At 61.9% G+C, this 230,686-nt stretch carries 201 protein-coding genes and 1 tRNA gene (2 of these 202 running past the window's edge); 118 read left to right on the top strand and 84 right to left on the bottom strand.

Going from position 1 to position 230,686, the window contains the following annotated elements; translation table 11 throughout:
• From KW842_RS00490 to KW842_RS00500, 3 genes are all read right to left on the bottom strand, one after another.
• Positions 1–248 carry the 5' portion of a hypothetical protein gene (locus KW842_RS00490; RefSeq protein WP_218302133.1) on the bottom strand. 217 nt of this gene lie to the left of the window's left edge, so only the first 248 of its 465 coding nucleotides appear in the window; it begins with the start codon at positions 246–248; its stop codon lies beyond the left edge, outside the window.
• Between the two features lie 98 nt (positions 249–346).
• Positions 347–1,153: a sterol desaturase family protein gene (locus KW842_RS00495; protein WP_218302134.1), complete on the bottom strand. Its 807-nt coding sequence runs from the start codon at positions 1,151–1,153 to the stop codon at positions 347–349.
• An 18-nt stretch (positions 1,154–1,171) separates the two neighbouring features.
• Entirely contained in the window at positions 1,172–1,915 is a 744-nt protein-coding gene (locus tag KW842_RS00500) for a PEPxxWA-CTERM sorting domain-containing protein (RefSeq protein ID WP_218302135.1), read from the bottom strand.
• A gap of 224 nt (positions 1,916–2,139) precedes the next feature.
• On the opposite strand from KW842_RS00500, the gene KW842_RS00505 reads away from it, so the two are divergent.
• The 6 genes from KW842_RS00505 (at position 2,140) to KW842_RS00530 (ending at position 12,542) form a co-directional block, all read left to right on the top strand.
• Entirely contained in the window at positions 2,140–3,786 is a 1,647-nt protein-coding gene (locus tag KW842_RS00505) for a SulP family inorganic anion transporter (protein WP_218302136.1), read from the top strand.
• Between the two features lie 88 nt (positions 3,787–3,874).
• Entirely contained in the window at positions 3,875–6,439 is a 2,565-nt protein-coding gene (locus tag KW842_RS00510) for a PAS domain-containing hybrid sensor histidine kinase/response regulator (RefSeq protein WP_218302137.1), read from the top strand.
• Between the two features lie 53 nt (positions 6,440–6,492).
• The gene (locus KW842_RS00515) at positions 6,493–8,676 is read left to right on the top strand and encodes an EAL domain-containing protein (protein ID WP_218302138.1); all 2,184 of its coding nucleotides are present in this window, start codon (positions 6,493–6,495) and stop codon (positions 8,674–8,676) included.
• Positions 8,677–8,708: 32 nt separating this feature from the next.
• Entirely contained in the window at positions 8,709–10,493 is a 1,785-nt protein-coding gene (locus KW842_RS00520; RefSeq protein ID WP_218302139.1) for a DUF885 family protein, read from the top strand.
• A gap of 111 nt (positions 10,494–10,604) precedes the next feature.
• Entirely contained in the window at positions 10,605–11,933 is a 1,329-nt protein-coding gene (locus tag KW842_RS00525; RefSeq protein ID WP_218302140.1) for a DUF945 family protein, read from the top strand.
• A 6-nt stretch (positions 11,934–11,939) separates the two neighbouring features.
• On the top strand, positions 11,940–12,542 hold the full coding sequence (locus KW842_RS00530; RefSeq protein ID WP_218302141.1) for a DUF4240 domain-containing protein: 603 nt from the start codon (positions 11,940–11,942) through the stop codon (positions 12,540–12,542).
• Here the strand turns inward: KW842_RS00530 and KW842_RS00535 are convergent.
• The 3 genes from KW842_RS00535 to KW842_RS00545 all read right to left on the bottom strand — a co-directional run bounded on the left by KW842_RS00535 (position 12,507) and on the right by KW842_RS00545 (position 14,582).
• Positions 12,507–13,424 (bottom strand): NAD-dependent epimerase/dehydratase family protein, encoded by a 918-nt coding sequence (locus KW842_RS00535; RefSeq protein ID WP_218302142.1) that lies wholly within the window; start codon positions 13,422–13,424, stop codon positions 12,507–12,509. The genes KW842_RS00530 and KW842_RS00535 overlap by 36 nt on opposite strands.
• Positions 13,425–13,720: 296 nt before the next feature.
• Positions 13,721–14,242, bottom strand: a complete 522-nt coding sequence (locus tag KW842_RS00540; protein ID WP_229223414.1) for a spore coat U domain-containing protein — start codon at positions 14,240–14,242, stop codon at positions 13,721–13,723.
• Positions 14,243–14,315: 73 nt separating this feature from the next.
• Positions 14,316–14,582 (bottom strand): hypothetical protein, encoded by a 267-nt coding sequence (locus tag KW842_RS00545; protein WP_218302144.1) that lies wholly within the window; start codon positions 14,580–14,582, stop codon positions 14,316–14,318.
• Between KW842_RS00545 and KW842_RS00550 the strand changes: the two genes are divergently transcribed.
• From KW842_RS00550 to KW842_RS00585, 8 genes are read left to right on the top strand one after another with little or no spacing between them, the layout of a single operon-like run.
• Positions 14,581–15,438 (top strand): urease accessory protein UreD, encoded by an 858-nt coding sequence (locus KW842_RS00550; protein ID WP_218302145.1) that lies wholly within the window; start codon positions 14,581–14,583, stop codon positions 15,436–15,438. The genes KW842_RS00545 and KW842_RS00550 overlap by 2 nt on opposite strands.
• Positions 15,439–15,452: 14 nt before the next feature.
• Positions 15,453–15,755 (top strand): urease subunit gamma, encoded by a 303-nt coding sequence (locus KW842_RS00555; RefSeq protein ID WP_218302146.1) that lies wholly within the window; start codon positions 15,453–15,455, stop codon positions 15,753–15,755.
• A gap of 10 nt (positions 15,756–15,765) precedes the next feature.
• On the top strand, positions 15,766–16,074 hold the full coding sequence (locus tag KW842_RS00560; RefSeq protein WP_218302147.1) for an urease subunit beta: 309 nt from the start codon (positions 15,766–15,768) through the stop codon (positions 16,072–16,074).
• 1 nt (position 16,075) lies between these two features.
• Complete coding sequence (gene ureC / locus KW842_RS00565) at positions 16,076–17,776, top strand: urease subunit alpha (RefSeq protein ID WP_218302148.1); 1,701 nt, start codon at positions 16,076–16,078, stop codon at positions 17,774–17,776.
• 2 nt (positions 17,777–17,778) lie between these two features.
• Complete coding sequence (ureE, locus tag KW842_RS00570) at positions 17,779–18,288, top strand: urease accessory protein UreE (RefSeq protein ID WP_218302149.1); 510 nt, start codon at positions 17,779–17,781, stop codon at positions 18,286–18,288.
• Positions 18,289–18,969: an urease accessory protein UreF gene (locus tag KW842_RS00575; RefSeq protein ID WP_218302150.1), complete on the top strand. Its 681-nt coding sequence runs from the start codon at positions 18,289–18,291 to the stop codon at positions 18,967–18,969. It abuts the gene before it with no gap.
• A 9-nt stretch (positions 18,970–18,978) separates the two neighbouring features.
• Positions 18,979–19,593 carry an urease accessory protein UreG gene (gene ureG / locus KW842_RS00580; protein ID WP_218302151.1) on the top strand — a complete coding sequence of 205 codons (615 nt, stop codon included), beginning with the start codon at positions 18,979–18,981 and terminating at the stop codon, positions 19,591–19,593.
• A gap of 9 nt (positions 19,594–19,602) precedes the next feature.
• Entirely contained in the window at positions 19,603–20,151 is a 549-nt protein-coding gene (locus KW842_RS00585; protein ID WP_218302152.1) for a HupE/UreJ family protein, read from the top strand.
• Here the strand turns inward: KW842_RS00585 and KW842_RS00590 are convergent, their stop codons facing one another.
• The 4 genes from KW842_RS00590 to KW842_RS00605 form a co-directional block, all read right to left on the bottom strand.
• Positions 20,152–20,769 carry a 1-acyl-sn-glycerol-3-phosphate acyltransferase gene (locus tag KW842_RS00590; RefSeq protein ID WP_218302153.1) on the bottom strand — a complete coding sequence of 206 codons (618 nt, stop codon included), beginning with the start codon at positions 20,767–20,769 and terminating at the stop codon, positions 20,152–20,154.
• A gap of 113 nt (positions 20,770–20,882) precedes the next feature.
• Positions 20,883–23,339: a TonB-dependent receptor gene (locus tag KW842_RS00595; protein WP_218302154.1), complete on the bottom strand. Its 2,457-nt coding sequence runs from the start codon at positions 23,337–23,339 to the stop codon at positions 20,883–20,885.
• A 76-nt stretch (positions 23,340–23,415) separates the two neighbouring features.
• The gene (locus tag KW842_RS00600; RefSeq protein ID WP_218302155.1) at positions 23,416–24,366 is read right to left on the bottom strand and encodes a FecR domain-containing protein; all 951 of its coding nucleotides are present in this window, start codon (positions 24,364–24,366) and stop codon (positions 23,416–23,418) included.
• Complete coding sequence (locus tag KW842_RS00605; RefSeq protein ID WP_218302156.1) at positions 24,363–24,899, bottom strand: sigma-70 family RNA polymerase sigma factor; 537 nt, start codon at positions 24,897–24,899, stop codon at positions 24,363–24,365. The genes KW842_RS00600 and KW842_RS00605 overlap by 4 nt, the downstream gene beginning before the upstream one ends.
• A 103-nt stretch (positions 24,900–25,002) precedes the next feature.
• Here KW842_RS00605 and KW842_RS00610 point away from each other — a divergent pair, with 103 nt between their 5' ends.
• On the top strand, positions 25,003–25,956 hold the full coding sequence (locus KW842_RS00610; protein WP_218302157.1) for an MBL fold metallo-hydrolase: 954 nt from the start codon (positions 25,003–25,005) through the stop codon (positions 25,954–25,956).
• A 5-nt stretch (positions 25,957–25,961) separates the two neighbouring features.
• Here KW842_RS00610 and KW842_RS00615 read toward each other — a convergent pair whose 3' ends face one another.
• Positions 25,962–27,017, bottom strand: coding sequence for an alkene reductase (locus KW842_RS00615; RefSeq protein ID WP_218302158.1), 1,056 nt, complete (start codon positions 27,015–27,017; stop codon positions 25,962–25,964).
• 10 nt (positions 27,018–27,027) lie between these two features.
• Positions 27,028–27,318, bottom strand: coding sequence for a helix-turn-helix transcriptional regulator (locus tag KW842_RS00620; RefSeq protein ID WP_218302159.1), 291 nt, complete (start codon positions 27,316–27,318; stop codon positions 27,028–27,030).
• Between the two features lie 127 nt (positions 27,319–27,445).
• On the opposite strand from KW842_RS00620, the gene KW842_RS00625 reads away from it, so the two are divergent.
• On the top strand, positions 27,446–28,456 hold the full coding sequence (locus KW842_RS00625; RefSeq protein WP_218302160.1) for a hypothetical protein: 1,011 nt from the start codon (positions 27,446–27,448) through the stop codon (positions 28,454–28,456).
• A gap of 2 nt (positions 28,457–28,458) precedes the next feature.
• Here KW842_RS00625 and KW842_RS00630 read toward each other — a convergent pair whose 3' ends face one another.
• Together KW842_RS00630 and KW842_RS00635 are read right to left on the bottom strand one after the other, a co-directional pair.
• On the bottom strand, positions 28,459–28,656 hold the full coding sequence (locus KW842_RS00630) for a hypothetical protein (protein ID WP_218302161.1): 198 nt from the start codon (positions 28,654–28,656) through the stop codon (positions 28,459–28,461).
• Between the two features lie 2 nt (positions 28,657–28,658).
• Positions 28,659–29,018 carry a DUF1304 domain-containing protein gene (locus KW842_RS00635; protein ID WP_218302162.1) on the bottom strand — a complete coding sequence of 120 codons (360 nt, stop codon included), beginning with the start codon at positions 29,016–29,018 and terminating at the stop codon, positions 28,659–28,661.
• A 208-nt stretch (positions 29,019–29,226) separates the two neighbouring features.
• Here KW842_RS00635 and sugE point away from each other — a divergent pair, with 208 nt between their 5' ends.
• Positions 29,227–29,544 (top strand): quaternary ammonium compound efflux SMR transporter SugE, encoded by a 318-nt coding sequence (gene sugE, locus KW842_RS00640; protein ID WP_218302163.1) that lies wholly within the window; start codon positions 29,227–29,229, stop codon positions 29,542–29,544.
• Here the strand turns inward: sugE and KW842_RS00645 are convergent.
• The 3 genes from KW842_RS00645 to KW842_RS00655 are packed head-to-tail and all read right to left on the bottom strand — an operon-like array spanning position 29,541 to position 34,149.
• Positions 29,541–30,500 carry a succinylglutamate desuccinylase/aspartoacylase family protein gene (locus KW842_RS00645; protein WP_218302164.1) on the bottom strand — a complete coding sequence of 320 codons (960 nt, stop codon included), beginning with the start codon at positions 30,498–30,500 and terminating at the stop codon, positions 29,541–29,543. The two genes, sugE and KW842_RS00645, sit on opposite strands and share 4 nt — an antisense overlap.
• Before the next feature lie 17 nt (positions 30,501–30,517).
• A complete protein-coding gene (locus KW842_RS00650) occupies positions 30,518–30,880 on the bottom strand; it encodes a hypothetical protein (protein ID WP_218302165.1) in 363 nt (120 codons plus the stop codon).
• Positions 30,881–30,891: 11 nt separating this feature from the next.
• Positions 30,892–34,149: a winged helix-turn-helix domain-containing protein gene (locus tag KW842_RS00655; RefSeq protein WP_218302166.1), complete on the bottom strand. Its 3,258-nt coding sequence runs from the start codon at positions 34,147–34,149 to the stop codon at positions 30,892–30,894.
• Positions 34,150–34,334: 185 nt separating this feature from the next.
• Here KW842_RS00655 and KW842_RS00660 point away from each other — a divergent pair, with 185 nt between their 5' ends.
• The 3 genes from KW842_RS00660 to KW842_RS00670 are packed head-to-tail and all read left to right on the top strand — an operon-like array spanning position 34,335 to position 36,431.
• A complete protein-coding gene (locus tag KW842_RS00660) occupies positions 34,335–34,967 on the top strand; it encodes a glycoside hydrolase domain-containing protein (protein ID WP_218302167.1) in 633 nt (210 codons plus the stop codon).
• Positions 34,968–34,969: 2 nt separating this feature from the next.
• The gene (locus KW842_RS00665) at positions 34,970–35,257 is read left to right on the top strand and encodes a hypothetical protein (protein WP_218302168.1); all 288 of its coding nucleotides are present in this window, start codon (positions 34,970–34,972) and stop codon (positions 35,255–35,257) included.
• A 19-nt stretch (positions 35,258–35,276) separates the two neighbouring features.
• Positions 35,277–36,431: an acyltransferase gene (locus KW842_RS00670; RefSeq protein ID WP_218302169.1), complete on the top strand. Its 1,155-nt coding sequence runs from the start codon at positions 35,277–35,279 to the stop codon at positions 36,429–36,431.
• Here KW842_RS00670 and KW842_RS00675 read toward each other — a convergent pair.
• Entirely contained in the window at positions 36,394–36,858 is a 465-nt protein-coding gene (locus KW842_RS00675; RefSeq protein WP_218302170.1) for a hypothetical protein, read from the bottom strand. The genes KW842_RS00670 and KW842_RS00675 overlap by 38 nt on opposite strands.
• A gap of 148 nt (positions 36,859–37,006) precedes the next feature.
• On the opposite strand from KW842_RS00675, the gene KW842_RS27680 reads away from it, so the two are divergent.
• Entirely contained in the window at positions 37,007–38,593 is a 1,587-nt protein-coding gene (locus tag KW842_RS27680; RefSeq protein WP_304514477.1) for a methyl-accepting chemotaxis protein, read from the top strand.
• 90 nt (positions 38,594–38,683) lie between these two features.
• Here the strand turns inward: KW842_RS27680 and KW842_RS00685 are convergent, their stop codons facing one another.
• The 3 genes from KW842_RS00685 to KW842_RS00695 form a co-directional block, all read right to left on the bottom strand.
• Positions 38,684–39,016 carry a multidrug efflux SMR transporter gene (locus KW842_RS00685; RefSeq protein WP_218302172.1) on the bottom strand — a complete coding sequence of 111 codons (333 nt, stop codon included), beginning with the start codon at positions 39,014–39,016 and terminating at the stop codon, positions 38,684–38,686.
• A 183-nt stretch (positions 39,017–39,199) separates the two neighbouring features.
• The gene (locus tag KW842_RS00690; RefSeq protein ID WP_218302173.1) at positions 39,200–40,081 is read right to left on the bottom strand and encodes a pirin family protein; all 882 of its coding nucleotides are present in this window, start codon (positions 40,079–40,081) and stop codon (positions 39,200–39,202) included.
• 23 nt (positions 40,082–40,104) lie between these two features.
• Positions 40,105–40,704 carry an FMN-dependent NADH-azoreductase gene (locus tag KW842_RS00695; protein ID WP_218302174.1) on the bottom strand — a complete coding sequence of 200 codons (600 nt, stop codon included), beginning with the start codon at positions 40,702–40,704 and terminating at the stop codon, positions 40,105–40,107.
• A 117-nt stretch (positions 40,705–40,821) separates the two neighbouring features.
• Here KW842_RS00695 and KW842_RS00700 point away from each other — a divergent pair, with 117 nt between their 5' ends.
• Positions 40,822–41,733, top strand: coding sequence for a LysR family transcriptional regulator (locus KW842_RS00700; protein WP_218302175.1), 912 nt, complete (start codon positions 40,822–40,824; stop codon positions 41,731–41,733).
• On the opposite strand, the gene asd is transcribed toward KW842_RS00700, so the two are convergent.
• Positions 41,734–42,579 (bottom strand): archaetidylserine decarboxylase, encoded by an 846-nt coding sequence (gene asd / locus KW842_RS00705; protein ID WP_218302176.1) that lies wholly within the window; start codon positions 42,577–42,579, stop codon positions 41,734–41,736.
• 171 nt (positions 42,580–42,750) lie between these two features.
• Here asd and KW842_RS00710 point away from each other — a divergent pair, with 171 nt between their 5' ends.
• The 4 genes from KW842_RS00710 (at position 42,751) to KW842_RS00725 (ending at position 47,411) form a co-directional block, all read left to right on the top strand.
• A complete protein-coding gene (locus KW842_RS00710) occupies positions 42,751–44,967 on the top strand; it encodes a TonB-dependent siderophore receptor (RefSeq protein ID WP_218302177.1) in 2,217 nt (738 codons plus the stop codon).
• Between the two features lie 192 nt (positions 44,968–45,159).
• Positions 45,160–45,450: an H-NS family nucleoid-associated regulatory protein gene (locus tag KW842_RS00715; protein WP_218302178.1), complete on the top strand. Its 291-nt coding sequence runs from the start codon at positions 45,160–45,162 to the stop codon at positions 45,448–45,450.
• 32 nt (positions 45,451–45,482) lie between these two features.
• Entirely contained in the window at positions 45,483–46,763 is a 1,281-nt protein-coding gene (locus KW842_RS00720; protein WP_218302179.1) for an amidohydrolase family protein, read from the top strand.
• A 33-nt stretch (positions 46,764–46,796) separates the two neighbouring features.
• Positions 46,797–47,411, top strand: coding sequence for an LON peptidase substrate-binding domain-containing protein (locus tag KW842_RS00725; protein WP_218302180.1), 615 nt, complete (start codon positions 46,797–46,799; stop codon positions 47,409–47,411).
• A gap of 6 nt (positions 47,412–47,417) precedes the next feature.
• On the opposite strand, the gene KW842_RS00730 is transcribed toward KW842_RS00725, so the two are convergent.
• Genes KW842_RS00730 through trpS form a run of 3 tightly spaced genes read right to left on the bottom strand, consistent with a single transcriptional unit; the run spans position 47,418 to position 49,762 of the window.
• Positions 47,418–48,377, bottom strand: coding sequence for a DMT family transporter (locus tag KW842_RS00730; RefSeq protein WP_218302181.1), 960 nt, complete (start codon positions 48,375–48,377; stop codon positions 47,418–47,420).
• A gap of 33 nt (positions 48,378–48,410) precedes the next feature.
• Complete coding sequence (locus KW842_RS00735) at positions 48,411–48,704, bottom strand: DUF1294 domain-containing protein (protein WP_229223417.1); 294 nt, start codon at positions 48,702–48,704, stop codon at positions 48,411–48,413.
• A gap of 11 nt (positions 48,705–48,715) precedes the next feature.
• Positions 48,716–49,762: a tryptophan--tRNA ligase gene (trpS, locus tag KW842_RS00740; protein ID WP_218302182.1), complete on the bottom strand. Its 1,047-nt coding sequence runs from the start codon at positions 49,760–49,762 to the stop codon at positions 48,716–48,718.
• A 252-nt stretch (positions 49,763–50,014) separates the two neighbouring features.
• Here trpS and KW842_RS00745 point away from each other — a divergent pair, with 252 nt between their 5' ends.
• Positions 50,015–51,919, top strand: a complete 1,905-nt coding sequence (locus KW842_RS00745; RefSeq protein ID WP_218302183.1) for a CocE/NonD family hydrolase — start codon at positions 50,015–50,017, stop codon at positions 51,917–51,919.
• Positions 51,920–51,941: 22 nt separating this feature from the next.
• On the opposite strand, the gene KW842_RS00750 is transcribed toward KW842_RS00745, so the two are convergent.
• From KW842_RS00750 to KW842_RS00760, 3 genes are read right to left on the bottom strand one after another with little or no spacing between them, the layout of a single operon-like run.
• Entirely contained in the window at positions 51,942–52,745 is an 804-nt protein-coding gene (locus KW842_RS00750) for an ABC transporter substrate-binding protein (RefSeq protein WP_218302184.1), read from the bottom strand.
• Positions 52,742–53,971, bottom strand: coding sequence for a TCR/Tet family MFS transporter (locus KW842_RS00755; RefSeq protein WP_218302185.1), 1,230 nt, complete (start codon positions 53,969–53,971; stop codon positions 52,742–52,744). The genes KW842_RS00750 and KW842_RS00755 overlap by 4 nt, the downstream gene beginning before the upstream one ends.
• Positions 53,972–53,986: 15 nt before the next feature.
• Positions 53,987–54,646, bottom strand: a complete 660-nt coding sequence (locus tag KW842_RS00760) for an HD domain-containing protein (RefSeq protein ID WP_218302186.1) — start codon at positions 54,644–54,646, stop codon at positions 53,987–53,989.
• 217 nt (positions 54,647–54,863) lie between these two features.
• On the opposite strand from KW842_RS00760, the gene KW842_RS00765 reads away from it, so the two are divergent.
• The 3 genes from KW842_RS00765 to KW842_RS00775 all read left to right on the top strand — a co-directional run bounded on the left by KW842_RS00765 (position 54,864) and on the right by KW842_RS00775 (position 58,614).
• Complete coding sequence (locus tag KW842_RS00765; RefSeq protein ID WP_218302187.1) at positions 54,864–55,358, top strand: chemotaxis protein CheW; 495 nt, start codon at positions 54,864–54,866, stop codon at positions 55,356–55,358.
• Between the two features lie 84 nt (positions 55,359–55,442).
• Positions 55,443–57,053, top strand: coding sequence for a methyl-accepting chemotaxis protein (locus tag KW842_RS00770; protein ID WP_218302188.1), 1,611 nt, complete (start codon positions 55,443–55,445; stop codon positions 57,051–57,053).
• 46 nt (positions 57,054–57,099) lie between these two features.
• Positions 57,100–58,614, top strand: coding sequence for a hypothetical protein (locus KW842_RS00775; RefSeq protein ID WP_218302189.1), 1,515 nt, complete (start codon positions 57,100–57,102; stop codon positions 58,612–58,614).
• On the opposite strand, the gene KW842_RS00780 is transcribed toward KW842_RS00775, so the two are convergent.
• From KW842_RS00780 to KW842_RS00790, 3 genes are all read right to left on the bottom strand, one after another.
• On the bottom strand, positions 58,611–59,276 hold the full coding sequence (locus KW842_RS00780) for a ribonuclease HI family protein (protein ID WP_218302190.1): 666 nt from the start codon (positions 59,274–59,276) through the stop codon (positions 58,611–58,613). The genes KW842_RS00775 and KW842_RS00780 overlap by 4 nt on opposite strands.
• Positions 59,276–60,013, bottom strand: a complete 738-nt coding sequence (locus tag KW842_RS27765) for a YXWGXW repeat-containing protein (protein ID WP_218302191.1) — start codon at positions 60,011–60,013, stop codon at positions 59,276–59,278. The genes KW842_RS00780 and KW842_RS27765 overlap by 1 nt, the downstream gene beginning before the upstream one ends.
• A 147-nt stretch (positions 60,014–60,160) precedes the next feature.
• Complete coding sequence (locus tag KW842_RS00790; protein ID WP_218302192.1) at positions 60,161–60,385, bottom strand: hypothetical protein; 225 nt, start codon at positions 60,383–60,385, stop codon at positions 60,161–60,163.
• Between the two features lie 186 nt (positions 60,386–60,571).
• On the opposite strand from KW842_RS00790, the gene KW842_RS00795 reads away from it, so the two are divergent.
• The 9 genes from KW842_RS00795 to KW842_RS00835 all read left to right on the top strand — a co-directional run bounded on the left by KW842_RS00795 (position 60,572) and on the right by KW842_RS00835 (position 73,594).
• The gene (locus KW842_RS00795) at positions 60,572–63,838 is read left to right on the top strand and encodes a penicillin-binding transpeptidase domain-containing protein (RefSeq protein WP_218302193.1); all 3,267 of its coding nucleotides are present in this window, start codon (positions 60,572–60,574) and stop codon (positions 63,836–63,838) included.
• 80 nt (positions 63,839–63,918) lie between these two features.
• Positions 63,919–65,247: a hypothetical protein gene (locus tag KW842_RS00800; RefSeq protein ID WP_218302194.1), complete on the top strand. Its 1,329-nt coding sequence runs from the start codon at positions 63,919–63,921 to the stop codon at positions 65,245–65,247.
• Between the two features lie 11 nt (positions 65,248–65,258).
• Positions 65,259–65,837: a hypothetical protein gene (locus tag KW842_RS00805; RefSeq protein WP_307729768.1), complete on the top strand. Its 579-nt coding sequence runs from the start codon at positions 65,259–65,261 to the stop codon at positions 65,835–65,837.
• Positions 65,838–66,950, top strand: a complete 1,113-nt coding sequence (locus tag KW842_RS00810; RefSeq protein ID WP_229223418.1) for a hypothetical protein — start codon at positions 65,838–65,840, stop codon at positions 66,948–66,950.
• Positions 66,947–67,960, top strand: coding sequence for a hypothetical protein (locus KW842_RS00815; RefSeq protein ID WP_218302196.1), 1,014 nt, complete (start codon positions 66,947–66,949; stop codon positions 67,958–67,960). Before KW842_RS00810 ends, KW842_RS00815 begins: the two co-directional genes overlap by 4 nt.
• Positions 67,961–68,049: 89 nt before the next feature.
• Positions 68,050–70,224: a hypothetical protein gene (locus KW842_RS00820; RefSeq protein WP_218302197.1), complete on the top strand. Its 2,175-nt coding sequence runs from the start codon at positions 68,050–68,052 to the stop codon at positions 70,222–70,224.
• A 14-nt stretch (positions 70,225–70,238) separates the two neighbouring features.
• A complete protein-coding gene (locus tag KW842_RS00825) occupies positions 70,239–72,530 on the top strand; it encodes an SUMF1/EgtB/PvdO family nonheme iron enzyme (protein ID WP_218302198.1) in 2,292 nt (763 codons plus the stop codon).
• Between the two features lie 36 nt (positions 72,531–72,566).
• Positions 72,567–72,911: a zinc ribbon domain-containing protein YjdM gene (locus KW842_RS00830; RefSeq protein ID WP_218302199.1), complete on the top strand. Its 345-nt coding sequence runs from the start codon at positions 72,567–72,569 to the stop codon at positions 72,909–72,911.
• Positions 72,908–73,594: a YjjG family noncanonical pyrimidine nucleotidase gene (locus KW842_RS00835; RefSeq protein ID WP_218302200.1), complete on the top strand. Its 687-nt coding sequence runs from the start codon at positions 72,908–72,910 to the stop codon at positions 73,592–73,594. The genes KW842_RS00830 and KW842_RS00835 overlap by 4 nt, the downstream gene beginning before the upstream one ends.
• Here KW842_RS00835 and KW842_RS00840 read toward each other — a convergent pair.
• Positions 73,575–74,216, bottom strand: coding sequence for a GNAT family N-acetyltransferase (locus tag KW842_RS00840; protein WP_218302201.1), 642 nt, complete (start codon positions 74,214–74,216; stop codon positions 73,575–73,577). The genes KW842_RS00835 and KW842_RS00840 overlap by 20 nt on opposite strands.
• 96 nt (positions 74,217–74,312) lie before the next feature.
• On the opposite strand from KW842_RS00840, the gene KW842_RS00845 reads away from it, so the two are divergent.
• Positions 74,313–74,711: an OsmC family protein gene (locus KW842_RS00845; RefSeq protein ID WP_218302202.1), complete on the top strand. Its 399-nt coding sequence runs from the start codon at positions 74,313–74,315 to the stop codon at positions 74,709–74,711.
• Between the two features lie 4 nt (positions 74,712–74,715).
• A complete protein-coding gene (locus KW842_RS00850; RefSeq protein WP_218302203.1) occupies positions 74,716–75,597 on the top strand; it encodes a pirin family protein in 882 nt (293 codons plus the stop codon).
• 7 nt (positions 75,598–75,604) lie between these two features.
• Here KW842_RS00850 and KW842_RS00855 read toward each other — a convergent pair whose 3' ends face one another.
• The 8 genes from KW842_RS00855 to KW842_RS00890 all read right to left on the bottom strand — a co-directional run bounded on the left by KW842_RS00855 (position 75,605) and on the right by KW842_RS00890 (position 85,011).
• Complete coding sequence (locus KW842_RS00855; protein ID WP_218302204.1) at positions 75,605–77,131, bottom strand: FHA domain-containing protein; 1,527 nt, start codon at positions 77,129–77,131, stop codon at positions 75,605–75,607.
• Between the two features lie 94 nt (positions 77,132–77,225).
• Positions 77,226–78,302, bottom strand: coding sequence for a PP2C family serine/threonine-protein phosphatase (locus tag KW842_RS00860; protein WP_229223419.1), 1,077 nt, complete (start codon positions 78,300–78,302; stop codon positions 77,226–77,228).
• Positions 78,299–78,742: an SH3 domain-containing protein gene (locus tag KW842_RS00865; protein ID WP_218302205.1), complete on the bottom strand. Its 444-nt coding sequence runs from the start codon at positions 78,740–78,742 to the stop codon at positions 78,299–78,301. The genes KW842_RS00860 and KW842_RS00865 overlap by 4 nt, the downstream gene beginning before the upstream one ends.
• A gap of 4 nt (positions 78,743–78,746) precedes the next feature.
• Positions 78,747–80,312: a hypothetical protein gene (locus KW842_RS00870; protein WP_218302206.1), complete on the bottom strand. Its 1,566-nt coding sequence runs from the start codon at positions 80,310–80,312 to the stop codon at positions 78,747–78,749.
• A gap of 3 nt (positions 80,313–80,315) precedes the next feature.
• On the bottom strand, positions 80,316–82,763 hold the full coding sequence (locus tag KW842_RS00875) for an FtsW/RodA/SpoVE family cell cycle protein (RefSeq protein WP_218302207.1): 2,448 nt from the start codon (positions 82,761–82,763) through the stop codon (positions 80,316–80,318).
• Entirely contained in the window at positions 82,763–83,800 is a 1,038-nt protein-coding gene (locus KW842_RS00880) for a serine/threonine-protein kinase (RefSeq protein WP_218302208.1), read from the bottom strand. The genes KW842_RS00875 and KW842_RS00880 overlap by 1 nt, the downstream gene beginning before the upstream one ends.
• Before the next feature lie 101 nt (positions 83,801–83,901).
• A complete protein-coding gene (locus KW842_RS00885; RefSeq protein WP_229223420.1) occupies positions 83,902–84,315 on the bottom strand; it encodes a glycine zipper domain-containing protein in 414 nt (137 codons plus the stop codon).
• Between the two features lie 165 nt (positions 84,316–84,480).
• Positions 84,481–85,011: a GNAT family N-acetyltransferase gene (locus tag KW842_RS00890; protein ID WP_218302210.1), complete on the bottom strand. Its 531-nt coding sequence runs from the start codon at positions 85,009–85,011 to the stop codon at positions 84,481–84,483.
• Between the two features lie 137 nt (positions 85,012–85,148).
• Between KW842_RS00890 and KW842_RS00895 the strand changes: the two genes are divergently transcribed.
• From KW842_RS00895 to KW842_RS00910, 4 genes are read left to right on the top strand one after another with little or no spacing between them, the layout of a single operon-like run.
• A complete protein-coding gene (locus KW842_RS00895) occupies positions 85,149–86,576 on the top strand; it encodes a M20/M25/M40 family metallo-hydrolase (RefSeq protein ID WP_218302211.1) in 1,428 nt (475 codons plus the stop codon).
• A 46-nt stretch (positions 86,577–86,622) separates the two neighbouring features.
• Positions 86,623–87,030, top strand: coding sequence for a hypothetical protein (locus KW842_RS00900; RefSeq protein ID WP_218302212.1), 408 nt, complete (start codon positions 86,623–86,625; stop codon positions 87,028–87,030).
• Between the two features lie 58 nt (positions 87,031–87,088).
• Positions 87,089–88,471, top strand: a complete 1,383-nt coding sequence (locus tag KW842_RS00905) for a TolC family protein (protein WP_218302213.1) — start codon at positions 87,089–87,091, stop codon at positions 88,469–88,471.
• Entirely contained in the window at positions 88,468–89,838 is a 1,371-nt protein-coding gene (locus KW842_RS00910) for a multicopper oxidase family protein (protein ID WP_218302214.1), read from the top strand. Before KW842_RS00905 ends, KW842_RS00910 begins: the two co-directional genes overlap by 4 nt.
• Here KW842_RS00910 and KW842_RS00915 read toward each other — a convergent pair.
• On the bottom strand, positions 89,835–90,518 hold the full coding sequence (locus KW842_RS00915) for a hypothetical protein (protein WP_218302215.1): 684 nt from the start codon (positions 90,516–90,518) through the stop codon (positions 89,835–89,837). The genes KW842_RS00910 and KW842_RS00915 overlap by 4 nt on opposite strands.
• A gap of 43 nt (positions 90,519–90,561) precedes the next feature.
• Here KW842_RS00915 and KW842_RS00920 point away from each other — a divergent pair, with 43 nt between their 5' ends.
• Entirely contained in the window at positions 90,562–91,827 is a 1,266-nt protein-coding gene (locus KW842_RS00920) for a voltage-gated chloride channel family protein (protein ID WP_218302216.1), read from the top strand.
• A 118-nt stretch (positions 91,828–91,945) separates the two neighbouring features.
• On the opposite strand, the gene KW842_RS00925 is transcribed toward KW842_RS00920, so the two are convergent.
• Positions 91,946–93,586 (bottom strand): mechanosensitive ion channel family protein, encoded by a 1,641-nt coding sequence (locus tag KW842_RS00925; protein WP_218302217.1) that lies wholly within the window; start codon positions 93,584–93,586, stop codon positions 91,946–91,948.
• 101 nt (positions 93,587–93,687) lie between these two features.
• On the opposite strand from KW842_RS00925, the gene KW842_RS00930 reads away from it, so the two are divergent.
• Positions 93,688–93,772 (top strand) — tRNA-Leu (locus tag KW842_RS00930).
• Between the two features lie 107 nt (positions 93,773–93,879).
• On the opposite strand, the gene KW842_RS00935 is transcribed toward KW842_RS00930, so the two are convergent.
• The gene (locus KW842_RS00935; RefSeq protein WP_218302218.1) at positions 93,880–94,494 is read right to left on the bottom strand and encodes a tyrosine-type recombinase/integrase; all 615 of its coding nucleotides are present in this window, start codon (positions 94,492–94,494) and stop codon (positions 93,880–93,882) included.
• Positions 94,495–94,629: 135 nt separating this feature from the next.
• On the opposite strand from KW842_RS00935, the gene KW842_RS00940 reads away from it, so the two are divergent.
• The 3 genes from KW842_RS00940 (at position 94,630) to KW842_RS00950 (ending at position 96,553) form a co-directional block, all read left to right on the top strand.
• The gene (locus tag KW842_RS00940; protein WP_229223421.1) at positions 94,630–95,097 is read left to right on the top strand and encodes a hypothetical protein; all 468 of its coding nucleotides are present in this window, start codon (positions 94,630–94,632) and stop codon (positions 95,095–95,097) included.
• 249 nt (positions 95,098–95,346) lie between these two features.
• Positions 95,347–96,012 carry a tlde1 domain-containing protein gene (locus KW842_RS00945; protein ID WP_218302219.1) on the top strand — a complete coding sequence of 222 codons (666 nt, stop codon included), beginning with the start codon at positions 95,347–95,349 and terminating at the stop codon, positions 96,010–96,012.
• A 40-nt stretch (positions 96,013–96,052) separates the two neighbouring features.
• Positions 96,053–96,553, top strand: a complete 501-nt coding sequence (locus tag KW842_RS00950) for a hypothetical protein (protein ID WP_218302220.1) — start codon at positions 96,053–96,055, stop codon at positions 96,551–96,553.
• A gap of 356 nt (positions 96,554–96,909) precedes the next feature.
• On the opposite strand, the gene KW842_RS00955 is transcribed toward KW842_RS00950, so the two are convergent.
• The 3 genes from KW842_RS00955 to KW842_RS00965 all read right to left on the bottom strand — a co-directional run bounded on the left by KW842_RS00955 (position 96,910) and on the right by KW842_RS00965 (position 98,342).
• Positions 96,910–97,197 (bottom strand): hypothetical protein, encoded by a 288-nt coding sequence (locus KW842_RS00955; protein ID WP_218302221.1) that lies wholly within the window; start codon positions 97,195–97,197, stop codon positions 96,910–96,912.
• A 359-nt stretch (positions 97,198–97,556) separates the two neighbouring features.
• Positions 97,557–97,922, bottom strand: coding sequence for an Arc family DNA-binding protein (locus tag KW842_RS00960; RefSeq protein WP_218302222.1), 366 nt, complete (start codon positions 97,920–97,922; stop codon positions 97,557–97,559).
• Between the two features lie 117 nt (positions 97,923–98,039).
• Positions 98,040–98,342, bottom strand: a complete 303-nt coding sequence (locus KW842_RS00965) for a DUF3761 domain-containing protein (protein ID WP_218302223.1) — start codon at positions 98,340–98,342, stop codon at positions 98,040–98,042.
• 178 nt (positions 98,343–98,520) lie between these two features.
• On the opposite strand from KW842_RS00965, the gene KW842_RS00970 reads away from it, so the two are divergent.
• From KW842_RS00970 to KW842_RS00985, 4 genes are all read left to right on the top strand, one after another.
• Positions 98,521–99,324 (top strand): MipA/OmpV family protein, encoded by an 804-nt coding sequence (locus tag KW842_RS00970; RefSeq protein WP_218302224.1) that lies wholly within the window; start codon positions 98,521–98,523, stop codon positions 99,322–99,324.
• A gap of 36 nt (positions 99,325–99,360) precedes the next feature.
• Complete coding sequence (locus tag KW842_RS00975) at positions 99,361–100,059, top strand: response regulator transcription factor (RefSeq protein WP_218302225.1); 699 nt, start codon at positions 99,361–99,363, stop codon at positions 100,057–100,059.
• Entirely contained in the window at positions 100,052–101,347 is a 1,296-nt protein-coding gene (locus KW842_RS00980) for a HAMP domain-containing sensor histidine kinase (RefSeq protein ID WP_218302226.1), read from the top strand. The genes KW842_RS00975 and KW842_RS00980 overlap by 8 nt, the downstream gene beginning before the upstream one ends.
• A gap of 93 nt (positions 101,348–101,440) precedes the next feature.
• Positions 101,441–101,638 (top strand): hypothetical protein, encoded by a 198-nt coding sequence (locus tag KW842_RS00985; RefSeq protein ID WP_218302227.1) that lies wholly within the window; start codon positions 101,441–101,443, stop codon positions 101,636–101,638.
• Here the strand turns inward: KW842_RS00985 and KW842_RS00990 are convergent, their stop codons facing one another.
• Genes KW842_RS00990 through KW842_RS01000 form a run of 3 tightly spaced genes read right to left on the bottom strand, consistent with a single transcriptional unit; the run spans position 101,639 to position 104,714 of the window.
• Positions 101,639–102,109, bottom strand: coding sequence for a response regulator (locus KW842_RS00990; RefSeq protein ID WP_154372854.1), 471 nt, complete (start codon positions 102,107–102,109; stop codon positions 101,639–101,641).
• Positions 102,106–103,944, bottom strand: a complete 1,839-nt coding sequence (locus tag KW842_RS00995) for an ATP-binding protein (protein WP_218302228.1) — start codon at positions 103,942–103,944, stop codon at positions 102,106–102,108. The genes KW842_RS00990 and KW842_RS00995 overlap by 4 nt, the downstream gene beginning before the upstream one ends.
• Entirely contained in the window at positions 103,941–104,714 is a 774-nt protein-coding gene (locus KW842_RS01000) for a response regulator transcription factor (RefSeq protein WP_218302229.1), read from the bottom strand. The genes KW842_RS00995 and KW842_RS01000 overlap by 4 nt, the downstream gene beginning before the upstream one ends.
• 135 nt (positions 104,715–104,849) lie before the next feature.
• On the opposite strand from KW842_RS01000, the gene KW842_RS01005 reads away from it, so the two are divergent.
• A complete protein-coding gene (locus KW842_RS01005; RefSeq protein WP_218302230.1) occupies positions 104,850–105,344 on the top strand; it encodes an SgcJ/EcaC family oxidoreductase in 495 nt (164 codons plus the stop codon).
• Positions 105,345–105,384: 40 nt separating this feature from the next.
• Here KW842_RS01005 and KW842_RS01010 read toward each other — a convergent pair whose 3' ends face one another.
• A complete protein-coding gene (locus KW842_RS01010; protein WP_218302231.1) occupies positions 105,385–105,675 on the bottom strand; it encodes a hypothetical protein in 291 nt (96 codons plus the stop codon).
• Between the two features lie 295 nt (positions 105,676–105,970).
• On the opposite strand from KW842_RS01010, the gene KW842_RS01015 reads away from it, so the two are divergent.
• Together KW842_RS01015 and KW842_RS01020 are read left to right on the top strand one after the other, a co-directional pair.
• Complete coding sequence (locus KW842_RS01015) at positions 105,971–106,813, top strand: hypothetical protein (RefSeq protein ID WP_218302232.1); 843 nt, start codon at positions 105,971–105,973, stop codon at positions 106,811–106,813.
• A gap of 14 nt (positions 106,814–106,827) precedes the next feature.
• Positions 106,828–109,047 (top strand): penicillin acylase family protein, encoded by a 2,220-nt coding sequence (locus tag KW842_RS01020; protein ID WP_218302233.1) that lies wholly within the window; start codon positions 106,828–106,830, stop codon positions 109,045–109,047.
• Between the two features lie 3 nt (positions 109,048–109,050).
• On the opposite strand, the gene KW842_RS01025 is transcribed toward KW842_RS01020, so the two are convergent.
• Positions 109,051–110,046 (bottom strand): AraC family transcriptional regulator ligand-binding domain-containing protein, encoded by a 996-nt coding sequence (locus KW842_RS01025; protein ID WP_373925118.1) that lies wholly within the window; start codon positions 110,044–110,046, stop codon positions 109,051–109,053.
• 128 nt (positions 110,047–110,174) lie between these two features.
• Between KW842_RS01025 and fabF the strand changes: the two genes are divergently transcribed.
• The gene (fabF, locus tag KW842_RS01030) at positions 110,175–111,431 is read left to right on the top strand and encodes a beta-ketoacyl-ACP synthase II (protein WP_218303053.1); all 1,257 of its coding nucleotides are present in this window, start codon (positions 110,175–110,177) and stop codon (positions 111,429–111,431) included.
• On the opposite strand, the gene KW842_RS01035 is transcribed toward fabF, so the two are convergent.
• From KW842_RS01035 to KW842_RS01045, 3 genes are read right to left on the bottom strand one after another with little or no spacing between them, the layout of a single operon-like run.
• Positions 111,432–111,818: an HNH endonuclease gene (locus KW842_RS01035; RefSeq protein WP_218302235.1), complete on the bottom strand. Its 387-nt coding sequence runs from the start codon at positions 111,816–111,818 to the stop codon at positions 111,432–111,434. It abuts the gene before it with no gap.
• A 17-nt stretch (positions 111,819–111,835) separates the two neighbouring features.
• Positions 111,836–113,020, bottom strand: coding sequence for a PLP-dependent aspartate aminotransferase family protein (locus KW842_RS01040; RefSeq protein WP_229223423.1), 1,185 nt, complete (start codon positions 113,018–113,020; stop codon positions 111,836–111,838).
• On the bottom strand, positions 113,017–114,384 hold the full coding sequence (locus tag KW842_RS01045) for a cystathionine beta-synthase (protein ID WP_218302236.1): 1,368 nt from the start codon (positions 114,382–114,384) through the stop codon (positions 113,017–113,019). The genes KW842_RS01040 and KW842_RS01045 overlap by 4 nt, the downstream gene beginning before the upstream one ends.
• A 68-nt stretch (positions 114,385–114,452) precedes the next feature.
• On the opposite strand from KW842_RS01045, the gene KW842_RS01050 reads away from it, so the two are divergent.
• The 3 genes from KW842_RS01050 to KW842_RS01060 are packed head-to-tail and all read left to right on the top strand — an operon-like array spanning position 114,453 to position 117,206.
• Positions 114,453–115,013 carry a thymidine kinase gene (locus KW842_RS01050; RefSeq protein WP_218302237.1) on the top strand — a complete coding sequence of 187 codons (561 nt, stop codon included), beginning with the start codon at positions 114,453–114,455 and terminating at the stop codon, positions 115,011–115,013.
• A gap of 9 nt (positions 115,014–115,022) precedes the next feature.
• A complete protein-coding gene (locus tag KW842_RS01055) occupies positions 115,023–115,946 on the top strand; it encodes an alpha/beta hydrolase (RefSeq protein ID WP_218302238.1) in 924 nt (307 codons plus the stop codon).
• A gap of 9 nt (positions 115,947–115,955) precedes the next feature.
• Positions 115,956–117,206 carry a dienelactone hydrolase family protein gene (locus KW842_RS01060; protein ID WP_218302239.1) on the top strand — a complete coding sequence of 417 codons (1,251 nt, stop codon included), beginning with the start codon at positions 115,956–115,958 and terminating at the stop codon, positions 117,204–117,206.
• On the opposite strand, the gene KW842_RS01065 is transcribed toward KW842_RS01060, so the two are convergent.
• The gene (locus tag KW842_RS01065; protein WP_229223424.1) at positions 117,187–119,346 is read right to left on the bottom strand and encodes an ATP-binding protein; all 2,160 of its coding nucleotides are present in this window, start codon (positions 119,344–119,346) and stop codon (positions 117,187–117,189) included. The two genes, KW842_RS01060 and KW842_RS01065, sit on opposite strands and share 20 nt — an antisense overlap.
• 131 nt (positions 119,347–119,477) lie before the next feature.
• Positions 119,478–120,818, bottom strand: a complete 1,341-nt coding sequence (locus KW842_RS01070; protein WP_218302241.1) for an MFS transporter — start codon at positions 120,816–120,818, stop codon at positions 119,478–119,480.
• 268 nt (positions 120,819–121,086) lie between these two features.
• Here KW842_RS01070 and KW842_RS01075 point away from each other — a divergent pair, with 268 nt between their 5' ends.
• Both KW842_RS01075 and KW842_RS01080 read left to right on the top strand, forming a co-directional pair.
• On the top strand, positions 121,087–123,318 hold the full coding sequence (locus KW842_RS01075; RefSeq protein WP_218302242.1) for an NADP-dependent isocitrate dehydrogenase: 2,232 nt from the start codon (positions 121,087–121,089) through the stop codon (positions 123,316–123,318).
• 56 nt (positions 123,319–123,374) lie between these two features.
• A complete protein-coding gene (locus tag KW842_RS01080; RefSeq protein ID WP_218302243.1) occupies positions 123,375–123,875 on the top strand; it encodes a hypothetical protein in 501 nt (166 codons plus the stop codon).
• Between the two features lie 19 nt (positions 123,876–123,894).
• On the opposite strand, the gene KW842_RS01085 is transcribed toward KW842_RS01080, so the two are convergent.
• Positions 123,895–124,758 (bottom strand): DeoR/GlpR family DNA-binding transcription regulator, encoded by an 864-nt coding sequence (locus KW842_RS01085; RefSeq protein ID WP_229223425.1) that lies wholly within the window; start codon positions 124,756–124,758, stop codon positions 123,895–123,897.
• A 252-nt stretch (positions 124,759–125,010) separates the two neighbouring features.
• Between KW842_RS01085 and KW842_RS01090 the strand changes: the two genes are divergently transcribed.
• The 6 genes from KW842_RS01090 to KW842_RS01115 are packed head-to-tail and all read left to right on the top strand — an operon-like array spanning position 125,011 to position 136,268.
• Positions 125,011–127,110: a bifunctional rhamnulose-1-phosphate aldolase/short-chain dehydrogenase gene (locus KW842_RS01090; RefSeq protein WP_218302244.1), complete on the top strand. Its 2,100-nt coding sequence runs from the start codon at positions 125,011–125,013 to the stop codon at positions 127,108–127,110.
• Positions 127,111–127,133: 23 nt separating this feature from the next.
• Positions 127,134–128,429 (top strand): L-rhamnose catabolism isomerase, encoded by a 1,296-nt coding sequence (gene rhaI, locus KW842_RS01095; RefSeq protein ID WP_218302245.1) that lies wholly within the window; start codon positions 127,134–127,136, stop codon positions 128,427–128,429.
• Positions 128,430–128,448: 19 nt separating this feature from the next.
• Positions 128,449–130,890 carry a glycoside hydrolase family 2 TIM barrel-domain containing protein gene (locus KW842_RS01100; RefSeq protein WP_218302246.1) on the top strand — a complete coding sequence of 814 codons (2,442 nt, stop codon included), beginning with the start codon at positions 128,449–128,451 and terminating at the stop codon, positions 130,888–130,890.
• Positions 130,887–133,619 carry a glycosyl hydrolase gene (locus tag KW842_RS01105; RefSeq protein ID WP_218302247.1) on the top strand — a complete coding sequence of 911 codons (2,733 nt, stop codon included), beginning with the start codon at positions 130,887–130,889 and terminating at the stop codon, positions 133,617–133,619. Before KW842_RS01100 ends, KW842_RS01105 begins: the two co-directional genes overlap by 4 nt.
• Positions 133,616–135,040: a glycoside hydrolase family 28 protein gene (locus KW842_RS01110; protein ID WP_218302248.1), complete on the top strand. Its 1,425-nt coding sequence runs from the start codon at positions 133,616–133,618 to the stop codon at positions 135,038–135,040. The genes KW842_RS01105 and KW842_RS01110 overlap by 4 nt, the downstream gene beginning before the upstream one ends.
• A 1-nt stretch (position 135,041) precedes the next feature.
• The gene (locus KW842_RS01115; protein WP_218302249.1) at positions 135,042–136,268 is read left to right on the top strand and encodes a glycoside hydrolase family 105 protein; all 1,227 of its coding nucleotides are present in this window, start codon (positions 135,042–135,044) and stop codon (positions 136,266–136,268) included.
• Here KW842_RS01115 and KW842_RS01120 read toward each other — a convergent pair.
• Entirely contained in the window at positions 136,219–137,640 is a 1,422-nt protein-coding gene (locus KW842_RS01120) for a glycoside hydrolase family 105 protein (RefSeq protein ID WP_373925119.1), read from the bottom strand. The genes KW842_RS01115 and KW842_RS01120 overlap by 50 nt on opposite strands.
• 245 nt (positions 137,641–137,885) lie before the next feature.
• On the opposite strand from KW842_RS01120, the gene KW842_RS01125 reads away from it, so the two are divergent.
• Entirely contained in the window at positions 137,886–140,852 is a 2,967-nt protein-coding gene (locus tag KW842_RS01125) for a TonB-dependent receptor (RefSeq protein ID WP_218302250.1), read from the top strand.
• 109 nt (positions 140,853–140,961) lie between these two features.
• Positions 140,962–141,855, top strand: a complete 894-nt coding sequence (locus KW842_RS01130; RefSeq protein WP_218302251.1) for a DUF4351 domain-containing protein — start codon at positions 140,962–140,964, stop codon at positions 141,853–141,855.
• On the opposite strand, the gene KW842_RS01135 is transcribed toward KW842_RS01130, so the two are convergent.
• From KW842_RS01135 to KW842_RS01155, 5 genes are all read right to left on the bottom strand, one after another.
• On the bottom strand, positions 141,845–143,176 hold the full coding sequence (locus KW842_RS01135) for a hypothetical protein (protein WP_218302252.1): 1,332 nt from the start codon (positions 143,174–143,176) through the stop codon (positions 141,845–141,847). The genes KW842_RS01130 and KW842_RS01135 overlap by 11 nt on opposite strands.
• Before the next feature lie 98 nt (positions 143,177–143,274).
• Complete coding sequence (locus tag KW842_RS01140; RefSeq protein ID WP_218302253.1) at positions 143,275–143,706, bottom strand: copper chaperone PCu(A)C; 432 nt, start codon at positions 143,704–143,706, stop codon at positions 143,275–143,277.
• Complete coding sequence (locus KW842_RS01145; RefSeq protein ID WP_218302254.1) at positions 143,703–144,314, bottom strand: SCO family protein; 612 nt, start codon at positions 144,312–144,314, stop codon at positions 143,703–143,705. The genes KW842_RS01140 and KW842_RS01145 overlap by 4 nt, the downstream gene beginning before the upstream one ends.
• Positions 144,315–144,387: 73 nt before the next feature.
• Positions 144,388–144,789, bottom strand: coding sequence for a DUF2946 domain-containing protein (locus tag KW842_RS01150; protein ID WP_229223426.1), 402 nt, complete (start codon positions 144,787–144,789; stop codon positions 144,388–144,390).
• A 64-nt stretch (positions 144,790–144,853) separates the two neighbouring features.
• Positions 144,854–146,854: a methyl-accepting chemotaxis protein gene (locus KW842_RS01155; RefSeq protein ID WP_229223490.1), complete on the bottom strand. Its 2,001-nt coding sequence runs from the start codon at positions 146,852–146,854 to the stop codon at positions 144,854–144,856.
• Positions 146,855–147,278: 424 nt separating this feature from the next.
• Between KW842_RS01155 and KW842_RS01160 the strand changes: the two genes are divergently transcribed.
• On the top strand, positions 147,279–149,534 hold the full coding sequence (locus KW842_RS01160; RefSeq protein WP_218302256.1) for a carboxy terminal-processing peptidase: 2,256 nt from the start codon (positions 147,279–147,281) through the stop codon (positions 149,532–149,534).
• 215 nt (positions 149,535–149,749) lie between these two features.
• Complete coding sequence (locus tag KW842_RS01165) at positions 149,750–151,897, top strand: gluconolaconase (RefSeq protein ID WP_218302257.1); 2,148 nt, start codon at positions 149,750–149,752, stop codon at positions 151,895–151,897.
• A gap of 10 nt (positions 151,898–151,907) precedes the next feature.
• On the opposite strand, the gene KW842_RS01170 is transcribed toward KW842_RS01165, so the two are convergent.
• Positions 151,908–152,165 (bottom strand): NHLP-related RiPP peptide, encoded by a 258-nt coding sequence (locus KW842_RS01170; RefSeq protein ID WP_218302258.1) that lies wholly within the window; start codon positions 152,163–152,165, stop codon positions 151,908–151,910.
• A 137-nt stretch (positions 152,166–152,302) separates the two neighbouring features.
• Between KW842_RS01170 and KW842_RS01175 the strand changes: the two genes are divergently transcribed.
• Positions 152,303–153,463, top strand: a complete 1,161-nt coding sequence (locus KW842_RS01175) for a putative peptide maturation dehydrogenase (protein WP_218302259.1) — start codon at positions 152,303–152,305, stop codon at positions 153,461–153,463.
• Here the strand turns inward: KW842_RS01175 and KW842_RS01180 are convergent.
• From KW842_RS01180 to KW842_RS01195, 4 genes are all read right to left on the bottom strand, one after another.
• Positions 153,439–158,262 carry a response regulator gene (locus tag KW842_RS01180; RefSeq protein WP_218302260.1) on the bottom strand — a complete coding sequence of 1,608 codons (4,824 nt, stop codon included), beginning with the start codon at positions 158,260–158,262 and terminating at the stop codon, positions 153,439–153,441. The two genes, KW842_RS01175 and KW842_RS01180, sit on opposite strands and share 25 nt — an antisense overlap.
• 309 nt (positions 158,263–158,571) lie before the next feature.
• Positions 158,572–159,774, bottom strand: a complete 1,203-nt coding sequence (locus KW842_RS01185) for a DUF4861 family protein (RefSeq protein WP_218302261.1) — start codon at positions 159,772–159,774, stop codon at positions 158,572–158,574.
• 13 nt (positions 159,775–159,787) lie between these two features.
• The gene (locus KW842_RS01190) at positions 159,788–161,188 is read right to left on the bottom strand and encodes a glycoside hydrolase family 88 protein (RefSeq protein WP_218302262.1); all 1,401 of its coding nucleotides are present in this window, start codon (positions 161,186–161,188) and stop codon (positions 159,788–159,790) included.
• A complete protein-coding gene (locus KW842_RS01195; RefSeq protein WP_218302263.1) occupies positions 161,185–162,501 on the bottom strand; it encodes an MFS transporter in 1,317 nt (438 codons plus the stop codon). Before KW842_RS01195 ends, KW842_RS01190 begins: the two co-directional genes overlap by 4 nt.
• A 70-nt stretch (positions 162,502–162,571) precedes the next feature.
• Between KW842_RS01195 and KW842_RS01200 the strand changes: the two genes are divergently transcribed.
• The 4 genes from KW842_RS01200 (at position 162,572) to motA (ending at position 166,389) form a co-directional block, all read left to right on the top strand.
• The gene (locus KW842_RS01200) at positions 162,572–163,024 is read left to right on the top strand and encodes a helix-turn-helix domain-containing protein (protein ID WP_218302264.1); all 453 of its coding nucleotides are present in this window, start codon (positions 162,572–162,574) and stop codon (positions 163,022–163,024) included.
• Positions 163,025–163,123: 99 nt separating this feature from the next.
• Positions 163,124–164,314, top strand: a complete 1,191-nt coding sequence (locus KW842_RS01205; RefSeq protein WP_218302265.1) for an acyl-CoA dehydrogenase family protein — start codon at positions 163,124–163,126, stop codon at positions 164,312–164,314.
• Positions 164,315–164,324: 10 nt separating this feature from the next.
• Positions 164,325–165,461: an acyl-CoA dehydrogenase family protein gene (locus tag KW842_RS01210; RefSeq protein WP_218302266.1), complete on the top strand. Its 1,137-nt coding sequence runs from the start codon at positions 164,325–164,327 to the stop codon at positions 165,459–165,461.
• Between the two features lie 67 nt (positions 165,462–165,528).
• The gene (motA, locus tag KW842_RS01215) at positions 165,529–166,389 is read left to right on the top strand and encodes a flagellar motor stator protein MotA (protein ID WP_218302267.1); all 861 of its coding nucleotides are present in this window, start codon (positions 165,529–165,531) and stop codon (positions 166,387–166,389) included.
• 34 nt (positions 166,390–166,423) lie between these two features.
• Here the strand turns inward: motA and KW842_RS01220 are convergent, their stop codons facing one another.
• The 3 genes from KW842_RS01220 to KW842_RS01230 form a co-directional block, all read right to left on the bottom strand.
• On the bottom strand, positions 166,424–167,347 hold the full coding sequence (locus tag KW842_RS01220; RefSeq protein ID WP_218302268.1) for a diguanylate cyclase domain-containing protein: 924 nt from the start codon (positions 167,345–167,347) through the stop codon (positions 166,424–166,426).
• Positions 167,344–171,885, bottom strand: a complete 4,542-nt coding sequence (locus KW842_RS01225) for a PAS domain-containing protein (protein WP_218302269.1) — start codon at positions 171,883–171,885, stop codon at positions 167,344–167,346. The genes KW842_RS01220 and KW842_RS01225 overlap by 4 nt, the downstream gene beginning before the upstream one ends.
• Positions 171,886–171,983: 98 nt before the next feature.
• Complete coding sequence (locus KW842_RS01230; RefSeq protein WP_218302270.1) at positions 171,984–173,051, bottom strand: phosphotransferase; 1,068 nt, start codon at positions 173,049–173,051, stop codon at positions 171,984–171,986.
• Between the two features lie 185 nt (positions 173,052–173,236).
• Between KW842_RS01230 and KW842_RS01235 the strand changes: the two genes are divergently transcribed.
• From KW842_RS01235 to KW842_RS01305, 15 genes are all read left to right on the top strand, one after another.
• On the top strand, positions 173,237–174,943 hold the full coding sequence (locus KW842_RS01235) for a GspE/PulE family protein (RefSeq protein ID WP_218302271.1): 1,707 nt from the start codon (positions 173,237–173,239) through the stop codon (positions 174,941–174,943).
• A 3-nt stretch (positions 174,944–174,946) separates the two neighbouring features.
• Positions 174,947–176,170 (top strand): type II secretion system F family protein, encoded by a 1,224-nt coding sequence (locus KW842_RS01240; protein ID WP_218302272.1) that lies wholly within the window; start codon positions 174,947–174,949, stop codon positions 176,168–176,170.
• Positions 176,171–176,200: 30 nt separating this feature from the next.
• Positions 176,201–176,698, top strand: a complete 498-nt coding sequence (locus KW842_RS01245; RefSeq protein ID WP_218302273.1) for a type II secretion system protein — start codon at positions 176,201–176,203, stop codon at positions 176,696–176,698.
• Between the two features lie 38 nt (positions 176,699–176,736).
• Positions 176,737–177,246, top strand: a complete 510-nt coding sequence (locus KW842_RS27685; protein ID WP_218302274.1) for a type II secretion system protein — start codon at positions 176,737–176,739, stop codon at positions 177,244–177,246.
• Positions 177,247–177,273: 27 nt separating this feature from the next.
• On the top strand, positions 177,274–177,828 hold the full coding sequence (locus KW842_RS01255; protein ID WP_373925120.1) for a Tfp pilus assembly protein FimT/FimU: 555 nt from the start codon (positions 177,274–177,276) through the stop codon (positions 177,826–177,828).
• The gene (locus KW842_RS01260) at positions 177,818–178,474 is read left to right on the top strand and encodes a type II secretion system protein (protein ID WP_218302275.1); all 657 of its coding nucleotides are present in this window, start codon (positions 177,818–177,820) and stop codon (positions 178,472–178,474) included. The genes KW842_RS01255 and KW842_RS01260 overlap by 11 nt, the downstream gene beginning before the upstream one ends.
• The gene (locus KW842_RS01265; RefSeq protein WP_218302276.1) at positions 178,471–179,355 is read left to right on the top strand and encodes a type II secretion system protein; all 885 of its coding nucleotides are present in this window, start codon (positions 178,471–178,473) and stop codon (positions 179,353–179,355) included. The genes KW842_RS01260 and KW842_RS01265 overlap by 4 nt, the downstream gene beginning before the upstream one ends.
• A 14-nt stretch (positions 179,356–179,369) precedes the next feature.
• On the top strand, positions 179,370–179,840 hold the full coding sequence (locus tag KW842_RS01270; RefSeq protein WP_218302277.1) for an agglutinin biogenesis protein MshP: 471 nt from the start codon (positions 179,370–179,372) through the stop codon (positions 179,838–179,840).
• Positions 179,841–179,958: 118 nt separating this feature from the next.
• A complete protein-coding gene (gene pilM, locus KW842_RS01275) occupies positions 179,959–180,903 on the top strand; it encodes a type IV pilus biogenesis protein PilM (protein WP_218302278.1) in 945 nt (314 codons plus the stop codon).
• Entirely contained in the window at positions 180,900–181,640 is a 741-nt protein-coding gene (locus KW842_RS01280; RefSeq protein ID WP_218302279.1) for an MSHA biogenesis protein MshI, read from the top strand. Before pilM ends, KW842_RS01280 begins: the two co-directional genes overlap by 4 nt.
• A complete protein-coding gene (locus KW842_RS01285) occupies positions 181,637–182,398 on the top strand; it encodes a type II secretion system protein M (protein ID WP_218302280.1) in 762 nt (253 codons plus the stop codon). Before KW842_RS01280 ends, KW842_RS01285 begins: the two co-directional genes overlap by 4 nt.
• Positions 182,395–182,730 carry an MSHA biogenesis protein MshK gene (locus tag KW842_RS01290; RefSeq protein WP_218302281.1) on the top strand — a complete coding sequence of 112 codons (336 nt, stop codon included), beginning with the start codon at positions 182,395–182,397 and terminating at the stop codon, positions 182,728–182,730. The genes KW842_RS01285 and KW842_RS01290 overlap by 4 nt, the downstream gene beginning before the upstream one ends.
• Before the next feature lie 15 nt (positions 182,731–182,745).
• Complete coding sequence (mshL, locus tag KW842_RS01295) at positions 182,746–184,533, top strand: pilus (MSHA type) biogenesis protein MshL (RefSeq protein WP_218302282.1); 1,788 nt, start codon at positions 182,746–182,748, stop codon at positions 184,531–184,533.
• Between the two features lie 2 nt (positions 184,534–184,535).
• A complete protein-coding gene (locus KW842_RS01300) occupies positions 184,536–185,429 on the top strand; it encodes an ExeA family protein (RefSeq protein WP_218302283.1) in 894 nt (297 codons plus the stop codon).
• On the top strand, positions 185,426–186,550 hold the full coding sequence (locus tag KW842_RS01305; protein ID WP_229223427.1) for a tetratricopeptide repeat protein: 1,125 nt from the start codon (positions 185,426–185,428) through the stop codon (positions 186,548–186,550). The genes KW842_RS01300 and KW842_RS01305 overlap by 4 nt, the downstream gene beginning before the upstream one ends.
• Here the strand turns inward: KW842_RS01305 and KW842_RS01310 are convergent, their stop codons facing one another.
• From KW842_RS01310 to KW842_RS01320, 3 genes are read right to left on the bottom strand one after another with little or no spacing between them, the layout of a single operon-like run.
• Entirely contained in the window at positions 186,551–187,498 is a 948-nt protein-coding gene (locus KW842_RS01310) for an HD-GYP domain-containing protein (RefSeq protein WP_218302284.1), read from the bottom strand.
• A 15-nt stretch (positions 187,499–187,513) separates the two neighbouring features.
• On the bottom strand, positions 187,514–188,668 hold the full coding sequence (locus tag KW842_RS01315; protein WP_218302285.1) for a pyridoxal phosphate-dependent aminotransferase: 1,155 nt from the start codon (positions 188,666–188,668) through the stop codon (positions 187,514–187,516).
• 29 nt (positions 188,669–188,697) lie between these two features.
• Positions 188,698–189,132 carry a putative toxin-antitoxin system toxin component, PIN family gene (locus tag KW842_RS01320; RefSeq protein ID WP_218302286.1) on the bottom strand — a complete coding sequence of 145 codons (435 nt, stop codon included), beginning with the start codon at positions 189,130–189,132 and terminating at the stop codon, positions 188,698–188,700.
• Positions 189,133–189,168: 36 nt separating this feature from the next.
• Between KW842_RS01320 and yaaA the strand changes: the two genes are divergently transcribed.
• The gene (gene yaaA, locus KW842_RS01325) at positions 189,169–189,939 is read left to right on the top strand and encodes a peroxide stress protein YaaA (protein WP_218302287.1); all 771 of its coding nucleotides are present in this window, start codon (positions 189,169–189,171) and stop codon (positions 189,937–189,939) included.
• A 37-nt stretch (positions 189,940–189,976) separates the two neighbouring features.
• On the opposite strand, the gene KW842_RS01330 is transcribed toward yaaA, so the two are convergent.
• Positions 189,977–190,792 (bottom strand): outer membrane protein assembly factor BamD, encoded by an 816-nt coding sequence (locus KW842_RS01330; protein WP_218302288.1) that lies wholly within the window; start codon positions 190,790–190,792, stop codon positions 189,977–189,979.
• Positions 190,793–190,879: 87 nt separating this feature from the next.
• Between KW842_RS01330 and KW842_RS01335 the strand changes: the two genes are divergently transcribed.
• Together KW842_RS01335 and pgeF are read left to right on the top strand one after the other, a co-directional pair.
• Positions 190,880–191,902: an RluA family pseudouridine synthase gene (locus KW842_RS01335; protein ID WP_229223428.1), complete on the top strand. Its 1,023-nt coding sequence runs from the start codon at positions 190,880–190,882 to the stop codon at positions 191,900–191,902.
• Positions 191,902–192,690 carry a peptidoglycan editing factor PgeF gene (pgeF, locus tag KW842_RS01340; protein WP_218302290.1) on the top strand — a complete coding sequence of 263 codons (789 nt, stop codon included), beginning with the start codon at positions 191,902–191,904 and terminating at the stop codon, positions 192,688–192,690. The genes KW842_RS01335 and pgeF overlap by 1 nt, the downstream gene beginning before the upstream one ends.
• On the opposite strand, the gene KW842_RS01345 is transcribed toward pgeF, so the two are convergent.
• Positions 192,673–192,882 carry a hypothetical protein gene (locus KW842_RS01345; RefSeq protein WP_161021038.1) on the bottom strand — a complete coding sequence of 70 codons (210 nt, stop codon included), beginning with the start codon at positions 192,880–192,882 and terminating at the stop codon, positions 192,673–192,675. The genes pgeF and KW842_RS01345 overlap by 18 nt on opposite strands.
• 29 nt (positions 192,883–192,911) lie before the next feature.
• Between KW842_RS01345 and phaC the strand changes: the two genes are divergently transcribed.
• The 8 genes from phaC to KW842_RS01385 all read left to right on the top strand — a co-directional run bounded on the left by phaC (position 192,912) and on the right by KW842_RS01385 (position 203,648).
• Complete coding sequence (gene phaC, locus KW842_RS01350; RefSeq protein ID WP_218302291.1) at positions 192,912–194,558, top strand: class I poly(R)-hydroxyalkanoic acid synthase; 1,647 nt, start codon at positions 192,912–192,914, stop codon at positions 194,556–194,558.
• A 170-nt stretch (positions 194,559–194,728) separates the two neighbouring features.
• The gene (gene phaR, locus KW842_RS01355; RefSeq protein WP_218302292.1) at positions 194,729–195,280 is read left to right on the top strand and encodes a polyhydroxyalkanoate synthesis repressor PhaR; all 552 of its coding nucleotides are present in this window, start codon (positions 194,729–194,731) and stop codon (positions 195,278–195,280) included.
• Between the two features lie 153 nt (positions 195,281–195,433).
• On the top strand, positions 195,434–196,825 hold the full coding sequence (locus tag KW842_RS01360) for a GH1 family beta-glucosidase (RefSeq protein ID WP_218302293.1): 1,392 nt from the start codon (positions 195,434–195,436) through the stop codon (positions 196,823–196,825).
• Between the two features lie 50 nt (positions 196,826–196,875).
• Complete coding sequence (locus tag KW842_RS01365; protein ID WP_218302294.1) at positions 196,876–198,117, top strand: ABC transporter substrate-binding protein; 1,242 nt, start codon at positions 196,876–196,878, stop codon at positions 198,115–198,117.
• Positions 198,118–198,120: 3 nt separating this feature from the next.
• Entirely contained in the window at positions 198,121–199,005 is an 885-nt protein-coding gene (locus KW842_RS01370) for a carbohydrate ABC transporter permease (protein WP_218302295.1), read from the top strand.
• 89 nt (positions 199,006–199,094) lie between these two features.
• A complete protein-coding gene (locus tag KW842_RS01375) occupies positions 199,095–199,973 on the top strand; it encodes a carbohydrate ABC transporter permease (protein WP_373925131.1) in 879 nt (292 codons plus the stop codon).
• A 3-nt stretch (positions 199,974–199,976) separates the two neighbouring features.
• A complete protein-coding gene (locus tag KW842_RS01380; RefSeq protein WP_218302296.1) occupies positions 199,977–201,062 on the top strand; it encodes an ABC transporter ATP-binding protein in 1,086 nt (361 codons plus the stop codon).
• Positions 201,063–201,230: 168 nt separating this feature from the next.
• Entirely contained in the window at positions 201,231–203,648 is a 2,418-nt protein-coding gene (locus KW842_RS01385; protein WP_218302297.1) for a TonB-dependent receptor, read from the top strand.
• On the opposite strand, the gene KW842_RS01390 is transcribed toward KW842_RS01385, so the two are convergent.
• Positions 203,645–204,658, bottom strand: coding sequence for a LacI family DNA-binding transcriptional regulator (locus KW842_RS01390; RefSeq protein ID WP_218302298.1), 1,014 nt, complete (start codon positions 204,656–204,658; stop codon positions 203,645–203,647). The genes KW842_RS01385 and KW842_RS01390 overlap by 4 nt on opposite strands.
• A gap of 94 nt (positions 204,659–204,752) precedes the next feature.
• Between KW842_RS01390 and rimO the strand changes: the two genes are divergently transcribed.
• The 7 genes from rimO (at position 204,753) to KW842_RS01425 (ending at position 213,236) form a co-directional block, all read left to right on the top strand.
• Positions 204,753–206,144 carry a 30S ribosomal protein S12 methylthiotransferase RimO gene (gene rimO / locus KW842_RS01395; RefSeq protein WP_218302299.1) on the top strand — a complete coding sequence of 464 codons (1,392 nt, stop codon included), beginning with the start codon at positions 204,753–204,755 and terminating at the stop codon, positions 206,142–206,144.
• A gap of 80 nt (positions 206,145–206,224) precedes the next feature.
• Complete coding sequence (locus tag KW842_RS01400) at positions 206,225–207,073, top strand: creatininase family protein (protein ID WP_229223429.1); 849 nt, start codon at positions 206,225–206,227, stop codon at positions 207,071–207,073.
• The gene (locus tag KW842_RS01405) at positions 207,070–208,299 is read left to right on the top strand and encodes a YncE family protein (protein ID WP_218302300.1); all 1,230 of its coding nucleotides are present in this window, start codon (positions 207,070–207,072) and stop codon (positions 208,297–208,299) included. The genes KW842_RS01400 and KW842_RS01405 overlap by 4 nt, the downstream gene beginning before the upstream one ends.
• Before the next feature lie 2 nt (positions 208,300–208,301).
• Complete coding sequence (locus KW842_RS01410) at positions 208,302–209,471, top strand: cystathionine beta-lyase (RefSeq protein WP_218302301.1); 1,170 nt, start codon at positions 208,302–208,304, stop codon at positions 209,469–209,471.
• Complete coding sequence (gene hisC / locus KW842_RS01415) at positions 209,468–210,526, top strand: histidinol-phosphate transaminase (RefSeq protein ID WP_218302302.1); 1,059 nt, start codon at positions 209,468–209,470, stop codon at positions 210,524–210,526. The genes KW842_RS01410 and hisC overlap by 4 nt, the downstream gene beginning before the upstream one ends.
• 47 nt (positions 210,527–210,573) lie before the next feature.
• Entirely contained in the window at positions 210,574–211,806 is a 1,233-nt protein-coding gene (locus tag KW842_RS01420) for a putative DNA modification/repair radical SAM protein (RefSeq protein WP_218302303.1), read from the top strand.
• Positions 211,803–213,236, top strand: a complete 1,434-nt coding sequence (locus KW842_RS01425; protein WP_218302304.1) for a UdgX family uracil-DNA binding protein — start codon at positions 211,803–211,805, stop codon at positions 213,234–213,236. Before KW842_RS01420 ends, KW842_RS01425 begins: the two co-directional genes overlap by 4 nt.
• Here KW842_RS01425 and KW842_RS01430 read toward each other — a convergent pair.
• On the bottom strand, positions 213,208–213,570 hold the full coding sequence (locus KW842_RS01430) for a hypothetical protein (RefSeq protein ID WP_218302305.1): 363 nt from the start codon (positions 213,568–213,570) through the stop codon (positions 213,208–213,210). The two genes, KW842_RS01425 and KW842_RS01430, sit on opposite strands and share 29 nt — an antisense overlap.
• 33 nt (positions 213,571–213,603) lie before the next feature.
• The gene (locus KW842_RS01435) at positions 213,604–214,503 is read right to left on the bottom strand and encodes an alpha/beta hydrolase (RefSeq protein ID WP_218302306.1); all 900 of its coding nucleotides are present in this window, start codon (positions 214,501–214,503) and stop codon (positions 213,604–213,606) included.
• A gap of 58 nt (positions 214,504–214,561) precedes the next feature.
• Here KW842_RS01435 and KW842_RS01440 point away from each other — a divergent pair, with 58 nt between their 5' ends.
• Both KW842_RS01440 and KW842_RS01445 read left to right on the top strand, forming a co-directional pair.
• Positions 214,562–215,053, top strand: a complete 492-nt coding sequence (locus KW842_RS01440) for a low molecular weight protein-tyrosine-phosphatase (RefSeq protein WP_218302307.1) — start codon at positions 214,562–214,564, stop codon at positions 215,051–215,053.
• Positions 215,054–215,141: 88 nt separating this feature from the next.
• Positions 215,142–216,062 carry a sensor domain-containing diguanylate cyclase gene (locus KW842_RS01445; protein ID WP_218302308.1) on the top strand — a complete coding sequence of 307 codons (921 nt, stop codon included), beginning with the start codon at positions 215,142–215,144 and terminating at the stop codon, positions 216,060–216,062.
• On the opposite strand, the gene serB is transcribed toward KW842_RS01445, so the two are convergent.
• From serB to KW842_RS01460, 3 genes are read right to left on the bottom strand one after another with little or no spacing between them, the layout of a single operon-like run.
• Positions 216,059–216,901, bottom strand: coding sequence for a phosphoserine phosphatase SerB (gene serB, locus KW842_RS01450; RefSeq protein ID WP_218302309.1), 843 nt, complete (start codon positions 216,899–216,901; stop codon positions 216,059–216,061). The genes KW842_RS01445 and serB overlap by 4 nt on opposite strands.
• Positions 216,902–216,951: 50 nt before the next feature.
• Positions 216,952–220,404, bottom strand: coding sequence for a transcription-repair coupling factor (mfd, locus tag KW842_RS01455; protein WP_229223430.1), 3,453 nt, complete (start codon positions 220,402–220,404; stop codon positions 216,952–216,954).
• Between the two features lie 22 nt (positions 220,405–220,426).
• On the bottom strand, positions 220,427–221,359 hold the full coding sequence (locus KW842_RS01460; protein WP_218302311.1) for a 5'-nucleotidase: 933 nt from the start codon (positions 221,357–221,359) through the stop codon (positions 220,427–220,429).
• A 158-nt stretch (positions 221,360–221,517) separates the two neighbouring features.
• On the opposite strand from KW842_RS01460, the gene KW842_RS01465 reads away from it, so the two are divergent.
• The 4 genes from KW842_RS01465 (at position 221,518) to KW842_RS01480 (ending at position 225,945) form a co-directional block, all read left to right on the top strand.
• Entirely contained in the window at positions 221,518–222,621 is a 1,104-nt protein-coding gene (locus KW842_RS01465; protein ID WP_218302312.1) for a GGDEF domain-containing protein, read from the top strand.
• A gap of 126 nt (positions 222,622–222,747) precedes the next feature.
• Complete coding sequence (locus KW842_RS01470) at positions 222,748–224,493, top strand: methyl-accepting chemotaxis protein (protein WP_218302313.1); 1,746 nt, start codon at positions 222,748–222,750, stop codon at positions 224,491–224,493.
• Positions 224,494–224,626: 133 nt separating this feature from the next.
• Positions 224,627–225,184: a hypothetical protein gene (locus KW842_RS01475; protein WP_218302314.1), complete on the top strand. Its 558-nt coding sequence runs from the start codon at positions 224,627–224,629 to the stop codon at positions 225,182–225,184.
• 80 nt (positions 225,185–225,264) lie between these two features.
• Positions 225,265–225,945, top strand: a complete 681-nt coding sequence (locus KW842_RS01480) for a TetR/AcrR family transcriptional regulator (RefSeq protein WP_229223431.1) — start codon at positions 225,265–225,267, stop codon at positions 225,943–225,945.
• Here the strand turns inward: KW842_RS01480 and KW842_RS01485 are convergent.
• A complete protein-coding gene (locus KW842_RS01485) occupies positions 225,942–228,299 on the bottom strand; it encodes a penicillin-binding protein 1A (RefSeq protein WP_218303063.1) in 2,358 nt (785 codons plus the stop codon). The genes KW842_RS01480 and KW842_RS01485 overlap by 4 nt on opposite strands.
• A 153-nt stretch (positions 228,300–228,452) precedes the next feature.
• Between KW842_RS01485 and glpD the strand changes: the two genes are divergently transcribed.
• Positions 228,453–229,985, top strand: coding sequence for a glycerol-3-phosphate dehydrogenase (gene glpD, locus KW842_RS01490; protein ID WP_218302315.1), 1,533 nt, complete (start codon positions 228,453–228,455; stop codon positions 229,983–229,985).
• Positions 229,986–230,028: 43 nt separating this feature from the next.
• Here glpD and KW842_RS01495 read toward each other — a convergent pair whose 3' ends face one another.
• Positions 230,029–230,686 carry the end of a peptide MFS transporter gene (locus tag KW842_RS01495; RefSeq protein WP_218302316.1) on the bottom strand. It continues 845 nt past the right edge of the window, so 658 of the gene's 1,503 nt are visible here — the last part of the coding sequence; its start codon lies beyond the right edge, outside the window; the stop codon is at positions 230,029–230,031.

Consider the following 230,686-nt stretch of genomic DNA (forward strand, 5'->3'; position numbering starts at 1 on the left):
GGCGTCAAAAAGACGGCGGAATCCTCCGTGACCTGGCTAGGCTTCATGCCGAAATCTAAAAAGGTGCGTTTTGCTGGCGTCCGGCGTGGACCAAGCGAGCTGCGGATCGTGGCCAGGTCGAATTTCTCTGAAAGAAAGCGCCCTAAATCCCTGTCAGGAAAGTAGCTCACCCCGCTCGCGGCTTGAGAGGGGCCGATCAACAGAAAGGAAAAAAACAAGCCGTTGACTATCCGGGTAAGCTTGATCACCGATGACTCCTGGCCCTGGGAATATAAACTTGCTCATCTTACTTGTTTTGCGACTGTAAACATTCACGCATTGTTGCATATGCGTTAATTGAGCACGGTTATCGCTGCTGCGGGAGCAGAGGATTGAGCAGTTGGCCGGACAGGCTTGCGGCTTGCGGCGTATCGGTGCCGTATTCGGCAGGCCAGTGCTGCGGTAGATAGTGGGTGCCGAACAAGCGATCGAGCATCGGCAGGGTGGCGGCGTAGTTGCGGTTGATATGCTCGTGGCGGCTATGGTGCCAGTGGTGGAAAGCTGGCGTGGCCACCAGCCATTCCAGCGGACCCAGGCGCCAGCGCAGGTTGGCGTGGATGAAGAATCCCCACAGCGTCCCTGTCACCAGCAGCAAGGCCGGTGCGCCGCTGCCGGCCACGCTCGGACCGGCCAGTCCCAGCAGATACAAGGGCACCAGCCCGAACAGGCGGGTGATCACCATGTCCACCGGATGCGTGCGGGTGTTGGCGAGGAAGTGCATATGCTCGGTGCTGTGGTGCACGGCGTGAAAGCGCCACAGCCACGGCAGTTCGTGACTGAGCCGGTGGCCCCAGTAGAAACCGATTTCGCCAACCACAAACACCAGCGCGATGCGGCCGGCCACCGGTAGCGACTGCACCATATCGGTCAGCGCCGTCGGCACGATATGCTGCGCGATCACCGCCAGCAAGGCCGCCGGAATGCTGAGCAGAACGATCGGCACCAGGCTGCTCATCGCGTAATATGCCAGGTTGTGCAGCAGTTCGCGGCGCGGGCGCGGCGCATGACGCGCGCCGAACCAGCGCTCCAGCGGCACGAACAGCGCCGTCAGCAGCACCAGCCAGACGCTGAGGCGCAGCACGGCGGCGACGAATTCACCGGCGGACGGCAGCATGGCGATGCGCAGGTCCGCTTAGTTCAGGGCGCGCGCGACGGTACGGCGGCGGGTCGCAAAACCGACCAGGCCCAAGCCGACGGCCATCATGCCCCAGGTCGACGGCTCAGGCACGGCAGCGGTCAGCGAGACGCTATCGAGCAGCAGGAACGGTGGCGCGCCCGGCGAGCCTTGTGCCAGGAAGGACAGCACTTGCGTGGCGCCGGTGGCGGTGAAGGTCATGCTCGACGTGCTCCAGCCGCTGAAGCCGCCGCTGGCGATGCTCAGTGCGCTGCTATTCTGCGTGCTGTTGCCGAACACGACTTGCCAGTAGTTGTTGCTGTTGGCGCCGTTAAAGCCGACTTGCTGCGCCAGCGCAGTGTCAAACGTCAGCGTGTATTTGCTGCCTGCAGTCAGGCCGGTAATGGTTTGCGACAGCACGCCAGGCCAGTATTGCGAATCCGAGGCGAAGAAATTGCCGCCGTTGGCCGATTTGGCCCAGTTGTTGTTTTCGCTTTTCAGCCAGATCGCCGAAGCGTCGGTGGTGGCGATACTGCTGTTGAGGACGAAGTTGTAGCCGCCGTCGTTACCATTGCTGCTGGTCCAGCCAGTCAGCGTGCTGCGGTCCGCGTCATTGGTGATCGACGAGGACAGTTGCTTGTTGGTGCCGTTGGTGGTGCTTTCGAAATTGCCGTTGCTAACCAGGTTGCTTGCGGCGTGGGCCATGCCAGCGCTCAAGGCGGCAATGGCGGACAGGGACAGCAGTAGGGACTTGATGCGCATGTGCGACTCCAATAAATGATAGACAGTGATGTTTAACTGCCGGCAATTTATTTGGGCCGACTGCGGCTTGACGATGAGCTTTTTGGAACGTCAAACTTGTTGCATAGGGTAATTCTATCAGAATCTCACTCTTGCGGCGGGTTTCTATATGAGATTTTCGGATAAGTTAATTTGGTAAACGTATTTACGATAAACTACCGCCTTTCTGTACCCGTGGAACAACAATGCTGCAATGGCTGAAACACTACCGTCGTGATCAACTGCCGGGCGACATCAGCGCCGGGCTGGTGGTGGCGATGATGATGATTCCGCAGGGCATGGCCTATGCCATCGTGGCAGGCCTGCCGCCGGTGGTCGGCCTGTACGCCAGCATCATGCCGCCGATTATCTACGCGCTGTTCGGCAGCAGCATGACCCAGTCGGTGGGGCCGATGGCGATTATTTCGCTGATGACGGCCGCCGTGATCGGCCCGCTGGCGCCAGCCGGTTCGGCGCTGGCCGGGGTGCTGGCGGCGCAGCTGGCGCTGGTTTCCGGCGCGGTGCTGCTGCTGTGCGGCTTGCTGCGCATGGGTTTCCTGGCGAATTTCTTCTCGCGTCCGGTGATGAGCGGCTTTACCGTCGGCTCGGCGATCGTCATCGCCTTCGATCAGTTGCATACGCTGCTGGGCGCCGAACTGCCGCATGTGCATATGCCAAGCGCCGCGCTGGGCGTCGGCTCGCTGGTGCTGCTGGTGCTGGCGCGCCATTACCTGGCTGGATTGCTGCGGGCTTGCGGCCTGCCGCCGGTGGCGGCCGATATAGGCGCCAAGCTGGCGCCTATGCTGGTGGTGCTGGGCGGCATAGCGCTGATGTCCTGGACCGGCCTGGCCGGCATGGGCGTACGCACCACCGGCGCGATTCCAGCCGGCTTGCCGCAGCTGAACCTGGCGTCGTCGAGCCAGCATTGGGGTGCGCTGCTGCAGCCTGGCCTGCTGATCGGCTTCATGGTGTTTCTGATGTCGATGTCGGGCGCGCAGGCGCTGGCGCTGAAGCGCAATGAGAAGCTGGTCAGCAATCACGAGCTGATTGGCCTGGGCGCGGCCAATGTGGCCAGCGCCTTGTCTGGCGGCTTTCCGGTGACCGGCAGCCTGTCGCGCTCCGCCGTCAATTTCGCGGCCGGCGCCAATACGCCGCTGGCCAGCCTGATCACTGCGGTGCTGCTGGCCGGCGCGCTGCTGGCGCCGACCGGCTGGCTGGCGCTGCTGCCGATGCCGGTGCTGGCCGCCACCATCATCGTCGCCGTGCTGGGCATGCTGGAGATGGGCATACTGCGCACCGCATGGGAATACGATCGCGGCGACGCGCTGGCCTGGGTGGCCACCTGCCTGGGCGTGCTGGTGATGGGGGTTGAAGCGGGTGTGATCATCGGCGTGGCGCTGTCGATGGGCACCCTGATCTGGCGCGCCAGCCGGCCGCACATCGCGGTGCTGGGGCGGATCGCCGGAACTGAGCATTTCCGCAATATTGAACGCTATCCGGCAGAGACGCAGCCGGAAATGCTGGTGCTGCGCATCGACGCCAATCTGTTCTTCGGCAACGTGGAAGCGGTCAGCGAGCGGATTGAATGCGAACTGGCGACGCATCCAAGCGCGCGCGACCTGGTGCTGGTGATGTCGGCGGTCAGCTCGATCGACACCACGGCGCTGATGGCGCTGGCGGAGCTGAACCAGAGCGTGAAGCGGCGCGGCATCGGCCTGCACCTGGCCGAAGTCAAGGGGCCGGTAATGGATCGTCTACGTAACAGTACGCTGTTACAGCAGCTAAACGGCAAACTGTTCCTGAGTACGGCCAACGCTTTCGACCATTTGCATGGCAATCGAGGTGTTGCTTAAGCGTAAATAGGCATGGACTTGATGGCATTTTGAACCTATGATCGACGTCGTCGCTCCTTAGCTTAACTCCCCCAGGAATGGTTTTCAGATGTTGGTCCGACTTGCCCGCCGTTTAGGAAAAGTATCGATCGCGGTATTCGTCAGCGTGACGCTGACCGCCGTGGTAACGCTGGTTCTGACCACATTTGCACTGTATTTCTATCAGGTGGAGCGCGCGCAGCGCTGGGAGCAGCTGCGCAAGACGCTGGCCAACAGCGCCGACGAACTGGCCGCCGCCGTGGCGCTGCCAGCCTGGAATTTCGACGAGACGCAAATCGTCACCATCATGAAAAGCGGCTTGAGCAACCGCGACCTGTACGCCAGTGCGGTGTCGCCGGTGGCCAGCAACCGTCCCTTCATCCTGACCCGCAACGAACAGGCGCAGCTGGTGCCGGCCGAGCGCCTGCCGTCCGATCCCGAGCTGCTGCATGAGCAGCGGCCCATCGTCGCGGGCGGGCAGAATATCGGCACCATCACCGTGTATGCCTCGCCGGCGCTGCTGATCGAGCAGCTGCGCCAGCGCCTGTACACCATCGCCGGACTGATTTTCGTGCTGGACGTGACGCTGGTGCTCAGCCTCTACCTGCTGCTATGGCAGCTGATCCTCAAGCCGCTGACCAATATCGAACGCTATGCGGCCAGCGTCAAGGCCGGCCAGAATCCGGGCGCCTCGCCGCCGCGCGACTGGTATACCGGCGAACTGAAAACGCTGAACGCGTCGATCCGCGAGATGGTGCGGCTGATGGAAAGCCGCTATGTGGCCATGCACGCCAGCGAGGAGCGCTTGCAGATCGCCTCCAGCGCGGCCGCCATCGGCATCTGGGACTGGAATATCGTCAGCGGCCAGATGGTGTGGGACGAGCAGATGTACCGCCTGCACGGCATGGAAGGGCGCAAGCTGGACAATCCTTTCGAAGCCTGGCGCAAGATGGTGCACGCGGACGACTCGGTGCCGACCGAAATGCTGCTACAGCAGGCGCTCAACGGCACCGCCGAATTCGATATCGAGTACCGCCTGATCTGGGCCGACGGCTCGGTGCATTATATGAAGGCGGACGGCATGACCTTCCGCGACAGCGATGGCCACGCGATGCGCATGGTCGGCGTCAACTACGATGTCACCGCCAGCCGCATGGCGGAGCAGGAGCTGCGCCGCCACCGCATCCACCTGGAAGATCTGGTGGCCGAACGCACCAATGCACTGTCGGTGGCGGTGCGCCAGGCGCAGGCCGCCAACCGCGCCAAGTCCACCTTCCTGGCGAATATGAGCCACGAACTGCGCACGCCGCTGAATTCGGTGATCGGCTTCTCGCGGCTGATGGCGGATTCCAAGAATATGCTGCCGGAAGAGAAGCGCAACCTGGCCATCATCCACCGCTCCGGCCAGCATTTGCTGACACTGATTAACGATATTCTGGAACTGTCCAAGATCGAGGCCGGCCGCGCCGTGCTGCAAACCGAAGTGGTCAACCTGAACGACACGCTGCAGGAAGTGATGGACATGGTCAGCATGCGCGCCATGCAGAACGGCGTGGAGCTGGTGCTGGACAGCGCCGGCCTGCCGGCCAGCGCGCGGGTCGACGGCACCAAGCTGCGCCAGGTGCTGCTGAATCTGATGTCCAACGCGGTCAAGTTCACGGCCCACGGCAAGGTGACGCTGAAGGTGCGCGGCCTGTCGCGCAACGGCCAGTGCGAGCTGGCCTTCGCGGTAATCGACAATGGACCCGGCATTGCGGAAGAAGACCAGGCGCGCGTGTTCGAACCCTTCATCCAGGCCGACGGTCCGGGCGCGAAAGAGGGCACGGGCCTGGGGCTGACCATCTCGCGTGAATTCGTGCAGCTGATGGGCGGGACGCTGGCGCTGCAATCGACGCTGGGGCAGGGCGCGACCTTCCACTTCACGGTGGCGGTGCAGGTGGCGGACGAGGCACCGCTGGCCGGGCGCGACGAAGTCAGTCCGCTGGAGCCGCAGCAGCGCCGCCGGGTGCTGGTGGCCGACGACAATCCCGATGCCGGCGCTTTGATGGAAGGCTTGCTGAACCCACTGGGCTTCGAGGTGGCGGTGGTTGGCGATGGCGCGCAGGCGCTGGCCATGGTCGATGTATGGCAGCCGGACCTGATCTTCATGGACTGGCACATGCCGGCGCTGGACGGTCTGAGCGCCACCCGCCAGATCCGCGGCAATGTGGATGGGCCGCAGCCGAGCATCGTGATGCTGACCGCCTCCGCGTTTGCTGCGGAGCGCGAGGAGGCGCTGGCGGCGGGCGCTGACGAATTCATGCGCAAGCCGGTGGAGCAGGAACAGTTGTACGCAGTGCTGGAGCAGCAGCTGAACCTGCAGTTTGTGCGCCGCCATCGTGTCGCCGCGCGGCAGATGCGCCAGGCGCCGCTGGGCCGCGACGATTTGCAGCGTCTCGATGCGGCGCTGCGCTTTGAACTGAAGACCGCGTTGCAGGAATTGAACCTGGCGCGGGTGGCTTTGCTGCTGGAGCCTTTGCCGCCGGAGCTGGGCCAGGTGGTGCAGCGTATCGAGCAGATGCTACAGCTGCACCAGTACCCGCAGCTGTGCGCCTTGCTGGAGGAAATGGGTAATGAATTGGAGCCTCTGGCCTGACCGGTATATGATAGCGGAGCAATCTTTAGTAGTTGACTAGGCGAGAAACTTACATGCACCGGGATTTGTCGGAACAACACACCAAGGGCGAAGTGCTGATCGTGGAAGACACGCCGGCCTCGCTCAAGCTGCTGAGCGACCTGCTGACAGAAGCCGGCTACTACGTGCGTCAGGCGCCGAATGGCGAGCTGGCTTTGTGGACGGCGCAATCGCGCCCGCCGGAGCTGATACTGCTGGACGTGCGCATGCCGGGCATCGACGGCTTCGAGGTCTGCCGCCGGCTGAAGGCCACGCCGGAGCTGAGCCAGGTGCCGGTGATCTTCCTGTCGGCCCAGCACGATACCGACGACAAGGTGCGCGGCTTCGAGCTGGGCGCGGTCGACTTCATCGCCAAGCCCTTCCAGGCCGAGGAAATCCTGGCCCGCACCGACGCGCATGTGCGTCTGGCCCGCGCGCAGAAAGCACTGGCGACGGAACGCGCCTTGCTGGAAGAACGCGTGGCGGAACGGACTGCGGAACTGGCGAAGGAAGTCGAGCAGCGCCGCGCCAACGAGGAGTTCCTGCGCCTGGCCAGCCAGGTGTTCGAGGCGACCCAGGATGCCATCGTGGTCACCGACCGGGATGCGCGCATTGTCGCCACCAATCCCGCTTTCACGCAGATTTCCGGCTACACCGCCAAGGAGGTGCTGGGCGAAAGCATCGGCCTGCTGCACGCCGGTGATTCGGACGCCGGTTCCTTCGACGCCATGGTGCAGTCGGTGATGAAGACCGGCCACTGGTCGGGCGAAATCATGGCGCGCCGCAAGAACGGCGACACCTATCCGGGCCTGCTGAGCGCCTCGGTGGTGCGTGACGAAAAAGGCCAGGTGATCAACCATGTGGCAGTGTTCATGGACATCACCGAACGCAAGGCTGAGCAGCATTTGATCGATTTCCTGTCCAACCACGATGCGCTGACCGGCTTGCCGAATCGCCTGCTGGCACGCCAGCGCTTTGCGCAAACGCTGAACGCTGCCCGCCGCGAAGGCCGCTGCGTGGCCGTGATGTGCCTGGACCTGGACCGCTTCAAGAGCATCAACGACTCCTACGGTCATGATATGGGCGACAAGGCGCTGCAAGTGGTGTCGCGCTACCTGAGCGAGACGGTGCGCGACAACGACACGGTGACGCGGCAGGGCGGCGACGAATTCCAGATCATCGTCGCCGACGATCCGCAACTGAGCGCGACCCTGGCGCTGGCGCAGAAAATCCTGGCCGGCCTGCGCAAGGAGCTGGTGATCGACGGCCAGCAAATCACCGTCACCTCCAGTATCGGCATCGCGGTCAGCCTGACCGACGGCGACAGCTTCGATGAACTGGTGCGCAACGCCGACACGGCGCTGTTCCGCGCCAAGGAAATCGGCCGCGACAATTACGCCTTCTTCACCGAACGCATGGATGCGGAAATCCGCGACAAGCTGGCGATCCAGAGCCAGCTGCGCGGCGCCATCGCGCGTGACGAATTTGAAGTCCATTATCAGCCGCAGGTCTGCCTGAAGAGCGGCGCCATGGTTGGCGCCGAAGCGCTGCTTCGCTGGGACAACGCGGTGCTGGGCAAGGTGCCGCCGAACCGCTTCATTCCGCTGGCGGAGGAATATGGGCTGGTCAACTCCATCGGCGAGTGGGTGCTGGCAAGCGTGTGCGCGCAAATGAAGCGCTGGCAGGAGGCAGGGCTGGGCCAGATCAAAGTGGCAGTCAACCTGGCGGCCGGACAATTTGCCAACGACGCCACCGTGCCTTATGTGGAAAGCACGCTGCGTAAATTTGATGTGGCGGCCGAGTACCTGGGCCTGGAAATCACCGAGGGCACGGTGATGGGCGATCCGAACAAGGCGGTGGCGGCGCTGCGCCGGCTGAAGGACATCGGCGTCAGTATTTCGCTGGACGACTTTGGCACTGGCTACTCCAGCCTGAGCTACCTGAAACGCTTCCCGATCGATGTACTGAAGATCGATAAGTCCTTTGTCGACGATGTCACCACCGATAGCGCCGACGCGGCGATTGCGCTGTCGGTCATCTCGCTGGCGCACAACCTGAATATGCGGGTGATCGCCGAGGGTGTGGAAACCCGCGAACAGGTGGAGTTCCTGACCGGCCGTGGTTGCGATGAAATGCAGGGCTATTATTTCAGCCGGCCGTTGAACGCGGAAGGCTTTACCACGCTGCTGCGCGAGCGCCGCAATTTGTTGGATATGTAAACAGCACGTAATCAATCTACTCCTGGAGCGTTATGGAAAAGAAGTTCAGCACCGCCATCGCCGGCGCATGCCTGTTGTTGTGTCTAAACGCGGCCAGCGCCGCTTCGGTCGCTACTCCGGCCATCAAGCCGGGCCCGTCGGACGCGCAATTCAAGGCCATCTACACCCAGGAGTGGAAATGGCGCATCAGCCAGAAACAGGAAGACAGCGAAGATGACGACGACAGCGGCGTATCGCCGGTGCTGCCGCGCATCGACCTGGCCACGCAGAACCAGCGGCTGGCCTATTGGCAGGGCGTGATGAAGAAGCTGGACGGCATCAAGGAATCCCGCCTGTCGCCGCCGGAACGCATCAACTACCAGGTGTACAAGGCGCAGATCGCCGCCTTCATCGCTGCCCAGCAGTTCAAGGAATACGAAAAGCCGCTGAACGCCGATACCGCCTTCTGGTCGAATATGGCCGGCACCGCGCGCCGCGCGATGAGCAAGGAAAATGAATACCGCGACTACCTGAAGCAGCTGGCCGATGTGCCGCGCTACTTTAACGATGAAATCGTCAATATGCGCGCCGGCATGGCGCGTGGCTTCACGCCGCCGAAGATTACGCTGGTCGGCCGCGACGCTTCGATTACTTCGGTGAGCGAGGCGAAGACGCCGCAGGATACGGTGTTCTACCTGCCGTTCAAGAACATGCCGGCGTCGATTCCGGCCGAGAAGCAGGCAGCTTTGCGCGCGCAGGCGGTCAAGGCCATCGAGACTGCTGTGATCCCGGCCCACAAGGCGCTGCTGAAATTCATGCGTGAAGAGTATGTGCCGGCGTCGCGCGAAGCGCTGGCGGCCGAGACACTGCCGGACGGTAAAGCCTACTACCAGTCGAAGATCCTGGAGTTCACCACCACCAGCATGCATGCGGACCAGATCCATCAGATTGGCCTGGCCGAAATGGCCAAGATCCGCGCCGAGATGCACGACGTGATCAAGCAGGTCAAGTTTGAAGGCGACCTGCCGGCCTTCCTGCAATTCCTGCGCAGCGATCCGCAGTTCTACGCCAAAACGCCGGAAGAGCTGCTGATGCGCTCCGCCTGGGTGGCCAAGAAGTTCGACGCCAAGGTGGCGCAGTATTTCGGCTACCTGCCGCGCCGCCGCTTTGCAGTGATCCCGGTGCCGGACGATCAGGCCCCGTTCTACACCTCCGGCCGTGGTGGTCCTGGGGTCTACCTGGTCAATACCTACAATCTGCCGTCGCGCGCGCTGTACAGCATGCCGGCGCTGACGCTGCATGAATCGGCGCCGGGCCACGCCTTCCAGATGCCGATCGCGCTGGAGCAGAAGGGCCGTCCGCCATTCCGCAACGCCTATATCTCCGCCTACGGCGAAGGCTGGGCGCTGTACACCGAGCGCCTGGGCGCGGAAATGGGCATATACGAAACGCCGTACGAAACCTTCGGCATGCTGAGTTATCAGGCCTGGCGCGCTTCGCGCCTGGTGGTGGATACCGGCATACACAGCAAGGGCTGGACCCGCAAGCAGGCGCAGGACTATCTGCGCGAGAACACCGCGCTGTCGAATCACGAGATCGAAACGGAAGTGGATCGCTATATTTCGTGGCCGGGCCAGGCGCTGTCCTATTACCTGGGCGAGATGAGCATCATCAACGCGCGCAAGAAGGCAGAGCAGGCGCTGGGCCAGAAGTTCGACATCCGCAACTTCCACGACACGGTGCTGCAACTGGGGTCGGTGCCGCTGCCGGTGCTGGAAGCGCGCATCGACCAGTTCATCGCCGAGGGCGGAAAAAGCCCATATCCCGAGCTGGAGTGAGGCAAGCGTGACATTGTGAGTGTTTCTAGAGGGAATTGTTAGGTAAAATACCAGCACTTTTAACAATCCTTCTGGTTAAAACAATTGAACAAAACTTTATTTGCAGTAGCCATGGCCAGCGCCGTGCTGGCCATTCCTTCCTATGCCGCAGCCACCAAGGCGCCGGCCCCAAGCGCTGACTCCCGCAGCGTGCTGGCGCAGGTCGCCAAAGAATTAGATACCCTGAAGGACGAGCGCAACTACGCCAGGCAGCTGGATCGCTACGCGCAGTTCGAGTTTTCTCCTGAACTGCGTCCCAAGCTGAAGGAAATCTTCGGCACCGAGCGCCCATTCCCGCTGGAGCGCGCGCCGGACAGCGTCAAAGGCCAGATCAACTATGTCGGCAAGCTGGCGGCACATAGCTATAAGGTGTCGAGCGGCAGCGAATTCAGCTGGACCGAAGCCAGCGCCGACATCGCTACCGACAAGAGCGGCCGCCCGCTGAACATTACGGCGTCGTGGCCATCGGTGCTGGTCACCGGCCCTGGCAGTACGCTGAGCGCGGTGAATATGGGCATGACCAGCAAAATGCAGCGCGGCGCCGATGGTGTCGCGTATGGCAACACCGATATCCGGATAGGCGCCATCACTGCCCGTGGCGTCCAGCCGGGCAGCAGCGAAAGCAAGGAGGCCGTGCGCCTGGACGGCGTGTCGGTCCGCTCGGACATGACGCGCCGTGGCGCAACTGCGGAAACGGGCGCGCGTTTTTCGGTCGACGCCATCGTGCTGGGCGCGGAGCGGGTGGAGCGTGCCAATTTTGCGTTCCGCGTAACGAAAATTCCGGCCAATGACCTGGTGGCGCTGGACAAGGCGCTGCGCAATCAGGACAGCAGCAAACCACCGTCTTCAGCGCAGTTCAAGGAAATGATGACGGTCATGCAGGACTTCGGCAAACGCTGGGCCATCGCTGGCGCCACGCTGTTCATCGACGATATCAGCGCCAGCTATCGCGGCAATGTGGCGTCGATCAAGGGCAATATCGGTTTCCAGAAAGTGGTGGAGGCCGATTTCAAGAGCCCAATGGCGTGGGCGAAGAAGATCGTGGGGCGATTTGACGTGCGTGTGCCAGTGGCGCTGGTGAAAGACGTCGCGCGCGCGGCGGCCGCCAAGTCGGTCAATCCGGCGGCGCCGGATGCTGCCAAGCAGATCGAGAGCAGTGCCGACGCGATGTCGAGCGTGATGATCGGCAAGGCGGTCAGCAATGGCTTTGCGGTGATTGAGAAGGGCGAGCTGCGTTCCGCCATCGAGATCAAGAACGGCAAGCTGCAAATTAATGGCAAGGACATTGATGTGGCCAAGCAGCTGCAATCCATCAGCGGCGCCTTCCTGCCCAGGCCGGCGCCGGTGCCACCGGTGCCAACAGCTTCACCCGAGGCGCAGCCGGAACCGGCAGCAGAGTAATCGCCCATGGTGAACGCACATCCCAATGCGCGCCGTCGCACGGTGCTGCTGGCATTCAGCTTGATAGCACTGCGCGGTCACTCGGCCGCAGCCACCGCAACCATCTCCCCGATGAACGAACGGCAGTTCTGGGCGCTCGTCGGCGCGGTGAAAACTGAAGCTGGCGTTGACATCGACACCAGACCGGCCTTGCTGCAAAAACGCCTGCTGGCGCTGACGCCGGCCGCCATACAAGGCTTCCAGAAAAGATACGAAGCGCTGCTGGTGGAAGCCAACAGCTGGATGTTGTGGGGCGCTGCTGTCCTCATGGCAGACGCGTACACCGACGACGGTTTTAAATACTTCCGCGACTGGCTGATCTCCGAAGGCGAGCAGACTTACAAGCAAGCTGTCCTCAATCCGGACACACTGGCGCGTCTGCCGCCGCGCAATCACTTCAGCCTGGAGTCCTTCGGCTACGCCGCGCTCAAGGCCTACGCTGCCAAGGGCGCGGGGGAACTCGAACGCGACTTCAACATCGAATTTGCCGTGACCAGCGGAGACGAGGTCAGCTCGGCCGACCTGCCGAAGCGGCTACCCGCGCTGTTCGCCAAATACCGGAGGGGTTAGCATGTCGTTGGCGATCCAGTCCAGCACTGGCGGGCGATGCGGTTGCCAGCCCAGCTTGCGGGCGCGTTCGCCGCGCACGCGGCTGTTGGAGCCCAGGCCGTAAGAGGCCATTTCGTAACCCCATTCTTCCCTGGCCTGCTCCAGCGGCCAGTCCTGTGGCTCGCCCAGCTTGAGCGCCTTGGCGATGGCCGCGCTCATGTCGCGGAACGCTGCTTCGCCGCTTTCGACGAAGTAGAAGGCGCCGGCCTCGGTCTTGTCGAGCGCCAGCAGGTACAGGTCGACCACGTCGTCGATATGCACGTTGGACCAGATATTGCGGCCAGGGCCGACGTGGCGCACGATGCCGCTTTTGCGCGCCTGCTTCAGCAAACGTGGCAGCTGCACTGAATCGCGCGGCAGCGCGCCGTGGCCGTAGATCAGCGTATTGCACAGTACCGCAGAGCGTACGCCTTGTTTGGCGGCGTCCAGTACCAGCGTGTCGATGGCCACGCGCGCGGCCTTGTCGGCGGTCGGCGCCGGCAGCTGGTCTTCGTGGTAGACCTGCTCCGTGCCTTCGCCACCCGAGGCATCGCCGACGATGCTGGAGCCGCTGGTGTGCAGCAGCACTTTGCCCGAACCGGCCAGCGCCTCGACCAAGGCTTCCACCCCCGCGCGATTGTCGCTGCTGGCGGCGTTGATGACGGCGTCGGCCGCCTGCGCCTGAGCGATCAGCAGCGCGCGGTCGTTCAGCTCACCGAGCACGCCGGTGACGCCGATCTTTTTCACTTCCTCCAGCTGCTCCGGCTTGCGCACCAGGCCGAGCACTTCATGGCCGGCCTTGACCAGGCCTGCTGCGATAGAACCGCCGATAAAGCCGGCAGCGCCGGTGACGAATACTTTCATGTCCTGCTCCTGTTGTGTATATCAGAAGCAGACAGTATGGGGACGCACGCCGCGCGCACCAAGAGCGCCCGGATCAAAGCTCCCTTGCGCCGGTTTCAATAATCAGAAATAGGCGGTGGCGGTACGGGGCAGGACTCGACGCGCAAGATAATGGCGCAATAATAGACACTGGCCGCTACGTTGGGGCGGTATATTTTTAAGACTAGGAGAATTTAAGCGCGGGCTTGGGCGCCTGAGAGGTACTGCGTCGCGTCGTCAGCTGATTATGGGGCTGGCGGCGGAGAGAAGGGTAGAGCTTAGAAGTAGACAGTCGCGGTGACGGTCGACTTGTAGGTATCTGGCTGCGGCGTGGTTTGTGCAGGAACGACACCATATACAGTGTGTATTTGTGCCGCGCCGGTGCCGGTACCGGATTTGGTGTCCGTGCCTTGCGCATTCCCCCAGTTGGTGGCGCCGGCGGTCTGGTACAGATTGAAGCCGACGGTGCTGGTGTTGGCACCAGTACCGACCATCAGGCGTGCGGCGGTAGTCGAGCCAGCGACGTTACCTGCGTTCAGGCCGATATTGTAGGGCGTGGTGTTGGTGCAGGTGACGCTGACGGTGCTGTTGACGCTGACGTTGGCATTCAGCACGCCCTGCGATTGGCCGAAGTCCAGCGGGTTGGCGGAGATGATGCAGTCGGCGATGATTTTCAGGGTAACGTCAAAATTCTGGGTTTTGCTGCCGTTGCCGTACACGGCTGCGCCGCTCATCATTGGCAGCAGCGTGGCGCCGAAAACGGCCACCAGTGCAGCGCGGGTCAAGGTCTTGTTGATCATGATAATCTCCTTTGAGTTGAACATTTGTACGCAGTTCTGAACAATTTTTGTTTCTGCGCTTCAATGGTTTCAATTATTCCTCAGCTGTTAAAAACCTGCTTTTGCCGCATGCGGCAATACTTTTGGCAGCGTAGAAATTACAAAAATTATTTGCTGTGCGGCACTTTTTTACAACACTGGAAATCTGGTGCATGAGAAAAATCTTATGCGTCCGGCGGCAAAGGCGCACCGGCGTGGTGCGCTGTGCAATCTTGTGGTGCGCATCACGGCGCCTGGCATCGATTTGAGCTGGCATGCCGATTGCATAGGACAGCACATTATTTATATGTTTCTGCGCCATGCCCGATTGCACCTCATCGCGTGACCTTGCCGCCAGCCACAGTGCCTGGCAGGCCAGCCTCACGCTGGGCTTTGCCGACGACGCCGGCACCACGCGGCTGCTGAACAAGATCCACCAGGGGCCGCTGCGCGTGCAGAAGGCGCTGTATCCAGAAGACAGCAAGGTGTGCCACGCGATCATCGTGCATCCGCCCGGTGGCGTGGTCGGTGGTGATCAGCTGGAAATTGATATCGGCGTTGGCGATCACGCGCACGCCTTTATCAGTACACCGGGCGCCGCCAAGTGGTACAAGGCGAATGGCAAGGTGTCGCGCCAGTCGGTGCACCTGCACGTCAATCAGAACGCCGCGCTGGAATGGCTGCCGCAAGAGACGATCTTCTTTGATACCGCCAATGTGGTGCTTGAGCAGCAGGTGGAGCTGGCCGCCGGCGCCACCTTCCTTGGCTGCGAAATCCTGTGCATGGGCCGCAGCGGTTCTGGCGAAGTGTTCAATACCGGGCGCGTGCGCCAGCGCAGCAGCATCCGCCGTGAAGGACGGCTGATCTGGTGGGAGCAGGGCGACATCATCGGCGGACGCCTCGATAGCCCGCTGGCGCTGAACGGCCATAGCGTGTGCGCCACGCTGATCGCGGCTGGCCAGGCTTTACCCGCCGCCGTGCTCAACGAGATACGCGCCGACCTCAACGCCGATGGCGAACACATTTTCGGCGTTACCCAGACCAAGGGCGTGCTGGTGGCGCGCCATCTGGGCAATGACAGCGAGACAGCGCGCCGCCTGATGCTGGCCGTCTGGCGCCGCCTGCGCCCCTATCTGTTGCAACGCGAGGCGGTCACGCCGCGCATCTGGCAAACCTGAAAGAGCATAACGACATGGACTTGACTCCACGCGAAAAAGACAAGCTGTTGATTTTCACTGCGGGCCTGGTGGCGGAACGCCGCCTGGCGCGCGGTTTGCAGTTGAATTACCCGGAAGCGGTGGCGCTGATCAGCTGCGCCATCATGGAAGGTGCCCGCGACGGCAAAACTGTCGCAGAACTGATGTCCGAAGGCACGCGCATACTCACGCGCGCCGACGTCATGGAGGGTATCCCCGAAATGATCCCTGACATCCAGGTCGAAGCGACGTTCCCTGATGGGAGCAAGCTTGTGACTGTCCACAACCCCATCCCATAAGGAGTTCATCATGATCCCAGGTGAATACAAGCTTGAAGAAGGTGAGATCGGCCTGAACGTGGGCCGCGAAACCACCACCGTCGTGGTCACCAACCAGGGCGACCGCCCGGTGCAGATTGGTTCGCACTTCCATTTTTTTGAAGTCAACTCGGTGCTCAAGCTGGAGCGCTGGAAGGCCTATGGCATGCGCCTGAATATCGCTGCCGGCACAGCCGTGCGGTTCGAACCGGGCCAGCAGCGCACCGTGGAACTGGTCAAGCTGGACGGCGACCAGGAAGTGTATGGCTTCAATGGCAAGGTGATGGGAAAGCTCAGCTGATATGGTGACAATCTCGCGCCGCGCCTATGCCGAAATGTTCGGACCGACCACCGGGGACCGCATCCGCCTGGCCGATACCGGACTGTTTATCGAAATCGAAAAGGACTACGCCACTTACGGCGAAGAAGTGAAGTTCGGCGGCGGCAAGGTGATCCGCGACGGCATGGGCCAGTCGCAGCGCGTGGCGGCGCTGGTGATGGATACGGTGATCACCAACGCGGTGATCATCGACCACTGGGGCATCGTCAAGGCGGATATCGGCCTGAAGAACGGCATGATTGCCGGCATCGGCAAGGCCGGCAATCCCGACATCCAGCCGGACGTGACGATGGCGATCGGCGGCGCGACCGAGATCATCGCGGGCGAGGGCATGATCGTCACCGCCGGCGGCGTCGACACGCACATCCACTTCATCTGCCCGCAGCAGATCGAGGAAGCGCTGATGAGTGGCGTGACCACCATGATCGGCGGCGGCACCGGACCGTCGGCCGGCACCTCGGCCACCACTTGCACGCCGGGGCCGTGGCATTTGCATGCAATGCTGCAGGCGGCCGACGCGTTTCCGATGAACCTGGGCTTTCTCGGCAAGGGCAATGTCAGTCTGCCGGAACCGCTCGAAGAGCAGGTGCGCGCCGGCGCCATCGGCCTGAAGCTGCACGAGGACTGGGGCAGCACGCCGGCTGCCATCGACAACTGCCTGAGCGTGGCGGACCGGATGGATATCCAGGTCGCCATCCACAGCGATACGCTGAACGAAGGCGGCTATCTGGCCGACACGCTGGCGGCGTTCAAGGACCGCACCATTCACACTTTCCATACCGAAGGCGCGGGCGGCGGGCATGCGCCGGACATCATCGCGGCCGTAGGGCAGGGCAATGTGCTGCCGTCATCGACCAATCCGACCCGGCCGTTCACGGTGAATACGCTGGACGAGCACCTGGATATGCTGATGGTCTGCCATCACCTGGATGCGGCCATTACAGAGGACGTGGCGTTTGCCGAATCGCGCATACGCCGCGAGACGATTGCTGCGGAAGACATCCTGCACGATATCGGCGCGATCTCGATGATGTCGTCCGACTCGCAGGCCATGGGCCGTGTCGGCGAAGTGATCATGCGCACCTGGCAGACCGCGCACAAGATGAAGGAGCAGCGCGGCCCGCTGGCGCCGGATTCAGCACGCAACGATAACTTCCGCGTCAAGCGCTATATTGCCAAGTACACCATCAATCCAGCCATCACGCACGGCATCGCGCATGCGGTAGGTTCGCTGGAAGTGGGCAAGATCGCCGACCTGGTGCTGTGGAAGCCGGCCTTCTTCGGCGTCAAGCCGCAGATGATACTCAAGGGCGGCATGATCGCGGCGGCGCTGATGGGCGATCCGAATGCCTCGATCCCGACGCCACAGCCGGTGCACTACCGGCCGATGTTCGGCGCCTTCGGCGGCGGCTTGAAGAAGTCGTTCACCTTTGTGTCGCAGTCGGCGTATGAGGCCGGCATCGGCGAGCAGCTTGGCCTGCATAAAACCCTGATCGTGGCCAAGGGCATGCGCGCCTTGCGCAAGTCGGACATGATCCACAACAGCCTGGCGCCCAGCATGGACGTCAACCCCGAAACTTATGAAGTGCGCGCCGATGGCGAGCTGCTGGTCTGCGAAGCCGCGACCAGTCTGCCGATGGCACAGCGTTATTTCCTGTTCTGACGATGCTGACCTTACATACAAAAATCCCGCACGCCGACAGCGTGGCCGCGCAGCTGGTGCTGCCTTACGAGCTGCGCGAAAAATGCCGTCTACGCGCAACGCTGGACAGCGGCGAAGAGGTGGCCGTGTTCACCGTGCGCGGCACGGTGCTGCGCGATGGCGACCTGCTGACTGGCGAAGACCGGCGTGTGGTGCGCGTGGTTGCTGCGCCGGAGCCGACGTACAAAGTGGCGTGCGCCGATGCGCACACGCTGCTGCGTTGCGCCTTCCATCTGGGGAACCGTCACACGCAGGCACAGGTCGGCGATGGCTTCCTGCGCATCCGCGCGGACGCGGTGCTGAAAGAGATGCTGGCCGGGCTGGGCGCGACGGTGGCGGAGGAGATGGCGGCGTTCGAGCCGGAGTCCGGCGCGTACGGCGGCGGCCACGGCCACCATCACGATCATGGCCACGGACCGCTGGCGCCGATCCCGCTGCGCCAGAAGATCCACCGTCCGGGCGACCCGAAATAAATGCAGGCCGCCGCGCTGCTCCATCTGCTGCAATTCGCCAGTCCGGCCTTGCCGATTGGCGCGTACAGCTATTCGCAAGGGCTGGAGGCGGCGCTGGAGTGCGGCGAGGTGTGCGACGCCGACACGGCGCGCGCGTGGATCGTCCGCCATCTGCATGAAGTAGTCGCGCAATGGGAGGCGCCCATCACCTGGCGCTTGATGCAAGCCTGGTCGCGTCGAGACTGGTGCGCCGTCAGCGACTGGAGCGAAAAGTTCATCGCCTCGCGCGACAGCAGCGAATTCCGCGCCGAGACCATCCAGATGGGCTACTCGCTGAGCAAGCTGATCGCCGAGTTAGGCATTGCCGATGCCGACACGCTGGCCAAGCTGCAAGGTGAGAGCGAAGTCGCGCTGCCGACAGCATTTGCCTGCGCCGTCGCCGCGCTGCACATTCCTTGCGATGCGGCATTGCTGGCGATGCTGTTCGCGTGGGCCGAGAACCAGGTGCTGGTGTGCGTCAAGTCGGTGCCGCTGGGGCAGGTGGCCGGCCAGCGCATGCTGCTGTCGCTGCGTGAAGAAATCGAAGCCGCCGCCCGCTATGCGCAAACCGTCAGTGACGACGATATGTGCAACTGGGCGCCCGGCCTGTCGCTGCTGTCGATGCAGCACGAAGTGCAATACAGCCGTTTATACAGATCCTGAAAGAGCATTATGACGACATCCAATCCACTCCGCGTCGGCATCGGCGGCCCGGTCGGCTCCGGCAAGACCGCGCTGTGCGAAATGCTGTGCAAAGGCATGCGCGACCACTACGACATGGCCGTGATCACCAACGACATCTACACCAAGGAGGACATGGAAATCCTGCTGCGCGCCGATGCATTGCCGGCGGAGCGCCTGATGGGCGTGGAAACCGGCGGCTGCCCGCACACGGCGATCCGCGAGGACGCGTCGATCAACCTGGAAGCCATCGCCCGCATGCAGGCCGATTTTCCGCAACTGGACCTGATCCTGGTGGAGTCCGGCGGCGACAACCTGGCCGCCACCTTCAGCCCCGAGCTGTCCGACCTGACTATTTATGTGATCGATGTCGCCGGTGGCGAAAAAATTCCGCGCAAAGGCGGTCCCGGTATCACGCGCTCCGATCTGCTAATCATCAACAAGACCGACCTGGCGCCGCATGTCGGTGCGGATCTTGATGTGATGGCGCGCGACGCCAAACAGCAGCGTGGCAGCCGTCCATTTGTCTTCACCAATCTGCGCAGCGGTGAGGGCGTTGGCGCCGTCATCGACTATATCCGCCAACAAGGCTTGCTGGACCAATAAGGAGCACACATGAAAAAGACGATTATCGCCGGGGTGTTGGCGGCGGCTAGCGGGGCGGCCCTGGCGCATAGCGGCGACGGCGCGCATACACACGGCTTCCTGGCCGGCTTCACGCATCCGTTCACCGGCCTCGATCACCTGCTGGCGATGCTGGCCGTAGGCGCGTGGAGCGTGCGCCAGCCGAACGCCAAGTGGCTACCGGCGCTGTTCATCGGCATGCTGTTGGCTGGCATGGCGAGCGGCGCATTGGGGCTGAGCATTCCCGGACTGGAAACCGGCATCGCGCTGACTGTGGCGTTGATGGGGATATTGCTGGTAGCGGCCACACGCCTGCCCGCCGTGGCAGGTGCGTCGATGGTCAGCGTATTCGCGCTGCTGCATGGTAACGCGCATGGACACGAGCTGCCGCAAGCGATCAGCGCCGGCGGCTTGCTGGCCGCCAGCCTGTTGCTGGTGTATGGGGGGAGTCTGCTGGGCCGCGTCAGCCCGGCGCTGGCGGTGAAGGTGTCGGGCGCGGCGATTGCCGCCGCCGGAGCGATGCTGACAGCGGCTGCGTGATTATTTGCGTTCGTCGCTGCGGCGTTCTTGCAGCACGATCGGCGCTTGGTTCTGCGGATACAGACCATGGTGGCCTTCGTAGACGGCGCGAATGGCGGCCATGTCGGCTTCCTGGTCGCCGCTGAGGTGCAGGTGATCGATCATGCCCAGGGTCTTGCGTGGGTAGTCGATATATACCAGGCACAAAGGCACTTTGGCCTCCACCGCCAGGTGATAAAAGCCGCTCTTCCAGTTAGGGCGGTAGCTGCGCGATGCCTCCGGTGTGATGGCCAGCCAATACCAGTCGGCCGCGTTCATGCGCTCCGCTTGCGAACGTATCATGCCTTGCGGCGCGCTGCGGTCCACCGGCTCGCCGCCCAGAGCGCGGAACCAGCCGCCCAGCGGGGACTTGAACAGCGAATCCTTGGCCAGCCAGCGGAACGGCAGATTCAGCGCCCATTTGCACATCAGGCCAACAAAGAAGTCCCAGTTGGAGGTGTGCGGATAGACCACCACGATGCCGCGCGGGCCGGGCAGGGGGCGGTATAGAAAGCGCCAGCCGAACAGGTTCAGTACCCGCAGCGCCGCGCGGCGGCGCCAGGTGGGCAGCACCTCCGGCTTCATTTCAAAATCAGACATCTCACTACCCCGTCGTGTTTTTTAGATTATTGTCACTATTGACAGGCTTGTATTCGCCTGTTTTAAAAGCAGCGCGCATTCTATATTGACCCCGACGGGGGAGCAACTTTTGTTTAAAGCTTGTAGTTGAGGGTCAAAGTGGCGCTGCGCGGCGCACCATAGGTATTGCCGCCGGTGGTCCAGCCGATGCCCTGGTAGTAAACTTTGTCAAAAAGATTACTCACATTCAGGCGCACGCTGAGCTTCTCATTGACCTGGTAGCCGGCATGCAGACCGACCACGGTGTAGCCGCCGTGGGTGATGCGGTCATCGTCCGACGAGTAGATAGCGTTCTGCGTATTCAGCGAACCGCCCACGCGCCAGCGCTGCAAATCGCCCGGCAGGCGGTAGCTGGTGCTGACCTTGAACTGGTGGCGCGGCAGGTCCGGGTCGAACAATTTGCCGACATTGGATGCGACCGAATCGGTGACAAACTTGGCCGACACATAGGTGTAGCCCGCAGTCGCCTGCCAGCCTGGCGCCAGCTCGCCGCTGACTTCCATTTCCACACCCTTGCTTTCGACCTTGCCGGCCGCGCGCGAGCAGAAAGTTGATCCGGTGCTTGGGCATGGCGACGGGCCGTCGCGGTCTGTCATGGCGCGGTTTTCCTGGCTGACCTGGAATACCGCCAGGCTGGCGTTTAGCGCGCCGCCAAAGTATTCGCCTTTGACGCCGGCCTCGTAGTTGGTGCCAGTGACAGGCTTGAGCAGGTTGCCGCCGGCGTCGACCGTGCTTTGCGGCTGGAAGATCTGGGTCCAGCTGCCGTACAGCGAGTGGTTGGCATCAAGATCGTAGACTGCGCCGGCGTACGGCGTGATCTCGCGAGTGACCTTATAGCCGGCGTTAGTGCGGTCGTTGTTGTAGTCATACCAGCTGCTGCGCGCGCCGACGATCAGCGACAGCGGATCGGTGATGCTGAACCGCGCCGAGCCATACACGCCGGATTCCTTCAGCGTGCTGGTGATGCCCCAGCGCTGGTAATTGATCGCCGGGCGGCTGGCTGCATAAGGATCAAAGTGGAATGGATCGAATGGAATCGGCGTCGCGCGCACGCCCCAGTCGCCGTAGTTATCGTTGATGGCTTTGCGGCGGCTCAGGCCCAGCGATACCTCGTGCTTGCGGCCCAACAGCGCGAACGGGCCGCCGACGGTGGCGTCGAAGCTGGTTTGTGCATTGTCCAGGCGATAGGCTTGCGAATTCTGCGAGAAGGCCGCGCCGCTGCCGCGTATGGAGGTGAACATCATGTCGACGTATTGCCACTTCTTGATCGCTGACAGTTTGGCTTTCCAGCCATTCCCCAGTTTTTGATCCAGTTCGGCAAACACGGTTTTGTCGGTCTGGTTCCAGAAATCGTAGGCGTTATTGAGCGTGGTGGAGCGCGGCAGGTAGAACTGCGCGCCGTCGTCGTGGGTTGGGAAGCCCTGGTAGCCGCCGGTGTTCTTGGTGTCGCGGTAGTGCGCGCCGACGGTCAGCGTGGTGCCGCGCGCCAGGTCTGCTTCGAGGATGCCGTAGGCCTGCTGCGTGCGGTCATGCGAGACGTCGTAGAAAAAATCCTTGTCCTGTGCTGCGATCACGGCGCGGCCGCGCAGCGTTTTGGTTTCGTTCAAGGCGTTGGAGGCGTCCAGTTGCAGCTGGTAGTCGTTCCAGCTGCCGGCGCTGGCGGTCAGCGAGACTTGCTGACCGGCGGTCGGACGCTTGCGCACCAGGTTGATGGCGGCGGATGGATTACCGCTGCCGCTGGTCAGGCCGTTGGCACCGCGCACCACTTCGATGCGGTCATAGACCACCAGGTCGGCATTGTCTGCGTTGAAGGTGCCGTTGGCGCCCATGGTGGTTGGCAGGCCGTCCAGCAGCATATTGGTGACCTCAAAGCCACGTGCGCTGAAGCTGCCGGAATTACCGACGAAATAGCCCTTCTGCATGGTCAGGCCGGTGATGCTTTTGACCGCGTCATCCAGCGTCACCAGGCCCTGATCTTCGATCTGCTGGCGCGTCAGCACGCTGACCGATTGCGGCGTCTCGCGCATCGACAGTTCCATGCGGGTGGCGGTGTTGGTGGCGCCGGTGGTGTAGGAACCGCTGCCTTCGGTTGCGTTCTGGCGCGTGCCGTTGATGGTGATTGCCGGCAGTGCCGCGTCAGCCGGTGGCGTGTGCGGGCGCGCCTGCGCTGGCGCGGCTTGTGGCGGCGCCGGACGCTGCGTGCGCAGCACATAGCCGCCGCTTTCCACCCGCGCCACTTCCATGCCGGTGCCGCTCAGCAGCGCGGCAAAGCCGTCCTGCACCTTATACACACCGCGCAGGCCGGGCGTGGTTTTATGGTCGGTCTGGTCGGCGGTGAAGATCACCGAAACGCCGCTGGCGATGGCGAAGCTGCGCAGGGCAGGGGCCAGCGGACCGGCGGCGATATTGAATTCCTGGCTCTGCGCCTTGCTGGCCGGCGTGTTCTGGGCGTGCGTCCATGGCGCGGCGCCCAGGCATAGCAGCAGCGAGACGGCGCAGGCAATCGGCCGGCGTTGGAAAGTACGTGGCATAACGGTTCCTCAAGTAAGTAAAAATGTGGTGCTTACTTAATAGGTGCCGCAGGATTCAAAATCGGGCAGGATTTTTTTATCTTTTTTCGACACTGACCCAATAAGGGCTGAAAGTACGGATGCGCACCGGCAGGGAGTTGGGCAGCATCGCCAGGACGGCGTTGGTGTCCTTCAGCGGGAATACGCCGGAAAAACGCAGCTTGGCCAGCGCCGGATCGCAACGCAGCACGCCACGGCGGTAGCGGCCCAGTTCTTCCAGGAAGTCGTCCAGCCGCATATCGTCGGCGACGATGGCACCCAGCGTCCAGGCCAGGTTGTCGGTCGATGAAGGCGTGGGGGCAGTGATGTCACGCGTCGAAAACACGGTGCGCTGGCCCGCCGTCAAGGTCAGCGGCGTGCTGTCGGCGCTGGCGGGCGTGATCTCCACAGCGCTGTTTTGCACATCCACCTGCGTGCGGTGGTTCAGTTGGCGCACGCTGAATACCGTGCCGAGCGCACGCACGCGGCCTTGTGCTGTTTGCACGATGAAGGGGCGGCCGGCGGCGCCCGCATGGCTGGTTTCGATGCGAATCTCGCCGGTGACCAGTTGCAGCAGCCGTTGATGCGCGTCGTAGCGCAGCTTGACCGCACTGCCGGTATTGAGCAGTACGCGAGTGCCATCTTCCAGCGTCCATTCGCGGCGTTCGCCGACGGCGGTGCGCATGTCGGCGCTCAATTGCTGCCATGCTTGCGAGCGCGCGCCCAGCACGCCGGCGGAACCGGCCACGCCAAGGCCGAGCAACAATGCGATGCTGTTGCGCCGGCGTGGCGACTGTACCGACAGCACCTGGTAAGCCGGGCCGCCCTGCAAGCCCTTAAGCCTGGCGCAGACGGCTTCGATATGCTGCCACGCGCGTTCGTTGTCCGGATCGGCGGCGCGCCATTGCTGCCAGCGCTGCTGGTCGGCCGCGCTGAAATCGCTGGACATCAGCGTGGTCAGCCATTCCGCCGCCTGGTCTGCGGCCGTGTCGCTGAATGCGTGGCTCATGGCGTTAGCGTGAACAGGCATTGGCGGTTGGCGCGGGTCAGGTATTGCTTCACCGAGCTGGTGGATACGCCCAGTTGCGCGGCGATTTGTTCGTAGTTCAGGCCTTCCAGCTGCGCCAGCAGAAAAGCCTGGCGCACGGCGCAGGGCAGGCCGTCCAGCGCGCGATCAATTTCTTCCAGCGCTTGCAGCACCATCAGCCGCGTCTCCGGCGACGGCATGGCGTCTTCCGGTAGCGCGGCCAGCGCTCCAAGGTAGGCTGTCTCCAGCAGGTGGCGGCGGTGCCTGTGCGCCAGCAGGCGGCGCGCGATCGTCGCCAGGAATGGGCGCGGCTCGCGGATATCCTCGGCGTAGCCGGTGCTGATCACGTTGACGAAGGTGTCCTGCGCCAGGTCGGACGCCTCGCTGCTGTTGTCCAGGCGGCGGTGCAGCCAGCCTCTCAGCCAGGCGTGGTGGTCAAGGTAAAGCGTCTCGACGGTACTGGAGGGAGGAAGGTTAAGGGACACCGGCAAAGTATGAATGAGAACTATTATCATTCATAATAGGCGAATCGGCATGGTTTGTCGATACTAGAATGTGCAAAGCATGCATTTCAGGTATTGTAGCGGTCTTGATAAAACCGGAAAAATAAGGGGAGCCATGTCCACACGTATTCTGAAACCCTTGGCTATTGCCGCCACGCTGCTGGTGACCGCCGCCGCGCAGGCGGGCGCGCCGATGGCGCGTTTTCAGGCGCCGGGGTTTTATCGCACCACGCTGGGTGATTTTGAAATCACCGTGCTGAACGATGGCACCCTGGACCTGCCGGTCGACAAACTGCTCAAGCAGCCGCCGGCCAAGACCGATGCGGCGCTGGCCAAGTCGTTCCAGAAAAGCCCGCTGCAAACTTCCGTCAACGGTTTCCTGATCAATACCGGCAGCAAGCTGGTGCTGATCGACACCGGCGCCGCCAGCCTGTTCGGCCCGACGCTGGGGCAGCTGCTTGGTAATCTCAAGGCGGCTGGCTACAAGCCGGAGCAGGTGGACGAGATTTACATCAGCCATATGCATGGCGATCACGTCGGCGGCCTGGCCTCCAACGAACAGCGCGTGTTCCCGAACGCCATCGTCCGTGCCGGCAAGCTCGATGCGGATTACTACCTGAGCCAGACCAATCTCGACAAGGCGTCGCCGGAAGCCAAGGATAATTTCCAAGGGCCGATGGTGTCGATCAATCCGTATGTGAAGGCGGGCAAGTTCCAGCCTATCGTGGCGAATACCGAACTGGTGCCGGGGATTAAGTCCTACTTCAATGGCGGGCATACGCCGGGCCATATCACCTACGTGGTGGAGAGCAAGGGGCAGAAGCTGGTGCTGCTGGGTGATTTGCTGCACGTTCAGGCGGTGCAATTTGATGATCCGGGCGTGGGCATCTCGTTCGATACCGACAGCAAGGTCGCCATTACCGAGCGCAAGGAAGCGTTTGCGGCTGCGGCCAAGGGCGGCTACCTGATCGGTGCGCCGCACCTGTCGTTCCCTGCGCTGGGCCATGTGCGGTCCAACGGCAAGGGCGGTTACGTGTTCGTGCCAGTGACGTACACGCAACCGCGTTAAGCTCCTTACGCCAGGGCAGGGTAGTCGGTGTAGCCGACTTCGCTGGCGCCATAGAAGGTTTCTGCATTCCACGGATTCAGTGGCGCGTCGGCTTTCAGGCGCGCCACCAGGTCCGGATTGGAGATGTAGTCCTTGCCAAAGGCGATCGCATCCGCCTTGCCGCTATCCAGCAGGCTCTGTGCCACCACTTTATCCAGCTTCTCATTGGCGATAAACACGCCGCCGAATTCCTGCTTGATCAGCGGGGCCAGGCTATCCTCGCCCACGGCTTCACGCGCGGCGATGAACGCAATCTTGCGCTTGCCCAGCTCGCGCGCCACATAGCCGAAGGTCTCGGCCGGATTGGCGTCGCCCATATCGTGCGAATCGCGGCGTGGCGCCAGGTGCATGCCGACGCGGTCCGGCCCCCAGACTTCAATCACGGCATCGGTTACTTCCAGCATCAGGCGAGCGCGGTTCTCGACCGAGCCACCATAGTTGTCAGTGCGCTGGTTGGTTTTACTTTGCAGGAACTGATCCAGCAGATAGCCGTTGGCGCCGTGCACCTGCACGCCGTCGAAGCCGGCTTTCTTGGCGTTCTCGGCGCCTTTCTTGTACGCGGCAACCACACCTGCCAGCTCTTCGGTATCCAGCGCGCGCGGCACTGGATACGGCCGTTGCGGGCGCAGCAGGCTGACGTGGCCTTCGGCGGCAATCGCGCTTGGCGCCACTGGGGCGTCACCGTTCAGCAGGCTCGGGTCCGAGATACGGCCGACGTGCCACAGCTGGGCAAAGATGACACCGCCCTTGGCGTGCACGGCGGCGGTGACCTGCTTCCAGCCCTCGACCTGCTCATCCGACCACAGGCCCGGCGTGTCGGCATAACCGACGCCTTGCGGTGTGACGGAAGTCGCTTCGCTCAGAATCATGCCGGCGGTGGCGCGTTGCTCGTAGTACTTGGCCATCAGCGCGTTCGGCACGCGGCCGCCGCCAACTGCGCGGGCACGGGTCAGCGGCGCCATGACGACGCGGTTTTTCAGGGTGATATCGCCGATGGTGATCGGATCGAACAGAGTAGGCATGATGAGTTCCCTATAGTTGCATTTGTCCGATGAAGGCCTGGATGACGGCTTCATCGCGTTTGAAATAATTCCACTGGCCGACCCGCTCCGACTTCACCAGCCCGGCCTTGACCAATACGGCCAGGTGGGCGGACATCGTGGATTGCGACAGACCGGCGCGCCGGTCGATCATGCCGGCGCATACTCCCAGGCTCAGCGGATGTTGCTGCTCCGAGAAATACACCTCCGGCTCCTTCAGCCACGCCAGAATCTGGCGCCGCATCGGGTTGGCTAGGGCTTTGTGGATGGCGTCTATGTCCATGATCGCTATATGTATCGTGTTTTTCCGATTTCAATATCGGAATTCTACGATATAAATAAAAAGCGTGCTGCCGGCCGCGAAATCCTTTATGTTATTGGAACATTGTTGGATATCTAACGGGGCTGGGATGTCGAGTCATTACCTGGATGTGGCGGTAGGCTTGTCCTACACTTTTCTGGCGGTGAGCCTGCTGTGCAGCGCCACGCGCGAGGCGATCGCATCGCTGTTCCAGACCCGCGCCAAGGTGCTGCTGGATGGCGTGCTGACCCTGCTGCACGAACCGGCTGGCAAGCCGCAGGTGCGCGGCATCCTGCCATCGCTGAAACGGCTGCTGCGGATGGATGATGGCTTCGGGCTGGACAAGCTGGGCGCGCAGTCGCTGACGGCGGAAGTGATGCGCCATCCGCTGATACTCGGCATGGCGCAGCGCGGCCGCATGCCGTCCTATATTCCGTCGGCGATATTCGCGCGTGCCTTCGTGTCGACGCTGACGGCCAAGTATGGCAAGGGGCAGACGGCGGCCATCCTGCTGAGCAACGTCGGCAACGAAGGCTTGACGCGCACGCTGCTGGCCATCATGGGCGAGGGGCCGGATGATGTGGCGGCGCTGGAGAGCGCCGTGAAGCTGTGGTACGACACGGTGATGGAGCGCATCAGCGGCTGGTACAAGCGGCGCTCGCAGTTCGTGTTGTTCCTGGTCGGGCTGTTGTATGCGGTGGTGATGAATATCGACGCGCTGCAATTGTCGCAGCGCTTGTGGACAGATGCGGCCTTGACCGCATCGCTGGCGCAAAAGGCTGAACTGGCCAAACCGCCCGTCGCGCCAGTCCAGCCATCGGACGCAGCCAGCGCGCTGGCGCAAACCAAACTCGCCAAGGCGCAAGCCCAGGAACTGCAAACCTTGCCGATCGGTTGGCCTTCGGCGCGCTTCGATAGCAGCAGCGGCAGTGGGATTGCGGTTGCGCTGCTGTTCGCCCTGATCGGCTGGGTGGCGACAGCCTTTGCTGCTTCCCTCGGCTCGCCATTCTGGTTTGAGGGCATAGGCTGGTTGCTGGCGCTGCGCGGCACCGGCGCCAAGCCAGCCGATACCACCACGTCGCCAGCCGCCGCCATAACGCTGCCGAGCCTGCGCAAATAGCCTTATTTGTCGCGCTGCGCGCACTTCGATGATTGAATCGCGCGCTCGGTGATGTTATCGATGCTCTTGATGGCCTGCGGCGTGCAGGCGGCTTCATTGACCGCATGCAGTTCTGGCTTTCTGCTGAACTCCTTGTAGCCTGTGAACACCAGCGCAGCGCCGGCGCAGACCATCAGCACCCAATTGACTTTGGTCTGCATGGTCAGGCAGCGAAGTGCAGGGCCAGGCCGATGACTGCGGGCAGGGTTTGAATCAGCAGGATCGAACGCTTGACCGTCACGCCGCCCCACACGCCAGCGACTGCCACGCAGGCCAGGCCAAACACGGTGAATGCCGATGCAATGGCTGCGTCAGGATGGACAAAGCCGACCAATAGTGCGGCGACCAGGAAACCGTTATAGCAGCCCTGGTTCGACATCGCTGGCTGGACGATTTCCGCCTTCTCCTTGCTCAGGCCGAAGACGCGGCGGCCACGCGAATTGAACAGCACGGTTTCCAGCAGGACGATGTAGACGTGGATCAGCGCTACCAGCGCGGTGACGATCTGGGCTGCCAAATGCATGAGTGCTCCTTGTTGTTATCAATATTGGTGGAACATTATCGCCTGAGCAAGCTCCTGGCGGCTAGAGGCCCGCCACCAAATTTGCTCAAATGCTATACTTTTGACTCTTGCGCTTCTGTGGGGACGACCCTGCCTGAGTCCGAAGCGCGACGCCCGTTGCGGCGTTTCACTTGGCTTGGACGACCTGGCCGCAACGAGGAGTGTCGTCATGACCTGGATGATCTTGATATTGGCCGGTTTGCTGGAAGTGGTGTGGGCGGTTGGCCTGAAATACACGGAAGGCTTCAGCAAGCTGGTGCCGTCGGTGCTGACCTTGACTGCGATGGCCGGCAGCGTCGGCATGCTGGGCCTGGCGCTGCGCACGCTGCCGCTGGGCACGGCGTATGCGATCTGGACCGGCATTGGCACGGTGGGGACAGTGATCTACGGTATCGTTGTCTTGCATGAGCCAGCCAGCATTGTGCGGCTGACTTGCATCGCCATGATTGTCGGCGGCATCATCGGTTTGAAAGTTTCGACGGCTTAAAACGATGGGTTAGGGCGTGTGAGGTAGTACCACTCGCTGTTCGCCCCGGCTGCCGCGTCCGGGAACAGGATGCGGCCGTCAAACTCCGCCAGCACTGGCGTGCCATCAGCGCGCCGGCCGATTTCCTCGCCTTGCCGGACTGGATCGAAGCTGGACCAGTCACGGCTGAATTTATCTTCAGCATGCTGCTTGTCGTAGACGGCGACCATGCTCAGTGCTTCCATTTGCTCAGGCTTAACCGGCTCCGGTTCAGGCGCGTCGATCATGCCAAGGAACGCCAGCGTATTCAGTATCGCGCGATATGCCACTTCCGGCGCTTGCGGATCATTGTGCTGGCCGCACTCCAGCGTCAGCGCATAGCCGCCGACCGAGCGCATATATTCGGTGGTTCCCATGCCGTAGCGCAGCACGGTTTGTAATTCACTGCTGCCGCTCATGCGCCGCTGCACGCCATCGCCATAAGTGCGCAGCCAGCCATCAACAAACCGCCGCACCCCTAGCCGCCGTGCCAAAGCACGCTCTTGCTCCTCATGCTTGAACGGCTCCAGTGGTCCATCATTATTGCGCGGTCCGACCATCACAAACGGCTCGCCGTTCCCGCTGAAAGAATGCAGATCCAGCAGCACATCATGCTGCGTCAGCAAAGGGCACAGCCAGTTTGCCACATGGTCCTCAAAATCCTGCGGGTCTGAATTCGGAAAAAGATTACGATTTAAATTCCGTTGACCGGCACGCTCGCCCTTGGCATACGCTAAGGGATTCGTAACAGGAATAAATGTGACGCTGCCGCACCGTATCGTCAGCACACTACGATCTAGATCTTCCACTGCACGAATAATCGCCTGTGTGCCGCAGACCTCATTTCCGTGCACAGCGCCGGTGATAATTAGCCGCGTGCCTTCGTGTTGACCATCGTATTGTGTCAATCTAAATTGAGATGAGCTGACGGGAAACATATCGTGTTCCGCGAGCCTTAACCCTCTGGCGAATTCTCGACTTCAGGGTCGTGTGCAAACTCCACACCCTGATCATCCTTCAAATGCAGTGTAATGTTAAAAGTCATTTGGGCGGTATTCGCATCACTGAAAGTTAATTGCTTGCCGCTAACACTGATAGTTGCTTTACTCAATTGATTATTATCCGCCGGCTTGACGCTCATGCCAGTAAAGACAATATCACGATTTCCGCTATCGAAAATTTGATAGTTGATGACGGTATCCTTTGCCGTGACCCAAGGCGTCGCTGGCGCAGTCATTACGTCATAAACGCCCGGTTTCGTTTCCCGAATCGAAACGAGCACGTTAATGAATGGTGTGCTGGGGATAATTTTGCTCATATATTTACTTTCTATTGTGGGTGGGTGATGAGGTATTGCAGGTAAGCCGGGTCTTTATAGAGCATGAGTTCCAGTTGTTTGCGTTGTAGGCTGGCTTCCCTCTGTTGGCCTAAGCAGAACTGAGCCTTTACCCATGGCGCAAGTACTCGGAAATCTGCTGTGTCTTGTATGTGAGGCTGCAGTATGCCAATAATCTCTTTGCAATGTGAGCGTGTAGGATGCGTATCTTCCAGACGGTGGAATTCGGAACTAAATAATAGTGCATCAATCAGGCTGTTCCGAATAAATAAATCATTTGGAGTCGACGTATATAGTTGGCGGAGCTTGCTCATGCTTGTTATTAAGCTTGTTTTAGCAGCGTGAAGTTGCCCGTTTTTCATTTGAACTTCTGCCTGATACCGAAGGGTATTAGCAAGGAGTGTTTGAAGGGCGAGCTTTTTGGGTTCCAGCCGGATGAGCTGGTCAAGCTCCTGCTGTAGCTTCTCCAGTCGCAACATTATTTGAGCCGGACTCTGTATGGCGCTATCCGCCTCAATAAGACGTAACTCCGAGATATACAAACTACGTTGCCAGTTGCGATTGCTTGAGTCCTTTTCTACGACGGTTTGAAGTAGCGTATGCGCTTGTTTCGTCGCTGCATGGCTGCCCTGCATGTCTCCTAATGACTGCTTGATTTCAGATTGATGCGACCAAGCTGACGCCAGACCGAAACTCCAGAGATTTTCCGAGGGATAGGTTTGATGGAGAGTTTGGAATAAAGCCAACTCGCGTGCACCCAATTGCTCACCTAGTGGGAGTTTTCCAAGTTGTATTTGCGCGGCCGCTTGCCATGAGAGGCTATTGGCCAAATCTGCAATTAGTCGTTTATTGTTTGGATCTTTTTCGTATGCGCGCTGCTTTAAAACAACCGAACGTTCGAATTCGTTTGCAGCCTTGAATAGATTACCGCTTCTCAACGCGACTGTTCCTAAATTGCTGTGCGCATAGGACTGCTCAATCCAGCTATCAATCGCATCAGGTGCAACAGCGGCTTGCCGATTGGCGAGGTTAAGATATTGTTCGAAATACTCCCGAGCGGGATCCCACTCCTTCTGATCGAGGTGTATCTGGCCTAACCAAAACGCGTTTTCTCCAGCACTTTTAAGTAGCACTAAGTTTGTTGGAGAGCGCTCAATTTGTTTTAATAATATAGAACGGGCAGATAATAGTGCTGCATTAGCCCCATTGGGATCCGCCCGTTTAATACGCACTTCAGAAATGAGTTGTAACGATTTAGCGCGTTGAGTTAACGCCGTATCGTTATCGTTGCTTAGCGAAGGGTTTGCAAGATAAGTCAGCGCACGCGTGCTGATAGAGTCTAATAAATCGAGCTTACCTAGGGGGCGGAGCTTATCAACGAACTCTCCTAGCATAAAAGCCATTAAACTCTCTGCCTCGTTTCGGTGGGCTTCAGCCCGCTTTTGCTCAGCTCGCGCCGTCAGTCCTAGACCCGCCGTAAGAAGCGCCAATATTGTGATTGCGGACATAGCGCCTAAGCGCAGTCGATCGGCGCGACGTACATTTTGCAATGATGCCTGAACGAAGTTTTTTTCATGGTGTGAGAAGCTTAAGGCGCCTTTTTGAAATAAGTCGCGAGCCTGGTTAACTTGGGTGCCCGACGGCAGCAGCATGTCCCGCTTGCGGCCGCTTTCTTGCCAGCGGTTAGCTTGGGCGCTGATGCGGCTGCGGATTTGCAGGGCCTGGCGGTGTTCTTCGATCCATTCGACCACGCGCGGCCAGCGGCGCAGCAGGGCTTCGTGGGCGATGCCGAAGGTGGGGGCGCCGCCTTGCAGGTCGCTGACGAACAGGTGGGCGTCCACCAGTGCTTGCACCAGTTTGTTTTCAGCGTCGTTGCGCAGCGCGGACCACGGCACGCGGCGCGAGCTGACGGTCGATTCGTCCTCAGCCACCAGCACCAGTTGCGACAGTACGTGCGGCAGGGCGGCGATCTGCGCCGAGCCCAGTGCGGATATCACTTGTTCGGCGCGGGCGCCGATGGCGCCTTCCAGGCCGCCCATGGCGTGGAAGGCCGCGTGCGTGAGTTCGCCAGCGGCGGTGCGCTGGCGGTAGAGCTCTTGCAGGCAGTATTGCAGTAGCGGCAGGCTGTCCGGGCCGGAGCGGGCGGCGTTGCACAGGACTTCGTCCAGGCCTTCGCCGCGCTCGTCGACGGTGTAGCGCAGCTGTGCCACCTGCGCCGGATGGCGCACGATTTGCGCGATGTCGGCGCTGCCGGGCGGCGTCAGGTCGAAGTGGCCGCCGCTGAGTTTCAGATTCATCAGTGCCGGGTAGGACGCCAGGTGCGGATAGAAATCGTTGCGGCAGCCAAGCACCAGTTGCGTGCTGCCCGAACGCGCCAGCTGGTCCAGCACGTTGATGAAGACGGCGCGATCCGCATCGGTGACGTGCGGCAGGCGGAACACGGCCTCAAAGCGGTCGATGAACAGCAGCAGGCGGATGGTTGGCAGACGCGAGTGCAATTGCTCGATTAGCTGTGGCAGATCCTGCGCCATGCGCTGCGCCAGCGCAGCCGCACTGGTGTTTTCAAACAATAGCTTGCCGTCGATTTCGGCGTCCAGCAGCACGCTGGCCAGGGTTTCCAGCAGCCCGGACTGGCCCATGTCGGCACAATCAAGCTGGACGTGGGCGCTGATGGCGATGCCGGACTCGGCCGGCGCGGCGCCGGTTTTCAGGGCGGGAATCAGGCCTGCCTGGATCAGCGAGGTCTTGCCGGCGCCTGACGGTCCCAGCACCAGCACCATCGCGCAGGCGGCGCGCGCTTGCGCCACCACTACTTGCACCAGCTGGTCAACGCTCAGCTTGCGGCCGAAAAAGATGGCGGCGTGCTGTTCCTCAAAGGCTTCCAGCCCTCGGAATGGCGAGGCGTGCAGCCAGCTGCCCTGGCTGACTTCATCGTCGTAGCTGAGTTCGGCCAACAGCCGGTAGCCTCGCTTGCGGATGGTTTCGATATAGCGCGGTTCGGTGGCCGAGTCGTCCAGCGCGCGGCGCAGCTGGGTGATGATTTTGTGGATGGCATTGTCGCTGGGGGAAACGTCGCCCCAGCACGCGTCGAGCAAGGTCTCGGCCGAAATCACCACATGCGGATGGCGGCACAAGTACAACAAAACGTCCATGGCCCGTGGCTCCAGTTGCCGGTTTAATACTCCGCAACTGAGCGTGTTGGTGGCTGGATCGACCCGCCATTCGCCAAAACGAAAACTCTTGTGGTTCATTCCTACCTTGTTCTGCGCTCAAATAATGACTGCGTAATCAATGGCTTGGGCCTTCGGAAGGTTTCCGGAAGGCCTACCCCGCCGAGTCGGGGTAGAGTCATTCCATATAAATATTAACATTATCCCAAAAGAAATAGTTAGCAATTTGTATGAGTGTTTGTTTGATAACCTCCGATGGAGTATCCATGACTGTTTTAACCGGCGTGAAAGTACCGTTCGAACTCACACAGTACGCAATAGCTATTAAGCAACAGGGGATGGATTTCGCTATTCGCCACTATGCCCATCAGGCCGGCAAGAGTTTGTCCCTGGCCGAGGCGCGTGCCTTGACTGACGCCGGTATCCAGATTGGTGCCTTGTGGGAGACGCCCGACGCGCACCTGAGTTATTTCAGCCGCGCGCAAGGTTGCGCCGACGGCGCCGCCGCCTATCTGATGGCGCAGGCGGTGATCACCCAGCCGTCCGGCTCGGCGGTGTATTTTGCGGTGAACTTTGTACCGGACGCGGACGAAATCGACGGTCCGGTGAGCCGATATTTCGAGGGCGTTAACCAGGCCTTTCACGCCGCCTCGGCGTCGGAACGGCAGTATCAGGTGGGAGTGTACGGTTCGGCCGCCTGCTGCGCGGCGATGATGGACAAGGGCCTGGCCACCGTCAGTTGGCTGGCGGAGCAGGATTCCGGCGCTGGCGATTATACCGGCTACAGCCTGAGGCAGCTGGCCGGTGCGGTGTTGGCGGTGGATGACGGCCAGCGCATCAGTGTCGGCATGGTCTGCAACAGCGCCGAGCGTCCGGCTGGTTTGTTCCGGGTGCTGTGACAATGAATATCTGCTTTACCGAAACCCCCTCGCGCAAGACGGTCAAGCCGCACAAGACCATCTTTCTGAACAACACCGGGCAGGATGTCACGCTCAAATTCGTTACCGCGCCGGATGTGATGCTGGGCGCGTACACCATCAGTACCGGCATCAGCGCCGCCATTGACCACATCAGGCTGGGCGCGGCCGAATATTATTCCTGCCACAGTCAGAACGTTGCCATACCCGGCGGGTGCACGGCGGTGCTGACCTTGTCGAACAGCGTGCTGACGATGGCGATTTCGACCTGATCCGGATAAGATATGGCCGATGAATTCCTCTACCATCGGCCGCAACTCCGGCCTCGACACTTTGCGTGCGCTGGCGATCGTGCTGGTCTTCGCCAACCACTACATGATTTTCGTCAGCAACCGGCCGACCTTTGGCTGGCTCAGCGAGATCGGCTGGGCTGGCGTTGATCTGTTCTTTGCGCTGAGCGGCTATTTGATCGGTAACCAGATTCTGTCTGGCATCCGCAAGGAGCAGGGCGGCGACGCGCGTTTCTCACTGGCGCGGTTTTATGCGCGCCGGCTGCTGCGGACTTTGCCGAACTTTTACTTTGTGCTGGCGCTGTATGCCTTGTGGCCGGCCATGCGCGGCACAAGCGAACTGCCGCCGCTATGGAAGTTCCTGACCTTTACCCAGAATATCGATCTCAAGCCCGGCACGGCGTTTTCGCATGCCTGGTCGCTGTGCGTGGAGGAGCAGTTTTATTTCCTGCTGCCGGCGCTGGCGCTGCTGATTGCGACGCTGCGCAAATCGCTGATCTGGGCCTGGCTGGCAGTGGCGGCCAGTCTGTTGGCGGGGATGGCGGTGCGCAGTCATCTGTGGGGCGGGCTGAGCGAGGCGGAGCTGGGCAGCGGCCAGTATTACACGCAAATTTATTACGCATCCTGGTGCCGCTTTGATGAACTGGTCTGCGGCGTGGCTTTGGCGCTGCTGAAGAATTATCACGCCGGTATATGGGCACGCGTCACCGCTTACGGCAACTGGACGCTGGCGGCCGGTGTCGCGCTGACCGCGTTAAGCTGGCACTGGCTGCTGGAAGACCATTATGGCTATACGATGACGGTGTATGGCTATCCGCTGCTGGGACTGAGTTTCTGCCTGCTGCTATTGGCGGCGCTAAGTCCCGGATCGCTGTTGCAGCGCTGGCGTGTGCCGGGCGCGGCCAGCATGGCGCTGTGGTCATACGCGATCTACCTGACGCACAAGCAGCTGTGCGTGCTGCTGCGCGCGCCATTGCAGGAGCAGGGCTGGGGGCCGGAAAGCTGGCAGGCGCTGCTGATCATGGGCACGGCCAGTGCGCTGGCGGGCTGGCTGCTGTATCTGCTGGTCGAGACGCCATTCATGAAGCTGCGCGACCGCTACGTGCCCAGCAACTACGCTAGTTCATCTCGATCACGTCAAACGGCGACTGCGTAGAGCCCAGGAAGGCCATGACCGCGCGGGCGCGGTCGCCCATGTCGTAGCCGTGGGTGGATTCCACCACGCTGCGCAGGCCGGGGATCACCTCGGTGATGTGCGGACTTTCATATGCCAGCACCAGCAGCGCCGCCAGTTCGCTGGCGCGGCCACGGTTGAGGCGCATGCGTTCCTCCAGTACCGCTAATAGCGCGCGCTGCATGCGCGGCGTGGGATTGGTGATGTAGCCAAACACCAGCGGCGTGTTGGTGATGGCGTCGCACAGTCGGCTTTCCATCTGCTCCGGTTTGACGTCGGAGGCAATATCGAAATACGCGCCATTCCAGCGCGTGCGTTCGTAGGGGTGACCGGGCGGGAAGGAGTCGGCTGTCTCAAAGCCGAGCAGGTGACTCAGGCGGCGCAGCCATTTTAATAATATCGGCATCATCTTGATATTTTAACCTGTGCAATTCCACCTATCCTTTTGGAAAGGAAGAAATTTCTCTAGTGAAACCAATATAGAATTCTTTCCAAGTAGGGCGCCCCAAGATTCGCCGTCCATTTATCTCGCTGTCTCCCACGGAGAATGTATGAAAATGGAAAATTTCAAAATAGGCACGCGCCTGATGGCGGCGTTCAGTTTGTTGCTGGTTCTGCTGGTGGTAGTGGCCGGACTGGGACTCAACCGCATGGCGGCGATCCAGCGCAGCATGGTGGACATCACCAAGGGCAATGATGTTGAGGCCGGGCTGGCCTCGGAGATGCTGTTCAGCGTCGATGACCGCATGATCGCCTTGCGCAATATCGTGCTGTTGGAGGATGCCGCGCAGATGCAGTCACAGGCCGAGCGGGTTCGCAAACAAGCGGAAAACTACGTCACGGCCGAGCAGAAATTGCGCGCCACTTTTGCTGAGTACGGTATCAAGGAAGATGAGAGCAAGCTGCTGGCGGACATCCGGCAACGCGCTGACGCAGCGGCGCCGCTGATGGCGAAGGTGCAGGCGCTTGGCCTGGAAAACAGCAATGCGGCGGCGATCAAATTGCTGATGGGTGATTTGCGCGTGGTGCAGCAGCAATGGCAGGCGGGCTTGCAGGAGATGGTGGAAAGCGAGCGCAAGCAAAATGAAGAGGCGACTGCGGCGGCCGATGCATCCTACGCGATGGCCCGCAATATGATGGTGGCGATCGGCCTCGCTGCCGTGGTGTGCGGCCTGCTGATCGCATGGCGCATCACGCGCAGCATTACGCTGCCGATTGGCCGCGCGGTGGCGATTGCGCAGACGGTGGCCGAAGGCGACTTGTCAGCCGACATCCAGGCGTCCGGGCGCGACGAAACCAGCATGCTGCTGGCGGCCCTTAAATCCATGAATGACAATCTGCGGCTGATCGTTGGCCGCGTCCGCGATGGTACGGAGACGATGAAAGTCGCCTCGCAGGAAATCGCTACTGGCAATCTGGATCTGTCGTCGCGCACCGAGCAGCAGGCGGGTTCGCTGGAAGAAACGGCGTCGTCCATGGAAGAGTTGACCAGCACCGTCAAGCAGAATGACGATAACGCGCGTCAGGCCAACACGCTGGCGGCGATTGCTTCCGAGGTGGCCGGCAAGGGCGGCGCGGTGATCGCGCATGTGGTGGAGACGATGGATGAGATCAACACTTCGTCGAAGAAGATAGCCGAGATCATCAGCGTCATCGATGGGATTGCGTTCCAGACCAATATCCTGGCCTTGAATGCGGCGGTGGAAGCGGCGCGTGCCGGCGAACAGGGACGCGGCTTTGCGGTGGTGGCGACCGAAGTGCGCAATCTGGCGCATCGTAGCGCCGCCGCCGCGAAGGAAATCAAGACCTTGATCAGCGTATCGGTCGACAAGGTGGACACCGGTGCGCGGCTGGTTGACGAGGCTGGCCAGACCATGAACGAAGTGGTGGCCAGCGTGCGCCGCGTCAGCGGTGTGATTTCGGAAATCACCGCCGCCAGCCGCGAGCAAAGCATGGGTATCGAGCAAATCAACCAGGCCATCATGGAAATGGATGGCGTCACGCAGCAGAACGCAGCGCTGGTCGAACAATCCGCCGCCGCTGCCGAAGCCTTGCAGGACCAAGCTACCGTCCTGGCTGAACTGGTCGGCAAATTCGTCCTCGCTACACCAACCGCACGCCGGCTGGCCCTCAGTACGCATTGATTGATGCGCTGGCCGGGGATCTATCGCCGACAACTGCCGGTTGCGGCGTCAGGTTCAGCGCTTGCTGGCGGAGCGTGAGCGCAAGCGTTGTTAGTGTGCGCCAGCCTTGGAGAAGACGTTCATGACGACTACGCCGGCGACGATCAGCGCCATGCCGAGCAGGTCCGGCAGGTCGAGCTTCTGGCCATAGAGTAGCCAGCCGACCAGTGTGATCAGCACGATGCCGACGCCGGACCAGACTGCGTATGCGATGCCGACCGGGATAGTGCGCAAGGTCATCGACAGGAAATAGAAGGCGATGCCGTAGCCGGCTACCACCAGCAGCGATGGCAGCAGCCGTGAAAAGCCGTCGCTGGATTTCAGCGCCGAGGTGGCGATGGTTTCGGAAATGATGGCGATGCCCAGATATAACCACTGTTTCATGATGCGCTCCTTTTTGTTGGGGCAATTATGCAGGGTTGCAGCTGGCTTCACCAGTCTGGTCAGATGCGAAAATCTCTGCGCAAAAAAACGGCCGGGGCTGAGCCCGGCCAAATAGGGAGAGATAAAGAGCGGTAATTCGGCAGCCCCAGGCGAAGAGGTCCCCGCCTGGTGGCTGTTGTGACTTTACACCTGGGCTTCCTCGCCCAGTTTGCCGGCGCGGAAGTCGTCCACGGCGGCGAAGATTTCAGCCTGCGTATTCATCACGAACGGGCCGTATTGCGCAATCGGCTCGTTCAGCGGCTGGCCAGCGATCAGGATGAAGCGGCTGGCTTCGCTCGCCTCGATGACCACGCCGTCAGCACCCTTGGTGTTAGCCAGGATCGCCATGCGGCCGGTGGCCACTGCCTTGTCGCCGATATTCACCGAACCACGATAGGTGAAGATGAAGGCGTTATGGCCTTCCGGCAGCAACTGGCTGAACGATGCGCCCGCTGGCAGTTCAACGTCGATGTACAGCGGCTCGGTGACTTCGCGCTGCACCGCGCCGTTCACGCCATGCGAACTGCCTGCGATGACTTTGACCTTGGCGCCAGCCTCGGTGCTGAACACCGGCACGTCGGCGCCATTGAAGTCGCGATACCACGGCGCGCGCATCTTGTCCTTGGCCGGCAGATTCAGCCACAGCTGGAAGCCTTCCATCACGCCGTCTTCCTGCTCCGGCATTTCGGAGTGGATCACGCCACGGCCGGCGGTCATCCATTGCACGCCGCCGTTGGTCAGCAGGCCTTCGTTGCCGGCGCTGTCCTTGTGGCGCATGCGGCCTTCGATCATATAGGTCACTGTTTCAAAGCCGCGATGCGGATGGCTAGGGAAACCGGCGATGTAATCGTTGGCCTTGTCGCTGCCGAAGTTATCCAGCATCAGGAAGGGGTCAAGGCGGCGTTGCAGGGTCTGAGTCAGCACACGGTTGATCTTCACACCCGCGCCGTCCATGACGGCCTGGCCCTGGATGATGCGTTCTACACTGCGTGCTGCAGTTACTTGATGCGTTACTTGATCAGTCATGGCTAACTCCTTTGTTGATCTATTTATACCAGGATGGCGTTGATTTCTGCTTCGGCTTGCGCTTGCGCTTTCGCTACCGCTTCCGGACCCATGCCCAGGCCTTCGGCGAATACATACTGCACATCCGTCAGGCCGACAAAGCTCAGGAACATTTTGATGTGGGCCAGCTGGGTATCAGTTGGCGCATCGCGGTGCAGGCCACCACGCGACAGGGCCACGTAGACCTTCTTGCCGGTCAGCAGGCCAACCGGGCCGGTTGGACCGTATTTGAAGGTCACGCCAGCGCGGGCAATTGCGTCAAACCAGGTTTTCAGCTGGGCGGTCACGCCAAAGTTGTAGGTCGGTGCACCGATGACTACGACGTCAGCAGCCTGTACTTGTGCGATCAGTGCGTCGTCCAGTGCCACGCGGGCGGCTTGTTCCGCAGTGCGTTGCTCAGCTGGGGTGAACAGGGCTTGCAGCGCGGTTTCGTCCAGCACTGGATGTGGCTGGGCGGCCAGGTCGCGGCGGGCCACGGCGGCGCCAGGATTGGCGGCACTGATTTTAGCGACCAGCGCATCGGCAAGACGGGTGGATTCGGAACCGGTGCTGCGGGCGCTGGAGTTGATTTGCAGAATGTTCATGGTGTTGCTCCTTCGTATTTGGGTGAGTGCTGCGTCGATGGAGTCACTTTAATCGTTTCAAATTAAATCCGGAAGACGCTAAAATGGATAACATTAATCCAAAAATGGAACAATCTAATGGAAATCGATCCAGGCGACCTGCTTTTGTTTGCACGCATTGTGGAATGCGGGAGTTTCAGCCTCGCAGCTGAGCGGGTGCAATTGCCGAAATCGACGGTGTCGCGCCGGATCACGCTGCTGGAAGGGAAGCTGGGTGAGCGTTTGCTTCAGCGCACCACGCGCAAACTGGTGCTGACCGAATTTGGCGCCAGCCTGCTGGAACACGCGCGCAAGGTTGCGGATGAAACCGAAGCGGCCGGCGCGCTGGTACAGCATCGGCAAGTCGCGCCCAGCGGTTTGCTGCGGGTGTCGATGCCAGCCGATTTCGCCAATGTCGCGGTCAGCGCAGTGCTGGCGCAGTTTATGGACCGCTATCCGGCCATTTCGCTGGAACTCGATTTGTCGCCGCGCCGGGTGGATCTGGTGGCGGAGGGCTTCGACCTGGCGATCCGCATGGGCACGCTGCCGGACGACGCCACGCTGGCGGCGCGGCGCATCACTTTCAGCTCGCTGGCGCTGTACGCCTCGCCGCGCTACACCAATCTGCGTGGCTTGCCCGAGCATCCGGACGACTTGTTCAAGCACGATCTGCTGAGCTTACCGCCACGGCTGAACGGCCTGATACGCTGGAATCTGATGCGCGGCAAGACTGAGTGGGAGCGTGAACTGCCGGTGCGGCTGTTGGCCAATTCGCCGGAATTGCTGGTGCGCATGGCCAGCACCGGGATAGGTATCGGCGCCTCGACCGAGGCGATCGCGCGGCCGTATTTGCAGCGGGGCGAGCTGGTGAGGGTGCTGCCGGAGTGGGCGTTCCCGCAGGTGACTGGGTGGGCGGTATTCCCCGGGCGGCGGTTGATGCCGGCCAAGACCCGGGTCTTTATCGATATGCTGGAGGCGGCCTTTGAACAGGGCGCGCCGGTGGGAATGTGATTACTTCAGCTGGGCCATCTGCTCGCCCAGTTGCACTGGCGCGGCAGGCTGCCATGCCTGGTTGAACTTCAGCACGTCTTTCTGGAACAGCATCACCACTGTGGAGCCGAGCAGGAAGCGGCCCAGTTCGTCGCCTTTTTTCAGCACGATGTTCTGATCGCCGTATTGCCATTCGGTGACTTGCGGCAGGCGCGGCGGGTTGACCACGCCATGCCATACGGTAGCCATGCTGCCGACGATGGTGGCGCCGACCAGGGTCATCACGAATGGGCCATGGGCAGTGTCAAACACGCAGACCACGCGCTCGTTGCGGGCGAACAGGCCGGGAATGCCGCGCGCAGTGACCGGGTTGACCGAGAACAGCTCGCCCGGCACATAAATCATGCGGGTCAGCTTGCCGTCGATCGGCATGTGGATGCGGTGATAGTCGCGCGGGCTCAGGTAGAGATTGGCGAAGCTGCCGTGCTGGAATTGCGCGGCCAATTGGGCGTCGCCGCCGACCAGGGCGGTGGTGCTGAATTTGTGGCCCTTGGCCTGGAAAATCTGATCGTCCTCGATATCGCCGAATTGGCTGATGCGGCCGTCGACCGGGCAGACGTAGGCGGCGTCGGCCAGAGGACGGGCGTCCGGGCGCAGCGCGCGGGTGAAGAATTCGTTAAACGTCTTGTAATTGGCGATATTCGGATCGAGCGCCTCGTCCATATTGACGTTATAGCGGCCGACAAACCAGCGGATCAGGCGAGTCGTATAAGAGCCGCCCTTGGCGCCAGCGACGCGGCCAGCGAAATTGGTCAGCGCTCCCTTGGGAAGCAAATACTGCGGCAAGACGGCAAGGCGATCGGACACGATAGCAAATCCATACAAATTAACGATCGCGCATTATAACGCCCACTCAGGTGCGTGATAGCTGTTTATGATATTTCGCTAAACAGCCGGATTTGATTGCTAAATACTGAATATTCTTTATTGAATCAAGGCATAATTTCGGGCATCCAAAAATTCGCTTGAGCTCGCATTATGCCTACTCGCCTGACCCGTATCGCCGCCGCTGTGTTGTCCCTTTGCGCCACGTGCGCCAGCGCTTCCACTGAACAGCCCAGGCTCTCGGATGAGGTGGTGAAGGTGGAGATCAAGGGCTCTGCCGCCAAATATGATGCGCGGCGCGATGATACCGCTAGCAAGACGGTGGTCAGCGCCGAGGAAATCCAGAAGTATGGCGATACTTCGGTCAACGACGTGCTGAAGCGCCTGCCCGGTATTACCGTCGGCGGCGCGGCCGGGCGCAGTGGCGGCGAGATCCGCATGCGCGGCCTCGGCGCTGGCTATACGCAAATCCTGATCAACGGCGAACGCGCGCCAGCCGGCTTCGCCATTGACTCGCTGGCGCCGGATGTGATCGAGCGCATCGAGGTGCTGCGCGCCGCCAGCGCCGAATTCAGCACCCAGTCGATCGCCGGCACGATTAATATCGTGCTGAAGAAAGCGCTCAAGTCCGCCCAGCGCGAGGTGAAGTTCAGCCAGTCCAAGAGCAGTGGCGCCAGCTCGCCCAGCGCCAGCCTGCAGATGTCCGATAAGAACCAGGATGGCAAGACCTCGTATTCGTTCGGCGCCAACGTCTGGCGCTTTATGTACGATCGCAGCACGCCTACCCGCGAGATCGGCACAGACGCCGATGGCGTCCCCGACCTGCTGCGCACCGCCAACTGGTGGGATGCCGGCCGTGGCGACGGCTTCAATCTGTCGCCGCGCGTGAACTGGACGCTGGCGGGCGGCGATACGCTGACTTCGCAAACCTTCGTCAACTGGAACCGGTTCGCCAGCAATAGCCGCAGCCGCACCGAAATCGCGTTCGGCCCCGGTCCCGACTACGACCGCGTCGACAGCAGCTACAGCAATCACAGCGGCTTTGGCCGCACCGACCTGAACTGGGTGCACAAGCTGGCAGAGGGCGCCAAGCTGGACGTGAAATTCGGCGTCAGTTACGCGCGCAACAGCGCCGATTCGAATCAGCTGGGCGGCAACAATGGCGCGCCGATTACGCTGTACCGCGTGGTGCATTCGGCCAGCAGCGAGCAGGGCGTCAGCACTCAGGGCAAGTATTCAATGCCGTTTGTGTTCGGCCAGCGCGCCGATGGCGATGACGATACCGCTGCCGCCACCGAGCATGCGCTGTCGCTGGGCTGGGACGCTGGCGTCACGCAACGCGACGACCTGCGCATGCAGCGCGACGCTGACCTGCCGGGCAGCTCGCCGATCAACAGCGACGAAGGCTTTAACGCCAAAGTCACGCGGCTGGCGCTGTACGGCCAGGATGAATGGAATGTCACGCCCTTGTGGTCGGTCTACACCGGCGTGCGTTGGGAAGGACTGGAAACGCGCGCCGACGGCGGCAGCATTGACGCCGTGCAGAACCGCTCCAGCGTGTTCAGCCCGCTACTACAGACGCTGATCAAGCTGCCCAATAAAAAAGACCAGCTGCGCCTGGCGCTGACCCGCACCTACAAGGCGCCATCGACGGCCGCGCTGATCCCACGCAAGTTCACCGCCACCAATAACAGTCCGACCGAGCCGGATCGCCGTGGCAATCCCAATCTGAAGCCGGAGCTGGCGCTGGGCCTGGACGCCTCATTTGAACATTACTGGGGCGAGGGCGGTCTGCTGAGCGCCAGCGTCTCCATGCGCCGCATCGAGAATTACACGCACCAGAGCCTGCTCTATGAAGATGAACGCTGGGTATCGCTGGCCATCAACGACGGACGCGCTGAAACGCGCGGTATCGAGCTGGAAGCCAAGTTTCCCGCCAGCGCGCTGATGGATAACGCGCCCAAACTGGATCTGCGCGCCAGCGTCAGCCGCAACTGGTCGCGGGTGGATTCCGTGCCGGGTCCGGATAACCGCCTGGATCAGCAAATTCCGCTCAGCGCCACGGTCGGCATTGACTATAAGACGCCGGACGGGCAGCTCAGCACCGGCAGTAATTTCAGTTTCCGTAACGGCGGCCTGGCGCGGCTGAGCGGCACCCAGGGCGGTTATACCTCGGTGCGCCGTGATCTGGATGTCTACGCGCTATGGAAACTGGACCCGCAAAATAATCTGCGTTTCGCCGTTTCCAATTTGCTGGCGCAGGATTACACCACCGAGAGTATCTACAGCGACGGCAATGGCACGCTCAATCGCATGACCGTGGCCAACGGTGAAACCCAATTCCGGGTTACGGTGGAAAGACGCTTCTAGGTTGGTAAGTTATTCTTCGCATATATTCCCTTCAAACAGTTGTGGAAAATATCCATTTTTATAGCTATATTGGTATTTATTAGGATATGTCTGGAATATGTCTGCGAAGTTATGGTAAATTGCGGCTATCAAATCTCACACATTGTCACTTGTGATTTTTTAAATCTACCCCATCGATAAGAAGGAAATAAGATGACGACTTACCAGGAATACAAAGCCAAGATCGCCGAACTGGAAAATCTGGCCGAAACCGCCCGTAAAGATGAAATCGCACAGGCGAAAGATAAAGTCGCAGCGATCATGCGTGAATACGGCCTGACCGTGGCGGATCTTGGCGGGGTAGCCAAGGCTAAAACCTCCAAGCCACGCGCACCGGTGCCAACCAAATACCGCGACGACGCCACCGGCCAGACTTGGACCGGCCGTGGCCGCGCCCCAAAATGGCTGGAAGGCAAGAACAAAGACGATTATCTGATTAAGTAATACTGACATTCCAGCCGAAAATTTATATCGCCATGAAGCACGCTCATGTTGCGGTCTTATTCTCGGCCTTAATCGCGCTATTCTCGCCCGCCGCCGACGCGGCGGACACCCTGTTAAGTCCCGCACGGGTGTGGACGGGAGAAGGCCAGCCGCATGACGGCTGGTCGGTGCTTATCCGTGGCGAGCAGATCGCAGCGGTAGGACCGGCCGATAAAATGAATATCCCCGCTGGCGCGGAGCGTATCAGCCTTCCGGACGCCACGCTGCTTCCCGGTTTAATGGATTTGCACTCGCATGTGCTGCTGCATCCATATAATGAAACCTCTTGGGACGACCAGGTATTAAAGGAATCGGTGGAATACCGGGCCTTGCTTGCCGGCCGCCACGCCGCCGCTACATTACAAGCCGGATTTACCACCTTGCGCGATCTGGGCAGCGAAGGCGCGCTGTATGCTGATGTCGCTATTAAAAAGGCGATACACGACGGCGTGATTCCTGGCCCGCGTTTATTTATCGCCACAAGGGCGATTGTCGCCACCGGCAGCTATGGACCGTCATCGCGCAGTTATCGCGCCGATATCGATTTGCCGGTCGGCGCAGAGGAGGCCAGCGGCGTTGATGAAGTGGTCAAAGCGGTACGCAACCAGGGGGCACGCGGCGCTGACTGGATCAAGGTCTATGCCGATTACCGCACCGGTGCCGACGGCAGCGCCCATGCCACCTTTACCCAGGCCGAGCTGAACGCGCTGGTGCAAACCGCGCATGCATCGGGCCGCAAGGTGTCGGCCCACGCCAGCACCGACGAAGGCATGCGCCGCGCCACCCTGGCCGGTGTCGACAGCATCGAGCACGGCTACGGCGGCAGCGAAGCCACTTTCAGGCTGATGGCCGAACGCAAGGTGGCTTATTTCCCGACACTCACCGCGCCCGAGGCCACCAGCGAGTATTTCCAGAAGTACCAGCGCGGCGGCGCGCCGACGCCGTCCATGCAGGCCGCTGCGCGCGCTTTCCAGCTGGCGCGCAAGCTCGGTGTCATCATCGGCAATGGCAGCGATGTCGGCGTGTTCGCCCATGGCGACAATGCCCGCGAGCTGGAATGGATGGTCCGGCTCGGCATGACGCCTGCAGAGGCCTTGCGCGCCGCCACGGTGGTGAATGCAGAGGTGCTGGACAAGGCCTCGTCGCTGGGCCGGCTGCGCGAAGGCTATCTGGCCGATATGGTGGCAGTGCGCGGCGATCCTACCCAGGACATCAGCGTCCTGCGCAATGTGCAATTGGTGATGAAAGGCGGAACGATTTTCCGCCGCCCGTGAGCCAATACGGGTATTTCATGAGATGATTGCGACATGCCATCTATTCCACTTTTTCCGCTGAAAACAATCCTGTTTCCCGACGGTCATTTGCCGTTGCAGGTGTTTGAAGTGCGCTATCTGGACCTGGTCAAGCGCTGCATCGCCAAGGGCGAGGAGTTCGGCGTCGTGTCGCTGCTGGACGGCAGTGAGGTGCGGGTGCCGGACCAGCACGAAACCCTGTCTGCCTGCGGCACCATGGCGCGCATCATGGACTGGAGCGCGCCGTTGCCGGGGCTGTTGCAAATCTCCTGCATCGGCACCACGCGCTTCCAGGTCAAGTCGGCCGAACAGCTCAAGCATGGGTTGTGGATGGCCGAGGTGGACGATGTGGCGGAAGACATGGTGGTGCCGATTCCCAGCGAACAGCAGGATGTGGCAAACGCCTTGGGCGCGCTGATCCGCTCGCTACAGAAGAAGCAGATTTCCACCGCCAATATGTCGCTGGCGCCGCCGTACCGGCTGGACGAGGCGGGCTGGGTGGCCAACCGCTGGTGTGAGCTGCTGCGGCTGGACCTGGAAGAAAAGCAGCGCCTGCTGCTACAGGAAAATCCGGTGCTGCGGCTGGAACTGGTGCAGGACGTGCTGAGCGAGAACGGCCTGCTCGACTAGGCTGCATTAATCGGCGTGCGCCTTGCCCGGATCTTCCAGCGCATGGATGCGCACCGACCACATCACGCCCGCCACCAGCAACAGCATCGCTGCAATCTCCAGCGTGCGCGGGAACTGCTGCTTGTAGACAAAGCCGTATAACAGCGCGAACAGCGTTTCAAACAGAATCAGCTGGCCGGACAAGGTCAGCGGCACTTTGCGGCTGGCGATATTCCACAAATGGTTGCCGATGGCGGAAGCGCCCAGCGCGATCACCGCGTTGACGATCCAGAACAGGGACCAGTCGCGGCCGCTGGCGGCGCCCGCCGCGCCGCTCACATCGGCATGGAAAAAGATCAGCGCCACCAGCGCGATCGCCAGTGCGATCACGCCGCTGGAGACGCCATACAGCGCCGACCATTCGCCGCTGCTGAAATGCGGATTGCGCTTCAGGTAGCGCGCATTGTCGACCGAGTACCAGGTCCAGCAAGCCAGCGCGCCAGCCGCGCACAGCACGCCGAACAGTTTGCCATCGAGCGGTATGCCGTTGCCGGTGTCATGCGTGAAGACATCGATATTGATGCAGGCGATGCCGGCCGCCACCAGCATCAATGGCAGCATCAGCTGCTTGATCGGCACCGAGCCGTGGTCTTTCTGTCCCATCAGCGTCACCGATATCGGCAGCACGCCGATGATCAGCGAGGTTGCCGCCACGCCGGCGAATTTCACACCCAGGGCCAGCAGCATGTAGTAGACGATGTTGCCGGCCAGCGCATGCTTGACCATGGCCATGATGTCGCTGCGATCCAGCCGGCGCAGCAGCGGTGGCAGGCGTGTCGACATCAGCGCGGCGGCGATCAGTCCATAGGCGAGGTAGCGCCCGCATGCCATTTCCAGCGGCGAGAAGGCGCGCAGGAATTCCGGCGCCACAAACACCATGCCCCACAGGGCGCCCGCCAGCAAACCGCACAACACGCCATTCAACATCGAACACTCTCTATGTGGGTAGTAGCAGCGCCGTCAAGCCGCTGCATTTGCCGGAGACATATCCATCTGGACGAGAGCGGCCAGCACCAGCGATACGTTCAGCACCACGGTCAGCCAGAACTTCAGCTGGAAGCTGGTCTTGCTGCATTTGTGGCGCAGCATCTGCTGCGCCAGCAGGCCGCCGGGCCAGCCGCAGAACAGGCCCAGCAACAGCAGCGTGAATTCCGAAATACGCTGGCGGCGCTGCACCGCGGCCGATTTGTCGACCGCATAAGCGATAAAGCAGGCCACGCTGGCGACGCCGTAGAACGACGCCAGCCAGAGCAAGGTCAGCGCGATCAGAAGTAGCTCAGGCCGAGCGCGGCCTTGACTTCGTCGGCGGTCCTGGCGGCCACTTCACGCGCCTGCATCGTGCCTTCTTTCAGCAGCTGCATGATGTAGCCCTTGTCTTTTTCCAGCTCTTCGCGGCGGGCGCGGATTGGCGCCAGCAGTTCTTGCAGTACCGCTTCCAGGCGCTTCTTGACGATGGAGTCGCCCAGACCGCCGCGCACGTAATGGGCTTTCATTTCTTCCAGCTTGTCCTTTTCAGGATCGAAAGCGTCCAGGTAGATGAAGGCGACGTTGCCTTCCAGATGCCCCGGATCTTCAACGCGCAGGTGCAGCGGGTCGGTGTAGACCTTTTTCACGGCGGCGGTGATCTCGGCGGCGCTGGCGCCCAGGTTGATGGTGTTGCCCAGCGATTTGCTCATCTTGGCCTTGCCGTCAATGCCAGGCAGGCGGCCGATGTCCGGCACCAGCGCCTTGCACTCGACCAGGATGTCCTGGTTGACGATACGGTTGAAGCGGCGCACGATTTCGTTGGTCTGTTCGATCATCGGAATCTGGTCTTCGCCGACCGGCACCAGCGTGGCCTTGAAAGCCGAGATGTCGGCGGCCTGCGAGGCAGGGTAGGTCAGGAAACCAGCCGGAATGTCGCGCTCGAAACCGCGCAGCGCGATTTCGGTTTTCACGGTCGGGTTGCGCTCCAGGCGGGCGACGGTGACCATGTTCAGGTAATAGAAGGTCAGCTCGGCCAGCTCGGGAATCTGCGACTGGATCAGGATGGTCGATTTGGCCGGATCAATGCCGACCGCCAGGTAGTCCAGCGCCACTTCCACCACGTTGCGGTGCACCTTGTTGGTGTCATCCATATTGTCGGTCAGCGCCTGCGAGTCGGCCAGCATGATGAATTGCTTGAACTGGTGCTGGTAGTCGACGCGGTTGCGCAGGCTGCCGACGTAGTGGCCCAGGTGCAGTGGACCGGTAGGGCGGTCGCCGGTCAGGATGATTTGCGGGCCTTTTGGCGCGGTCGTCACGGCTTCGGTGGTTTGTTCAGGCAGACTCATCAGGGTTCCTTTACGTTGCCCCGAATCTGGCGCTTGGATGCAAAAACGCCACCAGACTAGGGCGGCGTTGATAAAAATATCACATCACTATGGGTGTACAGTGGCCGCGCTCGCTAGGAGCGGCGCCAATATGTGCGGGTGTGAAGCGGTGCAAAAAAAATCATGGCCGTATGGTTGCAGGTCATGGCCTGTCTGTCAAGCTGCTGCATTAGTGGTATATTGCTTCATTGGAAATCTTTTCGTGGAGCCGCCATGCGTTTTACTGCTGTTGCAGCATTGCTTGCCTTGTCCTTCCCCGTGTTTGCGCAAACGCCGGCCATGGCGCCAGACATTCCCGCCAGGTTCGACACTGCCATTCCTCATGCCGACTACGTCAAGCGCGAGGTCATGATACCGATGCGCGACGGGGTCAAGCTGCACACCGTCATCCTCATCCCGCAAGGCGCACAAAAGGCGCCGATCGTGCTGACTCGCACCCCGTACAACGCCAGCGGCCGCGCCAGCCGCAACATCAGCCCGAGCGTGCTGGCTACCGCCGGCCAGGGCGACGAAACCATGCTCAGCGAAGGCTATATCCGCGTGTTCCAGGACGTGCGCGGCAAATACGGCTCGGAAGGCGATTACGTCATGACCCGCCCGCTGATCGGCCCGCTGAACAACACCCGCAACGACCAGGCCACCGACGCCTGGGACACCATCGACTGGCTGGTCAAGAACATCCCGGAAACCAACGGCAAAGTCGGCATGATCGGCTCCTCTTACGAAGGCTTCACTGTGCTGATGGCGCTGACCAATCCGCACCCGGCGCTGAAAGCCGCCGTGCCGATGAGCCCGATGGTCGATGGCTGGCGCGGCGACGACTGGTTCCACAACGGCGCCTTCCGCATGCCCAACCTGCGCTATATCGCCAGCCAGACCGCCGCGCGCGGCGCCGGCAAGCAGCTGGCCACCGGCGTCTACGACGATTATGAAGGCATGCTGCGCGGCGGCTCGGCCGCCAGCTATGCCGCACAGTTCGGCCTGGACAAACTCAACTTCACCAAAAAACTGTTTGAGCACCCGGCCTACGACAGCTACTGGCAGCACCAGGCGCTGGATAAGATCCTCGCCAAGCGCGAGCTGAAAGTGCCAACCATGAACGTAGTCGGTTACTGGGACCAGGAAGACATCTACGGAGCCTACGCCGTTTACGAAGCCCTGGAGCCGAAGGACAAGGATAACAACAAGAACTACCTGGTGGTCGGCCCATGGCGCCACAGTGGCGTCAATTACGAAGGCTCGACGCTGGGCGCGCTGAAGTTCACCGGCGACACCGCGCTGGAGTTCCGCCGCGACTTCATGCAGCCGTTCCTTGATCAGTACCTGAAAGATGGCGCAGCAGTAGCCGACACGCCGCCGGTGCTGTTCTACCAGACTGGCGTCAATCGCTGGCAAAAACTGCCGCAATGGCCGCTGGCGTGTGCCGAGCATTGCGCCGCGCCGCTCAAGCCTATCTATCTGCAGAACGGCTTCAAGCTGGGCTTCGATGCGCCGAAAGAGGGCGCGGCCTACGACGAATACGTGTCCGACCCGGCCAAGCCGGTGCCGTTCGTGCCGCGCCCTGTGCGCATGGCCGACCGCAATGTCTGGCAACCATGGCTGGTCAGCGACCAGCGCAGCTTCTCGGACCGTCCGGACGTGCTGACCTATGTCACCGAACCGCTGAAAGGCAAAGTGCAGATCGCCGGCGCGCCGGTGGTCAATCTGTTTGCCTCGACCACCGGCACCGATACCGACTGGGTGGTCAAGCTGATCGACGTGTATCCGGATGAGGTGCCGTCGCAGCCGGAGCTGGGCGGCTACCAGCTCGGCATCTCGATGGACATCTTCCGTGGCCGCTACCGCAACAGCCTGGAAACGCCATCGCCGATTCCGGCGAACACGGTGGAGCGCTACCGCTTTGCGCTGCCGAACGCCAATCACGTGTTCCTGCCGGGCCACCGCATCATGGTGCAGATCCAGTCCAGCTGGTTCCCGCTGTATGACCGCAATCCGCAAAGCTATGTGCCGAATATCTTCTACGCCAAGCCTTCGGATTATCAGAAGGCTACGCTGAAGGTGTATCACGCTGGAGAGCAGCGCAGCGCGATTGAGCTGCCAGTGGTGGAAGCGAAGTAAGAACAGCAGCGTCCGCGCCGCGTCAGCGCGGGCGGACGCTGTCGGTCAGCACCTCGGCGCGGAAGTAGCGCAGATAGCCTTCCATGATCTGGTTCGATTTGCCGGCGCTTTCCAGCGCATAGCGCAGGATGGCGCGGTCCTCGGGCTTCATCGCGTTGGAGATGTAGGCGCCACTCTGGTTCCACGGCAGTTCCGGGATTGCTTCGGCTTTCAGTTTTTCCTGAAGCCCGAGCACGCGCGGCTCGCGCCGGATTGCGCCGGCCATCAGTGTCGGTCCCATGATGGTCAGGTCGGCCGAGCCGGCGTGCAGCAGGCGCGCGACGGCACTCACATCCACCTCGACGAACACGCGGCCCTGTTTTTGCAGTTCTTTGATCAGCTCTATATAACGGTCGCCATAGTCAAAGCCGCGCACCACGGCTACCCGCAGATCCTTGCGCGCCAGCAGGTCCTGGGCACTGGTGATGGGCGCGCGGCCGTTGTTCACCGAGATCAGCATGGCGCGGTGATTGATCATCGGGATGAAGGTGCCGATCTGGTCGCGCTCCTGCGTGCGCGACGCCGGCACCAGCACGTCTGCCTTGCCGGCCTTGAACATCGCTACCTGGCGCGCCCGTGGCACCACGGTGAACACGATGTTGCAGCCGGTCTTGGCCTGTATGCTGCGCAGCACGTCCGGATAAATGCCTTTCACCTGATCGCCTTCGATGATCACGCTGGCGCCGTTGGACGACACCGGCGCTGCCAGGTCGCGCGAGCAGCTGGCGCCGGCATGCTGCACGGCCAGGCTGGCGAGGCAGGCTGCAAACAGAAGGCGCGGTTTCATGCCGGCTCCTGGTGTTTGCGGAAGTAGTTGCGCGCGACCACGATGGCGATGGTCTGCATCGCCGCGCAAAGATAGAAGGTGCTGCCGACGCGCCAGTCATCCGACGCCAGATGGCTGACCTCCCCCAGAATGGCGGAGCCGAGCAGCGGCATGATGATCACGCCGACGCTGCTGATCGATTGCAGTGATCCCATCAGCTCGCCCTGTTCATTGGGCGGCGTGCTCTTGGAGATAATGCTTTGCAGCGCAGGGCCAATCGCGAACGACAGCACATTGCACAGGATGAGCACATACATCATCCAGCCCTGCGTAGCCAGGCCGTACAGCAGATAGGTCACGCTGCCGGACACCAGTCCCAGCACCGACAGCCGCACTTCGCCGAAGCGCTTGATCAGCACCCCCAGCAGGCCGGCTTGCACCACGGCCGCCGTCAGGCCGACGCAAAACAGCGCTGCGCCATTCTGGCCGGGCGTCCAGTTGAAGCGGAAGGTGGTGTACAGCACCCAGGTGGTTTGCAGCAGCATGGCCGCCAGCGTCACCAGCGTGTAGGTCAGGATCAGGCCGCGAATATCGGTGCGGCGCGCCAGCTTGCCCAGCGCCGCCAGCGGATTCAGCTTGGCCAGCGTGAATGCGGCGCGGCGCGATGCCGGCAGCGATTCCGGCACGAAGAAATAGCCGTAGACGAAGTTGGCCGCCGACAGCGCGCCCGCCACATAAAATGGCAGGTGCAGGTCGACCGTGCCCAGCAGCCCACCCAGCATCGGCCCGCAGATGAAGCCCAGGCCAAACGCGGCGCCGACCTTGCCAAAGCTCTTGGCGCGGTTTTCCGGTGTCGAGATATCCGATGCATATGCCGACGCCACCGACATGCTGGCCGACGACATGCCGCCGATGACGCGGCCGATGAACAGGCAGGCCAGATTAGGCGCCCATGCCGTCGACAGGAAATTGATGCTCATGCCGGCCATTGAATACAGCAGCACCGGACGGCGGCCGACGCGGTCGCTGATCGCGCCGAGCATCGGCATGAACAGGAATTGCATCAGGCCGAAGACGGCGCTCATCACGCCATACCAATAGGCCTGGTTATCGCGCGTGCCGGTGAATTCGCCGACCAGCACCGGCAGCACCGGCACAATCAGGCCAATGCCCAGCATGTCGATGAAAACGCAGATCAGTACAAAGTTCAGCTTACCTTGCGGTGCAGCAGTATCGGCTTGGCTCATGAGTACTCGAAAAAGTTACGGTGCGGCCGGGCTGGCAGCCCATTCGGCGATGAAATTGTCGCGGAAGGCGATCAGCTCCTGCATGCGGGCTTCGCCCAGGCGGCGGCCGGCGGCGGTCTGCATCTTGCCGGGCAGGGTGGCCAGCTTGGTATCGATATGGTCCAGCGCATAGGCCTTGTCATCTAGATCACGGTGCAGCGCCATCGGATCGTCCGGATGGGCCAGCGCCGAATCCATGCGTCCGGCGGTATAGAACAGGCGCGCCAGGCCGACCGCGCCCAGCGCATCCAGCCGGTCGGCGTCCTGCACGATCTTGGCTTCGATGGTTTCGGCGCGGATGCCGGCCGAAAAGCTGTGGCTCTCGATGGCGTGGGCTACGGCCGCCAGTTTGTTTGGCGGAAAATCCAGCGCGGCCAGCTGGCGGCTGGCCAGCAGCGCGGCCTTGCGTGACGCCAGATGGCGTTCCGGATCGTTCTTCGGCAGGTTGACCAGATCGTGCAGGTAGCAGCCGGCCAGTACGACCAGCGCATCGGCCTCCGGATAATCGTTCAGCAACAGGCTGGCGTTGCGCCATACGCGGTGCAGATGATTGGTGTCGTGGGCGCCGTCCATGCCTTGCGCGGCGACGGCGAGCGCGACCAGGCGCGGGCGCCAGCTATTGAGCAAGCTATTCATCTGTCTCCCAGAAGTAACAATTGGTCGTTTTATTGGTCAATTTGTCAGCAATCATACAGCCTCGCCGCATGGTTGTGCAGAGGCAAAACGTGGTGGAATCACTAAGCTGGCAATTGCAATAAGATTATTTTGTTGCTGCTGCGCATTTATCTGGTGCTATTGAACTTGACTTGAGGTAACATTACGCTCAGTCACTTTTTTGTAATAAGGAAAAGATATGTCCAACGTAAGCGAACTCAACGCCGCCGCCACCAACGCGGCCGAGTACCTGGCCTTTACCCTGGGCCAGGAAGAGTATGGCATCGATATCCAGAAAGTCAGCGAGATCCGCAGCTACGAAACCCCGACCCGGATTGCCAACGCGCCTGACTTCGTCAAAGGCGTCGTCAACCTGCGCGGCATCATCGTGCCGATCGTCGACATGCGCATCAAATTCAACCTGGGTACACCGACCTACGACCAATTCACGGTCGTCATCATCCTGAACATTGGCCACCGCGTGGTGGGCATGGTGGTGGACCGCGTGTCGGACGTGACCACGCTGCTGCCGGAACAAATCAAACCGGCGCCGGAAATCGGCTCGGCCATGAACACCGACCATATCGTCGGCCTGGGCACCATTGAAGAACGCATGCTGATCCTGGTTGATATCGACAAGCTGATGTCCAGCGCGGACATGGGCCTGATCGAGAGCACGGCGCTGGCGGCATAAGCGCCAGCTGACATCACGCCGGGCAACACCCGATGCTGATACCGTAGTTTTGTTTTTGATTTACTCCGAGAGGTAGGTGCAAGAATGAATATGTTGGCGAATATCAGTATCGGCAAACGCCTGGCGTTGGGTTTCACGATTATTCTGGCGTTTGCGATGCTGATCACCGGCATCAGCGTGTGGCGCCTGCAAGGCGTGGCCTCGGCCACCAGCGAAATGATGCAGGTGCCGCTGGCCAAGGAGCGCATGATCTCCGACTGGTCGGGCAAGATTGATAGCGGTATCCGCCGCACCACCGCGATCGCACGCAGCGCCGATCCTTCGCTCGGCACCTACTTCGCCGAAGAGTCCAAAACCTCGTCGGCCGCTTCCGGCGAGCTGCAAAAGAAAATCGAAACGCTGATCAGCGACGCTGACGAGAAAGAGCTGTTTACCCGCATCGGCGAGCAGCGCAAGGTCTACCTGTCGTCGCGCGACCAGATCAACAAGCTGAAGACCGCCGGCGAACTGGAAGAAGCCACGAAGATTTTTGAAACCGTTTTCCGTCCCGGCACGGCCAAGTATCAGGAACTGATCGTCGAACTGCTGAAAATGCAGCGCGCCAAAATCGACGCCAGCGCCGCCCACATCGACGACGTGGCCACCAGCAGCCGTCATCTGCTGTTCATGCTGGCCGCGCTGGTGCTGGTGTTCGGCCTGACCAGCGCCTGGCTGCTGACCACGGGCATCGTGCGTCCGTTGCAGGAAGCCGTGACGGCGGCGCGCCGCGTCGCCAGCGGCGATCTGACCGGCCACATCGACGACAGCGCCAAGGACGAAACCGGCCAGCTGCTGTCGGCGCTGAAAGAGATGAATTCCAGCCTGCTGAACATCGTCACCGAAGTTCGCCAGGGCACCGACCATATCAGCACTTCGTCGACCGAAATCGCGCAAGGCAACCAGGATCTGTCGCGCCGCACCGAGCAGCAGGCTGGCGCGCTGGAAGAAACTGCGTCGTCGATGGAAGAGCTGACCTCCACCGTCAAGCACAATGCGGACAACGCCCGCCAGGCCAATCAGCTGGCGGCGACGGCGGCGCAGGTCGCTGTCAAGGGCGGCGCCGTGGTGGCGGAAGTGGTAGGCACCATGGATTCGATCAATCAGTCGTCCAGCAAAATCGTGGACATTATTTCGGTCATCGACGGTATCGCCTTCCAGACCAATATCCTGGCGCTGAACGCTGCGGTGGAAGCGGCGCGCGCTGGTGAGCAGGGCCGTGGCTTTGCGGTGGTGGCGTCGGAAGTGCGCAATCTGGCGCAGCGTTCCGCATCGGCCGCCAAGGAAATCAAGGCCTTGATCGGCGACTCGGTCGAGAAAGTCAACCAGGGCAGCAAACTGGTGGCAGACGCCGGCACCACGATGGATGAAATCGTCGCCAGCGTGCACAAGGTCAGCGACATGATTTCCGAGATCACCGCCGCCAGCAGCGAGCAAAGCGCCGGCATCAACGAAGTCAATCAGGCGATCGGTTCGATGGATGCGGTGACGCAGCAGAATGCGGCGCTGGTCGAACAGGCCGCAGCGGCAGCGGAATCGATGCAACAGCAGGCGGCTGCGCTGGCGCAGGCCGTCAGCGTATTCAAGGTGGATGGCGCGCCACGCCTGACCCAATCGCGCCCGGCGCGTCCACAGCTGCAAATTACTCGCAGCGTTTAAGCTTTTCCGATAGCATTGGCTTTTAGGCCATGTTGCCGGGAGTGTGATGCGCTATTTACTGTTGGTGTTGACGGCGGCGCTGGCGCCGCTGGTACAGGCGGAAACCGGTTTCGCCAATCTTGAACGGGGGCCGCACGGTGTCGGCTTCCGCCTCGTGCAGCAGTATGACTACTCGCGCAGCTATCGCGAGCAAAACGATGTCGTGCATGGCCAGCCTTACAGCGGCGAACGTTCCCGCCCTGTTCAGACACTGGTCTGGTATCCCGCCGCGCCGTCCGGTGCGCGCATTCCTTATTCCGATTACATCCGGACCGAAGCGACCGACGCTGACTACAGCCGTTCCAGGGCGGATGTGGACGCCTTCATGGCGCGCCAGCTGGCGTCGGCCGTTCGTGCCGTTGGCGAAACCCAGGCCAGGGCGCTGTTCGCTCAGCGCATGTGGGCGGTGCATGACGCCGCGCCGCTGGCCGGCAAATATCCGGTGGTGGTGTATGCACCGGGCGGCGGCAGCCCCGCGCACGAAGCGGCCGACATCGGCGAGTATCTGGCCAGCCACGGCTACGTGGTGATCGCCAGCCGCAACCTCGGTACGCGCAGCTACCTGATGACGGCAGACCGCGAAGGCATCGAGGCGCAGTCGCGCGACATCGGCTTCCTGGTCTCGTATGCTTACACGCTGCCGTTTGCCGATACCGCGCATATCGCGGCGGCCGGCTGGAGCTGGGGCGGCTTGACCAACTTGTTTGCGGCTGCGGCCGACAATCGCATCTCGGCCGTCATCAGCCTGGATGGTACGCGTGAGCCGGAGCTGGCGAAGCAATTGCCAGTGTCGCGGTTGACGATACCTTGGCTGTATATCTCGCGCAAGCTGTCCACCATCTCCACCTTGAACCGGGACGGGATCGAAACCTCATTCAGCCTGCTGAACGCGGCGCGCCATATGCAGCTGTATCAGCTGGTCATGCAACCGATGGTACATGTAGATTTTTCGCCAGCCGCGCTGCGCTTCATGCCGCCATCGCATTTTGACGACTACACGCGGGCGGAAGTCGAGCAGGCGTATTACTGGACCGCGCGCTATATGCTGGCGTTTTCGAATGCCTACCTGAAGGGCGACGCTGCTGGCCTGGCTTTTATCCAGCGTTCGCCTACCCAGAACGGTGCGCCACGCCATATGGCGTTGTACGAGCCGCGCGCGGCGGACACCGGTCCGGTCGCCACCCGCGCAGGCTTTGCGGCCGAGCTGGCGAAGCAGGGCTATGCGCAAGCCGTCAGCATTTACGCCAGGCTGCATGGCCAGGACAGCAGCTTTATGCTGAGCGATTCGGATCTGAACGGCTGGGGCTATGAGCTGCTGCGCTCCAACAAGGAAACGGCGGGTGTGGAGATATTCAAGCTCGGCGTGTCGCTGTATCCGCAGAACAGCAATCTGCACGATAGCCTGGCCGAAGGCTATGAGGCCGTAGGCAACAAGCCGGAAGCCATCGCCAGCTACCGGCGCTCGCTGGCGCTGGACCCGAATAATAAGCACGCGGTCGAGCGCCTGAAGCTGCTGCGTTAATCGTCGGCCGGTCCGATGGCCTGCTGCGACAAACGGTCCGCGTCGCCATTGCGGTGACGCGGCACCCAGCGCAGGCTGACATCTCTCAGCGCGGCCATCAGCGCCACCACGCGTGCACGGTGTTCTTCCAGTCCCTTGGCGCCGCGCGCCGCGCCGAGATTCACATCGTTGATCACGACCTGGCTGTCGCCGTGTACAGCCAATTCTGTCGCGCCCATTTCCACTGCCGCCTCCAGCAATGCCGTCAGCGCCAGGTATTCAGCTTCGCTGCTGTTGCCATGGCCGGCGCGGCGGCTGATTTCCCGGCGCTGACCATCCGGTCCGCAGAGCAGGGCGCCGATGCCGATCTGCCCCGGATTTGGATGTGCAGAGCCGTCAAACCAGCCGCGCCACGCGGCCGTGGTCTGCATGCCGGCCTTGCGTTGCGCCAGCTTGTGCGCGGCGTTTGTCTGCCGCTCCAACCGGCGCGCTTCAACGCGCAGGCGCAGTTGATCGCGTTCGGCCAGCATTTGCGCCAGCCCCATCGCGCCAGCTGCCAGCGTCAGCACCTGTAGCAGTGCCTGTGCTTCATCGAGTTGACTGCGCGCCGCCAAACGGCGCGCGGCCACGCGCTCGCCTTTGAAGGCGGCCGTGGCCAGCGTTTCAAACTGTGTGTTTTTCATCAATCGCGGCGGCGGTTGTCGGGATGGCGGTCGTGGCGGTTCGGGACGCCGTCGCCATCTCGGTCGCGGTCGTAGCGATTCGGCACGCCGTCGTGGTCGCGGTCTCCGCGTCCACCGCGATCGCCACGGTTGTCATGACGGTCGTAGCGGTTGGGGATGCCGTCATGGTCACGGTCGCCGCCGGGACCACGGTCCCAGCGCGCCTGCTCGCGATACCAGTGGCCGTCACGCTGCGTCCAGCGCGGTTGCTGGTAAATATAGCCTGGACGCGCGGCGACCCAGTTGCCGCCTACCCATTCGTGGCGGTTGCCGCGCCAGTCCCAGTAGCCGGGCGCCCATACATAGCCTGGGCGTGACGCGGGAATGCGCTCATAGCGTGGCGGTGGCGGTGCAACGGTGATGTAGTCGACGCGTGCAGGGCCGCCGACAGTGATCCAGCCGCCCGGTGCGAAGCGCCAACCGCCGCCGTCGCGTACCCATTCGGCCTGGCGCCAGTGGCCGCCCATGCGTTCGCGCTCCCAATGTCCGCCGGCCCATACGTGGCGGTGGCCGTCCCAGTTCCAGTAGCCTGGCGCCCAGACATAGCCGTGGCGCGGCGCAGGCACGCTTTCAAAGCGTGGAGGTGGCGGTGCGTTGCCGATCACGATGCTAACGCCGGCCTGCGCTGACGCGTTGTTCGGTACAAAAGCTGCCGCGCTCAATGCGAGAATCGCGGTGGCAAAAATTGGCTTGATCATGATAAGTCCTCCGTTCTTTTAACTGCGCTATATTTTGTTGCGCATGGGAGGCACTATATCAAGCGATTTTCTTCGTGGTGCTGAATGATGCAACTTTTTACATATGACACAAAGCCGTGCAAATCAAACGTGCGCCGGCGCACAGATTCAGATCTTATCGGCTTTGATCGCTTCAGCAGCCATCACGGTGGCGCGTTCTTCCAGCACCGATTGGAGCTTCTGTTCAGGCGTCATGCGTTTGGCGCTGACGACGACCGTTTGCATATTGGGATCGCGTGCTTCCACGGTGGTGTGCGTCAGTGCGTAAGCGGCGCCGCAGGTCAGGGCAGCGGTCACGACGAACAGGGCTTCAAAGTTTTTCAGGACATTCATGATGTTCTCCTTGCGTTGGTTAAAGTGAGCTTCGATGTAGTCACTGTATCCAAACCCCTTGCAAGCCGCACCCGGATTGCGACGAGACGCAATTTATGCGGCGCGAAATGCATTTTGGCGGGATGGGAGGCCGGTTTTTCCTTGCCCCTCTGCTAAGCAGGCGCAGAACAATAGCGCGAGGGGCATATGCCGCGATTTATTACCATCATGATGCAAGCCTGGGCCGAACGCCGGCGCGCCCGCCGGCGCAGCGCCAATCTGCGCGCTGGCGTGCCGGTCAGGCTGGTTTCCTCACGCCGCGTCCGGGATGCCGCTGGTCCGGCTTCCGCTGTATCGCGCCGTTCCCTATGGCTGGCTGTCGCGGGCGGCTTGCTGGCGGCTGGCGGCGGGGCGCTGATCGCCGGCCATGCACTGCATTTGGCTGAGACCACGGCCAGCACGCCGCAGTCGGCCGCCAATGTGCGCGCCGCCGGCGTGTATCAGTCGGTCTTGCCCGGCGTCGGCTTTACGGTGCCAAGCCAGGCCGGAATCAGCGCCAGCGTGCACCCTGAAGGCGCTTTGCTGATCGCCTCCAGTTTGCAAGCTGCTCCGCCGGTGCGGGTGGACTTGTGCAGCCAGCTGCGTGGCCCGGCCGACGCCAGGTTGCTGCCGCTGCGTATCGGCTATCGTTTTGACGATGTAAGGCGCTGGGTGAAGCGCAATGAGGAGTCGAACGTCCAGATTTCATTGCGCAACGTGCTGCTGGTGGCTGACCGCGACAGCGGCGCCGAGGCCATGCCCGAAGTGCAGATTGAAGGCGTGGCCCGCTCCGACTTTAACGACGCGCTGAGCGAGCCGCTGCAACTCAGCTGGCGCGCCAGGCAAGGGGACGCGCGCTGGCTGAGTGACGCCAGCCTGGGCCAGATCGAGCAGGGGAGCAGCGGCCAGGTGGCGCTGCGCCAGCAGGGCTGGCTGTTGTGGGGCGCCGGTTCTGCGCTGCGCATTGAGCGCCGCGCCAACGCCATGTGCCCTCAGGCCGGCGAGCTGGTGGTGCAGGTCTATCGTCCGGCAGCGACGTCGACCGCCAACCCGGCGCTGGTGACGGCGTTTCCGGCACGCGGCCGCGCCGTCAGTGCCTATCTTGCGCCGGGAAGCTATCAAGTCCCCAATGCCGCCGCAGCCGCGCTGGAAGACCAGGCGCTGTTTGAGCAGTTGCAAGCGCAAGGACTGATACGCTTGGCCCGCAATGGCGCTATCGAAGTCGCACCGCGCGACCTGCCGCAATGGCAGGCCGCCGCGCCCGCCGAGCGCGCCGGAGAGCTTGGTAGCTGGAAGCAGGTACCGTCCGGACCGGCGACGCAAAAACTCTTCAAGCGCCTGTACTACCAGGCCGACGGAGCGTATGTCCGGCAGCAGATCGATATCTATAATAGCGAGCGCCGCTTGCTGGCCTGGCGCATCAAGGGGCCGGCGGATTTGCCTCTGGAGTGGACTGCCACGGCTGGCAGCGCGGCGCAAGGCGGCGCGCTGGTGCTGGTGGCCACCACCAGCCAGATGCCGGTGGCCGCATCGCGCCTGTTCGCATCGCTGCCGCAGGGATGGCAGCCGTGGACGCGCGTCGCCCGCTGGCCGCAGTCCGGCGAAGGCGATGGTCGGTCAACCGTGCGGCTGGCGTTGCAATTACCGCGTGCCGCCAGCGGCGGCGAAGTGTTGCAGCTGCTGGTCGCTGGCCGCGCCGGCAATGTCAGCGGCGCCACGGCAACGATGCTTGGGGCCTGCAGTGGCCGCGCCTGCGTGAGCAGCAATGATGTTCAGCACGTCCAACTGGTGCTGCTGCCAGGCGCACGCAGCGTGCAGCTGGATGTGCAGCCGCTGGACTTCAATACGCCGGAAGATCAGAAGTACCGCCACCTGCGCGTGGCCGGCGGACGCCTGATCTGGCAGCCGCTCGCACCCGGCAACAATAGCGCCGCGCGCGCTGCGGCACCCTCGGCGGTACAGCTGCGTGACCGCAATGGCAGCACGTTGTGGGCAGACGGCGCACCCAGCGAATCCGCCATGGAAGCCGGCCTCACGCCGTTGCTTGGCGTCAGCCCGGAGCATGCCAGCAGCGTAGCCGGCATGCTGGCGCGCTTGCCTGCACCCGCCGGCGTGGTGGACGCCCGATTGACCCTTGACCTGCCGCTGCAAGCGCTCAGCCAGCGCGTGCTGGAATGCGTGGCCATGCAGCGCGGCCGCTGGCAGGAAGGCCGCTGTACCGGTGCGCAGCCGGTGCCCGGCAATCGTCACGCGGGCCTGGTCATCCTCGATACGGAAACCGGCGATATTCTCGCCGCTGCGGGCGCCGGAACAGGCGCGGTCAATGCCGCCAACTGGGCCGAAGTGCGCGACTTCGATCGCACCAGTCCCGCGCGCAGCCCATTGCGGCTGCCGGCCTTGCAGCATGACGGCGGCGCGCATCAAAGTCCGGGCTCCACCTTCAAGGTGATCAGCGCGCTAGGATTGGAGCTGGCTGCGCAAAACGATGCGCAGATCGATGCGCTGCTGGGCGGCATGCCGCTGCCCGCCATCAATCGCCTGGCCGTACAGCGCGGCTACGGTTTCCAGACCGACGCCGCTAGCTACCCGCTGAATCCGCGCCTGGCGCATATTACCAACTACCGCGAGCAAAGCCTGGACCGGCGCGCGCAGGAGGGCAGGCTAGGGCTGGCGCAGGCGCTGACGTACAGCCTGAATACCTGGTTCGCCTGGTCGAGTGAACTGAGCGACCGCAGCCTGTTTGGCCGCCCTGACGGCGGGGCGCCGGACTTGCAGGCCCTGGACGCCGATGCACTGGATGGCGTGCGGCCCATCTTCGCCGCCGCGCGCCGGCTGGGCTTCGAACAAACGCTGCGCCTGGACGGTGGCCTGCTGCCGGCTGATTTCAACTGGCGCGCCTGGGATGCGCTGCAAGCCACGCCAGCCCGCATCGACCCTATTCACACGCGCCATGAGCTGCGCCAGATGGCAATCGGCCTGCGCATGCAGGTCACGCCGCTGCAAATGGCGCTGGCCTCGGCAGCGGTCGGACAGGGCAGGGTGGTCGCGCCGCGCATGCTGTTGTCGCTGGATGGCGCCGATAGCAAGGCGGCCGCTGCGCCAGCGCTGGGCATTCGCCTGGACCGTATCAAGGCCGGCATGAAAGGCGTGGTCGATGTGGGCACCGGTGCAGGCGCGTTTCGTGGCGCGGCGCTCGCCTCGGTCCGGCCTGGCCTGTACGGCAAAACCGGCACCGCGCCAAGCGGCGAAGATACCGCGACGGTCTGGTTCACCGGCTGGCTGGAACCGGGCAGCCTGCCCGGCCAGACGCACCGGCTGGCGATGGCGGCGTTTGTCAGCCACTCGGATGCCACCGGCGGCGAGCATGCGGCGCCGGTCATCGCCGCCATTCTGTCCACGCTGGCCGCGCAGAACACTGAACAGAAGGGGAAATAGCCTTGTAAACGGGATAATGCGATCGACCATTTTGTGGCATGCTTGAGAAGCCTTTTGACTTATCTTTTATACAGGACTGTATGCGCTTGCCAGGAACCCGGTATCAGGAGCACGGCTGGGAACAGGTGCGCAAGCTGCTGGGACACTGCTCATTGCAGGCATTCCGGCAGATTGAGGTGCGCCAGGTGCTCGAACCCGCGCAGCACGCGACGCTGCTCGACGCCTATACCGACGCGGTAGCCGCCGCATTGCGCGCCAACGCCCGCACTGCGCGCGGCGAAGCGGATGGCAACAGCTACGGCGAGAGCGTGTACGAGCTGTCGCTGGGACTGTTGTACGAATTGCAGGCGCAGCCGGCCTACTGGGCGGCCTTTGTCGCGGCCATCGCGGCGGAACACGCGCGCAGCGGCGATTTCTGGCAGGATCCCGCCGCCGAGGGTGTGCTGCGCAAGAAGATCAACGACATGTTCGCCACGCTGCGCGACAAGGTCGACGCGGACAATTACATCGTCGCCACGGGGCGCGATTGCTCGCCCAATAAAATCTACACTTATCGGATGCTGGACACCGCGTATCGCGAAATCGCTGGACTGTTCGCCGCCTGGGAGCAGCATTCTGCGCGGGTCGGCGTTATTCTGGGACGGCCACTGGCCGGCGTCCCGATTGAAGTCCGGCAGATGAAGTCCATCAGCGGTTGCAAGGCGGAGTGGCTTATCCGCTGGAGCGAGTCGCAAGCACAGTTTGGCGGCTCGCCGGGACCGTTGCACACCAAGTCCAAGCGTTTCGCCAGCCTGAAAAATAGTCCGGACAAGATTGCTTCGCTGCTGGCGGAAATCGGCGACTATGAAGCGCTGTCCGCCAATATGGACAGCGCCGACGACTGGCAAACTGCTGCCGGCGAGGCGGCGTTGTGGCTGGAAGACTATTGGCGGGTGATCGGCGAGTCCGAGCAGGCCGGGACCAGCGGCCTGCCGCAAGGCGAGGATCGCATTCTGTCCGCGCCGGAGCATGACGTGGACGATGAAACTGAGGATGATGAGGATGCAGAGGCAGCACATGCCGCTGCCCCTGAATATCACGCCAGCGAGGCGGAGCTGGCCGCCGAACAAGGCCGCGCCGCCGAGCTTTCCCTGCCCCTCCGCTATCTTGAAATGGCGCGGTCGGCGCAGGAAGCCGGCAGCTGGACGGTGCGCATGCTGCGCGACGAATCCCTGCCGATCCGCCTGGCCGTGTACCAAAAACTGCTAGGTGCATCCGATGATACCTATCCGGACGCCTGGCTGGACCCCGCCACCGGTGAACTGCCAACCTTGCAGCAACTGGCGGTGCTGGACCAGATTTCGATGCCGACGCTGCGCAAGCGCCGTAATGAAGCCATCGCCCGGCTGCAATCGGCGGGCGGGCGATGAAGGAGAGTGATTTGAACTTGCCACAAGATGAACTGGACGCGCGTCTGCGCGAACAACTGCTGCTATCCCGCGCAGTACCGGGCGACCGCTTGATGCTGGCCGATGCCACGTTGCTGGCAGCGCTGGACGGCACGCGCGTCCTCACGCCAAATGAGCGGCAGGCGCTGGCCGCATCGCCGCTGACGTTGCGGCGTTTTCGCCAGCTGTCGCTGGGGCGACGCGCCAGCGTGCTGTCGCCTGCGGCAAATGATCCGGTGTGGAGCGGCAGCAGCGGCATGCTGCGCGCCGCCTCGACCAGCGAGGCGCTGGAATCGCTGGTGACCGATGATGGCTGCTGGACGCTGCACTTTCTGCCACAGCAAGACGGCTGGCAAGTGATTCTGAGTTTGTCCGCTGACGCACCGTTTGCAGCGCGGCTGTTGCGCGAGCAGCTGCTATTGCGGGTGATCGACGGCGGCGGTGCGATTGTGCTGCAAGGCCGGCTTGATACGGACGGCGAATGCGAACGCGCCTGGCCGTTCGCCAGCGCACCGGGCGAGCATTTTCAACTATATGGAGCCGGCTTTGCCGTCGAACCGGTAGCGCCGTAGATGATGGGATTATTCAGCCGCCGCCGAAAACAGGCCGTCGATACCGAGGGCTTGGGCGTTACCCTGATCGCGTTACGGCTCGATGCTGGGGATGTCGCGCCTGCGCACAGCACGGTGGTGGTGTTCAATGCTGGCGGCCATGCACGCCGGATGGCTGCTGGCAAAGTCTCGTGCGAGCAGGGCGAGGCGGCGTTCTGCTTCCATCCGGGACCGTACAGCATGGACCTGACGCCGTTTGCTTCGGCGCCGGAATGGGGATTACGGCTGCATTTTGTGATTGATGCGGCCAATCCGCGCATGTCGCAGCAGCGCTTTGATCTGTATTTATACAGCGAGACGGCAGGCCGCCTGACGCTGGCCGACTTTGCTTCGGCCGCCGAAATGGCGTTACAGTCGGAACTCGCGCAAGGATTATTGGCGCTGCCGCCCTGCACCTCAGTGGAGGAGTGGCATGTATTCCGCGCCGGCCTGAATCAGCTGATGTATACCCGGTATGGCGTGGTACTGGAAGACTGCCTGCCAGTCGATCTGGGCGAGCAAGTCGACTACGCAGCAATGCTTCGCGCCCGCGCCGCAGCAACCCACGCCGCCAGCGCAATCGACGCCACCGTAGCCGCCAGCGCCAGCAACGCCGCCAACGCCGCCGACGCTCGCAACACCAACGCCGCTGGCGCGCCGTCTGGCAAGCCGCGCTTGGGGCCTGCTGAACAGGATGCGCGAGGCTTGCGCCGGCTGTTCCTGGAGCTGCCGGCGCTTGGTGGTGAACTGCGCTTGCTGGCTTTACCCGAAGGCCTGGATATCTTCCAGCAGCATCAATCCTTGCTGCTACGACTGGGCATGGCCGCGCTCAACGTCAACACCATGCCATCGCTGGCCTGGGCCGCGCCGGATCGGCAGCTGCCAGCCGCAGACCAGGCATCCCGCAGCGCTCACACATTGGTCGCCCAAGCCGCGCTGGACGAAGCCTGGTCACTGCTGGCCCGCTTTCAGCAAGCCGGCACCCAACAATGGCCTGCGCTGCTGGACGAGGCGGACCGCATTTGCGCCAACATGGAAACCGGCTTGTCGCTGCGCCGCGCAAGCTATTCCCCGCGAACGGAGCCCTCTCTATGACCAGCATCCCGACCTGCGCGCCCCCCGCTGTTCCGGCTATCCCAGCCAATGCCGAATGCCGCACCACGCTGGCCGACGGCCGCACGCTGACCATTACCGCCAGCCGCCGGCCGCGGGCCAACCGCGCCGACGTCAAGTGCAGCGTGCCCAACGCCCCGGCCATCGCCGACAGCATGCAGCAGATAGTCCGCTTCGCTCGGCATACCGAAACGCGATTCGACAGCCGTGACCAGGTGGTGCTTAGCATGGACATCACGCCGGATACGGGGGAGCGGGATTGGGAACTGGCCGCCGTCCTGGCCGACCGCATGGTGCGCGGCCTTCAGCCAGCGCGCATGATGACAGCGCAAGGCAGCTCGGACGCGTGGCATCTCGGCAAAGTCAATGGCAGCGTGAATGCGGACGGTGAAACGCTGCGCATCAGCCACCTGGGTGCCTTGAGCGGCCACGCCGACCAGTCGGCCGCCGTCTCCACCGTGCGCGCCTGGTTTCCCTTGCACAGCGGCGGCGTCAACGACACACTGGGCTGGCTTGAAGTCAGCGTGTTTCCGCTGGATGCGCCAGCCGCCAGCGAAGAAGATGCGATCGCCGCGCCAGGCCTGGACCTCGCCGCGCAGCAGGAACTGAAACAGGCACTGAGCGCTGCCCGCCATTTTGACGGCAAAGGGCTGGGACGCTGGCGCAGCGTGGTCCGCTTCGGCCAGCCGCGTTTTCAGGGCGGTTCGTACCAGCTTGCCCTGGTGATGGCCGACCGCCTCGCGCGTGGCCGCGAATTCGTGCCGCGCGGCCGCATCATCGCCACCGGCTGTTCAAGCGCCTGGCACGCCGGCCGCGTTGACACGGTGGACGGCAGGGAAGCCAAGCTGGCGTTAATATTCAATCAAGTAAGCCAGGGCGACCGTGTGCTGTTGCCGAAAGCATGGCAAGAGCAGCTGCCGCCCGGATTTTCCGCCGGACTGCGGCAAAAAGGCGCCTCACTTGCCTGTATTGACAAGATTGGCATGATTTAAACCGTGCGCAAGAAGCAAACCGGGCTTGCCCTGCTAAAATCGGCAGATAGAAGGGCGGCCTGTAAGATGAATCGTAGAAGGAGTCTGGCATGTTCCAAATGTTTGGTTTTGGCGGCGTTAAATGTCCGCGGTGCGAGCACAAGAACGGCGACCAGTCGGGCTATTGCAAGCATTGCGGCCTGACGCTGGGCGCGCCGCGCAGCGAGCCAGTATTGCGCGACAACCGCTGGATACCTGGCGATAATGAGCTGGCCGTCTACTTCGGTGTCAGCACGCTGTCCGGCATCTTTACCAAGACACTGCGCGTGCCAGCCACCACGCGCGCCTACATCCTGCAAGCCGATAAAGCCACTGAGGTGCCGCAGGGCGAATATGAAATCGAAGGCTTCTTTACCCGCTTGAACCACCTGCTGCGTAACCAGAACGCCGAAATCCTGATCACCCGCAGCCTGCCGTTGCCGGTCGAATTTGCGTTCGAAGACCTGCACACCGCCGAACATCTGAAAGTATCGGCGCGCTTCACGGTTGCCATCCGCATCGAAAATGTACCGGCGTTCGCACAGCATTTCATGACCGTGCCGGGCGTAGTCAGCACGGCGCACTTGCACGAGCTGCTGGAGCCATCAGTGCGCCAGTTGGCTGCCGAATTTGTTGGCAGCCGCTCGATCCGTGAAATGGCCGGCAACGGCGACCTGCGCCTGCAACTGAACGAACGCCTGCAGGCCGCGCTCAAATTGCGGCTGGCCAGCTACGGTCTGGCGGTGGATGGCGTAGAAACCGCCGCGCTGCGCCACGATAAATTCGATCACAACCGCGCGCGCATCGGCACCTTGTGGCTGGTTGCGGACGAACGCCATGTGCAGCTGGAACACGTCAAGCAGCTGGACCAGATTTATAACGACGAAGAATGGCAATCCATCGCGCGCGAAGAGCAGAAAATGCATGCGGATTTCCGCCGCGCCGAGTTGCGTCAGGACGCCAGCGTCAACAAGGCCGAGCTGACCCTGAAGGAAGCGGAGCGCGTGCAAGCGCTGCGCGCACGCGAAGTGGAACTGTATAGCCGCGTGATGGATTCGAAGACGCGCAAGGTCGCGGTCGACAAGGGCGCGGGCACAGTGTTGGCGGACCTGGAACAAGAGCTGGCGCGCAACAAGGCGCATCGCCAGGGCGAGCAGGCCGATTGGGAGCATGTGCGCCAGCTTGCACAGATCCGCATGCGCACCGAGCTTGAAGTGCTGCAGCAGACTGGTTTGGAGCAGCGGCAGATCGCGCAGCAGCGCCTGTCGCATCAGCTGCGCCAGCAGGCAATCGAGAATCAGATCGCCCAGGCTTTGCTGATCGAAGACGAATCCCACAAGCGCAGCGAACTGGCGGCATTGCGCCAGCGTGAAAAAGATGAAAAAGCCCGCGAACTGCAAATTGAAGCGGAGGCCCATGCAGCGCGCATCCAGGGCTTGACGCTGGCAAGTGCCGCCCGCCGCCGCGAGGCTGAGCGCGTGCAGGAATGGGAGGATCAACTGGCGCTGGCGCGGCAGCGTGATCTGCTGCGTGGCGACGCCGTCAAGGATGCTTCGAATGCGGTGGACGTGGCGCAGATCAAGCAAAAGATAGAAGACCTCAAGCGCGCAGGAGTGCAGGCGGACGCGCTTGCGCAGCATGAAAAGCTGTTGCGCACCATCGAAGCGGACGGCGTCCACGCACGCCAGAATCAGGCCAATACCAAGCAGGCCATGCTGGATCAGCTGGCGGTGGACGAGCAGCGCCTGCTGCTTAAACAGCGCGAGCAGGAAGCGGCCTGGCAGCACGAACTGAGAAAATTCGAGCAGGAACGCGCGGCTGCGTTCACCACCCAGCAAGCGCAGCAGGAACACGAGATCCGCCGCATCGAAGCCATGAACCGCTTGAGCGACATGGCGATTGCCGCCGTTGCCGCGCCCTCCAATGTAGAGGCAGTGGCGCAGATCATGAAATTGCAGATTCAGGGCGGCATGACGGCAGAACAGATACAGGCGCTGTCGCAGGTGGTGGCGGCTGAGCGGGGCGTGACACCGGCTGAGGCGGCGCGCATGGCGTATGAGCGGGTGCTTGAGGAACGTGCGCATCGCGATGCTGAGCTGGACAAGGATCGTCGTCACCAGGTCGACCTGATCGGCGCCGTGAATCTCGCCACGCCGGCAGCGCGGCGCTGCCCGAACGGCCACCTGGTGTCGCCGGGCCGCGCACATGACAAATTTTGCGCCGAATGCGGCGCACCGTTGCAGTAACTTATTGAGTAAAGATGCAGACAGCAAGAGACAAGATCCGCGAATTGCGGGCCTTACATGATGACGGTTTGTTGAGTCTCCAAGAATTCGACCGTCGCAAGAACGCCATCCTGGACGCGGAATACGCGCCGCCGGGAGGCCGCGCCGCACCTGCACCACTGCCACAGCGCCAGGGCACGGAACTGGGTCTGATGACGGGACAGGAGATCGGGCCACAGAATCGCCGTTACCGGCTGGAGCGGCTGATCGGCATGGGCGGCATGGGCCAGGTATGGCTGGCAACCGACCTTGCCACGCACGCGGAACTGGGCCATAGCGAGTTGGTCGCGCTGAAGATTCTCCCGCCGCAGCTGACGCAAAGCGCCACCCACGCCAAGCTGCTGATCGAAGAGGCCACACAGGCGCGCAAGCTGGCACACGAAAACATCGTCCGTGTTTATGAATGGGCGCAGGACCCCGCGACGTCCAGCTACTTCATCATCATGGAGTATCTGGAAGGGCAGGACCTGGACGCCTATCTGGCTGAACAGGGCACGCTGCCGCTGGAGTCGGTGTACAAGCTGCTGTCGCCCATCGGCGATGCGCTGCAATACGCATGGGACAAGCACAAGCTGGTTCACCGCGACATCAAGCCGGGTAATGTGTTTCTGACCCAGCGAGGCGAAGTGAAGCTGCTGGATTTCGGCATCGCCTCGCGTGCGCGCAGCGCCGGCAGCAGTCTGGGTTTGCAGACGCCGAATGCCGGCACCGTCGGCTATCGCGCACCGGAGGCCGGCACACACCAGCGTCAACCCGCGCCTAAGCTCGACGTGTACGCGGTGGCAGTAATGATCTATCAGTTGCTGGAAGGCCGCATGCCATTTGACGATATGCGTCCGGCGGACTTTCATCCATCGCCGCCGCGCGGCCTGAATGAGCGGCAGTGGCAGGTGCTGCAGGACGGCTTTGCCTATTTGCAGGAGCGCCGGCCGGCCTCGGTCAACGCGCTGCTGGCCGAACTGCGCCGCGCCGCCGGTCCAAATGAAGCTGAACTGGCAGCGCAGGCGGAGCAGGCCGCGCGAGAACAGGCGGAACGCGAACAGCAGCGCAAGAAGGAACAGGCGGCGCAGGCGGAACAGGCGCGCCTGACAGAGGAAAAGCGCAAGGCCATGGTGGCCGAGCTGGCGGCGCGCCGCCAGGCGGAGATGCAGGCGGCGGCTGCGGACAAGCAGCGCCAGGAGCAGCAGCGCCGTGCGCTGGAAGCCAAACAGCGCGCCGAAGCGGAAGCCGCCGCGCAGGCCCGGAAGCAGGTGCTGCGCGAGCAGTTGCAGGCACGCCGAGACGCCGATGCGAAACAGGCCCGCGAAGAGCGCGAAGAGCAGCACCGCAAGGCCGTGCAGCTGAAAGCGGAAGCGGCGTATCGCCAGGAACAGGAGCGTCATCGCAAGCAGCAGGCCGAACGACATGCTGCAGAGTTGAAGGTGATGACCGCTAACACTCCCGTGGCCGACGCCGATGGCGTATTGCACGACCGCTTCCTGGACGGGAGCGGCCGTGGGCCTGATCTGGTGCTGATACCGACCGGCCGGTTCCAGATGGGATCTCACGACCAGGAGCAGGCGCAGGCGGTCAAGGCAGGCGCGCAGAAGAATTGGCTGGACCGGGAGCAGCCACAGCACTGGGTCGGCATCGAGCATTCTTTTGCGCTGGGCCGTTTCCCGGTGACGGTGGCCCAGTGGCGGCGCTTTGTCAAAGATACCGGCTGGGAGTCGCAGTCCGATACCGACTGGCGTGCGCCGGGCTTCGCGCAAAACGATGATCACCCGGTAGTCGGCATCAGCTGGATGGACGTGCAGCTGTATCTGCGCTGGCTGTCGGAAAATACCGGCCATGTGTACCGGCTGCCCAGCGAGGCGGAATGGGAATACGCATGCCGCGCGGGCACCAAAACCGCTTTCAGTTTTGGCGACACCATCAGCACCGAGCAGGCCAACTACGATGGCCACTACACCTACAACGGCGGTCCGCGCGGCGCCTATCTGCAAGGGACCAGCAAGGTCGGCGCCTTCCAGCCGAATCCATGGGGGCTGTTCGACATGCATGGCAACGTGTGGGAATGGACGCAGGACGTGGTGCACGATAACTATGTGGGCGCGCCGGGAGACGGCAGCGCCTGGGAGGAAGGCGGCGATCCGGTGCGCCGTGTACTGCGCGGCGGCTCGTGGCTGTACAACCCGCGCTACCTGCGCTCGGCGGTCAGGAACGGCTTTTCCGCCGTGCTGGCGAATGACATCGTCGGCTTTAGAGTCGCTCGAAAGCTCGCATGATGTATACTGCCGGGCTTTGAAAGTCAGGATTTAATTATGAGCGCTTTGCCACCATGCCCCAAATGCAGTTCCGAATACACATATGAGGACGGCGCCCAGCTGGTGTGCCCGGAATGTGCACACGAGTGGACTGCCGGCGCTGCCGCCGATGCTGAAGAAGGCGCGCGCATCTATCGCGACTCGGTCGGCAACATCCTGCAAGATGGCGACACGGTCACCGTGATCAAGGACCTGAAGCTGAAGGGCGGTGGCGGCACGGTGAAGGTCGGCACCAAGGTCAAGAACATCCGCTTGGTAGATTCTGATCACGACATCGATTGCAAGATCGATGGCTTCGGCGCGATGAGCCTGAAGACCGAATTCGTCAAGAAAGTAGTATGAGGCATCAGCTCTTCCTGTTTGACCTGGATGACACGCTGCTGGACTTCAAGGCCTCCGAGCAGCTGTCGTTTGTACGGACCTTGCAGGCGCTGGGTATCAGCGGTGACATGACCGCGCTGTTCCTGCAATACCAGACGATCAATCTGGCGCTGTGGCGCGCCTTTGAGACGGGTTCGGTGTCCAAGGATTTCCTGAAGGTTGAGCGCTTCCGCAAAACCTTCATGGAAAACGGCCTTGAGCTGGACCCTGAAGCGGCAAGCCGCCTGTATCTGGAATCGCTGTCGGATACGGTGGTGCTGATCGATGGCGCAGTGCAGCTGTGCGCCACGCTGGCCGCCGCCGGCGAGGTGGGCATCATCACCAACGGCGTGGAGGCGATCCAGAACCAGCGCATTCTCAAGTCCGGGCTGCGGGATTACATCTCATTCGTGGCGACTTCCGAAGCGTGCGGCTACGCCAAGCCGGACGTGCGCTTCTTTGAATACGCGGCGCAGATGGCGCGGCCGTTCGTCAAAGAGCAGGCCATCATCGTCGGTGACCGCCTTGATGCGGACATCCTTGGCGCCAACCGCTATGGCATCGAAAGCTGCTGGTTCAATCCGGAGCGCGTGGCCAACACCTCCGAGGCAGTGCCGACCTATGAGGCCAGCAGCCTGCACGACATCATTCGCCTGCTGGCGTAAGCGACACAGTCGAGTAAGGCGTCAGGACGCGCCAGCCCAGCGTGAGGTACAGGGCGCGTCCCATGTCTGTCGCCACCAGCACGCGCTGCGCAGCTTTTGATTGCTGCGCCGTCCCCAGCGCCGCCATCAAAGCCGCGCCCAATCCCTGCTGCCGGTGCATGGCATCCACCGAAATACGGTCGAAGATGAATACATCTCCATGTTCCACTGCGTAGCCGCTGGCGACCAGCGTGTCGTTTTCCGTGAAGATGCGTGCGCTGGTCAATGGTGATTCGGTCTTCAGCTGCATCCAGTAGCCCGGCGGCAGCGACGGCGCGGGATTGAGGCCCGGCGGCTTGCTCATCAGGTGAGCCCCCGCCTGCAAATGCCAGCGCTGCGTCACCCGTGACAAGAGCTGCTCGCGCGGACCGCACATCTTGATCACAACGTTGGGTTGATTGATTTCGCGCGCCAGTTCGCTGATGCCAGGATCGGGGCCGGCGAAGACATAGCGCCGCAGCTCCGCCGGCGTTCCTGTGTCCACCCGCAGCCCGCCGCGATCCGGCACCGGCGCCGGCAAGCCGCGTGCGATCGAGCGCGCCGCCAGCCAGTGCTCAAGCAGTTGCGGACTGATGTTGTCCATCCATTTTCCTATGTGATCGTGGTCTTTTAGTAGAAGCGTAACTCAGTCATTCGGTGTACATTGTCGTTTCTGAGTAACGCCATCAAGGAACACAGAATGACTATCAAAGCCCTGCGTGATCAATCCCTGCCAATGCGCCATATTGTCCATGTGCGTAACCATATCATCTCCACCGATGGTTCGGTGGAAGAGGGCGGCAATGACGCCGGCCCGTCCGCGCATGACTTGTACGACGCCGCGCTGAGCGCATGCAAGGCGCTGACTGTGGTGTGGTACGCCAAGCGCAAAAACATCCCGGTCGAACATGTCGAAGTCAGCCTGGAGCGCGACGCCAGCGATGAGCGCCATGGCACGTATCGCCTGGCCGCCACGCTGCATCTGACCGGCGACCTGACCGAGACGCAGCGCAACGAGCTGCTGTCCGTGGCGCAGAAGTGCCCGGTGCATAAGCTGATGACGTCCGTGACCACCGAAATCACCACCGTATTGGGGTAATAAGATGAGCATTTCGAATCTGCTGAAGGGCCACGAGAAAGACCTGGGCGGCGGCCTGATGGTGCGCCGCTATCTGCCATCCGCCGTCAAGCAGGCGGTCGGTCCGTTCATTTTCTTCGATCACTTTGGTCCGGTCGATGTGCCGCTGGATGCGAACCATGACGTGCGCCCGCATCCGCATATCGGCCTGGCCACCGTGACCTATCTGTTTGAAGGCGCGATGGACCACCGCGACAGCATCGGCACCTATCAGCGCATCGAGCCGGGTGCGATCAACTGGATGACGGCGGGCAGCGGCATCGTCCACTCCGAGCGCACGCCGCAAGACCTGGTTGGCAAGCCGCACCGCACGCATGGCTTGCAGCTGTGGGCTGCTTTGCCGGCAGCGCATGAGGAAGATGCGCCGGGCTTCTGCCACACGCCCGCCGCTGCGATTCCTGAGCTGAATGTGGACGGCGCCAAGGTGCGGGTGCTGATTGGTTCGGCCTTCGGCCAGACTTCGCCGGTGCAGACCTATAGCCAGACGCTGTATCTCGACGTGGCGCTGCAAGCAGGCCATGAACTGGCGCTCAGCGGCCTGCCGGCTGAAGCGGCCATCTATCCGATCAGTGGCGAGCTGGAAGTCGATGGTGCGGCGCTGGCCTTGCACAATATGGCGCTGCTGAATACCGATAGTCCGCAACGCGTGAAAGCCAATGCGGAAGCGCGCTTCGTGGTGATTGGCGGCGAGCCGCTGGATGGACATCGCTTCATGTACTGGAATTTTGTCTCGTCACGCAAGGAACGCATTGCGCAGGCGGCCGATGACTGGGAAGCGCAACGCTTTCCTCAAGTGCCGGGAGAGACGGAATGGATACCGCTGCCGGCCAAGAAGCCAGCGGCGTAGCGCGATATCAGGCGGTGGACATGGCGTTCGCCGCCACCGTGCTGTACATGTCGTGGCCACCGGTGCGGATAATCCAGTGTTCTGGATACGCATCGCTGGCGAAGCGGGTGTGGCGTGGCACGCGGCTCAGCTTGTCCAGCGAAACGCTTGGGGCCAGCGCGGTTTCCTTGCCGGTCAGCTGATCCAGGTGCCAGAAGCCGCCGTCGCGGTGCAGCAGCAGCGGCAGTGCGGCCGCATGCGGCGCGGCAGGATAGGATTTCACTGGATAGCCCGGATGTGTTTCCGGTGCGAGCAGGTAGAAGCATTCCGCATTCGCACCGTGGTCTACGCGATGCAGGATCACGCCATGCGGCATGATGGCCGACACCGACAGTGTGACGATGCCCTTGATGCTGGCGCTGAATTCAATCCGCATGCCGAGGCGCAGCGCGGTCGGCTTGTGCTTGCCGGGCCAGACGCCATCCAGCAGGATGCCGTAGCGCGACACATCTTCGATTTCAAATCCCAGGCCTGAACGGCGGATGATGGCGTGGCGGCCAGACAGGCGGCGCGTCAGGCCGTTGCTGTCCTGGCCGTCCGCAGTGTAATGGGTCAGCATCAGGTCCGATTCCGGATCGACCAGTTCAAAGCGGCCGATCACGCATTCATCCATTGCGAACAGGCGGATCTGGCGTTGCGCGCCGGCTTCCGGCGCGGCGTTCACCAGCGAAGCGGCGCGGCTGGCGTGCGGATGCACGGCAGCCGCTTGCGGCATATCGATTTCAATCAGGTCTTCATCCCAGGCGATGGTCGAGAAGCCCAGGTCCACCTTGCCGGACGGCGCGTTCAGGTCCAGGTGCGCAATGCCGGCATTGCGCGCGGTGACATCGATATCCAGGCTGTCGCCGCCTTGCGCGCTGACGCGGGCAATCGAGGCGTCGTCCGCCATCACACGCACATTCTTGTGCGTACTGAGGAAGATGCGGTGAATCTCGGTCAGCGTCGCGTCCAGGCGCGGCACCAGGATGACAAAGGTGCACACCCATTTGCGCGCCGCCATGCCGGGGTGCTGGCTGAGCAGTTCGATGCTGATCTGGTACTGGCCGTGCTCTTTGCCGCGTGAGGAAAACTCGGCGAACACTGGACGCCATTCACCGCCGACCGCGCGCACGAACTGCTGGCGCGATGCGCCGTTGGGGATCAGTTCCGATTGCAGTTGCAGCGTTAGTTGCGGCGCGCAGGCGTCCGGCATGCCGCGCAGTTCCATCTTCAGGGTCTGGCGGCCGCCAGCGGCGCGCGGGTCAAAACCGCTGATGTGCAGCTGCGGACGGCTGGCCTGGGCGCGTTGATGCGGACGGGCGTAATTCTGTGAAGGTTCGGTAGCCGGGGCGGCATCCAGCACCGTGGCCGGCGAGGCGGCACGGGTCGAGCGCAATGCGGTCAGCAGGTCGAAGCTGGAGGGCTCTGCTTGGGCGTGACCGCCTTCGCAAGTGTGCGCTCCGGGCGCGACCCAGAAGGTGCAATGCGGGTGCTGGGCATTACTGCATTTTTTCATGACAAACCGACCGATGGGATACCCGCCAGTTTATGCGGTTTTCACGCTGTTTGGCAAACTTTGCAAGCGATTTTTGGCGCGCTCTGTGCGGGTATCAAAAATGCGACGGAATTGCTGCTGTTGGTAGTGCTGTTTCGTCAACATTGCAGTTGTTTTTAGCGGGCGCAAAGCGGATGGTGATGGCACTCAGGTTATCGATGTGGAGTTGCGGTGGCGGGTTGTCCACATAATCGCGGAACAGCGCGTCCAGCGCGGGGCCGGCTGGCTGGTCCAGCAGTTGTGGCCATCGCTCTATCCATGGCTGCGGGCGGGCGCAGGACCAGAAACCGTCAGTGGCTAGCAGATAGGTGGTATTCGCGCGCACGTCCAGCACGCGCCGGTCGGCCAGCTGGCGCAGGAAGGACGGGAGGTTGCCGTCGTCCAGCGGCAGCAGGCCGTCGTCCAGCACTTGCGGATTGGCGAAGGCGTTGCCAAGGATGTAGGCCTGTGAGATTTGCGCGCGGTGCTCGCCGTGCACCTGCTGGCGCCATTCCTGTTCACCGAGCAGCCCATGCATGGCGAAGGCGGTGGCGGGGACGTGATCGACGGTCAGCGGCGTGGCGGCTTGCGGGGTGACTTCGTATAACCGCGAGTCGCCCGCATGGAACAGCATCGGCGCGCGGCCTGGGGGGATTTCCAGCAGTGTCAGCGTAGTGCCAGGGCGGCGGAAGGTGTCGCGGTCGTCCGGCTGGCGGAATTGGGTTTGCAGCTGGTGGTGCAGCTGATCCAGGCGGGCGCTGAGTTCTTCCAGTGTGGTGCAGGCGGGAACGTGCAGCAGGCCGGAGGCCACTGATTCCGCAGCCTGGCGTCCGTGGCCATGGCCGCCCATGCCATCCAGGACGGCCAGCCGCACATGGCCTTGCGGCCAGCCCGGAATGCGGACCGTTTGCGGCTGCTGGTCGTGCAGCAGGACAGCCTGGCCATCGGCGTCAATGATGAGCAGATTGTCCTGGTTTTCCGGCACTTGCAGCTTGCTGATGCTGGCGGCGCTGTGGGCCGCGATGTCGAGGGCGGGGCCGAAGTTGAGCTGGTCGGTGATGCGTGTCATCGGTGCGGGCGCCGGGGCGCGAGATGCGAAAGGCCACAGCTTAGCCGAAAAAACGCTGGCGGCGGTGGGCGGTGTGTGGGTCATTCGCCACTCCGGCGCAGCCACAGGCTGCTGACCCAGCCGGTGTTTTCACTGCCATGCAGCGTGGCGCTGATTTGCCACCAGTCGCCATCCTGAACACCGGTGGGCGTGACTTCTACGCCGGCAGGAACGACGGCCATGCGGGGCGCATGCACGCCGGGCGCGGAGCGCAGGTTCAGGTCGCGGTGGACGCGGAATGGCTTGCCGGCTGCTGGCGGCATGGCGGCCGAGCGTGGTGCAGGCGTGGGCGGCGTTTCGGCGGCGATGGCGCTGGCCGGCGCTTGCAGCGCGTACAAAATCAGACTGCCGAAGCTCCACGCGCCAGCCACCGCAATGCATAGAGCGCGCGCGTTCAGGCGCCGCCACCAGGCACGCGGCGTCAGGTAGGCGGCCAGGAACAAGGTGATGAGCAGGCCGGCAGCGAAGGCGAGAACAGCGTTCATCGGCTCAGGCCTCGAAGCGCAGTACATAGTGGCCTGCGACCAGGTGGTGGCCGTGTGGCAGCAGGTAGGGCGCATCGCCTATGCCGGCGACGAATTGCAGCTTGTCGTCAAGGTGATACAGCGCCTGGCTAGGGCTCTGACGCGTGATGGTGTAGCCCTTGCCAACTGCCTCGAAGCTGAAGGCGCTGCGCGACAGGCCTATGCGGTCTGCGCTTGCTGTGCTGTCGCCGTCGGCGCGCTTGACGAAGCGTGCCGAGTCCAGCAGGCGTAAGGCGGCCAGCATCGGCGAATTGCGGCCGAAGGTAAACCGCACGCCGCTTGCCACGCCGGCGCTGACGGGGGTGGGCAGGCAAATCATGGCGCGGTAGCGATCCGCCATTTCAGGGGCGGCAGCCAGCAGGCGCAGTGCGCGGGCGTCCACCGGGGAGAACGCGGCGGGCGCGTCGATGCGCTGACGTCCTTCGGCGGTGCGCGCGTATAGCTCGTCCGACGCGTCGACGCCGAGACTGATGGTTGGCTGCGCCTCGGCGGACAGCGATAGTGCGCGGTCGAACGGCAGCTCGATGGCTTGTGCGCCTGTGTCGCGATAGCGGCTCAAGCGGGGCAGGGCCAGCGCGACCAGCGATACGCGTTGTTGCGATACCGGCGCATAGGTGGCGTCGCTTTCACCTGCCCGGTTGGCGGGCTTGTGGCTGGCGGCGGACGGCACGGCGGTCAGGTCGACCGGTGCGGCGCCGGCGCGGCTTTGCCAGACGGCTGGCTTGGTGGAGACGGATGCGGGGGATGGCGCTACTGCGGCCATTTGAGCCGCTGGAGCCACTGCGGCCGTTGCAGCTGCTTGCGGAGCTGAGGCGCGGGCGACCTTGACCAGCAGCCGCTGGCCGCCCTGCGGCTCGCGCTGAGATCGGATGATGTAGTAGCCGCCGCGCGGATCGTAACGGCAGTCGAAGGCGTCTTTGGGGCGCATCTGTAGCACCGCTGGTGCGTCCGGGCCATCGTTGAGGATCAGTAGCGCAGCATCCGGGCCGAATGGCCAGCCTTGTGCCACGGCGCTGGCTTCACCGCCTTCGCCACCTACCAGCACCAGGCGCTGATTCGGATAGATGGGACAGGCGGGATGCCAGATCGCGCTGTCACGCGACACGCTGACGTTGTACAGGATTTTCTCGTCTGCGGCCGGCAAATACACGGCGTGGCCGAACTTGACCTCGATTTCTCCCGGTGCCAGCGATTCCGTCCCCACCACGTCATAGCGCACCTGGTCGCTGCCGAGCAGGTCGCCGAAGTCTTTTTGATGCAAAGCCGCCAGCGTTTGCGCCAAATCGCGTGCACGGGCGCCACGGGTCAGGTGGTAGTCGTCATCGACATCTTCCTGGGGCAGCATCAGCGTCACATGCGAGAAGCAGCGGGTGGCCGCGCGGCCCCTGTGTTCGCGCGGGCTGCGTTCCAGCAGGTCGCGCAGCAGCGGACGGCGCGAGAACAGCGAGAGTCCGGGCGCCTGCCAGATCGCTTCAGCATTGAAGACATCCGGGATGCGTCCGAGGACGGCGTGTTGAACATAGGTCGGCATGATTCAGACTCCTTCAGTAGATATCGCAACGAAGGTAAGCAGAGGGCAGAGGAAAAACAGCAGGTGGCTGCCTCCGGCCGACAGGAAACTCATCGGCTGGCCCATGATCGGAAAGATCGCCAGGTTAGTCCCCCACGACAGCAGGAAGTGCGCAAGCACGAACGCCGCGCCGCCGCATAAGGCGAAATAGCGGTAACGGCCCAGCCACGCGTTACGGAAATTGCGTGCCGTCGCGCCGCTGCGGTAGGCTTGCATGGCCGCGAGAACGATGCCGCCCAGGAAAGCGGCCTGCAGGCACCACAGCAGCAGGCCGCTCAGCAGGCCGTGGCGGTTGAGGAAGAACGATGCGGCAAAGTCGTCCTGTACGGCGGGGATGTTGACCACGTTGCCGGCCGACTGGCCGAGCGCGCGCAGGCCTAGCCAGTGATCTGCGCCGAACCAGCCGCCTTCGCCGACGGCGCGCGCGCCCAGCAGCAGTTGCTGGCCGGTGTGTGGATGTTCGGCGGGATTGAGCCAGACCAGGAAGCGGTCGGCGTAAAAGCCCCAGCGGATCAGGTCATCGGTGCCGGCCAGGCGCAGGTAGAGGATAGCGGCGACGGCGAGCAGGCCGCAAGCTGCCAGCAGCGCGGCCAGCACGCGGTTGCCAGCGGCGAGCGCATATGCCAGGCCCATGCCAGTACTCCAGACCAGCAGCAGGATCAGCGGCGAAAAGTCGTCCACCTGCACCAGCGCGAGGCCGAGCAAGGCGAGGAACAGCAGCGCCGGCGCGATCAGTTGAAGCCACCTTGCGCCATGCTCGGCCAGCCGCTGCGGGCCGTTGTGCCAGTGGAAGCGCAGCGCCAGGCAGTGCGCGGTGAGGGCGGTCAGTGCCAGCTTGGCCAGTTCGACCGGTTGCAGGTCGAAGACGCCGGTTTCGTCGCCCCACAGGACTTGTGCCGCCAGCGCGATCAGGGCTACAGCCGCGAACAAGGCGAGCATCCATTCGATGCTGCGTTGCTGGAGGTATGCGCCGCGTTGTGTTTGATACTGCGCCCATAGCCGTAACAGCCCGCCCAGGCCGGCACCGATGGCCAGCATCGCGGCGCTTTTCTGGTAGAAGCGCAGCCAGGAAGAATCTGGCGCGGCCAGGCCCAGTTCCAGCTGCGCCAGCAGGCCGGTCGCCAGCAGCGTCACGCCAGTCGCCGTCGCCAGTGTCAGGCGGCCCGGCAAGGATAGCCACAGCAGCAGGGCGGCCGCGCCCAGCAACAGCGAGCAAGCCGCGCCTGGCGGATAGCCCGCGCGTTGCGAGATCAGCGCGACCAGACCAATCGCCAGCATACCCACCGCCGCCAGCATACCCGCACCCTGTGACAGCCTGGTACGCCAGTGCGGGGCGCTGCCCGCGTTCTTCGCGCTGGAAAATAGACCGATTGCCATGCAGGCCATGCAGAATGTGATACCGATCCAGATCGTGGCCGCCTGAGCTCCAGCCCACAACGAGCGCTGTTGCCATTGCCAGCTGACCTGCTGCGGCAGCGTAAGCTCTGGTTCGCTGAACAGTTTGACGTGGCGGCTAGGCTGCAATGTGAGCGTATCGCCGCTGGTCGCGACCTCGAAGCGGGTGCGGCCGGCGGTGAGTGCTGTCACGCCCGCCAGCGGCGCTTCCTGTTTGTACAAATCCCGGCCCCCGGCGAGAATCGCCGCGCGGTCGCCGTCCGGATTGCCTGCTGATAGCTGCAACTCGCTGTTTACCCTGCTCATTTGCGCGGCGCCCCGTGTTACCTGCGTCAGCCCAAGCCGGTTATCGCAATGCAGATTGCCGCCAAAACTAAGCGGACGGGCGATGGTCAACGGCAGTGGCATCGTGCGATTCCATATCGACAGCGCCTTGGTCGATAGCCGTGCGTCAGGGCAATTGGCCTGCTGGCGGCCATCGCGATACAGTACGGCGCCGTCGTAATGCCATACGTGGCCATCCCGTGTGAAGGTGATTTCGCGTATGCCTGCCGCGCGCACGTCAAACACTGCGCCATCGATCTGGAACTGGCGCAGCTCGTGCGCGGACGCATGGCCCAGATGCTGGTCGGCAGAGTCGCGCTTCAGCACCAGCCGCCTGGATGCGCTGAGATTGCGCAGCATCCAGTTGCCGGCTGCGTCGCGGCGCAGCGCGAGGTGATGGCGCTCGGTCTGTGGCGCCGCCAGTTCGCGTTGTCCCAGCACGATGCTGTCGCCAGCCGCCAGATTGATGGTCATCGCCGACGGCAGCCACGCCGCAGGCGCACGCAGCAAAGCGAGCGCCTGCAAGCCGCACAGGCCGGCCAAAACGGCCAGTGTCAGCGTCACCCTGATATGCCGGCGGGCGGCGTGCAGGCTGGCAGCGACGCAGACCGTCAGCAGACCTGCCAGCCGCTCCGCGATGGAAGGACGCAGTATCAGGCGATGCGGCGCATTGCGCGATGTCGCCGCGCGCATCACGCCACCCGCATGGCTGGCCAGCCATTCACGGCCGAAGGGCGATGCATGCCCAGCACGGGATCCGCCGCGTCGAATCTGCCGCGTTGCGGTTTCACGCCTTGTATCGCATTCAGCATACGGCTGATCTGAATGGCGTGGCGTGGACGCGCGGCCGGATCGGTTTGAAGCAGGGCGCGCAACAGCTCCAGCGCAGCGTCCCGTTTCGCAGACGGGATGAATGAGGCGTAGCGGTCGGCCTCGTCCGTGGACAGCGCGGAGGGGATCACCCCCCCGTTCCTGGAGCGCAGCAGCGCCGCGCCAGCTACATGATACTCGCGGTATGCCTGTCCGCAGTCGGCGCAAAAGCGCAACGGCATGCCGCCGGTGACCAGGAAGTACAGCATGGCGCCCAGCGAAAAATAGTCGCTGCGGGCGCTGGTGGCGTAACCGCCACTATCGGCGGGAAAGAACTGCTCCGGCGCCTGCCAGTTGGCGGTGCCAGCATAGGAATGCGCTTGCAGCATGCCCAACTCGCGGTTGGTGCCAAAATCTGCGAGCTTGACGGTGTGCAGGTGCGGGCCGAGCAGCACATTGGCTGGTTTCAGGTCCAGATAGCGCCAACCATATTGGTGAACCTTGGCTAGTGCCTGATTGATCTGCGCGATCCAGCCCAGCGCTCGGGCCAGCGGCACGCTTTCATTGCGGCTTTTCAGCGCGACCATGTGCTTGCCCAGGTCGGAACCCATCAATTCCAGCGCCAGCACCGGCAGGCCATCGTGCCAGCCGCTGTCCAGCAGACGCACGATATGCCGTTCATCCCATGGCTCCAGCGATTGCAGGAAGGCGATCTCGTTCTGCGCGCTGGCGGTCCAGCGGTCGCGCTGGGCAGGCAGGGCGCGCGCCATTTGCTCCTGGTTGATTAACTTGATGGCCACATCCTGGGTTGCCTGCGGCCCGCTGGCGCGCCAGATGATGCCGTAGGCCGAACCGCCGATCTGCTCACGCAGCCGGTAGTGCCCCAGTTCCAAAGCGATGATTGCGTCTGCTGTCGTCATGACTCCCTCCGTCGCATAACGCTAGCGGAGGGACATGAAAAAAGCCCCGAAGATTCGGGGCTTGGTAGCTAATTGCGAACGTTGCTTGTTAACGTTGCTGATTAACGATCCCAGCGATCGCGGTGACGGTACTCATGGCGATGATATTCGCGGTAGTAAGGACGGGCCGGTTCGACGTAGATCACGCGTGGAGGCGGCTCATAGTAGCGCGGAGGCGGCGCGTAGTACACCGGCGCTGGTCGCTCGTAACGCTCATAATAAACTGGCGCCGGCTGCGAGTAGACGCGGGTCTCGACGTAATCACGGCGGCCGCCGCGATAATAGCGGTCATCCGAAGTGCGGATGCTGTTGCCCACCGCTGCGCCAACCAGGCCGCCGACGACGGCACCATTACGGCTGCCGGTGCTATTGCCGATGGCTGCACCGACCACAGCGCCGGCCACCGTGTTGAAATCACGGTCGCTGGCGAAAACCGACGACGATACCGCTGCAGTGGCCAGTAACGCTACACCCATTAATTTTTTGCTCAACATGGTAATCCCCTTGCTGTGGCTTCAAACCGGGAATGATTCGTTAGCCAATGACTCCACTATAAATCCCCGGCCCGGAATTACCATGTCTTATACAGATGCTTACAAAGCGGCCTGGCTGGTAATGGCTTGTAACAATTTGAGATACATTCAAAGACGCCGCGCTTCCCACTCCGGGCGTAGCAGGCTGAATACCGCCACGTCCCGATAACGGCCCTGAATAAAGAAGGCCTGGCGCGCCACGCCTTCGGCCTGGAAGCCGCATTTTTGCGCGATTCGCACCGATCCCACGTTCTCAGGGGCGCTTAGCAGCTCCAGCCGATGGTATTGGTAGACGTTGAATAAATAGTCAACCATTAGCTGGCACGCTTCTGTTACATATCCCCGTCCGGCCAGTTCGGTGTCGAACAGGCGGTAGCCGATCTCGCGCGATACCGGCGTGCGGCTTTTAAAGTGGGTGATGACGCCAATAATGTGATGCAGCGCGTCCTCGATGACAAACAGTTCGCTGTCCTCGCTGACAAAACCATGCTGCATGAACTCCTTGCGCATCGTTTCGGGCGACTTGAAATGGGTCGAAAAATAGTCGCCGCGCGAGGGCAGGTCGTTGGCCAACGCGATAAAGGTATTCAGATCGGCTGTCAGCAGATGGCGGACGGTGCACAGTTGACCTTTGAGCATAGGCGCTTTCAATGGAAAGGTGAGCTTGTATCGTAGTGTAACTGCGATGGCAAATCAACATGGATGACAATTACGTCATGTTGAGTTATCGTTTAAGACTCTCATCTGATTCACTTTTTACTCATTACAGGAACCGCATGAAATCAGTCATCAAGAAATCCCTGTCGCTGACCGTCCTGGCCAGTAGTTTGCTGAGCGCTGGCGTGATGGCCGCTCCCAACGATGCCGCCACGCTGGACCAAATTCGCGACAACGCGATGAAGAGTGACTGGGCTTACGAGCGCCTGGCTGATTTGACTGACCTGGTAGGCCCGCGCCTGTCCGGCTCTCCGGGCGCGGCGGCCGCTGTGGAGCAGGTGGCGGAAGCGATGCGCAAGCTGGGCGCCAAGGTGACGCTGCAGCCGGTCAAAGTGCCGCACTGGGTGCGCGGTGAAGAGAAAGCGGAGCTGGTCGAGTATACCGGCCGTCCCGCCGGCATCACGCAAAAAGTCGTGCTGACCGCGCTGGGCGGCTCCGGCGCCACCCCGGCCGCCGGCTTGACCGCGCCGGTCATCGTGGTGCGCAATTTCGATGAACTGAAAGCCAAGGCGGCGCAAGTCAAAGGCGCCATCGTACTGTTTGACGTCGTCTTCGACCAGGGAATGGCGGATCGCGGCCATGCTGGCCCGGCCTACGGCCAGGGTTCGCGCTATCGTACGCAGGGGCCGCGCATGGCGGCTGAACTGGGTGCGGTCGGCGCGCTGGTGCGTTCGGTCGGCGGCGCCAATTACCGCATCCCGCACACCGGCGTTACCGCGCTGACCGACGCCACCCGCATTCCCGCCGCCGCCGTGACGGCCGAAGACGCGATGCTGATCGATCGCCTGTCGGCGCGCGGCCCGCTGAAAATGCACCTGACGCTGACGCCGCAAAACCTGCCGGACGCCGACAGCTTCAACGTCATCGCCGACCTGCCTGGCACCGATAAGGCTGACGAGGTGGTGATCGTCTCCGGCCATCTGGATTCGTGGGACCTGGCCACCGGCGCGCACGATGACGGCACCGGCGTGGCCGGCGCGATGGCGGTGATCGACACGCTGAACAAGCTGAAACTCAAGCCGCGCCGCACCATCCGCGTCATCGCCTGGATGAATGAGGAGAACGGCACCCAAGGCGGCAAGACCTACTTCGAGCAAAACAAGACCAAGCTGGAAAAGCACTTTGCGGCGATTGAGTCGGACAGCGGCGCTGGCCGTACCTTTGGCTTCTACGGCAGCGTGACGGCGCCGATGGTCAAGTATTTCGCACCATTGAAGAACGCGCTGCAGCCGATCGGCGCGGGCATTTTCGAACGGCGTGACTTTGCCGGCGCCGCCGATACCGCCCCGCTGGAACGCGCAGGTGTGCCCGTGTTCATGCCGCTGGTCGACGCCAGCTCCTACTTCAGCTACCACCACACGCCAGCCGACACGCTGGACAAGGTCGATCCGCTGGACCTGAAGCGTCACGTCGCGGTGCTGACCTCGCTGACCTGGTATCTCGCCAATATGGAAGAGAATATTGGCCGCGTACCGAAGCAGGATTAAGCCTGGCCTCAGAATGGGCAGTTACAGCTTGTGATAACATTGCGGCATGACTGTCCTGTTCCGATCCCTTGTCGTTTGGCTGGTGCTGCTGGCGCTCCCGTATCAGGGGTATGCCTCGGCACAGATGATGTTGTGCCTCGCTCCGGCGTCGGCAGCGGCATCCGCTGGCCATGCGGCGATGGCGATGCCATCTGGCCCGCATGACCATGCGGCCATGATGGCGGAGCAGGCGAAGGCAGCATCCACCGCCTCGCACGCCGATGGCGCATCCTCGCACAGCAGCATGAAGTGCAGCGGCTCCGCATGCTGCGCTGCCGCCGCGCCGGTGCTGACGTGGGAAGTGACCGAACCGGCGCTGCCGGTGGCCGCCCGCATCATTGCCTTCTATTCCGATTTCCTCCCTGCGGTCGACCTGGCCCATCCTGAACGTCCCCCTCAAGGCCGCTACGCCTGATCACACGACAGCTCCGTCCGCGAGCTGGGTTTTTCATTGATTTTTGAGGGTAGAGGATATGACTTCTTTGTATAAGTTCGCCAGCGGCGCAGGATTGTTGCTGCTTTTGAGCGGCTGCGCTTCGCTGTCCGGCGATGGCGGCTTCAGCGCTGCCGCCGGCCTCAGCGAACCACGCACCGGCGCGCGCGCCAGCGTTGAGGGACGGCTGCCGCGCAATGAAGATGACACGCGCGCGCTGGCCGCCGTCATCGATAAGAAATTGGAGCAGCCGCTGGCTGCAGATGACGCCGTGCAGGTCGCGTTGCTGAATAATCGCGGGTTGCAGGCCAGCTATTGGTCACTCGGTGTGGCCGAGGCGGACCTGGTGCAGGCCGGCCGCCTGCAAAATCCCGTGTTTGATTTCAAACGCAGCCACGGTGGCGGCGAAGTTGGCTATGAACGCACGCTGACTTTCAATCTGATTGGACTGATTACCGCGCCGATGGCCAGCCGCATCGAAGGCCGCCGCTTTGAGCAGACCAAGCTGCTGGTGGCGAACGATGCGCTGAGGGTCGCCGCCGACACGCGTCGCGCCTGGGTGGGCGCGGTAGCTGCGACGCAGATCGCCAGCTATGCCGCGCAAGTTGAGGCGTCGGCGCAGGCCAGTGCGGAGCTGGCGGAACGCATGCGCAAGGCTGGCAACTGGAGTGCGCTGGATCAGGCGCGCGAGCAGGCTTATCACGCGCAGACCGTGGCGGACCTGACGCATGCGCGCAAAGCCGCTGTCGCCGCGCGCGAAAAGCTGACGCGTTTGCTGGGCCTGGGTGGCGCGCAGGCCATCCAATACCGTTTGCCCGAGCGCTTGCCTGAGCTGCCGGATGCGCCCCGCGAGCTGGCGGATGTTGAGCAAACCGCCATCAATGAACGGCTGGATATTCAGGCCGCCAAACTCGATACCGAACAAACCGCATCCACACTGGGACTGACGCGCACTACGCGCTTTATCAATGTGCTGGACCTGGGCGCGGTGCGCAATACGGAAGGCGGCACGGCGACGCGCGGTTATGAAATCTCGCTGGAGGTGCCGCTGTTCGACTGGGGATCGGCGCGTGTGGCGCGTGCGGAATCGGTGTATATGCAGTCGCTCAACCGGCTGGCGCAGGCCGCTGTCGATGCCCGCAGCGAGGCGCGTGAAAGCTATGCGGACTATCACGCTTCGTATGAACTTGCGCGTCATTATCGTGACCATGTGGTCCCGCTGCGCAAGCAGATTTCGGATCAAACGCTGCTGCGCTATAACGGCATGCTGATGAGTGTCTTTGAACTGCTGGCCGATGCGCGCGAGCAGGCCACGGCCGTCAGTGGCTATATTGGCGCGCTGAAGGACTACTGGACCGCGCAAGCCAACCTGGAGGCCGCGCTGGGCGGCCGTCTGCCAACCAACAAGGGAGTACAACCATGACCAACCGCAGATCTTTTTTGAGCGGCGCAGCCCTGATCGGCGCCGGCATGGTCACCAAGGCTGGCGCGGCGTCGCTGCCGGAAGCGCATGTGCATGCGACGGCGGACACTGTGCCGCCGGTAGCGCCGCCCAATGGCCGTCCATATAACCCGGTCGTCACGCTGAACGGCTGGACGCTGCCGTGGCGGATGAAGGATGGCGTCAAGGAGTTCCACCTGGTGGCCGAGCCGGTGGTGCGCGAGATTGCGCCCGGCATGACCGCCAATCTGTGGGGCTATAACGGACAGAGTCCTGGCCCGACCATCGAAGTGGTGGAGGGCGACCGGGTGCGCATCTTCGTCACCAACAAGCTGCCCGAGCACACCAGCGTGCACTGGCACGGCCAGCGCCTGCCGAGCGGCATGGATGGCGTGACCGGTTTGACGCAGCCAGGCATCCCGCCGGGTAAGACGTTTGTGTATGAATTTGTCGCCAAAAACGCCGGTACGTTTATGTATCACCCGCATGCGGATGAAATGGCGCAGATGGCGATGGGGATGATGGGCTTCTGGGTGACCCATCCGCGTGATCCGAAGCTGCACGCGGTGGACCGTGATTTTGTGTTCCTGCTGAGTGCTTACGATATCGATCCGGGCAGCTACACGCCAAAGATCAACACCATGACCGACTTTAATCTGTGGACTTTCAACAGCCGCGCCTTCCCCGGTATTGATCCGATGGTGGTGCGCAAGAACGACAAGGTACGTATCCGTGTTGGCAATCTGACGATGACCAATCATCCGGTGCATGTGCACGGCCATACGTTTGAAGTGACCGGAACGGACGGCGGCTGGGTGCGGCCGTCGGCGCGCTGGCCGGAGGTGACGACGGATATCGCGGTGGGGCAGATGCGGGCGATCGAGTTTATCGCCGATGAACCGGGCGACTGGGCGTTCCACTGCCACAAGTCGCATCACACCATGAACGCGATGGGACATGCGGTGCCGACCATGATCGGCGTGGATCATAGCGGTGTGGCGCAGAAGATTAATAATCTGGTGCCGGGCTATATGGTCATGGGCGACAAGGGCGGTTCGATGGGCGATATGCAGATGCCGCTGCCGGAGAATACGCTGCCGATGATGAGTGGCACCGGACCGTTTGGCGCGCTGGATATGGGAGGTATGTTCACCGTGCTGAAGGTGAGGGAAGGACTGGCGCGCAACGACTACAAAGATCCGGGCTGGTACAAGCATCCTCAAGGTACGGTGGCGCGGGAATGGACCGGCGAACTTCCTGCCGCTCCCCGCGCTCCGGGCGCGCCGCCAGCCAAGCCGTCAACCCCGGTGGACGTGAAGCGGGATGGTGATATGCACCACCATCACTAACCCAGATAAGCCTTGGCAAGAAGTGCCGCCACGCCGAGCACGACTGTGGCATGAATGCCAAGGCTCCATCGCATGAAAATGTGGAGTTCTTTGCGCAAGTCGGCAACCGAAGACTCCACCCGATCAAGCCGCGCGCCGAATTGCTCAAAGCGGCCATCCATCTGCTCAAAGCGCTTATCCACCTGATCAAAACGTTTATCTACTTGCTCAAAGCGTTTATCCACCTGATCAAAACGTTTATCGACGTATTCAAAGTGGCGCTCCTGTGCGCCGTGCAACATTTCAAAGCGAACTTCGAAGTCGCGTCGCATATCGGCGAAGCGTCTCTCGTTCTCCTCACGGCTGATGCTCGTGGTGAAGTCGATATGTGCACGTAGTTCAACCGAGCGGCGCTGGATATCTTCCTTGACCTCGCCAAAGCGACGGTTCATCTCGTCTTGCAGATTGGTCAGCCTGTACAAGGTGGATTCGTTGTCGGCCTTATTTTGGCGTAGCTCGCTGAGCTCGTTTTCGATACGATTGAATCGGTCGTTCATGTCGTTCTCCATTGCAGCGATCGCCGTGGCGTGGCTGTTGGATGTGGCTTCCAGTTTTTGTATGCGCTCTTCCATGATGAAATCGTCCTCCTGATCAGTGATGGTGGCAATGGCGGGCAGATAAGGTGTTAGACCTATCCGCACGGGATTTGATCCATCTCAGCAGATTTGCTAGTATGGGCGGCTCATGAAGAAGCCACTCCGCTATCCCGAACAGTTGCTGTTACTGCCTTACATCGGTAAGTGGACCTTGCTCGCAGGTCTGATTGCCTTACTCGGCGGCACGGCGTCGGCGTTCTTTCTGTTTGCGCTGGACTACGCGACCAACTGGCGCGAAGCGCATCCATGGATAATCTGGCTGCTGCCGCTGGCCGGCTTTATCGTTGGCTGGATGTACCTGAAAGTGGGCAGCAGCGTGGAGGCAGGCAATAACCTGCTGATCGACGAAATTCACGATCCGAAGAAAGTCGTGCCTTTGCGCATGGCGCCGCTGGTGCTGATCGGCACCGTGGTGTCGCACTGGTTCGGCGCCTCGGTCGGGCGCGAGGGGACGGCGGTGCAGATGGGCGGCACGCTGGCCGACCAGCTCACGCCGATCTTCCGGCTGCGCCACAGCGAACGCCGCATTATTCTGATGGCCGGCATCAGTGCCGGTTTCGCCTCGGTATTCGGCACGCCGCTGGCCGGCGCGATCTTCGGCCTGGAAGTGCTGGCGATTGGACGGCTGCGCTATGACGCCATCTTCCCCTGCATGGTCGCGGCCATCGCAGCCGACCAAGTGGGCATGGCCTGGGGCGTGCATCATACCCATTACGCGATGAGCGCCATCGTGCCGATCACCTTCTGGAGCGTGGCCGCCGTGCTGGTTGCGGGCCTTGTGTTTGGACTGGTGGGCATGCTCTTTGCCAAATCCACGCATGCGGCATCGGCATTCATGAAGCGGCACATTGCGTATGCGCCGTTGCGGGCGATGCTCGGCGGCGCGGTGGTGGCGCTGGCAGTGTGGTGGCTGGGCACGCGCTACATCGGCCTGGGAATTCCGGTGATTGTGGCGGCCTTCCAGCAGCCTGTGGCGCCGTGGGACTTCCTGGGCAAATTTGCCTTTACCGTCGCATCACTGGGCAGCGGCTTCAAAGGCGGCGAAGTCACGCCGCTGTTCTACATCGGCGCGACGCTGGGCAATGCGCTGGCGCCGCTGCTGCATTTGCCGTTTGCGCTGCTGGCAGGCCTGGGATTTGTGGCGGTATTCGCGGGCGCGGCCAACACGCCGCTGGCGTCAACCATCATGGCCATCGAGCTGTTTGGCCCGCAAATCGGACCCTATGCGGCGTTGGCCTGCGTGGTGGCGTATCTGTTTTCCGGCCATTGCGGCATCTACCGCGCGCAGCGGATTGGCTTGCTCAAGCACCGGCTGCCTCCGGTGGCACGCGACCGCGAGCCGCCTTCAAACTAAGCGAAAGCTGGATCGTTGAGACTCTCGTGGCGTCGTATCACGCGGCGTCAGCTGGAAATACCGATGTAGATTTCCCCATGGCCTGACTATAGCCACATTCCACGCCGGCTGCGGCACGTCACGCTTGCTCATCTGGTGTAACCGCAGGCGCGGCGTACCATTTCTCCTTCGGGATCACATGCGAAGTAGCCGGCTCCTGGATGTAGTGGGGCGAGGTAATCTGCACGCCGTATTCGTGGAACACGTCGATGATATTCTGGTGCAGCTTGTTCAGCACCTCGGCGCGCTGGCGTGGCGCTTCGGCGGTGGCATAGGCCACCAGCCGGTATTCGGTGTAAAAGTCCGACAGCGCTACCTGCACCACATGGGGCTTGGGCGTATCGGCGACATCGCCGGTGCGCTTTGCCGCCAGTTCCAGCATGGCGTGCACCTGGCGCCATGGCGTGTCGTAGCCGATGGTGACAGTGGCGTCGAGCACGAAGCCAGTGCCTGGATAGGCGCGCGAGAAATTCTTGCTGGTGTTGGACAGCACCCAGGCGTTAGGCATGGTGATTTCCTCACCCAGGCCAGTGCGCAAGCGCGTTTCAAACATCCCCAGTTCCATCACCGTCCCTTCGACTTCGCCAATGCGCACATACTCGCCTTTGCGCAGCGTGCGCGCATACATCAGTATCAAGCCGGCTGCACCCTGGCCGACGATGCTCGATGCTCCCAGCGACACCATCAGGCCGACCAGCACCGACAAGCCCTGAAACGCCGCCGTCTGCGCGCCCGGCAGGTAAGGGTAGGCCATGGCCAGCGCAAACAGCCAGATCACCACGTTGGCGATGCGCCGCGTCGGCACGGCGGTATCCTGATCCAGCCAGCCGACTTGCAGCTCACCGCTTTCGACGCGCTTGAACACGGAACCCAGCGTCAGCATCACCAGTCGGGCGATGGCAACGATCACCGCCACCAGCACCAGCCCGGGCAGCGCGTTGACGATGCTGGTGGCCACGCTGCTGATCACGTCGAGCAGATAATCCTGCAGGCGCTCGCCCCAGCTGCGTGTGTAGGGCACTTTGCCCAGCACGAATGCCAGCCACAGATAGGTGGCGATCAGCCGCAGCGCCCAGATCAGCAGGTTGATCAGGTGCCGCATGAAGCGCACGTAATTATCCGCATCCAGCACGCGCACGTTGTTGACCTTGACGCGACCCAGGTGGCGGCTCAGTGCCAGCGTCGACCTGCGTCCAACCCAGCGGTGCAGCAGGAACAGGGCGCGCAGCGCCACGCCGTAAGCCAGCGTGCCGGCCGCGCACAGTGCCGCCGCGATGGCCAGGTAGCGTGGACTGGCCTGTTCGCGGCGTTCGGCCAGGGCCTTGGTCAATTGCTCTGCGCTTTCAGTGGCGACGCTGTCCGTGGTGTCGCCGGCCAGCGGGTTGATGTCGGTTGGCGTGACCAGGAAGAGCAGCGTGCCATCCAACATGACCTGCGTGCCTTCGTGAATCGGATGGATGCCTGCGTGTTGTGGGCCGTTCCTGGCCAGCACGGCGTGCAGCCGCTTGCGCGCACCCTCGGCACGGTCATCTGGTGTAAAACCTGCCATCGCGGTGCGAAACACGAAGATGGTGCGATTGGCCACGACCAGCTTGGCCGTCGGCGGTGCGGCCGGTGTGGCCGCCGACGCTGGCAAAGGCAGGGTGGCAGGGGTGTCGGCGGCAGCAATACCGCTCCAGATCAGCATCAGGACGCACAGCAGGCGGCACAGAACAGACATAGGCATCCTCTTCGGGCAATTCTCAATTCCGCCATCTTAGCGGATTCAATAGTTGTCTGGCAGTTACCGCTGGTTCATGGCATAATATTGGGCTGGTGTGGGCTCCGATGGTGAAATTGGTAGACACTGCAGACTTAAAATCTGCCGCCGCAAGGCGTGCCGGTTCGATTCCGGCTCGGAGCACCACCCTCATATCAAGCGCTGACGCCGATAGTACCCACTAACTTTTGGCGCTGCCTCAGTTCCGCAATTCCGATTCAGTTCCGCAAAACAGATTCACACCGGGCTGATGCCTATTTCGTCGGCGTGACAATTTTACCCCTCCTGTGGCGCACATAATGCGCCGTCATCGCGGCCGTTGTGTGACCCAACTGGTCCTGGGCCGCACCGAGGCCATGCGCATCGTCCTTGTCAGTTGCTGCCTTTGCGCGGAGGTCGCGGAACTGGAAGTTCCGGATCTCCTCGGCTAGCTCTGGATGTGCCGCGCTCGCCGCCGCACGAGCGCGGTCGAATGCGCCGCGTAGCATAAACTCCGTCATCCGCTCACCCTTATCATTGCAGATCAACGCAACGCCGGCAACCTTGCGGCTGTTGATCCTATTCACCACAATTGCCAGTTGCCCCTCCACCGCGATGCGCAGCTTCTTCCCGGTTTTATTTTGCTCCACGGGCAGGTGGCCATCTTTTAAGTCGGCGCGCTTGAAGTCCAAAAGATCGCCTTTGCGTTGCGCTGACAGGTAGGCGATGTCCATAGCGTCCTGCAATCCTCGCTCCGCCACCTCCCACACCGCGTTATAGATGCGATCCTCGATGTACACGTCCCGCCCGGATTCTTGGAAGCCTTTAATGCCGGCGCATGGGTTGCCGAAGGTAATGGACTTCCTGCGGACCGTATCCAACGCCGACATCGCGCGCGCCTCTGCGGCTGCGGTGAGCGAGTTTGATCGCACCGGCACGTTGCGTGTATGAGTGCTATCTCGACAGTCTAGCGCAACGGCAAACCCTGTGTTAACGTACAGCCACACACCTTGGAGCACACCGCAATGGGCTTTGCCGACCGCTACCTTCACGCCGTCAACTCGACCAACCTGCAAGACGACGAGCACCACCACGCCACCGATGCGCTGTGCGCGGCGGCGCTGGCCGACACCACCGGTGCGGGCATCGGTGCGCTGCTGTCGCGCGTCAAGTACGCCGACGGCACGCAGCACAAGCTGTTCGAATCGGGCAGCGCCAACCTAGCACAGTTGCTGCGCATCTGGACGGCTCGCGTCATTCAGAAGGGCCGCGAGCGCAAGTGGGTGAAGATCGGTAAAGCGTGGGACGGCCAAGCCGCCGAGGCGCTGTACCGTCGTGTGGCCGAGCGGTCGCTGGCGCACTGGCTGGACGGGAAGTGTCCAGCATGTTCGGGTAGCGGCAACACTCCGGATCGCCGTATTTGCGTTCCGTGTAAAGGCAGTGGAAAGACCGATGTGGGCGGCCAGGGGCTTCGAACACAATCGTGTCCTTGACATGGTGAGTGAACTCGAGGGACTTCTTCAGGCGCACAATGCTCGGGCAAGCAAAATGCTCTTGTCCATTGGTTGACGTCAGTACGTCCATCCAAGGAGCATGCTGAGCGATAGGGGGAGGCGACTTAATAAGTCTGCACTAGTGAATTTAAGAAAACGTTGTGATAAATAGATAGAATTGCAGCAATCATTCGCTGCTACCATGATTTCCGCAGTAAGCGTTAAAACCAACTATCATCAGGGGAAATCATGATTGCTATTGAAACTGTGTCGTACGGCGTATTGCCAGTTGACGTAAATCAAGGCGGTGTCGTTCATCTGAACGGGACGGGAGACCCAGAATGGCCTGAAACTAAAGAGTGGGACTATGAGTTTGACTTTGGTACGGATAACACACTCTGGAGCGATTCCAGCGATTATTTCGGTGACTACGGAAATTACGACAATGCGAATGATGTGTTTGATGGTTATGATGGGGTCGATAGCGGTCATGTAACTGACGCAACGGCCACCCATACTGATACCACGCCATCTACTCCCGATAAATACTGGGTTTATAGCCAAAGCTCAGGCAATTTCATGAAGGTGGAGAATGGTATAACAACGATGGTTAGCACCGGTTATTCCGGCGACAAAACATTTCACAATATTCCCGAGGCTCAGTCATATAAAAACCAAGGACCTATACCTCAGGGGGAGTATACACTAACCCAAGTCGATAATCATAAAGGTCCTAATACAATTTCCCTATCGCCGTCTGATGGAAATACTATGTTCGACCGAGACAACTTTTTGATTCATGGCGATAATAGAGCCGGGAACTATACGGCATCTGAAGGTTGCATTATTCTAGATCCAACTGCGCGTAAAGCCATCATCGCTGCCGGAATTGATACGCTGTACGTAACTCGTTAATCGAAGCGATAGTGCGCTTATTAACTTTGCGAGGAATTATATGTTTAAGAAATTGATATTTTCTATTTTCTTTTTGGTGATTTCTAATCTTGCATTTGGCAAGGAAATCTTAATAAAGTTAGCCGGTGGCATTGAAGTTTCTGTCAGCGAAGAAAATTTCATCGCCGCAGCTCATACCGTAAAGGGATGTAGCCAAGCTTATAGCAATTGCGAAGTTGATGGCGCACTTGCATTTGGCGGGGTGGCAGTTCCTAAGACAACCCTCAAGCGAATCACCGTAACGATTGGTAATGCGCGTTATGAGCTCGATACGAGTGGGATGTATAATCCACTGATTGATTCAAAGTTTGCTGAAAGCTTTGGTGGATTTTGCTATGACAAGAATAATTGCTCTTTTCGAGGGGCGTTTGGCGATGCGGGCGGAGTATATGCGGCGGAATGGGTAATAAAGAACGGTAAGGCTTATAGGACGTCGCTTTCGGACAGTGCCGACTTTTTTCAGTTTGTTAAGTCGCATCTGTCGCCGCCACAGTACAACTGATTCACCTCGATTCGTGCCAGCGAACTGTTAATAGTCCAAGCCCGTTCAGTTACGCCCAGTCTTACACACTCACTGGATGTAGTGATATAGGTCTTGGGGGCGCTAGAGCACAAAACCGAACCGCCTTCGTGGCGGTTCTTCTATTTCGAGTTTGTAATTGCTGCGCTGCTCGAACCCTCGGGTGACGCTGTGCGCGCACTTTATCTTTTCCCGTCGGCGGCGTGGAAGAAAGTACGAGGATCAGCTGGAGGCCGTTATTGCCGGCTGCCGTTGATCGCGATATGAGGCAAGGCCTGAAATCGTGAATTGCGGTCTTTCTCCAAACATAATTTCTGGAAAATCGGATTCATCAACATTTATAAATTAATTGTGCTATTAGATGACTTGTATTTTTCATCAAGCTGGAAAATATTGTCAACAAAAGAAATTACATCCCTTGCACTGCAGTATAGACCTTTGAGGGTATTTTCTGGGATGACGAATTTTCTATCAAGATGTTTTAAAAAAACGCCATTGTTATTTTTACTTTCTCCTCCGAAGTAGGCGGAGAGTTCGTCGCGGGTATCAATTGTCGCGATACACTTAGTATTGTAATTCTGAGGTTTTCCTCCGGATATTTCTAAAAAAAGCACGATCAATTCCATTACTTTTCGATCAAGGTATTCCACTATCTCAGGGTTTATGCTGTAGTTTCACGATTTAGCATGTTTAAATGCTTTGGAATGCAAAGAGCGTTTGTATGTTGCATGTACATTTAGACTAAGAGCTTTGAAGTATTTTTCAAACTCTTCTATATGTTTGTAGTAATTTGAAAAATTATTCTGATCACGATTTAAACCAAATCTGGCTAGTCGTTAATTCAATTTGTTTTGCAGTCCTTTCGATCTGCCGCTTGGTCTGCTCTGAACGGTGATTGGCTCCAAGGATGCGCGCACCCGAATGGTCACACCCATGGCGTATGCTAGTGGTGGCGCCGCAGGACCAGGGGCATCGCTAATACGTCTTACTCTTTCGCCTTCGCTGTGTGCACGACCTTCGAACTCTGCTCGGCGACAAATTCCGCTAAGGCGTCACCTGGTTCTGGCTCCAATACCCATTTGCCTCCGACGATTTCCGCTGGGCGTTCGTCCAGCTTCCCACCAAGATTGACGCCAAAACTATAGCGCATAGCTGGGTTGCGTAAGGACAAACGCTCAAGCGTCTCGAAAAGGATGCGCAAGTCGATGTCGTTGGAGCTGTCCGCCAAGCTCCTTTCAAGGCGTGCCACTAGCTCGGCGTTCGCGCTACGCTTGGATTTGCCTGCTTCGGCCTTCAGTCTTTCGAAGAGCACGATGGGCATACGGAATTGGCTTCGGTAAATATCGGACATATCACTATCTTGTCACTTACTGCATAAACATTCTAGTGACTGATCGCGAAGATATAGTGACAATCTAGATTAATACATATCAGCTGCTGTTGAGGGCAGGCGCTCTGTATTGATCCTCTACAGCCACGCGCCAACGCCACCATGCCCAGAGCAAGTCCCGCGCCGGCTCTTGCTGAAGCTATAACTGCCATCCCGGCATTTCGCGCTGGCGCCGGCGGGTACCTTGCCGTCGACGCTTTGCGCGGGCGAGTGCACGTCCTGGCCCGCCTTGTTCCGGTAGTGCCCGTGCGTTTGCAGGTTTGCTTCGTTCGGCTCGACTTTCTTTGGTGTAACAATCTGAGGCGGTTCTGGTGGCGCGAGCTGAGCTTGGGCAGCCGTCGAAATCGAAACAGCAAGGAGGAGGGAGGCAAGGAGTCTCATACCAGCATTATATGATTTGTTGGTGCTTGGAAAACTAGTAAATTGTCACGATTGCATCGGCCACAGGTGCGGCATCCCATCCTGCGTAAGCTGGCTTGACCTGATCGCGACATTTTCGCGACATCATTACGGCATAGTCCGGGCTTCATACTCCTCTTCACTTCAACAAGGAATATCAATGAAGCTCATTACTCTCGTTACCCTCACCCTGCTGGCTGGCCATGGGGCTGCGTTTGCGGCCGATGACAAGGCGCCGTTTGGCAGTCCGCAAGGCCCACGCGCCGGATGGGGGCTCGGCGTTGGCGTGGTGGTGTCGTCGGCCGAATACGCTGGTGAAGACCGCCGCATCATCCCGGTGCCGCTGGTGTCGTATGAAAGCGAGCGTTTCTTCTGGCGCGGTATTAGTGGCGGCGTCCATCTGTACCGCCAGCAGGGATTCAGCCTGGACGCCACGCTGTCGGCGCGTTTCAGCGGTATCGATAAAAAAGACTTCGGCGTGCGTGAGCTGGCCGAACGCGGCATCAATCGCGATTTGCTGGAAGACCGTAAGGACAGCGTGGATATCGGCCTGGCCGCGGGCTGGAGCGGTGACTGGGGCAAGCTGGATCTGGGCATCAAGCGCGACGCGGGTAGTGCCAGCAAGGCCCTGGAAGGTTCGGTGAAATATGGCTATCCGGTCAAGCTGGGCGGCACCCGCATTACGCCGCATGCGGGTGTATCTTTCATGTCGAAGAAAATGGCGAACTATTACTACGGCACGCTGGCCTCCGAGGTGGCGCGCGGCGTGGTTGATTACAGGCCAGGCAATGCGGCTGTTCCGGTGATCGGCGTCGATGTCATGCACCCGCTGAACAATGAGTGGATGCTGATCGGCGGCCTGTCGTACCGCGCCTTGCCGAGTAAGCTGAAAAACAGCCCGCTGGTGGAAAAAGACACGAATGGCAGTGCATCGCTGATCTTTGCCGTCTCGCGCAGCTTTTAAGCTAATCTGTCGCAATCTGAAAAGACGGAGTTGAACGTGACCGACCAGCCATTGAGTATATTGATCGTCGAGGATAACGCGGCGCTGGCCGCCAATATCTACGATTTCCTGGAAGCCTGCGGGCACACGCCGGATGCCGCGCCGGACGGCGAATCGGCGCTTGCCCTGCTAGCGATCCAGCGTTACGACGCCATTGTGCTCGACTGGATGATGCCGCGCATGGATGGCATGACGATGCTGGCGTGCTTGCGCGGGGAGCGCCAGTCCTCGATTCCGGTGTTGATGCTGACCGCCAGGGATCAGCTGGAAAACAAGATCGAGGGCTTTCATACCGGCGCTGACGATTACATGGTCAAGCCGATCGCGTTGGCCGAACTGGAGATTCGCCTGCGGGTGGTGGTCAGCCGTGCCCGCGCGTCGGAAGCGCAGGCGCGTGTGCTGCAGGTGGCCGATCTCCAGTTTGACCTGAATACGCAGATCGTCAGCCGCAGCGGCCATCCGCTGGCGCTGTCGCCAATCCGTCGCCGACTGTTGGAAATGCTGATGCGCCGCTCGCCGCATGTGGTGCCGCGCGAGGATCTGGAGCATCTGATCTGGAAGAACGAGGTGCCGGATGCCGACATCTTGCGCTCGCATATGCATATGCTGCGCAAGGCCGTCGATGGCGGCGCCGCCTCGAAACTGATCCAGACCGTCACTGGCGCCGGCTATTGCATCCGTTCTGCCCATGATTAACGCCGTCACCGAGCCAACTGTGCGCCGTCACAGCTTGCAATGGAAAGTCACGCTGCCGTTTGTGTTGATCGGCATCGTGATGACAGTCGGGATCAGCTTCCAGGCGTGGCTTAGCCAGGGGCTGATCGTGCATCCGATATGGGAGCAGCTACTGTCGTCCAGCACCGAGCAGTATCTGGCGCTGGCGCGGCGGCATGGGGACGCGCCGCTGCCATCGGAGGGGCCATTGCGCGGCTGGCGTTTGTCCGGCGGGCCGCTGCCGGCCGACATGCCGGCTTACTTCGCCCAACTGGCGCCGGGCTACTATGACGAAGAACATAACGAGGAGCCCGATTTCGATCACGCGGTGCTGGTGACGGCGGTCGGCAACGGGCGCATCGTCATGGCGGTGGATATCACCGCGCTGGAAGGGCAGCAGAATCGCAACGCGTTTTACAGTACGCTGTTCTGGCTACTGAGTATGATCATGGTCACGCTCAGCGTATTGCGGATTTATCGCAGCTTGCGGCTACAGATGCGGCAATTGGCGCGGGCGATGAATGCGCTCAACCCGGAGCGGCCATCCGAGCGGCTGCCAGTCGATTTCCAGCTGGTAGAGCTGCATGATATCGCGCTGCTGGTCAACGGCCACCTGGACCGGGTCGAGCGCTTTGTCGAGCGTGAGCGCAGCTTGCTGGATCAGGCCAGCCACGAATTCCGTACGCCGATCGCTGTGGTTGCCGGCGCGGTGGATGTGTTGATGCAGCAGCCTTTGCCTCCCAAGGCGATGGCGCCGCTACAGCGCATCCGCACCACCACCGACAACTTGACCGAGATCATGGCGGCTTTGCTCTACCTGTCGCGTGAGCCAGATGGGAAAGCGCTGAACCAATCCACCAGAGTGGATGCCTTGCTGGAGGTGTTGGTCGCGGATCATCGGCATCTCCTGGACGGCAAGCTGGTCGACTATGTGCTCGATGACACCCAGCCCACGTGGGTCGATGCGCCGGAGGCGATGGTCCGCATCGTTATCGGCAACCTGCTGCGCAACGCGGCCGAAAACAGCTTTGAAGGTGCGATCATCGTCGCGCTGCAAGGGCGCTGTCTGACGGTACGCGATTGCGGCATCGGTTTCGACATCGCAGCAGCGGCGCGCTCTTATTCCATGTCATTGCGTAATTCAGCCAAGCTGGGTGGCGGGCAAGGACTGGGATTATTTCTGATCCGGCGTATCTGCGAGCGCTTTGGCTGGTCGCTATCCATTACGTCAACCGTTTCCAAAGGGACGCTGGCCGAGCTGCGTTTCTAACTCCATGAAAATTACCTATATCGATGATGGTGTGCGATGGCTGAGTAGCCGCCGCATGCTAACATGGCGTTCTTTTGCTGAACGAGTCGGGAAATGGCGTCTGAAAAAGTAGTGAAGTTGGGATTGGCTGCGGCGATGGTGGCAATCGTGCTGGGCGTGGCCGGCTATGTGCTGGTGTTCTGGCACAGCTACCAGGGCTGCCAGCAGCTGGAGGCCGAAGCGGCGAAGAACGGCAAGCCGATGTCTTGCGCCGAGATCAAGGCTGAAGCCAAGGCGGCCAGCAAGCGTTAATCAACCCTGGCGGCTGCGGTAGCTTTGCGGCGCCAGGTCTTCCTTGGGCGCCAGCGCTTGCAGGCGCTTGTACAGCACGCGCGTTTCCAGCAGATTCCACACGCGCAGCATCGCTTCCAGCGTATCAAACGGTTTGGTCAAAAAATCTTTCGCGCCCAGTGCCAGCGAGCGGCGCTTGGCTTCGGCTGTCGCATCGGCGGTAATCACCAGCACCGGCCGGAAATCATACGGATCGCCGCGCCGTTTCAGGCGTTCCAGCACGGCGTAGCCATCCAGGTCGGGCATCATCAGGTCCAGCACAATCAGGTCCGGGTCAAAAGCGGTGTACAGGTCCAGCGCCGTCTTGGCGTCGGTGGTGCCGACGACATGGGTCAGGCCTTCGCCGATAAACAAATCCTCCAGCAGACGCAGATTGGCCGGCTGATCATCGATGATCAGGATGCGGGAGGCCAGCACTTCGTTTTCCATCATCGTGTTTGCTCCGTTTCGTCCAGCAGTGCGAAGAACGCCGGAACGTTGAGTGGCTTGGCTAGCTGGCCGCTGTCGCCGGAGCCGAGCAGCACGGCCACTGGCGCGGCGGCGCGCAGATCGGCGTCGGCCAGTTCGGCGGCAACCAGCAGCAGGTCCGGCGGCGTGGCGCGTGCTTGCGCCATGCCGCTGGCGTAATCGGCGGCCGTGTCGATCTGCCAGTGCGGACGGCGGCGCAGCAGCGTGGCGATCAGGATGCGCGTGGCGGTGTCGCCGTCGATGCATAACAGCCGGTGGGTGATGGCGCTGGCTTGCGGTTCGGTGGCGGCTTGCGCACGCTGCTGTTCCGCCGGATCGGGTTCGCGGGCGCTGGCGTTGATGTCGGCCACCGCCAGCGTCAGGGTGAAGCGGCTGCCGCGCTGCGGCTTGTGGGCGTATTGCAGGTCGCCCTGCATGGCCTGGATCAGCGCTTTGGAGACGGTCAGTCCCAGGCCGGCGCCTTCGGCCTTGCCGCGCTCCGCGCCAAGGCGGTCGAACGGGGTGAACAGGCGTGCCTGCATTTCCGGTGCGATGCCGGGGCCTTCGTCTTCGATGTGAAGGCTGGCCACGCCGCCGGCCAGCGTGCAGCCGATATCCGCGCCGCCGCCATATTTGATGGCGTTGGAGAGCAGGTTGAGCATCACTTGCAGCAGGCGCTGGCGGTCGGCCATCACGGCAATGGCGTCATCGATGTGCGCTGGACGCAAGGCCACGCCGCGTTGTTGCGCCATCGGCGCCATCAGGGTCAGCGCCTCGGCCACCAGCGGCGCCAACGCCACCGGCACGCAATGCAGTGTCAGCTTGCCGGCTTCGATACGGCCGATGTCCAGCACTTCATCAATCAGTGATAGCAGGTGCTGGCCGGCCTGGCGGATATGTTCGGCGTGTTCGCGGTCGCGCGGCGCGTTCAGGCCCGCCTCCAGCAACTGCGCGTAGCCGAGAATAGCGTTCAGCGGCGTGCGCAGCTCGTGGCTGGTACGCGCCAGGAAGGCGGTCTTGGCCTGATTGGCGGCCTGCGCGGCGGAGGCACGTCCTGCCAGCAGCACCGAGGCCTGGTGCAGACGTTCCGCCAGCTGGCCCAGTTCATCGGTGTTGGCGGGCGCCGGTTTCAGTGGCTGGTCGCTGGTCAGGCGTTCGGCGTTTTCGACGGCGAAGCGCACCCGCCGCACCAGGCCGATGGTGAAGGCCAGCGTCGCCAGCGTGCCGGCAAGGCCGGCCGCCACCACCGCGATGGTCATCCACAGATTGCGATTCGATGCGCCTTGCAGCGCTGCCGTGCGTTGCGCCACCAGTTCCGCCTCACGCGTGTTCATGACGGCGATTTCGGCGCGCAGCTGGTCGAGAATCTGCTTGCTGCTCAACAGGTGCTGCTGCAGTTCTGCCGCGCTGGCGTTGCGCTGGCCGCGCATCAGATCCAGGCTGGCCAGCTTGCTCTCCAGCAGAGGGCGGATGCGTTGCAGGCTGGCGCGCTGTTCTGCGTCGCTGACTTTGTCTTCCAGGCTGGCCAGCGTGACCGGCAACTGCCGCGCGGCGACGCTGTACGGGGTGAGGAAGTCATCGCGGCCGGTCAGCAGGTAACCGCGCACGCCGGTTGCCGCTTCGGCGATCTGCGTGTGCAGGCGCTGAATGTCGGCCTGCGTCTGCATGGTGCGCAGCATCTCGGCGGTGGCGGCTGCGGTATTGCGCTCCAGTGTGTAGCTGGTGGCGGCGGAACCAAGCAGCAGCACCAGCGAGGCGCTGACGATCATGCCGACCTTGACGCCCAAGGACCAGTGGCGCGGATGCAGCGGCGCTCTCATGATCCCAGCCCGCAATCGGCCGCGCGCACCGCCGCCTGGGTGCGGTCGCGCAGGTCCAGCTTGTGCAGGATGCGCTCGATATGCACTTTGACCGTGCCGGCCGCAATGCCAAGCTGCTCGCCGATATGGGCATTGGTGCCGCCGCTTGGCAGCAGCGCGAAGACCTGCAATTCACGCGGCGTCAATTGCTTGAGCAAGGCTGCCGCTTCCGGTGCGGCGGCGCGTTGCGCGTTCTGACTCGGCCCGCTCAGCAGCGCGGCCAGCAAAGTACCCAGCGCCTGCAGCGTGGTCAGATCGTCGGCATTCGGTTGTGGCGCGGCGCGGGCGCTGAGCAGGGCCAGGACGCCACGGTGTTTGCCGTCCAGTGCCAGCGGCACCAGCACTTCCAGTCCCACGCGCTGTTCGCGGCCGATGCGCAGCGGGCTGACCAGATCCTGCCGCACCAGCGGCGCCTGCGGTCCCGGTTGCAGCGCCGCCTGCATGGCCGCCGTGTAGGCGAGGCGTGCGCCGGCCGGCGGCACCAGTCCCTGGCTGGCGCACACCTGCAGTGCGTCGTCTTGCAGCACCATCAGCAGGCCGTCTTCCAGCGACAGAAAGGCGAGCGCCTTGGCGAGTATCGATGCCAGCGCGGCGGCGCGCTGGCCCGGCTCGGCGGCGATGGCGGCCGCGTCAGCCAGCAGGCGCCAGCGGGCGGCGCTACTTTCGTTGTGCCGGTAGCGGCTGCGCGCGGCGCGCGCACTGTCTGGTGCAAAGCTGTCTGGATGGGTCATCGGTAAATTATATGCCACCCGGCATATGCCGAACTACCCATGCAGCAGATTTTTATCGCGCCGGATGGCGGGATACTGTGTGCATCGGCGGCGCTTTGGCTCGCTGAACTGATGAAACCACATAATGGAGCACACATGAAACGTATCCTGATCTCCCTGGCCCTGGCCGCCACCACCGCAATCGCCCACGCCGACGGCGCGCCGAAATTCTATGCCGAAGTCGCGCAAGCGCCGACCAATGCGCGCGAAGCGGAAATCGCCGCACTGTTCGACCGCTGGAACGCCGCCCTGGCGACCGGTGATGCCGACAAGGTCACCGCGCTGTACGCGCCGGATGGCGTGCTGGAGCCGACCGTGTCCAACGAAGTGCGCAGCACGCCGGCCGGCATCCGCGATTATTTCGTCAAGTTCCTGAAGATGCAGCCGGTCGGCACCATCAACTATCGCCAGATCCGCCTGCTGGGCGCTGATTCGGCGCTGGACACCGGTGTCTACACCTTCAAGCTGACCAAGGACGGCAAGTCGCAGAACGTGCAGGCGCGCTATACCTATGTGTACAAAAAGGTCGATGGCGGCTGGAAGATCCTGAATCACCACTCGTCTGCCATGCCGGAAGTGGCTGCCCAGTAGCCTTGGGATGCAGGCCGCGCATTGCGCGCGGCCATTGACGCTACACGCCGTCGATCAGTTTCAGGCCGCTCCAGGCCAGCGTGCTCACTTCCACCACCAGTATCGATGGTTCCGGATGCAGGGTGGCCGCCAGGCGGTGGATGGCGTCGCGCACTTCGTTGATCGGCTCATTGCCGCTGTAGCAGTATTCCCCCAGCGGCAGCAGGTAGCCTTTGCCGTCGTCGGCCTTGATGGCGCCGGCGACATTGTATTTTGCCAACTCGGCGTTCAATTTGTCGTAGGTGTCGGGCTGGATGTCTGCGTAGGTCACGCGGATGATGTAGTTGACCATGTTAAATCCTCAATGTTGGAATCGCATCATGGCATAAAAAAACGCGCTATAGCGCGTTTTTTATTGTCAAATCCCCCAAGCGCCAAAGACAAAGCCCCGAGCAGGCGGGGAACCTGTCGGGGCTTTGCGTCAATTGGCGGAGAAAGCACGTTTGACTGAGTGCGATGATAAACAGGCTTTCTTAAAATTGCCTTAGTAACTATCTTGCAAGCTGATGCTTTTGGTGGAGGGCCGGATGGTGTAGCATGCTGAACGGCGCTCGGGCAGGGCCCGCGCCGGGAATCCGAGGATAGATATGCAAATCAAAATTAATGACACGCTGCGCGCTTACATCGAGCCGCTGACCGAAAGTGAATACCAGGCGCTGGAGCGCAGCATCCTGACCGAAGGCTGCCGCGACGCGCTGGTGCTGTGGGAAGACGTACTGGTAGATGGACATAACCGCTATCAGATCTGCCAGGAGCACGGTGTACCGTTCAAGGCGATTGAGAACACCAGCTTCCGCAGCCTGGAAGACGTCAAGCTGTGGATGATTGATAACAATCTGGGCCGCCGCAGCATTTCCGACTACCAGCGCGGCGTGCTGGCGCTGCGCAAGAAAGAAATCATGACGGCGCGCGCGCTGGAACTGGCGGCCGAAGCCGCCGCCGAAGACGCCAAGATCGCACCGCCGGAAGATGGCGACGCGCCGTCCAAGAAGCCAGCCGCCATGCCGCTGGCGTCGCGCGAGGACATCGCCCGCGCCGCGCGCCTGAGCAGCGCGACCATCGGCCAGATCGAAAAAATCCAGAAGACGGCCACGCCGGAGCTGGTGGAGGCGGTGCGCGCCGGCACCATCTCGATCAATGCTGCCGCGACCGTGGCGTCGCTGCCGGAAGAGGTGCAACTGGCGGCGGTTGCTGGTGGCAAGAAGGAGCTGCAAAAAGCGGCCAAGGAAGTGCGCGATTTGCGCGCGGCTTCGCGTCCGGCCAAGGAGCCAAAAGAGTCGAAAGCCGCGCCAGCGGTGGATTATGGCGATATTCCGATGGATGTGCAGGAACTGCGCTCCGAAAACGCCGCACTGCGTGAGAAGAACGCGGCGCTGCTGGAAGAGATCACGGTGCTTCAGCGCCGGCTTTCCGAATTGACCAGCGCCTGATTATTGGAGATTTTATGCAGCGACTGCATGCGCCCTTCGCGTTGACTTGTTTTGTTTCAGTAAGCGCGGCGCTTGCGGCGCCCGTGGCCCCGGTCAAGGCTGCGGCCAGCGAGGAGGCGCGGCTGCAAGCCGCTGCCAAGCGCGTCACCATCCTGCGGGATAAATGGGGCATTCCCCATATCTACGGCAAAACCGACGCCGACGCGGTGTTCGGGCTGGTCTACGCGCAGGCGGAGGACGACTTCCGCCGCGTGGAGCTGAACTTCATCAACGCCATGGGACGGCTGGCCGAAGTGGAGGGCGAGGCGGAGCTGTATAAAGACCTGCGCATGAAGCTGTTCATCAATCCGGAAGAGCTTCAGCGCCAGTATGCGCTCGCGCCGGCTTGGCTGAAAAAGCTGATGAACGCGTGGGCCGATGGACTTAACTTTTACCTGCAAACGCATCCTGAAGTGAAGCCCGCGCTGCTGACGCGCTTTGAACCCTGGATGGCGCTCAGCTTCAGCGAAGGCAGCATCGGCGGCGATATCGAAACCATCGACATCAAGCAGTTGCAAGCGCTGTACGAGGGCGGCGCCAAGCTACCCTTGATGCCGCCGGTGCTGATGTCGTCCGGCGACGGCGTCGATCTGGACAAGGAGCCGGGCGGCTCCAACGGTTTTGCGATCGCCCCCGCGCTGACCCGCAACAAGCGCGCGCTGCTGATGATCAATCCGCACACCTCGTTTTACTTCCGTCCCGAAGTACAGGTGCAAAGCCAGGAAGGCCTGAATGCCTACGGCGCTGTGACCTGGGGCCAGTTCTTCGTCTATCAGGGCTTTAATGACCGCATCGGCTGGATGCATACCTCCGGCGGTGGCGACGTGATCGACGAGTATCTGGAAACCATCTCGGAAAAGGATGGCCAGTTCTTCTACCAGTACGGCAGCGAACAGCGGCCGCTGAAGGCGGTTGATATCGCGCTGCCGTACAAGACGGCGAGCGGCACGGCCAGCAAGACGGTGCGCGTCTACTACAGCCACCACGGCCCGATCATCCGCGCCAAGGATGGCAAATGGGTGGCTGTACGCCTGATGAACGAGCCGCTGAAGGCGCTGATGCAGTCCTTCATCCGCACCAAGGCGCGCAACTACAAGCAGTTCTACAAGTCGATGGAGTTGCGCACCAACTCGTCGAATAACACGGTGTATGCGGACGCCGACGGCAATATCGCTTACTTCCACGGGAACTTCATCCCGCGCCGCGATCCGCAGTTCGACTGGAAGCATCCAGTCGATGGCAGCAATCCGGCCACCGAGTGGCAAGGCCTGCATGAAGTCAAAGAGACGATCACGCTTTTCAATCCGAAGAATGGCTGGATACAGAACACCAATAACTGGCCATACACGGCCGCCGGCGCGTACAGCCCGAAAGTGAAGGACTATCCGGCGTATATGTCGGTGTTCCCCGAGAACCCGCGCGGCATCCACGCCGTACGCGTGCTGGAGAATAAAAAAGACTTCACCATCGACAGCCTGATCGCCGCGTCCTACGATACCCAGCTGCCAGCGTTTGAATCGCTGCTGCCACAGCTGTTTGCCGCCTACGATGCGCTGCCGGAAAACGACGCGCGCAAGACTGCGCTCGCGCCGCAGATCGAAGCCTTGCACGAGTGGGATATGCGCTATTCGCTGGAGTCGACCAGCACCTCGCTGGCGGTCTTCTGGGCGCAGGATTTGTGGAACACCTGGCAGCCGGCTGCCAAGGCCAGGGAAGTGCCGGTGCTGGACTACATCCAGGCCGCGCTGACGCCGCTCCAGCGCCTCGAAGCGCTGGAGCGCGCTGTCGCCAGGCTGAATGCCGATTTCGGCAACTGGCTAACGCCGTGGGGCGAAATCAACCGCTTCCAGCGCCTGACCGGCGACATCGTCCAGCCGTTTGACGACAGCAAGCCTAGCCTGCCGGTGGCTTTTGCTTCGGCCAACTGGGGATCGCTGGCGGCCTACGGCATGACCTCCAAACAGAAAACCAAGCGCATCTACGGTGAACGCGGCAACAGCTTCGTGGCGGCGGTGGAGTTTGGGCCGCGCATCAAGGCGCGCAGCATCCTGGCCGGTGGACAGAGCGGCAATCCGGCCTCGCCGCACTTCAATGACCAGGCAGCGATGTATGCGCGCGGCGAATTCAAGGACGTGTTGTTCTACAAGGCCGATGTGGAGAAAAACCTGGAGCGCCGCTACCATCCAGGCGAATAAGCCTTACTCGGTGTCGCGCGCGCCCTTGCGGTAGTCGGTGGGACTGCTGCCGGTCCACTGCTTGAAGGCGCGGCAGAATACGGCGGAGTTGGAGAAGCCCAGATCCAGCGCCAGCGCGGCCACGCTGTCGTTGGAGTGGGTCAACCGGTGCACGGCGATGTCGCGCCGCAGTTCGTCCTTCACGCGCTGGAAGGCCGTGCCTTCTTCCGCAAATTTGCGGGTCAGGTTGCGCACCGAGACATGCAGCGCTTCTGCCAGTTCCTGAATGGCGACTGGTTCAATGATGCGCGGCTCCAGAAACGCGCGCGTCTTCGCCGCCAGCGACGCGCGGTTCACCGCCGCAAACGTCCAGTCCTCGGGCGCCCGCTTGAGAAATCCCCACAACTGATGCTTCTCGCGCTGGAAGGTGGAAGCGCAGTCCTTCTCGTCAAGGCAGATGCTGGTGTCGGCCGCATCGAAACTCACCCCGCCAGGAAACAGGAAAACGTAGTCCTGCACATAGCGCGGCCGCGCGAAGCAGAACGCCACCTTGTGCACGGCGATTTCCCGGCCCAGCAGCCATGAGCTGACGCCATGGACCAGCTTCATCATCAAGCCATGCCCCAGCGGATTGGCTACAGCACCGGGTGCGCGTGCAACCAATGACAGCCGGATCACACCTTCCTTGCGCGCCATGTGCAGGCGGTAGTCATCCAGCAGCAGATTCCAGAAACGCACGAATCGGTTCAGCGCGACCATGATGGTTGGCGTGTCGAGCAGGCTCAACATCAGGTATTTCAGCGTGCCGCTGCGGATGGGGCGTGACCATAAACCCAGCATTTCATCGTCCAGCTGCGCGGCCACCGCCTTGTATAGCGCCACGTACTGGCGGCGGGTGATGCGTGCGTCCGGCTGCGCCAGCAGGGAAGCTGGAATGCCGGCACCGGCAAGGGTGTCGATCAGCACTTGCTGGCTCTGGCTGGCGCGCATAAACGCCAGCATCTCTTGTGCAAAATGCACGGAGACGGTTTCTGAGGTTGGCGCGTTATGCATATATTTTGGCCGGAAAAGTGAGGTATTCGCTTCAATGAATGACTATACTGCGTGCCGTTATGGCGTGTTTTGCCTATTTTTGCATGGCTAATCTGATGGAGCAAGGTGTGATGAGCAAACGTATAGTCGTTACCGGCATGGGCATCGTGTCGCCGTTGGGGATGGGCCGTGAGACGGTTTGGCAGCGGCTGCTGGCCGGCCAGTCCGGCATTACCCGCCTGGATGACGAGTTCACGGCCGATCTGGCCTGCAAAGTGGGCGGCATGGTGCCGGACTTCGATCCCGCAGTGGCGGCAGAGCCCAAAGATCAGAAAAAGATGGACCGCTTCGCGTTGTTTGCACTGGCGGCGGCGCAGGAAGCGCTGGACCAGGCAGGCTGGCATCCGGCCACTGAAGATGAGCGGCTGCGCACGGCCACCATCGTCGCTTCCGGTATCGGTGGCTTTGGCGCGGTGGCGGAGGCAGTGCGAACCACGGACGGACGCGGCCCGCGCCGGCTGTCGCCGTTCACCGTGCCGGGCTTCCTGGCCAATATGGCGGCCAGCCAGATCTCGATCCGCCACGGTTTGCGTGGCCCGCTGGGCGCGCCAATCACCGCTTGCGCCGCCGGTGCGCAGGCTATCGGTGACGCTGCGCGACTGATACGCTCCGGCGAAGCCGAGATCGCCGTGTGCGGCGGCGCCGAGGCTTGTGTTGATCGCGTCAGCCTGGGGTCATTCGCAGCGATGCGCGCGCTGTCCTCCGGCTTTAATGATGCTCCGGAGACGGCATCGCGTCCCTTTGATCAGGGCCACGACGGCTTTGTGATGGGCGAGGGCGCCGGCATCCTGGTGATAGAGGAACTGGAGCATGCGCTACGTCGCGGCGCAGTGCCAATCGCGGAACTGGTGGGCTACGGCACCACCGCCGATGCCCATCACCTGACTGCGCCACTTGACGACGGTGCGGGCGGCCGCCGCGCGATGGAATTGGCGCTCCGCCAGGCGGGCGTGCCTGCCACGGCCGTTGGCCACCTGAACGCGCACGCCACGTCGACCCCGGTGGGTGATGCCTGCGAACTGGCAGCGATCCGCGCGCTGTTTGGCGAGCACAGTCCCGCCATTTCGGCCACCAAGTCGGCGACGGGGCATTTGCTGGGCGCTGCGGGCGGCGTGGAGGCGATCTTCACGATTCAGGCCTTGCGCGACCAGCTGGCGCCGCCCACGCTGAACCTGAGCGAACCAGTGGCCGAAGCGGCCGGGTTGGATATCGTCGCCGGCGCACCGCGTCCTTTGCAGACCGAGTATGCGCTGTCGAATGGATTCGGATTTGGCGGCGTCAACGCCAGCCTGTTGTTCCGCCGCTGGCAGTAATCAGGGCTGCGGGTAGACCAGTGGCTCGGCGGGTTCCGCTTCGTCGAGCCGCACCCATTGCAGGTTGTCGATACGGTTGTTGCGCACATTGCCATCGCGATGGCGCACCACCGGCAGCTTGTTTGGGTTGGGCAGGAATACCTCGGCCACCAGGTCGTGCACATAGAACTCGCCCTCGCGCGTGCCGCCGCGCAGCTTGACCTTCAGGCCCTCCGGATACAGCGTGGGTTTCAGCACGCTGACCTTGGAACCGGCGGACAGCATCACCCGGCCGTCTTTCGATACCTTGTAATAGTCGCTGCCGGCCACCGGCTTGGCGCCGGCGACCAGAATCGAGTACGCGAAGCCAAGGCCCAGCACCATGGCGATGATAATGAGATAGATCATGGGCAGAATAGTAGCAGCTAAATAGCGTCCAGCGAACGGCGAATATCGGCCTTTAAATCCCCTATATCTTCAATTCCGACGGATAGCCGTATCAGTCCGTCGCCGATGCCCAGCGCCGCCCGTTGCGCGGCCGGGATGCTGGCGTGGGTCATCAGCGCAGGATGTTCGATCAGGCTTTCGACGCCGCCCAGGCTCTCTGCCAGCGCGAATACTTCGCAGGATTCGAGGAAGCGGCGCGCACCCGGCAGGTCGGTGGCCAGGTCGATCGAGATGATGCCGCCGAAGCCCTGCATCTGCCGTTTCGCCAGCGCGTGCTGCGGGTGCGATTCCAGGCCGGGGTAGTAGACCTTGCGTACTTCCTTTTGCTGCTCCAGCCAGCGCGCCAGTTCCAGTGCGCTGGCGCAGTGCCGTTCCATGCGGATCGCCAGCGTCTTCACGCCGCGCAGCGCCAGGAAGCTGTCGAACGGACCGGCGATGGCGCCCACGGAGTTCTGCAGGAAGGCCAGCTGCTCGCGCCATTCCTGTTGCCGCTCCTCGCCGCCGACCACGGCGATGCCGCCGATGATGTCCGAGTGGCCATTCAGATACTTGGTGGCCGAGTGCACCACGATGTCGAAGCCATGTTCCAGCGGACGCTGGACGATGGGGCTGGCGAAGGTGTTGTCCGCCACCGCGATGACACCGCGCTCGCGGCAGATGTGTGCGATCGCCTGTAAATCCGCCAGCTTGAGCATGGGATTGGTCGGCGTTTCAACCCACACCATTTTGGTTTCCGGCTTGATGGCGGCCAGCAGGTTTTCCGGCCTGGTCAGGTCGACGTAGCTGAAATCGTGGCCGGCGCTGCGGCGGCGCACGCGCTCGAACAGGCGGTAGGTGCCGCCATACATGTCGTCGCCGGCGATGATGTGCGAGCCGGCGTCGGCCAGTTCCAGCACCGTCGATATCGCCGCCAGGCCGGAGGCGAAGGCAAAACCTTGCGCGCCGCTCTCCAGGTCGGCCACGCAGCGTTCCAGCGCCCAGCGGGTCGGGTTGTGCGAGCGGCCGTAGTCCAGGCCTTTGTGCACGCCGGGGCTGTCCTGCACGAAGGTGGATGTGGCGTAAATCGGCGGCATGATGGCGCCGGTGGACGGGTCCGGCGATTGGCCGGCGTGGATGACGCGCGTGGCCAGCGCGGCTTTGGCTTTGTCGTCAGGTCGATTCAAGATAGCGTCCTTCGCAAATGGTTGAGCAGGTCGTAGCGGGTGATCAGGCCGTAGAAAATCTCGTGTTCGGCCACCACGGCGGTCAGGCCTCGGTCGAGAATGTCGCGCAGTGCCGCCATGCCGGCGGACGGCGGCAGGATTTCCAGGCGCCGGGTCATGGCCGTGCTGACCGGCTGGTTGAAGCGTTCCGGCTCGGCCCCGACCGTCAGCAGCAGGTCGGATTCGTCGATGATGCCGGCCAATTGACCTTGCTCCAGCACCGGCAGCTGCGCCACGTCGGCGGCGCGCATGCGGTTGAAGGCGATCATCAAGGTGTCTTGCGGCGTGACGCTGATGACTTCTCCGGCGTCGAAGCGGCGGCCGATCAGGTCGCGCAGATCGTTGTGCTGGCGGCGTTGCAGCAGGCCCTGGTCGCGCATCCAGCCGTCGTTGTAGACTTTGGACAGATAGCGGGTGCCGGTATCGCACACCAGGCTGACCACGCGTTTGGGGGTGGTTTGTTCACGGCAGTAGCGCAGCGCGGCGGCCAGCAGCGTGCCGGTGGACGAGCCGCCCGGTATGCCTTCCTCCTTCAGCAGGGCGCGCGCAGTGGCGAAGCTTTCCACGTCTTCGATGGTGTAGGCTTTTTTCACGCTGCGCATATCGGCGATGGCGGGAATGAAGTCTTCACCGATGCCTTCCACTGCCCAGGAACCACTGGTCTCGGCGACGCGGCCGGTGTCGATGTATTCGGCCAGGATGGAGCCGGCAGGATCGGCGAGGATGAATTCCACCTGCGGCGCCACCTTGCGGAAGTAGCGCGACAGGCCGGTCAGCGTGCCGGAGGAACCGACGCCGACCACGATGGCGTCCACATCATGGCCCATCTGTTCCCAGATTTCCGGGCCGGTGGTGGTTTCGTGCGCCAGTGGATTGGCAGGGTTGTTGAACTGGTCGGCGAACCAGGCGCCCGGCATCTCGGCGGCCAGGCGCGCGGCATAGTCCTGGTAATACTCGGGATGGCCTTTGCCGACGTCGGAGCGGGTGGTGCGCACTTCGGCGCCGAGCGCCTTCAGGTGCAGCACTTTTTCGGTCGACATCTTGTCCGGCACCACCAGCAGCACGCGGTAGCCTTTCAGCCGCCCGACCAGCGCCAGTCCCAGGCCGGTATTGCCGGCGGTGGCTTCGATGATGGTGCCGCCGGGCTTGAGCAGGCCCTGGGCTTCGGCCGCTGCTATCATCGCCAGGCCGATGCGGTCCTTGATCGAGCCGCCGGGGTTTTGCGATTCCAGTTTCAGGAATAATTGGCAGGGGCCGGTATCGAGACGGGTAATCTCGGCCAGCGGCGTGTTGCCAATCAGGGTGAACAAGGCAGGGGTGCGCATGCGTTCTCCTTTGTGCATTTCAGGCAAGTATGCGCTTTTTTCAGATGGCGCGGTTTATAATCCGCGCCATGGCAAAACTCTACTTCCGCTACTCTGCGATGAACGCAGGCAAGTCCACCGCCATGCTGCAGGTGGCCCACAACTATGAAGAGCAGGGGCAGGCCGTGCGCCTGTTCACGGCGGCCATCGACAACCGCTATGGCGTCGGCAAGGTCACCTCGCGCCTGGGACCGCAGCGCGAAACCGAGGTGTTCGACAAGAACACCAATTTCCTGCAAACCATCGACAAGAAAATCGCCTGCCTGCTGGTGGACGAGGCGCAATTCCTCAGCAAGGACCAGGTCAAGCAGCTGCACCAGCTGGCGCAAGTGCGCGGCGTGCCGGTGATCACCTACGGCCTGCGCTCCGACTTCCTGGGCGAACCGTTCCCTGGCTCCGCCTACCTGCTGGCGCTGGCGGACGACATCGAAGAAATCAAGAACATCTGCACTTGCGGCAAAAAAGCCACGATGAACATCCGTGTCGATGAGAACGGCCGACGCATCAAGGAAGGCGACCAGATCAGCATAGGCGGCAACGAAAGCTACCGTCAGGCATGTGGGCGTTGTTTCTACAGCGAAATCCATTAAACTGACGGGATGCTGCCATCCCTGATTAATCTGCCAGCGCTGGATAACCGGCGCGTCAAGACCAGCCATGAAGATGTGCTGGTCGACCAGGTCATTCCGGGCGAGATATTGGTGATTGCCTTCGGCTTCGTCTCATGGGAGACGCGGCCGGACTTTGATTTTTACGGCCGGCTGAAAAAGCTGGAGCAGGCCAGCGGCCGGCATATCAACAAGATCCTGGTGCGGGACTCCGGCAACGCCTGGTATCACCGCAAGATCGCCGGCCTGGGCGAACATCCCGACGAAACGGCGGCCGGCCTGCGCGTATTGATCGACGCCATTCGGCCGAGCAAGGTGATCACCATCGGCCAGTCGATGGGTGCGTATGCGGCGCTGATGTATGGCCTGCTGCTGGAAGTGCAGCAGGTGGTCGCCTTTGGTCCGCTATCTTTCCTCGATCCGCAACAGGCCTTGCTGTACCACGAGCGTCGCTGGCTGTCGGTGATGCGCGACCTGGCCGCGCGGCCGCCCGCATCCGGCTACTATGATTTGCAGGCGCTGGGCCGCGCCAGGGCCGGCAAGCTGCCCGATATGCATATACTGTTCGGCACCAAGCCGGACAAGGATGGCGCAAGCGAGTCGGTCAACCTGGATGCCATGCATGCACACCGATTGGCGGCGGCCGGCAACTGCACGCTGTATCCCTTCCCGTATTCAGGCCACACGGTGGTACAGCACCTGATCGACACCAAGCGTATCAACGCCACACTGGCACACATCATCATGGGGCTGACGCTGCCGGAGGAGGCGAGGGAAGTCACGCCAGACTGGCACGGCTGGATCGCCGATAATCTGCGCCTGGGCGGCACACCGGATGAGCTGGTGGAAATCCTCAAACAGCATGGTTTTTCTGATGCCAGCAGCCGGGCTGCGATCGCCAACATGCAATCATAAAAGGCAACGATGCGTTTTATATCCCTGATTTTGCTGTGCTGCGCCGCTCTTTCGGCGCACGCGTCGCATTATGCGTATTTGAACCCGGCAGGTAAGTACCCGGTTGGCTTCAAACTGATCAAGCAGTACGACTACAGCCGATCATCGCTGCCGTTGATTGACATCGATACGGGCAAACCCCGGCAAGGGGAACTGGCGCGGGCGATGCAGACATTGGTCTGGTATCCGGCTGCGGGGGGCGGCACCGGCATGAGCTACGCCGATTATCTCGGGACCGCTTTCACGCGCAGAGACTTCTCCCTTGGCGATGCGCAGGTGGCGCTGAAGACGGCGCAGTTTATCAAGCAATCCGGCAAAGCCTTGACCCCCGCTCAGCGGCAGGCGGAAGCGGACAGCCCCGTATGGGCGCATCGCGACGCCATGCCAGCGGCAGGCAAGTTCCCGCTAGTGATCTACGCGCCCGGGGCCAACGGTCAGGCGCACGAAAACGCCGAACTGTGTGAATACCTGGCCAGCCAGGGCTACGTTGTTCTCGCCAGTCACAGCGTCGATGGGCAGGGACGCGTGATGAATACGAATCTGGAAGGGGCGGAGGCACAGGCGGCCGATATCGCTTTTCTGATCGGCTATGCGCATAGCCTCCCGCAGGTGGATATGGGACGCATCGCCGTGGCCGGCTTTAGCTGGGGCGGACTGGCGAATGTACTGGCCGCCGCCAGGGACCAGCGCATCCGCGCGCTGGTGTCGCTGGACGGATCGATGCGCGGCTATCCGGAATACATCAACGGCGGCAAGGATGCGGCCAAATACGTCACGCCGGAACGCGTGAACGTACCGCTGCTGTATCTGTCAGCCAGGCCAAGGACGATTGAACAACTGGAAGGCAGCTATGACGTGTCCTTCAGCTTCATCAACGCGATGCAGTATTCGGATGTGTATTACTACATCCTGCATCCGATGGCACACGTCAATTTCAGCACCTCGCAAATCCGATTCAGTGGCGATGCTGACTTTGAGGAGTATTCACGCGCGGAGATCGTGCAGGCGCATAACTGGGCGTCCCGTTATGTGCTTGAGTTCCTGAATGCCTATCTGAAGGGCGATGCCGGGAGCAGGGAGTTCCTGGCCGCGCGTCCTGTACGCAATGGCGTACCGCCGCACATGATGACGGCGGATATCCGCATGGCGTCAAAAAATGCGGATCGCCCGGCCGAGGGCCGGACCGAGGGCGCGGAAACGCTCAAGCCACAGGCTCAATAGGCGCGGTGGCGCGCTGCAGGTCGGCGACGCTGGCGGGTTTGGTCAGGTGCAGGTCGAATTTGGCGTCGTAGGCGCGCGCCACGTCTTCTTTTTGGCCGTAGCCGGTCAGGGCGACCAGCCGCACCTGGTCGCCGCCCGGTTCCTGGCGAATCGCGGCGGCCAGTTCGTAGCCGCTCATATCGGGCAGGCCGATGTCCAAGATGGCGACTTGCGGCATTTCGCGCCGGACCGCGCTCAGCGCTTCGGCGGCGCTGTGGGCGATGCGTACTTCATGACCCAGCAATTGCAGCAGCGCCGCGCCGGACAGGGCGGCGTCGATATTGTCGTCCACCAGCAGCAATTGCAGGCCGCCCGCTGCAGCGCCGCCGCCAGGCGCGGCTTCCGCCTTCGGCGGCGTGGTCAGCGGCAGCAGCACTTCAAACTGGCTGCCCATGCCGGCGCCGGCACTGTGGGCGCTGACCTGGCCGCCGTGCAGGTCGATAATCTTGCGTACAATCGCCAGGCCCAGACCGAGGCCGCCGCTGCGCCGCGCCAGCGATTGCGGCGCTTGCTGGAAGGGCTCGAACATCCGTGCGATCAATTCTTCGCTCATGCCGATGCCATTGTCGCTGACTTCCAGCCGCGCGTGGGTGTCGTCCGCCGTCAGCGCCACCTTGGTGGCGCTGCTGCCGAAGCGGGCCGCGTTGGACAGCAGGTTGTTGAGTACCTGGGTCAGCCGGCTGTCGTCGCCCATCACCCACACGTCCGCCGGTGCGGACAGGCTGACTTGCTGGCCCGGCGCCGCCGCCACCGCGTGCCTTACTACTTCCGCCAGGTTGAGCGGCTGGGTGTCCAGCTGCAGCTTGCCGGAGGTGATGCGCGACAGGTCCAGCAGGTCGTCCACCAGCCGTCGCAGGTGATTGACCTGGCGCCGCATGACGCTGCGCTCCTTGCGGGTGGTCGGTTCGTCGCGCATGTCCAGCAGATCCAGCGAGGTGACGATGGGGCTGAGCGGATTGCGCAGTTCATGGCCCAGCACGGCGAGGAATTCATCCTTGGCGCGGCCGGCCTCGCGGGCGTGGATCAGCGCGGTCTGGTGGCTGGCCAGCGCGCGGTTCAGCGAGTCGAGCAGTTGCGCGCGCTCGTGCTCCTGGCCGTTGCGCTGCTGTTCGGCCTGTTCCAGCGCCTGGCCGATGCGGTCGATTTCAACGATGGACGACGGCGTCACGGTCAGCGGTGCGCCCGAGCCGAGCGCGGCGGCGTTTTGCCGCAAGGCCTCGATGGTGGCCAGCAGGCGTTTCGACAGCAGCGAGGCGAACAGCACGCAGCTCAGCAGCGACAGCGCGATGCCGATGCCATACACGCCCATGCGCTCGAAAGCGGCGGCGCGCAGGCCTTCGGCCGGACGGCCCACCACTACCGCCCAGCCATAGCGCGAGCGGGTGGTAAAGGCGGTGGACATCGGCTGTCCTTCGCTGGTGACGGCGGCGCCGAAGCCTTCCGCACCTGAGCTTTGCATCAGTGCTACCAGCGAGGCGCTCGGCGGATCGCCGACCTTGCGCTCCTGGTCGCGCGAACGCGCCACCACCGAGCGGGCGCCGTCGCGCACCGCGATCACCGCATCGACCGGCACTTGCTGTCGCAGGATCAGGCGCACCATGCGGTCCGGCAGGATCACTGCCGTCAATGTGTAGAGTTTGCCTTTGTCGCCGGCGATCAGCACTCGCACCGGGAAGGCGGTGCGGCCGCGCGGGCCGCGCGCGATCTGCCCGGCCACCGGCTGCTGGGTGGACAGCAACTGGCGCATGCTGGCCGGATCGGCCAGCGGCGGCGCATCCGCGCCATACGGGTCCATGGTGCGCAGCAGGACTTTGCCTTGGCCGTCGGTCAGGATGACGCCCAGCCAGTCGGGCTGAGTTTTGACCAGTGTGCTGGCGGCGGAATAGAAGCCGGGCAGGTCGCCATTCTGCAAGGGCGCCGAATTGCCGAGTGTGGTTAACATGGCAACAGCGCTGTCGAGCTCGGCATCGGCCGCGCTGGATAGCGCGCGCGCCAGATCGAGCATCCAGCGCTCCTGCTCGCGCTCCTTGTATTCGCCGGCGGCGTGGATGCTCCAGCCCCCCAGCAAAGCCAGCGGCAGCAGCCCGATCGCGGTCAGCATGATCAGCAAATACCGCAAGGAAAACGCAAACCGGGGTCGTGCTGCCATAAATTCGTGAACCAGATATAGAAATCCGACAATTTACACGAAAAAAAAGCCCGCAATGCGGGCTTTTTGTGTCGTGCACACGCTTAAACTGCGCGCGTGACCGGGGTTTTGAACTCGAAACGCTTGATCTCGCCCACCATGAACAGGTAGCAGGCGATGGTCACCACGGCATTGGCGCCCACGAACACCAGCGCGCCGGAGAACGAACCGGTGGCTTGCAGGATGTAGCCGATGACGATCGGGGTGGTGATGCCGGCGGTGTTGCCGAAGGTGTTGAACAGCGCGCCGCTCATGCCGCCAGCTTCTTTCGGCGAGGTGTCCGCCACCACTGCCCAGCCCAGCGCGCCGATGCCTTTGCCGAAGAAAGCGATCGACATCACCATGATGACCAGCCAGTCCGCTTCTACGTAGTTGCAGATGATCATAGAGGTGGACAGCAGCATGCCGCAGACGATAGGGGTTTTACGCGCCACCGACAGCGATTTGCCCGACTTGATCAGGCGGTCCGAGATCACGCCGCCCAGCACGCCGCCGAGGAAACCGGCTACCGCAGGCAGCGCAGCCACGAAACCGGCTTTCAGGATGGTCATGTGACGTTCTTGCACCAGGTACACCGGGAACCAGGTCAGGAAGAAGTAGGTCAGGGTGTTGATGCAATATTGGCCGATATAGACGCCCAGCAGCATGCGGTTGCCCAGCAGCTGCTTGATGCACGACCAGGTGTCGATCTTGGTGGTGGCCGCTACGCGGTCCTTGCTTTCCAGGTCGACCAGCGCGCCGCCGGCTTCGATGTAGGCGATCTCGGCAGCATTAGCTTTCGGATGGTCTTTCGGGCCATACACGGTTTTCAGCCAGATGAAGGCCATGATGATGCCCAGGCCGCCCATGACGAAGAACACGCTTTCCCAGCCGAAGCTGTGCACCAGCCAGCCCATGATGGGCGCGAACAGCACGGTGGCGAAGTATTGCGCCGAGTTGAAGATGGCCGCTGCGGTGCCGCGTTCGCTGGTCGGGAACCAGGCCGAGGCGATGCGCGAGTTGCCAGGGAAGGAAGGCGCTTCCGCCGCGCCGATCAGCAGGCGCAGGGTGAACAGCACCGTCACGGCGGCCGCGCCGGTGAAGAAGCCGACGCCGCCCATCAGCATGGTGAACAGCGACCACAGGAAGATACTGAAGAAATAGGTGATTTTGGAACCGAAGCGGTCCAGCAGCCAGCCGCCTGGCAACTGGGCCAATACATACGACCAGGCAAACGCCGAGAATACGAAGCCCATCTCCACCGGACTCAGCCCCAACAAGCGCTTGATCTCGGGACCCGCGATCGCGATGGTGGCGCGGTCAGCATAGTTGATGGTGGTTACTGCGAACAGAATTGCCAGGATCATCCACCGTACACGGGTGGCTTGTGGTTGTTGCGAGGTCATGCGGTCTCCTTACTCTAGGTGCGACGATCATAGCCTAGATATCAGACATCATACAACTATATATCTGCTAGCAATTTGCTAGTAAACGTTTAACTTGTTGATTTTAATACACATGCACCGCAGTGGTGCGGAGCAGGGTAGGTCTTAAGTTGTACGACAACAAGAGACCCTATGATGAGAGTGTCATCATTTGCACAAACCATGGCATCAGGGATTACAATACCGGGCGTAACTACTCCAAGCACCGATCGATTACGAGGGAATGAACATGGCAACACAAAATCCAAAAATCATCTACACGCTGACTGACGAAGCCCCACTGCTGGCAACGTATTCGCTGCTGCCGATTATTAAGAAGTTCACTGCACCGGCTGGCGTCGACGTGGTTTCGAGCGATATTTCGGTCGCCGCGCGCGTATTGGCTGAGTTCCCTGAGTTCCTGACGGACCAACAAAAAGTACCGAACACCCTGGCTGAGCTGGGCGCACTGACGCTGAAGCCGGAAGCCAACATCATCAAGCTGCCGAACATTTCGGCATCGGTGTCGCAGCTGCAAGCGGCCATCCGCGAGCTGCAAGGCAAGGGCTACAAGCTGCCGGACTTCCCGGAAGATGCAAAAACCGACGAAGACAAGGCACTGAAAGCACGCTACAGCAAGTGCATCGGCTCGGCCGTGAACCCAGTGCTGCGTGAAGGCAACTCCGACCGCCGCGCACCAAAAGCCGTGAAAGAATACGCCCGCAAGCACCCGCACTCGATGGGCGAATGGAGCCAGGCATCGCGCACCCACGTGTCGCACATGCACGCCGGCGACTTCTACCACGGCGAAAAGTCCATGACCCTGGACAAAGCCCGTGACGTGAAAATGGAACTGATCACCAGCTCTGGCAAAACCATCGTGCTGAAACCGAAGGTCGCGCTGCAAGCTGGCGAAATCATCGACTCCATGTTCATGAGCAAAAAAGCGCTGCTGGAGTTCTACGAGAAAGAAATCGACGACGCCTACAAAACCGGCGTGATGTTCTCGCTGCACGTCAAAGCCACCATGATGAAGGTATCGCACCCGATCGTCTTCGGTCACTGCGTGCGTATCTTCTACAAGGAAGCGTTTGAAAAACACGCCAAGCTGTTCGAAGAACTGGGCGTGAACGTCAACAACGGCATGGTCAACCTGTACGAGAAAATCGAAAAGCTGCCAGCCTCGCAGAAGGACGAGATCCTGAAAGACCTGCACGCTTGCCTGGAACACCGTCCTAAGCTGGCCATGGTCGATTCGGCCAAAGGCATCACCAACTTCCACTCGCCAAACGATGTGATCGTTGACGCTTCGATGCCAGCGATGATACGCATCGGCGGCAAAATGTGGGGCGCCGATGGCCGCACCGCTGACGTTAAAGCCGTCATGCCTGAGTCGACCTTCGCCCGTATCTATCAGGAGATGATCAACTTCTGCAAATGGCACGGCAACTTCGACCCAACCACCATGGGCACCGTGCCGAACGTCGGCCTGATGGCGCAGCAAGCCGAAGAATACGGCTCGCACGACAAGACCTTTGAAGTGGCTGAAGGCGGCATCGCCAACATCACCGACCTGGCCACCGGCGAAGTGCTGCTGACCCAGACCGTGGAAGCTGGCGACATCTGGCGCATGTGCCAGGTGAAAGACGCACCGATCCGCGACTGGGTGAAACTGGCCGTGACCCGCGCCCGCAACTCCGGCATGCCTGCCGTGTTCTGGCTGGACCCATACCGTCCGCACGAAGCCGAAGTGATCAAAAAAGTTCAGGTCTACCTGAAGGATCACGACACCAAGGGCCTGGACATCCACATCATGTCGCAAGTGCGCGCCATGCGCTACACGCTGGAACGCGTGTCGCGCGGCCTGGATACCATCTCGGTCACCGGCAACATCCTGCGCGACTACCTGACCGACCTGTTCCCGATCCTGGAACTGGGCACTTCGGCCAAGATGCTGTCCATCGTTCCGCTGATGGCGGGCGGCGGCATGTACGAAACCGGCGCCGGCGGTTCCGCGCCTAAGCACGTCAAGCAGCTGGTGGAAGAAAACCACCTGCGCTGGGATTCGCTGGGCGAGTTCCTGGCACTGGCGGTCTCGCTGGAAGAGCTGGGCATCAAGAACGGCAACGCCAAAGCCCAGCTGCTGGCCAAGACCCTGGACGAAGCCACCGGCAAACTGCTGGACAACAGCAAGTCGCCATCGTCGCGCACCGGTGAGCTGGACAACCGTGGCAGCCACTTCTACCTGTCGCTGTACTGGGCACAAGCCCTGGCCGCGCAGAGCGAAGATGCGGAACTGGCCGCCAAGTTTGCACCGCTGGCCAAACAGCTGTCGGAAAACGAAACCAAGATCGTTGACGAGCTGAACAGTGTGCAAGGCGCGGCCAAGGATATCGGCGGCTACTACCAGCCTGATCCGGTCAAGACCACGGCCGTGATGCGCCCAAGCGCAACCTTCAACGCTGCGATCGACGCAGCGTAATCGAGAAAGGGCAGCTCAGGCTGCCCTTTTTTGTTGTGCAGCTTGTGCTCCCTTCTTTGAATCTGACGGCGAACGCCACCGCATCCGCCGCGCTGGTGTTCGCCTGGCTATGCCTGCTGCGCTGGGCGCGCCATTCAGGATGGGGCATCGCGCTGCTGACGCTGATCGGCACCATCGGCCACGAGGCGCTGCACGCGCTGGTCGGCTGGCTGGTGTGCGCCAGGCCGACGTCGTTTTCGATCATTCCCAAGCGGCAGAAAAACGGCTGGCTGCTTGGCTCGGTCGGTTTCCGCAACCTGAATATCTGGAACGCCGCACCGGCCGCATTTGCGCCGCTACTGCTGGCGTGGGCGGGCTGGCTGGTGTTCGTGCATTGGATGCAGCCGGCTTTTCACGACCATCATTATCTGAGCTGGCTGCTGGCCGGCTACGTCGCGGCAGTCGCCTTGTTTTCCTGCGTACCATCGTCTGTCGATATCAGGATGGGGGCATCGTCGGCGCTGATGTATTGCGCCGTTTGTGCCCTAGCCGGGGTTTGCTGGATGTATTACGCTTGACGGCCACGCAGCTGCTGGCTCAATGCGAAATCTCCGGCGCATACATGGCCGACAGGTCGAACGCTGCGCCGTAACTGGCGTAGGCCGCAGCATCGGGCAGGGCTTCCGGCTCAGTGGTGATGACGCGTACGCCGTGCTGCTCCAACAGTTGAACAGCGGCGTCGGACGCGTGGGTGTCGGTGATCACCGCTGATACCCGGTTCAGGCCACACAAAATCAGACCGGCCTTGCGGGAGAACTTGGCGCTGTCGGCCAGCACGATCAGTTGTTCCGCCTGGCTGATCAGCCGCTTCTCGGCCTGAATCAGCAACGGGTCGGCTTCCAGTAAACCCAGCAGCGACAGGCCGTACACGCCCATGAAGATCTTGGCCGCGTAATGATGCTGGGTGATGTCGTTGTCGAAGGGGCTGAGGATGACGTTCTGCTCGCGATAGACCTTGCCGCCGGGTAGGATGATTTCGTTCTCGCTGGTGCTCAGCAGCCGCTCTGCCATCAGGAAGGAATTGGTCAGTATCTTGAGATGCTGATGCACCAGGAATTCGGCCATCATGAAGGTGGTGGTGCCGCCGTTGATGATGATGGTTTCCCCGTCGCTGCACATGCCGGCCGCGTAGCGCGCGATGCCGCGCTTGCGCTCCGCGTTGCACTGCATATTGTGCTGGAAGGTTTCGCTGGCGTGCGCCAGGCCGCGCACCTTGGGCTGCCGGCTGGCGGCGCCGCCGCGCGTGCGTGTCAGCAGATTGCGCTCGGCGAGCCAGCCGATATCGCGCCGTACGGTGGCGGGCGAGGCGCTCAGCCAGTCCACCAACTGTGGCACGGTCGCATTCTGATGCTCGGCCAGCAGCTTGAGCAAACGCTTGTGGCGCTTGTGCTTGATCATCATCGTCTCCTGTTATGCGCGCTGTCGCTTTGTTGTTTTTAAAGTATCCATTTCAAAATCGGGCGTCAATCATCCGGCGATCAACTCACTGATTGTTTGATTTGTGCGCTGGCGGCGGCAATCACGCTTTTGATTATTTAACGCTTAATCATGATCTTGATTGTTCGCAGATTGACACCCTGCGGCCCGCTGATTTCTACTGAATGCAGTTGCCAGTGACGGCAAAAAAGCATGTTCATACTATGGAGACGAGCAATGAATGAAGCGAAGCAGAAGGAACCGATCAGCTCTTTATGGGACGACGGCGTCGCTGCCAACATGAGTGAACCCGAGCTGCTGCTGTATCGTTCCAATCTGCTTGGATCGGACCTGCGTATCACCAACTTCGGCGGCGGCAATACCTCGGCAAAAGTGATGATGGCCGATCCGCTCAGCGGCAAGCAGGTCGAGGTGCTGTGGGTGAAGGGTTCGGGCGGCGACCTGGGCAGCATCAAGCTGGATGGCTTTTCGACGCTGTACATGGACAAGCTGCACGCGCTAAAAAACCGCTATCGCGGCTTGCAGCACGAAGATGAAATGGTGGGTTATCTGCCGCATTGCACCTTCAACCTGAATCCGCGCGCGGCCAGTATCGACACGCCGCTGCATGCCTACATCGCGCGCAAGCACGTCGACCACATGCATCCCGATTCGGTCATTGCGATTGCCGCTTGTGCCAACAGCAAGGAACTGACGCAGAAGATTTTCGAAGGTGAACTGGGCTGGCTGCCATGGCAGCGTCCAGGCTACGACCTGGGCCTGAAGCTGGAAGAGGTATCGAAGCAGAATCCGCAGCTGAAAGGCATTATCCTTGAAGGCCATGGCCTGTTCACCTGGGGCGATACCGCCAAGTCCTGCTACGAAACCACGCTGGCCATCATCAAGCGCGCTGGCGATTGGCTGGACACCAATGTCGCGCAGCCGTCGTTTGGCGGTGCTGCCGTTCAGCCCTTGCCAGCGCAGGAACGCGCCGCTTTCGCCGCGCGCCTGATGCCCATCCTGCGCGGAAAAATCAGCCAGGGCGAGTACAAACTGGGCCACTTCGACGACCAGGAGGCGGTGCTGGAATTTGTCGGCAGCCGCGATCTGAGGCCGTTGGCGGCGCTGGGCACGTCCTGCCCGGACCACTTCCTGCGCACCAAGATACGGCCGTTTGTGGTGGACTTCGATCCGGCTGCACCGGATTTCGACAAGCTGGTAGCCGGTCTGGATGATGCGCTGGCAGCTTACCGCGCGGACTACAAAGCCTACTACGACCGCTGCAAGCGCGATAACAGCCCGGCCGTGCGCGACGCCAATCCGATCATCTATTTGATCCCCGGAGTCGGCATGCTCTCCTTCGCCAAGGACAAGGCCACGGCACGTATCGCCGGCGAGTTCTACGTGAACGCCATCAACGTTATGCGCGGCGCAAATGGCGTGGATAAATACGTCGGACTACCGGAGCAGGAGGCTTTCGATATCGAATACTGGCTGCTGGAAGAAGCCAAGCTGCAACGCATGCCGAAACCGAAATCACTGGCCGGCCGTATCGCGTTGGTGACCGGCGGCGCAGGCGGCATCGGCCAGGCGGTGGCGAAGCAGCTGCTGAGCGAAGGCGCTTGCGTGCTGCTGACCGATATCGATGCCGGGGCATTGGCGCAGGCGCAAAAGGACTTGGTCAAGGTGGCCGGCAAGGACAGCGTGGCCAGCGTGGTGGCGAATATCACCGGCGAAGACGCGGTGGAAGATATTCTCAAAGCGGCCGCACTGAACTTCGGCGGCGTTGACCTGCTGATCTCCAACGCCGGCATCGCCTCGTCGGCCCCGTTGGAGGACACTACGCTGGAGGTGTGGAACCGTAATCAGGACATTCTGGTCAAAGGCTACTTCCTGGTCAGCCGCGCCGCTTTCCGCATCATGAAGCAGCAGAGGCTGGGCGGATCGATGGTGTTCGTCGCCAGCAAAAATGGCCTGGTGGCGTCGGCTGGCGCGTCGGCGTACTGCACTGCCAAGGCAGCGGAAATTCATCTGGCCCGCTGCATCGCGCTGGAAGGCGCGGCGCACGGCATCCGCGTCAACGTCGTCAATCCGGATGCGGTGATACGCGGCTCGCGCATCTGGGACGGCAAGTGGAAAGAAGAGCGCGCACAGTCGAACAAGATCGGCGCCGATGATGTGGAAGAATTCTACCGCCAGCGCAGCATGCTGAAGCTGAGTGTGCTGCCGGAGGATATCGCGGAAGCCGTGTATTTCCTGGCATCCGACAAAGCCGGCAAGAGTACAGGTAACATCATCAATGTGGATGCCGGTAACGCCGCAGCGTTCACACGATAATAAAAATAAGGAGGAGACAAACAATGGGGATGCTCATTGAGCAGAATTTGCTGGAACAGCATAACGCCGGCCTGCTGGCCGGCCTGAATGCGGATTACGCGGCGCTGGCAGGCATGCTGTCGCGGCGTGGCGTCGATATCGAAACACTGACCGCGCACGCGCAGGTATTTTCAGTGGCCTTGCCCAGCTGGGGCGCGGGCACTGGCGGCACGCGCTTTGCACGCTTTCCGGGCAAGGGAGAGCCGCGCAATGTGTTTGAAAAGCTGGACGACTGCGCGGTCATCCATCAACTGACGCGTGCTACGCCGGGTGTTTCGCTGCACTTCCCATGGGACAAAATCAGCGATACTGCCGCGCTGCGCGAAACTGCCCACAGCTATGGCCTGTACTTCGATCTGGTCAACTCCAACACCTTCCAGGACCAGGCAGGGCAGGAACACAGCTATAAATACGGCAGCCTGACCGCCGTCAGCGCCGCCGCGCGCGCGCAGGCAGTCGAGCACAATATCGACTGCATCGAGCTTGGCCGGGCGCTCGGTTCGCAGGGCCTGACGGTATGGATAGGCGACGGCGCCAACTTCCCTGGCCAGAACAACCTGCGCGCATCGCTGGAGCGTTACCTCGACAGCATGCGTTCCATCTATGCGGCACTGCCGGCGGACTGGCAGGTCTACATCGAGCACAAGCTGTTTGAACCGGCCTTCTACGCCACCACCATCGCGGACTGGGGTACCAGTTTCGCTTGCGCACAGCAATTGGGACCGAAAGCCAAGTGCCTGGTCGATCTGGGCCACCACGCGCCCAATACCAATATCGAGATGATCGTCGCGCGGCTTGCGCAGTTCGGCAAGCTGGGCGGCTTCCACTTCAACGACAGCAAGTACGGCGACGACGATCTGGATTCCGGCTCGATCAATCCGTTCCAGCTGTTCCTGGTATTTAACGAGCTGGCCGACGCCGCTGCGCGCGAAGGCGCTTCGTTCAAGACGGCCAATATGCTGGACCAGTCGCACAATGTGACAGATCCGATTGAGAGCCTGATGAGCAGCGCGGTGGAAGTGCAGCGCGCCTATGTCCAGGCGGCGCTGGTGGACCGCGTTGCGTTGCGTGGCTTCCAGGAGTCGAACGATGCGCTACAGGCTGCGCAGACCTTGAAGCACGCGTTCCGCACCGATGTCAGTCCCATCCTCGCCATGGCGCGCTGGCGCTCTGGCGGCGCTATCGATCCGGTGGCGGCGTACCGCCACGCCGGCTATCGCGCCAAAGTGGCGCAAGCGCGTCCGGCCAAGGCTGGCGCCAGCAGCAGCGGCATCGTTTAATCAGGTCGGAGGGCGATACTTGGACATCACGACGCGACGTAATTTCTTGCAGTATTCGGCCATGCTGGGCGCTGGCCTGACGGTGCCCGGCCTGTCGGCGGCGCAGACAAAGGCGGCCTCCGGCCGCAGCAGCCAGCTATTCAACTTCGACTGGAAGTTCCATCATGGCGACCAGCAGGAGGCCAGCACTCCCGGCTTCGATGACAGCGGCTGGCGCAAACTGGACCTGCCGCATGACTTCCAGATCGAGCAGCCGTGGGACCAGTCAGCTGGGCCGGCGCGCGGATTCAAGGCCATGGGCACGGGCTGGTATCGCAAGTCCTTCAAGGCCGATGCGGCGTGGAAGGGCAAGAAGGTACTGCTGGATTTTGAAGGGCTGATGCTCTATGGCGATGTGTGGCTGAACGGCCAGAAGGTGGCGGACATCGACTACGGCTATCTGGGCGTGGAAGTGGATGTGTCCAGGGCGCTGAATTACGGCGGCGATAATCTGGTGGCGGTGCGCGCCAGCACCGGCCGCACCAACCAGTCGCGCTGGTACACCGGCGGCGGCTTGTTTCGCGACGTGCATCTGCTGGTAAGGGAACCTGTGTCGGTCACGCGCAACGGCGTATACATCACCACGCCATCGGTATCAGAGCAGGAGGCCGAGGTAGCAATCCAGGTGGAGCTGGACGGCATCTCGAAGCAAAGCCTGGACGTGGTGGTCCGCGCCACCATTCAGGGACCGGACGGCAGCCAGCTGGCGCGGACCACCACGCCTGCGCCGCAAGGCATACGGCTGGCGACGGTGAATGTGCCATTGCAAGCCGTACGCCTGGCCAAACCCAAGCTATGGTCGTGCGAAACGCCGCTACTGTACACGGTGGATATCGCCGTGTTGCGCGATGGGCAATTGGTCGATCAGGTCAGCGAACAATTCGGCATCCGCACCATTGAGTTCTCGCAGGAGGCGGGCTTCAAGCTGAATGGCAAAAAGGTCTTCCTGCAAGGGATCTCGAATCACCACGATCTGGGCGCCTTGGGCGCCGCAGTGTATGACCGCGCCATCGAACGGATGTTTATCGCGCTGAAGGCGTTTGGCTTCAACCATGTACGCACTTCGCACAATCCGTATTCGAAGTCCTTCATGCGGCTGGCAGACAAGCACGGCATCCTGATCGTCGACGAGCTGGCCGATAAGTGGAGCGAGGACGAATCCTGGCCGGGGCAGAAACCGTTCTCGCAGCTTTGGTACAAGATCCTGCCGGAGTGGATCAGGCGTGACCGCAATCACCCGTCGATTATCCTCTGGAGCCTGGGGAACGAGTTGCAGATGCGCGAGGATTTTGGCGGCTTCCCTACTGGCGACTGGGGCGTGACCACCTATAAGATCATGGATACGCTGGTGAAGCGCTTCGACAACACGCGCAAGACCACGGTTGCCATGTTCCCCGCGCGCGCCAATGGCACCATGCGTGGATCGCCGGATTTCTTTGTCAAGGTGATTCCGCCGGAGCTGTCGCTGGTGACCGAGGTGGCCAGCTTCAATTACCAGTATCCGGCCTATCCGGCTTACCTGCAATACGCGCCGCACCTGATTATCTATCAGAGCGAAGCGGCCACTTCCACGTTGACTGGTGCTTTCTACGGCATGGACAAGGACAAGATGGTTGGCCTGGCCTATTGGGGCGCTGTGGAGTATTGGGGCGAGTCGCACGGCTGGCCGAGGAAGGGCTGGGCCTTCTCTTACTTCAATCATACGATGGAACCGTATCCGCAAGCCTATCTGGTCAAGGCCGCGTTCAGCGATGAACCGCTGGTGCGTATCGGCGTGGTCGATGGCGCCGGTGAACTGGTGGAGTGGAACGATGTGCAAGTGGGTAAAGCGCCGGTGTCCTCGCACTGGAACTGGCCGGAGGGCAGCCAGCAAAGCCTGTTCACTTATACCAATGCAGATGAGGTGGAGCTGCTGGTGAATGGTAAATCGGTTGGCGTGAAGCCGAATCCGCGCAACGATCCGCTTAGCCGCAATATCATTTACTGGAAGTCGGTTGCGTATGGAAGCGGCGGGACCGTCACCGCCGTTGCGCGCAACAAGGGCAAGGAAGTGGCGCGCCATGCACTGCAAACGGTCGGCAAGGCGGTCGCGCTGAAGATCGAGGCCGAATCAGCTGACTGGCGTGCGGGTGGCATGGACCTGCAATACCTGAAGATCCGCGCTGTGGATCGGCAGGGCAGGTTTGTGCCGGTGGCGCAGGATGAGATTGTGGTTGATGTCAGTGGCGCGGCGCAACTGCTAACGTTGGACAACGGCGACCATTCGACCAACGAGGTGTTTACCGTCAAGCGCGTCAAGCTGCACAATGGCTTTGCCCAGGCGATCTTGCGGTCCGGACGAGCGCCTGGCGTGGTGAATGTCAAGGTGTCGGCAGCCGGATTAACCGTTGCGGCCAAGGCGTTGAAGACTGTCAGCGTATGAGGGCGCGCCTTCTATGCCTGTTGATTTGCGCGGTGGCGTACGCGCAAGCGGAGTCTGGCGATATCGCCGGGGACGCGCACCGTTATTCAACGGTGGCGGAAGTGAGGCGTCACCTGGCGTCGCCGCCGGACGATGCGCGGCCGATGGTGCGTTGGTGGTGGTTCGGTCCCGCCGTGGTCAAGCCGCAGCTGGAGCGCGAGATGCTGGCCATGAAGCAGGGTGGTTTTGGCGGCTTTGAAATTCAGCCGGTGTATCCGATGGAGCTGGATGATCCGGCGCGCGGTATCCGCAACCTACCTTATCTGTCGGCTGATTTTCTCGATGCTGTCAGCTTCGTCAACCAGAAAGCCCGTGCAAACAAGCTGCGCGTCGATATGACCCTGGCCAGCGGCTGGCCATATGGCGGTCCACACGTTCCTGTGACGGAGGCAGCCTCGCGGATGCGGGTGGCGCCGGTGACCTTGCCAGCGGGAGCGGATTCGGTGGCGCTGCCGTCGATCGGCAGTGGCGAAAAACTGGTGGCGACGTTTGTTGGCGTCGGCGACGCCAAGCAGTTTGACGCCGCCCGGCTGACGCTGACCGAGGGCCGGGCGCGCATCACTCCGGCAGCGGGTGAGCGGGTGGTGGTGTTTTACATCGCCAGCCGCACCGGTCAGCAGGTCAAGCGTGCCGCGCTGGGGGCGGAAGGCTTTGTGCTGGATCATCTGAACCGTCAGGCCATCGAACATCATTTGCGCGACGTGGCGGAGCCATTGTTGAAAGCCTTTGGCGATCAGCCGCCTTATGCGGTGTTTTCGGATAGTTTGGAGGTGTACGGCACTGATTGGACCGACGACTTCCTGGCCGAGTTCCAGCGGCGGCGCGGCTATGATCTGAGGCCGCACCTGCCGGTGGTGTACAGCGGAGAGGGGCCGGATGCCGGTGCGCTGCGGCGCGACTGGGCCTTGACGCAGACGGAGTTGGTCAACGAGCGTTACCTGGCGCCGGTGAACGACTGGGCCAGCAAGCACGGCACACGATTCCGTTCTCAGACCTACGGCGAGCCGGCAGTATCGCTGTCCAGCAACCGGCTGGTGGCGTTGCCGGAAGGCGAGGGACCGCAGTTCCGTGAATTCTCCTTTACGCGGCTGGCGACATCTGCCGGGCATCTGTATGGGCGTAACGTCATTTCTGCTGAAACCTGGACCTGGCTCAATTCGCCGGCTTTCAGCGCCACGCCGCTGGACATGAAGGTGGAAGCTGACCGCATGCTGCTGCAGGGCGTGAACCTGTTTATCGGCCACGGTTGGCCCTACTCGCCTCCGGGCGCGCAGGAACCAGGCTATGCGTTTTACGCGGCGGCGGTGTTCAATCATCACCAGCCGTGGTGGAGCGTGATGCCGGATGTGAACGCTTATCTGCAACGTGCCAGCTATCTGTTGCGCCAGGGCGAGCCGGCCAACCAGGTGGCGCTGCTGCTGCCGAACGATGATGTGTATGCAGAGTCCCGGCCTGGTAAGGTGTCGTTATCGGCCGAGATGCACAAGCATGTTACGCCGGTCGTGATGACGCAGATACTCGATGCTGGGCACAATGTCGACTTTCTGGACGATGAAGCACTGCGCGATAGCGGCAAGCGTTATCCCTTGATTGTGCTGCCGCATGCGACGCGCATGCCTGTCGATACCTTGCAACGGCTGATCGCGCATGTTCAGGCTGGCGGCAAGCTGATTGCGGTTGGTGCTAAGCCATCGCTGGCGCCGGGGTATCTGGATGCCGCGTCGCAGAGCCAGCGCGTACGGCAGTTGAGCGCGCAATTATTCGCGATGCCAGGCGTGCAGCTGGTGGCGGACGAGACGGCGCTGGGTGCGGCGGTCGGCAAGGCCATCGTGCCAGACTTTCGGGTGGCGACGGGTGCGGCGGCGATAGGTTTCATACGCCGCAGGCTGCGAGATGGCGATATCTACTTCATCGCCAACACCAGCAACCGCGAAGTGCGCACCACCGCGACTGTGTCGTCCCGCCGCGCGCATGCAGCATGGTGGAATCCGCACGACGGCTCGGTCGCCAAGGCCACTGTGGCCCCAACGCTGCAACTGTTGCTGGCGCCTTACGAGTCTCGCGTACTGGTGCTATCTGACAGCTCAGCCGCCACCGCCGCAATGGCCACAGGCGGCGCCGGGCGCGCGGTTCTGCTGGCGGAACTGGACAATGATTGGCAGCTCAGTTTTCCCGGCGCGGCCGGCGCGCTGGCGCAGCCGCGCCGGCTACGCAGCCTGTCGTCGTGGGCCGACGATCCGTCCATGCGTTATTACTCAGGCATCGGCAGCTACACGAAAGAGATCACGCTGGACGCCACGCAGTTGGGAGAGGGCCGCATTACGCTGGACTTCGGCGTTGGCACGCCGCTGGAGAGCACGCCCAAGGTTCCAGCGGGGATGCGCGCCATGCTGGATAGCCCGATCCGTGAGGCGGCGCTGGTCTTCATTAATGGCCAACGGGCCGGGGCGGTCTGGCATCCGCCTTACCAGATCGAAGTCGGCAAGCTACTCAAGCCTGGTGTCAACCAGATCGAAGTCCAGGTAGCCAATTTATCGATCAACCTGCTGGCAGGCCAGGAACGGCCCGACTACCGGCTGCTGACGGCGCGTTACGGCCAGCGCTTTGTTCCACAAGATACGCACCTGATCACGCCACGTCCATCCGGCATGCTCGGCCCGGTGCGTCTGCTCTCGGAGATCCAACCATGAAAAAACTGATGCTGTGGCTATGCGCCGTCATGCTGGCCACCTCCGCCTCCGCCAGGGAATACGAAGCTTCGCAATTCGGCGCCAAGGGCGATGGCGTCACGCTCGATACCGTCGCCATCCAAAAGACTATCGACGCTGCTGCCAAAGACGGCGGCACAGTAATCTTCAAGCCGGGCACTTATCTGAGCGGCTCGATTTTCGTCAAGAGCGGTGTCACGCTCAAGCTGGACAAGGGCGTCACCATCCTTGGCTCGCAGCGGCTGAAAGATTATCCCGTCATGCCAACCCGGATCGCCGGCATCGAAATGCGTTGGCCGGCTGCGCTGGTCAACGTGTATGAACAGCGCAATGCGACCGTGATAGGCGAGGGCACGATCGACGGCGATGGCAAGATCTTCTGGGACAGCTACTGGACCTTGCGCAAGTCCTACGAACCGCGCGGCCTGCGCTGGGCTTCCGACTATGACGCCCAGCGCCCACGCCTGATCCAGGTATTCAACTCCACCGGCGTCAAGGTCGGCGGCGGCCTGCTGTTGCGGCGCTCGGGCTTCTGGACCCTGCATATTTGCTACTCCACCGACGTCACGGTGGACGGCGTGGTGATCCGCAATAACGAAGGCGGGCTCGGACCTTCCACCGACGGCATCGACATCGATTCTTCGAAAAAAGTACTGGTGCAGCATGCCGACATCGACGTCAACGACGATGCGCTTTGCCTGAAAGCGGGCCGCGACTCGGACGGTCTGCGCGTAGCCCGCAGCACCGAGGATGTGGTGATACGCGACTCCATTGTCCGCTCGGCGGCGGCCGGGGTTACCTTCGGCAGCGAAACCTCGGGCGGCTTCCGCAATATCGAGGCCTACAACATCACTACGCTGAAGGGCGTGCCGGTCGGTATCCTGTTCAAATCGGCACATACGCGGGGCGGCTTTGGCGAGAACCTGCGATTGCATGACTTCACAATGATCGATACGCCGGTGGTGCTGCGCATCACGATGAACTGGAACCCGAGCTACAGCTACGCGCGGATTCCACCGGAAATCAAGGACTATCCGGACTACTGGAAAGTGCTGTCCACACCTGTTCCGAAAGAGCAGGGCATGGCGCGCTTCCACGATGTCCGCATCTGGAATATCAAGGCCAAAGGTGCAAGCACCGCGTTTGAAGTGGACGGCTACACGCAGGCACCGCTGGAACGCTTCGCGCTGGAGGGCCTGGACATCGAAGCACAGAAAGGCGGCCATATCCACGATGCCGCCAACTGGACCTTCTCCAACGTACAGCTGAAACTCGGCACGCCGATCGCGCTGGAAGAGGGACATAGCGTTCAAGGACTGCCAGCAGCATCGGTGCAAACCGGCCGGCGCGTACAACCAGTCGATCCCTCGAAGAAAAGCTTTGAAGAACAGGACAAAAGCTGACATGAAAATCCAACCCCATCTGATGCTGCTGGCGCTGAGCCTGAGCAGCGGCCTGCTGCACGCACAGCAGAACTACCCATTGCCGACGCCGGAGATGCAGGCCATCATCGACAAGGACACCAGCCGCCATTTTGGCGATGCGCCTGCCGATGGTGGACCGCTGGCCACTGACCTGTCGCCAGCACTGACGCCGGCCGCCATCGACAAGGCCATGCGCAAAGTGGCGGACTGGCAGCTGGATCGCACAATGCACCATCTCGACAAGATATGGACCTCGGCGGTGCTGTTCAGCGGCTTCATGGCGGTGTCCGAATCCACAGGGGACCAGAAATACCGCGACGCCATGCTAACCATGGCCAACGGCTTTGAATGGAAGCTGCGTACGCCGTACCCCAACGCCGACGACATCGCCGTCGCGCAGACTTATCTTGAACTGTATTTCCAGCAGCCTTCGCCCGAGCGCATCGCCGCCACCAAAGAGCAGCTGGACATCCTGATTAAGCTGAAGACGCTGCGTCCCGGCGATGAACGCCAGCCATGGTGGTGGTGCGACGCGCTGTTCATGGGGCCGCCGGTATGGGTAAGGATGTACAAAGCCACCGGCGATCGCAAATACCTGGACTACGTGCACACCCAGTGGCGGATCACCTACGACCTGCTGTATGACCAGGAAGAGCATCTGTACGCGCGTGACGCCAGCTACAAAACCAAGCGCGAACCGAATGGCAAAAAGGTATTCTGGTCGCGCGGCGAAGGCTGGGTGATGGGTGGGCTGGCACGCACGCTGGACTACATTCCGGCCGATGATCCGCAACGGCCGTTCTACATCGAGCAGCTACAGCAGATGTCGGCGCGCATCGCTGCGTTACAGGGCGCGGATGGCCAGTGGCACGCGGGCCTGCTGGACCCGGCCAGCTATCCGCTGCCGGAGACCTCCGGTGCGGCGCTGTTCGTGTATGGCATGGCATATGGCGTCAATCGCGGCTACCTGGACGCCAAGACCTATCGCCCGGTGATCGAGCGCGCCTGGGCAGGCCTGCTGAAGAATGTTTACGCCGACGGCCGCCTGGGCGGCATCCAGCAAACCGGGGCCGAACCGGCGTTCTACCGGCCGGCGTCCAGCTTCAACTACGGTGTTGGCGGCTTCCTGCTGGCCGCCACCGAGTTGAAGAAAATGGCTAGCGCGTGCCCTGATACATCAAGCCGCTGTCGTTCAGGCCAAATTTGAACTGGCGGTTCATGGCGATGATCTCGGCGCCAGCCAGCAGCACCGGGCCGTAGCCATGCGCGGCCTTGGTGCTGACCGGGCGGTAGTAGTAGAACGCCGGATCGAACGCCATGCCGGTGCCGACACAAACGCCTTCCACCTCGCCCTTGGCGTTGACCTTGCCAGCCACCGCGTTCCACGCCAGGTTGGCCATCGGCCCGAACATCTCCTTGTCCAGATAACCACGGTTGACACCGCGCGCAATTGCATACGCGTAGATTGCGGTGGCCGAGGTTTCCAGGTAAGAGTCTGGACGATCGATCAGCTGATGCCACAGGCCGTCCTTGTGCTGATACATGGCCAGGCCGTTGGCGTGTGCGCGGAACTGCGCTTCCACCGCCTTGTACTGCTTGTGGTTCTTCGGCAGCACCTCCAGCACTTCCACCATCGCCATCAGGGCCCAGCCGTTGGCGCGCGCCCAGTGCAGTTCCGGATGATCGCGCATGCCTTCGACATAGCCATGCATGTAGATGCCCAGTTTCGGATTGAACATGCGCCTGGAGAATTGCAGCACCTGACGGGCCGCATCGTCATAGTACTTGGCGTTGCCAGTCTGCTTGCCCATCAGTGCAATGGTCGGCACGCCCATGAACATATCGTCCAGCCACAGCGTATCTGGCAGTGGACGCATCTTGCGCTTGCCGTTGGCGTCCGGACCGCCACGCGCCAGCGTGCCGTCCTTCAGCCGGTATTCTTTTTCGGTGACGAAGGTCGAACACACCGGCACCAGCTGGCTGTAATCGACCTTGACGCCAGCCTGCTGCGACTTCAAAAAGCTCATGCACAGCGCACCGGCGTCATCCAGCGCGTGTGGATTGAGGAAGCTTTTGATTGGCGCCTGGGCGCTGGCCTGGTCTGCCTTGACCACCGGCAGGTAGAGCCGGGTCAGGTCGGAGAGGAGTTGGTGGCGCTTGACGGTGTAGTCGGTGTAGCGCTGATCGCCGGTGACTGCGCCTGCCGACAGCATGCCGGCGTAGGTCACTCCCCATTCATAGCTGGTCAGGCGGAAGTCGCCCGGTTTCAGCACGGCGTCGGGATCGGCCTTATCCAGCTTGCCGAGCGGGGCGTGGCTGTTTTTGTTGATCAGTTCCGCCGGCGTCACCGAGTCCAGATAGGCGAACACGCGATCCAGTACCGCCTTGACCTCGGCCGTGTCCATGGCGCGGTAGGGATTGTGGTAGGTCACGTCCAGCGCGTGCAGCATGGCGTCCTTGGCGGCGGGGCCTTTCTCCTGCACCGGCGGTGCTTCCTGCGCGTTGACATGAGCGGAGAAGGGCAGGCTACCGGCGACCAATGTCGCCATCAGTAATTTGGTGAACGTTGTGGATTTCACTTGAAAAGTATCTCCTGAATGAAAAGTGCTAGCCCAATATTGACGCATATCCGCGCGTATTTCCGCCTCTTTTGAGCAAATAATCTTGTAGTTGATCGAAGCGCTGCGGCGCTGCGATCAACTGCTTGAGTATTTCTAAAAAGTGCATCCTTGTCGCCACAACCATTGTCTTCTGCTCGCCTGTCGCGGCGTAACATCGATCGCGAGTCGAGAGCTCATCTAATAAAAATGGAGATATAAAGACGATGCATACTTTGAAGAATCGCAGAATCCGGCCTACGCTGCTCCACCTGGCGGTCGCCGCCAGCTTGACCTCACTACAGGCGCAGGCGCAGGAAGTCGCACCGGAGAACGAGACAGTCGTGGTGGTGACGGGCTTCCGCGCCAGCTTGAACAGCGCGCTGAACACCAAGAAGAACTCGGACGGTATTGTTGACGTCATCAAGGCCGAAGACATCGCCAAATTCCCCGATGCTAACCTGGCCGAATCGCTGCAACGCGTTCCCGGCGTGGCGCTGGCGCGCGGCGATGGTGGCGAGGGCAAGCAGATCACCGTGCGCGGCCTGAACGCCGGATTCACGCGCGTGCGCATCAATGGCATTGAAGGTGTGGCGGCTACCGGCGCCTCCGATATCAACGGCAGCACCAACCGCAGCCGCGGCTTTGATTTTTCGGTGTTTGCGTCGGAACTGTTCAACAGTCTGGAAGTACGCAAGACTTCGGAAGCGGCGGTGGAAGAGGGCTCGCTGGGCGCCACCGTGGACCTGCGCACGGCGCGGCCATTCGATTTCAAGGATCGCACCATCAGTCTCGGCCTGCAGGAATTCCATAACACGCTCACCGAGAAAACCCAGCCGCGTGTTACCGCGCTACTGTCCGACCGCTGGAATACCGACTATGGTAAATTCGGTGCGCTGATTTCCGGCGCCTTCGCCAAGCGCCGCGCCACCGAGGAAGGCTATGAGGCGGTGGAGCTGCTCAGCGCCAGTGCCGACGGCGGCTTCTGCTCGCCAGTTGGCGCGGCGGTGCAGAATCCGGCCAACAATGCGGTCAAGGGCATCACGGCGGCCAACTGCGGCTTCAATCTGCCGCGTACCTCGGTCGCCGGCGCGTACAACGATGTGATGAACCGTCTGGATAATTATGGCGGAACGGTGGCCAGTCCGGCGGCCGGCTCCGGCGCGTTTGCACCACGTATCCCGCGCTATCGCCGCTCGCAGACCGACTACGAACGCACTGGTATCACCAACTCCTACCAGTGGCGTCCGAGCAGCGAGACGGAGTTCAATCTGGATCTGATGTACGGCAAGTTTGCCAACAAGCGCTATGACAACTACATCTCGGCGATCTCGTTCGGCCGCACGCTGGGCGCCGCCAATGGCAAGCCGCAGACGTCCATCCTCGATGCGCACTTCAACGAGAACGGCAGCTGGGACTACGGCAAGTTCAATGGCGTCGACGTGCGGACTGAAGGTCTGGTGGATATCTACACCACCAAGTTCCGCCAGCATGTGCTGTCGGGCAGCCATAAATTCAGCGACACGCTCAAGCTGGATTTCATGACGGGTGTCTCCAACAGCAATCTGAACGAACCGATGCGCGCGACCGTGCAGTTTGACTCGCCCAATGCCAACGGCTTCTCCTGGGACTTCCGCAACAACCGCAATGTGCCGACGCTGAACTTCGGCATCGACATCACCAATCCGGCCAGTTTCAGCTTTGGGCCGCAGGACGCGGACGGCACGGTGCATGGCCAGTTCGTCGGCCGCTATCTGGACACCACCAACAAGCTGCAAACCCACGCGGCTAATCTGAGCTGGGAGATCAATGATCATCTGACTTCGCGTTTCGGCCTGTCCAAGCGCAAGAACACCTGGACCAACTATGAGATTGGCTCGGGCGCGAACGGACTGACCCTGCCGGCTGGTACGACCATGAGCAGCATCTCGCGCCAGATCACCGGCTTTGGCAGTGGGCTGGGCGGCAGCGGCATTCCATCGTCGTGGGCAGCGGTCGATCTGGATAAATTCCTGTCCGTGTATAACATCGAGTGCCACTGCTCGGCGGTGCCGGGTTCGGAGTACAACGTCCTGGGCCAGACCAACCGCCGCGTGGAAGAAAAGATCGACGCGGTGTATGGCATGGTCGACTTCAACTACGATGCGCTGGGCATCGCCTGGCGCGGCAATGTGGGTGTACGTGGCGCGGATACTACCGCTACGTCGTCGGCGCTGATCAACGTCAACGGCGCCTTGCAGCCCAATGTCGGCATGAAGAAGTATCGTGACTGGCTACCGGCTCTGAACCTGACCGCGCAGCTGCCGAAAGACGTGTTCGTACGCTTCTCGGCGGGGAAAACCTTGTCGCGGCCGGAGTATGTGGACCTGGCGCCGTCGGCCACCGTGTCGCAGATTGCGCAGTCGGTCTCGATCGGCAATCCGCAGCTGGATCCTATCCGCGCCAAGACCTATGACCTGCAAGCGGAGTGGTACTACGCGAAGAACGCCATGGTATCGCTGGGCTACTTCCACAAGGACATCGGCTCCTTCATCCAGAGCGTCAATGAGCGCGTGCCCTATAACACCTTGGGCTTGCCGAACGATCTGCTGATCTTCAACGGCTGCTCGATCACCGGCGCCACGCCGATCTGTCCGACGCTGCCGACGACCGAGGTGGTGGTCAGCCGCAAGGTCAATACGGCTGGCGGTCCGCTGAATGGCCTGGAGTTTAATCTGCAGGCGCCATTCAGCTTCCTGCCTGCGCCGTGGAATAACTTTGGCATGCTGGCCAACGCCACCCACGTCAAGTCGAAGATCACCTACATCACGCGGGTGGATAATCCGACCACGCCAGCCAATGAGCAGCTGACGCAGGTGGCCAACTTCACCGGACTGTCGCCAAACACGCGCAATCTGACGCTGTATTATGAGGACCAGAAGTTCAGCGCGCGGGTATCTGCTGCCTATCGTTCGTCTTACATCCTGGCGGTGCTGGGTGATGTGAATGGCGCTGACTACACCATCGTCGACGCTTCGACCAACGTCGATATGAGCCTGTCGTACAACATCACGCCGCAGCTGCGCGTCAGCCTGGAAGGGCAAAACCTGCGCGACACGCCGCTGCGTTATGGCCGGGACACGCAGCGCAACGATACGCTGCTGTATGTGCACTCGGGGCGTACCTTTGTGCTGGGGCTGAACTACAAGTTCTAAGCGCAGGCTTTGTGGTGCCTCAATACGTTCCGGGCAAGCCGGGCCGTAGACTGGGCGGATGCCGCCACCCACACCATCCGCTCGTTATGATTCGCCCTGGAAAGCCGCTTTGTCGCACGCTTTCCGGGCGTTCATGAATTTCTTTTTTTCCGAACTTAGCGTTGAAATCGACTGGTCGAAACGACCACGCTCCCGCGATAAAGAGCTGGAAGGCATCAGCCTGGGCGGACGGCCTGATGGCTTGCTTGCCGATAAATTGGTCGAGGTCCGTCTGCTTGGCCGCAGCGCGCGCTGGGTGCTGATCCATATAGAGGTTCAGGCGCAACGCGACGTCAGGTTGGCGCGGCGTGTGTATGATTATAACTACCGGATCAAGAAGGAATATGCGCAGCCGGTGATCAGCTTGGCCCTGCTCGCCGATGAGGCTCCCAAGTGGCGTCCTGATGTTTATCGCAGCCTGCTGTTGGGGACGGGGACGATATTTTACTTTGCCGCTGCCAAGCTGCTGGACTATGCCAGCCGGACGAATGAGTTATTGGCGTCGCGCAATCCTTTCGCCTTGCTCACGCTAGCGCATTTGCGTACGCAGCAGGCCGGCCATGATGCCGATCGGCTCTTTGCGGCCAAGTGGGAAATTACGGAGTTACTGTACCAACGTGCTTGGAGCAGGACGCGCATAATTGAAATGTTCAAGGTAATCAATTGGATGATGGTCCTGCCAGCGGCTTGTCAACAACGCTATTGGCAGGCGGTCCTCAAGCTTGAGAAGGAGAAGAAAATGCAATGGATTAGCCCATTGGAGCAGTCTTTCATGGATAAGGGGCGGGAGGAAGGCATGAAAGAAGGCGTGGTGTCGGTTCTGGAGCGGCAGCTAACACGGCGCTTCGGCCCGCTGTCTAAAACAACGCGCGCCAGGCTGGCGAGAGCCAGCGTGGCGCAGCTGGAGGCATGGAGCGATGCGCTGCCCGAGTCGCAGTCCTTGAAAGAGTTCTTCAGCGCTTGAGCCACGCCTCCGGCACTGGCACAATGCAGATATTCATCGTGCGGCCATCTTCCGACAGCATGGCGGACTGGATCTGGATACGCGTGCCATCCGCGTTGAAGGTGGGATGTGGATGATCCGCCGCTGTGGTGCGGTGGCCGGTGGTCAGCATCATCATTTCACGCGTACGGCGATCGATCAGGTAGACCGAGCGGCTGAAATCGTCACCCACAGCCCAACGCCCATCCGACGAGCCATGTACATGCCACAAGCCGCTTCCCGCCGGCGTCTGCCCGGCGATGGTCATCTCGCGCGTGCGCAGATTGACGATGGCCAGCCCGGTAGGCTTTTCGCGCGTGCCGGTCTTGCCCCAGCCATCGTCCTGGCCAGGATTGGCGCCATCGACGCTGGTGCCGGGCGCGCCGGCCACGCCTGGCGCCGGACGGTGGCCCATGATCGCCATCGCCACCTCATCCTTGCTGATCACCGCCTCGTGCGTCACCCATTCATACGGCGCCTCCGGGTATAGCGGCCGCAAGCCGCTGCCATCGGCCATCACGGTCCAGGTGCGCTGCGGCGACTTGCCGCCAGTCTCCCAGCAAAACACGATCTCGCCCGGATTGAACAGATTGGCCTGAATATGCCCGATCTGGAACGGCACCGACACCACATGGCGGAACTCGCCAGTACGCAGGTTCATGCGGGCGATGCCGTTCGGCCCCGCGCCCATCTTGCGCGGACCGAAAGCCGGCTCGATGGTGGTCCCTGGCGCCAGATGGCGCGCCGCCTCGCCGGGGCCAACGCGGAAATACACCCATTCCTCATCCGCATCCAGCGCCATATCGCCACCGGCTTCCAGCTCGGCTGGCGTGGTGCCCGCCACGCGCTGATACGTAGCGGCGGATTTCAGCGTGCCGGCGGCGCTGTCGGCAAACACGCGCGCCAGGTCTACCTCGACGATCTGCAACTGCCTGGCGCCGGCCACTGGCCGCATGAAGTACAGCTTCATCGACTTGCGCGCCAGGTTCAGCATGCCGGTATAGCCGCCTTCGCTGACCTGCACGATATCGCCGCTCTGCTCGTTGACGGCAACTGCTTCCTTGCCGGCGATGTTGGAGCGGAACACCAGCCATTGACCGTCTGAGGTCCATTGCGGATGGGTGGGATAGATTTTGGAATCGCCATGCGGCTTGCTGGTCAGGAAGGTCAGCATGGTGCCGGTGACCGGGTCTTTGACCAGCTTGCGTTCAGAAGGAAAGCGCTTGCCGATTTCGGCCTGCGCGGTAGCACATACCAGCAGGGCTGCGCACAGCAAAGCGTAGCGGGGGAATTTTATTTTCATGGGCCTGTCTGAAGGATGATATCGCGAGCGACAGATATATCATCCTTCAGCAAGCCAGCTCAAGAGGGTTTCCAGTCACAAACGTGAGTGATTGCTGCTCAGTGTGCCGCTGCGTTGAGCGGCTTGACCGGCGCGTCGATCACCACCTTGCTGCGCACCTTGTGCGCATCTTCAAACTCCAGCGTCAGCGGTACTTTGTCGCCATCCTTCAGCGGCTGTTTCAGGCCCATCAGCATCAGGTGGTAGCCGCCCGGAGCCAGCTTGACAGCCTGGCCGGCGGGCAGATCCAGCGACTGCATCTGGCGCATGCGCATCATGTCGTTATCCATTTTCATCTCATGGACTTCGACCGCGCCAGCGGCCGGCGAACTGGCGCCGACCAGCTTGCTTGCCTGGACCGAGGTCAGCGTCATGAAGGCGCCGGTCGCTTTTTGTGCGGCCACGGTGGCGCGCACCCACTGTTCGCCGACGGTCACCTGGGCCAGGGCGGGCAGGGCTGCCATCAGCAGCAGGGAGAGCAGTTTTTTCATTGGAAGAGTCCTTTCAGGAAGCTAGTTTCTTTTTTGGGATGCATCAGCAGGCGCAGGTCGGCTGCGCACTCCTGGGCGGTTTGCGCGTGTTTCATCGCCAGGCGGATTTTGCCGCTTGCGTCAAACACGTAGGTGAGGGCGGTATGGTCCATGGTGTAGGAACTGCCGCTCGGCACCTTGCGGTAAAAGATCTTGAAGTCCTTGGCGGCCTTGGCGGTCTGCTCCAGGTTGCCGCGCACGGCGACGAAACTGGGATCGAAGGCGCGCATGTATTCGGCCAGCAGCGGCGCGGTGTCGCGTTCCGGATCAACGGTGACGAACACCACTTGCAGCTGGTTGCCGTCGGCGCCCAGCAGGCGCTTGATTTCCACGGCGCGCGACAAGGCAGTCGGGCACACGTCCGGGCACTGGGTGAAGCCAAAGAACAGCATCACCACCTTGCCCTTGAAGTCGCGCAGCGAGGCTGGCTTGCCGTCGCCATAAAAGAGTTGATAATCGGGGCCGATATTGGCGCCGGTGATGTCGATGGCGGTAAATCCGGCGGCATGCGCCGTGCCGGCTACCAGCGGCAGAGCGGCCAACGACGAAATAAAAGTACGGCGTTGCATAATCTATCCTGTAAAGCGGATGGTACGGATGCACGGCCGCGCGCGAGCGGCGCAGCGGTGCGGCTGTAGGAGATCAGGCAAGCGCCGGCGGGCCGCGCGGCTGGGCTTCCGACCAGCGGATGTGGCGCCACTGCGTCGCGGGGCGTGCAGCCGGATAAACGTCATGACCTGCCAGCACCGTCAGCAGTCCTGCCGCGACAGGCGGTGGCGCGTCGCCACCAGCGTGCGCCGCGCATAGCATGCAATGCTTGAGCGCATGGCCGGCGTGGCCGTTCGGCATGTGTTTGCCGCTGCCGGCGATGCCGGCGGTGCTGAGCGGCGTGGCGCTGCAAATTTCCAGCGCCAGCGCATCGTCGCCACGCACGGTAGCCGCCTGGCTTAGCGCCGGCGCGAACAGATTCAGCAGGATCGTCATCGAGACGATCAGGCTGAGCATGTTGGTCAAGCGGCGCCGGTGCTGGAAAAGAATAGGCATGCGGCAATTATAAAATAAAAAAGCCGCCTCCGTTTCCGGGGCGGCTTGATGAGCGCAATCCAGCTTATTTCAGTGCCAGGTAATGCGGCTTGCTGGCGGACGCAACATTGCTGCCCAGCTTGAAGATCTTGACCACTTCTTCCAGCTCGTGCGCCTGATCCTGCAGCGCTTGTGCTGCTGCGGCGGCTTCTTCCACCAGGGCGGCATTCTGCTGGGTCACCTGATCCATCTGGGTGACGGCTTCGTGTACCTGGGCGATGCCTACGCGCTGCTCTTCGCTGGCGTTGCTGATCTCGGACATGATATCGGTCACGCGGCGCACGCTGTCCACCACTTCCTTCATGGTGCTGCCGGCCTGTTCCACCTGTTTGCTGCCGGTTTCGACCTTGCTGACGGAGTCGTCGATCAGTTCCTTGATTTCCTTGGCGGCGGTGGCCGAGCGTTGCGCCAGGTTGCGTACTTCCGAGGCGACCACGGCGAAGCCACGGCCTTGTTCGCCGGCGCGGGCGGCTTCCACTGCCGCGTTCAGCGCCAGGATGTTGGTCTGGAAGGCGATGCCGTCGATGACCGAGATGATGTCGGCGATCTTGCGCGACGAATCGGTGATCGAACCCATGGTCTCAACCACTTGCGCCACCACTTCGCCACCTTTGGCGGCGATGCCGGAAGCGGCCAGCGCCATCTGGTTGGCTTGCGACGCGTTCTCGGCGTTCTGGGTCACGGCGCTGCTCAGCTCTTCCATCGAGGCGGCGGTTTCTTCCAGGCTGGACGCCTGTTCTTCGGTGCGTTGCGACAGGTTCAGATTGCCTTGGGCGATCTCAGTGGAGGCGGTGGTGATTTGCTCGGCGCCGCTGCGCACTTGGCCAACCACGCCGGACAGGCTGTGGCTGATATTGTTCAGCGAACGCAGCACCAGGCCGATCTCGTCCTTGTTGTCGATTTCCAGCTGCACATCGAGGTCGCCGGCAGCGATGCGCTCGGCGGCTTCTTCGGCGCGCGCCAGCGGACGCGACACGACCGAGCGCACCAGCAGGAACAGCGCCACGGCAAACACCGCCAGCGCGATCAGGCCCAGCAAAGCGTAGCGGTTGCGCAGCTGGCCGGCTTCGCGGGTGATTTCTTCGGTGTAGGTGCCGCCCACGATCAGCCAGTTCCATGGCTTGAAGGTATGGTATTCGACCAGTTTCTCGCGTGGCGCAGCGCCGTCTTTCTCAACCCAGTCGTAAGTCATGCCGCCGGATTTAGTTTCCAGCATTTCCTTGATGAAGGAACGGCCATCGCTGCTCTTCAGGTCCAGCAGGTTTTCGCCTTCCTTGCTTGGGTGGACCAGGGCGTTGCCCAGGGTCTTGCCTTCAGCCGCGTTAATCACATAGATATAGCCGGTTTCGCCGATCTTGATGGCCTTGATTTTTTCTTTCAGCACTGCCATGTTGTTGGCGATGTCGAGGCCGATGAACAGCACGCCGATGGTCTTGCCATTGCTGTCCTTGACCGGGTCATACTGGGTGATGAAGGGCTTGCCGAACAGATTCGCCAGGCCGATGTAAGTATTGCCCGAACGCAGCACCTGATAGCTCGGGTGGCTGCGGTCCAGCTGGGTGCCGACCGCGCGGTCGCCGTTTTCTTTGCGCACCGTGGTGCTGACACGGACGAAGTCCTCGCCGGTGGCGGCGAAGATGGTGACGATCACGCCGGTGTCATTGGTGAACTTGTCCGGAATGGTGAAATCGAGGTTCAGGGTCTTGCCGGCGTACTTCAGCGACGGCGTCGGCTTGCCGCCGATATCGACTGTGGTGGCCGGGTCCAGCGTGAACTGGCCGCCCTTGAATTCGGCGGCGAACAGGCGGGCGAAAGCCGACGCCTCATTCATCATGGCCGAATTGAACACTTCAACGGTGTTGCTGATGCCGCTGAGGTTGTAGGCCACGTTGGCGCGCGCGCGCTCTTTCAACATGGCTGCGGTACTCAGATTAATCAGGGTCAGCATGATGGCCAGAATCACGCTGATCAGGCCAAACGTAAAAACGGTAATCTTAGTACCGACACCCCAGTTGCGGGGATTCATCATTATTGTTTTCATTGATATCTTTAGAAAAAGATGCTGCGGTTTGAGGTCGCTCGGAGTCGAGCTGCTCCGGGGGCGGGGGAGCAATGCGTAGGGCGAAGGCACTGCCGTCAGTGCTGCCAAGGCTGGGCCGTCAACGTGAAACTAAGACTAGAATGATAGCATATTTTTTCTGGTTGGCAATTAAACTGAAGAGCTTTTCAAATAATTTCTATTTATAAAACAATGACTTGTGTAGAAAATTGCACAGTGGTAAGTGTTTTTACTTAGTAAATTCGTGTTAAGAGTGTTTCGTTTCAGCCATCTTTAAGCTTGGACAGTGACACTGTGAAATACCTTCCCCGTAGCGGCGTGCCTATCCTGTAGAATGGAATCGCACCGTTTATGTAACAAATCGATTAATAATATGTTTCGGAGTAAGCCGATGAAGAAGCAAATGCTGTTGGTGGCCGTGATGGCGGCTCTGTCAGTTCAGGCCGGCGCCGCCGCGCCAGAGAAAGCGGCGGACACCCCCCTCAAGCCCCTGGCGGGCCAAACCACGGCGGCGCGCTTCGCCTCCGTGGTCCTGAGCAAAGGCCACTACAAGCCGCTGCCGCTGGACGACGCGATGTCGGAAAAAATCTTCGACCGCTATTTCAAGTCGCTGGACGCGGAGAAAATGTTCTTCACCCAGGCGGATATTGATCAGTATTCCATCGTGCGCACCCGCCTGGACGACGCGATCAATAACGAAAACCTCAGCGTGCCGTTTGCCATCTTCAATCTGTACCAGCAGCGTTTCAACGAACGCATCGCCTATGCGCGCGAACTGGTCAAGCAGGGCAAGTTTGAATTCACGTCAGACGAAACTTATCAGTACGACCGCGAGAAGGCCGACTGGACCAAGAGCGACGCCGAGGTCAAAGACCTGTGGCGCAAGCGTGTCAAGAACGAGTGGCTGCGCCTGAAACTGGCCGGCAAGGACGATAAAGCTATCCGCGAAACGCTGGACAAGCGCTATGAAGGCTATCTGAGCCCGTCGCGCAAGCTGACCAGCGAAGACGTGTTCCAGATCTTTATGAACGCGTATGCCATGTCGATCGAGCCGCACACCAACTACCTGGGCCCGCGCGCCGCCGATAACTTCGATATCGCCATGCGCCTGTCGCTGGAAGGCATCGGCTGCGTGCTGCAATCGCGCGACGACTACACCGTGGTGCGCGAAGTGGTGACCGGCAGCCCGGCCGGCCTGTCCGGCAAGATCAAGGTCGGCGACAAGATCGTCGGCGTGGCCAAGGACGAGAAGTCGCCGATGACCGAAGTCATGGGCTGGCGCCTGGACGATGTGGTGGCGCTGATCCGTGGCCCGAAAGACTCGACCGTCAAGCTGGAGATCATTCCGGCCGACGCCGGTCCGGACGGCAAGCACAGCTTCGTCACGCTGGTGCGCCAGAAGATCAGCATGGAAGAACAGTCGGCCAAGAAATCCATCTATGAAGTCAAGGATGGCAACGCCAAGCGCCGCGTCGGCGTGATTTCGCTGCCGACCTTCTATATGGACTTCGAGGCGCGCCGCAAGGGCGACAAGGACTTCAAGAGCGCCACCCGCGACATCTCGCGCCTGCTGACCGAGCTGAAGAAGGACAAGGTCGACAACGTGCTGATCGACCTGCGCAACAACGGCGGCGGTTCGCTGAGCGAGGCGGTGGAGCTGACTGGCCTGTTTATCGACAAAGGCCCGGTGGTGATGCAGCGTACCGGCGACAACAAGGTCGAGGTGGAAGCCGATACCAATCCCGGCATGGCCTGGGATGGCCCGATGGGCGTGCTGATCAACCGTGGCTCGGCCTCGGCATCGGAAATTTTTGCGGCAGCGATCCAGGATTACGGCCGTGGCGTGGTGATCGGCGAGCCGAGCTTCGGCAAGGGCACGGTGCAGACGCTGTTTGACCTGAACCGTTTCGCACCGGGCGATAAAACCCGTTATGGCGAGCTGAAGTACACGGTGGCGCAATTCTTCCGCATCAACGGCGGCACCACCCAGCTGCGCGGCGTGACGCCGGACATCAAGCTGCCGACCATGGGCGACTCCGACCAGTATGGCGAATCGAGCTACGAAAACGCCTTGCCGTGGACCCAGATCAAACCAGCGATCTATATTCCGGCCGGCGAGATCAAGGAAATCGTGCCGCTGCTGGATAAAAAGCACGAAGCGCGCGTGGCCAAGGACAAGGACTTCCAGTACCTGGCCGAAGACATCGCGCTGGTGAAAAAGCAGCGCAAGGAGAATTCCGTCTCGCTCAACGAAGTGGTGCGCCGCAAGGAGCGTGACCAGCAGGAAGCGCGCGCCAAGCTGCGCGAAGCGCGTCTGCTGTCGCCAACCCCCGGCGCGGATGATCCTATCCTGGTGCCTGATCCTAAGGAAGCGCTGAACAAGGCGATTTCGGCCTCGGCCAAGACCGCCAACAGCAAAACGCCGCCGAAAGTGGCTGGTGTCAAAGGCGCACTGCGCAGCGACGACGGCCTGCAAGGCTCCGAGCGTTCGCTGGCTGCCGAGCTGGAAGCCGAGAAGCAGGCCAAGGCCGCCAAGGACGTGCTGCTGAACGAAGCGGTGCACATCATGGCGGATGAGGTTGGCCTGCTGAAGACCGACACCCGCATGGCGTCGCGCGTGCTGCCTTATGCTGCCGACAGCAAGTGAGTTCTGATCAGCAAACCTCTGATATATGTTTGGTGAATCTCTACTATTGCTAAGATAAATTGGATTTATATGCGGCGACGCAGCATACTTCACTTGTCTCCTCTATCTCCTCCAAGGAAATAGACTTCAGCCCACTCCCTGAGTGGGCTTTTTTTTGCCTGAACGCGGCTGACATCGGTTAGACTTTCCATTAGTCAACGTTTAGGTATCGGCAAGTGTCTCCAACTCAATTCAAACTCATCCTGGCCGCGTTGGCGCTGGGCGGTGCGGCTGTCGGTGGTGGCGTCGCTTATTTGCTGGTGCAGCCATCGGCCCAACACGCGGACGAGGCCAAGGCGGTGGCACCACGTGGCACGCCGGTCAAATGGCATGCACGCGTGACCACCATGGCCGGCGATGGCTTGCCGGGCGCCAGCAACGGCAATCCCAAGCGCACGCGCTTTGCCGATCCGTTCGGCGTGGTGCTGGACCAGCAGGGCAATCTGTATGTGTCCGACGGCGGCGACAACAACATCATCCGCAAGATCGATATGAACGGCATCAGCAGCACGCTGGCTGGCGGCACCGAAGGCTATGCCGAGGGCGCCGGTACGGCTGCCGCGTTCAACACCCCATCCGGCATGGCGGTCGATGCCGCCGGCAATCTATATGTGGCCGACACCGGCAACAACGCCATCCGCAAAGTGACGCCGCAGGGTGTCGTGTCCACACTGGCTGGTGACGGCCTGGCTGGCGACAAGGATGGCAAGGGCGCCGCCGCCCAGTTCAATGGCCCGGTCGGCGTGGCGGTGGACGGGGCTGGCGTGGTCTACGTGGCCGATACCTATAACGACCGCATCCGCCGCATCGCGCCGGACGGCACGGTGACCACCATCGCTGGCGGCAAGCGCGCAGGCATGGCGGACGGCGCCGCCGCGCAGGCCTTGTTCGATACGCCATCCGGCATCGCGGTCAGCGCCGGCGGCGAACTGTTCGTCGCCGACACGGCCAATCACGCCATCCGCAAGCTGGGCAAGGACGGCAACGTCAGCACCATTGCCGTCGCCAGGGACGACGACCGCGATTCGCTGCTGCGCTCGCCGGTTGGCATCGCGCTGACTGGCGACGGTTTCATCTACATCGCCAGCACCTCGCATGGCCGCGTGGCGCAGATCACGCCGCAGGGCGAGGTCGGCGCGCTGCAGGATGTCGATCATCCGGCGCAAGCGGGCGTTGGCGCGGACGGCGGGGTGCGGCTGTATTCGCCGCGCTCCATCGCTGTGTACAAGGATGGTTCGCTGTTCGTCACCGACGCCGCCACCTTCCGCCTGCACCATATCGCGCAGGTCGCCGCCGATGTTGAACCGGTGGCTGACGAGCCGCAACCCGGTCCACCGTCGCATAGCGCTACCATGCAGTGGCCGGTCAAGCCGCAGGACAAAGCGCATGAGGTAGTCGGCCTGATGGGCGAGGTGCGCGGTGATTTCAAAGGCGAAAGCCGCGATCACTTTCATTCAGGACTGGATGTGCAGGCGCCGATGGGCGCGCCGGTCCTGACCATCGCTGCTGGCAAGATCAGCGATCCGCGCGCCAGCTGGGGCTATGGCGAATTGTCGGAAGGGCTGGCGCTGGGCGGCATGAACTACATCCACATGCGCGTGGGCCGCGACGCGCGCGACAAGCTGTTCAACGATCCGCGCTTCCTGCTGTCGCGCGGCGAGAAGGGCGCGGCCGAAGCGGTGCGGGTCAAGCGTGGCACCCGCTTTGTCACCGGCGAGACGCTGGGCACGGTCAACCGCATGGCCCATGTGCATCTGGAATACAAGCCGAACGGCCCCGCGCTGAATCCGCTGAAACTGCCTTTCATCGATCTGGAAGATACCATTGCGCCGCTGATCCACAGCATCAGCGTGGTGGACGCCAGCGGCAAGCCGATCACCGAAAAACGCGATGGCCGGCTGTTCATTCCGCGCAGCCTGGGGCAGGTGCAGATCGTCGTTGACGCCAGTGACCAGATCAACGGCAACCAGCAGCGGCGCCGTCTCGGTTTGTACAAATTGGGCTATCAGTTGCTGAACAAGGATGGTGAGATGATTCCGGGCATGGGCGAGCCGCTGATCACGCAGCAATACGACCGTCTGCCGCGCAACCGCGACGCTGTCAAGCTGGCGTACGCGGCCAATAGCGGGATTACCGTGCATGGCGCCAGCGAGACGCGCTTTGCCTATGCGATCAACAACAAGCTGATCAACGGCAAGCTGACGCCGGGCGGGTGGAAGGTGGGAGAGTTGGGGCCGGGGCAGTACATCCTCCGCATCACGGCGGAGGATTTTGCCGGCAATGCCGCCCATCGTGGCCGCGAACTGGCGATCACGATCGACTAGCGGACAGCGATCAGGCGGCTGCCATCACGCCAGACAGCAGGAACGGCACCATGGTGCCGGTGGTTTCCAGCTGCTTCAGCAGTTCGCTGCGGTCGGAGGCGATTTCCGCTTTCGATGGCAGGCTAGGTTCTTCTGGCACATCTTCCGGCGACAGGGTAATGCCCAGGCCGGCCAGCGCGCTGACTGGATCGTTCAGCAGCTGCGCGCGGAATTTGTCATCGCTTGCCAGTTTGTCGAGGATGGAGCTGAGTTCGTTGACAGTATGCATGATTTAGCCCTTATAAAGAAGGAGTCAGGAGCGCGCACGGCCGTGACGCTCAGGTCCATGCTACGTCAAACTTTTCAAGTTGCCAAGACGTGCGCTAGACTCGTGTTTACTTACCGATTAGCCAAGAGGAAACCGCCATGAAGCTACGCCGCTGCGCTGTCTTGTATATCGAACCTCGCGAAGAACTCGCTATCGATTGGAAAGTTGTACTGGCCGGCGGCAGCGCTTTGGCTGCCACCACGCACTGGGTGGCGCTGGCGCCGCACCTGGACCTGGAATTGCGCATCGACGCTGACCAGCTTGCTGCGCTCGGCGCGCTGAGCCAGACGGTATGGGTCGAACGCACGGTGGCCGAACAGCGCTACGGCGAGCGCTGCGTTGCCGGTTTGCTGGAGCAGGGCCTGCTGATTGGCGACACACCACAGTACGCTGCGCAGCGCGAGCGCGACGATACGTTGCGCGCCACGCACTGGCGGCCGCTTTCTGCGCTGGCGCACACTTATGGCCGCTGGCGCGGCGTCACCGGCGAAACCGGTATGGAGGCGCCGAGCTTCCAGGAATTGCTGGAGCGCTATGGCGAACCGCCGCCGCCGACGCTGGACATCGGCACGGGCGAGGCGCTCAAGCTGCCGCCCGCCGCCGCCGGCCGCATGGATGAGCAATTGCTGCAGCGCTACACCGGCCGCAATTTCGATTTGCAGGCCAGCGTGCCGCTCGAAGTGGCGGCGCGGCTGTTGCAGCGCACTTTCGCGGCGCAGGAAGTGCGCAAGGTCGGGCCGCATTCGTCGGTGCTGAAGAAGACCAGCCCGTCCGGCGGCGGTCTGCATCCGATCGAGGCGTTCGTCCTGGCGCAGCGGGTCGATGGCGTGGCGCCGGGGCTGTATCACTATCATCCGATCAGCCACGAACTGCGGCCGCTGCAGACGCTGGACAGCGAGGCTGCGGCAGCGCTGGCGCGTTACATGCTGGCCGATCAGCACTGGCTGTCGACGGCGCCGTTGCAGGTGGTGCTGGTGGCGCGCATGGAGCGCAGCTTCTGGAAGTATCGCAATCACCAGAAGGCGTATCGGGCGCTGGCGCTGGACGCCGGGCACTTGTCGCAGACGTTCTATCTGCTGGCCACCGAGGCTGGCTATCCGGCCTTCATCACGGCGGCCATCAATGATGCGGATATCGAGAAGACGCTGGGCCTCGATCATTTGCGCCATGCAGTGGTGGCGATGTGCGGCTGCGGCCCGGCTGCCCAGGGCGAGCGCACGATGGTGGAGCTGCGTTACGGCGAGACGGACGCGATCTGAGCTTGCAGGCCGTCCAGCACCGTCTCCAGCGCTGCGCCGTAGGCGGCCAGCGCGTGGTCGAGGTTGCCGACGGGTGCTGAGCTCAGCAGCTGTTCCAGTTCGGTGGCGGCGCGGTGCAGCTCCGGCATCGACAGATTGCCGGCGGCGCCGCGCACCTTGTGCACCAGCAGCGCGGCCTGCTCATAGGCAGCATGGTCGATAGCGGCGGCCAGTAGCGCCGCACTGCTGTCAAAATCGGTGACAAAGCGGTTCAGCAGCATGTTCAGCAGCTTGCTGTTGCCGCCCAGGCGGTCCAGTGCGGCTTGCATATCGATGCCGGGCAGGGCCGGTGTATCGTTCGCCGCTGTGCTGGCCGACGGCGCTGCGGCCGGTGCAGGCGCTGGCTGGGCGGGCGTGCGGCGCATTTGGCCGGCCAGTACTGCGAACAGCCGTTCGGGATCGATCGGCTTGGTGACGTAGTCGTTCATCCCCATGCCGAGACTGCTTTCACGGAAACCTGCGACCGCGTGCGCTGTCATGGCAATCAGCGGCAGTTGAGCGTGGCGCGCGCCGGCGCGGATGCGGGCGGTGGCCTCATAGCCGTCCATGCCCGGCATCTGGATATCCATCAGCACCGCGTCGTAGCTGGTCTGATCGACCATCTGCAAGGCTTCGGCGCCGCTGCCCGCCAGTTCAACCTGCACACCCGCCCGCAGCAGCACCTCGCGCGCCACCTGCTGGTTGATCACATTGTCATCCACCACCAGCACGCGCGCGCCTGCGATGCGCTGCGCTGCGTCCGACAAAGCGGATGACGACGCCGCAGCCGGATCGGACGGCGACGCCAGGCCCAGGCCCACCAGCACCGCATCCAGCAACGGCGCCGGACTGACCGGCTTGACCAGGCTGGCGACCACGCCGGCATGTTGCGTCGCATGGCTGGCCACCTCGCGCCCGAAGTCGCTCAGCATCAGCACTTGCGGTGCCAAGGTGGCGAGCGGCGGCAGCTCGCCATCGATCAACACCAGGTCGGCATGCTGATCGGCCAGATAGACCGATGCCGCGCCGCTGTCGGCGACCGCGTGCGCGCTGAAGCCGTCGCTGCGCAGCTGGCGGGTCAGCATATCGCGCATCATCGCGCTGTCGTCGACGATCAGGATGTGCTTGCCGGCGGCACCGGCAGGCAGACCGCGCGGCGCCGCTTGCGGACCTGTCTGCCGCCGCAGTGCCAGTTCAAAATAGAAGCGGCTGCCTTCGCCTGGCGTGCTGTCGATGCCGATCTCGCCGCCCATGGCTTGCACCAGCTGCTGCGAAATCGCCAGCCCAAGCCCGGTGCCGCCATACAGCCTGGTGGTGCTGGCGTCTGCCTGCGAGAACGCGCGGAACAGCCGCGCTTGCTGTTCTTCGCTGATGCCGACGCCGCTGTCTTCGACGCTGAAGCGCAAGCGCACCGGCTGTCCGTCGGCGAGCGGCGCGGCCAGTTCGACCCGCAAGCCGATATGGCCGTCGGCGGTAAATTTCAGCGCATTGCCGACCAGGTTGACCAGCACCTGATTCAGCCGCAGCGGATCTCCGACCAGTTGCAGCGGCACGTCCGGCGTCGCCCAGGCCAGCAGCTCCAGTCCTTTTTCGGCCGCCCGCCAGGAGAACAGGTCGGCGATCTGCGCCAGCGTCTCATTCAGGTCGAACGGCACTTCCTCCAGCTCCAGCTTGCCGGATTCGATCTTGGCGAAGTCCAGCACATCGTCAATGATGCTGAGCAGATTGTTGCCGGCGCGGCCGATCTTGGTGAAGTAGTCGCGTGGCTTGGCTGGCAGATCCAGGTGCGTGCCCAAGCCGGCAAAACCGAGAATAGCATTCATCGGCGTGCGGATCTCGTGGCTGATATTGGCCAGGAATTCGCTCTTGGCGCGGGTCGACGCTTCGGCGTCGGCGCGCGCCTGCTGGATGGCGCGGATCGCACTGGCTTTCTGGAAGGCTGACACAAACGGCTCCTTCAGCGCCTTGAACATATCCAGGTCCTTGCGCGCGAACGGCGTATTCTGCTTGAACACCAGATAGCCCTGCACCTGCTGCTCGACGCGGATGCGCACCGCCAGCATGGTACTCTGCTTGAGGAACATGTCCGGCGCGATGACGTTGGCGGCGTCAACAAACTGGCTGTGCGCGGCGGCCGGGAGCATGCCGGTGGTGGCCGACGGCAGCGCGTCGTAGCCCCAGGCGGCACGGATCGTCAGCGTGCTGCCCGGCGATTCCAGGATGAGTGCGTAGGCCACGCCCACTTCACCAATGGTCGACGATTCACGCAAAATGGTATGCAGCAGGGCGTCGAAATCCAGTTCATCGTTGATCGACTTGACGATGGCGTGCACCCGCTCCAGGTGCAGCGTGCGCGAATACACTTGCTGCTGCAGGTTGTGCACGCGCCAGCGGTACACTGCCCAGGCGCTGGCCAGCACCGCCAGCAGCGCGCCCAGACGCGCCCACCAGGTCTGATACCAGGCCGGCAGGAAGCGCAGTTCCATGCTCAGTTCGTGGGGACTCCAGACGCCGTCGCGATTGCTGCCGCGCATGAATAGCCGATAGCTGCCGGGCGGCACGTTGGCGTAGGTGGCGGCGCGGTGACTGGCGTCGGCCTCGACCCAATCCTTGTCGTAGCCTTCGAGGCGGAAGGCGTAGCGGTTGCGCAGGCTGGCCGAGAAGTCCAGCGCGGCGATTTCGACTTCCACCTTGCGCGTGCCGGGAGGAATGTCCAGCGCCTTGCTGCCCGGCGTCAGCAGCATGGCGGGCGGCACCAGGTCGCGGTCCAGCCGCACCGAACTGACCACCAGTGGCGGCTGATAGCGCCACGGTTGCGGCAGCACCGGCTGTACCACCACATAGCCGCCCGAGGTGCCAAACACGATTTCGTCGCGCGCCGTCTGGCCGACCGCGCCGACAAAATACGGCTGGAACACCAGGCCGGCAGCGCGATCCAGCTTGTGCACTTCCAGCGTGGCGGCGTCAATCATGGCGATGCCGTCCGAGGTCGAGGCCCAGATGCGGCCGGACTGGTCGGCGTGCAGCGCGGCGATATTATTGCTGGGCAGGCCGCCGGCCGCGCCCAGTTTGCGGAAGTAGGGCGTGCCATCGCTGCGCCGGCCTTCCATGATGCCGATACCGTCGCTATTCGTGCCCAGCCAAAGGCGCTGGCGCGCATCGAAGGCGAAGCCGGTGATCATGCTGTGCGGCAGCGAGCCGTCGCGTTTGGCGTTGGGCAGGATTTGTTCCGCCAGGCCGGTGGCCGGATCGAAACGGTTCAGGCCATTGCGGGTGCCCAGCCATAAGGCGCCGTCCGGGCCAACCTTCATGACGGTGACGCGGCTGTCACTGAGGCCGCCTTTATCAGGCGCGCCCTGGCCGTAAATGCGGGCGTTGCCGGTACGGATGTCGTAACGCATCAGTCCGGACGGCACGGCCACCCACAGTATGTCACCCAGCCGCACCAGGCTGGCAATGCGCGGATACGGCTCGCCGACCGGCAGCGGCACGCGGCGCACGCGGCTGCCTTGGCCGCTGGTGCGATACAGGCCCAGCGCGGTGCCGATCCAGGCTTCGTCGGGTTCGGCTTCGGTCATGCTGAGGATGAGCCGGTTCGGCAGCGCGCTGTCGGGTTTGCTGGCGTCGGGGCGCAGGCCGGCGCTGCGCGTGCCGTCGGCCGAGATCAGGTCGATGCCCTGGTCGCCCAGCCCCACCCACAGCCGGCCGCTGCGGTCGGTCATGAAGGCGAGGGCGGAGATTTCAGAGAGGCCGGCGCCGTCCAGCACGGTGTCGACGGTGCGGTTGGCGGGGTTGTGAATGTCGACGCCACGTTCATTGGCCACCCACACCAGGCCGCTGCGGTCGCGCCACACGGCGGCGGTGCGGTCATGGCCGAGGCTGATGGCCATGGCGGCGCGGTGCACAATGCGGCGGCTGTGGCCGGCGGTGTCGAATTCGATCACGCCGCCGCCGTAGGTCGCGGCCCACCAGATTCCGGGAATGGTTTCGGCGATCGACAGCACCATGGCGCCGTCGGCGTCCTTGACCTGGTCCAGCGCCAGGATGCGCGCGCTGTCGCCGGCGCGCGCCACGCCGATGCCGCTTCTCAGCGTGCCGAACACCACTTCGCCGATGCTATTGCTGCCCAGCGACAGCACCGCGTCTGCGGCGCTGTTGGCGAAGGGCAGGTCTTCGACCAGGCCGCTGGCGGCATCGCGCCGTGCCAGGCCGGCATTCGAGCCTATCCACAAGTGGCCGCCACGGTCGACCAGCAGCGCGCGGATCTGGTTGCTGCGCGCGCCGCCGGCAGCATCGGCCGCACGGGGATAATGGTGGATGACGCCGCCTTTCGCCAGATCGATATAGTCCAGCCCGGCCGCAGTGCCAACCCAGATATTGCCGCGCGCATCGCTGGCCAGTGACGACACTGCCGGGCTGCTCAGTCCTTTGGGGCCGGCGGGATAGCGCACAAAGCTTTCGCTGTGCTTGTCGTACATGGCGACCCCGTCGGTGGTGGTGCCCAGCCACAACCGGCCCTGGCGGTCGACGTGCAATACCTGAACGAAGTCGCCGGGCAGCGAGAGCGGGTCTGCTGCGTTGTAGAAGAAGTTGCGCATCCGATAGCCGTCCCAGCGGCCCAGACCGGCCTGGGTGGCCAGCCAGATGAAGCCATCGCCATCCTGGGCGATACTCATGGTGATCGGGCTGGGAAAGCCGCGCTCGGCCGGCACCAGATGCTCGAACATGGTGGGCGCCAGCTTTTGCCACGGTGTAGGCGCCGCGCCTGCCGGCGTGATCATTGCCAGCGCCAGCGTGGTCGCGCAAGCTAGGTAAGAAAGAAAATCTCGCACAAGTGGCCATCTAAAAGTCCCAGTGCCTGATAGCAATGGGCATCGTGTCACCAGCATACGTAATTGTTGGTCTATTGTCTAATCATTGCCGCACAGAGTAAATCCGTTGACAAAAAACATTGATCTGAATGTATTTTTGGACGTAATTGGAAGGAACTTGAACGACAGCTCGAACAGTCTGTCGATTGCGAACGTGCCGTTTGAGCCGAACACGCCTGCGCCACGCCGGCGCAGGTCTTCATCATGCAATAAGCCAGGTCAGGGCGCGACGCTAGCTTTCAGCGGATGGGCTGCGCGGGCGGCGACGAGTTTAACCTTTTCCTGCCATTCGGCAGAGGTCTTGACGTGGCCTGCGCGGTCCCATGCGGCGCCGATGTAGTAGCGCAGCGGCTTGCCGGATTCAACTGGCGCGAGTATCAGCTCATTCAGCGGATCTTCGGTAATGCCGCTGGCGCCAGGCAGCACAATGGCGGTGCCGAAAGCGCCGTTGGTGTTTTGCGTTACCCATTGGGTCAGCATCACACCATCGCGGCCGACGGCGATTTTCTCATCCTGCTTTTTGTCGGCCGGCTTTTTGTTCAGACCGACCGCCACAGTCAGCTGCTGCGGGCCGCTGAAGGTAAAGGTGCTGTCCATGGTGTCGAAGTCCTGGCCTGCATCGACCGTGAAGCGCTTGACCTCGCTGACCTTGGCGCCAGCCGCGTCCCAGCTGTCGTAAGTCAGCTCAAACACGCTGCGTATCGGACCGTTGGCCAGCACTTTCCACGAAGCGTAATTGCGGCCGACGTACAACTGCTTGCCATCCCACACACCAGTGCCGCCAGCGCCGCGCGATTTGCCGACGTTATACATATCCATGCCCTCACCTTCGTCGTGGTGATAATGGTCATGCCCCTTGTTATACCAGCGGTCAACCACTGGATACGCCACGCGCTTGAACCAGATATCCAGGCCGCTGGTGACCAGCACTTCCTTGCCGATACCCGCCGTGTCCGGCGCAGCCAGGGCCGGGCCGTAGGTGCGGTGCGCTACGTGATCGTTTTCCCAGCCGAAGTCATCCAGGCGTTCCGGCACATAGCGGGCAAAGGTTTTCGGCGCGAATGGCTGCGTGACAGTCTCGGTTTTCTCGACCGTGAAGGTGGCCTGCTTCTCGCCCTTGGCAAAACTGTGCTGGAAGAACAGTTCGCCATAGGCGATGCCGATGCCTTTCGGGTCCTTGGCCTGCGGTGCGATGTTGCTGACCTGGTAGGGCAGGACATTGCCCTTGCTGTCCTTGACCGCAATTTTCTGGATCAGTGCGCCTGGCAGAGCGCGGTTGATTTCGCTCCATGGCACGGCGATGGTTTCCGATGGGCGGGCCTGGTCCAGATCGTTGGTAACGGTGATGCGCGCCAGCTCGGCCGCGCTCAGCGAACCGCTGGCCAGCATGGCGGCAGCGATGGGTAACAGGTAAGTACGCATTCCGGTCATCTCCTTACTCGTGGCTGTAGTTGGTCGCACCCGAATCTTTCGGCACGTAGTGGTAAGTGCGCAGCTTGACCTGGATGTCGATCTTCGGATTGTTGAGCAGCTTGATCATCTCGGCGCCGGCCAGCAGCGTCGGGCCGTAGCCGTGCAGCGCATCGACGCTGGTCGGACGGTTGTAGTAATAAATCTGGTCGCTGGCGAAGGTGGTGCCGACGCAGGTACCTTCAACCTGGCCGCGTGCATTGATACGGGTGGTCAGGCCGACCCAGCCCGCTTGCGCGATCGAGCCGTAAGTAGCAGCGTTGATCCAGCCTTCGTTGATGGCGTGCGCGATCACGTAGGTGAACATGGCGCTGGCCGAGGTTTCCAGGTAGGAGTCGTTACGGTCCAGCATCTGGTGCCACAGGCCGGTGCCCGATTGCAGTTCGGCGATGCCGCGCAGGCTGGCACGCAGCTGGGCCAGCACTTTCGGATAGCCCGGATGGTCTTTCGGCAGCACATCCAGCAGGTCGCTCATGGTCAGCACCGCCCAGCCATTGGCGCGCGCCCAGTAGAAGCGCGGCGCATCCGGGTTGTTGGCGTTCCAGCCGTGGGTATAGACGCCCAGTTGCGCGTTGAACAGGTATTTCGACATCTGCAGCACGTTCTTGACCGCGTCGTCATAGTATTCGCGCTTGCCGGTCATGTGGCCCATTTCAGCCAGCGCCGGCACGCCCATATACATATCGTCGGCCCACAGCGATACTGTTTGCGGACGCTCGCGCGCCAGGGTGCCGTCTTTCAGGCGGAACTGTTTTTTGTAGACCCAGTTGCTGCAAGTCTCGATGAACTGGCTCATGTCGGGGCCGATTTTGGCGAACTTGGCGCGTATCATGGCGGCGCACATCGAGCCTGCGTCGTCCAGCGAGCGCGGTTCCAGCACGCGCGCAAAGCTGTTGCTGCGCTTCAGGCTGAACTGCTGTTCCTGCGCCTTGAAGTAGGGGAATTTGTCGGCGATGAACTGGAAGTGGCGCGCGGTCATCGCGGTGTATTTGCTGTCGCCAGTGACGGCAGCCGCTTTGATCAGGCCGGCGTGCACCACGCCCATTTCGTAGACCTGGAAATTCCATTCCGCGCTGCTCGGCTCGACCACGGCGTCGGCCACCGGCTTGCTGAAATCGGTGATCTGGATGCCGCTATCTTTGTGGATCACCTTGGTTGGCGTGGTGGCCTCCATGTAGCCACGGATGCGGTCCAGCGATGCGGTGATTTCGGCGACGGTCGGTTTTTTGTAGGGCACGGTGTAAGTGCCTTCGCCGGCGTCGTAGACGCTTTTATTGTCCGGGTTGCGGTATGGGCCTTCAGCGTGGGCTGGAAGGGCGAGCAGGGTGGCGGCAACTGCCGCAAGCAGGGCGGATGGGGAAGTCACGGATTTTTGTCTCTTTGTTGTAAAACGTTTATTTGGTCAGGCCATTCTAGATTGGTCCGGCCACTTTTGCAATCCGGACTGGCCACTTTTGTTGTGCTTGCCCAGACGGCGAGGGCCATCAGACTGAGTCCGCCACCGAGCAGGCAGACCCCATTCCAGCCCGCCTGCGCATAGACGCTGGTGGCGGCAATCGCGCCGCCGGCGCTGCCTGCGGCGTAGAACATCATATAGGCGCCGATCAGCCGGCTGTGCGCATTTTGCGCGCCGCGCAGGATCAGGCTTTGGTTGGTGACATGCAGCGCCTGCACACCCAGGTCCAGCGCCACGATGCCGAGAATGAGGGCGGCCAGCGATTGCGGCGCCAGTGCCAGCGGCAGCCAGGAGAACAGCATCAGCAGCAGTGCCGCGCCGCTGGCCTGCTGCGCGCGGCCCCGGTCCGCCCAGTGCCCGGCGCGGGCGGCGGCCAGCGCGCCAGCCAGGCCAACCAGGCCGAAAGCGCCGATGGCGGTGTGCGAATAGGCGTAGGGCGGGGCGCCGAGCAGGAATACCAGCGTGTTCCAGAAAACGCCGAAGACAGCGAACATCAATAACGCAATCGCGCCGCGCACTTGCAGCACGCGGTTGTGGCGCAGCAGTGTGAGCATTGAGGCAAGCAGCGATGCATAAGTCGCCGCCGCCGATGCTTGCTCGCCCGCTTCCGATGCCGCCGACCGAGCCTGCGCCTGAGCGAGCGGACCCGATGCGGTGCCGGGGCCGGTGGCAGCGACAATATTCGGCAAGGCGCGCCACAGCAGCAGCATCAGTATCAGCATGAGCGCGGCGGAGGCGGCATAGACGCCGCGCCATCCCGCCAGGTCGGCCACCCATCCCGCGAAGACACGCGCCAGCAGCAGGCCGGCCACGACGCCGCTCTGCGCCGCGCCGACCACGCGTCCACGTTCGTCCTCGGCGGCGGCGCTGGCCGCGTAGGCGATCAGGCCCTGCGTCATTGCCGTACCGAGCATGCCGACTGCCAGCATGCCCAGCAGCAGGGCGGTCGCGCTGCGGGCCAGGCATACCCCGGCCAGTGCGGCGACCAGCGCAGCCAGTTGCCCGAGCATCAAGCGGCGGCGGGGCAGCAGGTCGCCCAGCGGCACGAGCAACAACAGCGCCAGCGCGCTACCGGCCTGGGCGGCAGTAATCACGCCGCCCACCGCGGCGTGGCTGATGCCGAAATCCGCCGCCAGCGCATCCAGCAAGGGCTGCGCGTAATACACATTGGCGACGCTAAGCCCACTGGCGCAGGCAAACAACAATACAAGGGAACGCTGCATGGTGATATCCAATCTGGTTGCAAATTAAAACTGCTTGCAGCGTACCGTAAACCAGTTTTAAAATGCAACCATGGCCAAACGAAAATCCTTGCGTACTGACGACTGCCCGGTTGCGCGCGCAGTTGACCTGGTCGGCGACCGCTGGTCGATGCTCATCATCCGCGACGCGATGGATGGCATCAGCCGTTTCGGCGATTTCCAGCGCAATCTCGGCGTCGCCCGCAATATCCTGTCGGACCGCCTGAGCGCGCTGGTGGAAGACGGCTTGCTCGCCGTCCAGCCTGCCTCCGACGGCAGCGCCTATCAGGAATATGTGCTGACCTCCAGCGGAGAGAGCCTGTTTCCGGCGATTGTCGCCCTGCGCCAATGGGGCGAGCGGCACCTGTTCGCGCCCGGCGAGGCGCATTCCATCTTGGTCGAGAAAGGCACGGGCAAGCGCGTCAGCGCCATGCTTCCGCACGATCACGAAGGTAAGGTTTTAAAAGCCACGCACACTGTGGTGAAAAAGCTTGCCGCGAAGTGAAGAAAATCCATCAATCTGTCGCCCTGATGAAGAACATGGGAGTACAATGATTTTGGAACGATCGTGCTTTTCTGTGTGATCGTAAAACAAGGAGACAGCATGGATTTGACTTACACGGCTGCGGACCTGGCATTTCGCGACATGGTGCGCGGCTTCCTGGACACCAACCTGCCAAGCGACCTGCAAAAGAAAGTCCGCAACCACCTGCGCCTGAGCCGCCAGGATTATGTACGCTGGCACCAGATCGTCGCCCGCCAGGGCTGGTCGGCGCCGGCCTGGCCGGTGGAATATGGTGGACCGGGCTGGACCCAGACCCAGCGCCACATCTGGGAAGAAGAGTGCGCACGTTCCGGCACGCCGCCCATCCTGCCATTTGGCGTCAACATGGTGGCGCCGGTGATCATGGCCTTCGGTAACGAAGCGCAAAAAGCCCACTATCTGCCGCGCATCTTCAATTGCGACGACTGGTGGTGCCAGGGCTATTCGGAACCCGGCTCCGGCTCCGACCTGGCATCGCTGAAAACCACGGCCGAGCGCGTGGGCGAGCACTACATCGTCAATGGACAAAAGACCTGGACCACGCTGGCGCAACACGCCGACATGATTTTCTGCCTGGTCCGCACCGACAGCACGGTGCGCAAGCAGGAAGGCATTTCCTTCCTGCTGATCGATATGAAGACGCCAGGCATCACCGTGCGGCCTATCATCATGCTGGACGAAGACCATGAAGTGAACGAAGTTTTTTTCGATAACGTCAAGGTGCCAGTGCAAAACCTGATCGGCCAGGAAAACAAGGGCTGGACCTACGCCAAATATCTGCTGGGGCATGAACGCACCGGGATTGCGGCGGTGGGCCGTTCCAAGCGCGAGCTGCTGTTCCTGAAAAAAGTCGCCTCCGAACACTACAAGCATGGCAAGCCGCTGCTGCAGGACCCGGTGTACGCCGCCAAGATCGCCAGCCTGGAAATCGATTTGATGGCGCTTGAAACCACGGTGCTGCGGGTGCTGACGCGCGAATCGCAGGCGCCGGGACCGGAAGCCTCGCTGCTGAAAGTGCGCGGCACCGAGATCCAGCAACAGCTGACCGAACTGATGGTGGAAGCGCTGGGTCCTGGTGCGTTGCCCTTCGATACCGACTACCTGGAAGGCAAGACCGATCATGCCGTGACTGGCGACGACGCCGGCGCGCCGCTGACCGCGTACTACTTCAACTACCGCAAGACGTCGATCTATGGCGGTTCCAACGAAATACAGAAAAATATCATCGCCCAGATGATTCTGGGCCTGTAAGGGAGCGGCGATGGATTTCAATTTCAACGAAGAGCAGCAGCAATTTGCCGATGCGCTGCGGCGCTGGGTGGACAAGGACTACAGCTTCGAAACGCGCAAGCGCATCGTGCACTCGGCCAGCGGCGTGTCGGATGTGGCTTGGGGTACGCTGGTCGAGCTGGGCATGACCGCCTTGCCGGTGCCGGAAGCGCAGGGCGGCTTCAACGGCAACGCGGTGGATATGCTGGTGGTGATGCAGGAGCTGGGACGCGGCCTGGTGGTCGAGCCGTATTTCTCCACGGTGTGGGGCGCCAAGTTCCTGCAACTGGCGGGCAATCAGCATCACCGGCTGGAGGATGTCGCCAAGGGCGAACTGAAGCTGGCGTGCGCACTGGCGGAAAAACACTCGCGCTATGACCTGGCGGACATCAAGACCATCGCCAGCATCAATGGCGAAGGCTACCGCATCGACGGCACCAAGACGGTGGTGATCCACGGCGGCCAGGCGGGCGCGCTGATCGTTTCCGCACGCAGCGCCGGTACGCAGCGCGACACCAATGGCATCAGCCTGTTCGTCGTGCCGGTTGATACTCCCGGCGTGGTGATCAAGGACTACCGCACCATTGATGGACAGCGTGCGGCGACGGTGCAGTTCAACCATGTGGCGGTGCCGGCGTCGGCGCTGCTGAGCCGGCTGGGCGGCGGCTGGGATCTGCTGGAAGAGGCGGCCGATTACGGTGTCAGCCTGCTGTGCGCGGAAGCCGTCGGGGCGATGGACGCCATTTTCAACGCGACGCTGGAGTATTTGAAAACCCGCAAGCAGTTTGGCATGGCGATCGGCAGCTTCCAGACCTTGCAGCACCGGATGGCGGATATGTATGTGCATCTGGAGCAGGCGCGCTCGATGGCGATGCTGGTGGCGGCGCGCATGTCCTGCGATGCCGAAGAGCGGCGGCGGGTGGCGTCGGCGGCCAAGGTGCGTATCGGGCAGGCGGCCAGGTTCATTGGCCAGCAGGCGGTGCAACTGCACGGCGGCATGGGCGTTACCGACGAACTGCCGGCCGCGCATCACTTCAAGCGCCTGAGCATGATCGAACTGACGCTGGGCGATGTGGATCACCACCTTGAACGGTTTGCCGCCCAGCGTGGTTTTCAGCAACATTCATAAGGGTTTTCCTTTGAGCAATATGCTATCCTGTATAAACTGTTAATAGCTATAACGTTTGGGGAGCCGCATGTCTGTTCTGTTAGGAATCGCAATTGTTCTCGTCGGTATATTCGGCGGCTTCGTACTGGAGGGCGGGCATCTCGGTCCTCTGTACCAGCCGTTTGAATTGATGATGATTGCGGGCGGCGCGCTGGGGGCGTTTGTGATCGCCAATGACGGCAAGTCGATGCGGGCAACCGCCGCCGCGCTGCCGACGCTGTTTCAGACCGCAAAGCAAACCAACGCGCTGTATCTTGATCTGCTTTCGCTGCTGTACGAGATTCTGACGAAGATCCGCAAGGAAGGCCTGATGGCAGTGGAGTCGGATATCGATGCGCCACAGCAAAGCCCGATATTCTCGAAATTTCCAGCGATTCTGGCCGACCATCATTTGACCGAGTTCATCACCGACTACCTGCGGCTGATGGTGTCCGGGAATATGGACCCGTATCAAATCGAGAATTTGATGGACAACGAAATCGAGGTACACCATCAGGATGGCGAAGTGCCTATCCACGCCATCAACAAGCTGGCGGATGGATTGCCGGCGTTCGGCATCATTGCGGCGGTCATGGGCGTGGTGCACACCATGGGGTCGGTGGGCATGCCGCCGGCCGAACTGGGCAATCTGATCGCCGCCGCGCTGGTGGGAACCTTCCTGGGCATTCTGCTGGCCTACGGTGTCGTCAGCCCGGTCGCCAACCTGCTGGAACGCAAGCTGCAGGAGTCGACCAAAATCTTCCAGTGCGTCAAAGTGACCCTGATCGCCAGCCTGAACGGCTACGCACCCACGCTGTCAGTAGAGTTTGGCCGCAAAGTGATTTCCGCAGTCCAAAGACCATCGTTCTCGGAAATGGAAACGCACTTTAAGCAGCAGAAAAGCAAATGAGTACGCATAGCTTCCCGCTGGCGCGGCAACGACGCTAGCTATCCAGGCTGATGCAATACCGGTCGCGGCCGGTTTGTTTGGCGCGGTAGAGATTGGCGTCGGCGTTGCGGATGACGCTGTTGGGATCGATGTGGTCCTGCGGCTGGATGGTCGACAGGCCCATGCTGACCGTGATGTGCGGCGCGGTCAGCGAGGCGGCGTGCGGCAGGGCCAGCTTGCGCACTTCTTCCAGGATGCGGTTGGCCACCACTTCGGCGCCATCGGCGGCTTCCTGCGGCAGCAGCAGGATGAACTCCTCGCCGCCGTAGCGCGCCAGCATGTCCTGCGGCCGCGAGGCGCAGCGCTTCATCGCGGCCGCGACATCGACCAGGCAGGCGTCGCCCGCCTGGTGGCCGTAGTGGTCGTTGTACAGCTTGAAGTGATCGATGTCGATCATGATCACCGACAGCGGCAAGCCGGCGCGCGCACAGCGGCGCCATTCAGCATCGATTTTGTCATTGAAGTTGCGGCGGTTGGCCACGCCGGTCAGGCCGTCGGTCATGCTCAGCTCGCGCATCGCGTCGGCCTGGCGCTTGATGGTCAGCTGGCTGCGCACCCGCGCCCGCACCACCGCCACATTGAAGGGCTTGCTGATGAAGTCCACCGCGCCAGCCTCCAGCGCGCGGGTTTCATCTTCAGGCCGGCTTAGCGCGGTGACGAAAATCACCGGAATGTCCTGCAGCCTTGGCGAAGAGCGCAGCGCCGCCACCACCGCGTAGCCGTCCATGCCTGGCATGACGGCGTCGAGCAGGATCAGGTCCGGCTGCTGCTCCAGCGCAATCTGCAAAGCCTGTTCACCATCCAGCGCAAACAGCACTTCGTGTTCTTCGCGCAGCGCATGGTGCAGGATCTGGATGTTCTCCATGGCGTCATCGACCACGAGGATACGCCCGTTCCTGGCCAGGTCGGTCCAACTCATGCACTTTCCTTTCGCTGCAATATTTCTTCAACCATCAAGCGCGCCGCCTTGAAATTAAGGGTTTCCACTGCTTCACCCAAGGCTTGCGCCTGCGCTATCGACACCAGCGCTGGTCGGAGTTCCTGGAAGTGTTCAAGTGCTTTCAGATTGTTATTTTGAAGCAAACCTTGCAACTCCGCCAGCTTTAGCGCCAGATCGGGCGGGGGGGTGTTGCTTAGAGGAACATTCTGCACGGGCGCCGCGAGGTTGCGCGCGGTGCGGGCGATCAGGTCCAGCGCCTGCTCCAGCCGGTTGAGGGCGGACGGCATGGCCAGGGAGTCGGCGCTGGCGTCGTGCAGCACCGATTCGGCAGTGCCCGCCAGGCGGGCGACATCGATGGCGCCCAGGTTGGCGGCCACGCCGCGCAGCCGGTGCAGCACCTCGGCGGCGCGCTGGCGCTGGTTGGCGCCCAGCAGCGCGCGCACTTCGGCAACGGCGCCGCCCTGCGATTGATCAAAACGCTTCAGCAGCCCGGTCAGAGCCTGGTAGTTGCCGCCCAGCCGCGCCAGCGCAGCTTCCACGTCGATGCCGGGCAGGGGCGAAATGGGCGGCATCAGTGCGGCGGCCGGCATAGCCGGCGGCGCTTTGGCTGGCACCGGCGCCACCATATCGCGCGAGGCGTCGCGGATGGTGACCAGCCGCGTCAGCACCGAAATCAGCTCCTCGACGTCGATCGGCTTGGCCACATGGGCGTTCATGCCGGCTTCGGCGGCGCGGCGGCGGTCGTCTTCCAGCACATTGGCGGTCATGGCGATGATCGGCAAGGTCAGCAGGCCCCGGCGGCGGATTTCACGGGTCGCGTCGTAGCCGTTCATGACTGGCATCTGCACGTCCATCAGCACCACGTCGTAGCGCTCCGGCGTGGCCGCCAGCCGCTCCACCGCCAGTTTGCCGTTGGCGGCGATATGCACCGTGGCGCCGGCGTGCTGCAACATGTATTCCGCCACTTCCTGGTTGATTTCATTGTCTTCCACCAGCAGGATGCGCATGCCGGCCAGCCGGCCTTGCAGCGGTGTCTGCTCCAGCTGGGCCATCAGGCCGGTGTGGGCCTGGTCGCCTGCCAGCAGGCCGCTGACCCGCTCCAGCAGCCGCGCCGGACTGATGGGCTTGGACAGCACGCCTGACAGGCCCAGCTCGGCCGAGCGCTGCGCCAGCGCGGCAACATGGTGTTCCGAGATCATCATCAGTATCGGGGGCAGCGCCAGCTCGGGCGGCAGCTGCTCTAGCAGGCCGGGACCGTTGATGCCCGGCATATCATGGTCGAGCAGCAGCAGGTCGTAAGGGCGGGCGGCGCGCGCGCGTTCGATCAGCAGCGAGCGCGCCTGTTCGGCGCTGGCGGCGCTGGCGGTATGCCAGCCGAAACAGCGGCCGGCCGCCAGCAGCGCATGGCGCACGCTGGGGTTGTCGTCGATGATCAGCACCGACAGCGTGGTGGTGGCCGGCGGTGGCTCGGCGGCGTGCAGCGCCTGCGGCGATTCCAGCGGGCAGGCGAACAGGAATTCCGCGCCGTGTCCCGGTTCGCTGCTGACGCTGATCGCGCCGCCCATCATATCGGCCAGTTGGCGGCAGATCGCCAGGCCCAGCCCGGCACCGCCAAATTTGCGGCTGGTGCTGCTGTCGGCTTGCGAGAAGGCGTCGAAGATATGCGCCTGCTTGTCGAGCGCAATTCCGATGCCGGTGTCGCGCACGCGGAATTCGACCAGCAGCGCGTGGTCGCCGGGCCGGGCGCTGCCCGGCGCCGGCCGCACCGACAGCACCACTTCGCCGCGCTCGGTGAATTTGATGGCGTTGCTGACCAGGTTGAGCAGCACCTGCTGCAAGCGCATCGGGTCGCCGCCCAGCTCGGCAGGCATGGCCGGGTCGATATCGTAGACCAGCTCGACGCCCTTGGCGCTGGCACTGCCGCTGAGCATGACGCTGATGCTGTCGAGGATGTGCTGCAAATGGAAGTCGGCGTGTTCCAGCACCAGTTGGCCGGCCTCGACGCGGGAAAAGTCCAGTACGTCGTTGACCAGGCTGAGCAGGGACTGGGTGGCAAACTGGATTTTATGCAGGTAGCCGCGCTCGCGCGGCGCCAGCGGTGCTTCTTCCAAAAGCCGCGCCAGTCCGATGATGGCGTTCATGGGCGTGCGGATTTCGTGGCTCATATTCGCCAGGAACTCGCTTTTGGCGCGGCTGGCGGCCTCAGCGCGGTCGCGCGCCACCATCAGCTCTTCATTTACTTGCTGCAAATGCAATTCAATTTCCTTCAACTCAGTCACATCGGAGACTAGCACAAAGAAACCAACTACCGCATCCGTATCATCCTTATCTGGGATGTAATTGACCCAGGTATGGCTGATTTCACCCGATGGCCATTGCAGCTGGCCGGCAAAGCCCTGTGGCTCGCCGGCCAGGGCGGCCATGACATAGGGCTCGCCTTCGGCGTACTGGGCGGCGCCGACCACGTCCGGCATGCGCGCGCCGATGATCGCTTGCTGATCCTGCCCGTGCCAGTCGAGGAAATAGCGGTTGGCGAAGCGGCAGCGCTGATCCGCATCCCAGTAAGCCACCATGCCGGGCAGGTTGTCGGTAACGGTGCGCACGAAGCGTTCGCTGTCGGCCAATTGCTCGGCGGTCGCGCGCAGCACTTCCTTGGCTTGCTTGCGCTCGGTGATGTCGAGCGCTATCCCCAATACGTGGGTGGCCACGCCATGCTCGTCGCGCAGCGCCACTTTGCGCGTGGTCAGGTAGCGTGTGCCGGTGCTGGTCGACAACGGTTCTTCGCTGATTTCCGTGACGGTGCCCAGCGGCGCGGCCAGCACCTTACGGTCGTCAGCGAGGAAGGCATCGGCCTGTTCGGTGGGCGCGAAGTCGTAATCGCTTTTGCCGATCAGCTGCTCGCCGGAGGTGCCCAGCATCTGCGCGCCGTGGCGGTTGAACATCTCATAGCGCAAGTCATCGGCGCGCTTGAGGAAGATCATGGCCGGGATGTTTTCCACCACCGAGCTGAGCAGATGGCGCGAGCGTTGCAGCGCAGCTTCGATATTCTTCTGTTCGGTTTCGTCCAGCATCAGTGCGGTGATGCCAATGATCTTGCCGTCAACGCCGAACTGCGGATAGTAATTCAGCACCCAGTGGTGCACCTGGTCCGGTGCATGCAATGGGCTGGCGCTCATGCGCACGCCGGTCAGTGGCTTGCCGCTGGCCAGCACGGCACGGTAATCGCGCAGCACCCGCTGGCGCACCTGGTGGTGCGGAATCATGTCGCCGATGTAGTGGCCGAGGTGATCGATCGCCTTGCGCTGGTTGAGCGCGGCCATGTAGTCATTGATGCGCAGCACGCGCAGCTCGGCGTCGACATAGCTCAGGCCCACGGGCGCGGTGGCGTACAGGGTTTCCAGCTGGCTGCGGCTTTTCTCCAGCTGGCTGGTGCGTTCTTCGACCAGGCTTTCCAGATGCTGGCTATGGCGCAGCAGGTCGCCGTCCAGCGCAAGCAGCGCCCGTGCCAGGGTATCGGCTTCCTGAAACGCGGTCTCCGGCATGCTAAAGGGCTTGCCGTTGGCGAGCGCCTGCGCCGGCGCCACCAGTTCGCGGATCGAGCGGGCGATGCGGCCGCCGACCGACCACGCCAGCGAGAAACCGGCCGCCAGCACCAACAGCATGGTCAGTGCGATTGGTGCGACAGCGCTGGCCAGGTCGCGTAGCGCCTGTTCCTGCGGCGTGGCGATGCCCACTACCGCGCCGCTGACCGGCGCCCGGCTCAGGCCCAGATAGATCGGCTTGCCCTCGGCGTCGTCGGTCGCCAGCAGTGTTTCGTGGGAGTGCAGCAGATGGTCGCGCAGCGCCGGATCGGCGGCATGGCCGAGCAGCAGGCGCGGCCCGCCATATTGCGCGACCGCGTTGCCTTCGGCGTCGTACAGCGTCATCGCCTGATCGGCGCTGATGTGTTCTTCCTTGAGGATGCTGGCCAGGCGGCTCGGTTTGAGCAGCACGGTGATCGCGTATTCGACCCGGCTTTCGATGAATACTGGCACGTCAAGCGCGAGCAGTGCGCTGCCTTCGACCACCACCACCGACATCCGTGGCCGGCCATGGCCGAATAAGGGCGCCAGGCGCCGCTGGTTGTTAATCGGATTAAAGGTTTCCGGTAGCTGCGCGCCGACATTCACCAGCGCCTTGCCGCTGGCGTCGCTGAGGATGAACTGGGACGCGGGAAATTGCGGGCTGAGCAGTGCACCGGCCTGTAGCCGCAGCGCGCCCCAGTCCTGATTGCGCAGACTGGGCGAGGAAGCCAGGGCCAGCGCCGCGCCCTCGCTTTGCACCAGGTCGCGGTCGATGGCAGCAGCGACCGCGCGCGCGTCCTGCTGGGTATCACTTTTGAGGGTGGCGTGTTCACGCTGGTAAAACTGGCTGACCAGCGCGCCGAAACCGACCACTGTCGGCAGGGCGCACGCCAGGACCAGCAGCGCGATCTGCGAGCGGATGGATGGCAAGGTTTTGCGTTTTCTATCGGGCACGCGGGTGGCCTCAGTCTTATGCTGGCAGCACGATAGTAGCTGAGGCGCGGATTTTCAGAAAGTGCTTTTGTCCGACATGCACAACCGCTGCCACACCCTCAAATCGGCTTGCCGCTGGCATAGGCCCAGCCCAGTTCAGCCATCGGCCGCGCCATCTGTCCGGATTCCAGCGCCTGGGCGCTGGCGGCCGTGCCGTCGGCATAGCGTTTCATGATGCCTTGCATGATGCTTGCAAGCCGGAACATATTAAACGCCAGGTAGAAATTGAAATCGGCCAGCTGGATGGTCTTGCCGGTCCGTTCGGCGTAGCGGGCGATGTATTCTTGCTGGGTCGGAATGCCGAGCGCTTGCAAGTCCAGTCCGGCGATGCCGCGGAACTGGCCGGGCGGTATGTGCCAGCTCATGCAGTGGTAGGAAAAGTCGGCAAACGGGTGGCCCAGCGTGGAGAGTTCCCAGTCCAGCACCGCCAGGATGCGCGGCTCGGTTGGATGGAACAGCATATTGTCGAGGCGGAAGTCGCCATGCACGATGGCGGTGTCGTCGCCCGGCGGGATGTGGGCCGGCAGCCAGGCGATCAGCTGGTCCATGGCGTCGATGGTGTCGGTTTGCGAGGCCAGGTATTGCTTGCTCCAGCGCTCGATCTGGCGCGCGAAGTAGTTGCCGGGTTTGCCGTAGTCGCCGAGGCCGATGGCCTGGTAGTCCACCGTGTGCAGCTGGGCGATCACGCGGTTCAGCTCGTCGTAGATGGCGGCCCGCTCGGCCGGCGTCATGCCGGGCAGCGACTGATCCCACAGCACCCGGCCTTCGACAAACTCCATGACATAGAAGGCGCGGCCGATCACCGCTTCGTCGGTGCACAGCGCGTATTGGCGCGGCGCCGGGAAACCGTTTTTATGCAGCGCATCCATCACCCGGTATTCGCGTTCGATGGCGTGGGCCGATGGCAGCAGCTTGGCGGCCGGTGCCGGCTTGGTGCGTAGTACATAGCTGCGGCTACCGATGCTTAGCTTGAACGTGGGGTTGGACTGGCCGCCCTTGAACTGTTCGACGGCCAGTTCGCCGTCAGGATAGTCTGGCACATGCTGGCGCATCCAGGCGTCGAGGGCGGCGCTGTCGAACTGGTGGCGTGCCGATACCGCCTTGGTGCCGATGAATTCCTCAAACATGGTGTCTCCTGCTTTTATGTAGTATTCAGCCATTTTAAACAGAAAAAGTACGTGTGTGCTTTTAATTGTGCTGCGTCCGCAGAAAGCCACACCTTCACCCGCTAACTCGCTCATTGTGCTTATCTGTCATAGAATGGCCGCAAGTTTTGGTGGTAATTCTTGGTGGCAACGAATAAGGAGCAGGTATGTCTAGGCCAGAGAAGGTCCGGCTGGGTGAGATTCTGGTGCAGCAAAAGCTGCTCTCGGAGGAACAACTGGGACTGGCGTTGGCCGACCAAAAACGCAGCGGGCGCAAGCTTGGCCGCGTTTTTGTCGAGAACGGCTATGTAACGGAAGAGCAGATTGCCGGCGCGCTGGCGCGGCAGCTCAATATTCCCTACCTGAACCTGAAGTTTTTCAATATCAACCCAGAGATCGTCCGGCTGCTGCCCGAGACGCAGGCACGGCGCTTCCGCGCGCTGGTGCTGGAAGACCGGCGCGGCTCGCTGCTGGTCGGCATGTCTGACCCGACCGACCTGTTTGCGTATGACGAGATCGCCCGCATCGTCAAGCAGGATATTGAACTGGCGGTGGTCAACGAAACCGAGGTGCTGGGCGCGATCGACCGCATCTACCGCCGCACAGAAGATATTTCCGACCTGGCGCGCGAGCTGGAGCAGGACCTGGGCGACGCCTCGGTGGACTTTGGCGCACTGGCTGCCGCCAACCCGAATCTGGAAGAGGCGCCGGTGGTCAAGCTGCTGCAATCGGTGTTTGACGATGCCGCCCAGGTGCGCGCGTCCGACATCCACATCGAGCCGCAGGAAGGCCGGCTGCAAATCCGCTTCCGCATCGACGGCGTGCTGCACCTGCAAACCGAGTCGGATATCAAGATCGCACCGTCGCTGGCCTTGCGCCTGAAGCTGATGTCGGACCTGGATATCTCGGAAAAGCGCTTGCCGCAGGATGGCCGCTTTGCGGTGCGGGTCAAGAACCAGCGCATCGACGTGCGGATCTCGACCATGCCGACCCAGTATGGCGAATCGGTGGTGATGCGTCTGCTGAACCAGAGCGGCGCGCAGCTGCGGCTGGACGCGATCGGCATGCCGCGCGGCCTGCTGGAACGCTTCCGCGCGATTATTGAACGTCCCAACGGGCTGGTGCTGGTGACCGGCCCGACCGGTTCCGGCAAAACCACCACGCTGTATTGCGCACTGTCCGAGCTGAATTCTGTCGAGAAGAAGCTGATCACGGTGGAGGACCCGGTCGAATACCGGCTGGCCGGCATCAACCAGGTGCAGGTCAACGACAAGATCGACCTGAACTTCGCGCGCGTGTTGCGCTCCGCGCTGCGCCAGGACCCGGACATTGTGCTGGTCGGCGAGATGCGCGACCAGGAAACCGCCGCCATCGGCCTGCGCGCCGCCATGACCGGTCACCTGGTGCTGTCGACGCTGCACACCAACGACGCCGTCAGTACACCGCTGCGGCTGATGGACATGGGCGTGCCGCGCTATATGGTCGGCTCATCGCTGCAGGCGGTGCTGGCGCAGCGTCTGGTGCGGGTAATCTGCGAAAGCTGCACCACGCCTTACGAGCCGACGCCAACCGAACGCGAGTGGCTGAGCCTGGAGTTGAACGACAAGGTCGACAAAGGCCGCTATTTCCACGGCAAGGGCTGCTCGCATTGCAACGGCATGGGTTATCGCGGCCGGACCGGCGTGTACGAGCTGCTGGAAATGACACGCGCGGTGGTGGACGCCGCCAATGATCCCGATCCATCCCACTTCCTCAAGACCGCCACGGCGCAGATGGCCGGCGAAACGCTGCGCCGCCACGTGGTCATGCTGGTGGTGCAGGGACGGACGACGATTTCGGAAGCCATGCGCATCAGCAACCAGGTAGAGGATTAATCCGTGCCTTTCTTCGCGTACAAGGGCCGCAACGCGCGCGGCGAGTTGATGCAAGGCGTGCTGGAGGCGGCCGATAGCGGCGCCGTCGCCGATCAGCTATTCAATACTGGCGTGACGCCGATCGAAATTGTGGTCACCACCAAGACGGCGGACGGCGAAGGCTGGTGGTCCAAACTGCTGGAGAAGCGCGTCACGTCGATGGATGTCCAGCTATTCAGCCGCCAAATGTACACGCTGCTGAAGTCCGGCGTGCCGATCATGCGCGGGCTGGCTGGCTTGCAGGAATCGGCGGTCAGCAAGTCGTTTGGCAAGGTGATCAAGGATTTGCGCGAGTCGCTGGACTCGGGGCGCGAGCTGTCGGCGGCAATGCGCCGCCATCCAGCAGTGTTCACGCCGTTCTATTTGTCGATGGTGCGGGTAGGGGAGATGACCGGGAGGCTGGAGGAAGTATTCCTGCGCCTGTTCGACCACCTGGAGTTCGACCGCGATATGCGCGAGCGGGTCAAGACTGCGACCCGCTATCCGAGCTTTGTAGTGTTCGCCATGGTGGCCGCGATGATTGTGGTGAATATTTTCGTGATACCGGCCTTTGTGGGCGTGTTTGCCAAGTTCAATGCCGAGCTGCCGCTGATGACGCGCATTCTGATTGGTACCTCCAACTTTACCGTGCGCTATTGGCCGGTCGGGCTGGGCGGGCTGGTGGCCAGCTTCTGGGGCTTTCGTACCTGGATAGGCACCACCAGGGGGCGCTACCAGTGGGACAAGTTCAAGCTGAGCATTCCGGTTGCCGGCAAGATCGTATTGAAAGCGACCATGGCGCGTTTCGCCCGCAGCTTCGCGTTGTCCAGCCGCAGCGGCGTGCCGATCGTGCAAGCGCTGTCGGTCGTGTCGAAGACCGTGGACAACGCCTATCTGTCGGCGCGCGTGGAGCAGATGCGCGATGGCGTCGAGCGCGGCGAGAGTATTCTGCGCACCGCCGCCGCCGCCAATGTGTTCACACCGGTGGTGCTGCAGATGATCGCGGTGGGCGAGGAGAGCGGTTCCATCGATGATCTGATGGACGAGATCGCCCAGATGTACGAGCGGGAGGTGGATTACGAACTCAAAACTCTGTCAGCGCAGATCGAGCCCATCCTGATCGCCTTCCTTGGCGTCATGGTATTGGTGCTGGCGCTGGGTATCTTCCTGCCGATTTGGGACTTGGGCAAGGCCGCCTTGCATAACTGAGCCTGAATTGTGACGTTACTGGAAACATTTGTGTCTGTAAAACAACGCGGAGCCAGCTTATTTGAATTCGTGATTTCGATGACGGTCATCGGTGTTTTGTCCGGATTATTGCTGTCACGTTTGTGGTATTACCAACGAGAAGCGGAGCTTGCTGGTATGCACATGACTGTGGGAAATATTCAGCGCGCCTTAGAAATTAGGGTTGTGCAAGCAAAATTGCCTGGTCGCAGCGCCGATTTAACGTTTTTAACCGAAGAAAATCCGTTTCATTTACTGAAAGTAACTCCGACAAATTATGTGGGCGAGTTGTACAGCCCGGGCGCGGACGACATCGGTGCAGGTAATTGGTGCTTTGATCGAAGCAATAAGACGGTCATATATTTGTTAAATTATGGAAATTCATTCGAGGATTCCCAGACGAAACTTTTGAAATTCAAGGTAAAATTGAGGGGCTTGCCCCAAAGCCCCGCCAAGCCGTCAGGCGCACCAGAGAGTTTCGGTGTGGCCTTTGAGCAAGTCAAGGATTAGCGCCCCTGCGCAAAACTTTTCGACGATTTGGAGAAATAATGAATAAGCAAGCTAGCACCATCATCCGCCAACGTACGTCCCAAGGCGGTTTCACACTGATCGAACTGATTGTTGTTATCGTCATCCTCGGCATTCTGGCAGCGACTGCTTTGCCTAAGTTTTCTGACCTGAGCGGTGATGCCCGTGTGGCTTCGCTGAATGGCGCCGCCGGCGCTATGAAGTCGGTTTCCGCCATGGCGCATGGTCAGGCGCTGGTGGCTGGCCAAGGCACAGCCGCGAGCGGCACCGTCTCCATGGAAGGCACCGCCGTCAACATGGTGTATGGTTACCCTACGGCCGCTTCGATGCCGGTCGCTGCAGGCCTGACCAGCCAGGACTACACCATTACGCAGGGTCCCAATACCCCACTTTCGATTGTGGCTGGCCAGGTCGCGATACAGCCAGCTAAAGACGCGCGGGCTGGTTGCTACGTGGTGTACACGCAGGCAACTGCAACTGCGATTGCGACTGTGGACACCAGCAAGGTCACCTCGACCGATTGCATCTAATCGTGCTTGTCAGCAGGTGATAGCCCAGTGCGCACCGGCTTGCGGTTGAAGCGCAGCGCCGGCTTCACGATGGTGGAGCTGATTACAGTCCTCATCGTGGCCGGCATTCTGGCTGCGGTCGGCGTATCCCGGTTCGCCGATAGCAATGCCTTCGAGAACCGGGCGTATGCCGATCAGGCGAAAACGATTATCCGCTACGCGCAAAAGCTGGCCGTGGCGCAGAACCGGCCTATCTTTGTTGTCACCAATGGCAGCAGCTTCGCTGTTTGCGCAGATGCTGCCTGTAATGGTTTGATTACCGCTCCTGGCGGTAGCAATAGCGGCAGTACCGCAACCCGTGCCAACTGCCGGCAAGGCAGCAACTACGTTGCCAGCTGGATGTGCGAAGGCCGCCCGGCAAACGTCAGCATCACCGGCCTGCCTGGCAGCACCATCTTTTTCGACGCGCTGGGGCGGCCTTATAAAGGGACGGACCCGGTTGTAGGACCATCCACGCTCAGCGCTCCTGTGATTATTTCCTTCACCAGTGCTGGCAATACCAACCAGATCACCATCTGGCCGGAAACGGGCTATGTACAATAATCGCCTTCGCCAGCGTGGCGTCACCATCGTCGAGCTGATCATGTTTATCGTGATTGTCGGCGTGGCGGCGGCCGGGATTTTGCAGGTGATGAATCTGACCAGCAGAAATAGCACTGATCCGATCCGGCGTAAGCAAGCTACCCTGATCGCCGAGGCGTATATGGAAGAGCTGCAGCAGGCGCAATTCACAGCTTGCGATCCGAACGATCAGAATGCTGGGACGGCAAGCAACAGCGCGGTCAATCCCAACGATGTACGTTTCTGTGCCGCAAATGGCACGGTAGAGCGCTTTGGCCCGGAAAACGGCAATGCGCGCCCATTTGATAACGTCAATGATTACGTGCCTGTCAACTATGTTGAGGGCACATCGGTGCGCGCATTCGCTGTCGCCGATGCCAATGGTGTGCTGGTTGATCGCGATGCATCGGGCGCCCCATTGGGCGCCGCCTTGGGCGTGCCGCTGACCAATTTCGTGACCACGCTGGCGCTACGTAATACCACATTGAATGGTATTGCCAGTCCTGCCATCGCAAATCCAAACGCTGACATGACTGTGCTGCTGATTACCATCACAGTTGCCTACGGTCCTGGAGAAAGCGTTGTGCTGGAAGCGTACCGGACCCGTTATGCACCGGAGTCGATATGAGTCGCTTGGTATTCAGGCGCATGCGTGGCTTCACGCTGGTGGAAGTCATCGTGGTCATGATCATCACCTCCATCCTGGCCGGCATCATGGTGCTGTTCATCCGCCGCCCGGTGGAAAGCTACGTCAACACCGCCGCTCGTGCGGACATGGCCGATGTGGCGGAAATTGCCTTGCGCCGCATGGCACGCGAATTGCGCGGCGCGGTGCCAAACAGCATACGCCTCTCCGTCATCGGCAATACCTCGCTGCTGGAATTCATCCCGACCAAGGCTGGCGGCAATTACCTTGACGTCAGCGACGCTGCGCCTGCCGCCAATCCGGTACTCAGTTTTACTGACACTACCCGGACGAGTTTCTATGTTGTCACGCCGATGCCGGCCGCGCCTTACGCGATAGTTCCAGGCGACTGGATCATTGTCTACAATCTGGGCACAGGCAACACCGGTTCGGACGCCTACGCGGCCACTCCGGGCAACCGCGCCGCAGTGGCCAGTATTGGTGGCGCCAACGGCAAGACCATCACGCTGGCCAACAATCCGTTTCCCAATGGCTTTGCATCGCCTCGCAAACGCTTTTCCGTTGCACTTGCTCCGGTGACGTTCGCTTGCGTCAATAACGCCAACGGCACCGGTACCTTGACGCGGTTCTGGGGCTATGGCTTCCGGCCGGTGCAAATCAATCCGGCGACGGTCGGCGCCACCCAAGCCCTCATGGCAAATAATGTCGCCGGTTGTACTTTCACAGTCATGCAGCTGCTTGACCGGAATACCTCGCTGATCGGACTCGCGATTGCCTTGGCGCGCCCAAGCCCCGGTAGCGCGGCAAACAATCTGGAGACCGCGACCCTGGCGCAGCAAATTCAAGTGAGTAACACGCCATGAGGCCATCAATATTCATGCGTTTGCAAACCCGCCGCAAGTCGGCTGGGGTGGCGATTGTCACCGCGATTTTCCTGCTGGTGGTTGTGGCCGGACTGGCGGTGGCGGTTATTTCATTAAGTAGCGCGCAACAGGATGCATCCGCCAAGGATCTGCAAGGACAACGCGCTTATCAGGCGGCCAAGGCGGGGATTGAATGGGCTTTGATGCAATGGCAGCCAACGAGCCGGCCCACCGGGCCGATAGCTTGCGGGACCGTGACCAGTTTCGTCCCACAAGCTGCCACCCTGGCCACTTTTACAGTCACGGTGGTCATTACTTGTGATGGCGATACGCAGAACGGCTTGGTAGGTGGCGGAACGGGCGACCCCACAGCCAACCACTTCGTGATCACCTCCACGGCTTGCAGCCAGCCCGCCGGCAACGGCTGTCCGAATCCCGTGGCAGGACCGGACTATGTGCAGCGGCAGTTACGTGCCCAGTTATAGCGCGGCAATGCACAGGAAAAGTGTGTATTTTTGTAGCAGTATTGTTAAGTTATGCATGAATTGCGGTGTAAGTTGAATATAATCAAGTATCTAGCGAGTAAACCTCCAGTGTTGAGATATGGTTTTTTTTAAAAGAGCTAAAAAGACGGACGGATGGCTCACAGTCACCTTTCTCAAGGACGGCGTCTGCGCGGGCCGCGTGCGGCGCGTGCGCGACGCCAAGGCGGTGGTGGAGCTGTCGGCCTTCTATCCGTCGGAGGCCAGCGCTTCACCCGAGGTGCTGGAGCGTCTCAACAAGGAGCTGAAAGCTGGCAATTATCAATGCGGCACCATGCTCAGCGGCGGCGAATACCAGCTGCTGATGGTCGATGCGCCCAACGTGCCACAGGATGAGCTGAAAACCGCCGTGCGCTGGCGCTTGAAGGACATGCTCGACTTCCATGTCGACGACGCCACAATCGATGTGCTTGATATCCCGGTGGATAATAGCGCTGCGTCGCGCGGCCATTCCATGTTCGCTATCGCCGCACGTAACACGCTGATCCAGTCGCGCCAGACGCTGTTCAGCGAATCCAAGCTGAACCTGACCGTGATCGACATCCCCGAGATGGCGCAGCGGAATATCTCGGCCCTACTGGAAACCGAAGGACGCGGCCTGGCCATGCTGTCCTTCGACGCCGACGGCGGCCTGCTGACCATCACCTACAAGGCCGAACTCTACCTGTCGCGCCGCATCGACGTGACGCTGGCGCAATTGCTGGAGCGCGATTCGGACCGCCAGCAGTCGCAGTTCGACAAGATCACGCTGGAGCTGCAACGCTCGCTGGATCACTTTGACCGCCAGTTCAATTACGTGAACGTGATCAAGCTGCTGCTCGCGCCAACCGGTGCCGAAGGCTTGCACGAGCACCTGGCCAGCAATCTCTACATGCCGGTGGAAGCAATGGTGCTGGACGATGTATTCGATCTGGGCAATGCGCCAGAGTTGCAGGACGCCGCGCAGCAGCAGCGTTTCTTCCTGACGCTGGGTGCGGCCCTGCGGCATGAGGAGGTGAAGCTGTGAGCCAGCAGATCAACCTGTTCAATCCCATCTTCCTCAAGCAGAAGAAAATTTTCACCGCCTTGCCGATGGTGCAGGCGCTGGGCGTGATTCTGGCCGGCGCCTTGCTGCTGACCTGGTACGCCAGCAGCAGCGTGGACGATCTGGAGCAGTCCGCAAATGACGGCAAGGCTGTGCTGGCCAAGCGCGAACAGCAACTGACCAAGGCCAAAGCGCAGTTCACGCCGCGCGCCAAGGATGCCCGCCTGGCAGCTGAGCTGGCGGATGCAGAAACCGAGCTGAAGGCACTGAGCAATGTGTCGGCGGTATTGCAGGGCGGCGCGCTGGGTAATACCGCTGGCTATGCCGAGTATTTCCGCGCTTTCTCGCGCCAGAGTGTGAGCGGCTTATGGCTGACCGGCGTCAGCATCACTGGCGCCGGCACCGATATTGGCCTGCAGGGCAGGGCCATGCAGGCGACCTTGATTCCGAATTACATTTCCCGTTTGACCGGTGAAAATGTCTTGCGCGGCAAGACCTTCGCCAGCCTGGAGATCGGACGCCCGCAAGCCCAGCCGGCGCCGGCCGAGGCTTCAGCCTCGGCGCCAGCGACTTTGGCCGCCGTGCCCGGCATTTCGGCGCCTGCGGCCGCCGCACTTGCGCCCGCGCCGGTCGCATCGCTCACGCCAGCAGCGCCGGCAGAGCCACGCTTCGTTGAGTTCAGCCTGCAATCGACGGTCGTGCAGGAGGCCGCCAAATGAAGCAACAATGGATTAAGCTGAGCACCAAGCTGGATGCGATGACGCTGCGTGAGCGCGTGATGATCTTTGCCGCCGCGCTGGCTGCCATGCTGTTCCTGCTGTATATGGTCGCGGTGGAACCGCTGCTGAACAAGCAGCGCTTGCTGGAGATGCAGCTCAAGACCCAGCAAAACCAGATTACCGGCATTGAGCTTGAAATCTCCGCCAAGGCACAAGGCTATGTGGTTGATCCGGACGCCGGCACGCGTGCTCAGCTGAAAACGGTGCAACAGCAGATCGATACCACCAGTGCCGGCCTGATGGCGGTGCAAAAAGGTTTGGTGGCGCCGAACAAGATCGCGCCGCTGCTGGGGCATCTGCTGCGCGGCAATGGCAAGCTCAAGCTGATGTCAATGAAGACGCTGCCAGTGACCGGCCTGAACGAAGTAGTGCAGCCGGAAGCCGCTCAAGTCGCCGCCGGCGCCATCGATACGGTGGCTGCGGTCGCCGGTGTAGTCTCGCCTGGCCAGGCGTCCGCGTCGGCGCAGGCCAAGCCGGCCAGGTCCGCGAAACCGCGCGAGCTGCTCTACCGCCATGGCGTGGAAGTGGTGCTGCAAGGCAGCTACCTCGACATGATAGGCTATATGGAAGCACTGGAGGCTTTGCCGGTGCAGCTGTTCTGGGGCAAGGCCCAACTGGACGCCCAGCATTACCCGAACTCGCGTCTGACGCTGACCCTGTACACGCTCAGCCTGGATGAGAAATGGATGAAATTATGAAACGCACTCTGTGCCTCTGCCTGTTGATGCTGAACAGCGTCGCCAGCGCGCAAACACTGGCCGATCCGACCCAGCCCCCGCCGGAATCGCGCCTGCTGCCGAATGTTGAGGCGGATGTACAGGTAACACAAGGCCCCGTGCTGCAATCGGTGCTGATCGGATCGGGTGGCCGCGAGGTCGCCGTGATCGATGGCCAGACGGTGCGCAAGGGGGAAAAGTTCAATGGCGCCACGCTGATCAAAGTCAGCAAGAACCAGGTGGTGCTGCAAAATGGCAGGGACAAGCAGATTCTGACGCTGTTCCCCGAAGTGGCCAAGAAAGCCGCACATTAAATGCGAAGAATGCTTATGCAAAACATCCTGACTATCGCCGTTGTGGCGTCCGCGCTGCTGCTGGCTGGCTGCAAGACTCCGTCCACGCGCGATACCTATGACAAGATCAGTACCGAGGTGAATACGGCCGCTACCAAGCCATCCACCGTGACCCAGAATGAAGCCGTGTCGGCTGCCTTATTGCCGCCGGTGTCGCAGCTGGGCGAGCAACTGCCGAAAGCGCGCGCGGTGCTGGAAGAACGTTTCAACGTGTCGTTCAACAATGTGCCGGTGCAGCAGTTCTACAATTCCATCGTGGCGGGCACCCGCTACAATATGCTGATCAATCCCGAGGTCACCGGCAATATCACCGCCAACCTGAAAGACGTGACCTTGTTCGAGGCGCTGGATGCGATCCGCGAACTGTATGGCTACGACTACAAGATAGAAGGCACGCGCATCTACATCCGTCCGCTGACCATGCAGACCAAGATGTTCAAGATTAACTACCTGACTGCGATCCGCAAGGGCGTGTCCAGCCTGCGCGTGTCGTCGACTTCGGTGGCCAATGCCGGCACCAGCAACAGCGGCAGCCAGTCCAACGGTAACAACGGCAGCAACGGCAGCAACGGCAATAACAATGGTGGCAATGGCAATAATGGCAACGATCAGAACAATCCGAACGGTACGCAGACGCAGCGCGACTCGGCCAATGTCTCCACTACCTCGGAAAGCGATTTCTGGTTGGAGCTGAAAACCTCGCTGGAAGCCATCGTCGCCACCGGCAAGGATGGCCGCAGTGTCACCATCAGCCCGCAGTCGGGCGTGATCGTGATCCGTGCCATGCCGGACGAACTGCGCAATGTCGATATGTACCTGAAGGCCACCCAGCTGTCGGTCGACCGGCAGGTGATTTTGGAAGCCAAGATTCTTGAAGTGGAGCTGAACAGCAATTACCAGAGCGGCGTCAACTGGGCGGCGTTTGGCAAGTTTGCTTCGGGCGGCAATAACCGCTTCTCGATGGGCACGCTGCAACCGGACACCACGCTGCGTCCGCTGGGCGCGTCGCTGAGCAGCCCAGGCAACACCGGCCTGATCGCCACGCCGGGCAGCGCGCTGGGCGCGTCGAGCGAGGCGGTTGGCGCACTGTTCGGCCTGGCCTTCCAGACCAGTAATTTTGCCGCGCTGATTTCCTTCCTTGAGGGGCAGGGCACGGTGCACGTGCTGTCCAGCCCGCGTATCGCCACGCTGAACAATCAGAAGGCGCTGCTGAAAATCGGCACCGACGAGTTCTATGTGACCGGCGTCAGCACCACCACCAGCACCAGCGGCAACGGCACCGGCGTAACTTCGCCGACCGTGACGTTGCAGCCGTTCTTTTCCGGCGTGGTGCTGGACGTGACGCCGCAGATCGATGACGAAGGCAATATCATCCTGCACGTACACCCATCGGTGAGCCAGGTATCCACCATCAACAAGGCGCTGAATCTCGGCTCGCTGGGCAATTACAACCTGCCGCTGGCGGCGTCTTCGACCTCCGAAATGGACAGCATGGTGCGCGGCCAGAATGGCCAGGTGGTTGCCATTGGCGGCCTGATGCGCCAAGCCACGACCACCGATAATTCCGGTCTGCCAGGCGTGGCCAAGGTGCCGGTGCTGGGCGCGCTGTTCGGCAGCAAGAACGAAGTCGTGCAGAAGCGCGAGCTGGTGGTGCTGATCAAGCCGACCATCGTCGAAACCTCGTCCGACTGGAACCGTGACCTGCTCGATAGCGGCCGCCGCCTGAAAGAGCTGGACCCACGCCGCGCCACAGGACGCAACTGATCATGTATAGCAAACATTTCGGCCTGCGCGAGGCGCCGTTCAGCATCACGCCCGATACCAGCTATTTCTTCACCAGCCCGCATTCGCAGGAGGCGCTGAATACCTTGCTGGTGGCGGCCAAGAGCGGCGAGGGCTTCATCAAGATCACTGGCGAGGTTGGCACCGGCAAGACGCTGCTGTGCCGTAAATTCATCGCCACCATCGGCCCGGATTTTGTCACCGCGTATATCCCCAACCCTTATCTGGAGCCGCGCACGCTGATGCTTGCCCTGGCGGATGAGCTGGAAGTGCCGATGGAGAAGGATGTCGATCAGCACCAGTTGCTGAAATCGATTACCAACCGCCTGATGGATCTGGCGCGCGAGGGCAAGCAGGTGCTGCTGCTGCTGGATGAGGCGCAGGCGATTCCGACCGAAAGCCTGGAAGCGCTGCGTTTGCTGACCAATCTGGAAACCGAGAAGCGCAAGCTGTTGCAGATTGTGCTGTTCGGCCAGCCAGAACTGAATCAGCATTTGCAGGCGAATTCGATCCGCCAGCTGGCGCAGCGGATTACCTTCCACTATCACCTGGGGCCGTTGTCGCGTGACGACATCGAGTATTACATTGCGCACCGTCTGCGCGTGGCGGGCTACACCGGTGGGCGGCTGTTCAATCGCGCGGCGATTTCGCGGTTGTACCAGGCCAGCGGCGGCATACCGCGGCTGGTCAATATCATGGCCAATAAATCGCTGATGCTGTGCTTCGGCGAAGGCAAGCAGCAGGTGACGCGGCATCACGTCAACCTGGCCGCCAGCGACACCGTGACGTCGCAACAGCGCGCGCGCTGGCCGTGGATGGCGGCCGGTGTAAGCTTGCTGATCGCCGCTTGCGGCCTGACCTGGGCGCTGACCAAATGAGCCTGATAAATAAAATGCTGCAGGACCTGGATGCACGCGGCGGCGCAGGGGATGCGCCGGTGCCGGATGATATCAAGGCGGTGCCGGTGGCGGAGCGCGATCGCCGTCCGCTGCTGATCGCCGGCGCGGCCGCTGGCGTGCTGGTGCTGGCGGCTGGCGGCTGGTATGGCTGGCAGTACTGGCAGTCGCATAGCGCGCCGCCGCCAGGGCCGCCACCAAAAATCGTCGATAACCGGCCGCATCCGGATTCGCTTGCCCAGGGCGAGTCTGCCAATCCCGCCGCGTTGCCCGCAGCTAAGCCCGGCATGCCGGCGCCAACGCCTGCCGTGGTCGACGCGCCGGGCGCGGGGGCTGCTGCGCAGGAGGCCTTGGATACGCCGGAGCCAGCCTCGGCGCCGGCGCTGCAAGGCGCCCAGCCGGATGCGTCGCCAACGCGGGCTGCTGCGGCGCCGAAGAGCCGGCGCGCTGCCGACCCTGCGGATGCGGCGGACGCAGCACGTCGGCGCAAGCCGGCCGCCACGCCGGCGGATGGCATCGTGCAGCACGACCTGACGCCCAAGCAAATGTCGGAAAACAGCTATCGCCGCGCATTGGCGGCCTTGCAGGAAGGACGCGTCAACGTCGCGCTAGCCGATCTGGATAAAGCGGTGGAACTCGATCCGCGCAACGACGCCGCGCGCCAGACCTACGTCAGCCTGCTGCTGGAAAACCGCCGCACCGACGACGCCATCCGCCAGCTGCGCCTGGCTCTGGGCGTGGAGCCACGCCAGCCTGGACTGGCGATGGTGCTGGCCCGCCTGCAACTGGAAAAAGGCGGCCCGGCGCTGGAGACATTGCTGAAAACCCTGCCGTATGCCGCCAATAACGCCGACTACCTGGCCTTCCTGGCGGGCGTGCTGCAACGCGAACAGCGCCACACCGAGGCGGCGGAACAATACCGCAACGCGCTGGCGATGGTGCCGGACAACGCCATCTGGTGGATGGGGCTGGGCATTTCGCTGCAAGCCGACCAGCACCTGCCGGAAGCGCGCGAAGCCTATCGCCATGCGCGCGCTGGCACTGGCCTGACGCCGGAACTGAAGGCCTTTATCGACCGCAAGCTGGACCAGCTATCGCGCTGATCACAAGCTTGCCTGCATGCCCCAGATCTGCTTCATGCTGAAGCGGGTCGCGGCCTGGTCTTCGCTGAGCCCCTCGGTGATGCCGCCCAGGCCGGTGTGGATGCAGCGCGGCTGAGCCGGTGACAGCATCGCGCCTGCCGCGTCGCGCAGGTAGTGCACCTGCAAGCCGCTGCTACAGCCCTGGCGGCGGCTGACCACGCCGATCTCGCCACCCTCCAGCTTCACCAGGCAGCCCGGCGGGAAATCACCCAGCTCGCGCTGGAAACAGCCGGCCAGATGCGGATCGACCGGCGCGGCCTTGTCTTCAATCAGATTGCGCAGTGCCAGGCTGGGCAGGATGGACTTGCGATAATTGCGCGCCGACACCTGCGCGCAGTAGCGGTCGGCAAAGCTCAGCAGCTTGGCGTTCAGCGTGACTTCCGGGCTGGCGATGCCGGCCGGGTAGCCGCTGCCACCATCGTTCTCGTGGTGCATCAGCACGCAGGAAATCCAGTCGTCATCATCCACGCCGACACAGCGCAGCATGTCGGCGCTTTCTTCGGGATGACGGCGCACGATGGCCATCTCCTCGCTGTTCAGCGGCGCGGTTTTGCTCTGGAAATTCTCGTGATGGCGCAGCATGCCGACATTCATGGTCAGCGCGGCGGCGGTGACGGTCAGCGTGCTGCTGGCGCTCATTTGCGTACTGCGGGCGATCACCACGGTCACCACGGCAGTCTCGATACAGTGCCGCACCGCGTAGGTGCCGTTGATCTGGCTGAGAAAAATGCAGGCCAGCGCCACATCGGGATTCAGCGCGACCGCGTGGATGACATCGGCCGCGATCTCGCGGATTTCGCCCTCGGCGTTGTGTTCGTTGCGCAGATTGTGCAGCAGGCGCTCCAGGCGGCGATTGCACTGGTTAAGCTGGTGCAGCACCGATGGTGACTCATGGTGTGGGTCGGACATTTCTCTATCCCGATCTTAAACTTTGGCCAGGCGTTCCAACGCGAGCGCCAGCGTCTCGTCCTTCTTGGCAAAGCAGAAGCGCACAATGCCGGATTCCTTGCCTTGCTGGTAAAACGCCGAAACGGGAATCGCTGCCACCTTGATTTCGCTGGTCAGCCATTCGGCGAATTCCGCTTCCGTCTGCTGAGAGATTTTATCGTAGCGCACGCACTGGAAGTAGGTACCGTCGGCTGGCAGCAACGCAAAACGGGTATTTTTCAGGCCGTCGCGGAACAGGTCGCGCTTGCGCTGGTAGAAGGTTGGCAATTCGAGATACGGTGTCGGATCGGCCATATAGTTGGCAATGCCATGCTGCATCGGCGTGTTCACGCTGAAGACGTTGTATTGATGCACTTTGCGGAACTCGGCCGTCAGCGCCGCCGGCGCTGCCACATAGCCGATCTTCCAGCCGGTGACGTGGTAGGTCTTGCCGAAACTCGATACGACAAAGGCGCGCTCCGCCAGCTCCGGATAGCGGCTGACGGATTCGTGCCGCTGGCCATCGTAGACCATGTGTTCGTAGACTTCATCCGACAGGATCAGCACGTCGCTGCCGCGCACGATGTCGCTCAGCGCCTGCATATCGGCGGCGCGCAGCACGGTGCTGGTGGGATTGTGCGGGGTGTTGATGATGATCAGGCGGGTCTTGCTGTTGACGGCGGCGGCCACCTTGGCCCACGGCACGGTATAGCCGGCTGCACCGACTTCCATTTCCACCGGCACCGGCACGCCGCCGGCCAGCGTAATCGCCGGCACATAGCTGTCGTACACCGGCTCGATGACGATCACTTCGTCGCCCGGATGCACACAGCACAGGATGGCAGTGGTCAGGCCCTGCGTGGCGCCGGCGGTGACGGTGATCTCGCTGTCAACGTTGTATTGATGGCCGTACAGCGTGGCGATCTTGGCGGCGATGGCCTGGCGCAGCACCGAGGCGCCGCTCATCATCGGGTACTGGTTGAAATCGGCCTGCATGGCGTCGTTGACGGCGTTCAGCAAGCTGCGCTCGCAGCCGAAATCAGGGAAGCCCTGGCCGAGGTTGACAGCGCCGGCTTGCGCGGCCAGCTGGGACATGCGGGTGAAAATGGTGGTTCCGACTGCTGGCAAGCGTGTCGTCAAGTGTGGCGTCATCGGCTAAAGGCTTGTTGTGGACAGATGACCTATTCTAGCGCAATCCACTTCTCCGGCAACATCACCTTGAACATGCCTTCGCGTTCCAGGCGGCGGGCCAGTTTCAGCAGTGCCTTGTCCTTGGTGATCAGTACCTCGGCCTGGGCGTCGCGGGCGATTTCGAGGAATTTCTGATCGGCCTTGTCGCTGCACACCGGCAGCTTGATGCCCGACTCCGGCGGCGCCACCACCTTGATCAGCGCGTCGAAGCGGGCGGCGGCCAGCGGGCGACTGTCGTCGTCGAGCGGCAGGTGCTTGTAGTGCAGCACGATGTTGTATTCGTCGCGGCAGTCGGCGCGGGTGACGGCTTCGATCTTGCCGTTTTCGATGGCACTGACCAGCTTGCTCCAGCGCGTATCGTTGAACACGAACAGATCGAGGCAAACGTTGGTGTCGATAACGACTTTCTTTGGAACAGGTATCATGTAGGCTAGTTACGTAAATATGTATTTTGGAATCTTATGCTGATAGTGCTTTCCCCGGCAAAAAGTCTCGACCTGGAGACTCCGCCAACCACCAAGCTGCACACCGAACCGTCGTTTCTCGATCATTCCGAACAACTGATCCATCGCCTGCGCGAATTTTCACCGGCCGAGCTGGGCCAGCTGATGGACTTGTCCGACAATCTGTCCGCGCTCAACGTGGCCCGCTACGCCTCCTGGACCAAGGATACGCATGAAGCGCGCCAGGCGGTGATGACCTTCAACGGCGACGTCTACGATGGCCTGGACGCGCGTACCTTGCAGCCGAAGCAGCTGGACTACGCGCAGTCGCGCATCCGCATCCTGTCCGGCCTGTATGGCATGCTGCGCCCGCTGGACCTGATCCACCCGCACCGGCTGGAAATGGGCACGCGCCTGAGCACGCCACGCGGCAAGAACCTGTACGACTTCTGGGGCGACACCATTGCCCAGGCGCTGAACCGGACCGCGGCCGAGCAGGGCGCGGAGACGCTGGTCAACCTGGCGTCCGAAGAATACTTCAAATCGGTCAAGCCCAAGGCGCTGGAGGTGCCGGTGATTACGCCACAGTTCGAGGACTGGAAGAGCGGCAAGTACAAAATCATCTCGTTCTACGCCAAGCGCGCACGCGGGCTGATGGCGCGCTACGCGGCGGTCAAAGGCATTACCGATCCGCACAAGCTGAAAAGGTTCGATGTCGACGGCTATAGCTTCGTGCCGGACGCCTCCGACGCTAAAACCTGGCTGTTCCGCCGCAAACTGGGTGAATAAAAAACCGGGACTCAGGTCCCGGCTTTTTTGCCTGCTTTTACATCGCGGCGTTGGAGCTCCAGAAGCGCCACCATTTGCGTTCCTGCTTTTTGCCTTCGTCCAGGAACTTGGAGTTAGGGTAGTTCAGCTTGAACACACGCTCGGTGTCGTTTTTCAGTTCGGTCATGCCCAGCTTGTCGTAGCTGCGTATCATGATGAACAGCGCTTCTTCGATCACCGGGGTGTCGCGGAAGTCGTTCATGATGCCCATGGCGCGGTTGGCGGCAGCCAAGTAGGCGCCACGGCGGTAGTAGTAGCGCGCCACGTGCACTTCATACGACGCCATCGCATTCAGCAGATAGCGCATGCGGTCCAGCGAGTCCGGGGTATACTTGCTGTTCGGGAACTTGGTCACCAGTTCCTTGAAGGCTGCGTACGCTTCGCGCGTGGCTTTCGGGTCGCGTTCGGTGGCGTCCTGCTCGTAGATGAAGTTCAGGAAGCCGATCTGGTCGTTGAAGTTGATCAGGCCGCGCAGATAGTACATATAATCGACGTTGGCGTGATTCGGGTGCAGCTTGATGAAGCGTTCCACCGCCGCCAGCGCCTGGGCCTGGTCTTGCGATTTGTAGTACGCATAGGCGATATTCATCTGCGCCTGCTGGGCATAGGTGCCGAATGGATAGCTCGATTCCAGGCGTTCGAACAACTGAATTGCACGCTCGTAGTGCTGGCCTTCCAGTTCTTCGTTCGCCTCCGAGTATAATTTCGATGCGCTCCAGCCTTTTGTTTCGTCGATCTTTTCAGAGAAAAGGCCGCAACCGGACAAACCAAGCAGAACCACTGTTGCTGCGACTACCGATAATTTTTTTTGCATATCTTTTGCAAGAAACTGTTTAACCAAAGTTTTACGAGGCTAATTATAGCCGATAGGATTACCGTGATATTAAACGCAAAGCCGAATTTGGCCGAATCTTCCTCCGAACACGATGCCGGCGCCGACCTGGTTGTCAACGACGGCGATTTTGGCGACGACGAGGACGGCCTGGCTCCGATCGAACTGCAGCTGGTGCCGGAACACTGCGGCCAGCGCCTCGATAAAGTCATTTCCGGCCTGGTGCCGCAATTTTCCCGCGGCCGCCTGCAAACCTGGATCACCGACGGCTTCGTCTCGGTGGACGGCAAACCGGCCAAAAGCAGCAAGGATACCGTCTACGGCGACGAGAAGGTCATCATTCTGCCCCAACCGGAGCCGGAAGACGAGGCTTTTAAGCCGGAACCGATGGAACTTAACATAGTTTTTGAGGACGAACACCTGATTGTGGTGAACAAACCGGCCGGCCTGGTGGTCCATCCGGGCGCCGGTAACTGGTCCGGCACGCTGCTCAACGGCTTGCTGCACCACAGCCCGCAGCTGGCCGGCGTGCCGCGCGCCGGCATTGTGCACCGCCTGGACAAGGATACCAGCGGCCTGATGGTGGTCGGCAAGACGCTGGCGGCGCAGACCGATCTGGTGCGCCAGCTGGCCGCGCGCACCGTCAAGCGCGAGTATTTCGCAGTCGTGTGGGGCACGCCGCGCATTAGCGGTACTATTGATGCGGCGATGGGACGCCACCCGCGCGACCGCGTCAAGATGGCGGTGTCGACCGGCATGGGTTCCAAGCCGGCCATCACCCACTACCAGCTGACTGCCAGCGGCAAGCTGGGCGAGGGCCGTCCCGTCAGTCTGGTGCAGTGCCGCCTGGAAACCGGCCGCACCCACCAGATTCGCGTGCACATGCAGTCGATCGGCTTCCCGCTGGTCGGCGATACGGTGTACGGCAAGCAGCACCTGGCCGACTATTTCCCGCGCCAGGCACTGCAGGCGCGCCGCCTGGGGCTGGTGCATCCGGCCACGGGCGAGCAATGCGAGTGGCTGGTGCCGCTGGCGCAAGATTTTGCCGAACTGCTGGCGCGAGCCGGTATCGAGGAACCGGAACAGATTTGATGTCTACACAGCAGCAGTGGTTGATTCCGAACTGGCCGGGCCTGCCAGACAACGTGGGTGTGCTGTCGACCACGCGCCGCGGCGGTGTCAGCCCGGCGCCATATGACGACGGCATGGGCGCCGGCGGCCTGAACCTGGGCACGCATGTCGGTGACCAGCCGCATAATGTGGCCGCCAACCGCGCCATCCTGCGCCAGATGCTGCCGGACGATCCGGTCTGGCTGTCGCAGGTGCACGGCACGGCGGTGGTCAATGTGGCCAAGGTCGGCCCGCAGCAGGTGCCCGATGCGGACGCCAGCCTGTCCACCGTTGCGGGTAAGGTGTGCGTGATCATGACTGCCGACTGCCTGCCGGTGCTGTTCGCCGATCAACAGGGCAAGACCGTGGCGGCTGCGCATGCCGGCTGGCGCGGCCTGGCTGCCGGCGTGCTGGAGAAAACCGTCGAGGCGATGCGCGCCGCCGGCGCCGGCGAGCTGACCGCCTGGATGGGGCCGGCAATTGGCGCGTATCAGTTTGAGGTGGGGGCGGAGGTCAAACAGACTTTCCTGGATGGTGCGCTGGATGCTTCCGGCGTGCGTCATGTCGACGCGGCCTTTAGCGTCATCGACGGCAAGCCGGGTAAATACCTGGCCGATATTTACGGACTGGCGCGCTACGTGCTGCACCGCGCCGGCGTGCGGCAGGTGCATGGCGGTGAATTCTGCACTGTCTCCAACTCCGGCCGCTTCTATTCCTACCGCCGCGATGGCGTCACCGGCCGTCAGGCCACCTTAATCTGGCTCAAATGAACGTGCTTCCCGTGCGGCTTGCTCAGCAGCGCGTCGCCGGGCTTTGCGTTTCCCCGTGCCCGCAATGTAAATCAGCGTCCCGAGCGGCAGCACGCAATAGAACAAAAACGTTACAATTCCCGCAACCACGGAAGTTTCCGTCAGCGCCATCAGGCCGACTACATAAATCCAAGCAATAGCAACAATCAGCATCGTGTTTAACTCACTTTAGGGAACCACACATGAATTTGCCCGATCCGAACGCTTTCGCCGCCTGGATGCAGTCCAATCCTGTGGCCGCCATGATGCAGGATGTCGGCGCGCACATCAAGCCGGAGGCGATGGAGCAGCTGAAGAATGCCTACCTCAAGGATTTCGGCGCCTTGTGGCAGGACTTCATCAGCGGCAAGGTTGCGCCGCCCAGCGACCGGCGTTTCAGCTCGGCCGCATGGCAGGGGAATCCGATGTCGGCGTTTAACGCCGCTGCCTATCTGCTCAACGCCAAATTCCTGACCGCGATGGTGGACACCGTCGATGTGACGCCGCCGCAGAAACAGAAAATCCGTTTCGCCGTGCAGCAGATTGTCGACGCCATGTCGCCGGCCAACTTCCTGGCCACCAATCCGGAAGCGCAGCAAAAGCTGGTCGAAACCAAGGGGGAGAGCCTGACGCGCGGCCTGGCCAATATGCTGGGCGATATGAACAAGGGCCATATTTCGCTGTCGGACGAATCGGCGTTCGAGGTCGGCCGCAACCTGGCGATTACCGAAGGCACGGTGGTGTATGAGAATCCGCTGTTCCAGCTGATCCAGTACACGCCGAAAACCGCCACCGTCAGCCAGACGCCGCTGCTGATGGTGCCGCCGTGCATCAACAAGTTTTACATCCTCGACCTGCAACCGGAAAATTCGCTGGTGAAGTATGCGGTGGAGCAGGGCAATACCGTGTTCCTGGTCTCGTGGAGCAATCCGGACAAATCGCTGGCGCACACCACCTGGGACGATTACGTCGACAAGGGCGTGATCCAGGCGATCCGCGTGGTGCAGGAGATAAGCGGCGAGGACAAACTGAATATGTTCGGCTTCTGCGTCGGCGGCACCATTGTCTCCACCGCGCTGGCGGTGCTGGCGGCGCGCGGCGAGCAGGTCGCCAACAGCCTGACCCTGCTGACCACCTTCCTCGACTTCAACGATACCGGCGTGCTGGATGTGTTTGTCGATGAAACCCAGGTATCGCTGCGCGAGCAGCAACTGAAGGACGGCGGCCTGATGCCGGGCCGCGATCTGGCCAGCACCTTCTCCAGCCTGCGTCCCAACGACCTGGTGTGGAACTATGTGCAGTCCAACTACCTCAAGGGCAATGACCCGGCCGCGTTCGATCTGCTGTACTGGAATTCGGACAGCACCAATCTGCCGGGGCCGATGTTCTGCTGGTATCTGCGCAACACCTACCTGGAAAACCGCCTGAAGACCGGCGAGCTGGTGGTGGCCGGTGAAACCGTCGATCTGACCAGCATCGACGCGCCAGCCTTCGTCTACGGTTCGCGTGAAGATCACATCGTGCCATGGCCGTCGGCATACGACTCGCTGGCCATCCTCAGCGGCCCGACGCGGTTTGTGCTGGGCGCCTCCGGCCACATCGCCGGCGTGATCAATTCGCCGGCCAAGAACAAGCGCAGCTACTGGACCAATGATAGCGGCAAGGCCGACAGCGCCGACGCATGGTTCCAGCAAGCCACGGAAAATCCCGGCAGCTGGTGGCCGGAATGGGCCCAATTCCTGAACGATAACGGCGGCAAAAAAGTGAAGCCGAAAGCCAAGCCTGGCAACGCCAGGTACAAGCCGATCGAACCGGCGCCCGGACGTTACGTCAAAGTAAAGGCTGATTGAAGTTTAGTTGGTTGCGTTGCAATAAAAGCCAATACTTATATCAGATTGTGCAAGTTATTTGGTTTCACCTCTATAATAAGTAAAAGTAGGCACGCGGGAAGCGGACTATCCGTCCGCTTTCTATCCGATTTTTAAGAGACATGCGCTGCGGCGCAATAAACGGACTTGTGATGAGTAGTGCGAAAAAAAATGCTGACCGCCTGATTAAAAAATATCCGAACCGTCGTCTGTATGACACGCAGACCAGTTCCTACATCACGTTGACCGACGTGAAACAGCTGGTGCTCGACAACGAGGAATTCACCGTTGTCGACGCCAAGAGTAATGAAGACCTGAGCCGCAGCATCCTGCTGCAAATCATTCTGGAAGAAGAGGCCAGCGGCGCGCCGATGTTCTCCAGCGATGTGCTGGCGCAGATCATCCGCTTCTACGGCCACGCCATGCAGGGCATGATGGGTTCCTACCTGGAGAAGAACGTCCAGGCCTTCACCGACATCCAGAGCAAGTTCACCGGCAGCGCCGTCGGCAGCCAGCCGTTCAGCCCGGAGATGTGGACCCAGTTCATGAACGTTCAGGGCCCGATGATGCAGGGCATGATGAACAACTACATCGACCAGAGCAAGAGCCTGTTCGTGCAGATGCAGGAGCAAATGCAGAACCAGAGCAAAAACCTGTTCGGCACCTTCCCATTCGCCCCGGTTCCTCCTGGCGACAAAAAGTAATTTCGCTACGTCCTTCGTAGTGCTCTACGGCACAGCTCACGCAAGTGGCTGTGCCGTTTTTGTAGCTTGATTACAAAATACCCACTATTTTGTTGACACTCAAAATTCTTCGGTAGTACTATCGACAACAGGTTATGGAAGCGCTTCCACTTGATGTTCAGCGAAGGAGTGTGTGTGGTGCCAGTTGCAAATGCAGAGACGTTTAATCCGGCGGCCGATTCGGTGCTATGGAATAAGGATTTCCTGATCGGCGCCGCCACGGCCGCTTATCAGATCGAAGGCGCGGTGCGTGAGGACGGCCGCATTCCATCGATCTGGGACACCTTCTCGGCCACGCCGGGCAAGGTGCTGGCCGGCGACACTGGCGAAATCGCCTGCGATCACTATCACCGCTGGCAGGAGGATGTGGAATTGCTGGCCGGCCTGCAGGTCGGCGCCTACCGCCTGTCGATTTCGTGGCCGCGCGTGATGACGGCCGACGGCAAGCCGAACGAGAAGGGCATCGATTTCTATCGCAGGCTGCTGAAGGCCTTGCGCGCCAAGGGCCTGAAGACTTACGTCACGCTGTACCACTGGGACCTGCCGCAGCACCTGGAAGACAAGGGCGGCTGGGTCAACCGCGATACCGCCTACCGCTTTGCCGAATACGCCGACATGATCAGCCGCCAGCTGAAAGGCCTGGTCGATGCGTGGGCCACGCTGAACGAGCCATGGTGCTCGGCCATGCATGGCTATGGCACCGGCCACCACGCGCCGGGCAAGCAGGACGTGGTATTCGCCACCCAGGCCATGCACCACCTGCTGCTGGGGCACGGACTGGCAGTGCGGCACCTGCGCGCCAACGATCCGGCGGCGCAAGTCGGCATCGTCGCCAACGTGGGGCGCGGCACCAGCACCGACGCCAGCGCTGCCGGCCAGCGCGCGGCCTGGCTGTTCGAGCTGCAGCACAATAACTGGATACTCGACCCGCTGCTGAAGAAGTCCTATCCATCGGCGCTGTGGGAGCTGTGGCCTGGCGCGCAGCCGACCATTCTGAACGGCGACATGGACATCATCGGCGCGCCGCTGGATTTCCTCGGCATTAATTACTACTTCCGCACCAATGTGGTGAGCGACGGCAAGCATGGCTACACCGAAGTGTATCTGGAAGGCGTCGAGCGCACGCAAATGGGATGGGAAGTATACCCGGACGGCTTGCGCCACCTGCTGGTCGGCTTCCACCGCGACTATCCGAACCTGCCGCCGATCTACATCACCGAGAACGGCATGGCCACCGATGACAAGGTGGTCGATGGCGAAGTGCATGACAGCCAGCGCATCAGCTTCCTGAACCGCCACCTGGCAGCGGTGGACCAGGCGGTGAAAGCCGGTGTCGATGTGCGCGGCTACTTTATCTGGTCGCTGCTGGATAATTTTGAATGGGCCTTCGGTTATGAGCGCCGATTCGGTATCATCCACGTCGACTATGCGACACAGAAGCGCACGTTGAAACGCAGCGCTAAACTGGTTACACAATTTTTGGCGCAGCGGTCCGCCCAAAAGTAAGTTCCACGAATAGAATGGGGCGCTTTGACGCCCTCAGGGAGACAGACAGAATGTACAAGGCCACACAACTGGGCTGCGCCATCGCGCTCGCCCTGTCAGCAGCCGGCGCGGCCAACGCGCAGGCGCCGCTGAAAGCCACCGTGATTCACTGGTGGACCTCGGGCGGCGAATCAGCCGCAGTCAAGCAGTTCGCGGACGCTTATAACAAGGCCGGCGGCCAGTGGGTCGACCAGGCTGTTGCCGGCGCCGACCAGTCGCGCGCCACCACCATCAACCGCATCGTTGGCGGTAATGCGCCGACCGCCGCGCAGTTCAACACCTCCAAGCAGTTCCGCGATTTCGTCGAACAGGGCTTGCTGAATAATGTGGACGACGTGGCGATCGCCGGCAAGTGGGAGCAGATCATGCCGCCGTCTATCCTGCAAGCGATCAAGGTCAATGGCCATTTCTACGCGGCGCCGGTGGACATCCACATGCCCGCGTGGTTCTTCTACTCCAAGGCCGCGTATAAAAAAGCCGGCATCACCAGCGAACCGCAGACCTGGGAAGAATTCCTGGCGCAGCTGGCCAAGCTGAAAGCGGCGGGCGTGGTGCCGCTGGCCTTTGGCGGCCAGGTCTGGCAGGAGAAGATCACCTTCGACGCCATCTTCGCCATGGTTGGCGGTGCGGACCTGTATCTGAAAGTTTATCGTGACCGTGACCAGAAAGCCGTGATGTCGCCGGCCTTCAAGCAGGTGCTGGTGGAGTTCAAAAAACTGAAAGGCTTTGTGGACGCAGGCTCGCCGGGCCGCAACTGGAACGACGCGACTGCGCTGGTTGTCCAGGGCAAAGCGGGCGTGCAGATCATGGGCGACTGGGCCAAGGGCGAATTCGCCGCTGCCAAACAAGTGGCCGGCAAGGACTTCGGCTGCTACGCCGGCTTCGGCCCGAAAGCGCCATACATCGTGGCCGGTGACGCCTTCGTTTTCCCGAAAACGAATGACGCCAACGCCATCAAGGCGCAGAAGCTGCTGGCCAACGTGGTTACCTCGCCGGCCGCGCAAGTGGCTTTCGCCGCGCGCAAGGGGGCGATCCCGATCCGTGGCGATGTCGATGAATCGCAGCTGGACCTGTGCGCGCGCCAGGGACTGGCGATCATGAAGGACAAATCGCGCCAGCTGCCGAACAGCGAAATGCTGGCGACGCCGGACACCACTGGCGCATTGCAGGACGTGCTGACCAGCTACTGGAACAAGAACCAGTCGCCGGACGATGCGCAAAAAGCCTTCGCCCGCGCCATCAAGGGCGACTAAGCCATGACGAAGAAACGTCAAAGCGTTTCCTTTGCCGCCTACATCGCCATCTTGCCGATGGCCTTGACGGTGCTGCTGGCCTACCTGGGCACGATGCTATGGACCGCGCGCGTCTCGGTCAGCAGCTCGCGCACCTTCCCGGCCAGCGACTTTGTCGGCGCCTCGCAATACATCCGCCTGTTCAATAACGAACGCTGGCTGCTGTCGCTGCAAAACGTCGCCATGTATGGCGTGCTGTTCATCGCCGCCTGCCTGATCATCGGCTTCCTGCTGGCGGTGTTCATCGACCAGAAGGTGATGGCGGAAGGCGCACTGCGTACCGTGTTCCTGTATCCGTATGCGATGTCCTTTGTCGCCACGGGCCTGATCTGGCAGTGGATATTGAATCCGGAGCTGGGCATCCAGGAAGTGCTGCGCAAGCTGGGTTGGCCCGATGCGCAATTCGACTGGATAGTCGACCAGGACATGGCGATTTACACGATTGTGATCGCCACTGTATGGCAGGCCTCCGGGCTGGTGATGGCGCTGATGCTGTCCGGCCTGCGCGGTGTCGACGACGAAATCTGGAAGGCCGCACGCATCGATGGCATCCCGCGCTGGCGCGTCTACGGCAGCATCGTGCTGCCGATGCTGGGACCGTCGGTATCGACCGCCTTCGTGCTGCTGTTCGTGATGGTGGTGAAAGTGTTCGATGCGGTGGTCGCGATGACGCAGGGCGGTCCGGGCACGGCCAGCGAAGTGCCGGCCAAGTTCATCATGGACTATTTGTTCGGCCGCGCCAATATCGGCCTGGCTTCCGCCGCATCGATCGTACTGCTGCTGACGGTGCTGGCCATCGTCGCGCCGCTGTACTTTGTGCGCAATCGCCGCGCCGCACTGGGGGCATGATGGGACAAGTTGTGAAACTCGATAAAACCACCGACGCCAGCGCGCGCGCCGCAGAGCAGGCCCGTCTGGCGGCCGCCAATGACGCCAGCATCCCGACGCCGCGCCCGCGCCGCAAGCTGGCGTGGACGCCGGCCCGCATCGGTGTGTACGCCTTCCTGATCGTGGCGGCGCTGTTCTTCCTGCTGCCGCTGTATGTGATGCTGGTGACCTCGGTCAAGCCGATGGAGGAAATCCGCCTCGGCACGCTGTTCGCGCTGCCGCAGCATTTGACGCTGGAGCCGTGGGTACAAGCCTGGTCCTCGGCATGTACCGGACTGGAATGCGACGGCATCCGTGGCGGCTTCTGGAACTCGGTGGCGATTGTGGTGCCGAGTACCATCCTGTCGATTGCGATTGGCGCGATCAACGGCTATGCGCTGTCGTTCTGGCGTCCGCGCGGCGCCGGCGTGCTGTTTGCGATCCTGATGATGGGCGCCTTCATTCCGGTGCAGGTGATGATCTATCCGCTGGTGCGGGTGCTGGCGGCGGTGAACCTGTTCAGCTCTCTGCCGGGCATCATCCTGATCCACACCATCTTCGGCATGCCGGTGATGACGCTGCTGTTCCGTAATTACTATGCGGCGCTGCCGATGGAGCTGTTCAAGGCGGCGCGCATCGACGGCGGCGGCTTCTGGCGCATCTTCGTGCAGCTGATGCTGCCGATGTCAACGCCGGTGATCGTGGTCGCGGTGATCATGCAGGTGACCGGCATCTGGAACGACTTCCTGCTTGGCCTGGTGTTTGCGGGTTCGGAGCACCTGCCGATGACGGTCCAGCTGAACAACATCATCAACACCACCACCGGCGAGCGCCTGTACAACGTGAATATGGCGGCGACCATTCTGACGTCGGTCGTGCCGCTGGCGCTCTACTTTATTTCTGGCCGCTGGTTTGTGCGCGGCATTGCCTCTGGCGCTGTGAAGGGTTAAACCATGTCTAACGTAGCTATTCGTAATTTGCAGATCCAGCTGGGCGGCAACCGGGTGATTGAATCGCTCGACCTGGATGTCAAAGCAGGGGAGTTCGTGGTGCTGCTCGGGCCATCCGGCTGCGGCAAGTCGACGCTGTTGCACAGCATCGCCGGCCTGATCGACACCAGCGCGGGCCAGATCGAAATCGGCGGCCGCGACATGACCTGGGCCGATCCGAAAGACCGCGGCATCGCGCTGGTGTTCCAGTCGTATGCGCTGTATCCGACCATGAATGTGGAATCGAATATGTCGTTCGGGCTGCGCATCAACGGCACGCCGAAGGCGGAAATCGCCCGCCGCGTCAACCGCGCCTCGGACATGCTGCAACTTGGCCCGCTGCTGAAGCGCAAGCCGGCCAATCTGTCGGGCGGGCAGCGGCAGCGGGTGGCGATTGGCCGCGCCATCGTGCGCGAAGCTGACGTGATGCTGTTCGACGAACCGCTGTCCAATCTCGATGCCAAGCTGCGCACCGAACTGCGGCGCGAGCTGAAGCAGCTGCACAAGCAGCTGGGCGCGACCATGATCTACGTCACCCACGACCAGGTCGAGGCAATGACGCTGGCGCAGCGCATGGCGGTGATGAAGGGCGGCGTGGTGCAGCAGTTCGACACACCCGACGTGGTCTACAATACCCCGGCCAACCTGTTCGTGGCGACCTTCCTTGGTTCGCCGGGCATGAACCTGTTCAAAGGCGCGCTGGAAACGCAGGACGGCCGCACCGTGTTTAGCAACCAACACCTGACGGTCGACGTGACCGGCTACCCATTCAAGCAGCCGCTGGCCGGCAAGCACACATGCGTGCTGGGCGTGCGGCCGGAAGACATCGACGTCGGGCATGTTGACGGCGTTGGTCAGGCGGTACGCGCATCGGTTTCGCTGATCGAAGCGATGGGCGCCCACCGCGTAGTATGGCTGGACTTCCACGGCGCCCAGATCGCGGGCATCGTGCAGGACCAGCAACAGATCGAAACCGAGAAAGACATCAGCTTCTCGATCCGCACCAACCGTATTTCCCTGTTTGACGGAGCCACAGAACAGCGGCTCTAACACCCGGGGTCAGTTCTGCCAAACGTACACGAGCTCATGTACATTTGGCGGAACTGACCCCGGAATTTCCGTAGTTGCCTAATCACCGGGTCTGCCATGGTATGGCCCGACGCACGCGTGCGTCTTGTGGTGGAACCGGTTCCACTTGGAAGAAGCGAGGAGACATCAATGAAGAAAACCGTTTTAGCCTTGAGCATCGCGCAGATGATGTTAAGCGGCGGCGCGGCGTATGCGCAGCAGCAGGCGTCGGCAGATACCCCGGCGGCCAGCGACAACGTCGAGAAGATCATCGTCACCGCCACCCGCCGCGATACGCTGGTGCAGGACACGCCGCTGGCGATTACCGCCTTTACCCAGGATACGCTGGCCAATAACCAGGTCAAGGATCTGGCCTCGATGACCGCCATGGTGCCTAGCCTGGTGGTCGAGCCGCATAGCGATTCGGGCGGCGTGCACGTCTACATGCGCGGCGTGGGTTCGGCCAATCACACCGAGCTGGGCGACCCGGCGGTGGCGTTTTATGTGGACGGCATTTACGTGCCGCGTCCGCAGGGCGCCACGGCGCTGATGTATGACCTGAACCATGTCGAGGTGGCGCGCGGCCCGCAAGGTACGCTGAACGGCCGTAACTCGACCGCCGGCGCGGTCAACCTGGTTTCCGGTGCGCCGAGCACCTCCAAGGTATTCGGCTCGGCCAGCGTGGTGGTCGGCGATTATCATCGCCTGCAAACTCAGGCCATGATCAATATTCCGCTCGGTGAGGATATCGCGCTGCGTGTCGCCGCTATCAAGGATCAGCATGACGGCTACGTCGATTTTCGCAAAGGTTCCAATGTGTCGCCCGGCGCGAAGAAGTATGGCGCTGGCGATCAGCAGGGCGCGCGCGCTTCGCTGCTGTGGAAGTTCACGCCGGACCTGAAGGCCACTTTCATCGCCGATTATTACAGCGACACTGGCGCCGGCAATATCTATCTGGCGGCCGAGCCGAAGCCGGGCCAGGACCTGCGTTCCGCGCTGATCGATACCGTGGGCACGCTGGACCAGTCCATCATCACTGGCAAGGGCAAGGTGCAATGGCGGCCGGTGGATGGCATCGAAGCGCAGTACCTGGGTGCGTGGAGCCGCCTGAAACGCAGCAACGCCAGCGATGCGGACGCCGGCTTCTATCCAGGTTTCAAAGCCGAGAACCGTACCGAGTGGGGCCAGTTCGACAGCCTGTCCAACGAGCTGCAACTGCGCTCGGATTCTGAAGCGCCGCTGCAATGGGTCGGCGGCCTGTTCTTCTTCCGTGAGAAGAACAAGATCCGCTTCGACATCGACCGCAGCCAGATTTCGGAAGAGATGCTCAACCAGAGCATCGCCAACGGCAGCGTGATCTTCGTCCAGCCGACCGTCGGCCAGTATGCATCGGCGATGTCCTTCATCCAGGGCAACCGCCAGCTGCATTCCAAGGCCGCCTTCGCGCAGGCCAGCTATGAGCTGGACCCGATGTGGAAACTGACTGCCGGCGCACGCTACACCAAGGACCACAAGTACGATATCGGCGGCCAGAACTGGGCCTGCCCGAACTGGCCGGATAACGCGCCGCGCGGCGCCACGCTGACGCCGGGCCAGATCGCCCAGCTGGTCACGCCGGGCACCGGCACCATCAACACGCACAATATCGGGCCGGGCGGCGTGGTCAATCAGGCGACTTGCGGCAATACCTATGGCGACAACACCGCCGATCTGGCCTATGGCCAGGCGACCTGGCTGGGCCGCGTGGAGTACAAGGTGTCGAAAGATATCCTGACCTTCGCCTCGGTGACCACCGGCTTCCACTCGCCGGCCATCGGCGACGGCGGCGCCACCACCAAGCCGGAAAAGCTGACCAGCTATGAGCTGGGCTTCAAGTCGGACCTGCTGGACCGCCAGCTGTCGCTGAACATCGACGCGTTCTGGATGAAATACAAGGACAAGCTGGAATCGCAGGTGGTCAACAACACGCTGCAAAACTTCAATGCCGCCGGCGCCTCGGTGAAAGGTGTGGAAGCGGAATGGGCATGGCGTCCGACCAGTGTTGACCGCTTCAGCGGCAACGCCACCTGGCTGAAAGCGCGCTATGACGACTTCCTGTCCTGCGACGTGGATGCGGCGCGCGCCAACGGCCAGTCCTGCGGCACCACCGCGCCGACCGTCAACGTGGGCGGCAGTGTGCTGAAACACGCGCCGACCTTCGCCTCCACGCTGATGTACGAGCATGACTTCAATATCAGCACTGGCCGTATTACGCCGCGCATTTCGGCGCACTATGAGACGAAGTCGTTTATCGGTTCGGGTGCGTTTGCCAACGATGTGCCGGGTCATCCGGGTGTGAAGATGCAGGATGCATACACCACGCTGGACCTGAGCGTGCGCTACGAGCCGCGCGGCAAGGCTTACACGGCCGAGCTGTTCGTCAACAACGCGACCGACAAGGAAGTGAAGTATGACGCGATCGAAGTCTGCACCCAGGTTGGCGCGCCATGCCAGCCGAAGCAGCAGATCTGGGCAGCGTACTACAACAACCCCCGCACCCTCGGCGTGCGCGTGTCGGTGAAGTTCTAAGCCTGGCCAGGCGCGGCGACCGAGCCGCGCCTGGTGACGGTCACCGGAAACTCGCGGGTGATCTCGTGCTGCGTTCCGTAGCAGAGGTTGAGCAGCCAGCGCACCGCGTTCTGGGTCAGCTGCTGCATCGGGATGTGCACCGAGGTCAGGCCCGGTGAGGAAAATTCGGCCGAGTAGTCATCGTCATAGCCGACGATGGAGACATCGGCCGGCACGCTGATGCCGGCGCGGTGGAAGCACGACATCGCACCTACCGCCATTTCATCGTTGGCGCAGAACAGGCCGGTGAACGTCCGGCCTTCATCAATCAGCTGCTGGGTCGCGGCAAAGCCGCCTTCGCGCGAGAAGTCCGATGGAATCAGCCGCACATCGTCGCGCTGAATACCGCGCTTCGCCAGTTCGTCAAAGAAGCCGTGCAAGCGTTCCTCATTGTCCCAGGTGCCGGTCGGGCCGGAAACCACTGCCAGCTTGCGGTGGCCAGCCTCCAGCAGGGTTTGCGCCGCCAGCTCGCCACCGCGACGGTGATCGGGGCAGAACGAGGAGCTGTCCAGGCCCGGACCACGGCGGTTCAGGAAGGCCATCTTCGGATGCATCTTGTGCAGCATCTGCATGTCTTCATCAAACAAGTCATGGCCGAGCACTACGATACCGTCGCAATCGCGGCCGATCAGGAATTTGACCGCCTCGATGGCTTCTTCGCGCGGCGTGCCGTCGCCGCAGCCGGTGGCCACCACCACGTGGCGGCGCATGGCGCGCAGTTCGATGTCGGTTTGCTTGAGGATGGTGCCGTAGTAGGCGCCAAAGAAGGAGGGGCAGAAGATGCCGATCATGCCCAGCGACTGCGCCGACAGCGAGCGGCCGATGGAGGAAGGGCGGAAGTTGAGTTGTTCGATGGCGGCCTGGACTTTTTTCATCGCCTCGGCCGATACTGGCCCGGCGCCAGAAATGGCGCGCGATGCTGTCGACATGCCCACACCGGCAAGCATTGCGACGTCTTTCAGTGTTGCCACACAATCTCCTCTGAGCAAAGGGCGTTAAGGCACTATCCTAACATGGTATAATCGTCGATTGCTCGTAATCTTTGTGAAGTATTAAGCAACCTATATGCAATCGCAACCACTCTCTCGACTTCCCAAGCCAGCCGCCGGCGCGCCAGCACCGAAAGTGGGCTTCGTTTCGCTCGGCTGCCCCAAGGCGCTGGTGGACTCCGAACAGATCCTGACCCAGCTGCGCGCTGAAGGTTACGAGACTGCCAAATCCTATGACGGCGCCGATCTGGTGATCGTCAACACCTGCGGCTTCATCGACGCCGCCGTGCAGGAGTCTCTGGACGCCATCGGCGAAGCGCTGGCCGAAAACGGCAAAGTGATTGTGACCGGCTGCCTGGGCGCCAAAAAAGATGCCGACGGCTCGGACCTGATCACCAAGATCCACCCGAAAGTGCTGGCCGTCACCGGCCCGCACGCGCTGGGCGAGGTGATGGACTCGGTGCACCTGCATTTGCCGAAGCCGCACGAGCCGTTCATCGACCTGATCCCGCCGCAAGGCATCAAGCTGACGCCTAAGCATTACGCTTACCTGAAAATCTCCGAAGGCTGCAACCATCGCTGCTCGTTCTGCATCATTCCATCGATGCGTGGCGATCTGGTGTCGCGTCCTATCGGCGAGCTGCTGCTGGAAGCGGAGAACCTGTTCAAATCGGGCGTCAAGGAACTGCTGGTGATTTCGCAGGACACCTCGGCCTATGGCGTGGATGTCAAATTCCGCACCGGCTTCTGGAATGGCCGTCCGATCAAGACCCATATGACGCAGCTGATGGAAGCGCTGGGCGAGCTGGCCAAGTCGTACGGCGCCTGGGTGCGCATGCACTACGTCTACCCTTATCCGCACGTGGACCAGGTGATCCCGTTGATGGGCGAGCACGTTCTGCCTTACCTGGACATTCCGATGCAGCACGCGCATCCGGATGTGCTGAAGCGCATGAAGCGTCCGGCCAGCGGCGAGAAAAACCTGGACCGCATCCTGGCCTGGCGCAAGATGAATCCGGAGCTGACCATCCGCTCGACCTTCATCGCCGGTTTCCCTGGCGAGACCGAGGCGGAATTCGAATACCTGCTGGACTTCCTGAAAGAAGCGCAAATCGACCGCCTGGGCTGCTTCGCCTACTCGCCGGTGGAAGGCGCGACCGCCAATGAACTGGCGAATCCGGTGCCGGAAGAAGTGCGTGAAGAGCGCCGTGGCCGCGTGATGCTGCTGCAAGAGGAAATCTCGAAAGCCCGCCTGCAGGCCAAGGTCGGCAAGACCGTGCGCGTGCTGATTGATGAGGTCAACCGCACCGGTGGCGTAGGCCGTTCGGCTGCCGATGCGCCGGAAATCGACGGTGTGGTGTATGTCAAGCCACCGTTCGAACCGCACAAGAAACTGGTGGTCGGCCAGTTCGTCGACGTGAAGATTACAACATCCGACGCGCACGACCTGTGGGGCGCAGCGCTTTAAGAGCCTGCAAAGCCATTCGTCTACTATAATAAAGGCGGACCTGCGTTTTACGCGGTCCGCCTTTTTTATGACTGATGCTTATGCGTGACTTGAAATTCCCGGCGGTGCTGGCCGCCTGCATGCTGGTGGGCTTGATGGCGAGGCCGGTGGCTGCCGCCGAAGCGCCCGTCATGCTGGAAGAAATGACCAGCACCGAGCTGCGCGCCCGCATCGATGGCGGCGCGACCACCGCCATCATCCCGATCGGCGGCACCGAGCAAAGCGGCCCGTATATCGCGCTCGGCAAGCACAATGTGCGCGCCACGGTGCTGGCGCGGATGATCGCGCAAAGACTCGGCAACGCCGTGGTGGCGCCGGTCGTGGCTTACGTCCCGGAAGGCAGCATCACGCCGCCGGCCGGTCACATGAAGTTTGCCGGCACGCTGTCGATACCCGAATCCACCTTTGAAGACCTGCTGTACGGCGCCGCGCAAAGCCTGCGCCAGCACGGCTTCCGCCATATCGTGCTGATTGGCGACCATGGCGGCTACCAGAAAAGCGAAATCCGTGTGGCCGAGCGGCTGAATAAAGTATGGGTCAAGGACGGCAAGGCACGCGCCCTGGCGCTGCTGGCGTACTACGATGTCACGCAAGAACCTTTTATCGCTGACCTGGAAAAGCGCGGCTACAGCAAGGCCGAAATCGGCCTGCACGCCGGTCTGGCCGACGCTGCGCTAATGCTGGCCACCGACAAATCCCTGGTGCGCAGCGACGCGCTGGCGCATGGACCGTCGCCGACCGTGGCGCAGGGCGTGCGCGGTGATGCGCGCCGCGCCACCGCCGAACTGGGCAAGCTGGGCGTGCAGCGTATCGTCGATACCTCGGTCGCAGCGATTTCCGATTTTACGGCGCATGGCGCGCCATCCACTACGAGTAAAACATCCAAATGAAAACTAATCGCATCGTCTACGCGGCGCTGGCCGCTGTTGGTTTGATCGGCGCCGGCAGTCTGCTGGCTGTGGCGAATATGCAGCCGGCGCAAGCTGCTGCGTCCGCACCGGCCGTGGCGCCGGTGAATGTCTACGCTGGCATCAGCCCGGCCCATCTGAGCCCGGCCACCAAGGATCACCTGCCGCGCGTGTATGTGCCGAACCTGCGCTCCAACGATGTGTACGTGATTGACCCGGATACGCTGAAGGTGGTCGACAAGTTCAAGGTCGGCGTCGGCCCGCAGCACGTTGTACCGGGCTATGATTTGCAGGCGCTGTGGGTGGCGAATAATGCCGAGCGCACCAACAAGGGCAGCCTGACGCCAATCGATCCACGCACCGGCAAGCCGGGCACGCAAATTCCCGTGGAAGATCCCTACAATATGTACTTCTCGCCGGATGGTAAATCCGCCATCGTCGTGGCCGAAGCCTTGCACCGCCTGGACTTCCGCGATCCTAAAACAATGCAGATGCAGTACGCCATCGACGTACCGGAATGCGGCGGCATCAACCACGCCGATTTCTCGCCGGATGGCCGCTACGCCATGTTTACCTGCGAATTCGCCGGCTCGGTGGCGCGCATCAATCTGGCGACGCGCAAGGTGGAAGGCTATCTGAAGCTGTCGATGCCGGCCACGCGCTTCTCGGAAAAAGATCCGATCGACCAGCTACTGGCGAATGAGGTGTGCAGCAAGAAGAAAGGCATGCCGCAGGATATACGCGTTTCGCCGGACGGCAAGCGTTACTACATCGCCGACATGGACGCCGATGGCGTGCACGTCATTGACGCGGCGTCCTTCACCAAGGTCGGCTTCATCCCGACCGGCGTGGGCGCGCACGGCCTGTATCCTAGCCGCGACGGCACCAAGCTGTATGTGGCGAACCGCGGCACGCACGCCATCCACGGTAAGCGCAAAGGTAAGGGCCGCGTGACAGTGATCGACTTCGCCACCGAAAAAGTGGTAGCGCAATGGCCGATTCCAGGTGGCGGCAGCCCGGATATGGGTAACGTCAGCGCCGATGGCAAATACCTGTGGCTGTCTGGCCGCTTTGACGATGTGGTGTACCGCATCGACACCGCCAACGGCGACGTCAAGCAGATCAAAGTCGGCCAGGAACCGCACGGGCTGACCGTGTGGCCACAGCCGGGCCGCTACTCGCTGGGTCACACCGGCAATATGCGCTGATCATGACGGTGCAGAAATCTCCGCAGACGGCGCTGATCCATACGGACTACAAGGCGCCGGAAGGCTTCGAGGCTTTCCCGGTCGGCATACACCATGCGTCGACGGTGCTGTTCAAGAACGTGGCGGCCATGCGCTCGGGCGACTGGAAAGAGAAGAACGCCTATACCTACGGCTTGCATGGCACGCCGACCACGTTCACGCTGGAAGCGCGGCTGGCGGAGATTGAAGGCGGCAACCACTGTCTGCTGGCGCCAAGCGGCCTGGCGGCTATCGCCATGGTGGACTTTGCGCTGCTCAAATCCGGTGACGATGTGCTGTTGCCGGAGAATGTCTACAACCCTAACCGCGAGCTGGGACGCTGGCTGTCGGATGATTTCGGCATCACCGCGCGCTACTACGATCCGTTGATCGGCGATGGCATTGCAGCGCTGATTCAGCCGAATACGAAGCTGATCTGGGTCGAGGCGCCGGGCTCGGTGTCGATGGAGGTGCCGGACCTGCCGGCCATCTGCAAGGCGGCGCATGCGCGTGGCGTGCTGGTGGCGCTGGATAATACCTGGGCGGCGGGCCTGGCGCTGCGCGGTTTTGACCTGGGCGCGGACATCATCATGCAGGCGCTGACCAAGTACCAGTCCGGCGGTTCGGATGTGCTGATGGGGGCTGTCATCACCCGCGACCGCACGCTGCACGACCGCGTCAGTCTTGCGCATATGCGGCTGGGCATGGGCGTTGGCGCGGACGATGCCTATCTGGTGTCGCGCGGCCTGCCGACCATGCGCCTGCGTTTCGACGCGCATGATGCGGCAGCACGTCAGCTGGCCACATGGCTGCAAGCGCGCCCGGAGATCAAGCGCGTGCTGCATCCGGCGTTTGCCGATTGTCCAGGCCACGAGATATGGAAGCGCGACTTTACTGGCGCTGGCGGCCTGTTCTCGGTGATCTTCGACGACCGCTATACCGAAGCGCAGACCGACCGCTTTGTCGATGCGCTCAAGCTGTTCAAGATCGGCTATAGCTGGGGCGGCGCCAACAGCCTGGTCATGCCATACCGCATACAGCATATGCGCAAAAACTGGCAGGACAAGGGCATACTGGTGCGCTTCAACGTGGGCCTGGAAGACGTACAAGATTTAATCGCCGATATCGAGCGAGCATTTGGGGAAGTGGCATGAGTAAGTTCTGGAGCAAAGTGGTGCATGGCTTGACGCCGTACACGCCGGGTGAGCAGGTACAGATGCCTGGTCTGATCAAACTGAATACCAATGAAAATCCCTACGGCCCGTCGCCCAAGGCCATCGCCGCCATGCATGAAGCGGCTGGCGACGGTTTGCGCAAGTATTCCGATCCGGCGAATGTGGCGCTGAAGGATGCGGTGGCGCGCCGCTTTGGGCTGGCGCGCGAGCAGGTCTTCGTCGGCAATAGCTCGGACGAGGTGCTGGCGCATACCTTCCATGCCTTGCTCAAGCATGATTTGCCCTTGCTGGCGCCGGACATCAGCTACAGCTTTTATCCCACCTATTGCAGCTTGTATGGCATCGAATGTGTGCAGCTGCCGCTGAACGGGCGTTTCGAGATTGATATCGCCGATTACAACCGTCCGTGCGGCGCGATCATCATCGCCAACCCGAACGCACCGACCGGCATCGCCTTGTCGCTGGCGCAGATCGAGGCACTGGTAAAAGCGCATCCAGAACAAGTGGTGGTGATCGATGAGGCGTATGTGGACTTCGGCGCGCAAAGCGCCGCCGCGCTGCTGGACCGCTACGATAATCTGCTGGTGATCCAGACGCTGTCGAAATCGCGTTCGCTGGCGGGCCTGCGGGTTGGCTTTGCGGTTGGCCATCCGGACCTGATCGCAGGCCTGGAGCGCGTGAAGAACAGTTTCAACTGCTACCCGCTGGGCCAGGTGCAGCAGGCTGGCGCGGTGGCGGCGCTGGATGACGTGGCTTACACCGAGCAGACTTCGCAAGCCATCATCGCCAGCCGCGCGTGGCTGACAGCGCAAATGCAGGCGCTGGGCTTTGAGGTGCTGCCTTCGCACGCCAACTTCATTTTCACCCGCCATCCGCAACATGATGGCGCGCAGCTGGCAAAAGCGCTGCGCGAGCGGGCTATCCTTGTGCGCCATTTCACCGCAGCGCGCATCGATCAGTTCCTGCGCATCTCCATCGGCACGGACGAGGAGTGCGGCAAGCTGGTTGAGGCGCTGAAAGCCATCCTGTCCTGATACGCTTCTGATATACTGTATGCATATACAGTATATCGGGGCGCGGGATGGAAATAAGAGACAAGCTGGAAATCCTGGCCGATGCGGCCAAATACGACGCGTCCTGCGCCAGCAGCGGGGCGCCCAAGCGCCACTCGATCGGCAAGGACGGTTTTGGCGCCACCACCGGCATGGGCATCTGCCACAGCTATACGCCGGATGGGCGCTGCGTCTCCTTGCTGAAAGTTCTGCTGACCAATTACTGCCTCTACGATTGCCAGTATTGCGTGAACCGGCGCACCTCAAACGTGCCGCGCGCGCGTTTTTCGGTCGCGGAAGTGGTCAGGCTGACCACCGATTTTTACCTCCGCAACTACATAGACGGGCTGTTTCTCAGCTCGGGCATTATCCAGTCGGCGGATTACACCATGGAGCAACTGGTGCAGGTGGCGCAGCAGTTGCGCGAGGTGCACCAGTTCCGTGGCTATATCCATCTGAAGACGATACCGGACGCCGATCCGGCGCTGATTGCCGCCGCCGGCCGTTATGCCGATCGCCTGAGCGTCAATATCGAATTGCCCTCGCAGGACAGTGTGCAGAAGCTGGCGCCGGAAAAGAGTGTGCACACCATCAAGCTGGCAATGGGGGCGATCCGCCGCAAGCTGGATGAGCGCGCGGAAGAACCTAAAGCGCCGCGTTTTGCGCCTGCCGGTCAAAGTACGCAAATGATCGTTGGCGCGGACGCCAGTGACGACCAGCAGATACTGTCGACCGCACAGACCCTATATGGCAGCTACAAGCTGAAGCGCGTCTATTATTCGGCCTTCAGTCCTATCCCGCAGAGTCCCAAGAGCGTGCCGCTGGCGCCGCCGCCGATGCTGCGCGAGCATCGGCTGTATCAGGCGGATTTCCTGATGCGCAGCTACGGTTTCCAGGCGCAGGAGCTGCTGCCGGACAGCGGCGCTAATCTGGCGCTGGACATCGATCCCAAGCTGGCCTGGGCCTTGCAGCACCGCGAGCATTTTCCATTGGACCTGAATCGTGCGGAGCCGCACATGATCGCGCGCGTACCCGGCATAGGATTGCGCAATGCACAGCGCATTGTTGAATTACGGCGTTTGCGGCAGGTGCGGTATGCGGATTTGTCGCGGCTGAGGTGCAGCATGAAGAAGATTTCGCCTTTCGTTATTACGGCCGATTATTTTCCTGCGCGTGATGCCAGCCCATCCGAGCATTTGCGGCGGGCGATGGCGGATGCGCCGCAGCAGATGAATCTGTGGCCGGAGTTGCAGGCCGCATGATGCGCAGGGTAGTACGTTCATTTGATGAGTGGCGTGCAGCCGCGCGTGGACTGCTTGCGGATGGCGTGCCGCCGGAATGCGCGGAGTGGGTTGCCAGCGATGACGATGGCGATCTGTTCTCCGCAGCCAGCGCGGCGAATGAGGAAGTGCTGGCGCGCCCGGCGGCTGTGGTGGCGCTTCGCCTGCCGCGCGAACTGATGGAGATGCTGACCAGCGCCGCATGCTTTAGCGCTACGGACCGCTGGGCCTTTCTGTACAAGGTGCTGTGGCGCTGGCAATTGGGCGAGCGTGAGGTGATGTCGGCGGCGGACCCGGACGGAGCGCGGCTGTATGCCATGGTCAAAGCCGTCCGCCGCGAGGAGCACGACATGCATGCCTATATACGTTTTCGCGAACGCAAGGAAGAAGACGGCGCACCGCGCTTTGTGGCCTGGTTTGAACCGACGCACGAGGTGCTGCCACAGGTGGCGGTGCACTTTGCCCGCCGCATGGGAAGCGCCACCTGGATGATCGCCACGCCGTCTGCCGCAGTGCTGTGGGATGGCGAGCAGCTGCACGACGCGCCGGCCCTGATGCGTAGCGCTGCCGACATTGACGACGCCGGCGAAGCGCTATGGCTCACCTACTATCGCAGCATCTTCAATCCGGCCCGCCTCAACGCCGAGCTGCTGCGGAGCCATATTCCATCGCGCTTCTGGAAAAACCTGCCGGAAGGTGCGATTGTGCCGGCCATGGTCAGCGCTGCCGCCAATGGCGAGCGGCGCACCGGCCAAACCGGCGCCGTAGGCCGGCGCGGTGGTGCGGCTACCATCGCCGTCACGCCGGAACGCGCGCAGCCGCAGCGGGATCAGCCCGATACGCTGGACCAGTGCCGCCGCTGCGAGCTTTGGCGCAATGCGACCCAGGCCGTGCCGGGCGTCGGTCCGCGCAAAGCCCGCATCATGCTGGTTGGCGAGCAGCCGGGGGATCAGGAGGATCTACAAGGGCTGCCGTTTGTCGGCCCGGCTGGCGCGGTGCTGGAGCGCGCGCTGGCCGAGGCAGGCGTCAAGCGCGATCAGGTCTATCTGACCAACGCCGTCAAGCATTTCAAGTGGGAGCTGCGGGGCAAGCGCCGGCTGCACAAAACGCCGGCGCAACGCGAAGTCGCGGCATGTCATGCGTGGCTGGAGGAAGAGTTGGCCAGCGTGCGGCCGGAAGTGGTGGTCGTGCTGGGTGCAACCGCGTTGAAGTCGGTGCTGCAAGATGGCAGCGCGACGATGGCTTCTGTCATGGACGCGCCGTTCCAGCATGAGGGGCGCTGGGTGGTGGCGGTCTACCATCCGTCGTTCGTGCTGCGCGCGCGGGATGAGGAAAGCCGGCAGCAGGCCTACGAGGTGATCGTCGCAGGCCTGCGCCAGGCGCTTACACTGGCGCCGGCTCGTTCCGGTTGATGCGGGTGACGCCGACGATCAGGCGATAGGCCTTCCATAGCCAGGCGCCGATCCAGATCAGCCACGCGACCGGAATACCGATGAAGGTCATGAAGAACACCGCGCCGACCACCACCCATATCACGTACCACCAGAAGGAGCGGATCATCCAGCTGTGATGGCTGTGCACGAAAGTGCCTTCCGTGCCGGGGCGCTGCAAATAGTTGAGGATCAGCGGAATAATCGAGAACGCGCCCAGCGAAAACACAAAGCTCACGGCGTGAATCACATACAGCCACCACGCGGTGGTCTTGGCTGATTCCAGACGGCCATCCAATATCAATTCCTGGGACATGATTTCTCCTTTCGTTGTTTGCATTCAGTATAACTAGCTGGCTGCCGTTGTGTCGCACAGTGTTCGCTTGAGGAATTCGATCACGTCGGCGAAAAATTCGGGTTGGATGGACTCGCGGTCGAAGCCTTCCGGGTCCTGCGATGGTTTGAAATTCGGGCGGGTCATCTCGGGCGGGAATTTGCTCATGAAGGCGAAGTGGCCGGCGCCGGGTATATCTTTGTGTTCGACCAGCGCTGGCTGGGCCACGCCTTCGATGATCTTGTGGGCGTGTTCGATTGGTGTGGTGTCGTCTTTTTCGCCGGTGCGCAGCAGGATGGGCAGGTCGACCGGACGCAGCGAGCCGGCGATGAACCAGAACGTCGCGGGATTCAGCAGCACCAGCGATTTGATGCGCGCGTCGGGCGTGACCGGCACCTGTTCGGGCAGGGCGCCGGAATCCTTGCGCTCATAAGGGCCGCTCCAGGCGATGCCGCCCACCGCCGCCAGTGCGGTATAACCGCCGATGGAATGGCCAATGACTGCGACGCCGCCACTGCGCACATGCGCGCCCAGCACCGGGTCGGCCAGCACCGCGTCGATGCTCAGCGTGATGTGGCGCGGGCGGTTGGCCAGATTGGCGGCGGTGCCGGCCAGCGTGTTGTCCAGCCGCGTGTTGCCAGTGTGGGCGGGCAGGGCGACCACAAAACCGGCCAGAGCGAGATGCCTGGCCAGCTGGCGATACGCCCAGGGCGTGCCGGCGTGGCCGTGCGAGATGACCACCAGCGGATACTTGCCGTCGGCCGGTGGCGCGTCGCTTGCAACTTCCAGCGAATAGGGGCCGAAGTGCTCCAGTTGTTCAGCGCCGTGGGCAGGATAGAGCACCGCCAGCGGCACGTCCGCACCCTGGACCGCATCGTGCACCTTGCTTAAGCGGCAGCCACAACTGATATCCATCGTTCTTCCTTTTTCGCATAGAATGCAACGATGTTGATTATATAAGGAGTGCGCCGTCATGGGCACGCAAAAACCGCTATCAGTGCTGTTTGTCTGCATGGGGAATATCTGCCGCTCGCCAACGGCGGAAGGGGTATTCCGGCACCGCGTGGCGGCGGCCGGATTGGCTGAGCGCTTCCACATCGATTCCGCCGGCACGCACGGCTATCACGTTGGCGAGCCGCCGGATGAGCGTTCGATGGAATACGCCGCCAAACGCGGCTACGACCTGTCGGCGCAGCGCTCGCGCAAGGTGACGCAACAGGATTTCGAAGCCTTCGACCACCTGGTGGCGATGGATCACGACAACCTCAAGCTGCTGCAAGCCGCCTGCCCGCCGCAGCATCGCCATAAACTCAGCCTGATGATGTCGCACGCCACGCGCAGCGGCGCCGATGCCGTGCCCGATCCGTATTACGGCGGCGGAAAAGGCTTCGATACGGTGCTCGACTATATCGAGGATGCGACAGATGGCTTGATCGCTGCGCTCAGAGGCAAAAAGATCGGTTAGTATGATGTGAATGACTACGCCACGCGCATAGGAGTCCACTTTGATAGAACCCGGCTTCCCCCCCAATGAGGCACTGCGGCTAGCAACGTTGAAGTCACTCAATGTACTGGACACCCCAGCGGAAGAACGTTTCGACCGCGTCACCCGCATGGCCAAGCGCATGTTCCGCGTGCCAATGGCCCTGGTCAGCATCGTCGACCAGGACCGGCAGTGGTTCAAGTCCGTGCAGGGACTGGACGCATGCCAGACGCCGCGCAACATCTCGTTCTGCGGCCACGCGATCCTGGGCGAGGATATCTTCCTGATTCAAAATGCGCTGGAAGATCCGCGTTTCGCCGACAACCCGCTGGTGGCCGGACCGCCGCATATCCGCTTTTACGCCGGCTGCCCGCTGCGCGCGCCCGACGGCGCCAAGGTCGGCACACTGTGCATTATCGATACCGCGCCGCGTGAATTCGACCATGACGACGCGTTGGCGCTACACGACCTGGCTGCGATGGTGGAGGATGAGCTGAGCGCTTTCCAGACCTCGACTACCGATGACCTGACCCGCATCTCCAACCGGCGCGGTTTCCATCAGCTGGCACGCTATGGCTTGAACTTCTGCATCCGCAACGGCCAGCCGGCGGCGCTGGCGTTCATCGACCTGGATCGCTTCAAGCCGATCAACGACCAGTTCGGGCATGCGGAGGGGGATCTGGCGCTGGTGGCGTTTGCCGAAGTGATGCAGGCCAGCTTCCGCAGCACCGATTTGTTCGCCCGATTGGGCGGCGATGAATTTGTGGTGCTGCTGACCGGCGCGAGCAAGGCCGATGCGGAGGGCGTGTTGCAGAAGTTCGGTGGTCAGCTGGATGACTACAACGCCAGGGCGCGGCGTGGCTATAATCTGGAATTTTCGTGCGGGGTAGTGGGCTTTGATCCAAGCAAGCCGCAAAGCGTGGATGAGCTACTGGCCGCCGGCGACGCGCAAATGTACGCGATCAAGGCGGCCAAGAAGCAGCGGCATTAGGTGAGCAGTGGCAGGATGCCATCCAGGCCGACGAAGTTGAGCGCTACGTTGGCTTGCTCACGCACTACCGGCTTGGCGCGGAAGGCCACCGACATGCCAGAGATGGCCATCATCTTCAGGTCATTGGCGCCGTCGCCCATGACGATGGCTTGCGTTGGCACGATGCCCAGCTCTGCGCAGACGCGTTCTACCGTGCGCTTCTTTTCTTCCGCATCGACGATAGTGCCGATGACTTTGCCGGTCAGCTTGCCGTCGATGATTTCCAGCTGGTTGGCGTTGGTATAGTCCAGGCCCAGGCGCACTTTCAGGCGCTCGGTGAAATAGGTAAAGCCCCCCGACACCAGCAGCGTTTTCAGGCCAGCCGTCTGCACCGCTTGCAGCATCTCTTGCGCGCCTGGCGACAGTTGCAGGCGCTCTTCATACACTTGCTCCAGCGCCGAAGCGTCCAGGCCTTCCAGTAGCGCCACCCGGCGCTTCAGACTTTCGGAGAAATCCAGTTCGCCGCGCATCGCTGCTTCGGTAATCTCCGACACCTGTTTTTTCAGGCCCTGCATGTCGGCGATCTCGTCGATGCACTCGATGGTGATCAGCGTCGAATCCATATCCATCGCCACCAGCTTGAACTCGCTCATTTTGTGGAAGCCGATCGAGTAGGTGGTGTCCAGTTGTGCCGCCTGCGCCGCCACTTCGATGGTCTGGGACAGCGCCGCCGAATAGGTGATGCCCTCGCAGCGCAAGGCGCGCTCGTTCAGCCAGGTCAGATTGGTCGGCGCGGTCAGCGCGGCGATGCGCTCCAGCCGGGCCTTGCAATCGCCGGTGCCCTGCAGGACGAGGTTCATGGCGGTGTTTGCGTTGGTCATGGGACGTAAATAGTAGTTAAGGTATTCGGTTAGGCCGTCAGTTGCTTGATCGCCGCCTTGATCTGTGTAACGCGCGCACTCAGGTCCGGCATGGCGGCGGTGATCTTCAGTTTATCCTGTCCATTCAGCTTGATCTGGCGATTCTTCTGTATCAGTTCGATGATGCGCATCGGGTCGATCGGCGGCTTGGGCATGAATTGCAGATTGGCAGCCTCTGTATGCGCGTCGATCTTGATGATGCCCACGGTCTTGGCGGCGATGCGCAAGCGATGTGTTTCGATCAGCGCCTTGACCGCCTCCGGCAACTTGCCGAAGCGGTCGATAAGCTCCTCCTGCAAGTCGTCGATCTTGTCTTGCGATGCGCAATTCGCCATGCGCTTGTAGATAGAAAGCCGCTCGTGCACATCGCCGCAGAAATCGGCCGGCAGCAGTGCCGGTACATGTAGATTGATTTCCGTGGTAGTCGCCAGCGGCGCAGCCAGGTCCGGCTCCTTGCCGGCCTTGAGCGAGCGCACCGCTTCGTTCAGCATGTCCGAGTATAGCTGGAAACCGATCTCGGTCATTTCACCGGACTGATTATCCCCCAGCACCTCGCCGGCGCCGCGGATTTCCAGGTCGTGCATGGCCAGGTAGAAGCCGCTGCCCAGTTCTTCCATCTGCTGGATCGCGTCCAGACGGCGCTGCGCCTGCTTGGTCAGCGATTGCACGTCATGCACCAGCAGGTAAGCATAAGCCTGGTGGTGCGAACGGCCAACGCGGCCGCGCAGCTGATGCAGCTGCGCCAGGCCGAATTTATCGGCGCGGTGCATGATGATGGTGTTCGCGGTCGGCACGTCGATACCGGTTTCGATAATCGTGGTGCAGAGCAGGATGTTGTAGCGCTGGGCGACAAAATCGCGCATCACTTTTTCCAGGTCGCGCTCGTGCATCTGGCCGTGCGCCACGGCGATGCGCGCTTCCGGCAGCAGCTCGGTCAGCATCGCCAGGCGGTTCTGGATGGTTTCCACTTCGTTGTGCAGGAAGTAGACCTGGCCGCCGCGCTTCAGCTCGCGCAGGCAGGCTTCGCGGATGATGGACTCGCCCTCGCTGCGCACAAAGGTCTTGATCGCCAGCCGTTTTTGCGGCGCGGTAGCGATCACCGAGAAGTCGCGCAGGCCTTCCAGCGCCATGCCCAGCGTGCGCGGGATCGGCGTGGCGGTCAGTGTCAGTACGTCGACTTCGGCGCGCAGCGATTTCAGCGTTTCCTTCTGGCGCACGCCAAAGCGGTGTTCCTCGTCGATGATGACCAGGCCCAGGCGGGTGAACTTGACGTCTTCCGACAGCAGTTTGTGGGTGCCGATGATGATGTCCAGCGTGCCGTCGGCCATGCCCTTGATGGCCTGCGCGATCTCTTTGCCGGTACGGAAGCGCGACATCTCGGCGATGCGCACCGGCCAGTCGGCGAAGCGGTCGGCGAAGGTTTGCGCGTGCTGTTCAGCCAGCAGCGTGGTCGGCGCCAGGATGGCCACCTGCTTGCCACCCATGACCGCGATGAAGGCGGCGCGCAGCGCCACTTCGGTCTTGCCGAAGCCAACGTCACCGCACACCAGCCGGTCCATCGGCTTACCCGAGGTCATATCCTTGATGACGTTGTTGATGGCTTCCTGCTGGTCCGGCGTTTCATCGAAGCCGAAGCTGTCGGCAAAACGCTCGTAGTCGTGCGCCGAATATTCGAACGAGTGGCCCTGGCGCAGCGCGCGGCGGGCGTACAGGTTGAGCAGCTCGGCGGCGGTGTCGCGCACCTGTTCGGCCGCCTTGCGCTTGGCTTTTTCCCACTGGCCGGAACCCAGCGTGTGCAGCGGCGCGTCGTCCGGCGAAGCGCCGGAGTAGCGCGAGATCACATGCAGCTGCGACACCGGCACATACAGCTTGGTCTCCTTGGCGTATTCCAGATGCAGGAATTCGGCGTCGCCTTCGCCCAGGTCCATGGTGGTCAGGCCCATGTAGCGGCCGATGCCGTGGTTGATGTGCACCACCGGATCGCCGATCTTCAGCTCGGACAGGTCGCGCACCATCGATTCGACTTGCGTGACGGCTTCCTGCTTCTTCTTGCCGACGCGGCGGCCGGAACCGGCATACAGCTCGGTCTCGGTGATGAAGATCAGGCGCTCGCCGCCGGCCGATAATTCGAAACCGGCGTGCAGTGGCGCCACGCCCAGCGCAAGTTTGGCGTCCGAGGCGATAAAGCCGTCAAAGCCTTCGACCGGCGCCAGCGCCAGGTCGTATTCATTGAAGTACTGTTGCAGCGTTTCGCGGCGGCCGTTGGATTCGGCGCAGATCATCACCCGGCTGCCGGACTGCATCAAATAGGCGCGCAGATTGGTCAGCGGGTCGTCCAGGTGGCGGTTGACGGCGATATTCGGCACCGGCGCCGACAGCTCGGAAGCGCCGGCGTCCGGGTTGTTGCGGATGGCGATCTGCGGATACGGCTTGGCCAGTACGAAGAACTGTTCGTCCGACAGGAACAGATCTTCCGGCGCCATGATCGGCCGTTCGCGGTCGGCTTTCAGGAAGCGGTAGCGCGAGTTGGTGTCGGTCCAGAAGCGCTTGATGGCGGCTTCGATATCGCCGACGGTGGCCACCACCGTGCCTTCCGGCAGGTAATCGAACAGCGTGGCCGTCTCGTCGAAGAATAGCGGCAGATAGTATTCAATACCGGCCGAGGCGATGCCGGTGCTGACGTCCTTGTAAATCACTGCGCGCGACGGATCGCCTTCAAAATGTTCGCGCCAGCGGCTGCGGAACGCGGTGCGCGAGGCTTCGTCCATCGGGAATTCGCGGCCCGGCAGCAGGCGTACCTGTTTGACCGGGTACAGCGAGCGCTGGGTGTCGGCATCAAAAGTGCGGATGGTTTCGATGGTGTCGCCGAACAGGTCGAGACGGTAGGGCAGCGCGGAGCCCATCGGGAACAGGTCGATCAGGCCGCCGCGCACCGAGTATTCGCCGGGCGACATCACTTGCGTGACGTGGGTATAGCCGGCCAGCGTCAGCTGCGATTTCAGCCTGGCTTCGTCGAGCGACTGGTTCTGCTCGAAGAAGAAGGTGTAGGCGGCCAGGAAGGATGGCGGCGCCATGCGCACCAGCGCGGTGGTGGCTGGCACCAGCATCACATCGCATTGGCCGCTGGAGATCTCGTGCAGCGTCGCCAGCCGCTCGGACACCAGGTCCTGGTGCGGCGAGAAGGCGTCGTAGGGCAGGGTTTCCCAGTCCGGCAGCAGGTGGCAGCGCAACTGCGCGCCGCCGAACCAGGGGATTTCATCGAGCAGGCGCTGGGCGTCGCTGGCGTTGGCCACGACCACCGCCAGCATCTGGCCACGGGATTTGAGTTCCAGCGCGATTTGCGCCAGTGCGTAAGCATCCGCCGAGCCATGCAGCGCGGGCAGGGCAAATCGATTGCCGGGTTTGGGAATGACTTTGCTTAAGGCTGACGACACAACACACATTCAACAGTTATCCAGACGCTTATTATAGCAAGCGGTTGGCGACGCCGAAGGGGATGTGCACCATTGGGATGTTGCCAGCCGGGGATTGCAGGTGGCTGAGCTGGTCGTCGAAGAACATATGCGGCCTGAAAATGCTGAGTACGCGGGCTTTTTCCATGCCGCCGAGGAAGAAAGTTTCGTTGGCGGATACACCCCAGCTCTTCAGCGTGGTCACCACCCGCTCGTGCGCCGGCGCGCTGCGGGCGGTGATGATGGCAATGCGCAGGATTTTTTTGTAGGCCGGATCGGCGCGCTGCGCGTCTTCCTCCAGCTGCTGCATCACCGACAGTTTGCGGAACAGATCGGCCAGCGGGCCGGGCTGGTGCGGCACGGCGACCCGCTCAACTTCATGCGCGTGGAATTCGCCGACATCGTTGTTGCGCTTGAATATGGTTTCAGACTCGTCGTCGGCGATCACGCCGTCAAAGTCGAAGGCGATGCGCAGCTCGCCGTCGCTCTCGTCGTCCTCGGTACGCGAGGGCAGTACCAGCCCGGCCGGATAGTTGGCGTCCAGCGCGCGCCGCACGTCCTCCTCGTTGGCCGACAAGAACAGCGAGGTATTGAAGGCCGGCAGATAGCGGTATGGCGATTCGCCGGTCAGGAAGCAGGCGCGCGAGATGTCCAGGCCGTAGTGGGCGATCGAATTCATCACGCGCAGCCCGGTTTCCGGCGAATTGCGCGAAAACAGCACCACTTCCACCGGCGAACTCTGCGGGTGGTGCTTATTAATGCTGAGGAAGCGGCGGATGAAGGGGAAGGCCACGCCCTTGTCGAGCACGGTGTCAATCTGCTGTTCCTGATAGCTGCGATAGGCCTCGGCCCCGCCTTCCAGGTACACCTGGTGCGAGGCGGTCAGGTCAAACAGGGCGCTGGAGGCGATGCCGATCACCAGCTTGTGTTCTATCGGGTAGGGCATGGGACTGAGCTGAGTTTGCGATGCGTTACTGTAACCGATCCGCCTGGGCGCGCGATTGATTTCTTTTCTGCAATTTAGTCATTGCCTACAGCCAGACGCTGCGCTACATTGGCAGCTCTTTACCATGGATGTGCGGCGTGCTGAATCTCGATACTCTTTTGCTGGTCCAAATTTGCGTGGCGCTGTTGACCACCGGGTTGCTGGTGGCGTCCGCCTGCTATGCCGAGAGTCCGCCAGAGCAGCGCTGGTGGGCCGCCGGCAATGTCGTTATCACGCTCGGTATGGCGATGTCGAGCGTGCAGGCGCTGCCGCTGGTGCTGAACGCCATCGTCTGCTATGGCGTCATCGCGTTCGGGCTGGGCCTGGCGCTGCGCGGCTTGCGGGTGTACTGCGCCGAGACGCTGTCCTGGACCAGCATTGTCATCATGGCTGGTGTCGCGCTGGCGTTCGCCGCGTATTTCACGCTGGTCGTGCCAAGCTTGCGCGCACGCCTGTGTTTCAGCGGTTTTTATTTCGCGATACTGAACTGGATCTGCGCGCTGGCGGTGGCCCGGCACGGCAACTGGCGCGTGACGGGTATCACGGTCGGCGGCTTTACCTTGCTGGGGCTGGCGCTGTTCCTGCGCGGCGTGCACATGCTGCTGCACAACGAGAACGATAGCTCGCTGGTGATCGCGCTGAGCGCGCTGATTGTGCCGCTGGCGCAAATCTGCATCGCTTTCGGCCTGATCCTGATGGTGATGTGGCGCTATGCCGAAAGGCTGAGACGCCTGTCCACGCTGGATGCGCTGACCGGTGCGCTGAACCGCGCCGGGCTGGAGATCCAGGGCAAGCGGGTCGGCTTGCGCGCCTTGCGCGGCGGCCGCAGCCTGGCGGTGATCATGATCGACGTCGATTGCTTCAAGGTGATTAACGACACCTACGGACACCCGGTCGGCGACGAGGTGCTGCGCCACCTGGCGCGGCTGGTAAAGCTGGAGCTGCGGCCGCATGATCTGCTGGCGCGCTTTGGCGGCGAGGAGTTTGTGCTGGTGCTCGACGGCGTCAGCCTGGACACCGCGCTGAATGTGGCCGAGCGGCTGCGCGCCCGCATTGAGCATGAACGGGTCGAGCTGGAGAAACTGTCGGTGCGCTACACAGCCAGCATGGGCGTGGCGTGCTCGGACCAGCACGACTACGATCTGATCCGCCTGATCTCGGCCGGCGACGCCGCCATGTACCAGGCCAAGCGCGCCGGCCGCAACCGCATTGTGGCTGGATAGCCACTGTGCGCGCCGCGCCACACCCGTAACGAATGTGATTGACGCCGCCATTGGGCGGGCCGCATATTAGTTGTGACGGAACAATAGTCACAAAATCTAACTGATGGTCCACTTACGGGGTGCGGGATGTTCAAGAATCTTCTGATCAAGTGGAAACTGGCGACGCTGGTCGCTATCATGATGGTGGCCTTGCTGGTGGTGGGTTCGGCGGGGTATAGAGGGATTGCCAAGGTTGGCGATTCGGTCAACGAAATCGGCGTGGTGCGGCTGCCTTCCATCCAGGGCTTGCTGGCGATGAGCGAGGGCCAGACCGCCGTGGCAGCGGCCAATCTGTTTGCCGGTACCTATGCCAGCGATCCGCAGGCGCAGGCGCGCTTTAGCGAAGCGCTGGAGATGCGCAAGAAGGCATGGGCGAATATCGAACGCGGCTGGAAGCGCTACGAGCCGCTGCCGCAGTCGGCCGAGGAAGCGGTGTTGTGGAAGCAGTTCACCGGCGAATGGGCCGACTGGAAGGCTGCCGATGAGAAGATCGGCGTCACCATCGGCGCCATGGCGGGCAACCACGATGAACAGCAGCAGCAGCAGTTGTTCACCACCTTCCATCAGCAATACAACCAGTCACGCCCGCTGTTCCAGAAGGCGGAGGCGTCGCTGATGAAAATCGAACGCTTGAATGAAGGCATCTCGGAGCAGAGTGTCGAGGAAGGCAAGGCAGCGGTCACCAGCGCCGAGTGGGCGATGCTGACGGCTGCGGTAATCGCGGCGGTCGTCGCGATCTGCTGCGCGGTGTACATCACCGGCGCGATCACCAACCCGATCAACGAAGCGGTGCGGGTGGCGCAGACGGTCGCTTCCGGTGACCTGACCAGCCGCATCGAAGTGTCGACCAGGGAGGAAACCGGCCAACTGCTGGGCGCACTGAAGGATATGAACGATAGCCTGATCCGTATCGTCGGCCAGGTGCGTACCGGCACGGAGACGATTGCCACGGCATCGACGCAGATCGCTACCGGCAATCTGGATCTGTCGCAGCGTACCGAAGAGCAGGCTAGTTCGCTGGAAGAGACTGCTTCGTCAATGGAGGAACTCACCTCGACCGTGAAGCAGAATGCCGACAATGCGCGCCAGGCGAATACGCTGGCGGCGTCGGCCTCCGGTGTGGCGCAGCGCGGCGGCGATGTGGTGGCACGGGTCGTGGAAACCATGGATTCGATTAACGCCTCGTCGGCCAAGATTGTCGATATTATTTCGGTAATCGACGGGATCGCGTTCCAGACCAATATTCTGGCGCTGAATGCGGCGGTGGAAGCGGCGCGCGCCGGTGAGCAGGGACGCGGCTTCGCGGTAGTAGCGGGCGAGGTGCGCACGCTGGCGCATCGTTCGGCGGCGGCGGCCAAGGAAATCAAGGAATTGATCGGCGACTCGGTGGAGAAGGTCGGCGCCGGCAGCAAGCTGGTGGAGGAGGCCGGTGCGACCATGGGCGAGATCGTCACCAGCGTGCAGCGCGTTACCGACATCATGGGCGAGATCAGCATGGCCACGCAGGAGCAAAGCAGTGGCATCGATCAGATCAATATGGCGGTCGGGCAGATGGATACGGTGACGCAGCAGAATGCGGCGCTGGTGGAGCAGGCTGCTGCGGCAGCGGCGTCGTTGCAGGATCAGGCGGCGGGGCTGGCGGAGGTCGTTAGCGTGTTCCGCATGGACCAGGCGCTGGCGCCGCGCGCGCCAGCGGTGGCCGCGCCCCGGCCTGCCGCCGCCAGGCCGGCAATCGCCGCGCCGGCAGCGCGTCCGCTAGGGAAGCCCGCACCGGCAAAGCAGCCGGCCAGGAAAATGGCTGCTGCATCCTCGGACGACTGGGAAGAGTTCTGATCAAACAACAAAGCAGCCCTCGGGCTGCTTTTTTATTGAGCCAGATCAAACATTCGGCCGTGGCGGCGATGCAGGACGAACTTTAGCCCGGCATACAGAGTCAAACGGTAGACTCAATGCCCGGAGAATGATCATGTCAGATGCCGCCGAAAACGAAGTTGTCCGGCGTGACGGACGCAGCGAATACGATGTTCGCCTTGCAGCCATGGAAGTGAATCTCGCTGTCGTCCGCGCCAGCGGCGCCACCAAGGACGACCTGCAACTGCTGCGCAACGAAATGCTGGCTGGCCATGAGCGCATTCTGGTTCTTTTGCATGAGCACAAACTACAGTCCCAGACCGCAATGTCGCAGCAGCGCGATGAATTGAATGCGGCGTTGTCGAAACTACGCGAGGAATTTAACGCGGCGTTGTCGGCGCAGCGGCTGGACTTTCATGCTGCATTGTCGAAACTACGCGAGGACTTTAATGCTGCGCTGTCGAAACAGCGAGATGACTTTAATGCTGCCCTGTCGAAACAGAGGGAAGACTTTAATGCTGGCCTGTCGAAGCAGCGTGAAGACCAGCACACGGCGCTGGCCCAGGTGCAGATCGACCTGCACAAGGCAATGATGAGCCATATGTGGAAACTGTACGGTTTCGCATCGCTGATGCTCGGCGGCGTGTATTTTATCGCCCGCTATGTGCATTGATCGCGTCCGGCCGCCAGCGTCGCTAAGCAAACAAGTTCCTGCGCTATAATCATTATCAAAAATAAACCACAGGGACAACCTTGCCGGCACAATTCGACTTCCAACAATTTCAGGCGATGACGCCGCTCGATGGCGTCAATATCTGGGCCTATCTGCTTGACCGCTACGCCGACCGCATCACGGTCAAGCGGCGCAAGCCGGCGCTGGAGAACCTGGAGAAAATCTTCAACGCCACTTTCAAGCTCGCCAACGAGGTCGGCTTCCGTGCCATGAACTTGCGCGACCTGTGCGGCGAGACAGGCTTGTCGATGGGTGGGCTATACGGTTATATCGCCAGCAAGGACCAGCTGGCGGAAATGATCGAGGACGTGGTGCGCCACGCCACCCACGAAGTACCGAAAATGTTCACCGACGTGGCCGATCCGCTGGACCGGCTGGAGGCGCTGATACGCGCTTCGATCTACGTGTCGGAGATCTTGCAGCCGTGGTTTTATTTCGTGTTCATGGACTCGCGCGTGCTGCAAGCCGAGCAGCGCGGTACGGCCAAGGAATCCGAGCTGCATGTGCAGACCCTGTTTGCCGAGGTGATTGCGCAAGTACCTGATCTGCGCGGCAGTCCGGACCTGATCGCCGCGCATATCCTGGCCACTTTCCAGGACTGGTATGTGAAGCGCTGGAAGTACCGCGCTGCTGACATCGGTCCGGACCGATTCGCCGACAGCGCCGTACGCATGATGCGCGGCTATCTGGCGCTAGCTTAGCGCCCCTGGCCGGTCGGCACCGGCTTGATGTTTTCCGCGTTCGGCTGCGTGGCTGGTGTCGCTGGTGCCGCAGCTGGCGCGGCCGGCGTCAGCGGCGCGCCGGGCACCACGTTCTCTGCGCCAGCCGGCTCATTATCGAAGTCCAGCGGCGGACGCGCGGCGTCGCCGGTGAATTCATCGTACAGCCATTCGCCATCGACCTGAGTCAGGCCAACAGGCACCGGACGATCTTGCGGCGGACGGCCTTGCAGCGCCACGCGCATGTAGTCGATCCAGATCGGCAGCGCCACGCTGGAGCCGAATTCCTTGCCGCCCAGCGAGCGCGAATCGTCATAACCCATCCACGACACCGCGACAATGCCACCGCCGTAGCCGGCGAACCAGCCGTCCACCGCATCGCTGGACGTACCGGTCTTGCCGGCGATGTCGGAGCGGCCCAGGCGCGCGGCCGCTGCGCCGGTGCCGGTGCGGGTTACCTGGCGCATCAGGCTATCGGTGACGAAGGCGTTGCGCGGATCAATCACGCGCGCCTCGTCCGGCAGCGTTTCGCGCGGCTTGACTTCGGAGATGATCTTGCCGTCGCCATCAACAATCTTGGCGATCAGGTAGGGCTGCACCGAGTAGCCGCCGTTGGCGAACACCGAGTAGGCGCCGGCCAGCTGCGCCGGCGTCACTGACCCGGTACCCAGCGCCATGGTCAGGTTTTTCGGATGCTTGGCCAGGTCGAAGCCGAATTTACCCAGGTAGCTGTGCGCGTACGGCACGGTGATGGCACGCAGGATGCGCACCGAGGCCACGTTCTTCGATTCCGACAGCGCGGTGCGCATGGTGATCGGGCCGTCGAACTTGCCATCGTCATTCTTTGGCGACCACGCTTCGTTGCCGGTTTCAGCACCGGTCAGGTTCAGCGGTACGTCGTTGATCAGCGTCAGCGGCGAGAATCCGCGTTCCAGCGACGCCGAGTAGACGAAGGGCTTGATCGACGAACCAGGCTGGCGCCAGGCTTGCGTGACGTGGTTGAACTTCTGCAGGTTGAAGTCGAAGCCGCCGACCATGGCGTGGTAGCCGCCGGTCACCGCGTCTATCGACACAAACGCCGCCGCCACCTGCGGCACCTGGCTGATGCTCCACGCGCCTTTATCGCTTTGCATGATGCGGATCACCGCGCCTGGGCGCAGGCGGATGGTGTCCTTGGCTTTTTCCGTCAGCGCACCGGCGACAAGGCGCAGGCCGTCTCCGCTGATGGCGATTTCCTCGCCGGCCGGATTCTGCACCTTGACCGACTTCGGCGTGGCGCTCAGCACCACGGCCGGAATCAGGCCGTCGCTGCTCGGGCGCTTCTGGATGGCTTCCTCGATGGCGTCGTCGCGTTCTTCCTCGTTGTCCGGCAGCGTGATGAAAGCCTCCGGACCGCGATAGCCGTGGCGCTGGTCGTAGTTCAGCACATTGCGGCGAGTCGATTCGTAGGCGGCTTTCTGGTCGGCCTTGAGGATGGTGGTGTAGACGCTGATGCCGCGCGTGTACGATTCTTCCTTGTACTGCGCGAACACCGCCTGGCGCGCCAGTTCGGCCACGTATTCGGCGTGCACGTCGAAGTCCTGCCCCTTGCGCGCGTAGTGCAGGGTTTCGCGTGCGGCTTTTTTGTACTGGTCTTCGCTGATGATGTCCTGGTCGCGCATCATGCGCAGCACGATTTGCTGGCGTTGCTTGGCACGTTTCGGATTGCTGATCGGGTTGTGGCGCGCCGGATTCTGCGGCAGGCCGGCCAGCATCGCCATTTCCGCCACGTCCAGCTCTTTCAGCGACTTGCCGAAATAGGTCTGGGCGGCGCTGCCGAAGCCGAACGAGCGCTGGCCCAGGTAGATCTGGTTCATATACAGTTCCAGAATCTGGTCCTTGTTTAGCGCAGCCTCGATTTTCAGGGCCAGCATCACTTCCTGCAGCTTGCGGCCGATGACTTTTTCGCGCGTCAGGTAGAAATTGCGCGCTACCTGCATGGTGATGGTCGAACCGCCCTGGCGGAACGAACCGCCCAGATTGGAGCGTACCGCGCCCAGCACGCGCAGGTAGTCGATGCCGTTGTGTTCATAAAAACGCTTGTCTTCGATCGACAGCAGGGCTTTTTTCATCATCTCCGGCATGTCCTTGACCGGGATGAAGTCGCGGTGCTCCTCGCCGAATTCGCCGATCAGGGCGTTATCGGCGGTGTAGACGCGCAGCGGGATTTTCGGCCGGTAGTCGGTGATCGCCTCCAGCGAGGGCAGGTTGGGAGCGACGTACAGCAGCAGGTAAGCCAGCAGCAGGCCGCCGGCGGCCAGGCCTGCCAGGCCGGTAAGAATGGCGGCGCGTATCATATTGCGGCGATTCAGCCACGCGGGCAGTTGGGAGTTGGAAGTTGCCAAAGCATCATCTCTAGTTTGCAGAAGGTTGGGCGATTATAGAGCATGGCTATTGTTACTTGGCGTCACTTGTCGTAACGTACAGGTATACAGCTCCAAAGGGACCATATGACGGAACCGCAGCACATACTCGATTGCGATGTCCTGATCATCGGCGGCGGCATCAATGGCGCCGGCATCGCCCGTGATGCGGCGGGGCGCGGGCTGTCGGTCGTGCTGTGCGAGAAGGATGACCTGGCGGCACACACTTCGTCCGCCTCCACCAAGCTGATCCATGGCGGATTGCGCTATCTGGAGTATTACGAGTTCAACCTGGTGCGCAAGGCGCTGATTGAGCGCGAAGTGCTGTTGCGCGCCGCGCCGCACATCATGCGGCCGCTGCGTTTTGTGATGCCGCATGCGCCGGGCCAGCGGCCGGCAGTGCTGATACGCGCCGGGCTGTTCCTGTACGACCTGCTGGCGCGGCGCGAGCTGCTGCCGGCGTCGTCCGGCGTCAATCTGCGCTGCCACGAGGCGGGCCGGCCGCTGAAGCCGGCGTTTTCGCGCGGTTTCCTGTATTCAGATGGCTGGGTCGACGATGCGCGGCTGGTGGTGCTGAACGCCATCGACGCCTGCGAGAAGGGCGCCACCATCCTGACCCAGGCGGTGTGCCAGAAGCTGGAACGCCTTGGCGCCAACTGGGAGGCGACACTGTTCAAGCCGAGCTGCGGCCAGATCCGTGTCAATGCGCGCTATGTGGTGAATGCGGCCGGGCCGTGGACCGCCGAACTGCTGCACGCGGCGCTGCCGAAGGAGGGCGGTGGCCAGCTGCGGCTGATCAAGGGCAGCCATATCGTGGTCAAGCGCCTGTTCGAGCATGAGCATGCGTATATTTTCCAGCACCGGGATGGGCGCATCGTGTTTGCAATCCCATATGAACGCGACTTCACGCTGATCGGCACGACCGACCTGGATTACCACGGCGATGCCAACCAGGTCGCCATCAGCGAGGACGAAATCGCTTATCTATGCGAGCTGGCCAGCCAGTATTTCGTTGCGCCGATTATGCCGGCTGACGTGGTGTGGACTTATTCCGGCGTGCGGCCGCTGGTGGAGGATGGCGCCGACGCCAAGGCGGTCACGCGCGACTACCGGCTGGAGATCGACAGTCACGGGCCGCCTATCCTCAGCGTCTTCGGCGGCAAGATCACTACCTTCCGCAAGCTGGCGGAAGAGGCGGTCGACCACATCGCCAAGGCGCTGGACAACCGCCACGGCAGCTGGACCCACGACGCCTGCCTGCCGGGAGGCGATCTGTTTGGCGCCGAGCCGCAGAATCGCTCGGTGCAAGAGTTCGACGCCTGGACGCGTGCGCAGCAGAACCGCTACCCCTGGCTGCCAGCGCCGCTGCTGACGCGCTACTGCCGCGCCTACGGTACCCGCATCCACACACTGCTGTGCGACCGCAGTGGCCTGGACGACCTGGGCGACGAAATCCTGCCCGGCCTGCATGTCGCCGAAGTGGAATATCTGCGCCGCTACGAATGGGCGCGCACCGCCCAGGATATCCTGTGGCGCCGCACCAAGCTCGGCCTGCATCTGCCAGCCGGCGCCGCCGACCAGCTCCAGTCCTGGCTCAACGAACACCCGCTGGCCAGATAAAAAAACGGCGCCCGAGGGCGCCGTTTTCGCTATTGCTTCACGCTTACTTCACGCCGTGCATCAGTTTCTGGATCAGCGGAGCGACCAGGAACAGCAGCGCGCCGGCGCCGATCAGCGACCAGAAGCCGAAGGTGTAGCCGTGCAGCGCCGAGGACAGCGACATGCCGCTTTCGCCCGATACCCACGAGGCAAAGATGCCCGACAGGTTGTTGCCGATACCGGTCGACAGGAACCAGCCACCCATACCCAGGCCCACCAGACGCGTTGGCGCCAGCTTGGTCACCATCGACAGGCCGATCGGCGACAGGCACAGCTCACCAATCGATTGCAGCACGTAGACCATGAACAGGGTCCAGAACGGGATCTTGTTGTTGGCGTCCACCAGGCTCGACAGTGCGAACATCAGCAGCAGGAAGGCGGTGCCGTTGAAGATCAGGCCCAGGCCGAATTTGCGTGGAATCGACGGGTTGAAGCGGCCCATGGCCACCCAGATGAACGCAATGATCGGTGCGCAGGTGATGATGGCCAGCGAGTTCACGGTCTGGAACCAGGCGACAGGGAAGATCCAGTTGAACATCTCGCGGTCGACGATCTTCTCGGCCAGGAAGGTGAACGAACTGCCGGCCTGCTCAAAGAAGCACCAGAAGGTGATGTTGAAGAAGAAGATCACCAGCATGGCGATCACCTTGTCGCGTGCCACT

The organism is Duganella sp. sic0402 (genome assembly GCF_019219065.1).
In the GTDB taxonomy this organism is placed as follows: domain Bacteria; phylum Pseudomonadota; class Gammaproteobacteria; order Burkholderiales; family Burkholderiaceae_D; genus Rugamonas.

Bases quoted from the DNA above. Each gene is read 5' to 3' on its own strand.
- KW842_RS01260 (WP_218302275.1), top strand. From the start codon at position 177,818: ATGTACAATAATCGCCTTCGCCAGCGTGGCGTCACCATCGTCGAGCTG.
- KW842_RS01220 (WP_218302268.1), bottom strand. From the start codon at position 167,347: ATGAGTTGGACCGACCTGGCCAGGAACGGGCGTATCCTCGTGGTCGAT.
- KW842_RS01160 (WP_218302256.1), top strand. From the start codon at position 147,279: ATGAAGAAGCAAATGCTGTTGGTGGCCGTGATGGCGGCTCTGTCAGTT.
- KW842_RS00770 (WP_218302188.1), top strand. From the start codon at position 55,443: ATGAATATGTTGGCGAATATCAGTATCGGCAAACGCCTGGCGTTGGGT.
- KW842_RS01485 (WP_218303063.1), bottom strand. From the start codon at position 228,299: ATGATACGCGCCGCCATTCTTACCGGCCTGGCAGGCCTGGCCGCCGGC.
- KW842_RS00675 (WP_218302170.1), bottom strand. From the start codon at position 36,858: ATGATGCCGATATTATTAAAATGGCTGCGCCGCCTGAGTCACCTGCTC.
- mfd (WP_229223430.1), bottom strand. From the start codon at position 220,404: ATGTGTGTTGTGTCGTCAGCCTTAAGCAAAGTCATTCCCAAACCCGGC.
- KW842_RS00650 (WP_218302165.1), bottom strand. From the start codon at position 30,880: ATGAGCAAAATTATCCCCAGCACACCATTCATTAACGTGCTCGTTTCG.
- KW842_RS01000 (WP_218302229.1), bottom strand. From the start codon at position 104,714: ATGACCCATCCAGACAGCTTTGCACCAGACAGTGCGCGCGCCGCGCGC.
- KW842_RS00970 (WP_218302224.1), top strand. From the start codon at position 98,521: ATGAAGCTCATTACTCTCGTTACCCTCACCCTGCTGGCTGGCCATGGG.
- KW842_RS00790 (WP_218302192.1), bottom strand. From the start codon at position 60,385: ATGAATGTCCTGAAAAACTTTGAAGCCCTGTTCGTCGTGACCGCTGCC.
- KW842_RS00690 (WP_218302173.1), bottom strand. From the start codon at position 40,081: ATGACTGATCAAGTAACGCATCAAGTAACTGCAGCACGCAGTGTAGAA.
- KW842_RS00730 (WP_218302181.1), bottom strand. From the start codon at position 48,377: ATGTTGAATGGCGTGTTGTGCGGTTTGCTGGCGGGCGCCCTGTGGGGC.
- KW842_RS01070 (WP_218302241.1), bottom strand. From the start codon at position 120,818: ATGACCTCGCAACAACCACAAGCCACCCGTGTACGGTGGATGATCCTG.
- KW842_RS00890 (WP_218302210.1), bottom strand. From the start codon at position 85,011: ATGCTCAAAGGTCAACTGTGCACCGTCCGCCATCTGCTGACAGCCGAT.
- KW842_RS00510 (WP_218302137.1), top strand. From the start codon at position 3,875: ATGTTGGTCCGACTTGCCCGCCGTTTAGGAAAAGTATCGATCGCGGTA.
- yaaA (WP_218302287.1), top strand. From the start codon at position 189,169: ATGCTGATAGTGCTTTCCCCGGCAAAAAGTCTCGACCTGGAGACTCCG.
- KW842_RS00985 (WP_218302227.1), top strand. From the start codon at position 101,441: ATGGCGTCTGAAAAAGTAGTGAAGTTGGGATTGGCTGCGGCGATGGTG.
- KW842_RS00575 (WP_218302150.1), top strand. From the start codon at position 18,289: ATGCAGGCCGCCGCGCTGCTCCATCTGCTGCAATTCGCCAGTCCGGCC.
- KW842_RS00960 (WP_218302222.1), bottom strand. From the start codon at position 97,922: ATGTCCGATATTTACCGAAGCCAATTCCGTATGCCCATCGTGCTCTTC.
- KW842_RS00910 (WP_218302214.1), top strand. From the start codon at position 88,468: ATGACCAACCGCAGATCTTTTTTGAGCGGCGCAGCCCTGATCGGCGCC.
- KW842_RS00745 (WP_218302183.1), top strand. From the start codon at position 50,015: ATGCGTTTTACTGCTGTTGCAGCATTGCTTGCCTTGTCCTTCCCCGTG.
- KW842_RS00600 (WP_218302155.1), bottom strand. From the start codon at position 24,366: ATGAGCCACGCATTCAGCGACACGGCCGCAGACCAGGCGGCGGAATGG.
- KW842_RS01420 (WP_218302303.1), top strand. From the start codon at position 210,574: ATGGAAATAAGAGACAAGCTGGAAATCCTGGCCGATGCGGCCAAATAC.
- KW842_RS01145 (WP_218302254.1), bottom strand. From the start codon at position 144,314: ATGCAACGCCGTACTTTTATTTCGTCGTTGGCCGCTCTGCCGCTGGTA.
- rimO (WP_218302299.1), top strand. From the start codon at position 204,753: ATGCAATCGCAACCACTCTCTCGACTTCCCAAGCCAGCCGCCGGCGCG.
- KW842_RS00710 (WP_218302177.1), top strand. From the start codon at position 42,751: ATGCCTACTCGCCTGACCCGTATCGCCGCCGCTGTGTTGTCCCTTTGC.
- KW842_RS01090 (WP_218302244.1), top strand. From the start codon at position 125,011: ATGAATGAAGCGAAGCAGAAGGAACCGATCAGCTCTTTATGGGACGAC.
- KW842_RS01140 (WP_218302253.1), bottom strand. From the start codon at position 143,706: ATGAAAAAACTGCTCTCCCTGCTGCTGATGGCAGCCCTGCCCGCCCTG.
- KW842_RS01410 (WP_218302301.1), top strand. From the start codon at position 208,302: ATGACGGTGCAGAAATCTCCGCAGACGGCGCTGATCCATACGGACTAC.
- KW842_RS00895 (WP_218302211.1), top strand. From the start codon at position 85,149: ATGAAATCAGTCATCAAGAAATCCCTGTCGCTGACCGTCCTGGCCAGT.
- glpD (WP_218302315.1), top strand. From the start codon at position 228,453: ATGACGGAACCGCAGCACATACTCGATTGCGATGTCCTGATCATCGGC.
- KW842_RS00990 (WP_154372854.1), bottom strand. From the start codon at position 102,109: ATGATGGAAAACGAAGTGCTGGCCTCCCGCATCCTGATCATCGATGAT.
- KW842_RS00630 (WP_218302161.1), bottom strand. From the start codon at position 28,656: ATGCAGACCAAAGTCAATTGGGTGCTGATGGTCTGCGCCGGCGCTGCG.
- KW842_RS01060 (WP_218302239.1), top strand. From the start codon at position 115,956: ATGCGTTTTATATCCCTGATTTTGCTGTGCTGCGCCGCTCTTTCGGCG.
- phaC (WP_218302291.1), top strand. From the start codon at position 192,912: ATGAATTTGCCCGATCCGAACGCTTTCGCCGCCTGGATGCAGTCCAAT.
- KW842_RS00715 (WP_218302178.1), top strand. From the start codon at position 45,160: ATGACGACTTACCAGGAATACAAAGCCAAGATCGCCGAACTGGAAAAT.
- KW842_RS00815 (WP_218302196.1), top strand. From the start codon at position 66,947: ATGACCAGCATCCCGACCTGCGCGCCCCCCGCTGTTCCGGCTATCCCA.
- KW842_RS00835 (WP_218302200.1), top strand. From the start codon at position 72,908: ATGAGGCATCAGCTCTTCCTGTTTGACCTGGATGACACGCTGCTGGAC.
- pilM (WP_218302278.1), top strand. From the start codon at position 179,959: ATGGTTTTTTTTAAAAGAGCTAAAAAGACGGACGGATGGCTCACAGTC.
- KW842_RS00610 (WP_218302157.1), top strand. From the start codon at position 25,003: ATGTCCACACGTATTCTGAAACCCTTGGCTATTGCCGCCACGCTGCTG.
- KW842_RS00795 (WP_218302193.1), top strand. From the start codon at position 60,572: ATGCCGCGATTTATTACCATCATGATGCAAGCCTGGGCCGAACGCCGG.
- KW842_RS00860 (WP_229223419.1), bottom strand. From the start codon at position 78,302: ATGACCCACACACCGCCCACCGCCGCCAGCGTTTTTTCGGCTAAGCTG.
- KW842_RS00780 (WP_218302190.1), bottom strand. From the start codon at position 59,276: ATGAAAAACACACAGTTTGAAACGCTGGCCACGGCCGCCTTCAAAGGC.
- KW842_RS01360 (WP_218302293.1), top strand. From the start codon at position 195,434: ATGTTCAGCGAAGGAGTGTGTGTGGTGCCAGTTGCAAATGCAGAGACG.
- KW842_RS00865 (WP_218302205.1), bottom strand. From the start codon at position 78,742: ATGAACGCTGTTCTCGCCTTCGCTGCCGGCCTGCTCATCACCTTGTTC.
- KW842_RS00685 (WP_218302172.1), bottom strand. From the start codon at position 39,016: ATGAAACAGTGGTTATATCTGGGCATCGCCATCATTTCCGAAACCATC.
- KW842_RS00775 (WP_218302189.1), top strand. From the start codon at position 57,100: ATGCGCTATTTACTGTTGGTGTTGACGGCGGCGCTGGCGCCGCTGGTA.
- KW842_RS01205 (WP_218302265.1), top strand. From the start codon at position 163,124: ATGGATTTGACTTACACGGCTGCGGACCTGGCATTTCGCGACATGGTG.
- KW842_RS01075 (WP_218302242.1), top strand. From the start codon at position 121,087: ATGGCAACACAAAATCCAAAAATCATCTACACGCTGACTGACGAAGCC.
- KW842_RS01305 (WP_229223427.1), top strand. From the start codon at position 185,426: ATGAGCCTGATAAATAAAATGCTGCAGGACCTGGATGCACGCGGCGGC.
- KW842_RS01010 (WP_218302231.1), bottom strand. From the start codon at position 105,675: ATGGTCAACTACATCATCCGCGTGACCTACGCAGACATCCAGCCCGAC.
- KW842_RS01380 (WP_218302296.1), top strand. From the start codon at position 199,977: ATGTCTAACGTAGCTATTCGTAATTTGCAGATCCAGCTGGGCGGCAAC.
- ureE (WP_218302149.1), top strand. From the start codon at position 17,779: ATGCTGACCTTACATACAAAAATCCCGCACGCCGACAGCGTGGCCGCG.
- KW842_RS01320 (WP_218302286.1), bottom strand. From the start codon at position 189,132: ATGATACCTGTTCCAAAGAAAGTCGTTATCGACACCAACGTTTGCCTC.
- KW842_RS01170 (WP_218302258.1), bottom strand. From the start codon at position 152,165: ATGCATACTGTCAACGAACTCAGCTCCATCCTCGACAAACTGGCAAGC.
- KW842_RS01020 (WP_218302233.1), top strand. From the start codon at position 106,828: ATGCAGCGACTGCATGCGCCCTTCGCGTTGACTTGTTTTGTTTCAGTA.
- KW842_RS00545 (WP_218302144.1), bottom strand. From the start codon at position 14,582: ATGGCGCAGAAACATATAAATAATGTGCTGTCCTATGCAATCGGCATG.
- mshL (WP_218302282.1), top strand. From the start codon at position 182,746: ATGCAAAACATCCTGACTATCGCCGTTGTGGCGTCCGCGCTGCTGCTG.
- KW842_RS00670 (WP_218302169.1), top strand. From the start codon at position 35,277: ATGAATTCCTCTACCATCGGCCGCAACTCCGGCCTCGACACTTTGCGT.
- KW842_RS01435 (WP_218302306.1), bottom strand. From the start codon at position 214,503: ATGGATATCAGTTGTGGCTGCCGCTTAAGCAAGGTGCACGATGCGGTC.
- KW842_RS00590 (WP_218302153.1), bottom strand. From the start codon at position 20,769: ATGTCTGATTTTGAAATGAAGCCGGAGGTGCTGCCCACCTGGCGCCGC.
- KW842_RS00955 (WP_218302221.1), bottom strand. From the start codon at position 97,197: ATGGAATTGATCGTGCTTTTTTTAGAAATATCCGGAGGAAAACCTCAG.
- KW842_RS00645 (WP_218302164.1), bottom strand. From the start codon at position 30,500: ATGTTTCCCGTCAGCTCATCTCAATTTAGATTGACACAATACGATGGT.
- KW842_RS01315 (WP_218302285.1), bottom strand. From the start codon at position 188,668: ATGACGCCACACTTGACGACACGCTTGCCAGCAGTCGGAACCACCATT.
- KW842_RS01180 (WP_218302260.1), bottom strand. From the start codon at position 158,262: ATGATCACGCCGGCAGGCGCGGCGCCTACACCGTGGCAAAAGCTGGCG.
- KW842_RS01115 (WP_218302249.1), top strand. From the start codon at position 135,042: ATGAAAATCCAACCCCATCTGATGCTGCTGGCGCTGAGCCTGAGCAGC.
- KW842_RS01065 (WP_229223424.1), bottom strand. From the start codon at position 119,346: ATGCTGACCGCGATCGGGCTGCTGCCGCTGGCTTTGCTGGGGGGCTGG.
- KW842_RS01460 (WP_218302311.1), bottom strand. From the start codon at position 221,359: ATGCCCTACCCGATAGAACACAAGCTGGTGATCGGCATCGCCTCCAGC.
- KW842_RS01085 (WP_229223425.1), bottom strand. From the start codon at position 124,758: ATGATGATCAAGCACAAGCGCCACAAGCGTTTGCTCAAGCTGCTGGCC.
- KW842_RS00980 (WP_218302226.1), top strand. From the start codon at position 100,052: ATGATTAACGCCGTCACCGAGCCAACTGTGCGCCGTCACAGCTTGCAA.
- serB (WP_218302309.1), bottom strand. From the start codon at position 216,901: ATGAACCTCGTCCTGCAGGGCACCGGCGATTGCAAGGCCCGGCTGGAG.
- KW842_RS00925 (WP_218302217.1), bottom strand. From the start codon at position 93,586: ATGTCTGTTCTGTGCCGCCTGCTGTGCGTCCTGATGCTGATCTGGAGC.
- KW842_RS01425 (WP_218302304.1), top strand. From the start codon at position 211,803: ATGATGCGCAGGGTAGTACGTTCATTTGATGAGTGGCGTGCAGCCGCG.
- KW842_RS00875 (WP_218302207.1), bottom strand. From the start codon at position 82,763: ATGCGCGCGGCGACATCGCGCAATGCGCCGCATCGCCTGATACTGCGT.
- KW842_RS00845 (WP_218302202.1), top strand. From the start codon at position 74,313: ATGACTATCAAAGCCCTGCGTGATCAATCCCTGCCAATGCGCCATATT.
- KW842_RS00595 (WP_218302154.1), bottom strand. From the start codon at position 23,339: ATGCCACGTACTTTCCAACGCCGGCCGATTGCCTGCGCCGTCTCGCTG.
- KW842_RS00750 (WP_218302184.1), bottom strand. From the start codon at position 52,745: ATGAAACCGCGCCTTCTGTTTGCAGCCTGCCTCGCCAGCCTGGCCGTG.
- KW842_RS01400 (WP_229223429.1), top strand. From the start codon at position 206,225: ATGCGTGACTTGAAATTCCCGGCGGTGCTGGCCGCCTGCATGCTGGTG.
- KW842_RS00810 (WP_229223418.1), top strand. From the start codon at position 65,838: ATGATGGGATTATTCAGCCGCCGCCGAAAACAGGCCGTCGATACCGAG.
- KW842_RS01155 (WP_229223490.1), bottom strand. From the start codon at position 146,854: ATGAATCCCCGCAACTGGGGTGTCGGTACTAAGATTACCGTTTTTACG.
- KW842_RS01125 (WP_218302250.1), top strand. From the start codon at position 137,886: ATGCATACTTTGAAGAATCGCAGAATCCGGCCTACGCTGCTCCACCTG.
- KW842_RS01430 (WP_218302305.1), bottom strand. From the start codon at position 213,570: ATGTCCCAGGAATTGATATTGGATGGCCGTCTGGAATCAGCCAAGACC.
- KW842_RS00935 (WP_218302218.1), bottom strand. From the start codon at position 94,494: ATGTCGGCGTTGGATACGGTCCGCAGGAAGTCCATTACCTTCGGCAAC.
- KW842_RS00605 (WP_218302156.1), bottom strand. From the start codon at position 24,899: ATGATAATAGTTCTCATTCATACTTTGCCGGTGTCCCTTAACCTTCCT.
- KW842_RS00560 (WP_218302147.1), top strand. From the start codon at position 15,766: ATGATCCCAGGTGAATACAAGCTTGAAGAAGGTGAGATCGGCCTGAAC.
- KW842_RS01005 (WP_218302230.1), top strand. From the start codon at position 104,850: ATGAAACGTATCCTGATCTCCCTGGCCCTGGCCGCCACCACCGCAATC.
- KW842_RS00885 (WP_229223420.1), bottom strand. From the start codon at position 84,315: ATGGGTGTAGCGTTACTGGCCACTGCAGCGGTATCGTCGTCGGTTTTC.
- sugE (WP_218302163.1), top strand. From the start codon at position 29,227: ATGACCTGGATGATCTTGATATTGGCCGGTTTGCTGGAAGTGGTGTGG.
- KW842_RS01210 (WP_218302266.1), top strand. From the start codon at position 164,325: ATGGATTTCAATTTCAACGAAGAGCAGCAGCAATTTGCCGATGCGCTG.
- KW842_RS00760 (WP_218302186.1), bottom strand. From the start codon at position 54,646: ATGAATAGCTTGCTCAATAGCTGGCGCCCGCGCCTGGTCGCGCTCGCC.
- KW842_RS00825 (WP_218302198.1), top strand. From the start codon at position 70,239: ATGCAGACAGCAAGAGACAAGATCCGCGAATTGCGGGCCTTACATGAT.
- phaR (WP_218302292.1), top strand. From the start codon at position 194,729: ATGAGTAGTGCGAAAAAAAATGCTGACCGCCTGATTAAAAAATATCCG.
- KW842_RS00725 (WP_218302180.1), top strand. From the start codon at position 46,797: ATGCCATCTATTCCACTTTTTCCGCTGAAAACAATCCTGTTTCCCGAC.
- KW842_RS01285 (WP_218302280.1), top strand. From the start codon at position 181,637: ATGAAGCAACAATGGATTAAGCTGAGCACCAAGCTGGATGCGATGACG.
- KW842_RS00920 (WP_218302216.1), top strand. From the start codon at position 90,562: ATGAAGAAGCCACTCCGCTATCCCGAACAGTTGCTGTTACTGCCTTAC.
- KW842_RS00755 (WP_218302185.1), bottom strand. From the start codon at position 53,971: ATGAGCCAAGCCGATACTGCTGCACCGCAAGGTAAGCTGAACTTTGTA.
- KW842_RS01440 (WP_218302307.1), top strand. From the start codon at position 214,562: ATGGGCACGCAAAAACCGCTATCAGTGCTGTTTGTCTGCATGGGGAAT.
- KW842_RS00665 (WP_218302168.1), top strand. From the start codon at position 34,970: ATGAATATCTGCTTTACCGAAACCCCCTCGCGCAAGACGGTCAAGCCG.
- KW842_RS00695 (WP_218302174.1), bottom strand. From the start codon at position 40,704: ATGAACATTCTGCAAATCAACTCCAGCGCCCGCAGCACCGGTTCCGAA.
- KW842_RS01055 (WP_218302238.1), top strand. From the start codon at position 115,023: ATGCTGCCATCCCTGATTAATCTGCCAGCGCTGGATAACCGGCGCGTC.
- KW842_RS01200 (WP_218302264.1), top strand. From the start codon at position 162,572: ATGGCCAAACGAAAATCCTTGCGTACTGACGACTGCCCGGTTGCGCGC.
- KW842_RS01110 (WP_218302248.1), top strand. From the start codon at position 133,616: ATGAAAAAACTGATGCTGTGGCTATGCGCCGTCATGCTGGCCACCTCC.
- KW842_RS01135 (WP_218302252.1), bottom strand. From the start codon at position 143,176: ATGAAAATAAAATTCCCCCGCTACGCTTTGCTGTGCGCAGCCCTGCTG.
- KW842_RS00880 (WP_218302208.1), bottom strand. From the start codon at position 83,800: ATGACGACAGCAGACGCAATCATCGCTTTGGAACTGGGGCACTACCGG.
- KW842_RS01300 (WP_218302283.1), top strand. From the start codon at position 184,536: ATGTATAGCAAACATTTCGGCCTGCGCGAGGCGCCGTTCAGCATCACG.
- KW842_RS01105 (WP_218302247.1), top strand. From the start codon at position 130,887: ATGAGGGCGCGCCTTCTATGCCTGTTGATTTGCGCGGTGGCGTACGCG.
- KW842_RS01365 (WP_218302294.1), top strand. From the start codon at position 196,876: ATGTACAAGGCCACACAACTGGGCTGCGCCATCGCGCTCGCCCTGTCA.
- KW842_RS00505 (WP_218302136.1), top strand. From the start codon at position 2,140: ATGCTGCAATGGCTGAAACACTACCGTCGTGATCAACTGCCGGGCGAC.
- KW842_RS01475 (WP_218302314.1), top strand. From the start codon at position 224,627: ATGTCAGATGCCGCCGAAAACGAAGTTGTCCGGCGTGACGGACGCAGC.
- KW842_RS27685 (WP_218302274.1), top strand. From the start codon at position 176,737: ATGAATAAGCAAGCTAGCACCATCATCCGCCAACGTACGTCCCAAGGC.
- KW842_RS01385 (WP_218302297.1), top strand. From the start codon at position 201,231: ATGAAGAAAACCGTTTTAGCCTTGAGCATCGCGCAGATGATGTTAAGC.
- KW842_RS01405 (WP_218302300.1), top strand. From the start codon at position 207,070: ATGAAAACTAATCGCATCGTCTACGCGGCGCTGGCCGCTGTTGGTTTG.
- ureG (WP_218302151.1), top strand. From the start codon at position 18,979: ATGACGACATCCAATCCACTCCGCGTCGGCATCGGCGGCCCGGTCGGC.
- KW842_RS00660 (WP_218302167.1), top strand. From the start codon at position 34,335: ATGACTGTTTTAACCGGCGTGAAAGTACCGTTCGAACTCACACAGTAC.
- KW842_RS01330 (WP_218302288.1), bottom strand. From the start codon at position 190,792: ATGCAAAAAAAATTATCGGTAGTCGCAGCAACAGTGGTTCTGCTTGGT.
- KW842_RS01310 (WP_218302284.1), bottom strand. From the start codon at position 187,498: ATGTCCGACCCACACCATGAGTCACCATCGGTGCTGCACCAGCTTAAC.
- KW842_RS01045 (WP_218302236.1), bottom strand. From the start codon at position 114,384: ATGCGCACCCCTGCCTTGTTCACCCTGATTGGCAACACGCCGCTGGCC.
- KW842_RS00965 (WP_218302223.1), bottom strand. From the start codon at position 98,342: ATGAGACTCCTTGCCTCCCTCCTCCTTGCTGTTTCGATTTCGACGGCT.
- KW842_RS01235 (WP_218302271.1), top strand. From the start codon at position 173,237: ATGTCTAGGCCAGAGAAGGTCCGGCTGGGTGAGATTCTGGTGCAGCAA.
- KW842_RS00540 (WP_229223414.1), bottom strand. From the start codon at position 14,242: ATGATCAACAAGACCTTGACCCGCGCTGCACTGGTGGCCGTTTTCGGC.
- KW842_RS00525 (WP_218302140.1), top strand. From the start codon at position 10,605: ATGGCCAGCGCCGTGCTGGCCATTCCTTCCTATGCCGCAGCCACCAAG.
- KW842_RS00995 (WP_218302228.1), bottom strand. From the start codon at position 103,944: ATGAGAGCGCCGCTGCATCCGCGCCACTGGTCCTTGGGCGTCAAGGTC.
- KW842_RS01150 (WP_229223426.1), bottom strand. From the start codon at position 144,789: ATGCCTATTCTTTTCCAGCACCGGCGCCGCTTGACCAACATGCTCAGC.
- KW842_RS00520 (WP_218302139.1), top strand. From the start codon at position 8,709: ATGGAAAAGAAGTTCAGCACCGCCATCGCCGGCGCATGCCTGTTGTTG.
- KW842_RS00495 (WP_218302134.1), bottom strand. From the start codon at position 1,153: ATGCTGCCGTCCGCCGGTGAATTCGTCGCCGCCGTGCTGCGCCTCAGC.
- KW842_RS01035 (WP_218302235.1), bottom strand. From the start codon at position 111,818: ATGATCTATCTCATTATCATCGCCATGGTGCTGGGCCTTGGCTTCGCG.
- KW842_RS01290 (WP_218302281.1), top strand. From the start codon at position 182,395: ATGAAACGCACTCTGTGCCTCTGCCTGTTGATGCTGAACAGCGTCGCC.
- fabF (WP_218303053.1), top strand. From the start codon at position 110,175: ATGGAGCAAGGTGTGATGAGCAAACGTATAGTCGTTACCGGCATGGGC.
- KW842_RS00905 (WP_218302213.1), top strand. From the start codon at position 87,089: ATGACTTCTTTGTATAAGTTCGCCAGCGGCGCAGGATTGTTGCTGCTT.
- KW842_RS27680 (WP_304514477.1), top strand. From the start codon at position 37,007: ATGGAAAATTTCAAAATAGGCACGCGCCTGATGGCGGCGTTCAGTTTG.
- KW842_RS01370 (WP_218302295.1), top strand. From the start codon at position 198,121: ATGACGAAGAAACGTCAAAGCGTTTCCTTTGCCGCCTACATCGCCATC.
- hisC (WP_218302302.1), top strand. From the start codon at position 209,468: ATGAGTAAGTTCTGGAGCAAAGTGGTGCATGGCTTGACGCCGTACACG.
- motA (WP_218302267.1), top strand. From the start codon at position 165,529: ATGTCTGTTCTGTTAGGAATCGCAATTGTTCTCGTCGGTATATTCGGC.
- KW842_RS00635 (WP_218302162.1), bottom strand. From the start codon at position 29,018: ATGCATTTGGCAGCCCAGATCGTCACCGCGCTGGTAGCGCTGATCCAC.
- KW842_RS00620 (WP_218302159.1), bottom strand. From the start codon at position 27,318: ATGGACATAGACGCCATCCACAAAGCCCTAGCCAACCCGATGCGGCGC.
- KW842_RS01270 (WP_218302277.1), top strand. From the start codon at position 179,370: ATGCGTTTGCAAACCCGCCGCAAGTCGGCTGGGGTGGCGATTGTCACC.
- KW842_RS00870 (WP_218302206.1), bottom strand. From the start codon at position 80,312: ATGCCGACCTATGTTCAACACGCCGTCCTCGGACGCATCCCGGATGTC.
- KW842_RS01265 (WP_218302276.1), top strand. From the start codon at position 178,471: ATGAGTCGCTTGGTATTCAGGCGCATGCGTGGCTTCACGCTGGTGGAA.
- KW842_RS00900 (WP_218302212.1), top strand. From the start codon at position 86,623: ATGACTGTCCTGTTCCGATCCCTTGTCGTTTGGCTGGTGCTGCTGGCG.
- rhaI (WP_218302245.1), top strand. From the start codon at position 127,134: ATGGGGATGCTCATTGAGCAGAATTTGCTGGAACAGCATAACGCCGGC.
- KW842_RS00830 (WP_218302199.1), top strand. From the start codon at position 72,567: ATGAGCGCTTTGCCACCATGCCCCAAATGCAGTTCCGAATACACATAT.
- KW842_RS00585 (WP_218302152.1), top strand. From the start codon at position 19,603: ATGAAAAAGACGATTATCGCCGGGGTGTTGGCGGCGGCTAGCGGGGCG.
- KW842_RS00550 (WP_218302145.1), top strand. From the start codon at position 14,581: ATGCCCGATTGCACCTCATCGCGTGACCTTGCCGCCAGCCACAGTGCC.
- KW842_RS01015 (WP_218302232.1), top strand. From the start codon at position 105,971: ATGCAAATCAAAATTAATGACACGCTGCGCGCTTACATCGAGCCGCTG.
- trpS (WP_218302182.1), bottom strand. From the start codon at position 49,762: ATGAGTCTGCCTGAACAAACCACCGAAGCCGTGACGACCGCGCCAAAA.
- KW842_RS00500 (WP_218302135.1), bottom strand. From the start codon at position 1,915: ATGCGCATCAAGTCCCTACTGCTGTCCCTGTCCGCCATTGCCGCCTTG.
- pgeF (WP_218302290.1), top strand. From the start codon at position 191,902: ATGTCTACACAGCAGCAGTGGTTGATTCCGAACTGGCCGGGCCTGCCA.
- KW842_RS01185 (WP_218302261.1), bottom strand. From the start codon at position 159,774: ATGCGTACTTACCTGTTACCCATCGCTGCCGCCATGCTGGCCAGCGGT.
- KW842_RS00720 (WP_218302179.1), top strand. From the start codon at position 45,483: ATGAAGCACGCTCATGTTGCGGTCTTATTCTCGGCCTTAATCGCGCTA.
- KW842_RS01175 (WP_218302259.1), top strand. From the start codon at position 152,303: ATGAAGCTACGCCGCTGCGCTGTCTTGTATATCGAACCTCGCGAAGAA.
- KW842_RS00530 (WP_218302141.1), top strand. From the start codon at position 11,940: ATGGTGAACGCACATCCCAATGCGCGCCGTCGCACGGTGCTGCTGGCA.
- KW842_RS00945 (WP_218302219.1), top strand. From the start codon at position 95,347: ATGATTGCTATTGAAACTGTGTCGTACGGCGTATTGCCAGTTGACGTA.
- KW842_RS00535 (WP_218302142.1), bottom strand. From the start codon at position 13,424: ATGAAAGTATTCGTCACCGGCGCTGCCGGCTTTATCGGCGGTTCTATC.
- ureC (WP_218302148.1), top strand. From the start codon at position 16,076: ATGGTGACAATCTCGCGCCGCGCCTATGCCGAAATGTTCGGACCGACC.
- KW842_RS01345 (WP_161021038.1), bottom strand. From the start codon at position 192,882: ATGCTGATTGTTGCTATTGCTTGGATTTATGTAGTCGGCCTGATGGCG.
- KW842_RS00950 (WP_218302220.1), top strand. From the start codon at position 96,053: ATGTTTAAGAAATTGATATTTTCTATTTTCTTTTTGGTGATTTCTAAT.
- KW842_RS01230 (WP_218302270.1), bottom strand. From the start codon at position 173,051: ATGTTTGAGGAATTCATCGGCACCAAGGCGGTATCGGCACGCCACCAG.
- KW842_RS00840 (WP_218302201.1), bottom strand. From the start codon at position 74,216: ATGGACAACATCAGTCCGCAACTGCTTGAGCACTGGCTGGCGGCGCGC.
- KW842_RS00800 (WP_218302194.1), top strand. From the start codon at position 63,919: ATGCGCTTGCCAGGAACCCGGTATCAGGAGCACGGCTGGGAACAGGTG.
- KW842_RS01050 (WP_218302237.1), top strand. From the start codon at position 114,453: ATGGCAAAACTCTACTTCCGCTACTCTGCGATGAACGCAGGCAAGTCC.
- KW842_RS00615 (WP_218302158.1), bottom strand. From the start codon at position 27,017: ATGCCTACTCTGTTCGATCCGATCACCATCGGCGATATCACCCTGAAA.
- KW842_RS00515 (WP_218302138.1), top strand. From the start codon at position 6,493: ATGCACCGGGATTTGTCGGAACAACACACCAAGGGCGAAGTGCTGATC.
- KW842_RS00855 (WP_218302204.1), bottom strand. From the start codon at position 77,131: ATGAAAAAATGCAGTAATGCCCAGCACCCGCATTGCACCTTCTGGGTC.
- KW842_RS00850 (WP_218302203.1), top strand. From the start codon at position 74,716: ATGAGCATTTCGAATCTGCTGAAGGGCCACGAGAAAGACCTGGGCGGC.
- KW842_RS00555 (WP_218302146.1), top strand. From the start codon at position 15,453: ATGGACTTGACTCCACGCGAAAAAGACAAGCTGTTGATTTTCACTGCG.
- KW842_RS01470 (WP_218302313.1), top strand. From the start codon at position 222,748: ATGTTCAAGAATCTTCTGATCAAGTGGAAACTGGCGACGCTGGTCGCT.
- KW842_RS00625 (WP_218302160.1), top strand. From the start codon at position 27,446: ATGTCGAGTCATTACCTGGATGTGGCGGTAGGCTTGTCCTACACTTTT.
- KW842_RS00655 (WP_218302166.1), bottom strand. From the start codon at position 34,149: ATGAACCACAAGAGTTTTCGTTTTGGCGAATGGCGGGTCGATCCAGCC.
- KW842_RS00765 (WP_218302187.1), top strand. From the start codon at position 54,864: ATGTCCAACGTAAGCGAACTCAACGCCGCCGCCACCAACGCGGCCGAG.
- KW842_RS01195 (WP_218302263.1), bottom strand. From the start codon at position 162,501: ATGCAGCGTTCCCTTGTATTGTTGTTTGCCTGCGCCAGTGGGCTTAGC.
- KW842_RS00820 (WP_218302197.1), top strand. From the start codon at position 68,050: ATGTTCCAAATGTTTGGTTTTGGCGGCGTTAAATGTCCGCGGTGCGAG.
- KW842_RS27765 (WP_218302191.1), bottom strand. From the start codon at position 60,013: ATGATCAAGCCAATTTTTGCCACCGCGATTCTCGCATTGAGCGCGGCA.
- KW842_RS00700 (WP_218302175.1), top strand. From the start codon at position 40,822: ATGGAAATCGATCCAGGCGACCTGCTTTTGTTTGCACGCATTGTGGAA.
- KW842_RS00940 (WP_229223421.1), top strand. From the start codon at position 94,630: ATGGGCTTTGCCGACCGCTACCTTCACGCCGTCAACTCGACCAACCTG.